The sequence below is a fragment of the Trinickia caryophylli genome (assembly GCF_034424545.1).
Lineage (GTDB): Bacteria > Pseudomonadota > Gammaproteobacteria > Burkholderiales > Burkholderiaceae > Trinickia > Trinickia caryophylli.
In genome coordinates, this window is record NZ_CP139970.1 from 1,947,257 (window position 1) to 2,177,942 (window position 230,686).

The window sequence follows — 230,686 nt, forward strand, 5'->3', positions numbered from 1 at the left end:
CCGCGAGCGTCAGCGCACCGGTGCCCGCGTGCTGCAACGAGCCGCCGTTGCCGTTAGCGATCGACTGCGCCACGACCGCAAGATTGCCGGCGTTGGTAGCGATGGTCCCGCCGGTGTTGTCGAGCTTGCCGCCCGCGGACACGGTCTGATCCGTTGCGCCGTACTGGCGCAGCGTTCCGCCGCGATTGACGAGGTCGCCTGTCGTCGAGACGGCCAGCCGGTCGCCTTCGATCGTGCCCGAAGTATTGTCGGCGGAAGCAGCGGTCACCGTTGCGGTAGCCCCCGAGAGCGTACCGCTCGCGTTGTCGAGCGCCCCCGCCACCGTCACGCCGACGTTGCCCGCGGCGGCGAGGCTGCCCGCGTGATTATCGAACGAACTGGCGTGCACCGTCGCGTCGCGCTTCGCGCTGATCTGCCCTTGGTTCGAAATCGCGCCGCCGGTCACGTTTGCGGAGCCGTTCGTGACGATCTTGCCGCCCGCATTGGAGATCGCGGCAGCCGTGCTCACGTCGAGCGTGCCGGTACCGGCTTGCTGGATGGCGCCGCTATCGTTGATGAGCGACTGCGCCGATACGCTCAGATCGGACGCATTGCCGACGATCGTCCCGGCCGTATTGTCGAGCACACCGCCCGCCGAAACGCGCTGATTCGCCGTGCCATACTGACGCAGCGTGCCGCCCCGGTTGACGAGGTCGCCCGTGGTAGACAAGACGAGTTGATCGCCCTCGATCGTACCGCCGCCGCTGTTGTCGCCGGACGCCGCGGCCACCGTCGTCTTCGCCCCGGAAAGCAGCCCGTTCCGATTGTTCAGCACGCCGCTCAGCGTCGCGCTCAGACCGCCTGCCGCGACCACCTTGCCCGATTGATTGTCGAGCGACTGCGCATGTACGCTTGCATCGCCCTTGGCGCTCATCGTCCCGTGGTTCGAGACGGTGTTGCCCGAAACGTCCAGCGTACCGTCCGTCACGATCCCGCCTGCCGTGTTCGAGATCGTTGCGGCTGCTACGCCGAGCGTGCCCGTGCCGGCGTGATCCAGCGTTCCGCCATCGTTGACGATGGACTGTGCCGACAGAGAAAGGCTCGATGCATTCGAAGCAATCGTGCCACCCGTATTGTCGAGCGCCCCGCCGGACGAGACGTGCTGCTCCGTCTGCCCGTATTGGCGGATCTTTCCGCCTCGGTTGGCGAGATTCGCCGTGGTCGAGAGAGCGAGCTGGTCGCCTTCGATCGTGCCGCCGCTGTTATCGGCGGATGTCGCATTGACGACGGTGCCCGAACCCGAGAGCGTGCCGTTCCGGTTATCGAGCGCATCGGCCACCGCGATGCCGAGGTCGCCCGCGGCGAGTACCGTGCCGGCGTGGTTGTCGAGCGACTGCGCACGTACGGTCGCGTTTCCTTTCGCGGTGATCTGCCCTTGATTGGACACCGCACCGCCGGACAATGTGAGCGCCCCGTTGGTGCCGATCACGCCACCGGCATCACCCGTGGATGTCGTTCCCGGCGCGTTGACGAGCGCCCCTGTGGTGGCAACGGTCAACCCGTCGCCGCTCAGCGCAGTCACGCGCCCGGCCGTATTGTCGAGCGACGCGGCGCGGATGCTTTCGCGCCCGGCTGCCTGAATGACGCCCCGCGCGTTGTTCGTGGCACCGCTCGTCTTCACGTCGAGTGTCGACTTCGAAACGATCTGCCCGCTCGCGTTCGAGAGCACACCAGCCGTAATCGTCTGCGCGCCGGAGGACGAGAGCACTGCGTTGTCGTTGGTCAGCGTTCCTTTCGCATTCGCGGCGAGCGTGCCGCCTGCGACCGTCGTCGCGCCCGCAAGCGTCATGTCTCCATCGCCGGCGCTCAACGCGAGATTACCGTTCGCGGACGTTCTGCTGCCGGCGAGGTTCGTCGACGCGCCCGACAGCGACGCATCGCCCCCGGCTGCGTTATGCCCCGTCGCCGTCAGCGCGCCGGATGTCTCGACCTTCAGATTCCCCGCGTTCGCGACCGAGCCGTCGCCGTCGATGCCCGCGCCGAGCGTGCCGGAAGACGCCACACTGCCCGCGGTCACGCTCGTGTTCCGCTGTGCGGCCAGCGTGCCGCCGTTCGTCACGTCCGCCTTTGTATTGACCGATAGGTCGTGCTGCGCATATGTCGAACCGCTGTTATCGATGCCGCCCTGCGCCGCGAGCGACATGTTTCCGCTCGCGTTCGTGCGGCCCGCGAGCTGCAGCCGCCCGTTTGCGGCAAGCGTCAGATCGCCGGCCTGTGCCGCGATCACGCCGCGATTCGATACGCCCACGCCGAATTCGTTGGACGTCAGGAAGATCCGGTTCGCGTACATGCCGCCGAGCTGCCCGACGTCGATCGCGATGGCTGGTACAGCGCCTTCACCCGCTATCGGGGTGGCCGCGAGCGTATCGTGGTCGACGTGATTCGTGCCGGTAACGACGTTCAGCGCATTGCCATAGACGGCTGCGTTCGCCTGCACCGCCCGGGCGATGAGGTCGACCTGATCGACGTTCGATGCATTCATCCCGGCGCCCTGCACGGCGATACGGCCGCCGCGCACGTCGAAGCCCGACAGCGCGCCGTTCGGACCGTAGACCGGAGACCCCGTAGTCAGGATTGCTCGCGATGTGTTGATAAACCCGGCGCCGTCGACAATCAGGCCGGAAGCGTTGGCGATAACCACCTCGGCACGGCTGCCGGCCACCTCCAGATAGCCCCGCAACTGCGACGGCGAATTGCTGTTGACCTGATTGACGATGATTTTGGCGGGCTGACCAGGCTGCAGGTTCGGGTTGCCGTTGATGTAGCCGGCCTGCTGCGTGGCGACGATGTTGGCCGAATTGTTCAGGATCGCGCCGTTTTTCTGCACATCGAACTGCGAGTACGTGTTGACCGACACGCCCGCGCCGGACGGCTTCGCGATGTTGACCTGGGGCAGACCGTTCGCCGTCTGGATGACGCTTGCGCCCGACCCGGGCGCGGTGACGATCTGGGCATGTGCGAGAGGAACCGCACCGGCCAGTATCGATACGGCAAAGGCCGTATGACGCATGGCGAACAGCGTCATGGTCCGGCGGCCCGCCGGTGAACTGACCGTTCTGGTTTCCCCGTTATTCGTCTTGCCTGTCGACGATACCGTTTCCTCGACAGCCACAAGCATCCCGCGCAGCTTGTTGAAAACAAGCCGATAAGCCCCGTAGTTCATCTCTCTTATCTCTTATTGTTTGGTCATTTTGTAATGCGCCGTAATTTACCGAAATTTGAGATAGCGTGCAGCAAGATTTCGGAAGGTGGTGTGGGGATGCAACAGGGACGTGCTGCGTGATGCGTGCTGGCCGCCGGGGACATAGACGGCACTGACTCGCGCCCCATGCTCGGCGCGATAGAGGCGAACCCGTTGTTGCGCGGCAGATCGACAGACCTTCTGTCCATAACGCGCGGCCGTCGATAATCTACCCGGATGAGTTGGCAATGAAAGCTGACGCGCTTTGGCCGCTTCTCACCGATCTGAGCCGGATTCTGCCGGATCAACCGCCAGCGAACATGCGCATCAGCTTCGGCATGGTGGAACTGAAGCCGAGTTGCGCCGACTCCCGTTCCACCGCCCGCAAAGCCTTCTCGTTCGCCTCGTCGCGCACCTGCAGCCGGTTGCTCGAGCGCAGAATCAAGGTGACATGATGCGAGATCCAGCGGCACGGTTCGGCCTGGGCACATGCCGACAACAGCCGCGCGTATCGATCGGCCCGTTCGTAATCGCCTGTCACGAGCGTCGTCTCGGCCGCGGTCACATAAAAACGCAGCGCATTGTGCGCCAGGCAGCCGCGCATGAGCTGGGCTTCGCCCCGTTGCAATGCGCGTTCGCGCGTCTGTGCGTCGGCCGTGATAGCGGCCAGGGTGCCCCAGATCCAGGGCCCGATGTAGTTTTCGAGTTGCTGCCGTTCCACGAGATCCGCCGCCGCGACGATCAGCGCCTGCGCACGGCCCTCGTCGCCGAGGCCACTGGCCACGCGCGCCTTGCCTTCGAGCAGCAGCGCCTCGAAGCGGCTGGCCCCTATGCCGCGAGCCAGATCGAGTGCGAGATCGAGTTCTTCATCGGCGCGTGCGTGTTCGCCCGCCGCCACGAGTACCCAGGCAGCGGTCAGCCGCGCGAAAATCTCTGCTCGACGGTTGCGGATGGTGCGGCTTCGTTGCACGGAATCGAAGGCGTCCAGCAGCGCCTCGGTGGGCCGCCCCAGGTAAATGAGCGTCGAGCCGCGCGCGCTGCGGTTGGCCGCGTCGATACCGGGCAGATTTCTTTTCTGGGAAAGGCGGACGCACTGGTCGAAAACGTCGTGCGCGGTCTGCATCAAGCCTTGTGCGTAGTACGAATCGGCGATGCCGCTGAGCGCGGATGCTTCTATTTCGGGATCGCTGCTCACGCGCGCGAAACGCAGTGCCGCTTCGTGCTCGTTGCGGCACGCGAGATAGTTCCCGCGCGGAAAATGGAGATTGCCGCGAAGGAGGGACAAGCGCGCCAGTGCGCGATGCGCATGCTGGCTGAGCGCGATCGGGCGCGTGGCTTCGAGCAGCGCCGTCTCTTCCGCAAGACAATCGAGCATATTGAGGACGGCGGCAAGCCCCAGTGCGGCCTCGATCGAGTCAGCCGGCTGCTCGGCCAACGTCATCGCCCGTTCGAAGTGCTTGCGAGCGGATGCGGTTTGCCCCACGCCGACACACGCCTGCGCGCACAGCATCGCCAGGCTGAAGCTGGCGGCGGCGCGTGCAGGGAACGATTCGCACAACTGTGCGAGTTCGAGGACATCGTCGTAGCGATAGGCGCACAGGTTGACGCGCATCAGCTCGAGCAGCCGGTCGAACGCGGCGGGGTCATGACCTCGTACGAGATGTCTGGCGTGTAGCGCCGGATTCGATTCGCGCACGAGCTCCGCAACCGCGCGGTGCAGACGATCGCGCTGCGATAGCGGAATCGCATCATAGATGCAGTGCATGACGAGGTCGTGCACGAATGCGCATTGGTCAGCGTCGATTTCGCGGATGAGGCTCCGATAGTCCGCGTGCAGCGGCAGATGCTCGGGTTGGCCGAGTGCGCGATTGAGCAAACTCAACTCGAAACGGTTGCCGATCACCGCGGCAACCGAAAGTGCCTGACGATGCGCGGGCCCAAGCTTGTCGATGCGCGCCTGCACGAGGTGCTTCAGACTGTTGGGCAACGATTCGTCGGGATTCGACAGCAATTGCGTGAGATAGAGCGGATTGCCTTGCGCGCGCGCAATGCAGCCGGCCCGATGGGCCGGACTCACGTCCGCATATCGCTCGGCCAATGCGGCAGCCTCGCGCACACGCAAGGGGGCGAGTTCAAGCACGCTCAGCGGGTTCGCGATATGCGGGCGCAAGGCTGTTTCAAGCGGATCGTCTTCGCCGCGCGACGTCAGCACCCAGACGATCGGCATTTCATTCGTGTCCGCCAACAGCTTGCGAAGCGCGCGGAAAAGCGGCGGCTCGCCCCAGTGCAGATCTTCGATGCAAACGAGCAATGGTTGTTGCAGCGACAAGCGCATCAACAGCAGCTGCAGGGCGTGCAGCATAGCGCTCGTGCGGGCGTCGTGACTCATGGCCGCATAGGTGGCCATGGCCGCTTCGTCGGGCGGCTCCCCCGCCAGCATCCGCAGAAAGAAATTGGATTGCGCCGGCAACTGCCAGCGATCGATCGCGGGCTGCACCGCGGCGCTCGGCGCGCCCGGCAAGAGCCGACGCGGCAGCCCCAGCAGGCTGTGCACGAGCTGGCTCAGCGGCGCTAATGTGGATTCCATGCCGAAGTCGAGCACTTCGGCACGGTGGCAGGCGAACTGAGCCTCGCGTGCCATATCGGCGAATTCGTCGGTCAGGCGAGATTTGCCGACGCCTGCCGCCCCGCGCAGATAGAGCACGTGGCCGCTTTGGCATTCGAGCGTGGCGTCGACGATGCCCTTGAACTGGAGCAGTTCCACCGTCCGCCCGATCAGTGCGCTTTGCGGACCGTTGCCAGGCACGCGCATGCGCAGATATCTGCGATAGCCCGCTTCCGCGGCGGTGGCCGGCAAGAACTCGAAGCGATCGGTCAATTGAGCAACGAGACCTTGGGCGACGTGGATGGGCACGTGCCCGTAGGGGTGGCCGGAGGACGGGAACAGCCCGTCATCATGCGCATCCGCAGCCTGCGGCGTGCCAGGCGGCCAGCGGCTCAGCCGTACGCGGATGGCACTATCGGGGCGAAGATAGGCCGCGTGTTCCGCCGCAATCGCACTCGCGCATGCCAGGCAGCGCTCGACGTCGCTCCGATAGGCGCGCGGCATGCCGAAGCGAGCGAGCGCGTAAAGGCCGGCACCTGCGGGGGAGCTTTCGAGCACCCCGCCGAATTGCGCGATCAATTGCCTCAGTTCCTGTTGCGCGGCCCCAGACGCCGCCGTATGCGGATGCCATTCGAAGCCCAGCTCCAGCACATAGCGTATGACGTCGTCGTGCGTGTCGAAGTAAGCGTCGGCTGTATTGGCGCGATCCGTACCGGCTTGCCCTGGCGGAGCGCCCGATGCCGCCTGCTCCGCAGGCATCGGATCTGTTTCCGTTACCAGTGTGCTGATTTCGACTTCGAAGACGTCGGCGAGGTGTCTGGCTGTGCGGTAGAGCACGGGCTTGCCGGTTTCCGCACGCTTGATCGACGCGATCGATACACAAAGCTGCTTGTGAAAGCAGCGCTCGGCGAGCGTTTCCTGACTGATGCCGAGTTTCTTGCGCAAACCTTTCAGGAGCCGCGGATCCAGCACGACGCGCCCATCCGCGGCGGCGTCATGGGTGTGTGCCGGCGGAACGCGAGCGCGATCGCGTCCGGCGAAATCCGTCAGATCGGATGCAAGCAAACCCGCCTCCGGCCTTCGGGCGCGGGAGCGCCGATCGATATGGCAAGCCCGGCAGCGCATTCGCGTTGCTTCCCGCCTGCTGATACCGAACTGATACGGCACTGATCCCGCACTGGTCTGTTTGGCATGCCTACCGGCTCCGATACTTCCTCACACAGCATACGGACAGCGCTCCGAATCCGGCGGGAAAAAAAATGCACGGTAACGGACGGAAATTATACGTCCGGCATCAAAACGCCTGACTCGGGCAAAGGCCCTCGACGAATGCTGTTGGACCTTCCGTGAGCAACGCGCTTTCTCGCGTTGGTCGTCGGAGTCTGGATAGAACGTTGATCACACTCATTACGGAGAGAATGTCATGAATCAAGCGGAATCAGTCGTTGTGGGCGGCGGCGAAAAGCGCTCGGTCTTGCCGATGAATCAAAGCCTGCGTATCGGCGAATCGCTCCAGTCGAAAAACGGCCTCTTTTGCGCCGGCGTGCAGCCCGACGGCAATCTGTGCGTCTATCGTACGGATCTGGACAAAGGAGGCGTTTATCTGTGGGGCACCCAGGCCGTCGGCAGCGGCGGCAAGTTCTTCGCCATCGTGCAGTCGGACGGCAATCTGTGCGTCTACCACGGCACCGATGCGTCGACGCGCGGCAACTGGCTGTGGGGCAGCCAGGCGACGGCGGGCGGCGGCAAGTTCTTCCTGATTCTTCAGGACGACGGCAATCTGTGCGTCTACAAGGGGAGCGGACCGGACGAACAGGGCGATCTGGTCTGGCATGCGGGGCGCACGGATGCCGTGAAGGAAGTGACCGAGATCATCAGCCTCAATTACGATCTCGACCGGGCCGAAGTCACGACCGAAGGCATTTCCGATCTTTACAAGGAGACCGTGCAGAACAACACGGGGCAGACGCAAAGCAGCACCCTCACGGGCTCCGTTTCGGCGTCCGAGACGTCGGGATGGTCCGATAGCTTCGGCTTCAAGATCGGTTTGAAGACGTCCTTCAAGACGGGTGTTCCTTGCATCGCCGACGGAAAGGTGGAAATGTCGGTCGAGCTCAGCAACACCTACACGTGGAACGGCTCCAACACCAATACGAAGAGCTGGGGCTTCAGCACGCCGATCCAGGTACCGGCCAATACAGCGCTCTCCGCTATCATCTCGGCCTGCCGTTCGACGATCGTGGTGCCTTACACGCAGATCGCCATTCTCGAGTTCTACTCCGGGGCGAAGACGAAAGTGCGCATCGAGGGCAAGTACAAAGGCTCGCATTGCCACGACCTCACGGTATCGTTCAGGACGGGCTCGCTCAGCGGCGGCGCGGGAATGTTGAAGAGCGCAACGCAGACGAGCACGCGGCCGCTTGGCATCACCTCGCAAGCGTACGCTTGATCTCGCGTTCCCGATAACATCGGCGTGCTGCCCCACGGACTCGCTTGTCGGTGGGGTAGTTTCGCAGGTGGACGGGTGTAGTCACGCAGCGCCAGTGGGCTGCGCATTCGCAACGGTAGTGCGACCGTTATTCACGATTGGAAGAGCCGAACCTATGTACGCCAACGTATTCGATCCGATTCCGTTCATCTTCGAAGGGAGCGCCATGCCGCTGCCCGAGGTACCTGGCACGCGCTATTTGTTCAATGCGGGGGGCGTGCCGCAATTTACGTCTGGCCCGAAGGGGATGGCGATCGACCTCGCTCCCGAGAACCCCGACCTCGCGCTGGGCGCGCATTACCGGGGAATCGGACATGCGCCGAAGATGGTGGCAGGTAATCCACCGTATGAAATCACGCTGTTCGATTTTCATGCGGAAGCGGTGCATTACGAGGCGCTGCCGGCGACCAGTGAAACCGCGCAGGCATTTGGGATGACGTTGCTGAAAAGTGGGCAGTCGATTCGGTTCGAGTACGAGGGGCTCGTGCGTGCGAAATACGAGTACGGGAAATGGGCCGCGCATCAGTCGCCGTATCTGGAGCCGGAACGGCGGCGGGAGTTGCTGAGCTGGAATCCGACCGACCTGGAGTATCACGCCTTCGCTCACGCGTTTTTCTCGCAGGATGCTTCGCTGCCGCTCGTTATATCGGTTGCACGCTGGCGGCCGTATGTCGACGAGATTTCGCTGGCCGATTTGTGGGTGGCCCCGGGGGATGCGCTCGTTCTTCCGCCGAAGTTTTTTCCGATCGAGCCGCCGAGTGAGGCTTCGCTCGAGGAGCGACGCCGGAGCGTTGTCGATCTGCACGGTAATCGGAATTCGGCGCTTGCCTGCTGGTTCGATCGCGCAAGGTCGACGTTGGTCACGGAGACGATTCTTGCTAACCCCGAAGTTATGGCCGCGGAGGCGACTAAGCCGCGGTATCACGAGGAAGTGACGGGGACGCGGCATGTGAGGGTTGGGGGGTGATGGCGGTTTTGGGGCTGAGGCGTCGGACGAACTGGTCCAGTTCTTAGCGATCGCTAACGGAGGCCGCCGAATGGCTTTCGGTACCACTGAACTAATCGACGTGACCTGAGACGGATCGCGCAGCGGATGAAGCTGTGTCAGAAAACAGCCGCTGCATGAACAGGGAGTCTCCGCTTCCTGTTATTAGAAGGTGATTCGTCGAACGCGTCGCGGCGATATAGAAGAGACGCGCCTCCTGCTCGAGGTCATCCTCCGCCTCGGACAAAGCACCCGCACCTGGAATAGCAACGAATGGATATTCCAACCCTTTGCTCGCGTGCATGGTGAGAACCGTCACCATGTCAGCCGTCGGGGAGTACGACTTTTTGTTCTGCTGCTGCCACTGAAAGGGTATTTTTTCCCTTTCCAAGGCGTCGACGCAGACTTGGCCGATTGACTTAGTGCGATACACGATAGCCATATCCTGCCAAGCTACGCCTTGCTGGTGAGCCCGAGTCAACCGTCGAGCGATTTCAGACGCCTCATCCCTAAGCGATGGCAACTTGACCAACTGCGGCCGAGGGCCTTCCCGTCCACAACTAACCGGCCGGATCAGCGGCACCCCGTCATCGTCAGTCGCCTTCGGATCGAGAATGTCTTTCGCAATCAGTGCCGCAACCTCGAGAACCTGCCGGGTGTTGCGGTAGTTGACCTTCAGGATCGTCGTCCGGCCCTGAGCCTGAACCCCGACGCTTTTGAAACTGAATCCGCGGTGGCTCGTGCGGTTAAAGATGGATTGCGCATCGTCGTACAGCACCAGCAAATGATTACTGTCTGGCGAGACCATCTGTACCACGAGCTTGAGCCAAGCCGGTTCGAAGTCGTGTCCTTCATCGATGAGGACCGCGCCATACTGGCCGGCTGGAATGTGGCCGCGATCAACGCAGCCGATGACCCGCTGGACCAATGCCGGGAAGAAGGCCGCCCCCTTTTCGTCGGGGATGGCCTGATGGTAAGTCTTCAGTTGGTCATAGCACCAACCGTGAAAATGGCGGACGATGACCTTACCCTCCAGCCCTTTCGTGTCCATCCAGCTTTTCAGTCGCTTGGACAAAGGCTCGCTGAAGCATAGGATAAGAACCGGCTTCGCCGAGCAACGCGCGAGATATTCGGCCCGATAACCGAGAATCATGGTCTTTCCAGAACCGGCGACTCCATGGATGACGCGGTGGCCATCGCCCAGGCTCCGGGCCAATTGTTCCTGCTGCAGGTCCATCACCGCCATGATGTCCGGTAGTTCGGCTTCATCGCCAAACAGCGTTTGCTGTTGCGGGACTATTCGAACCTCAGGGAATAAGATCCAACGGATTCTGTCAATCTGCGGCAGCGTCAGCTTCTCGCGGAACTCATATCTGAACATATTCCACAGGCACTGCTGAAATTTCTCCGCATCGACCGAGTCGGTCATTTCATCCGAGCAGATGACGCAGCCCGGCTCGATCGCACGATCCAGCCCGCCGCTCATGAACTGCTTGCGAGTGATGTTCGGCAGTACCACACCGTACGCCCAGGGAAAGAGCAGCTTTCCTTGGTATGGATGCCCAGGTGGATGGATCAGTTCGGGATCACGCTGAAGTGCGTCGATAATCGCCAGCGTGTAGCCCCTGGCTTGCTCGAGCGGATTGCTTACGGTCTTCGGGCCATGATCCCCAAGAATGACCCACTTGCTGACGTCAGCCTGCAAGATAGTGGAGGGTTTCCAGTCTTTCACCTCGAGGACGAGCAATCCTCGCTGCGGATGTAAAACCACAAAATCCGGATAGGACGGTAAAGAGGCCACACGTACGTCGTACCAGATCAGATAATCGCTCTCCAGCTTTTGTTCGAGCCGCTCCGCAAATCGCTTCTCTCCACCTTTCATTTTCCCGACACAAAAGGACAGCGAAGGGACGATCGTAGCCATATGCAAAAAATCGGAATGTTTGATGTTCAAATTTATCATGGCTCGATTCAATAGTGATGTTTTTTACGCGGAGGCCCAGGGGGCCTGACCTAGCCGACGGGAGGAACAAACTGGCGGCCCTCCGTCGATTGTTTTAATCGCATCGGTCTGGAGCGAATGACCATAGACGGATCGGGTGCATTGAGGCCATATAACTAAACAGCGACGACGTGATGTCTTTGAAGATGAAAACGATTCCAATCTCCTCGCACGGGTGCATTCAGAGCTTAGACGCGACGCCCCCGATTTGCCTCGACGTCGCAAGCGGGGGAGGTGTTGTTGGCGAATCCCCTTACCCCATGTGAACTTGGACAGAATCCATGCGCGTTGGTCAGATTGCCGTTAAAGATTTTTGCTCGGGCGTCGTTATACGAGGCGAGACAGCCGGCCGTGACAGCACTGCCAACACGAACGGCGAGATTGCCGACGCACGAGGTCCTAACGATGGCTCGCACACATGGACATGGGAATCCCAACTGGACGCGCGAAGAGACAATCCTCGCACTCGACCTTTACTTTGAACTAGACGGAAAAATTCCGTCCGGTGCTGACGAGCGGGTGAAAGCGCTTTCCGAGCTGTTGCGTCGGTTCCCTTATCACGCGGCTGCCTCGAAGAAAGCGTCTTTTCGAAATCCCGATGGTGTGGCGTTCAAGCTTCAGAACTTGCGGCAGATCGCCACCGGCAAAGGGTTAGGGAACGTATCAGAAACCGATCGCGCAGTCTGGGCTGAGTTCGGTGCGTCACCCGAGGCCGTGAAATCGACAGCCAACTCGATCCGCGCCGGCGTTGTCGCGATGGAGGTAGCGGACACATTCGCGCCCGATACTGAGTTCGCCGAAGGGCGGATAGTCTCAGAGTTACATTCGCGCCGAGAACGAGAACCAAAATTGCGAGAGCGACTGCTGTCAGCGAGGCGGGGCCGCGGGAAACTGTTCTGCGAAATGTGCGGCGAGCCCCCGCCGGCTGCCAATGCCGCGCTCAAGGAATCGCATTTCGAAGTACACCATATCGTCCCACTTTCGTACGCGGGCGCCCGAATCACACGCCTCGCCGACGTCGCCTTGCTGTGTGCGAACTGCCATCGTTTGCTTCATCGAGCAATCGCTATGGAGAAGCGCTGGCTCAGCGTAGCCGAGGGAAAAGCGATATGTGGCATTTAAAGCGTTACGCACATCACTCAGCGAAGATGCGGGGCCAGCGCCTGCGTGCCAGTTGCTCTTTGGAATCGATCGAGAGGCAGCTAGCTTAGACGGCGCGGCCGAAGCGAATATGTTCGGCACGACTGAATCCGCAGCTTCAGTCTTCGACAACGAGGCCAAGGCGACGGGACGCCTCCCGCATGCTTCACGAGTTAGCGCTTCATCTCGGGTAGCCCCCGCTCCTAACCTGCGATCCAAGGTCTTTTCATGCTGCCACTCGCCCTTGCGACCATCTGGTCTCACCTTTACCTGCTGTGGTATTTCCTCATTCCGCTGGCGATCTTCGCTTTTTTCCCGATCCGCGCATGGACGTATCTTCGAAGCAACCGGATCGACGTGACCGTCGACGCTTCCGAACCGCGCGTATCGATTCTGTTAATTCACGGGACATTCGCGCACGGCGCAAAGTGGACAGGAGCAACGCACCGCTTCACACGAGGCATCCTCGCGACCGTACCGGGTTGTCGGGTTAGCCGCATGCTCTGGAGCGGCGACAACAGCCACGCACAGCGGCGACGCGCGGCAACTGGCGTTCTCGAGTGGGTTTCATGCGAAGCTGCTGAGCGCATCTACCTAATCGGCCACAGCCACGGCGGACTCGTTGCCGCGATGGCAGCAACCCAAGCAAAGGACCCGAGGGTAACGGTCATCACGATGTCGACCCCGTTCCTGAACGTGCGTGAGCGTTTTCTGGGTCTTCGGTCCGGCATGGCAGCACGCGCCGTTGACGAGCTCCGAGTCTTGTTCGGCTATTTCTGCGTCTTGGCCCTGACCGTCTCTTACAGCTTGATCTTGCATGGGTGGTCGTTTCTCTACGCCGTCCTGACCGTTCTGCTTGCCCTCGTAGCCCTCTTCATCGCGTCGCACTTCGGAAGGGGCGTATCGACACTACGGCTCCCGATCGCCTTCGCCCGGCGATATGCCGCGCGACTCACGCGGGAATCGACTATTGCGTTGCCGCCAGGTAGGTTGCTCATCTTGCGCGCTACCGGCGATGAAGCCAGCGGCCTGTTGATTACAGGACAGTTCGCCTCGGGCATGCTCCAGTTGCTTCTACTTGCCATCGGCGCCGCACTGCGCGCAGTGTCCGGAGATGACGATCCGCACTGGCGGAGCCGCTACCGTCTCTCTATGTGGGTCCTGGCGATACTGATTCTCATTGGTTCGTTCGCACGCATCGCCTATCTCCTGCACACGCCGAGCGCCCCCCTCGACAGCCATCGAGGCGAACTAATGGTGCTCAGCCTCCTCTTCGCGCTAATACTGACGCTCGGGGCATTTTCCACAATGCCTTTTAGCCTCCTTGCCGAGACGGCACTCGTCACAATAGGCAGCGTCGCCTCAATCGTATTCCACATCCCGTTCGGGATCGAGATTGCATTGGTGTCACCGGTTCTATCCCTGAGCGCGGAGGCCGCGCCGATCGGGAAATGGCCCGTTACTACCGTGGCACCTCATCAATCCCTTCTGGCCCACAGCCACCTGTACGAGACCGATGAGGTGTTCACCCTGCTTGCACAGGCGGAAGCGACGAACGATGCTGCCCCCGCGAGGCCGCTGGGCGTTTCACCGATCACCAGCGCCGCAACGACGTAAGTGCCTCGCGTAGTCCATCACGACTGTGCTGCAGGGCCGGACGGAAAGGCGGCAGGCGTGCCCAGCTCGGCCTGCGTCAACACAGATGCGATCTGCTCCTCGGCGAAACTTGGGTCCAAGAACTACCCGAAGGAATTCCGGGCGATGGTCGTAGCGCAGTCGAACGATCCGGCCCGCTCGATCGCGGATGTGGCGCAGGAGCACGGTTTGAACGCCAACACGGTCGCGCGCTGGCATCGCGCTCATGAGCGTGCCAAATCGACAACGAATGCTCAGCCTGCCGAGGGCCGCTACAGAACAGACTCGTAAGTTCCGCCAATGAATGGAGCTCGCGATCGATCCACGTGGTTGAGCATCGATGGAAAGCTGACCGCCGTCGCCCACCTAACCGGCGACGATATGGTCGATGTTATCCCAGGCCGCTCTTCAACCGCCGAACACCCAGGTCCACGGATAAAGTGTGCCCCGGCCACGGCGATTGTGGCGTTTGACGACGAGGGCGGCAGAAAGTCGGTCATCGATACCACGCAGTACCTCACGCTCTCGATCGAGAATGCTTCCGCGCGCCAACGACTCCTGTTCCCAAAGGAGCGCTTCGCGGCACTCCATGACCGCCGCGCGTTCTACCATGACTTTCGGGTGATTGAACAGCCAGCGCACAAAGGCAAGGCTCACCGGGTGGCGCCACCAGAGGTCGCCATACATCTCGACGTAATCAATCGCTATTCCCGGCTCCGCGAGATCGGTGCCGTGCCAGATCACCAGCGGCTGGGGCTGTGGATTGCCTCCCAGGATTTCCGCGATGTAAGGGTTGGCACAGAAACCGCGGCGCAACGCCGTCGCGGCCGGAATCCATTCGCCCTTGAGGATGTACGTCAGGGCAAGCTCATAAAAATACGGCGGGTAACCGTCAGCTTCGGCGGCGAAAACTTTCTGTGCCTGCTCACGCTCCCCGGCGCGCAGCGCCTCTGAGCCGAGCAGGTAGCGCATTCCCTGATTGTCGTTTGGGTTGTACGCCAACATCTTCTCGATGAGCACGACCGTGTCGCGATGCCGGCGCAGCCGCAAGTGCGCCAACACCGCCCCATGCAACGCGCGTAGGAACGGGCGGTTTTCCAGATGTCCCCATTCGATGCGCCCGGCAAAACCCTCGGGGATCAGACGATTGGCGACGCTCAGACCAGCCAGCGCTGCCTCGAGCGCCTTCTTCGGCTTACCTTGCTCGTGCAAAGCAAAAGCGAGATGGGCATGGCCGTCAATGAAATTCGGCTCACGAGCAAGGAGCCGTTGCAGCGCGGTCACATAGGACTTGTCCGCGAGCTCGCCCAATTGATAAGCGTCCAGCAGTTCGTCGAACTCCTCGACGACAGCGTCGAATCCATCCTCCGCATGCTCGAACACGCCAGACGCGTCGTCCAACACTTCAAATCGCAGTTCCATGCAATTTCAGTCGTTGTGCAGCAACGACCGTCCATTGACGTCGATCGCCAAGTCTTGATCCAATGGCTGAATCCGTTTGGGCTGACGCCCTGTCGCTCGAATCGCGTAGCGCGTCGACTATCCAGCCCCAGAAACGGCAAAAGGGTTACAGGCAAATCACCTGTAACCCTTCAAAATTCGTTGGTGGAGCGGAGGAGGATCGAACTCCCGACCTTCGCATTGCGAACGCGACGCTCTCCCAGCTGAGCTACCGCCCCAACGAAGCTGCGATTTTAGCAGGGGTTTTGGAACTGTTGCAAGCGCGCGAGAACGGACCCCACACGCCAACGCCCCGCGACAAAACCCCGCTACTTACTTCTGCGGCGCCCCTGCGAGCACCCAATCGACGACGCTTTTAACGTCGTTATCGTTCATCCGAGGATGCGCCGGCATGGGAATCACACCCCAGACCCCAGCCCCCCCCTCCTTGACCTTCTTCACGAGTTTAGCCTCGCCCTGCGGATCGCCTTTATATTTAGCGGCCACCTGGAGAAACGAAGGCCCGACAAGTTTCCGATCGACGGCATGACACCCTAGGCAGGCGTTATTCCGGGCGATGACAAACCCATCCGGCGTCTCACCCGCCAGCGCCACAGACGAAGCCCCCACCGAAACCGCCGTAACGCCGAACCCAACCACAACCGCGCGCACAACCAAAGACAAAACCCCCATCATCACTTCCCGGTCTTCGGATGAACCTGTGTGGAATCGGACACAGGCGCGGGCGCCTGCTGCTGCAGCGGTTGCGCTGTGATCGTCGACGAAGGCACGGCCCCAACCGTCGGCTCCGCCTGAGCCGACTGCGCGGAACTCGGCGCATTCGCCGCTCCAGCCCCCGAGGCCGCGACCGCCGCAGCCTCTTCCGGCTGCACGTACTGGAACACCTTCACGACCTTCACGACCCCTGGCACACGGCTGGCCACATCGGCCCCGATATCGCCTTCATCCTTGGTCACGAGCCCCATGAGATAAAGATTCCCGCGCTCGGAAACGACCTTGAAGTCATTGGCGGAAATCCCTTTCTCGGCCACGAGCCCGCCCTTCACGCGCGCAACGAGATACGAATCGTTGGCCCGCTCCGAAAACGTGCTCTTCGGCCCGATCACCAACTCATTGATCACGGCATCGACATTAGGCAAGCCCTTGACGATAGCCTCGGCCCGCTGCCGTGCCGCCTCATCGGGCACCTCGCCGGTCAGCAGCACGCGCCGATTGAACACGGTCACATCGACATGCGCGCTCTCGGGAAACTCGTTCGCAATCTGCGAATAGCCCTTGACCTGAATCTCGCGATCCTCGGTTTGCGTGCCAAGCGTGCGCCGGTCGGTCGCCATCAGCGCGCCGCCGCCAGCCGCCCCCGCCGCGAGCAACACACAGCCTTGCAGCGTCACGCCGAGCGACGCCGCCAATCCCGCAGCGAGCAGCGCCCGCACAAGCGTCTTCGTGACGCGATTTGCCTTCATCAACGAACTCCCTTTTGTCGAAGGTCAGTCTTCCCCGAGCAGCATCGCATCGATGCCATCGCACAGGCAGTGAATAATCAGCAAGTGCATCTCATGGATACGCGCCGTCCGCCCGGACGGCACGCTCAAATGAATGTCGGTTTCGGCCAGGACCGCGCCCGCCTTGCCCCCGCCATTGCCCGTCAGCGCAATCACGGTGATCTCGCGCTCGTGTGCCTCCGCAATCGCAGCCAGCACGCTGGTCGAATCGCCCGTGGCCGTCACGACCAAAAGCAGATCGCCCGCATGCCCGTGCGCACGCACCTGCCGCGCGTAAGCATCGTCGAGCCCGCCATCGGCCGCCATCGCCATCAATACCGCCGAGTCGGCCGAAAGCGCCATCGCCGGCAACCCCGGCCGCTCGCGCTCGAAACGCGCTGTCAAATACGCGGCAATACGCTGTGCGTCCACCGAAGACGCACCGTCGCCGCAAGCCAGGATCTTGTTGCCGTTCGCAAGCACGCCGAACATCGTGTCGACGGCCGCCGCAATCGGCATCGACAATCCGTCGACCGCCTCTAACTGAAGTGCCGCGCTATCGCGGAAATGCTGCTGAATACGTTCGACTGACATCGCTTCTCTACTTGTTCGGCCCAGCCCGCACGGCCGTTGCGTCAGCGCGCAAGTTTACCGCACTCGACGATCATTCAAGCCCATTGCTGATGCATTCCATCGCCCATCCGCCTCAATCGTCCGCACGAAATGCGTCGCGCAGCCATACCGGACTCTTTCCGCCATCGAACACCACCACGTCGAAACGGCATGCGCTCCCCGCTCCACCCCTCGCAACCAAAAACCACTTCGCCGCATGCACGATGCGCCGCCGCTTCGCCACGCTCACACTCGCGGCCGCACCGCCATATCGCTGATCGGCCCGCGCGCGCACTTCCACGAAAACAAGCGTGCCTTCCCAGTCTTTCATCACGAGGTCGATCTCGCCGCCCCGGCAGTTCACGTTGCGCGCCACGAGCCGCAAACGCCGCCGCTGCAAATACTCGAGCGCCCGCGCCTCGAACTCGCTGCCGACTCGCTTCGACCCATCCCGCCGGCAAAAGTTGTCTCGCCCACCGCGGCGCGAGCACGCGATCACCGCGGGCCCCGGAACCGCAGCCACAGCCACCGCCACAGCCGGCGCCAAACGCGGCACCGCGCACGAACCAGCTGCCACATCCACACCGGCCCGCGGCGCGCTAGCCGCCGCCTCCTCGCAACCGCCACCACGGTGGCACAATGGCGGCCTCGCCTCGCTTCTCAGCACTTTCCGTTTCATGTCCGATCTCCTGGAACTCGCGCAACACCAGCACTATCCGGAGGCCACGCTGTACGTGGTCGCCACGCCCATCGGCAATACGGCCGACATCACGTTGCGCGCGCTCCACCTGCTCGGCCTGGCCGACCGCATCGCCGCCGAAGACACACGCACGACCGGCCAACTGCTCGCCCGCTACGGCATCAGCAAGCCGCTCGTTGCCGTGCACGAGCACAACGAGCGCGCCGGCGCGCAGCGCATCGTCGAATACCTGCGCGCGGGCGAGCGCGTGGCGTACGTGTCCGACGCCGGCACGCCCGGCATCTCGGACCCCGGCGCCAAGCTCGTCGAAGCCGCGCGCGAAGCAGGCTTCGGCGTCGTGCCGCTCCCCGGCGCGAGCGCCGCCACCACGGCCCTTTCCGTCGCAGGCGACTGGGCGGCCACCTTCACCTTCCTAGGCTTTCTGCCGACGAAAGCGAAGCAGCGCGCCGCACAGTTGCAGTCGCTCGCCTCCCACGCGCACGCGACGGTCTTCTACGAGGCTCCGCACCGCATCGTCGATACGGTGCAAGCGCTCGCCGACGCATTCGGCGGCGGCCGTCGCATCCTGATCGCACGCGAGTTGACGAAACTACATGAGGCGCTGCACCAATGCACCCTGGCCGAAGGGCCAACATGGCTGAGCGAAGACGCGAACCGCCAGCGCGGCGAGTTCGTTCTCGTGGTGGAAGGCGCCGCGCAAGGCGAGGCGCAAGCGGACCCGGCCGCGCACGACGCGCTGCTCGGCTTGCTGCTCGAGGAGATCCCGGTGAGCGGCGCCGCGCGCATCGCGGCCGCGCTGACAGGTGCATCGCGCCAGACGCTTTACGCCCGCGCGCTCGAACTCAAGAAGGAATAAAACGAAGGAAGGGCGAAAGACGCGAAAGCCGGCGCGCGACGAAGCCCGCCCGGCCATTGGCTTCGCCACATTTACCGCGCCCTTTTACCCGATACGCCGGCACTGACCGGGTGCCGACAACATCGGCGCCCGCCATCCGATCGCTGGGATTACTGCTGCTGCGCGTTGGCCGAAGCCACCACTTCCTGGCGTTGCGCCAGGGCTTCTTCCTGCGTGAGGCCTTCGATCTTCACACGCGCGGTGCCCGCGCTCTGAAGTCCGATCTCACGCGCGGCCGCAAACGAAAGGTCGATCACGCGACCACGCACGTACGGCCCGCGGTCGTTGATCTTGACCACCACCGACTTGTTGTTCGTCGTGTTCGTCACGCGCACGTAGGCGGCGAGCGGCAGCGTCTTGTGCGCGGCCGTCATCGCGTGCATATCGAAGCGTTCGCCGCTGGCCGTGCGCCGGCCGTTGAAATGCTTGCCGTACCAGGACGCCCGGCCGGTCTGCTTGAACCCCGAAACGTCGGGAATGTTCTCGTCGATCGGCTTGGCGTCCGCGAACTTCTGCGTTTGCCCAGCCGCGGGCAGGTTGACCGCGGCTTCGCCGTAACCGAGCGGTGCCCCCGCTCCGGTACGCAACGCGTACGGCGAGCGGGCGGCGTTGGCGCCGTTCTGCGGAGGTTGAACCGCGCAACCGGTCATCAAAGCGAAGACGGAAACGGTTCCCAAGAGTCGGCGTAATCGACTATTCATATGACGTGCATGCCACAGTGTCGAGCCGCTCCCGCACCGAAAACGAAGAAGCGCAAGCGGCTCGGGCAAACGAACGCACACGCGGACGCCTCGAAAGGCGGACGGCGAGCTGACGTTCGGGTGCGGCCACACTCGGCCGCAAGTTGCCCGGTTGGTATTCACGTCTGGCGCAGCTGTCCCCAGCAGCTCGACCAGACCCCACATGCCGCCATCGAACATGGCTCCACGTTCAGGCGCGCCCTGGGCGCGAGGAACGGCGGCATAGGCCTACCCTGCGATGCAGCCGATGGCCGCAACAGGCGCGCGGCGCCTGGCTGGGTAAGACGTGTGCATCGAACGAGTCGATACGGATCAGAGGCCGCCCTACGACGGCTTCTTATGTTGGCGACCGGGCGAAAACGATATCGGTGAGGCCCGGCCTACAATTGACGGCGCGGCGAATCCGCGCTCAGTGGGACGCATTATAGCAAAAGAACCGGGCAATCCAGCATTGCGGGTACCCGGCGCGATTGATTCTTCCTATGGTAGCAATAATCCACATTGGTCGACGGCCCTGACCGGCTACCCGAGCCGCGCCGCACCTGACCATTCGGCCGAGAGGCGGCTCGCCCAACCGGCCGGTACAATGGGCGTTTTCGTCGTGCGCCCCGCGAACCGCCCATGAAGGTCTTCGTCATCCCCGTCACCCCGTTTCAGCAGAACTGCTCGCTGCTCGTCTGCGAGGCCACGCGGCGCGCGGCCGTCGTCGATCCGGGCGGCGACATCGAGCGGATCGAGCAGGCTATCGCGAAGGAGCAGGTCACCCTCGAAAAGGTGTTCCTCACGCACGGCCACCTTGATCATTGCGGCGCGGCCAAGGCGCTCGCCACGAAATACGGGGTGCCGATCGAGGGCCCGCACGAGGACGAGCGCTTCTGGCTCGATCAGCTCGCCACGCAAAGCCAGCGCTTCGGCTTTCCGCCCGCGGAGCCGTTCGAGCCCGATCGCTGGCTCGTGGAGGGCGATACGGTCACGTTCGGCGAGGAAACGCTCGACGTCTATCACTGCCCCGGCCATACGCCGGGCCATGTCGTGTTCGTGAGCGCGCGCCATCGCCTCGCTTTTGTGGGCGATGTGCTGTTCGCGGGTTCGATCGGCCGCACGGATTTTCCGCGCGGCAATCATGCGGATCTCATCAACGCAATCCGCACGAAGCTCTGGCCGCTTGGCGACGACATCACGTTCGTGCCGGGCCATGGGCCCACTTCCACGTTCGGCGAGGAGCGCCGCACGAATCCCTTTGTCGCCGACGGAGTCCGCGCGTGACGCCTGAAATCTACGTCAGTACCGATATCGAAGCAGATGGCCCGATCCCGGGGCCGCACTCGATGCTGAGCTTCGCCTCGGCCGCCTACACCGAGGACAAGCAGCTCATCGCCACGTTCTCGGCGAACCTCGAAACACTGCCCGGCGCCGAAGCCCATCCAGTTCAGGCCGCCTGGTGGAAAACGCAGCATGAAGCCTGGGCGGCCTGCCGGCGCGATCTGCGCAAACCCGAGGAAGCCTTGCCGGCCTACGTCGAGTGGGTGGAAGCGTTGCCGGGCAAGCCCGTGTTCGTCGGCATGCCGGCCGGCTTCGATTTCACCTTCATGTTCTGGTACATGATGCGCTTTGCTGGCCGCTGCCCCTACTCGTGGTCGGCACTCGACATCAAGACGCTCGCGTTCGCGATGACGGGCCTGCCCTATCGCAAGTGCATCAAGCCGCGCATGCCGAAGCACTGGTTCGACGATCATCCGCACACGCACGTGGCACTCGACGATGCCATCGAACAAGGCGCCCTCTTCTGCAATATGCTCGTCGATCTGCGCGCGTGGCAAAAAGCGTCCTCGCTGATGACCAACGGCAAGCCGGCCGACGGAGAAGCGAGCGAGATAGGACGAAACGACGCCGAGAGTCCGCCAAATTAGGCGATATCCCTCGATTTACGGTCATTCGATTGCCTTTTGTTTCCCCCGCCACTACTATTCGGCAATATTGCGGCCGAAACGGAGGCGCGGATGACTCTCGACACGTTCTCTCAAAAGATCCTGCGCCTGCTGCAGCTCGATGCGCGCCGCTCGGTGCAGGAAATCTCCGACCAGGTCGGCCTCTCGAGCACGCCCTGCTGGCGCCGCATCAAGGACATGGAGCAGTCGGGCGTCATTCAGCGCTACACGGCGTTGCTCGATCGCGAGAAGCTGGGCCTGCACGTTTGCGCGCTCGCGCACATCCACCTCACTCGCCACACGGAAGGCGGCGTGGAGCAGTTCGAGCGCGAAATCGCCACCTGCCCCGAGGTTACCGAGTGCTATAGCACCACGGGCGAGGCGGACTACATCCTCAAGATCGTGGCGCCCGATATCAAGGCCTACGACTCGTTCCTGCACGAGCGCATCTTCAAGATACCGGCTGTCGCCCAGGTCCGCACGAGCGTCGTGCTGCGCGAAATCAAATTCGATACCCAGTTGCCGCTCTGACACTTCCGTGCGCCGCCGCGAGGCGGCACGGCTGCGGCACCCGCGCTGGCATAAGCGAACGATTTCACTCGGCCCCGGCGCGCAACCTCTATGCCCTTCAGCGCCGCGGCGCGGCCGCGCCGCCTGCCTCGTGGATATGCGCAGGCTCCCCACCAGCATCCGGCTCCACACGCCGTTGCAGCGTGACGCGGCGCACGCCGAGGCGCGCCGCCAGCGCCGGCACGTCGATGCGCCGCGCCAGTTCCGCATCGTGCTCGCGATCGCCAAGCGCTTCGGCGGCGAGCGTGATGTCCACGTCGAGCCCCGTACTGAGGTAGTGCACGTTGAGCGCTGCTGCACGCACGCCGCAGCGCGCGAGCTCCGCATCCACGGCGTCGACCACGGCCTTGCGCGGCGGCAGCCGCACGGCGGGGCGGCTCACCGCATCGTTCTCCGGATCGACGTGGATCAGCGCATCGAGCACACGCTTGTCGGTCAACGCACGGGCCCGCGCCGATTCGGCGATATAGTGCCCCTCCGACACCGAAATGAGGGGATCCACGAGAATGTGCGCATCGACGAGCGCGAAGTCCCCCATTTTGCGCGTGCGCAACTCGTGTACATCGCGCACGCCGGGCGTCGACATGAGCAGTTGGCGTATGTCTGTCGCAGCGGCTTCGTCGAGGGCGCGATCGGACAGATCCTGCAGGGCATTCCAGCCGAACACCCAGCCCATGCGCGCAACGAGGAAGCCGACGATCGCGGCCGCGATCGGGTCGAGCAACCGCACGCCGGCGAGGCTGCCGACGATACCGATCGCCACGACGAGCGACGACGCCGCATCCGAGCGTGCATGCCAGGCATTGGCAATCAGCATGGCCGAGCGCACGCGCTGCGCCTCGCGCAGCATGTACCGAAAAAGCGCTTCCTTCGAGACGAGCACGAGCACCGCGACGAAGAGCGCGCTCACGTGCACGGCCGGGATGTCGTCGAGGTTCGCGAGACGCGTGCCGGCGCGCCAGAGCATGCCGATGCCGACCGCCACAAGCAGGCCGCCGAGGAAGAACGACGCCACCGTCTCGTAGCGGGCATGGCCGTAGTTGTGATCTGCGTCCGGTTTCTCGGCGCTCGCCCGGTTGGCGATCAGCACGATGAAGTCCGAAACGAGATCGGCGGCCGAATGCACGCCGTCGGCCACGAGCGCCTGAGAATGGGCGACGATGCCGACCACGATCTGCAGCGTCATCAGGCACACGTTGACGGCTACGCTCGCCAACGTGCTCTTGCGGGCGACGGATCGCTTTTCGTGGGATTCAGTGTTGATTTCAGCAACCATGCAGACTCGGCAACGCGCAGTGAAGATCCCGTAATTCTATCAAGCCGCGCGTGCAAACGCGTTCGCCAATAGGCATAAAGCGCTTTCGAATCAGATACTTATGGTAATACGAACGATTTGCGCTTCGTTCATCCGGCCCGCATCGTGGCTTTATGCGCTCGCTGGAAATCGCTCCGCATGGCCGCGAAAAAGCGCATAGGAAACGCGAATACGTCAGACAAATAAAAACCGCGCCCCATTTGGGTGCGCGGCTTTCGCTGTGACACCCGCGAGGTCGCGTGCGTCACGATTCATCGGCAAGCGGTGAGCAGCTTACCTTACTTCTGAATCAGAAATTGATCGCGGTCTTGGCCGGCAATCCAACGCGGCGGCTTGCCACGGCCCGACCACGTGCTGCCGCTCACAGGATCCCGGTATTTGGGGGCGACACCGGCGCGGGGGCGACCCGCTTTGCCGTTCTTGCCACGGCCACCGCCGAGTTCGGCGAGCGTAATGCCGTAGTCAGCCATTTTCTGCTTGATCTCGTTCAGCACTTCGGCGTATTCACGCGCCTTCGCCTCTTCAATCTGCTTCTCCAGCTTTTCGCGTTGTGCGAGAAGTTCCTTGTAAGAAGACATACGTTCCCTTGTGGTTTCGAAAAATGGCACCGGTCTTCCGCCGGTTCACCATCAGAATACGTTGTGCCTCGGATATTTAGGGGGGGAGATTAGCACAAGAAACAACTTTGGGAAAAGCCCGAAAAACACAAAATTTTAATGGCACTCCTTTCTGTTTTCTTTCCAACATTGCGCATCGCATGCCTGATCCGTGATTTTCCCGATCATCGTCCAACCGGCCAATTGACGCCGTCTGCATCATTGAGCGACCCACTTCTCAATTCATGAAATTGGCGAACACGGTTAGCCCGAAACATTTCACGGGATGAGAGGTTTTCGGTCGTTCCTACCGACTCACGGACGATCGCTCTCCCGGTGAGCGATCGCCGACGTTTTCCCGGCTGACGCTCTATTTCCGGGCGGCGCGTGGGAAACCGCGACGGGCCGGGCGGGCGGATCGCATGGGCCGTCAGCGCGCGGCGGCAATGCAATCGGCCAATGCACGCTCGAGCGCCTCCATCGTTGCTTTCGGCTCGTCGAATGCCACACGGCGCCGCTCCCCTGCTGCCTTCAAGTCAATCCCGTAGCGATCCACTCCGGCCAATTCGAGTGCCGGCGGCCGTTGCGGATGACGGTCGAAATATTCGGTGAGCGCGATTTCATCCTCATCGGCAAGCGGCTCGAGACAATCCAATTCGTCCCCTTCGATCCACCCCATCGCACCGAAGCCGCCAATGAAACGCAATCGTCCGATCTGCATGACCCGGAACGAGAAATCGCCGAGCGCGAGATACCGTTCCGCGCTCGGGTGGTAGCGCAGATACCGGCGCACGAGCGCGTCAGATGATTCGGTGCTCGGAAATTCGCCGATCAGCGTCACGCGCTCGCCATTCAGCACTTCGCCATCCGGCGTATCCACGACCAGAAATCCGGCGCGTGCGTCGGTCTGCAGATTACGCGTATGCTCGGCCAGACGGCTCACGAGAATGACGGGACGATGGCACCCGTCGGGCATGAAAGGCAGCATGGTCGGAAACGGAAAACCCTCCGGCTCACGCAGATTCGTCGCCAGTGTGCCGGCGGGTGCGCGGTGCAACAGGTGGAGGGGTGCTTGGGCAGATATGTTCATCGAACGTCCTTCGACTTCCTTTTGGGGCCCGTCTGCACGGGTGTTAAGACCGAAAATCAATGCTCCGATAAAATCGGAGACTCGCATTCATCGTAGACGTTCGCTGCCGGTCTTGCCTGCGCGGCATTACATGCATCCGGTCCCTTTTCCATTCGGCCCCGCCCCGTGTCGCATACTTCCGATTCGTCCTTTGTCCCAGCCATCCATCGTGATCTGCCGATCGCAGCAAGGCGCCGCGCGCGCTACGCCACCATGCTGCTCTTTTTCATCGTGGGGATGCTCTATGCGTCGTGGGGTATCCACGTGCCGACGGTGCGGGACAAGTTCCATCTCGACGCGGCCTGGCTGTCGATCGCCTTGTTTTCGCTGACGGGCGGCTCGATTCTCGCGATGACGGTCAACGGCAAGTGGATCGCGCGCGTCGGCACGCGCCGCGCCTGCCTGACGAGCGGGGTATTGATGTCGGCCAGCGGCGCGCTGATCCTGCTCGCGCCGTCGTACTGGACGCTGCTCGTGCTGTTGGCCGTCTTCGGCGGCACGATGGCCACGCTCGACGTTGCGATGAACGCCGAGGCCGGCGCGGTGGAAGCCGCAATCGGCCGGCCCATCATGTCGTCGCTGCACGGGATGTTCAGTATCGGCGGCATGGCCGGTGCCGCGGGCGGCGGGCTCCTGCTCTCGCTCGGCATGGCGCCGGCGCTGCATCTCGCGCTGGCCTCGGCGCTGAGCGCCATCGCGATCGGCGCGGCGTGCCCGGCCGTCCTGCCGCACGTGCCGCCGCCGGCCGCGCACGCGCAGGATGGCGGGCACGGCGGGACGAGCCGCTGGCGTTCTCCGGCCCTGTGGGCGCTCGGCATCGTCGCGCTGATCGCGCTCGTGGCCGAAGGAGCGATGTACGACTGGGCGACCGTCTATATGCGTGACGTCGTCGGTGCAACACCCGCGTTCGCCACGGCCGGCTACGCGGCGTTTTCCGGAGCGATGGCCGCCGGCCGCTTCGCCGGCGACGCCGTGCGCGCGCGCTTCGGCGCCCGCCAGCTTGTTCTCGTCAGTGCATCGGTGGCGTGCGCGGGCATGGTCGGCGCGCTCGCACTGCCGTATTCGCTCACCGCGCTTCTGGGCTTCGCGCTGATGGGCATCGGCCTCGCCAACATGATGCCGGTGCTCTTCGCCGCGGCCATGCGCGTCAAAGGCATCCACGCCGCCGAAGGTCTCGCTCACGTGGCCGGCGTCGCCTATGTGGGCCTCTTGATCGGCCCCGTCATCATCGGCGGCGTCGCGCAATGGACGACTCTGTCTATTGGATTGTGGGTCGTGGCGTTGTGCGCCGCGCTCGTGGCCGTGATCGGCCCCAAGGTCATCAAGCGCCTGGGTATCTGAGCGACGGCCGCTGCCTGGGCGGGATCGACTGTCCTGCTTCACGTAAAGAAAAAGGGCGCGCACGCCGCAGCGTCACGCGCCCTTTTTCAGGCACTTCGGGCAGGCATTACATGCTGACTTCGTTCATCAGCGTCTTCTTGCCGTCCTTGTAGTAGTACAGCGAGATCACGCCGTGCTTCAGGTCGCCGTGCTCGTCGAACTGCGTAGTGCCGATCACGCCCTTGTAGTTCGTCGCCGGCATCGCAGCGAGGATCTTGGCCGAATCGACCGAGCCCGCACGCTTCATCGCATCGACGATGATGTAGACGGCGTCATAGGTGAACGGTGCGTAAATCTGGATCGGCACGCCGAAACGCTTCTTGAACTTGGCCTGGAACTCCTCGCCTTCCTTGCCCATCTTCTCGAGCGAACGACCCGCTTCCGAGCAGACCACGTTGGCTGCCGCGTCGCCAGCCAGCGTCGCGAGCTGGTCGGTACACACGCCGTCACCCGCGAGCACCTTCGCGCGCAGGCCGAGTTGCTTCGCCTGCTTGGCGAACGGGCCGCCGGTGGCGTCCATGCCGCCGTACATGATGACGTCGGGGTTCTCGCCCTTGATCTTCGTCAGAATGGCGCGGAAGTCGGTCGCCTTGTCGTTCGTCGCGTCGTGCGAGAGCACTTGCAGACCCAGCGCCTTCGCCTTCTTCTCGAATTCGTTGGCGAGACCCTGGCCGTAAGCCGTGGCGTCGTCGACGACCGCCACCTTCTTGATCTTCAGGCTCGCGGCGTAGTTCGCCAGTGCCGGACCTTGCTGCGCGTCGGTGGCCACCACGCGGTACGTGGTCTTGAAGCCCTGCAGCGTGTACTGCGGGTTCGTGGCCGACGGCGAGATCTGGACGATGCCCGCATCGCTGTAGATCTTCGAGGCCGGAATCGACGTACCCGAGTTCAGGTGGCCCACGACCGCAACGACCTTGTCGTCGACGAGCTTCTGGGCAACCTGCGTGGCTTGACGCGGGTCGGCCGCGTCGTCTTGCGCGTCGAGCTGGAGCGTGATCTTCTGGCCGCCGATCGTGAGGCCCTTTGCATTGATTTCTTCTACGGCAAGGCGCGCGCCATTTTCATTGTCCTTGCCCAGGTGCGCGATCTGCCCCGTCAGCGGAGCGACGTGACCGATCTTGACGGTCTGGTCAGCCGCAGCGCCCGTTGCCAGCGTGGCGAACAACATAGCCGCCGCGCTGATCGGCAACACCTTTTGCATCTTGCTTTTCATGTAAGTCTCCAGTTTCGGTCCCAAAAACGACGTCCTCGCCCGTACCCCGCCTTCGTCTTGTCGTCTCGATCGATCCGAGGAACGAGAACGCCGGATGCATCGTCATGCACTTGGTCTGGCACGCGAGCCGGCCTGTTCGTGACAAGCCACGCCTCGTGCTGCGCGCAAGTGTAGGCCAACAAATTAAAGTTGGGGGTCTTTTTGAGAATCGGGACCACTACCAATAGCCTCAGGTGTCGCATTTACGCCGCGAATATCGGCGGATACCCGCAAAGCCACAGCCGGCGCGGCTTCCCGCTATTGCGCATCGATATGCGAAAGCGCCTTTTTCAATCCGCCGAATTCGATCCGAAAGGCCAATTTGCGATGTCGCTTCGATCCCACAGGCAGCGTTGCGGTATGCAGCGCCGGTAGGCATCGCGTTACGCGCGTCGACTACGGGCGCATCGAGCGGGGGCCGGCCGGGCCGCCGCCCCATGCCGCCCGCCACGGGGCTTGCACGCGACGCTGCAGCCCCGCGCGATCGGTGACAAACTGTCGCCCCGAACGATTTTGCTCATGAGAGGCATCCGCCATGACCGTGACTTCCCAATGGATCGACATCGAAACCGGCGACGGCCGCATGCAGGGCTATCTCGCGCTCCCGCGCGCGGGTAAAGGGCCGGGCGTGGTCATCGTGCAGGAAATCTTCGGCGTGAACGGGCATATCCGCTCGATCGCCGAGCAATACGCGCTTGCCGGCTACGTGGCCATCGCCCCCGACATCTTCTGGCGCAGCGAGCCGCGCGTCGAACTCGGCTACGACGGCGCCGATCGCGACAAGGCGATGGCGCTGTTCAAGGCGGCCGACGTCGAGAAGACGCTCGGCGATCTCGGCGCCACGGTGCGCGCGCTGAAAAGCCGCCCCGAGACGGTGGGCAAGACAGCAGCGGTGGGCTATTGCTTCGGCGGCCGCCTCGCCTATCTGATGGCGGCGCGCGGCGGCATCGACGCGGCCGTGGCCTACTACGGCGGCGGTATCCAGAATCAGCTCGACGAAGCGGACAAGCTCTCGGTGCCGGTGCTCTTTCACTTCGGAGACCAGGATGGCTCGATTCCGATGGACGCGGTCGAGCAGATCAAAGCGCGCGTGGCCGGCAAGCCCGGCACCGAACTGTACGTCTACGAGGGTGCGGGCCATGGCTTCAATTGCACGGATCGCGCGTCGTACGATCAGCGCGCCTCTGCGCTGGCTCTCGGCCGGACCATGACGTTCCTCGCCAGCCGCGTGTAAAGGTATCTGAAAAGGTATCCGAAAGATTGCTCCCGCCCAGCGGCTCGGGAGCACGGCAACGGCGGGCGGCGCGCAACTTCGGCGCCTCCCGCCTCGCGGCAATCAGGCTTTCTTGTTGTAGGCGTTGCACCAGCCCGTGCCCTTCACCTGCTTGCCCGCGAACATCGGACACGGAGCGTAGGCATCGGTCGGCTTGCCCTGGTAGAACGTGCAGTTATCGCATTTCTCACCGGCGGCGTACTTCGGGAACTTCGCCTTGTCGACCTTCGTCGCGTCCTCCTTGTAGCCGAGCGCGACCGCGGTCGGATCGTTTTCGGCAACCTTGGGTGTATCGGCGAAAGCCTGACCTGAAAGGGCGACCGCCGAGACGGCACCCAGACTCGTTATCAAAAACGTACGGCGGGACTGTTTCATCGAGGGGACTCTCCATATTTGTCCTGGACATCTACGGGCGGCTGTTCTTGCGACAGCAGTCGCAGCATACAACGAAGCCCCCCGCCCGCAGTGCGACGCGAGCAATGATGGAGATAAGGGATTGCCCGCCCCATCGCGTCTTTCGGACTACACGGGGCTCGTGCATCCCGTGCCGCGCCGCCGTCAGGCCGCGCGGCCGAGCAGTTCGCCGACGCGCTCGGCGATCGCGAGCGACGCCGTGAGGCCCGGCGATTCGATGCCGAAAAGGTTCACGAGGCCGCGCACGCCATGGGCGGCCGGCCCTTGTATGACGAAATCGGCCGCTGGCTCGCCGGGCCCCGACAGCTTCGGCCGGATCCCTGCGTAGGCCGGTTGGAGCGCGCCGTCGGACAAGCCGGGCCAGTACTCGCGGATGGCCGCGTAGAAGTTTTCGGCGCGGCCGGCGTCCACTTCGTAATCGATCGACTCGACCCATTCGACATCGGGGCCGAAACGCGGCTGCCCGCCGAGATCGAGCGTCAGATGCACGCCGAGGCCGGCTTCGTTCGGCATCGGATAGATGAGCCGGGAAAACGGCGCGCCGCCCGACACGCTGAAATAATTTCCCTTCGCGAAGTAGAGGGGCGGCACGTGGCGCGGGTCGAGCCCGGCGATCCTGCGCGCCAGCGCACTGGCGTGCAGGCCCGCGCTGTTGACGACGGCAGACGCGCGCAGCTCGCTCGGCGAATCGCCGCCCACGCGCACGAGGAACCGCCCGCCTTCGGCCGCGATCGATTCGACGGGGGCGCGAAAGGCGCAGACCGCACCGTCGCGCTCGGCGTCGCCGCGCAGCGCGAGCAGCAGTTGGTGGCTGTCGACGATGCCCGTCACCGGCGAGAACACGGCCTCGACGCATTCGAGCGCGGGCTCGAGCGCCTGGGCTTCATGGGCCGAAAGCCGGATCAGGTCGAGCACGCCGTTTTCCTTGCCGCGTGCCTCGAGCGCCGCGAGCTGCGGCAATTGATTGCGCGCGGTGGCGACGAGGAGTTTGCCGCAGCGCCGGTGCGGCACGCCGCGCGCCGCGCAGTACTCGTAGAGCAGCTCGCGTCCGCGCACGCAGAGCGTCGCCTTCAGCGAGCCGCGCGCATAGTAGATGCCGGCATGGATGACCTCGCTGTTGCGCGAACTCGTACCGGTACCGATCGCCTCGGACGCTTCGAGCACGATCACCTCGCGGCCGCGCGCCGCCAGCGCACGCGCCACCGCAAGACCGACCACCCCCGCGCCGATCACCACGCATTCGATCTGATCCATATCCTCTCGCCGCGCATCGAGCCCCACCCCTGGCCGCGCCGGCCGGCAGCTTCTGGAGCCTTCGCCGCGGGGCGCGCGGCAGCCGGCTCGAGCCCGCGCCCGCGGGCAAGCTCGCATCATGCGTAATTACCGAGTCAGCGCTCACTCCGGTCGAGCCGGACAGACGGCCCGCCCGGCTCGATGCATGGGCGGGCGTAACCAAGGCTGCTCCTGTCGAAGATTGTACGACGCGCGGCCGACCGCGACGCATTGCCGCACTCGGCGGTGGGAATGCGGGAAGCCAGGCCGTCCCGATACGGCGGCACTCAGCGCACCGAAAGCGCACCGAAGCGGCGTGCCGTCGATCCCGCCAGCGCTGCGAAGCGCATGGGCGACGGTTCTATCTCAATTGCCGCCGAATCCAATCGGCCGACGGCGCGCCCCGCGTTCGAGGCGGATATCGTCGGCGCGCACCTCGTCGCGGCCGTCGACGCGCGCCGCCCCGAAGCCGTGCATGATCGCGCGGCGCATTTCCCGCGGCGAGACCTGCGCGAGCGCGTCGAGCGCATCGGCGCCGAGTGCGGCCGGAAAACGCTGCCCCCAGCCGTGCGCCGAACGGATCTCATCGTAGATGGCCTGCGCGATACGCCGCGCGCCGTCGCGATCGGGCGGCGCAATTTCGTAGATGCTCATGCGGCTCAGGATCGGCTCCGGAATCGAACGCTCGTCGTTCGCGGTGGCGATCCAGATGACCTGCGCGGCATTGATCGGCACTTCGGCGAATTCGTCGATGAACGACTGCGCCGTCTCGTGCTCGAGCAGCGCATAGAGCGCGCCGAGCGGGTCGTATTGCGAATCGCCATTGGCCTTGTCGATCTCGTCGACGACGATGACGGGGTTCGCGTAGCTGCCGTTGACGAGCGTTTCGAACACCTTGCCGGGTTTGGCGTTCTTCCATTGCGACGAAGCGCCGGAGAGAATCCAGCCGGCCGTGAGCGAGCTCATCGCGACGTACTGATAGGCCGTGCCGAACAGGCGCGCGAGTGCCTTGGCGAAGTGCGTCTTGCCGATGCCCGGATCGCCGAGCAGCAGGATCGGCATCAGTTCGAGCCGGTCCTCGGTCTCCATGCAGAGCGCCACCTGACGGCGCACGTCCTCGAGCGGCTCGGAAAAATTCGGCAAGGCGCCGAGCAGCGCGTCGATCGACGGCATACGCGTGGGCTTGACGCAAAACCGCAGGTTGCCGACCTTGAGCATTTTTTCGTACGTGGCGCGCAGCGCCTCGTTCGCACTGTCCCCCAGTTCGTTCAGGGCCGTCTCGACGTGGTCGAGCTCGTAGACCTTGCTGAACGAAGCAAGCGCGATTTCCTGTTTGACCATGGCTGTTGTCATCGCTCACCTCATTGCTGCGAATCGAGCGCGCCGCCGGTCTTCGGTGCTCCCCCGAACGACTCCGCCATGCCGCATCGCGCCGCGAACGGGCACGTTCCGCGCTCGCTCCGTTCCGGCCGCACGCTCTTTTTCGCTTGATGCCTTTAACGACGATTCGAGTGTAGTGATGCAATTTCCGTGCGCAAAGCCAGCACTCGAGGCCCGGTGCTGCTGATACGCCGCAGCGGGCGGCCCGAACCCGTTAGGCGTAAGATGGACGCTTGCGCTTCGTCGTCCGTGAAGCGCCAAGGAGATGTTCCGGATGCGATGCAAAGCCGCCCTGGCAGCCGTTTTCGCCTGCGCCATGCTTGCGCCCTTGCCGGGCGCCGCGCAAGCGGTCAAGGAGCCATCAGCCGTCCAATGGCGGCTCGAGGTGGTGCGCGACGGTACGACGATCGATACATTCGAGGGCACGACGGCCATCGGCCAGGCCGTGACAGCCACCCATCATCACGAGACAGTCCACGCGGTCGGCTGCAAGGAGCGGCCGGACGCGCGCATCGATCTGGCGCGCACGCTGACGATTTCCCCCATCGCCGAGGAGCCGGGCGGCATCGCGTTTGCCATCGACGCACAGGAAATGCTCGAGGACGACACACCCCAGCAAACGCGCGACGGCTGCACGCTGCCGCCGCAGCCGCGGCGCGTGAACGCCAACCATCCGGGCCTGCTCGTGCCGGCGGGGCAATGGGCAAGCTGGACCATCGTGGACAGCCGTCCGACGCTCGTCTATCGTGTGCGTGCGAGCGTCGCGGCGCGCACCGGAAACTGAAGGAAGCAGGAACAGCGCGGCATGCGAAACCCCGAAGAATTGATGCGACAAGCCGTGGCGACCCAGCGCAAGGACTTCGTTGCGGTCAGTTGGAATCTGCACAAGGGCCGCTCTCCGCTCGGATTCACCGCCTGGAAGGCGATGCAGCGGTGGGTCGAATCGACGCAGGCCGACGCTTACTTTCTGCAGGAGGCCATGGCGCGGCGCATGCCGGGCCCGGTACTCGCCACGAGCTTCGGCGCGCCTGTGCAGGACCCGCTCTCCGACGTCTGGGAATGCCAGGCAACCGAACTCGCCCATGCGCTCGATCTCGAGATCGCGCTCGGGCCGAACGTCTTCAAGCCGTCGTGGCGGCATGGCAATGCGATTCTCTCGCCGCACCCGCTCGACCTGGGCGGGCGCTGGGACATTTCGGCGCACCGCTTCGAAAAGCGCGGTCTGCTCGTTGCGCGCGCCACCTTCGCCGGCCATTCGGTCACGCTGCTGTGCGCACACCTCGCGCTCACGCGCTCGGCGCGGCTGCGGCAGATGAACTGGATCGCGCACTGGATCGCACGCGAAGCGCCGGCCGGCCCGCTCTTGCTGGCCGGCGACTTCAACGACTGGCGCAACGATTCGGTGCCGCTTTTCGCGGAGCACGGGCTGATCGAAGTGGCCACGGAACTCGGCCAGCCGGCCCGCACGTTTCCGGCGTTCTCGCCCGCGCTGGCGCTCGACAAGATGTTCGTGCGGGGCATGCGGCCGGTCGAGTGGATTCAGCCCGCGCAGGAGACGGCCTGGCTTTCCGACCATCTGCCTTACGTCGCGCGGCTCAAGCTCGACGAGTGAGCGCGGCGCATCCGTACCCGCTAAAGTAGCGGTTTGACCGCCCCCGCGCCCCGGCGCTTCCACGCGCGAGCGGGCAGCGTGCCCCGTCCGTCTTTCACGAGTCCCTTCGCCATGCACTATCTGCCGACGCTGCTGCAACTCGGTGTCATCTACTTCGTTGCGGCCGCGAGCCCGGGGCCCAACTTTTTCATGGTGACGCAGCGCTCGCTCGCGGGGCGGCGCTCGCTCGGCGTGGCTTCGGCACTGGGCGTGGCCACGGCCTCGATTACCTGGGCCACGCTCGCGATGGCGGGGCTCGCCGCAGTGCTGCAGCGGCTCGAGTGGGTCTATACGGGCATACGGTTCGCGGGCGCCGCCTACCTCGTCTATTTTGGGTTCAAGCTGCTGCGCGACAGCGTGCGCGTGGACCGTACGGAGCCCGCGGCCGTTGCGGCAACCGTGCCGGCCGGGGTGCACGGCGGTGCGGCGGCGGTGGGCGCCGGTGCCGCCGGTGCCGCCGGGGAAGCGATGACGATGGCGATGGAGGCGTCCGCCATGGGCGTTGCCGGGCAGGCACACGCATGGCGCGTCGCGTACCGCTCGGGGCTCGTCACGTGCATGACGAATCCGAAGTCGTGCGTGTTCTGGACGAGTGTTTTTGCCGCACTTTTCCCGGCGCATCCGCCGCTCTGGTTCTATGGGGCGGTCCTTGCCGTGATCGGCTCGCTTTCGGCCGGCTGGTATAGCAGCGTGGCGCTGATGTTCGCGGCCGAACGCACGCAGCGCGGTTATCGCAGGCTGCGCCGGCCCATCGACGGGCTGTGCGGCGTGGCGCTCGCAGGCCTTGGGGTGAAGCTCGCTTTCAAGCAGTAGCGCCGCTCCGGGCGGCCGCTGAGCAGCCCCGCGCCAAGACATTCTCCCCGCCCTCGGCAGGGCCGCCCGGCCCGCGGCTTGCCCGCTCGCGCTAGAATAGCGGATTCAACGCCTCGCGAAATGTTGCTTGCGAGAGCGCGTCGCCCCTGCCGACCGAGGCCGGAGCGTTCTTGTGTCGGGCGCCTCCGCCTTTTCTTCGCACAGTCCTAGTAGCCATGAGCAACCTGAATCCGCAAACCGTCCTTACCGTCCATCACTGGACCGACACGCTGTTCAGCTTCACCTGCACGCGCGATGCGTCGTTCCGCTTCGAAAACGGCCAGTTCACAATGGTCGGCCTCGAAGTGGAAGGCAAACCGCTGATCCGCGCTTACAGCATGGCCAGCGCGAACTACGAGGAAAACCTCGAGTTCCTCAGCATCAAGGTGCCCGACGGCCCGCTGACGTCGCGTCTGCAGCATTTGAAGGTCGGCGATCAGGTGCTCATCGGCAAGAAGCCCACCGGCACGCTCGTGGCCGACAACCTGCTGCCCGGCAAGACGCTCTGGCTGCTTTCCACGGGCACGGGCCTCGCGCCGTTCATGTCGATCATCAAGGATCCGGGCGTCTACGATCGCTACGAGAAGGTCGTGCTCACGCACACCTGCCGCTTCGTCGACGAACTCGCGTACAACGAATACATCACCGAGCATCTTCCGGCTCACGAGGACATCGGCGAGATCGTGCGCGAAAAGCTCGTCTACTACCCGACGGTCACGCGCGAGTCGTTCCAGAACCGCGGCCGCATCACCGAGCTCATCGATTCGAAGAAGCTCTTCGAAGACCTGGGCCTGTCGCCGTTCTCGCTCGAGAACGACCGCGTCATGCTGTGCGGCAGCCCCCACATGCTGCGCGATACGCGCGAACTGCTCGACGGCATGGGCTTCAAGGAAGGCAGCAACAACGATCCGGGCCACTACGTCGTCGAGAAAGCGTTCGTCGGCTGAAGCCCCAAAAGGCGCTCGCCCCCCAAAAGGCGCTTGCCGCGCGAATCGGGCTTCGCCGCCCGTGCAACGGCGTGGGCAGCGCCTGCGAAGACCGGAGCTCATGCTCCGGTTTTTTTTCGTCCGCCGGTAGCCGGCCGGCCCTCATCGCTTCGTTTCGCTGTTACATATCGTCGCTTCCGGCATGACATTCGTCGTAGGATTTTTTCCTACACGCCTCGCTGACAGACTTGTCAATCAGTACTTGAAGAAGTTGTTGTAAGCCTTGTCGGGTCGGACCTTTTCATATTTTTGAGATATCATCCGCCCATTGTCCGGGTAAGGATGGAATCGATTCCCAGCTGCCGGGTACATGTTACCGAATGTAAATAACGTTACCCGCGCCGTTCGCGTTTTCCGGCGCGGAGCGTCCTGTCGTTGTTACCGTTTCACCCGCTTTCGAGCGTCAGTTTGCGATGAATGAACGTTTGGCCGATTTGCCCCGCAGCAGGGAGAACATGGATACGCCGATGATTGTCCCGCGCGATTCGCGCGATTCGCGCGGGCGCCCGGGCGCAGGCGGCGAGCTTGCCGCGCACCCCGAGATGCAGCAGTTGCGCCACCGGCTGCGCGAGCTCGCGCACGAACTGGTCATCGCCTGCGAGGCCACCCGTACCCATATCGCCCGGGAACTGCACGACAGCGTGGGCTCGGAGCTGATCGCCGCCCGTTTCGCGCTCGCGAACGCCGTGTCTCGCCACGACGCTTCGCCGCCGGCAGACGGCACCGAGGCGTTCGCCGTGGCGCAGCACGCGCTCGACGCGGCCTGCGAAGCGAGCCGCCGGCTCGTGGCCGATCTGCACGCGCCGCATTTCGACGGCGGCGTGGTGGCGGCGCTTTCCCAGTGGACGCGCGCCTTCTCCGAGCGCACGGGGTTGCGCACGAGCCTCGTGTGCGACGCCGATGTCCGCCTCACCCAGTTGCCGCCGGGCGCCGCGCTCGCCGTGTTCCGCGTCGCGCAGGAGGCGCTCACGAACGTGGCCAAGCATGCGGGCGCCTCGTGCGCCGACGTCCGCATCGAAACCGACGCGCGCCATCTGACGCTCATCGTGAGCGACGATGGACGCGGCTTGCCGCGCCGACGCGCGCACGCCGGCTTCGGTCTTGCAAGCATGCGGGCGCGCTGCGAGGCGTTCGAAGGCTCGCTGCGCGTGGCCCGGCGTCGGGCAAGCGCAGGGCCAGGCGCGGGCGGCAGCGATGGCGGCACGGCACGCGGCGCCGGCACCATCGTGCGTGCCCGCTTCGGCTGGGAGGCACTCCAGAGCGCACGCACCGATACGCCGCCGACCACCGCCTCGGCGAGATAAGCGATGACGCTCAGGATCTTGCTGGCCGACGACCACGCCATCGTGCGCCAGGGCGTGCGGCAACTGCTGCTGACGAACGGCGTGGCGCGCGAGGTCGTCGAAGCCGACAACGGCGCCCAGGCGCTCGCATGCGTCGGGCACGACCATCCGTTCGATGTCGTCCTGCTCGACATTTCGCTGCCGGACATGAACGGGGTAGAGGTCCTCAAGCGCCTGAAGCGCCGCGCGCCGCGCACGCCCGTCGTGATGTTTTCGATGTTCTGCGAAGATCAGTACGCCGTGCGCTCGCTCAAGGCAGGCGCATCGGGCTACCTCTCGAAAACGGTGAACGCCGCACAAATGGTGGATGCCATCCGGCAAGTGGCATCGGGCCGCAAATACGTCAGCCCGGCGCTGGCCGAGGCGCTCGCCAATTACGTCTCGTTCGACAACGAGCAACTGCCGCACGAAAAGCTCTCCGACCGCGAATATCAGACGCTTTGCATGCTCGCTTCGGGCAAGCGGCTGACCGATATCGCCGCGGCGCTCTCGCTCTCGGTGAAGACCGTGAGCGTCTACCGCAGCCGTCTGCTCGAGAAAATGAAGCTCAGCAACAATGCCGAACTCACGTACTACGTGATGAGCAACCGGCTCGTCGACTTCAACCCCGCCATGAACGGCTAGCCGCCCCGGGGCAGCGGCGCTCGGCGTCGCCCGCCCCTTGCTTGCCCGCACCACCCGAGCCGAAGCCGCGACATGATGTCCCGGCTCGCGCCGCCCTCTGCCCCTCTGCCCCTCTGCCCGAGCCACCTCGGCACCTCGCCCGCCGCATGGGTGGCGCCGCCGGCTCGCCGCCCGCCGGCACCCGCCGCCCCGCACCGATCAGGTGCGCGCCCAGGCGTTTTTTCTGATTCTGCGCACGCCTTACAGTTTGGCTACCGGGCTCAGCTAAAATGGCAGGTTTTCACGTGGCCGGCGCACGCACCTCGCCGGTGCATTCTGGAGACCTTTCTTCCATGTCCTTGTTGCGCAAAAAGAACGTCGAGCAGATGATCGCCGGTGCCCAAAGCACCGGCCTCAAAAAAGCGCTTGGCCCGCTCGATCTCACGTTTCTCGGCATCGGCGCGATCATCGGCACCGGCATTTTCGTGCTCACGGGCACGGGCGCCGTCCAGGCCGGCCCCGCCCTGATGGTGTCGTTCCTGATCGCCGCCGTCGCGTGCGCGCTCGCGGGTCTCGCCTACGCGGAGTTCGCTTCGACGATTCCCGTCGCCGGCTCGATCTACACCTATTCCTACGCCACGCTCGGCGAGCTCGCCGCCTGGATCATCGGCTGGGATCTGATGCTCGAATACGGGCTTGCGACCTCGGCCGTCTCCGTCGGCTGGTCGGGCTACCTGCAATCGCTGCTCGGCGGCATCGGGCTCAAGCTGCCCGTGGTGCTCTCCGCGGCACCCGGCACCGTCGCGGGTGCGACGACCTGGTTCAACCTGCCGGCGTTCCTCGTCATGATGGTCATCACGACGCTGCTTTCCGTGGGCGTGCGCGAATCCACGCGCGTGAACAACGCCATGGTCGCCATCAAGGTCACGGTCGTACTGGCCGTGATCGCCGTCGGCGCCTTCCATGTGCAGCCGGCCAACTGGCATCCGTTCATGCCGAACGGCTGGCACGGGGTGTTCGGTGCCGCCGCCGTCATGTTCTTCGCCTTCATCGGCTTCGACTCGGTTTCCTCCGCGGCCGAGGAAGTACGCGATCCCAAGCGCGATCTGCCGATCGGCATCATCGCCTCGCTGGCCGTGTGCGCCGTGCTTTACGTGGCCGTAGCCGCCGTGGTCACCGGCATCGTGCCGTCCCCGCGCTTCGCCGGCATTTCGCACCCGGTGTCCTACGCGCTGCAGCTTGCCGGCGAAAACTGGGTCGCGGGCTTCATCGACCTGGGCGCCGTGCTCGGCATGCTGACCGTGATTCTCGTCATGAGCTACGGCCAGACGCGCATCATCTTCGCCATGTCGCGCGACGGCCTCCTGCCGAAGTCGCTCTCGAGCGTGCACCCGCGCTTCGCGACCCCGTTCAAGACGACGTGGCTCGTCGGCCTCTTCTTCGGCCTCATCGGCGCGCTCGTACCGCTCGACGTGCTCGCGGAGCTGATCAACATCGGCACGCTCGCCGCGTTCTCGATGGTGTCCATCGCAGTGCTGATCCTGCGCCGCACGCACCCGGAGCTGCCGCGCGCCTTCCGCTGCCCCGGCGTGCCGTTCGTGCCGCTTTTCGCCGTCGCCGCCTGCGTCTTCCTCATGGCCAACCTCCAATGGATCACCTGGGCCGCCTTCCTGGTCTGGCTCGTGATCGGCATGGCCGTCTATTTCGGCTACTCGCGCCGCCGCTCGCTGCTGGCCACCGCCTCGCGCTGACGGGCCCAGCCGGCCGCCGCGCCGGCTCGTCCCGCTCCATGGACAAAGAACGTCCCAGCCTGAATCGCGCCCCAAAAGTTGGACACAATCCGACTTTTGGGGTGTTTTTCATGGCGAAGTACAGTGAGTAGTTCCGGCAGCAGCCGGTGGACCCGTTTATTGCGGACGGAACCGAACGGCCGCGGCAAACGGCACATGAACCGCTCGCCCCGGCGAAGTTCATAATGAAGGCGGCCGGCTGTGCGCGCCGTCGTGCGCCCGCATGCCGGAGCGTGCGCCGGCCGTCCTTCTCGAGGGAGACAACGCAATGGAATTGACGCAACGTTATACGCTGCCTGTACCCCCGCAACGCGCCTGGGATGCGCTCACCGATGCCGCGACGCTGCGCGCGGCGATTCCCGGCTGCGAATCGATCGAGGCCGACGGCGACCAGGCTTTCGCCTTTTCGGTCAACACGTCGCTCGACGGCGTGAAGGCTCGATTTCGGGGCCGCATGCGCATGACGGCCTCGGACGCACCGCACGCCTGCACGCTGCGCTTCGAAAGCGAGGCCGGCAGCGCGGCCGGAGACGCGGATAGCGCGCGGCTGACCCTTGAAGCGGACGGCGACAGCGCCACCACACTCTCGTGCGATATGCCGTCCACCTCGCGCGGCAATGGGCAACATCGGCCGGCGGCCGATTCCGGCAGCCCGGTGCACAAACTCACCGAGGAATTCGTCAAGCGCTTTGCCGCTCATGTCTCGAGCGGCGACGGTGCGCTCGCCGCAGCCGGCGATGCGCCGCTGCCGCCGGACCCGTCGGTCCAGCATGCGGCCGTGGCGGAATCGGCGCCAACCGGCAAGGGAGCCAAATCCTGGAAGATGTGGAACGGCGCATAGCGCAGCGGCAAAAAAGCGCCGCCCGCGTGAAGCATGCCCGGCGCAATGTCCGGCTGTGGGGCCTTTGGGGGCGGTGCGCCATGCCACGCAACGGCAAGCCGCAAGCGCCGCTCGATAGGCCCCCGGCTTTCGGATATGGATCGCTATGAGCCGCCGAGCATAGGCTGGCCCGGTCCGACGGCGCCGGCCGGGGCCGAAGCCGACGCGGAAGGCGACGCGGAAGCGGAGGCGGAAGTGGAGCTTCGAGCCGGCGCCTCGGTCTGCACGGGCTCCGGCGGCGCGGGCGCGTCGGTCGCGCCGCTCTCGAGCCCATAAAGCCATGCAAGGAGTTCCGCCACGGCCTGGTAAAGCTGCGGCGGAACGCGTGCGTCCAGATCCACCTGCATCAGCAGCGACACCATCTCGGGCGAGCGGTGCACGTAAAGCCCCGCTTCCTGAGCCCGTTCGATGATCATGTCCGCCACCACGCCGTAGCCCTTCGCGACGACGCGCGGGGCATCGTCGGGCGATTGCGGGTCGTACGCGATTGCGGCCGCGCTCTTGCGCAACGGCCGTTTCATGAGCCGCCCCACTCGAACGGATCGTCGAACAGGCCATCGAGCGGCGACGTGCGGGGTCGGGCAGCCGCTGCCTCGTCCGTGGCGGACCGTTTCGGCGCGCTCTCGTCGCTTGCGGCCGGCGTCGACCACGCGCCCGGGCCCTCGGGCGGCAGATCGCGCGCCTGAGCGTCGGCCGCCGCCGCCGCCGCGCGGGCGTAGGCGGAGGTGGCTGCGTGCCCGCCGCCCCCCGGCCCCGCGGCCACGGCCCCGCCGATCTCGCGAATCGACAATCCAGCCAGTTTCAGGCCGGCCGCCTCGAGGCGCTCGCCGAAGGCCGTCTGCCCGACGGCGAGCCGCGCCGCGCCCGTCGGGCTCGCCTGCACGCGCACGATCAGCTGTGTGCCCGTCAGCAGCAAATCGGCGTCCACCGTACCGAGAGTCGGCAATGCCAGCGTAAGACGTGTACGCCAACTCGTACGCGCCTCGAAATCTTCCCCCCCTGCGCCGCCGCGCGGGTCGTAGCGGTCGCGCTCCTCCTCGATCGTCCAGTCGAGTTTGGCGCCCGGCCACACTTCGCCGCTCCAGCGGAACTGATCGGTCGCGAGCAAATCGAGTTGCTGCCGCACGAGCGGAATCGTCGCCGGGTGAATCGAGGCCGCAATCGAGCTCGGTGCGCCCTGCAGCGCGGCATCTCCATGGCGAGCCAACGCGGCCGCGGTCCGGCTGCCGTCGCCCGTGCCGTCTTGTCCCGGCAGCGAAACATCGGGCAACTGGCGCGCGGTCGCGTAAGCCGTCGCGTTCATGCGCGCGTCCCCCGCGAGCGCCGAGGCCAGCAGTTGCGCCGCCTGAGCATGAACGGGCACCGGCGCGCCGGACAGCCCCGCCGCCGGCCGTGCCGCAAGCCAGGCTCCCAGTTCGGGCGCATCCGCGGCAACGCCGGCCGCCGAGTCCGCCCAATCGAGCGGAAGCTGAGAGGCCTGAGCGCCAAGACGCGCCTGCGGCTCCCCGATCAATGCCTCGGAGCGGTAGGCGCCGGACGCCCATTGAGCGAGATGCGACTCGTAAAAGAGGCCCGTCGAGGCGACTGTGCGCGCCAGCGCCGTGGCAAGGGCGGCGACGGGCACCAGCGCGGCCGCGGTCGCGGCGCCAACCGTGCCCGCCCCGGCTGTCTGATTGCCGGAGGCCGTGCCCGCCGCCCCGGCCGCAGCCGCATTGGCGCCGGCCGCGCCCGCGCGTGCCGGTGCGGCGTCGATCGCGGGTGGAGAGGGCCAGATTGGCAGCTCGCCGACAACGGGTGGGGTTGCTTCGCCGCCGAAACGGGAAATGGCATCGAGCGTCAGGCCGACTTCGGAGAGTCTTGCCTGGGCGGAAGCGGGAGGCGGCGTCTCGACCGGCGGCACGGCGCCGACCGGCGTGCCGCGCATGTCGGTCGTCTGCGTCGAGGCGCCCGTTTGCGCGGCCGCGGTCCGCGAACCGGCCGCAACGCTGTCGATGAGACTGTCGATGCGGCTGGCGAGCACAGAGGCGAGCGCTGAGTCGATTCCCGTCATGCCGCGTCCTTCAAGGGCCGGCCCCCAGCATCAATCTGGCGACGCGGCAGGCAGAAACATCGAAGTGGATGAATATGCGCGCAAGCCGGGAGCTAGCGCGCGCCGAACAATTCCTTGAGCACATGCGCCGGGCGCCGCGCCGAAAAGAAGGCCGAAAGGCGGGCCACGCTCGGGTTGGCGAGATCGCGGATCGCGGCGTCGTCGGCCAGAATGCGCCGGATCAGGTCGTACTTGCGCACGCGCTCGTCTTCGTCGAGCGAAATACTCGCATCGATGTCGCGCAGCATGTCGACGAGTACCCGGTACTCCTCCTGCAACTCGATCAACTCGTTCCACAGCGCCTTGCGGGCAGCGGCCAGCATGCGAGCCGACACCGCGGCAATCGCTTCGTAATGCGCAAAATAGTCTGCTTTCGCGTTCATCGTTGAACTTCCGGGGAGCCCTGGGCCGCCATCCTCGCCACTTCCGCGCCGATGCCGATCCAGGCTTCCTCCAGCGTGCCGAGCAGGCCGTCGACCTCCACGAGCATCGCGTCGCTTTGCTCGATGTTGGCCTGCAGCAGACGCCGCGTCATGTAGCTGTAAAGCGCATCGAGCCGCTCGGCGACCTCGCCGCCGACCTCCTTGTTGAGGGAGGCCTGCAGCCCGCTGCCGATGATGTTCAGGGCCTTGCCGATCGCTTCGCCGCGCGGCCCCACGTTGCCCTGCTGCAGATGCATGCGTGCCTGCGCGATCGCCTGTCGGGCGCCCTGGTAGAGCATCAGGATCAGTCGATGCGGATTGGCGCCCATCACCCCAGTCTCGACGCCGACGCGTGCATAGGCGTTAGCTCCAGCGTGTCCATGGGAAAACATCGGCGCTTCTCCTTTTTCGATGGTGTGCGGTGTTCCGGCGGACAAACCGACGCTCGCCGCGGCGCCCGGGGGGAAACCCCAAGGCAACCGCGGGTAGCGAGGGTACGACCGCGCCGGCACGGCGCGCAGTCTGTGCGCGTCGTGCTCATAACGCGGTTATCGGAATTGACCGAGGAAAGCTTTAGACAGACGAGCGAACCGGTCTGACTACGGTTGCTTACACCGCATACCGGCCCGTCAGATCGACATCTGCATGATTTCGTTATAGGCCGTGACAAGCTTGTTGCGCACCTGCAGGCCGAATTGGAAGCCGACATTCGCCTTTTGCATGTCGACCATCACGTCGTTGAGCGAGACGTTCGAGGCGCCGAGCTCGAAGGCCTGCGCTTCGCCGACCGCCTTTTGCTGGTCGCCGTTGATCTTGTCGAGCGAGTTCTTGAGCGCCGACGCAAAGCTGCCGGCGCTCGCGGCGCCGGATTGGCCGCCGAGCGCGGCGGCATTGCTGCTGCCGGCCGCCTCGGCCGCCATCGTCCGCATCTGCTGGAGGGCGGACGCAAGCGGGTTGACTGGCACAGTCATGGTGTCTCCACGGGGAAAGCCTGAAACAAGTGTCGACGTAAGGCCGGCGCACCGCCCGGATCCTGATCGATCACGAAGAGGAGCATAGCAGCGGCCCTTTTGCCAAACGGGGGAAACTAGGGGGAAAACCCGGCTCTATTCGACTGATGGACACCGCGGGGGGCTATGGATAATGCCCCTCGTGAAAGTGTCCATCCCCTGCCGTCCACGGACGAGGGGAACCGGACATCCCCGCATTCCGGAGAACCCCGTCGCATGGATTCGCAGGCCAATTCTTTGATCAACCCCGACGCCCGCATGGGGCTGGCGAGCGCGCAGCCCGGCGCTGCCGCCGGCGCCCTGACCGGTGCGGCGGGCGCAGGCGCAGGCGCCGCCGAACTGGGCGGCGGCTTCGCACAGCGATTCTCGTCGCTGTCGCAGATGCGCACGAATCCGCGCGCGCCGCTCATCATCGCGGTGGCCGTACTGATCGCCGTCGTGGCCGCCCTCGTTCTCTGGACGCGCTCGCCCGATTACCACGTTCTTTACAGCAGCCTGTCCGACCAGGACGGGGGCGCGATCACTGCTGCACTGCAGCAGGCGAACGTGCCCTACAAGCTTTCCGAGAACGGAAGCGCCATTCTGGTGCCGGCCGATCAGGTGGCCGACGTGCGCCTGCGGCTCGCCTCCCAAGGCCTGCCGAAGAGCGGCTCCGTGGGCATGGAGCTGATGGACCGCGAAAAATTCGGCATCAGCCAGTTCGCCGAGCAGGTCAACTACCAGCGCGCCCTCGAAGGCGAACTCGAGCGGACGATCGAGTCGGTCTCCGTCGTGCGCAAGGCGCGCGTGCATCTGGCCATTCCGAAGCCCACCGTGTTCGTGCGCGACCGCGAAGCGCCTTCGGCGTCGGTGCTCGTCAATCTGTATCCAGGCCGCACGCTCGACGAAGGGCAGGTTTCGGCGATTACGCACATGGTCGCCTCGAGCGTGCCCCAATTGCCGTTCAAGAACGTCACCGTCGTGGATCAGGACGGCAACATGCTGACGCAGCCGTCCACCGGCAGCGGCCTCGACGCGACGCAGCTGAAGTACGTCCAGCAGGTCGAGCGCAACACGCAGCGCCGCATCGACGCGATCCTCGCCCCGCTCTTCGGCGCCGGCAACGCGCACTCGCAGGTGAGCGCGGACATCGATTTCTCGCAGCTCGAGCAGACGGCCGAGACGTACGGCCCGAACGGCAACCCGCAGCAGGCCGCGATCCGCAGCCAGCAGACCAGCTCGGCCACCGAAATGAACCAGGGCGGCGCCTCGGGCGTGCCGGGCGCGCTGTCGAACACGCCGCCGCAGCCGGCCTCGGCGCCGGTGGTGGCCGCGAGCGGCGCGAGCGCGAGCGGATCGGTCACGCCGGTGAGCGAGCGCAAGGACGCGACGACCAACTACGAGCTCGACAAGCACATTTCGCACGTCGAGCAGTCGATGGGCGGCATCAAGCGCCTTTCCGCAGCGGTGGTCATCAACTACAAGCGCGTGGTCGACGCCAAGGGCCACGCGACGATGCAGCCGCTCACGGCCGACGAGTACGCCAAGGTCACGCAGCTCGTGAAGGAAGCGATGGGCTACGACGAGAAGCGCGGCGACTCGGTCAACGTGGTCAACAGCACCTTCTCCGTCGAGGAAGATCCGCTCGCGAACCTGCCGTGGTGGCGCCAGCCGGCCATGATCGCCCTCGCGATCCAGGCGGCCAAGTGGATCGGCATCGGCATCGTCGCCCTCGTGATCTACCTGATGATGGTCAAGCCGGCGCTGCGCCGGGCTTTCCCGCCGCTGCCCGCGCCGGGCAGCGAAGGCGAAGCGGCTGCCGCGGGTGCGGGTGCCGGCGGCATCGACGGCCTGGGCTCGCCCGACGAGCCGGTGCTCATCGACGGCGGCTCCGGCCCGACGCCGGTGGGCGGCACGGCGGGTAAGCTCGACGAAGGCATGGAAATCAATCTGCTCGCGTTCGAGAACGAGAAGCAGAAATTCGAGCGGAACCTCGATTACGCGCGGACCATCGCGCGCAAGGATCCGAAGATCGTAGCAACCGTTGTGAAGAATTGGGTGTCCGATGAGCGCTGAAGGCGTAAACAAGAGCGCACTTTTGCTGATGTCGCTCGGCGAGGAAGAAGCTGCGCAGGTTTTCAAGTTCCTCGGCCCACGCGAGGTGCAGAAGATCGGCGCGGCCATGGCGTCGCTCAAGAACGTGACGCGCGAGCAGGTCGAAACCGTGCTGCAGGACTTCGTGAAGGAAGCCGAGCAGCATACGGCGATGTCGCTCGACTCCGGCGACTACATCCGCTCGGTGCTCACGAAGGCGCTCGGCGAGGACAAGGCCGGCGTGCTCATCGACCGGATCCTGCAGGGCAGCGACACGAGCGGCATCGAGGGGCTCAAGTGGATGGACTCGCCCGCGGTGGCCGAGCTCATCAAGAACGAGCACCCGCAGATCATCGCCACCATTCTCGTGCATCTGGACCGCGACCAGGCTTGCGAAATCCTTTCGTGCTTCACGGACCGGCTGCGCAACGACGTGGTGCTGCGTATCGCGACGCTCGACGGTATCCAGCCGCAGGCGCTGCGCGAGCTCGACGACGTGCTGACGGGCCTGCTTTCGGGCAGCGACAACCTGAAGCGCAGCCCGATGGGCGGCATCCGCACGGCGGCCGAAATCCTGAACTTCATGACGAGCGTGCACGAAGAAACGGTACTCGAGAACATCAAGCAGTACGACGCGGATCTGGCCCAGAAGATCATCGACCAGATGTTCGTCTTCGAAAACCTGCTCGATCTGGAAGATCGTGCGATCCAGCTCATCCTCAAGGAAGTGGAGTCGGAAGCGCTGATCATCTCGCTGAAGGGCGCTCAGCCCGCACTGCGGCAGAAGTTCCTTTCGAACATGTCGCAGCGCGCGGCCGAGCTGCTCGCCGAAGACCTCGATGCGCGCGGTCCCGTGCGCGTATCGGAAGTCGAGACGCAGCAGCGGCGCATCCTGCAGATCGTGCGCAACCTTGCCGAAAGCGGGCAGATCGTAATTGGCGGAAAGGCGGAAGATGCGTATGTCTGACTCTGGGCGTCCGGACAAGGGGCAGCTCTCGGCGTACCAGCGCTGGGAGATGGCCTCGTTCGATCCGCCGCCGCCCCCCGATCCCGTCGAGGAAAACCGGCTCGCCGTCGAGCTCCAGCGCCTGCGCGAGGAAGCGCACACGCAAGGGCTCGCCTCGGGTCACGTTGCCGGGCAGGCGCTCGGCTATCAGGCCGGCTTCGAGCAGGGCCACGCCCAAGGCTTCGAAAAGGGCCGCCAGGAAGCGCTCGCCGAAGCCGCACGGCTCGCCGCGCTCGCCGAAAGCCTCAAGTCGGCGATCGACGGCGTGCAAAGCGAACTCTCCGAGACGCTCGTCGCACTCGCCCTCGACATCGCCCAGCAGGTCGTGCGCCAGCACATCGCACACGACCCCGCCGCGCTCGTCGCCTGCGCGCGCGAGGTGCTCGCCGCCGAGCCGGCGCTCACCGGCGCGCCGCAGCTCGTCGTCCACCCGGCCGACCTGCCCGTGGTCGAGGCCTACTTGAAGGATGAACTCGAAGCGCTCGGCTGGAGCGTGCGCACCGACCCGGCGATGGAGCGCGGCGGCTGCCATGCGCTGGCCGCGAGCGGCGAGATCGACGCGAGCATCGGCACGCGCTGGGAGCGCGTGGCGGCCGCCGTCGGCAAGGTGAGCAAATGGTGATCGAACGCACGGCCGATGCATTGCGCGCGAGCGGCATGTCCCCGCTCGAAGTCGAACTCGCGCTCGCGTCGTTCGGCCCCGAGGGGGTCGAGGCGATCGAAGCCGCCCAGGCGGCGGAACAGACCGCGCACGGCACCGAGCCCGCCCAGCATCCGGCGCGCGAACCCGGCGGCAGCCCGACGATGCGCACGCGCCAGGCGATCGTCGCCCCGTCGCTGCGCATGCCGCTGCACGCGCCCGACCCCGCGCTCGCCGCCAACCCGCACCTCGCGGCCTGGCGCGCCCGCCTGAACGACATCGGCCGGCGCAATACGCTCGCCCGCCCGCTCTCTTCGTGCGGCCGGCTGACCCGCGCCGCCGGCCTCGTGCTCGAAGCGGTGGGTCTGCGCCTCGCCGTGGGCGCCGAGTGCATGATCGAGCTTCCCCCCGGCAGCACGCTGCCGATGGCCGAAGCCGAAGTCGTCGGCTTTGCGGCCGACAAACTTTTTCTGATGCCGACGACCGAATTCGCCGGCCTCCTGCCCGGTGCGCGCGTCTATCCGCGCGAAAGCGCGCCGATCGCCGACCCGCTCGCGGGCGCCAAGCGCCTGCCGGTGGGCTGGGGCATGCTCGGGCGCGTCGTGGATGCCTCGGGCCGCCCGCTCGACGGCCTCGGCGAACTCGACACGGGCGCCGATGCGCCGCTCTCCGCACCGTCGATCAACCCGCTGCAGCGCGAGCCGATTCACAAAGTGCTCGATGTGGGCGTCCGTGCCATCAACGGCCTGCTGACGGTCGGGCGCGGCCAGCGCATGGGCCTCTTCGCGGGCTCGGGCGTCGGTAAATCGGTGCTGCTCGGCCAGATGGCGCGCTACACGAGCGCCGAAGTGATCGTGATCGGCCTGATCGGCGAGCGCGGCCGCGAAGTGAAGGAATTCATCGAGCAGATCCTCGGCGAGGACGGGCTCGCGCGCTCGGTGGTCGTGGCCGCGCCGGCCGACGTCTCGCCGCTGTTGCGGATGCAGGGCGCCGCCTACGCCACGTCGCTCGCCGAGTATTTCCGCGACCAGGGCAAGCACGTGCTGCTGCTCATGGATTCGCTGACCCGCTATGCGATGGCGCAGCGCGAAATCGCGCTGGCGATCGGCGAGCCGCCCGCGACGAAGGGCTACCCGCCCTCGGTCTTCGCCAAGCTGCCCGCGCTCGTGGAGCGCACCGGCAACGGCCCCGAAGGCGGCGGATCGATCACGGCGTTCTATACCGTGCTCACCGAAGGCGACGATCAGCAGGACCCGATCGCCGACGCCGCCCGCGCGATTCTCGACGGCCACATCGTGCTGTCCCGCTCGCTCGCCGAGGCGGGGCACTACCCGGCCATCGACATCGAGGCCTCGATTTCACGGGCGATGACGGCACTGATCGACGAAACGCATCTGGACTGCGTGCGCAATTTCAAGCAGATGCTCTCGCGCTACCAGCGCAACCGGGACCTCATCAACGTCGGGGCCTATGCGAGCGGGCGCGATGCGATGCTCGACCGCGCGATCGCGCTCTACCCGCGCATGGAAGCGTTTTTGCAGCAGGGTTTTCGCGAATGCGCGCCGTTCGATTCAAGCCTCACGATGTTGGGTGCGTTGTTCGAGTAACGAAGGAGTCAGAGGATGGCGAAGCATTTTCCGATCAAGACGCTCATCGACCTCGCACAGGGCGATCTCGATGCCGCGGCCAAGCAGCTCGGGCGCGCGCAGCGGGAGCGTGCCGACCTCGAGGCGCAGCTCGCCGCCCTGATTCGCTACCGCGACGAATACCACGCCAGCTTCTCGGCCTCGGCGCAGGCCGGCATGCCGGCGGGCAACTGGCGCAATTTCCAGGCGTTCATCGACACGCTCGATGCCGCGATCGACCAGCAGCGGCGCCTGCTCACGATGGCGACCTCGCGTGTCGAAGCCGCCAAGCCCGAATGGGTGCGGCAAAAGCAGAAGCTCGGCTCGTACGAAGTGCTGCAGGCGCGCGGCGACGCCGCGCAAGCGCGGGTGGCCGCGCGGCAAGAACAGCGTGACGCCGACGAGCACGCCGCCAAGGTGCTGCGTATGCGGCGCAGCGATCTGAACTGACCGATTGACCAATGGCCGGCCCACGTGGGCCGGCTCGAACCGACCAGATACATTCAATTGAGACGATGCGTCGCCAGCCAATGACTGACGCACGACATTAAGGGGTAATTCATGTCGCTCTCCTCCTTCCTCGATCCGCTCTCGGGCGCGACCTCCTCCGGCAGCGCGGCGGGCGCGAGCCGCCAGGCTGCGGCGCGCAGCGCGCAGGCCGTCGTGCCGTTCGCGCAGACGCTGCAGCAAAGCATCGACGCGCAGCAGCCGGCAGCGCCTGCGCCGTCCTCGAACGATGCGGCCGCCGCGCAGGCGAGCCGCCCGCAAAGCGACAGCCAGACCGACTCGGCCTCGCAGGCCAACTCGGGCCGCGACGACACGTCGACCGATTCGACGGCAAACGCAACGGCAAACCCGCGCGCTGACGCCAACGACGGCACCCAGGCGCCGCAAAAGACGGGCAACGGCAAGCGTTCCGATTCGGCCTCGAACGATTCGCAAGCGAACGGCTCGCAAGACGCGAACGCCGCAGGCGCGGCGGAGCAGGCAGCGGCCGCGGCCGCCGCGGCTGCTCAGGCGCAGGCCCAGGCGAACGATGCGCAGCAAGACAACGCCCAGACGGACGGCACCGGCACGACCACGGCCGACGGCGATCCCGCACTGGCCGGCGTCACGGCCACGGGCGGTGCCAAGACGGCGAGCGCCCATCCGAAGTCGGTGCGCGCCGCACTCGACGCCGCGCTTGCCGCCCAGATGAACACGGCAGGTGTCGTGGCGACAGGTGTAAGCGCCGCACCGGCAGCGGGCGGCATGACCGCGCTCGGCAACAGCGGCAACATGGCGGGCAACGGCACGGGCCCCTCGCCGCTCGCCTCGAAAGGCATCGGCTCGCTGCTGGACGAAGGCAAGCGCGGCCCTGCGCTCGGGAACTCGGCGGCCGACATGGCCAAGACGATGCAAGGCACCGCCGCGCAAGACGGCAACGCCGCCGCGGCCCAGGCGCTCGCCCAGGGCGCGGGCAATGCCGATGGGGCAGCGAGCTTTGCCGCGCTGAAAGATACGGCCGAAGCGGCGCGTGCCGCGCTCGCCGCCACCCAGGCCACACAAGCCTCGCAAGCCGCTCAAGCCTCGCAGGCCGCGAACGCCGCCAACGCGGCGGCCGCGACGAATGCGGCAAGCGCCGCAGCCACGCTGACGCCACAGGTCGGTACACCGGACTGGGACGACGCGCTGAGCCAGAAGGTCGTCTTCCTCTCGAACGCGCACCAGCAAAGTGCCGAGCTCACGCTGAACCCACCGGACCTGGGCCCGCTGCAAGTCGTCCTGAAGGTGGCCGACAATCACGCGCACGCGCTTTTCGTCTCGCAGCACCCGCAAGTGCGCGAGGCCGTGGAAGCCGCGCTGCCCAAACTGCGCGACGCGCTCGAAGCCGGCGGCCTCGGGCTCGGCAGCGCGAGCGTGAGCGACGGTTTCGCCCGTCAGGCGGGCCAGCAGGACGGCCAGCAAGGCGGTAATGGCAACGGCCGCGGCGGTCGGGGCGACCGATATGCCGGAGGCGGCGATGGCGACACCGTCATGACGTCCACCGGCATATCGAGCCGGCGCACGGTCGGCCTCGTCGACACCTTCGCCTGATCGGCGCCGCCGGCCGCACGGGTGACCCGGTAGCGCAGGCCGGCTCGGCGAACTCGGCGGGCGGACAGGGTTCATCGCCTTGTCCGGCCGATCGATTGTCGGCGGGGGCGGACTTGATCGACCCATCCGCCGGTTCAACCTGCGGGCGGCTTGCCACTTACCTGCCCCGGTCTGCCCGCTCCCGCCCTCTTCGGCCGACTTTTGCTACTTTTTACGGCAGCCTGGCCCGCACGCGCGTTCGCGACGCGGGCTCCGGCCGGGACAGGCTCGAACCTTGCTCGACCGTTCGCTGCCGGGCAATGAAACGACGTGCTGCAAACGCACGAGATGGCATCGAATCTCCCTTCTTTTCGGCTTATCGCAACGGCCTGCTTTAGCCAACAATCCATCCTACCGCTCACACGCAACGCATTGCCATGGCAACCACGACCGCAACCCAGCAGCCTGTCGCCACGCCGCCCAAGTCGGCGAAACTGAAACGCATCCTGCTGATCGTTTTGATCGCCCTCGTCGCTGCCGGCGCAGCGGCCGGCGGCACTTACTTTTTCCTCGCGAAGCACGGCCCCTCGAAGCCGGTGGCCCCTCCGCCGCCTCCGCCGCCGGTGTTCTTCGCGCTGGAGCCGATGACCGTGAACCTGCTGTCCGACGACGGTCAGCACTATCTGCGCGTCGGCCTCACGCTGAAAATCGCGGACGAGAAGATGCAGGCGCGCCTGACCGAGCACATGCCCGAGCTGCGCAGCCGCATCCTGCTCGACCTGTCGAACAAACACCCTGAAGACCTCTCGACTCTCGACGGCAAGCGCGCGCTCGCCGACGAGCTGAAGAAGCTGATCGAGGAGCCGACCGATCACGGCGCACCGCCGATCGAGGTCAAGGACGTGCTGTTCACGGAATTCGTGGTCCAGTAATCAACGCGGCCTCCCGGGGCGCCGCCGCAAGGCGCGCCGCCAGGGGCCACCCGAGCAACCTGAGCCGAAACTCACCAACTGCAACAAGGGACGAGGAAAGGAATGGGCCACGAAGAGTTCATGTCCCAAGAGGAAGTCGATGCACTCCTCAAGGGCGTAACCGGCGAATCCGATGCGAACGCCGAAAACGGCGAGAGGGCGAGCGTTCGCCCCTACAACATCGCCACCCAGGAACGCATCGTGCGCGGCCGGATGCCCGGCCTCGAAATCATCAACGAGCGTTTCGCGCGCTTCATGCGCATTGGCATCTTCAACTTCATGCGGCGCACGGCGGAGATCTCGGTCGGGCCCGTGAAAGTGCAGAAGTACAGCGAGTTCACCCGGAATCTGCCGATTCCGACGAACCTGAACCTCGTGCACATCAAGCCGCTGCGCGGCACGTCGCTGTTCGTGTTCGATCCGAACCTCGTCTTTTTCGTCGTCGACAACCTGTTCGGCGGCGACGGGCGTTTCCATACGCGCGTCGAGGGCCGCGAGTTCACGCCGACCGAGCAGCGCATCATCGGCAAACTGCTCAACCTCGTGTTCGAGCATTACACGACGGCCTGGAAGAGCGTGCGTCCGCTGCAGTTCGAGTTCATGCGCTCGGAAATGCACACGCAGTTCGCCAACGTTGCAACGCCGAACGAAATCGTCATCGTCACCCAGTTCTCGATCGAGTTCGGGGCGACGGGCGGCACGCTGCACATCTGCATGCCCTACTCGATGATCGAGCCGATCCGCGACGTGCTTTCGTCGCCGATCCAGGGCGAGGCGCTCGAAGTCGACCGCCGCTGGGTGCGCGTGCTGTCCCAGCAGGTGCAGTCGGCCGAGGTCGTCCTGACGGCCGATCTCGCGGAGATCCCGATCACGTTCGAGGACATCCTCAACATGCGCGCGGGCGACGTGCTGCCGGTCAACATTCCCGAACAGGTCGTCGCCAAGGTGGACGGCGTACCCGTGATGGAATGCGGCTACGGAATTTTCAATGGTCAATACGCGCTGCGTGTGCATAAGATGATTAGCGCGGCCGACAACACTGTGAAGGAAGGTGGATATGAGTGACCTCAACGCGACGCCGGGCGACGGCGCACGGGAAGTCGAAGCGCAAATGGCTGCGGCGGCCGCTGCGGCCGCCGCAGCCAAGGGCCCGGCCGATGACGAGACGAGCCTCGACGACTGGGCCTCCGCCCTCGCCGAGCAGAATTCGAATCCGACGCCTTCGGCCGCCGCCGGTGTATTCCAGCCGCTCTCGAAGGTCGAGCCGACCACCACGCGCAACGACATCGACATGATTCTGGACATCCCCGTCCAGATGACGGTGGAGCTCGGGCGCACGAAGATCGCGATCCGCAACCTGCTGCAACTCGCACAGGGTTCGGTGGTCGAACTCGACGGCCTCGCCGGCGAGCCGATGGACGTGCTCGTGAACGGCTGCCTCATCGCCCAGGGCGAGGTCGTGGTCGTCAACGACAAGTTCGGTATCCGCTTGACCGACATCATCACGCCGGCCGAGCGCATTCGGAAGCTCAATCGATGAAATCGATCCCGCGCCGGCTCCCCGCTGTCATTCCGCCGTTTCCGGCGGCGGTGGCAATGGGGCTGGCGCTCGTCGCCGAGCCGCTCGACACGTTCGCCGCCGATCTGAACGCCATCAACAACGCCGCGCGCACCGCGTCGGGCGTGGCGGCCGGAACGGCGGTGCCGTCGCTCGGTATCGGCGCGGTGCTGCAAACGGTCCTCGGCCTCGCCATCGTGATCGGGCTCGTATTCGCGTGCGCCTGGCTCGCCCGCCGCTTCGGGCTGCAGCCGTCCAGCCGCGGCAACGTCGTGCGCACGATCGGCGGCGTCTCGCTCGGCGGCAAGGAGCGCGTGGCCGTGGTCGAGATCGGCGACACCTGGCTCGTGCTCGGCGCCGCCCCCGGCAACGTTCGGCTGCTGCACACGCTGCCGGCGGGCGCTGTCGACGCGCTCAACGCAGCCCGGGCCCACAGCGGCGACGCGCCGGACGGCGAAGGCCCCGGCGGCCCCGATGCGGCATCGCGTCAAACGAGCTTCGGCTCGCGCTTTCGGGCCGCACTCGGGGACGAAGCGAAAAAGCGTTTTTCCCGGCCTTCGGGCGGAGGCAAGTAAATGTCGTTGTGCCGTCTCGCGCGGCTCGCGCGAATCGTTGCGCCCGCGCTCCCACTGCTTTCTCTGATCCTCATCTTCCCGCCGACACAGGCGTTCGCCCAGGCGGCGGGCCTGCCGGCCTTCACCACGAGCCCCGGCCCGAACGGCGGCACGACGTACTCGCTGAGCCTGCAGACGATGCTGCTGCTCACGATGCTGTCGTTCCTGCCGGCGATGGTGCTGATGATGACGAGCTTCACGCGCATCGTCATCGTGCTCTCGCTGCTGCGCCAGGCGCTCGGCACCTCGACCACGCCGCCGAACCAGGTGCTCGTCGGCCTCGCGCTCTTTCTGACGCTGTTCGTCATGTCGCCCGTGCTCGACCGCGCCTACCAGGACGGCTACAAGCCGTTTTCGGACGGCTCGATCCCGATGGAGACGGCCGTGCAGCGCGGTGTGGCGCCGTTCAAGACGTTCATGCTGCGGCAGACGCGCGAGTCCGATCTCGCGCTCTTCGCCAAGATCTCGCATGCACCGGCGATGCAAGGCCCTGAAGACGTGCCGCTTTCGCTGCTCGTGCCGGCTTTCGTCACGAGCGAGCTCAAGACGGGCTTTCAGATCGGGTTCACGATCTTCATTCCGTTTCTGATCATCGACATGGTCGTGGCGAGCGTGCTGATGTCGATGGGGATGATGATGGTTTCGCCGGTGACGATTTCGTTGCCGTTCAAATTGATGCTGTTCGTCCTCGTCGACGGGTGGCAGTTGCTGATCGGCTCGCTCGCGCAGAGCTTCACCTGAGCCGTACCGAGGAATCGCTTGTCATGACGCCGGAATCCGTTCTCACGCTCGCGCACCGCGCGATGTACGTCGCACTGCTGCTCACCGCGCCGCCGCTCATCGTCTCGCTCGTGGTCGGCCTGCTCGTGAGCTTTTTTCAGGCCGCCACGCAGATCAACGAGGCGACGCTCTCGTTCATCCCCAAGCTCGTCGCCGTCGCCGTCACGCTCGTGATCGCCGGGCCGTGGATGCTGTCGATCACGCTCGACTACTTCCGGCAGATGCTCACGAGCATTCCGTCGATGGCGGGATGAACGAGCGCCGCGCAGCCTCGAATGCCATGCCCCGGTGAGCCGCGATGTTCACCGTCACCTACGCTCAGCTCAACGCCTGGCTCACCGCCTTTCTCTGGCCGTTCGCGCGGATTGCCGCGCTCGTCGCGGCCGCGCCCGCGTTCGGCCATACGTCCGTGCCCGCGCGCGTAAAGGTCGGCCTGGCGGCGTTCATGACGCTCATCGTCGCCCCCACGCTCGGCCCGATGCCCGACGCCACCGTGTTCTCGGGCAACGGTGTGTGGATCATGGCCAACCAGTTGCTCATCGGCGCGGCGCTGGGCTTCACGATGCAGCTCGTCTTCGCGGCCGTCGAGATGGCCGGCTCGCTGGTCGGCCTGCAGATGGGCCTCGGCTTCGCCACGTTCTTCGACCCGATGTCGAATGCGAGCAACGTCGTGATCTCGCGCTACCTGAACACGATCGCGATGATCGCCTTTCTCACGCTCGACGGTCATCTGCAGGTCGTGAGCGCGCTCGTCGCCTCGTTCGACGCCGTGCCGATCAGTGCGAGCCTGCTCGGGCCGACCGGTTTGCGCACGCTCGTGCAATGGGGAGGCGCCGTGTTTTCGGCGGGGTTGCTGCTCGCGCTGCCGGTGGTCGTCGCGCTGCTCATCGCCAACCTGTCGCTCGGCATCCTCAATCGTGCCGCGCCGCAGATCGGCATCTTTCAGATCGGCTTTTCGATCACGCTGCTCGTAGGCATGCTGCTGCTGCAGCTCATGCTGCCCAACATGATTCCGTTCTTCTCGCACCTGTTCGACCTCGGCGTCGACGAAATGGGGCGCATCGCCGGCGGCCTGCGCTGACGACGCCGGGTGGGATGCGGCAATCGCGCGAGCACGCGCAATCGCCGCGTCGAAAAAGGAAACGGCCGGGGCAGTAAAAACTGTCCCGGCCGTTTCGTGGTATCGGACTTCTATCGGACGATGCAGCCACCGCCGCATCGTCGCTGGCTCAGCTCATGTACTGGAAGAGCGACATCGACTGAACCTTCAAAAAGCTCTGCTGCGCCGCTTGCAGCACCGTCTGCGCGAGCGAGAACTGGCTGACCGCCGCCACCATGTCCACACTCGTGACGTTCGACAGGTCGTTTTTCGCTTGCAGGGCGTTGTTCTGCGTCGTGGTCTGCAGCGCCTGCAGTTCCTGCTCGCGGCCGCCCACCGAGGCCTGTACCACCGTCACGGCCGTCATCGAGTTCGAAAAGCGCGTGAGGCCGGCCGCCAGTTCGTTCGTGAGCGACGCCTTCGCCGTCGGGTTGTTGTCGGCCGGCGTCTGCAACGCGCCGATGATCGAGTCGATCGTCGAGAAGACGCCGCTGTTCGCCGAGTCCGTCGCCGGCGTGACCGTGAACGTGTCGCCCGGCGCCGGCGCGCCCTTGACCGAAAGCGTCATGCCGCTGCCGAGCGCGATCGGCGTATCCGTCGAAAACGCCGTCGCGGCCGTGGTCGTGCCGAGCGTGTTGTCGGTAACCGTGTAGGTCGGCGCCGCCGAGGTGCCGCCGAACGTGATCGTGTAGCGGTCGCTGTTCGTCGCGACCGATGCGTCGGTCACGGTCGGACGCGAGATCGTGCCGGTACCCGTGTTGCTCGCCGAGCCCGCCGCGACCGCCGACGTGCCGATGGCGGGCACCGCGAGAAACACTGCCGCGCCGTTGTCGTTCGTCGCCACCTGGCGCGTGTCGGCCACCTGGACGAGGCGGCTGCCGCCGTCGCCCATGTAGTTCACGCCGCCCGAGCCGTTGTTCGTAAACGGCTGCGTCGTGGCCTCGAAGCCCGAGAACAGGTAGTTCCCGGCGCTGTCGCTCGAGTTCGCGAGCGTGAGCAGTTCGTCGCGATAGCCCTGAATGGTCTTGGCGATCGCCGCGCGGTCCGAGTCCTGCAGCGTACCGTCGCCCGCGCGCACGACCAGCGAGTTGATGCTCTGCATGACGTTCGTCACGCTGCTCAACGTCTGATCCTCGAGCTGCAACGAGGAGAGCGCCGAGGTCTGATTCGTCTGGTACTGCGAGATGGTCGCCGTCGTCATCGTCAACTGCACCGCCTGCGCCGCATAAAGCGGATTGTCGCCCGGCGTTTGCATCAACTGGCCCGTCGAGATCTGCTGGTACAGGTCGTTGAGCTGACTTTGCTGGTTGCCCATCGTCTGGACACCCTGCGTGTAAAACTGTGCGGTGGAAATACGCATTGCTTGCACCTGGTTAGAAGATGCCCATCAGGGTCTGGAACATCGACTGGGCCGTCTGGATGACCTTGCTGTTCGCCTGGTAGAGCTGCTGGTACTTGAGCAGATTGCCCGCCTCTTCGTCGAGGTTCACGCCCGATACCGATTGCTGCGATTCGGTGATCTGCTTGACGAGCGCGGTTTGTGCCGTGCTCGTGGCCTTCAGCTGGCTCGCCGCGTTGCCGACATTGTTCACGTAGTTCGCGTAGGCGCCCGTGAGCGTTGCCGTGCCGTTGCCGAGCGTCTGCTGCGAGATGAGCTTCGACATGGCAAGCGCGTTGCGACCGTCGTCGGTGCCCGTATTCTTCGCGATCGTGAACGTATCGCCGTTGTTCGGCGAACCGCTCACCGTGAAGGTCATGCCGTTGTAGGTGTAGGTGTTGCCCGACGCGTACGGGAAAGACGTGCCCGTCGTCGCGGCCGCACCGTTCACCGAGACGCTCGCGCCGGCCGGGAAGCCCGTGAGCTGGCCGCCGCTATATGTGAGCGTGAGCGGCGTGGCGGGCAGCGTGTAGCCGGCCGCCACCGTTCCTTGCGTCACCGTGGCGCCACCCGTGTTCGAGGCCGTTGCCGAGACGAGCACCGGCGAGGCCGCCGCGATGTCGGAGGCGTCCGTGGTGGCGAGCGAGAACGAATTGAGCGCGCCGCGCGTCGGCAGGATCGTGAACGAATCGCCCGTGTTCATCGTGCCCGACAAGGAGAGCGTCAGCCCGCCGATGGTCGTGCCCGTCGAGGCGATCGAGGCCGCCGTGCCGATCACAGAGCCCGTCGCGTTGTCGGTCAGCGTATAGGCCGTGCCGTTGTACGACAGCGTGTAGTCGCCCGCGGTCGGCTGCGCCGGGTTGGCAAAGGCGGCCGTGAGCGCGCCGCTGCCGGTATTGGCGAGGTTCGAGTAGACGGTCGGCGAAGCCACGTTGAAGAGGTTGCCGCCGACGCTGCCCGACAGATCGAGACCGAGCGCGTTTTGCGCGTTGACCTGCGCCGAGAAGCTCGTGGCGATCGCGCCGAGCTGCGCTTCGGCCGGGTCGAGGGTCTGGCTGCGGAAGGCGAGCAGGCCACCGATGGTGCCGTCCGAGAGCACCGACTCCGAAAGGTACTGCGTGGTCGTGCTCGGCGTGCCGGGCATGCCGTTGTAGGTCACGTCGAGTTCGCTCGGATCGCCCCCCGACACTTTCGTGCCAAGCTCGAAGTTCTGGTTCGCGACGACGAGCGGCTGGCCGCTGCTCAGGAAGACGCTATAACCTTCGGAGCCCTGTACGACGTTGACGCCGACGAGCTTCGAGAGATCGGCCACGGCCTGATCGCGTTGATCGAGCAGTTGGTTCGGCGGCTGCCCCTGAGCGCTCGCGCTCGCGATCTGCTGATTCAGATCGGCAATCGTCTTGCTGTACTGGTTGACCTGGTTGACGGCCGTCGTCAGTTGGCTGTTGATCGACTGGCGCAACTGGTCGTACTGCGCACCCGCCGACGAGAGCTGGCTCGCAAGCGTTTGCGCGGCGCTCATGGCGCTTTGGCGCGTGGCCAGATTGGTCGGCCCGTTCGCGACGTTCTGCAGGCCCGTGAAATAGGCCGTGATCGCCGTCGAAATGCCGGCCGTCGGGCTGCCGACGAGGTTGTTCAACTGTGCGGTCATCGAGTAGTTGGTCGACAGCCCGCTGTTCGTGGAGGTGGCGGTGTTGAGCTGCGTGGCCAAATACTGGCTGTAGTTGCGCAGCACGGTGACCGTCGTCACGCCGCCGCCGAGGTAGCCCGATCCGGTGTACTGGCCGCTCGACTCGGCGTATACCGCGTTTTCCACCGTATAGCCGGTGGTCGAGGCGTTGCTGATGTTGTTGCCTGCGATCTGCAGGCCCCACTGAGCCGCTGCCAGCCCCGAAAGGCCGACGCTGAAGATGTTGTTGGACATGCTTCTTCCTGAAGGGCGACGGGCAAAGCGCCGCCGCCGCGTTGAGGGAACACATGTATAACGGCGGGGCAGACTGAAATTTAAGGGTAACAGCGCGTAAGAAACGAAGGAAAAGCGGGGAAAAGCGGGCGCTGTTCCATCGATTGCGGCCGGCGTGCCGCAGGGCGTGCTCTCGGCCGACGCGATCCCCTCGGCCGCCAGAGGCGTCCCTGGGTCGTCCGCAGTCGCCCCGGCTCGCCCTTCGTCTCCGTCCTTGTTTCCCTCGTTGTTGCCCTTTTACGCCCGCACGAGCGAGCGCCGCTTCATCTCGAGCTGGGTGATGAGCCGCTGCAACGTGTTTTCGGCGCTGCCGGGCAGCGACATGAAACGCATGCCGAGCTGGAAGCGCCGGCCGCCGTTCGGCAGATCCGTCGCGCGCATCGAAACGAGTTCGAGATCGACCGAGAGCGAGCCATGGCCGTTCAGGTGCAGTTCCACGTCGGGCAGCGCGACGCCCATCGGCAGGTCGACGACGCGCTCGTCGTTCGTGCGCAGACCGATGCCGCCGAGCGACAAGTCATGGATTTCGAAGCGGAACGTTTCGCCCTCGGGCAGCACGCCACGGCAGAAGTACGGATCGAGCAGGGGCGCATCCACGCGGAAGTACTCGCGGCGCTGCACGTAGTAGAGCACTTCGGGGAACGGCGCCTCGAACGCGGCGAGGCCTTCGAAGCGGGTTTCGGTCGGCGTGGCCGTCGAGAACTCGACGCGCACCCCTTCGGGTGCCGCCTTGAACGTGCAGTCGGGCGAGGCGAGCACGCCCCGGTTCTGCTCGGCGAGCGCGCCCCAGTCGAAAACGAACGTGCGCTCTCGCACATCCACATCGAGGATGCGCGTGACGAGTTGGCCGCTCTTGTACTGAACGGTCAGGAAATCGCCGCGATTGGCCAGATTGCGCAGCTGAACGCCGATCTCGAGCGGATTGCGACGGCCGAAATCGAGAGCGGAATCGACCGCTTCCCCTGTCGAGCCGTTCGACTGATTCGTATCCATGGGCTTGCCGTATGCGTGGCGCGCGTCGTGCCCTCGGGGCGAAGACGCGCATGCTTTCGGAACGCTTACGCGGTCCGAAAAGGGACGTGTCTGATTAGCGGCATCAAACGCGCAAAGTTTAGAGGCAATGACGGAATTTTTTGTCGGATCGAACGCTATTTTGCACTGTCGCGTCGAGATCGGCTCGCAATCCGCATTTGGCGTCGCCTGTGGACGGCTTTTTGGCGTATTGCGCCCGGACTTGCGGCCGAAGGGGTCGGCCTGCGTCGGCTCGGGCCGTCCGGGCTTGCCGGTTCGGCGGGCTTGCCGCCAGGGCATCGAGCGTCGTGCCGCCCATGCCGATATGTCGCGGCTTCGGCCGGCCATCTCGCGACAGCCGGCCTGCCGTCTTTCCGGGCCGCGGCTTCGTGCCGCCGCCCTCTGGCCCCGTCGCGCTTATGCGCTCCCCGTGAGCCGATCGTGCATCAAACCATCTGCTGCATGATCGAAATCAGTTTCTTCGCGTAGTGCGGATCGGTCGCATAGCCGGCCCGCTGCATACCGTGCGCGAAACTCGCCGCATCGCGCGACGAGTTGACGACCGACGCGTAGCGCGGGTTGTTGCGCAGCAGGTTCGCGTAGTCGGTCATCGCCTCTTCGTACGAGTCGTATGCGCGGAATTTCTCGACCACCTTCTGCGGGCGGCCGTTGACGTACTCGGTCGTCAGGGTGGAAACCGTCTTGCCGGTCCAGTCCTTCGTCGCCTTGATGCCGAATACGTTGTGGCTCGGCGCGCCGTTCGCGGTCTTGATCTCGCCCTTGCCCCAGCCCGATTCGAGCGCGGCCTGACCGATGATGAAGCGCGCCGGGATGCCGGTGGCCTCGCTCGCGGCCTGCGCCGGGCCCGCCATTTTCTCCACGAAAGCGTCGACCTTCGAAGACGAGCCGTTGCCGCGCAGCGGCGGCGTGAGCGCGCTGGCCGCGGAGTAGCCGACCGGCTCCTTCGACAGCGAGCCGTTGGCCGCGGCGTTCGAATAAGCGCGCGCGAGCGCGCTCATCATGGCCGTGTTGCCTTCGTTGCCGGTCGGGGCGTCGCCGCCGAGTGCCCCCATCGCGCCCATCGAGCCGAGCGAACCGGCAGCCCCCGAGGCCCCGCCCGCGCCGCCGAATCCCGCGTTACGCGAAAGCTGCGTGATCAGCGCGTTCGCGATGCCGATGCCCTTCGAGGACATCTGCTGCGAGAGCTGGGAATCGAGCATCGACGTGAACTGCGCGGTGTCGCGCGAGTCGAGCGGGCCTTCCTGAGGCGTGGCCTCGCGCATGCTCTTGAGCATCATCTGGATGAACACGGCATCGAACTGCTTCGCGGCCGTTTTCAGGCTTTGCTGCGGGGCGCTCGCCGCCTGCGCGCGCAAGGCGTCGAAACCTTGTACGTCAAGCGCGAAGCGCTGCGAGAGATCGGCCCCCCCGCCCACGTTTGCCATTTTCGAGTCCAATGCCATGAGTGATCTCCTAACCTCGCCGAACCGGCATGGGCCTTAAATGATTTCCAGGTCCGCGCGCAATGCGCCCGCAGCCTTCATCGCCTGCAGGATCGACATCAGATCCGCCGGCGTCGCGCCGAGCGCGTTGAGCGCCTTCACCACTTCCGCCAGATTCGCGCCGGCCGTGACGAGCTTGAGCGCGCCGTTGTCCTGCTTGAGCTGAATCTGCGACTGCGGCGTGGCCACTGTCGTGCCGTTCGAGAACGCACCCGGCTGGCTGACCGCCGTCTGCGTGTTGACGACCACCGAGAGGTTGCCGTGCGCCACCGCGCAGTTTTGCAGCGTGACCATCTGGTTCATGACGATCGATCCGGTACGCGCGTTCAGCACCACCCGGGCCGGCGCCTGAGCCGGTTTGACATCGATGTTCTGAAGCTGGGCCATGAACGCGACCTGCTGAGAGACGTCGGTCGGCGCGCGCACCTGGATCGTCCGGCCGTCGAGCGGCACGGCCGTGCCGCTGCCGAACATGTTGTTGACCGCCGCCACGATGCGCTGCGTCGTGTCGTAGTCCATGTCGTTCAGTTCCATTTGCAGCGTGCCGGCCTGCGACACCTGCGTCGGCACCGCGCGCTCGACGATCGCGCCGCCCGTGATGCGGCCGGCCGCGAGCTGGTTGATCTGTACCTTGCTGCCATTGGCGCTCGCACCGGCGCCGCCGATCGCGACGTTGCCCTGGGCCAGCGCGTAGACCTGACCATCGGCGCCCTTGAGCGGCGTGAGCAGCAGCGTGCCGCCGCGCAGGCTCTTGGCATTGCCGAGCGACGAAACGGTGATGTCGATCGCCTCGCCGGGCCGCGCGAACGGCGGCAGCGTGGCCGTCACCATCACGGCCGCCACGTTTTTCAACTGCATGTTCGACTGCGACGCGCCCGTCGTGCTGTTCAGCGAAATGCCGAGGTTCGCCAGCATGTTCGTGAGCGTTTGCGTCGTGAAAGGCGTTTGCATCGTCTGGTCGCCCGTGCCGTCGAGACCGACGACGAGGCCATAGCCGATGAGCGGGTTGTCGCGCACGCCCTGGAATTGCACGAGATCCTTCAGGCGCTCGGCCTGGGCCGCGGGCGCGACGGCGAGCGCGAGCAGCGCGGGAACGATCAGGGATGCGAGCAGGCGGCGCAGCGTCATGCGGGCGCGGCCGTGCGGAGAAACGAACGTGCTCATAGTTACCACGGCGCGATGTTCAGGAAGAATCGTTGCAACCAGCCCATCGTCTCGGCCTCGTTGATGTAGCCCTTGGACGAGTATGAGATCCGGGCATCGGCCACGCGCGTCGAGAACACGCTGTTGTCGCCCGCCACGGTGTTCGGGTTGACGACGCCCGAGAAGCGCACGAACTCGTTGCCCTGGTTGATGAGCATCTGTTTTTCGCCGCTCACCACGAGGTTGCCGTTCGGCAGCACGTTGGTGACCGTGACGGTGATCGTGCCGTTGAACGAGTTCGACGCGTTCGCGCCGCCCGTGCCTTTGAACGTGTTGCCACCCGAGGCGTCGAGATTGACCTTGTTGAAGAGGCCGCCCAGAAAGCCCGCCGTGGGCACGGACATGGTCGTGGAGCCGTTGCGGCCGGCACCCGCCTGCGACGATTTCGTCGCGTTGATGTTTTCCTGAATGACGATCGTGAGGATGTCGCCGACGTTGCGCGGACGCTGGTCTTCGAAGAGCGGCCGGCCTGCGAAGCCGGCGGAGTAGATCGACCCCGTCGGCTGCGGCGCCACCGGCGCCGGCGGCATGGCCGTCATCGGCTGCTGCGTGATCGGCTGCCGCTGCTCCACGTACGCGCAGCCGGCGAACGTGCCCGAGAGCACGCCGGCAAGCGCACCCGCGTGAATCAGCGAGAGCGCGCGCCGCAACGTGCGCATGCGAAAGGGGATGGGGCTTGTTTGCGACATCTTCGTCTACCGCCTGTCTCTTCAGAAAACCTGCTGCGCCCTTAAACCGACATCTGGCTCAAGGTCTGCAACATCTGGTCCGAGGTCTGGACCGCCTTGCTATTGATCTCGTACGCGCGCTGCGTCTGGATCATATTCACGAGCTCCTGCACGACGTTCACGTTCGAAGCCTCGACATAGCCCTGGTTGAGCGTGCCGGCGCCGTTCAGGCCCGGGGTCGTGACGTTCGGCGCACCCGACGACTGCGTTTCGACGAGCAGGTTCTGCCCCTTCGATTCGAGACCGGCCGGGTTGATGAACGTGGCGAGCTGAATCGTGCCGATCGTCTGGTTCGCCGTCGAGCCGGCCACCTTGATGCTCACGGTACCGTCGGTGCCGATCGTGAGCGAGGTCGCGTTTTGCGGGATCGTGATCGCCGGCATCACCTGATAGCCGCTCGAGGTGACGAGCTGGCCCTGCGAATTCGTCTGGAACGAGCCGTCGCGCGTATAAGCCGTCGTACCGTCGGGCATTTGCACCTGGAAGAAGCCCGCGCCGTTGATGGCGAGATCCTTCGAGTTGCCCGTTTGCTGCAGCGCGCCCTGGGTGTACAGGCGCTCGGTGGCGACCTGCTCCACGCCGGTACCGATCTGGCTGCCGGAGGGCAGCTCGGTTTCCTGCGTCGAGTTGGCGCCCGGCTGGCGCAGCGTTTGATAGATCAGGTCCTGGAACACCGCACGCGAGCCCTTGAAGCCGTTGGTGCTGACGTTCGACAGGTTGTTCGAGATCACGTCCATCTGGGCCTGCTGGGCGTTCATGCCCGTGGCTGCGATATAGAGGGAACGGTTCACGGTAAGACTTCCTTAAAAAATATCGACTTGCCTCACGCGAGGCGCGCCGCTCAGCTGAAGTTCAGCAGTTGGTTGGCCGACTGCTCGTTCTGATCGGCGGTCTGAAGCAGCTTGGTCTGCATCTGGAACTGCCGCGCGTTGGTGATCATCGCGACCATGGCCGAAACCGCGTTCACGTTGCTGCTTTCGAGCGCGCCCGAGGTCACGGTCACGGTCGGATCCGCGTCGGCCGGCTGGCCGTCGCTCGTCCGGAAGAGGCCGTCGTCGCCGCGCGTGAGCGAGGCGGGCGCCGGATTCACGAGCTTGAGCTGATCGAGCACCGCAACCGCGGTCGGCGGATCGCCGGGCGTGAGTGCCGAGATCGTGCCGTCCTTGCCGATCGATACTTCCGCGCCGGGCGGAACCGCAATCGGGCCGCCGTTGCCGATGACGGGCAGATTGCCCGCCGTGACGAGCTGGCCGTTCTGATCGACGTGCAGATTGCCGGCGCGGGTATAGGCCTCGTTGCCGTCGGCCGTCTGCACGGTCAGCCAGCCCGCGCCCTGCAGCGCGACGTCGAGCGGGTTGCCCGTCTGCGAAATCGCGCCCGGTGCGTAGTCGGCTCCCGGCGTCGACGACAGCACGAACGTGCGCGGCGTATCCGGGTTGATGTTCGTGCCGTCGCCGAAGTTCATCGGCACCGCGCGATAGGCCGCGAGCTGCGCCCGAAAGCCCGTCGTCGATACGTTCGCCAGGTTGTTGGCGACGACGGACTGCTGTTCGAGCGCCTGGCTCGCGCCCGTCATCGCGGTGTAGATCAGTCGGTCCATGACTCGCTAAGTCCGATGAGGTCTGTCGATGCAGGGGCTTACAGGTTGATGATCGCCTGATCGACCGTCTGCTGCGTCTTGATCGTCTGCGCGTTCGCCTGGTAGTTGCGCTGCGCGGTGATCAGGTTCACGAGCTGGTTCGTCAGGTCGACGTTCGACTGCTCCAGCGCGCCGCCTTGCAGCGTGCCGTGGTTCGTCGAGCCCGGCGAGGAGATCTGGGGCACGCCCGAGGCCGACGTTTCGGCGAACTGATTGCCGCCCAGGTTCTGCAGGCCGTTCGGGTTCGAGAAGTTCGCGAGCACGATCTGGCCGAGCGCCTGCGACTTGCCGTTCGAGTAGTTGCCCGTGATCGTGCCGTCCGCGGCAATCGAGAAGTTCGTCAGCTGCCCGCTCGCGTAGCCGTCCTGAGCGAGGCTGTTCACGCCGTCCTTGCTGCCGTACTGCGTCGTGCCGGTCATGTTCAGCGTGAGCGACTGGGGCGAGGCGCTGCCGTCCGAGTTCGTGATCGGGAACGTGAGCAGGCCCGTGCCCGAGCTCGACATGCCCGTGCCGCCGGCTGACGTCGTGGTCGAGAGATTGCCCGACGAGTCGAACGTGACGCCGCCGATCTTGGCCACCGAGCCGCTCGTGCCCGCGTAGACGTCCCACGCGCCCGAGCCCGTCTTCACGTAATACATGTTGACCTGCTGCGAGCCGCCGAGCGAGTCGTAGACCTGGATCGACGTCGAGTAGTTGTAGGTCGACGCGTTGCTTGCCGAGAACGGCGTGACCGTGGGCACCGTGTCCTGCGAGTTCAGGTTCAGCTGCGCCGTGATGTTCGTGGTCGCGATCGGGGCGATGTTCGTCGTCGGCACCTGGATGGGCACCGTCTGCGCCGTGTTGATCACGCCGCTCGAGCCGGCCGCGTAGCCCATCAGCTTGAGGCCCTGCGCGTCGGTGATGTAGCCGTTCTTGTCGAGCTGGAACACGCCGTCACGCGAGTACGTCAACGTGCCGTTGTTGTTCATCTGGTAAAAGCCCGTGCCGTTGATGGCGACGTTCAGCGCCTGGCCGGTCGTGTTGATCGTGCCCTGCGAGAAATCCTGCTGCACGGCGGCGAGCCGCGTGCCGAGGCCGATCTGGTTGCTGACGGTCGTCGCGATCGTGTTTGCGAAGACGTCCGCGAACTGCGCCGTGCTTTCCTTGAAGCCGGTCGTGTTCGCGTTGGCAATGTTGTTGCCGATCACGTCGAGGTCGTTCGACGACGCGGCCAAGCCGCTCAAACCTTGTTGGTAGCCCATTGCTGGTCTCCCTGAGAATGTTTCTTGAAAGGAACGTTAAAGAATGGCGACGACGCTCGTCGAATCGACCGTACTGCCGTTTTGCAACAGCAAGCCCTGCTTGCCCGAACTCTGCTGAACCACGCTCGCGACGACGGAGCCTGCCAGCGTCGTGATGCCGGTGGCCGTGGCGCCCGTGCTCGTCTTGCCGGCGGCCGAGATCGTGTAGGTGCCGTCGGGCAGCTTGTTGCCCGACGAATCGGTCGGCGTCCAGCCCACCGGGATCGTGCCGGCCGACTGCGCGCCGAGGTCGACCGAGCTCACGACGTTGCCGGACTTGTCCTTGACCGTGATCGTCAGATCGGACACCGCATTCGCGAGCTGCACGCCGAAGCCCGGCGAAGTGCCGTTCGAAACCGACGTCGTGTTGCCCGGCACGAGCACGTCCTGACCGATCAGGAGGGCCGTGTTGGCGTTCTGGCTGGCGGAGAGCTGCGAAGCGAGCGAAGTCAGCGTCGTATTGAGCTGGCTGATGCCCGTCACCGTATTGATCTGGGCCAGCTGCGAGGTCATCTGCGAGCTGTCCATCGGGTTCGTCGGATCCTGGTTCTTGAGCTGCGTGACGAGCAGCGTCAGGAACGTGTTCTGCAGATCGCTCGTCGCATTGCCGGTCGATGTGGACGACGACGAACTCGACGACGTGCCGTTCATGGTGTCGAGCAACTGCTGCGAGACGGAGCCGCCGACGTTGGACGTGGATGAAGCCACTATGATTCTCCTCAGGTACCGATCGTGAGCGTTTTCAGCATCAGGGTCTTGGCGGTGTTCAGCGTCTCGATGTTGGCCTGATACGAACGCGAGGCCGAGATCATGTTCACCATTTCCTGCACCGGGTCGACGTTCGGGCGCGTGACGTAGCCGTTCGCATCGGCCGCCGGGTTGCTCGGGTCGTAGGTCGTCTTCATCGGCGTCGGATCGTCGATGACGTTCGAAACCTGGACGCCGCCCACCTGCTGGCCCGAGGCCGTGTGGGCGCCGCCCACCGGCTTCACCGCGAAGACCACCTGCTTGGCGCGGTAAGGCTGGCCGTCCGGGCCCGTGGTGCTGTCGACGTTCGCCAGATTCGACGCGGTCACGTTGAGCCGCTCGGACTGCGCCGACAGCGCCGATCCCGCGACCGTGAAAATGTTCATCAAAGACATGGCGGCTTGGCCTCCTTGTTATCCCCGTAGCGATAATTGCCGGGCAGCGTTCGCATCGCGTCAGCTGCCCGAGGTGATCGCCGCCAGCATCTGCTTGATCTGCTGCGACAACACCGTCATTCCAGATTCGTAGTGGAGCGTGTTGTCCGCGAACTGCACGCGCTCCGAGTCGAGATCGACGGTGTTGCCGTCGAGCGAGGGCTGCGTGGGATTGCGGTACATCAGTTGTCCATAGGTTTGCTCGGCACCGCCCGTGGCCACGAGCCGGGTGTTGCCGGCCATGTGCCCGGCCTCGGTCGTGCTCATCGACATGCCCGAGCTCACGCCCGCGGGCTGCGCCATTGCGAGCGGCACGGCGTTCGAGGTGCCCGAGGTGCCTGTATGGGCGGCCTGACCGGACGCGCCTGCTTTCTTCAGCGCGCCGGCCAGCGACGAGGCGAAATCGACGTCGCGGGCACGGTAGCCCGGCGTGTCGGCGTTCGCGATGTTCGACGACAGCAGCTCCTGCCGATAGGCGCGTACATCGAGCGCTTCACGGCCGAAGGCGAATTCGGCATCGAGTTTGTCCAGCATCGTGCGTTTCTCCGTTGCCAGCGACTGGCGGTTCCGTCCGGCGCTTCCCGCGCTTGGCGGCCGGGCCTCTTGGCTCGCGCTCGCCGGGAAGACTTTTTGGCATGGGGTGCATCTTAGGGGGCGCTGACAAGATGCAATCGGATGAATAACCGGGAAAGCAGCCCTCTATTCGAGGTTTGCGGCCACGGCCGGACTTCTAGAATGCGTTTCGTAGCAAGAGCCCATCGTCGGGCTCGCCGCTGTTCGATGGAGAAAGTCGCCATGCCGTTTTTTGCCGCCGCAGACCGTCCGCGCCAAGCCAGGCCGGGCCGCGCCATGCCGCGCCGGGCGGGCGTGCTCGGGGCGAGACTCGCGGGTTGGCGTGGTGCAGCCGCCGCACTCGGGCTTGCCTGCAGCACATTGACCATGCTGACGGCACCGGCTGCGCAGGCGCAACAGCCATCGGGCGGCCAGATCTATATTCCCGGCCCGGGCGAACGCGGCGCGGCGCAGTCGAACGCGGCTGCCGACGCGGCCGGCGGGGCTTCGAACGGCATCATCACCATTCCTGGCCCGGGCGAACAGCCGGCGGGCCGGACCGCTGCGGCGGCGCCAAGCGGCATCATCACCATTCCCGGCCCGGGAGAGCGCGGCGCGCAAGCGGCGGGCGGCGCATTCGGCCGCGGCCGGCAGGCGGGACCGAAAGCGGCAGCCGCCTCGAGCGACGTCGTGCCCGTTGTCGTCACGCCCGCGCCGCGCACGGCCCGGGCAGCCCAACCGATCGCGCTCGACCGCCCGGCCGGAGCGGGCGGCAGTACACTCGACACCCCAGTGGCGCCGGCCAAGCCGGTTGCAGCGGTCAAGCCAATCCAGGTGGCCGCCGCGCGGCCGGTAGCGGCTGCCGGCGGCGACGCCAGCGGACCCCAGGCTCAGGCTCCGACGGGTAACCAGGACGGCGAATCGATCCGCCGCGTGGCCCTCGCCTATCTGCAGCAGCAATCGGCCGGCTTGCCGGGCAAGGTCACGATCACCGTCGCACCCGCGTTCCCGCGCGGCCTCGCCGCCTGCACGACGCTCGTGCCGTTCATGCCGCCCGGCGCGCGCCTGTGGGGCCGCACCTCGGTAGGCGTGCGCTGCGCGGGCGAACGCCCCTGGACGCTTTACCTGCAGGCGCGCGTCTCGCTCGAGGCTTCGTATTACCTCGCTGCCCATCAGATCGAACCCGGCACCGTGTTGACCGCGGCCGATCTGACCACGCGCGACGGCGACCTCGCCAACCTGCCGCGCACGATCGTCACCGACGCGTCGCAGGCCGTGGGCGCGGTGGCGCTCGCCCGCATCAGCGCCGGCTCGCCGCTGCGCCAGGACATGCTGCGCAGCGCCTCGTCGGTCACGATCGGCCAGACCGTCAAGGTCGTCGCCGTCGGCCAGGGATTCACGATTTCGTCGGAGGGCAGCGTCATGAATAACGCCTCGCCCGGCGAGCAGGTCCGTATCAAGACGGCGGGGGGCCAGATCATTTCGGGCATCGTCAAGGACGGCTCGACCGTCGAAATCCCGATGTAACAAGGCTCACGTCGAACGTTTAACGAAGAGGAGCGGAGCGGAGAAAAAGGGGACGGAAGGGCTTGGAAGGGAAAGGAAGATCCCGAAAGGGACAGACCGATTGCGCTAAAGTTTGATTTGAGCGTGCCGTTATCACATTCAAATCGGAAACACCTCGGGAAGCCAATCGTGAAAGTCGATTCCTCCACTACTTCTGGCCTGTCGTCGCAAAAGAGCGGCGTGCAGAGCACGCGCCAGGGCGATGCCGCCCCGGTGGCCAATCGCGGCGCGGCTGCGGGCGCCTCGATCGTCGATGGCGGCGGTGCCACGGGCGATGCGAACGTGAACCTGTCGGGCCTGTCCTCGCAGCTTCGCTCGCTTGCCGCCTCGGGCGCGGCCGATATCGACGTTGCCCATGTCGAATCGATCAAGCAGGCCATCAAGGATGGCACGCTGTCGATCGACACCGGCAAGATCGCTGACGGCATCCTCGAAACGGCTCGGAATTTGTTGCAAAAACCTCAATCGTCCGGCGGCTGACGCCAAGCACGACGCGGCATCGTAGCAGGGCGATTCCTTTGTGAATCGAGCGTTCGCTCAAGCGCGCACGCTCAATCGTCATCAGTTGGATCCGATGAAAGACACCCTGCTCGATACCGTTACCGAAGAACACGCCACGCTCGAAGCGTTCGCCTCGTTGCTTGCCTATGAAGAGAAGGCCTTGACGGCCGTCTCTCCGGCGGACACGCTGCCCGCCATCATCGAGAAAAAGACCGAGCTCACCGAAAAGCTCGCGACCCTCGAAAAGGCTCGCGACGAGCAGCTGCGCGCGCTCGGTCTGCCTGCGGGCTTGAAAGGCATGGAGATCGCGTGCGCCGACGATCCGCGTGTCGCCGGCACGTGGAAGCTTCTGCAAGAAGCGGTGGACCGCGCGCGCCGCGCGAACATGACGAATGGGCTCATGATTCGCGTACGCATGAACTACAACGAGAAGGCGCTCGCCATTTTGCGCGGGGCGAACAAGGGCGGTGCCGCCAGCACTTATGGCCCTGATGGGCGCATGGCCGGGGTTTGAGCCGGCGCGGACGCGCTTTTCGCTCGTTTTTCTTTCCCGTTTTCCCTCTCATTCGCTGGAAGTCCGCGCCGTGGCGCGGACTTCCGGTTTTGCGCGGCCGCGCGATGGCATCGGGTATTGGCATACGCGCAGATCGTCGCCCCGATGCCGGTTCCCGGCCGTCCGATGGTCACGGTGCGCAGACAATCGCAAACACTTCTCTCACTCATCACCGCCCGTTGCCCGGGCGAGCACGTCATTCATCGAGCGCGGTAACGACGTCGGCTGTTGAGCGGATCTGCGCATAATCCATCGCCAGATTGCTCAACGACAAAGCATGCACGTCCTCGGCCGGCCAAAGTCTGCCGCTCAGGTCGTGCTGATCGAACGTGAACGCCGCGTCCGCCGCCACGATCGTCTCGAAGCCGAGGTTACCGGCACTGCGGGCCGTCGCCTCGACGGAGTTATTCGTAATCCCCCCTGCGATCACCAACTGCCGGATCTGCCGCGCGTGCAGCCAGCGCTCGAGCCCGGATGCGGCAAACGCATCGGGGACGTTTTTCTCGAGCACATACTCGTGCGGAAGCGGGATGAAGCGCGCCTGAAACTCGGCGCCCGACTGCCCTGGCCAGAAAACCGAATCCGCGGCGCGCGAAATATGCCGCACATGCACGACGGGCCGCTGTGTTCGCCGCCAGGCATCGAGCAATGCGGCCATGTTGTCTTCCGCGTGCGGGTTGTTGCGTCGGCCGAGCCGAGGCTCAGTAATGCCCTTTTGGAGATCGACGAGAATCAGCGCCGCCTGAGGGCTTAACCTGTTCATCGCACCCACACTTCTTCCAGATCGTCGAAATTGAGTTCGACGCCGTTGCCGGTGGGATCTTTGAAGAATATCTGTTTTTGCCGCGCCCCCGGGACAGTCGCGCTACGGTAGGCAATTCCACGCGCCCGCAAATGGGCCTCGAATTCGGCATGTCCCACCGACGAGAACGCGACGTGATCGAATGTGCCGGCTGCATGCGGCAGGCGCTGCTCGTTCGGCCGAGCCTCGCTCAGATGCAATACGGCTTGATCTCCTATATAGAGCCAGTAGCCGTAGTGACTGAACGGCGGCCGCTCACCGATCGAAAGACCGACGATATCGACATAGAAATCGCGCAGTGCATCGAGTGTCGCGCGGTCGGCGCGCAGATTGCAGTGGCTGAAGCCGGTAACGGGCATGGCATTGTCCTGTTTTTTCTCGTTGCCGCGCCATGGTGCGCGTCTATGCCCGTATGTTAGCGCGACGGCGACATGCAGCTGCCGGCACACCGAGAGTATCGAACTTGCCGGCGGCAATCGCAGGATGACTCCCATTGGGCGTCATCCAACATGCCGGCAATATTTCCCTGTAATTTCATTTGTAGTAAAAATTGCCTTTCCCATTTTGCCATTGACAGCTCTAACGTCGACCGGTAGTTTCCTGCCTCATTCCGAGGGCTGTTGTACATGCTTGGCGTGAGCTATTGGCTGCCGACGTGCGCATAGTCCGTATACAAAATGCATCGAAAATGAGAATAAGCCGTGAACTATCAAGACCTGCCACGCGTGTCGTTCGGGCCATTGCTGTCTCAAAATAACCGTGCGTTCCGCCTGAAATGGCCTAAATCGCGCCAGGAGTTGGATCAGCTTCTACTGCCGCAGTATCTCGATATTGAGGAAACGCTCTGCGGGGGTATCGAGGGCAGCGTTTTATGCGTATCGCCTACCGCAGGCATTCCGCTGACCACGTTCATGGCTGTGCCGCTGGCGGTGCAGCTCGTGACGGACAGCGGCGGGCTGCGATCGATCTGCGGCATAGTCGCGGATGTACAGGAAGGCGAATCGGACGGCGGCCTTGCCGCCTACCGGTTGCGCATACGCGACGCGTTGTCGCTATTGGAGTTGCGCACCAACACCCGTGTTTTTCGCGCGATGAGCGTGCTCGAAGTGGTGCGCACGCTGGTGTGGGAATGGCGGAACAAGAGTTCCACCATTGCCGGCGCATTCGATATCGATATCTCGAACCTCCAGGTCGACAAATACCCCTCTCGCGAACAGACAAATCAGTTCGACGAATCGGATGCGGCGTTTATACGGCGACTACTGCGGCGTGAGGGCATTGGCTGGTACATACAGGCGGGAAAGCCCGGCGAACAAGACCCGAGTAAAGTGACCGCCCCGATGCATACGCTCGTGCTGTACGACGATGCGAGCCAGCTTCGGCAATGTGCTGTCGGGACGGTACCTTACGGCCCGAACCCGACGGTCAGCCAGCGCGATGTGGTGAAGACGCTGTCGGAAGGGCGACAACTGGTGCCCGGCGCAATCCGGCGCTTCAGCCCCGACTACAAGTTCGACCATATGGAGCGCATACAGGGCCCGACGCGCTCCGACCAGGGCGAGGCCGGCAACGATCTGGCGCGCCTGCTGATGGACTCCCGCCTCGATTCGCCCCATCTCGCGAATTCGCCGGCCGACTATGAGCGCATGGGATTGGCAAGGATCAAGTCGCACGACGCACGCGCGGTACAGATCACGGGCGCCAGCGATATCCGCGACCTCACGGTGGGTACCTGGGTGACGGTGTCGGCACGCGACAAGCGCAATTCGCTCTCGACGAACGAGCGCGCCATCACGATCACGAGCCTCCATCATCGCGGCGAGAACAATCTGCCGAAGGATCTGAGCGAGCGCGCGCAGGCGCTCTTCGCAGCCGGCCGCTGGCCTTTCGAGCCGCTGCCGGTGTCCACGTCGACGCCGGCGCGGCCCACGGTGTTGGACCAATCGGCGGAAAGCCGGTACGAGAACACGTTCACGGGCGTACCCCGTGGCACTCCGCTCACGCCCGCCTACGATCCACGCGTCGATCTGCCCCGGGTCTATCCGATTACGGGCAAGGTGACGGCGCCCGACGGCGAGGAGGTGCATTGCGACGAGCAAGGGCGCGTGTACGTTCAGATCGTTGCCCTGGCTTCGGAAGACCACGAGCATGCGAAAGGGATGGGCACGAGCGGCACCGAAATCGACAGTGCCCCGGTGCGCGTGTTGACCGGCTTGGCGGGCGACAACTTCGGCGAGAACTGGGCGCCGCGCAAGGGGATGGAGGTTCTGCTGGATTTCCAAGGCGGCGATCCCGACAAGATGTACGTGGCGGGAATCCTCCACAACGGCGCGAACATGCCGGCCACCTTCAACAACACCGGAGCCCTGCCGGGCAACCGATATGTGTCCGGCACCAAGACGAAGGAAATCAAGGGGCAGCGCTACAACCAGCTGCGTTTTGACGATACGCCTTCCGAAATCAGCGTCCAGCTGTCGAGCGAGCATGCGGCAAGTGAAGTCAATCTGGGCTACCTGACGCACCCACGCACGAACGGCGACGGCGAATACCGCGGCGAGGGCGCGGAGCTGCGCACCGATGCAGCGGCGGCATTGCGGGCGGCCAAGGGAATCTTGCTGACCACGTATGCACGCAGCAAGGCGGCGGGGCATCAACTCGACCGGGACGAACTGACCCAACTGTTGAACGAATGCACGGAGCTTTTCAAGTCGCTTGGCGATTACGTCGGGCAGCACGGCGGCAAGGCGGCGAACACGACGGGGCAAAGCGCCGTTGCGGCTGCGCTCAAAACCTGGCAGGCATCGGGCTCAGGCGACACGTCGGGGTTGATGGCATTCGGTGCCCAGGCGGGCTGGGTGAGCGTGACGCCGAAGACGCACGTTACGTACGCCGGGGAAAACATCGATCAGGTTGCGCAGCAGGATTTGCAACTCACGGGAGGCGCGCGCATTACGGCGGCAGCGGGACAAGGCGTTCACCTATTCGGACGAGGCGAAGGCGTGAGCGCGATCGCCGGTGACGGACCGATGCTGCTACAGGCACAGCAGGACACGTTGTCCGCGACGGCACAAAAAGCAGTGCATATCACGTCGATTGGCGATGAGGTGGTCATAGCGGGAAAAACGATCCGGCTCGTGGCCGAGGACGGAAGCTACGTCAAAATCGGCGGCGGCGTTCAGGTCGGCTCCGACGGTGCGTTTGTCGCTCACACCGGAGGCCACGATTTTCTCGGGCCCAATACCGATCACGTGGCACCGCCCGCATTCAGTTCGAACGGGGCCGACCAGCGGTTCCGGCTGCGCTACCCGGGCACAGACAGCGCCGAGATGCCACACCCGGTACCCAACCGGCCATACGAGATCACGCTACACGACGGGCGCGTAATAAAAGGTATCTCGGACGGTCAGGGGTTGACGGACCTGACGTCCAGCGACGCCATGCACATCGCACATATCAAGGTATTCGACGCACAGGGGTAATTCGATGAGTACTTCACAACCGCACGCCAAGCGCGTGGTGGGTGAACGCCAGGCGCGGCTGCTGACCAACCGGCCGCCAGAATCGCACGCGAACGTCGATATCGAGCACCGACTGCCATGCACCACGATTCTGATTCACGGAGTCAACGACATCGGTACCGACTTTGGCACCGTCGAGGGAGGATTATGCGAGGGGCTGAACGACCGACTCGGCCGTCAAGACCTGAGGGGAGCGGACTACACGCATGGTCGAATGGCCAACGATCCGAGCAAGGTCACCACGGCCGACCTGATGAAGAACCTCGACGACGTGATCTATCGCCGCAAGGAGTCTGCCGACACGAAAAGTGTGCTGATTCCGTTTTATTGGGGATTCAAAGCAAGCGCCAGCGATTTGCCGAAAGACCCGGCCAAACAGACAGTCAACGGCCAGTATGTCGACAAGTTCGGCAATCGGCTGGATCGGCATCGGGCCAAGAATGGCGGCATGTTCGCGAACGCAACGTCGAACATTCCGGACATGTTCAACAAGCATTTCAAGGGCGGAGCAAAGACGTGGACGCTCGACAAGCTGCAAGCTGACGTAACGCATCCGTTGCGCGAGGCGCCCAACCGTCGGTACATGGTTTTGGCGGCCATCCGCCTGGCTGCGTTGGTCCGCCAGATCCGCGCGATCGATGCAAACGAAACCGTTAATATCGTCGCGCATAGCCAAGGCACGCTTATTTCGTTGCTCGCACAAGCGTTTTTGATGGAAGGGAAGCTCGCCAGCCGGCCGGCTGACGCCTTGATTCTGATCGATTCCCCCTACTCGCTCAGCGAAGAAGCGATGGATCAGTTCACTCAGACTGGCGGCGAACAGCAGACGTGCTATGCGCGCGCAAAAACCCTGACGAACTTGACGAGTCTCGTCGCACAACACAAACATAACGCGCCGGAACTGGCCAAACTGAAGGCTTGCTCGGGCCAGGACAACTGGGGCATCACCGGGCCGAAGTGGTCGCCCCAAGAGGCAACACGCTTGACCGGCCCTGACGGCAAGACATCGCTTGTCTTTGCCGAACGCGACAACCGCGGCAAGGTGTATTTGTACTTCTGCCCGGAAGATGCAACGGTGGGGCTCAAGGGCGTAAACGGGATGGGAGCCTCTGGCCTGCCCGATACCATGGCGGTAGCGCAAGCGGGGGCGAAGCGGGAAACGGTCAATATTCTTTCCGATGGATTTAGGCAACGGCTGTTCACTCGCCGGAAGCGTCACGGCAAGCCGATACTGGTCGGCACGCCCCCGGGGCCTCTCATAATACGAGAGAAGGGCGAGAGTGCTCATGGCACGTCGGGGGCGACCGAACGGATCAAACGGGCGGACATTGCCGAGGGCACCGTGCGTACGATCAACGGCGAAGCGCTGCCGCCGGCGTTCGCACCAGATTTAGAGGGAAACGTGCTCCCCGGCACCGAGAACACGCCGCTGTCGAACAGCAAGGGGGAGCGCGAACCCGGCAAGCAATCTATCGATCAGGTCGAGGCGGAGGTCGCGTTGAGCGCCTCCGAACTGCAGCAACTGCCGCCTCAAGCTATGGCTTGGCCTGCGCTGAAGCCTGGCTCGACCGTACCGGCGCCGCGGGAAGTGGAGGCGGTGCTCAATCAAGGCAAGGAAACTGACGATCAATGCAAGGTGCTTCGTGTACTGCTCTCGATGCCACCGGTCCCCGGCCAGATCCGTGTCATTCGGCAGGAGACACCGAACGAGGCCAAAGTACGGCTGATGAACGAATTGCGGGTGGACAGTTCCTATCACTCCGCAGTGATGAGCGGGCGACGCAACCACCGTTGCGCAACTGCCTTTGACGTGGCAATCGGGCAGGCTCGGGCGCTTGACGACCCGGAGTGGGCTGCGTTATTGCGTACGATGGCGGATTGGCGAGTGCCTTTAAAGAAAGTGAAGGCTACCTCCGGAGAAGAGCGATACGCAATGCTGGATCACGTTACTCAAGATATCGTCGAAGCGAATTGTAGGTATTACGACTCCGGTCGGTTCCCGCCTGAGGGGATCGTACCTATGGCGCTCCCGGCGAAAGTCGTCAGCGAAACTCTGAAGATCAGGATTGAGCGCGTCCAGAGAGCGATGGAATCGGCCCCCTTGAACAATATCCCCTTGCTTTGACGCCCATGACGATGCTTCTTGCACGCCCGCTCAGTACTCGAGTATTCCTTTTTGCGCTTGCGATTTTCATGCTGATCTGGATCGGCATACTGAAATCGCTTACGATTAGCGGTCATTTGCCGTGGGGAGAGATTCCGATGTTCCGACGTCTGTTGCTATTGGCGGTACCGCCATTGCTCCTTGCGGTTAGCGTGTACGCCGGCTTTAGCGCATGGGCGCGCAAGTACGACGCACGGCAGCAGTTCGACCCGGCGGCCGTGCTAAACGCAACCGCACGGACGGACACGCAGGCTGCGGCCGCGTCTCGCGATCCACACTTCACCCTCGAGGTGCGCCGCTTCGGCGCCACAGTCGATCGTTTTCGACAGCGCGCACTCTTGATGCGACTTGAAGAGGCTGGATCAAGGGGCACGCTCCTCCTGCAGAGCCCGAAGGATTATCCATGGTCGCATGACGAACGCTCAACGGCATACGATCAGCGCGAGAACAATGTATTCGCTTACGCACTGAGAGGTTGGACCGATTACTGGCCGATTCCGGTCATCGTCGCGGGACCGAAGCGAAACGAAAACAACAAAGATGCCGATCGTATGGCAACGCACATTTCTAGTGCAGACAACGGTGCGGGCGTCGGCAATATGCTCTATGTCCAACTCGATGAGCTTCATACCACTCATGGCGACGATGTCCTCGCGCGACTATTCGATGTCTTCGACAAGCATCCCGATTTGCCGGCAGTCGTTGTATTGGTCGAAGATGGGCTACTCACTCGCGCGTACTTACGCACCCCGGGGGAGAGCTACCTGGCTCAATCGAATGTAAATGGCAACTTTGTTCCCGCACGCCCAGATAGCTTCGTGGCCCTGCTTGTGACACGCAAGGATCGTGTCGATCGACTCATTCGACCGTACGTGGTGGAGGCGCCAGAAGCGATCGACAACGAAAAGACACAATTCGACGTCATCAAACTTTGGAACTACTTTTGGGACCGGCAAAAGGAGTACTGGGACCAGGGCAACCACACCATGCCATCGGATTACTGGCAGTCGAAGCTGCCCGAATTCTGGAAAACGACGCCCTTGAAAGCGCCGGAAGGCTTCCAACCGAACCCCTGGATCCCCGTGCCCTGGACCACATGGCAACTCAAAGAGTACGACCAGTGGCCCGTGCTCGCGTATCTGCATCGCCCTATACGCGTCGACCTGAGCGACGGGCACGGCCAGCCGCTGAAAAAAGGCGAGCGCGTCGAAAAGCTGCGTAGCGGCTGGCAAGAAGCCCTGAAGACCTTGTCTACCGGCGACCAACCGGGCCGGATGTTTTACGACACCGGCGACTCGACAAACAACCTCGCGGTCCTCTTTCAGGCACTGCACGACAATCCTCAACACATCGATCTGGACGATCCGAACGACGCATTCGATATGCAACGACGTATCGGCGGCGACACAGGCATAAGCTCCACATGGGTGCAGTTGGCGCTCGGCGTCATGATGGGCTACAACGACGGCAAGACCAGCGCAATCGTGAATCTGCGCGATCCATCGCATGCCTCAATCGTCATGTTGACGCCCCCCGATGCCGCCTCGCGTCAGGCCCATCCGCAAATGTTCAGTTGGGACTTCTGATGCCTCAGAAACGGTACATCGTCGAAGGCGACAGCCATAGTCATGGAGGACATGTGCTGTCCGGCGCTCCGAACTCGCGCATCGGTGGACGTGCGATCGCCCGTCTAACCGATCCAGCCATCTGCGAGATTCACGGCCGCACACATATCGCGAAAGTTTCGGGCGTGGCGCGCTTCGATCGACAGCCCGCCGCCTGCGATGGCGATGAGCTTGCATGCGGTGCCCGACTGATCGCGAGCCAGTCGACTACCGGTGGATAAAACAGATATCGTCGGATCGGACGTTGTCGACGAGCGCGTCCGCACAGCAGACGTCCTGCTACTTGTCGGCGCATCAATGCTGCTCCTCGCAGTCGGAGTATATGAGGGCTATAGCGCATGGGCGCGTAAGCACGACGCACAGCAATTCGACCCAGCAGCGGTACAAAGTGCTGCTGCTCAGGCAGAAACAGCCGCTGCCGCCGTGCCTCGCGATCCCCGCTTTACGCTCGAAGTGCGCCGCGTCGGCGTAACAGTGGATCGTTTTCGGCAACGAGCACTCCTAATGCGTCTTGAGGAGGCCGGCCCAACAGGCACGCTACTGCTGCAGGATCCAAAGGACTATCCGTGGTCTTCCGGCGAGCGCGCTAGTTCATATAATCAGCGCGAGAATAATGTGTTCGCTTACGCGCTGCGAGGTTGGACCGATTACTGGCCGGTCCCCGTCATCGTAGCCGGGCCGCAGCGAGATGGCAGCGAGAAGTATGCCGACCGCATGGGGACGCACATAGAGAGTGCAGACAACGGCGCAGGCGTTGGTAATATGCTGTACATCCAACTTGATGAGCTTCATACCGCTCACGGCGACGATATCCTCGCACGACTGTTCGACGTCTTCGACAAGCATCCGGATTTGCCAGCGATCGTCGTGCTGGTCGAAGACGGTCTCATCACGCGCGCAGCCTTACGCACACACGGCGAGAATTACGGCGATCAAGCGACCAAGAACGGCAATTTTGTGCCAAAGCGGCCCGACAGCTTCGTGGCACTTCTGGTCACGCGCAAAGACCGCGTGGATCGACTCATTCGACCGTACGTGGTAGAGGCGCCTGAAGCGATCGATAACGAAAAGACGCAGTTCGACGTCATCAAGCTTTGGAACTACTTTTGGGACCGGCAAAAGGAGTACTGGGACCAAGGCAAGCACACCATGCCGTGGGATTACTGGCAGTCGAAGCTGCCCGAATTCTGGAAAACCACACCCTTGAAAGCCCCGGAAGGCTTCCAACCCAATCCCTGGGTTCCCGTACCTTGGACCACATGGCAACTCGAAGAGTACGACCAGTGGCCCGTGCTCGCGTATCTGCATCGCCCTATACGCGTCGACCTAAGCGACGGGCACGGCCAGCTGCTGAAAAAAGGCGAGCGCGTCGAAAAGCTGCGTAGCGGCTGGCAAGAAGCCCTGAAGACCTTGTCTACCGGCGACCAACCGGGCCGGATGTTTTACGACACCGGCGACTCGACAAACAACCTCGCGGTCCTCTTTCAGGCACTGCACGACAATCCTCAACACATCGATCTGGACGATCCGAACGACGCATTCGATATGCAGCGGCGCATAGGTGGCGACACGGGCATAAGCTCCACATGGGTGCAGTTGGCGCTCGGCGTCATGATGGGCTACAACGACGGCAAGACCAGCGCAATCATGAATCTGCGCGATCCATCGCATGCCTCAATCGTCATGTTGACGCCCCCCGATGCCGCCTCGCGTCAGGCCCATCCGCAAATGTTCAGCTGGGACTTCTGATGCCTCAGAAACGGTACATCGTCGAAGGCGACAGCCATAGTCATGGAGGAGATGCGCTGGCCAGCGCACCGCATTCGCGCATCAAAACGTCCCATGGTGCGACGCCGATTTCCATCACCCTGCCTTCGTCCATGCGGGCGCAACCTATCTTCACTCGGACAAAAGGCTGATTTGTTGGCGAAGCAAGCGGCCTCAACGCTGTGCAGTTCTACACTGCGGCCGAATGCAACTCCGAGCCCCGCGCCAAGGAACCAACCGTGACCGACCACCTACTCCCCGAATACGAACGCGAGCTTGCGATACTGCGCCGTTCGATGGCCGAATTCGCGAAACGTCACCCGAAAGCTGCGGCCCGGCTGGCCATCGCGGGCGAGCATTCCGAAGACCCGCACGTCGAGCGGTTACTGCAATCCGCCGCGTTCCTCTACGCACGCGCGAGCACCCGCATCAACGACGATTACCCCGAATTCACCACGGCGCTGCTCGAGCTGGTGTATCCGGAATACCTGCGCCCCTTCCCCTCCTGCTCGATCGCGCATTTCGCCGGAACGGATACGGTTGCCAAGCTGGCGAGCCCCGCCGTCATCGAACGCGGCGCCGAACTGAAAACGCGTACCGGCGAGTACACGTTCCGCACCGCTTACGACGTCGTATTCTCCCCACTGCGGATCACCGAGGCGCGTTATACGTTGCCCTCTTCCGCGCCCGCCAAAGCCCGATTGCGCGAGCGCACGACGGGCATTCTCTCGATTACGCTCGCGCTGCCGGCAGCAACCACCGCCATCCCGCCACGCGCCCGCGTATTCATCGACGGTAACCGTCGCACGGTAGCGGCAACCCTCGACACGCTCCTTCTGCGCGCAACGAGCGCACAGGTCGAGGCCGACAGCACCGGCCAGTGGCTCGCATTGGACGCGGTGCCCTTCTCGCCAGCAGGCTTTCGCGACGACGAAGCCCTGATCGAGCGGAACGCCTCCGCCCAATCTCAATTCCGCTTGCTGCTCGAGTATTTCGCTTTCCCCGAAAAATTCGATTTCGTCGACATCGATATCGCCGCGCTCCTGAAAATCACAGGCCCGTGCCGGCAGGTAACCATTCACTTGCCAATCGAGGACTTGCCTTATGACTCCTCGCCTGCGCGCGCCCTCGCTACGCTAAGCGCCGCGAATTTCAGGCTCCATTGCACGCCCGTTATCAATCTGTTCGAGTGCCCGGCCGAACCGGTATTGCTGAAGGAAGTCGACACGGCTGTCTATCCGGTCGTGCCGCAGACATTGCTCACGTCCGATGCCTCGGTCTACTGGATCGACGAAGTGCGGCTCAAGGAACGGGATACCAAAGAAGCCAATATCACGACAATCCAACCTTACTACTCGCTTCCTCATCTCGGGACGCAACAGGCCATCTATTGGCACGCCGAGCGCGGCGGTCGGCTTGCCGAACTGGTATCGGGGCGTGACATGCTGCTCACGCTCGTCGACGAGCGCGGTTCCACCGTGGAAGTGGATGCCCATCAGATCGAAGCGGACCTGCGGTGCACGAACGGCAACTTCCCGGCGGCGTTGGAAACGGGCGATCCGCGCGGCGATTTCGCTTATGCCCAAAGCGCCATCTCCGGCCGCATAGCGATGCTATGCTCCCCCACGACAAGCACGGTCCGGCCGCACAAACCCAGGCAGATGTGGGACATGATCGGCATGATGCCGGCGAACGCGACGGCCTTGATGGAAAACGGCTTGCCCACCTTCAAGGCGTTACTCGAACTGCACCTGCCCGCACACACGTCGGGTGCGCAGCGGCATATCGACGGAATCGCCGGCCTGGCCTGCGAACTGGCGCTCGAATGGTTGCCGATGGAGCCGCAGCCGATGTTGGCGCGCGGGATTCGCGTGCGCGTGTCGATCGACGATGCCGCGCTCGAGGACTGCGCGATCAGCACGCTCGCCCACGCGTTCGAAAGCGTTCTCCGCGTTTATGCACCGACGAACAGCTTCGTGCAGGTATCGCTGACGTCCGCGCACACAGGCGCCACGCTGATGCTGGGCGAACCGCTGCCCGGCAAGACGCCACTGATCTAACAACCATCCAGCCCCGCGCGCAAACTCGCGGGACCGCAACAGCTCATACGTCTCAATCGACGCTGGCCCAGGCCATTTCCTTCAACCGCGCGCGCAGCCGCGCCACGGCCTGGCTGTGCAACTGGCACACGCGCGATTCGCTGACTTCCATCACCGCACCGATCTCGCGCAGGTTCATCCCGCGCTCGTAGTACAGCGACATCAGCAGCTTCTCCCGCTCGGGCAGCTTTTCGATCGCTTCGACCAGCGCCGCACGCAGGCTATCGTCGAGCAGCGCCGAGAGCGGGTCCGTATGATCGACGCAGTAGCGGTCGAGGAACGGTTCGTCGTCAGCCGAGCGATCGAAGTCTTCGTAGTAGATCAACTGCGCGCCGTGCAGGTCCTGCAGCATCGACTGATAGCTGTCGAGCGGCATGTCCATATGCTCGGCCACTTCGGTCTCGCTCGCCGAGCGCCCGAGCCGCTGCTCGACCTTATGCACGGCGGATTCGACCTCGCGCGACGTCTTGCGCAGGCTGCGCGGCAGCCAGTCGTTGTTGCGCAGTTCGTCGAGCATCGCACCGCGGATGCGCTGGCTCGCGTACGTCTCGAACTGCGCACCCTGGTCTTCCTTGTAGCGGCTCGCCGCATCGAGCAGGCCAATCATCCCGGCCTGAATCAGATCGTCCAGATCGACGCTCGCCGGCATCTTCGCCACGAGCTGCAAACCAAGTCTCCGCACGAGCGGTGCATATTGGGTCAACACATCCGTCTGGGACATTTTCCCCTGAGCGTTGTACATCGAGGGCCCCCTTCTCCTGTCCCTAACGTTTCAAGCGTGGTGGCGCGCGGCGGTGGCATCGGCGAGTGCCGACGCCGGCATTGCCGTGCGCACGGTTACCGATTCGCGCGTCACCGCACGCATCGGCCAATAAAGCATTTCCGCCGCAACATGCCGGAAATCGCGGGCTGCCGGCGCCGACGGGTAAGCGTCGACCACACAGCGCCCGAGTTCGAGCGATCGTTCCATCAGCGGATCGATAGCGACGCATCCGGCGTCCGCAATCGATACGGTCAAGTAGCGCGCAGCCACCTCGGCGAGGTTGTCGAACGTCGTATGCGCGTCCGCCGGGCTCGATACGTGGTTGACGAGCACGCGGAACTGCGCAATCGCGTGTTCGTAGTGCAGGCGCTTCATGCACGCATACGCTTCCGTGATCGCCTGCGCAGCCACCCGCGTGACAACCATCACGTCGTGCGCCTGCGCGGCCAGCGCGGAAAGCGCGCCCCGGCGGTCGAGCCGCGCGTCGATCAACACCACGTCGGCCGGCCCGGAGAGCATCGCGCCCAGTTGCGCGGCGCTGTAGCCCGCGCAGTTTTCGCGCGACGCGGCGAGCACCGAAAAACCAAGTGCGTGACGCGGCGCGGCATCCTCGATCCCGATCTGTCCGTCCAGAAACGCTCGCAGGTTGCCCGCGCTCTGCACCCCGCCCACCATCGCCGAGACGGAGTGGGCGCCGAGGCACTCGTCGATGACGAGCACGTCCTTGCCAAGCCCCGCGAGCGCTGCCGCGAGATTGACGACCGTCGACGTACAGCCGACGCCCACAGGCCCTCCGGTGACCGCTACGACGCGCGAGCCGCTCTTCGCGAGCAGCCGGCGCAGCCCTTCGGCTTGGTCGGTGACGTGTTTATCCAAAGCGGACCTCATGCAATTCTGCGTTGGAACGGCTCGAGAGCGAGGAGAGCAAGGCGGGGATGTCGTCGTCGTGCGGCACGAACGGCGATCCGCCGCGCGGAATGCAGAACGCGCTCTTGATCAAGAACTTTTTCGTGGCCACGTACAGGTTCTCGGGCACTTTCTGGCCCGTCGAAACGTAGTGCACCGGCAGCTTGTAGCGAATCACGGTATCGAGCACGCCGCCGAGGTTCGTCGCCTCGTCGAGCTTCGTCAGGATGCAGCCCGCGAGTTCGGGCTGGCCTTCCGTGCTGCGGTAGGCCTGCACCACTTCGTTGAGCGTATCGGCATGGCTCGTCGCGTTGAGCAGCAACAGGCGCTGAACGGGCAGGCCCGCGCCGCAGAGCATCGCAATCTGGTCGGACACCGAGCGGTCGCGCTGGCTCATGCCGATCGTGTCGATCAGCACGATGTGCTTGTTGCGCAGCTCGGTCAGGGCCAATTGCAGGTCGGCTGCATCCTTGACCGCGTGCACCGACACGCCGAGGATCTTGCCGAAGATGCGCAGTTGCTCGTGGCCGCCGATCCGGTAGCTGTCGGTCGTGAGCAGTGCGACCTTGCTCGCACCGAAACGCATCACGCAGCGCGCGGCGAGCTTGGCCGTCGTCGTAGTCTTGCCCACGCCCGTCGGCCCCATCAGCGCGAACACGCCGCCGCGCTCCATCAGCGCGTCTTCGTTCTCGAGCACTGGCAGGTTCGTAGCGAGCACCGACTGCACCCACTCCATGCCAGCATCCACGTTCTCCTGTTCGGGCAGGCGGTCGACGATCGTGCGCACGAGCTGAGCCGAGAAGCCGGCCGCGAAGAGCTGCTTCGTGAGCTCGCCCTGCACCGGGTTGCGGCGCTGGCGCTCGGCCCAGACGAGGCCCGCGAATTGTTCTTCCATCATCCCGCGCATCGACGAAAGCTCGTTCATGACGGTCTGATTCACGACTTCCTCGATGCGCGCGCGCACCGCTTCGTTGATCGCCGCCGCATCCGCATCGCTCGCGCCTTGCGCACGCGGGCCCAGGCCCTCGAACGCCGGCGTGATGCGCGGAATCGCGCGGCGTGCCGCCACGTCGGCTGCCTCTTGTGCCCAGTCGGGCGTCTCGGCCGCGAGCAGTTCGTCGGGCGACAGGATCTTGCCCGTCGCGCCGAGGCCTCGCGCCGCGGCGGCGGCCGGCGTCATCGGCCGCGCCTTCACGGGGCTCGCCGTATGCGCGGCGCGCTGCTGCTGGGCAGCGATGCGCTGTGCGTGATCGATCAGCCAGGGGTTCGACTCGGCCATCGTCTGCGCCGGCTCGGCGGCGGCCGGCTTCGGCTCGACCGGCGCCGCGGCCGCAGGGCGGGCGGCGGCCGGCGCGGCACGCATCGGCTTCGTCTCGCCGCGCGACCGCGCGGCGGCGGCCACGCTCGCCGCATCGGTTGCGGGCGCGCCGTTGGCGCCGACTTCCGGGCTCGCGCCGAACACGGCGGAAAACACGTCGGGCATACCGTTGGCACCGCTCGCATACGGGTTCGCGGCCATCACGCCCGGTACCGCAGGCGGCAGGGCCGCAGCCGGCAGCACGGCAGCAGGCGTCGCGATAGCGGGACGCGCGTCCGGCAAGTCGTAGCCCTGCGAACGGTAACCGCCGTGGGAAGACGAAGCGGTATCGTTCGAGGCCGGCGCGATCGCGGCGAATTCGGTATCGGCAACGGCGACGATTTCGACAGTGCCGTCTTCGTTGGTGCGGTTGGACAGAACGACTGCATCGGCACCGAGGGCCTCGCGCACGAGACGCAAGGCATCGCGGCTCGTGGCGCCAATGAATTTACGAATGTTCAAGCTAGACCCCCGATGAGGTTAACGACTTTGATCGTGCGCGTCTCGGGCACTTCGGCATACGAGAGCACTTTCAATTGAGGCAGGCTGCGGCGCAGGAATCGCGCGAGCATCGTGCGCAGCGCGTGCTGCACGAGCAGTACCGGCGGCAGCCCGGCGTTCTGTTGACGGATGATCGCGCGCTGCGTCTCCGTCAGAAGCGTGTGGGCGAGACCCGGCTCGAGGCCAGGGTTGTTGCCCGTGGAGAGCGCGCCGGAAAGCACGCGCTCCAGATTCGAATCGAGTCCCATGACCTGCATTTCGCCATTGCCCGGGTACCACTGCTGCGTGATCGCACGGCCGAGCGCGAGGCGCACGAGGGCGGTCAGTTCGTGGGCATCGCCCGACTTCGCGGTCTGCTCGCTGAGCGACTCGAGGATCGTGCGCATATCGCGGATGGGCACGCCTTCCTCGAGCAGGTTTTGCAGGACCTTTTGCAGCGTCGAGAGCGACAGCGTCTTCGGCACGAGATCCTCGACGAGCGACGGGGCGTCCTTGCCGATGCGCGTGAGGAGCGCCTGCACTTCCTGGCGGCCGAGCAGCTCGGCGGCATGCTGGACCACGAGGTGGTTCAGGTGCGTGGCCACCACGGTGCTCGCATCGACCACGGTGTAGCCGTACACCTGGGCCTGCTCGCGCAGATTCGTGTCGATCCAGACGGCCGGCAGACCGAACGCGGGGTCCTGGGTCGGCGTGCCCGGCAGGGCGGCCGTGACTTGGCCCGGGTTGATCGCGAGCCACTGGCCCGGGTAGCCCTCGCCCACGCCCACTTCCACGCCCTTGAGGCTGATGCGGTAACCGTTCGGACGCAGCTCGAGGTTGTCGCGGATGTGGATGACGGGCGGCAGAAAGCCGATTTCCTGCGCAAACTTCTTGCGGATGCTCTTGATGCGCTTGAGCAGTTCGCCGTCGGTGTTCTTGTCGACGAGCGGGATGAGCCGGTAGCCGACTTCGAGGCCGAGCGTGTCGATGAGCGTCACGTCGTCCCAGCTCGCCTCGGTCGCTTCGACAGGCGCGGCGACGGCCGGAGCGGCATCCACGAGCACGGCGCTCGCCTTCGCGCGCTCGGCGCGCTTTTTCATCGTGCGGCCGAGCTGCACGGCGCCGCCGCCGAGCAGCAGGAAGGCGAAGTGCGGCATGCCGGGAATCAGGCCAAGCACGACGATGATGACGCCGGTGATCATCAGCACGCGCGGGTTCGTGAAGAGCTGCCCCGTGAGCTGGGTGCCGATGTCTTCGTCGGTGGCCACGCGCGAGACGATCACGCCGGCCGCGGTCGAGATGATGAGCGACGGGATCTGCGCGACGAGGCCGTCGCCGATCGTCAGCAGCGTGTAGGTCGTGCCCGCCGAGGCGAAATCCATGTTGTGCTGGACCATGCCGACGATGAGCCCGCCGAACACGTTCACGACCATGATGATGAGGCCCGCGATCGCGTCGCCGCGCACGAACTTCGAGGCACCGTCCATCGCGCCGTAGAACTCGGCTTCCTGCGACACCGCGAGACGGCGCTTGCGTGCGCCTTCTTCGTTGATGAGGCCCGCGTTCAGGTCCGCGTCGATGGCCATCTGCTTGCCGGGCATTGCGTCGAGCGTGAAGCGCGCGGCCACTTCGGCGATACGGCCCGCGCCCTTCGTGATCACCATGAAGTTGATGACCATGAGGATCGCGAACACCACGATACCGACGGCGAAGTTGCCACCCACGAGGAAGTGGCCGAACGCCTCGATGACGCGGCCGGCCGCCGCCGGGCCCGTATGGCCGTCGAGCAGCACGATACGCGTGGATGCGACGTTCAGCGACAGCCGCAGCAGCGTCGAGAAGAGCAGCACGCTCGGGAAGGCCGCGAAATCGAGCGGCTTCATCGTGTACATGCTGACGAGCAGCACCATCACCGACAGCGCGATATTGAACGTGAAGAGCAGATCGAGCAGGAATGCCGGCAACGGCAGGATCATCATGCCCAGGATCATGCAGATCAGGATCGGACCCGCGAGCGCGCGCAGGTTCGTTCCTGCCAGCATCTGCGGGCCCTTTCCGAAGAAGGTTCCGACGCGTGCGTTCATACTGCTGCTCCCTTATCCGCGCCGAGCGCTTCGTTTTCCTCTTCTCGCATGTCCTCTTCCGAAACAGGCCCCTTGTCCATCTCCGCCGGTACGTCGAGTTCCGTCGGCGCGGCCGGCACGTCGCCGCCCTCGGCGCGGAACCGGCGCAGTTGATAGACCCACGCGAGCACCTCGGCCACGGCGTTGTAAAGCACGCCCGGGATTTCGCGGTTCAGTTCGACGTTGTGATAGAGCGCCCGGGCAAGCGGCGGCGCTTCGAGCAGCGGCACGTTGTGCTCGGTCGCGAGTTCGCGGATGCGGGCGGCCACGAGGTTCACGCCCTTGGCGACCACCTTCGGCGCGCGCATCTGCCCATCGGTGTACTGAAGCGCCACGGCGTAGTGCGTCGGGTTGGTCACGACCACGTCGGCCTTCGGCACGTTGGTCATCATGCGGCGGCGTGCCATCGCGCGCTGCTGCTGGCGAATGCGGCCCTTCACGTGCGGATCGCCTTCGTTTTCGCGGTGCTCGCGCTTCACTTCTTCCTTCGTCATGCGCAGCTTCTTGTGGTACTGCCAAAGCTGATACGGCACGTCGAGCGCGGCGATGACGAAAAACCCGCCTACCGTCGTGCCGCAGCACACGGCAATCAGCGAGAGGCCATGCCCCATGGCGGCTGTCAGCGATTCGGTGGGCAGTGCGAGGATTTCGTCCTTGCGATGCCAGACGGCCAGGGTGCCGATCACACCGACGACGAGCACCTTCGCGAGCGACATGCCGACCTGGATCGGACCGTTCAGCGAGAAGATGCGGCCCATGCCCGTCATCGGATTGACGCGCTCGGGCTTGAACTGGAGCACGTTAGCCGTGAGCAGCCAGCCGCCGAGCGCCATCGGCGCGATCAAGGCAGCCACGCCCGCGAGTGCGAGCACCGGAGCGACGGCCTTGATGCCCTCGATGCCGGCCGTGCCGGCGCCGATCAGCATGCGGTTCGTGTCGAGGGCAAACGCGTGATCGAACGTGAACGCGCCCCGCAGCATCGACTGCAGGTGCATGCCGATCGAACCGGACAGCCCCCAGACGCCGAAGAAGCCCGCCGACAGCAAGGCGAACGTCGCAAGCTCCCGCGAACGCGCAACCTGCCCTTCCTCGCGCGCCTTCTCCAGGCGCCGGGGAGTGGCTGATTCGGTCTTTTCGAGGTCGCTATCCTCTGCCACGGGGTTTTCTCCGCTCCGGTCACGGCAACATGCCGCTTTTCAATGAGAGGAATTATTCCCGTAGGGGGCAACCGACGATCGACGGATAAGGACGGGGAAAGGGGTGTATTTCGAGTGATCGGTTTGCCGGCCTTAATAAGGGAAAACCCGGATCACCTCGAAAAAGGCGATCCGGGTCGTAAGGACGGCGAAAGGTAGGGCGGAATCAGAAGGCGACGTAAGGGGTCTGCGAGCCGCCGACCTGCGTCATGTCGTAGCCGAAATAGACCGTGCGGCCGTAGAAGAACGGCATGCCGACGTCGAAGTAGCCTGTCAGACCGATGTGTCCCGCGAGGTCGTTGAACGCGAAGTTGCCGCTGTTAAACAGCGTGAACGCGCTCTGGATCGGCAGCGTAACCGTACCGGACGCCGCCGCACCCGATGCGTTCGACACCGATACCGTGCGTGTGGTGGCCGATGCCGGGCAGTACCAGCTTGTATAGCCGCTTTGCGAGCAGGTGGTGAGCGAGTTGTCCTCGAAGAAATAGCCGTTCGACCCCGAGTCGAAGAACGCCGCTGTCAGCGCCGCGCTGTTGAACGAGCCGTTGACGTTGCCGCCGGAGTCGGTGCCGAATTTCTGCGAAGCGGACAGCACATTGTTCGACTGTGTACCGATGCCGAACGTCATCGTGCCGGTTGCGGACGTCGCCCCACTGGAGCTGACCGCGGGCATCGTCAAAAGAATCCCGTTGTTGTCGCTCGAGAATTTGACGACCGGATTCGTGACTTGATCGGCGAGCGCGACCGTCGTCTGAGTGCAGCTGGTACCGCCCGGGCACTTGAAGTACGGGCTGCCCGAGGCACTATTCACGCAACTCGAACCGCAGTCATACGGGGACACACCGATGCCCAGAATGCCGTTGGCGCCGAGCGCCGATACGGTGTTTTCAGCCGTGCCCGTATTCGCGCAGACCGTCGGCACCGTCGAGGACGACATGTCGCCGATTACGGCGACCGGTACGCTGCCCGCCGTCTTGCCGCCGATCGTCACATCGGCCTTGCGCACCGAGCCCCAGGTGTAGCCATCGGCGAAGACGGTACATTCGGCAATCTGATTGCCGCTCCCATCGGTCGTGACCGCAAGGCTGCCGAGCACTTGCGACATCGCCGTATTCACGATGCGCAGGCCGTAGGACATCGTATCGACCTGGATATTGTTGATCGTCTGGCAGTTACTTGTGCTGCCGGGCGCGCATACGGTCACGCTCACCATCGGCAGGTTGACGACGCCTGTCGCATTGGAAACGGTAACGGTCACCTGATTGGCGCCATTGCTGTTGGAACTGCTCGAACTGCTGCCGCTATCGCCACCACCGCCGCCGCAGGCCGCCATCGCCGCAGCGAGGATTATCGCCCCCAGTGCGCGCCACGCGCGCACGAATCCGTTGTTCGCGTTCAAGATCGTTCTCCCTCGTCCCCGTCGGTTATTGGATATCGGTCGCGCTCAGCCCGGAGGGCAGCGAATCGGGCAGATAGGCATTGCCGAAATACAGGCCCATGTGGCCACCGGAGTGAACGACGAGACCCGATTGCTTGACGGCGACAGGGCCATGGCCCACGCGCTGCGCACGCTGCGCTTCGACGGCGCTCGTGTATTGAGGGAAATAGCTGCCGAGCAGCGTGGCCAGATCGGGCGCGAACGGCCCCTTCCACGCAATGCCGAACACGTTGCCGTCCGTGCCTACGTATTCTCGTACGACCGTGCCGGACGAAAGCGTCGTTTCTTTCACGGTATAGGCTGCCGCGCTCGATGCGGTGGACGTCGACGTGCTCGTGGTCGAGGCCGCGCGGGCGACGGGATTGACGGTTTTGGCGGTGGCGCCGGACGGCGTCGTCATCGGCGCGCCGCCGAGCACGGCATACGCCGGTGCACAAACGGCGACCGCGCCGGCGGCAATCGCGGCCGGCAACAGTACGCGGACGAAACGGATAGTCATAGCAAGTGTTCTCCTTGTGGTCTTTTTGGGAGCGTCGCCTGAAACCGCGTGGCCCTCGCGCTCACAGCCATCTCAAAATCATTTCGAATGTAACTTACATAGGCATTTCGGGGTACTAGCATGTCCTGCAAAATTTGCACCCAAATGTCATAAAACAACACGCGGCCACGCTGCGCCCGTGTGCCGCACGCAAGCAACAAAAGGCGGGACCGCAAGCGCGGACCCGCCGTGTAAAAAGGGGAAGCGAGGAATGCCGATTCGTCAGAACCCGAGGCTTGCGAGCAGATCGTCGACCTGCTGCTGATCCTGCACGACGTCGGTCTTGCCTTCGGGGTTGATCTGCGGCCCGTTGAGCAGCGACGCGGGGCTGCCGGTCGAGCTCGGCTCGGCAGCAAGCTGCGCCGCCGTGGCCGCGAACTGCTCGCGCCGCTCGGGTGCGATATTTTCGACGAGCACGCCGAGCAATTGCTGTTCGATGATGTAGACGACATCCATGATCTTCTTGATGACCTGGCCGGTCAGATCCTGGAAGTCCTGCGCCATCATGATTTCGAGCAGTTGCGCGTTCGTGGCGGTGGTCGTGTCGGGCACGCGAGCCAAGAACTCGCGCGTCTCCGTCATCAGCGCCCGCACTTCGTCGCGCTCGATCGGCGCCTCGAACCATTTGGCCCAGCGCGCGTCGAGCGAAGACGCATCGCTTTCGAGCTTGTCCTGCATCGGCTTGGCAACGTCGATGGCGGTCAGCACGCGCTCGGCTGCCTGTTCGGTCATCGCCGCGACGTACTTCAGGCGGTCGCGCGCATCGGGCACCACCTCGGCGGCCCGCTCCACATGCTTGTCGAGGCCGAGTTCGCGCATGGAATCGCGCAACGTCCTCGTCAACTGGCCAATACGGGCCAGAATGCGGTCTGCCGCATCGGAGCTATGCTCCCCGCCATGTCCGCCTAGATTCGTCGACTCATCCATGATCACCCTGCCTTCTGCATCTTCTCGAGGATCTTCGTGAGCTTTTCGTCGAGGGTCGCAGCGGTAAACGGCTTCACCACATATCCGCTCGCGCCGGCCTGGGCCGCCGCGATGATGTTTTCCTTCTTCGACTCGGCCGTCACCATCAGCACCGGCAGGTGCGAAAGCGCCGGATCCTTGCGGATCTCCTGCAGCATGGCGAGCCCGTCGAGGTTCGGCATGTTCCAGTCCGAAATCACGAAGTCGTAGCCGCCGCCGCGCAGGCGCGAGAGCCCCGCCGCGCCGTCTTCCGCTTCGTCGACGTTCGCGTAGCCGAGCTCCTTCAGCAGGTTGCGGACGATCCGGCGCATTGTCGGAAAGTCGTCCACCACCAGAATTTTCATGCTTTTGTCCATCTTGGTCCCTTTATCCCCAATTTCGCGAACGCGTGGCTGCCGGCCAAAACCGGGCTCGGTCGCCCTGGCCGCTTAGACGCGCTGCACTCGATCGCCCATCGTCGCCAGGCGTGCCATCACGCGGCGACTCATTTCCGAAAGAGGGGCGACTTCGTCGGCGGCACCGAGCGCGATCGCCTCGCGCGGCATGCCAAAAACGATGCAGCTCGCCTCATCTTGCGCAAGAGTGTATGCGCCCGCATTTCTCATGTCTAACAGACCCGCGGCGCCATCGCGCCCCATGCCGGTCAGAATCACGCCGATCGCGTTCTTGCCGGCATGCTGCGCCGCCGAGCGGAACAGCACGTCCACCGAAGGGCGGTGCCGGTTGACCGGCGGATCGTCCGACAGGTGCGCAATATAGTTCGCCCCGCTGCGCGCGAGCAACAAGTGTGCGTGCCCAGGCGCAATATACGCATGTCCGGGCAGCACGCGTTCGCCGTGCTCTGCCTCTTTAACGGTAATTCGGCACAAACCATTTAGGCGTTGTGCGAACGATTTCGTAAAACCGGGCGGCATGTGCTGCGCGATCATGACGGCAGGCGCATCGGGCGGCAACGGCGTAAGCAGTTCGCGAATCGCCTCGGTGCCCCCCGTCGATGCGCCGACGATGATCAGCTTTTCGGTACTGACGAGCGGGTTGTTGATCATCGGCGCGCGCGCGGCGGCAGCCGGCGCCGCGGCGCCCGGGTGCGCCTGCGCGGGCGCATGGTGCGCCACGATCTGACGCACGCGGGCACGCGACGCGGCGCGGATCTTGTCGGCAAGTTTTTCCGAATATTCGAGCATGCCGTCGCGAATGCCGACCTTCGGCTTCGTGACGAAATCCACGGCGCCCAGCTCGAGCGCGCGCAGCGTGATTTCCGAGCCGCGCTCGGTCAGCGACGACACCATGACGACCGGCATCGGCCGCAGGCGCATGAGCTTTTCGAGGAAGTCGAGCCCGTCCATGCGCGGCATCTCGACGTCGAGCGTGAGGACGTCGGGATTGTGCTGCTTGATGAGCTCGCGCGCGACGAGCGGATCGGGTGCCGTCGCGCAAACCATCATGTCCGGCTGGTCATTGATGATCTCCGTCATCAGGCTGCGGATCAGCGCCGAGTCGTCGACACACAATACTTTGATTTTCTGCACAGCTTTCACGCCTCCTTGACGGTCTTAGCGCTGTCCAACATGCCTTTCGCAAGCGAGCCCGATCCAAACGTCTCGATGCGCGGCTTCGGGCTCGCGCCGAAGAGCTCGATGCGCGGCTTGGCCGCCCCGGGCGCCGCGCCGGACGTGAACAGCTCGGCGTTCTGCTTTGCGAGCGCGCGAGCGTGACGCGCCGCGCGCGCTTCGGCCACCTGCTTGGCGAGAGCCTCTTCGCGCTCGGCGACGTTCGGCTCCTGCTGCAGGCGCAACTTCTTGACCATCGCCTGCCCCGTGGCCGGCATGAACGCGACCTTGCGCGGATGCACGCCCTGCAGATCCTCGGCGACGATGCGAATCTTTTCGAGCCCCAAATAGCGCCGGACGAACTCGGCATTGCGATCGCCGATGTTGATCGTCGTCATGCCCGCCAGCACGGCCGCGCCGCCAAACACCTTGGCCTCGAAGCGCTCTCTGCGGCCGCCCATTTTAATGAGCTCGTTGATGAGCACTTCCATTGCAAAGGCGCCGTAACGCATCGATTCGGACGCCGCCTGCGCCGGCTCGCCGTCGTCGGGCAGCATGAAGTGGTTCATGCCGCCGATGCCGGCCGTGCGGTCGTGGATGCAGGCGGCCACACACGAGCCGAGCACGGTGACGAGCACCATGTCCTCGCCCGTCGTATAGAACTCGTTCGGCAACAGCTTCACGCCGCGGCGGTTGAAGTGCGTGTCGAAATAGAGATTGTTGGCAATGGGCAGGCGGCTCATGCTACGGCCTCCTGGCCTTGCCGCGCGCGGGGCGCGCGCCCGCCCGCCACGTCGCGCGTGAGCTCGTAGACGGTCTGGCCACGCAGCCGGAACGCCTGGGTCACGTACGTGAAGTTCTCCGAATGGCCGGCGAAGAGCAGCCCGCCCGACTTGACGAGCGGCTCGAAGCGCGAGAGCACCTGCCCTTGAGTCGGCTTGTCGAAATAGATCATCACGTTACGACAGAAGATCGCGTCGAACTGCGTGCGCAGCCCGTAATCGGCGTCCGTCAGGTTCAGCTGCTGGAACTTGATCATCTGGCGCAGCTCGGGCCGCACCTTCACGAGGCCCGCATGCTGGCCCGTGCCTTTCAGGAAGAAGCGCTTCAGGCGCTCCTGCGAGAGCGGCTTGACCTGATCGAGCGAATAGACGCCGGACTCGCCTTTCGCGAGCACCTGCGTATCGAGATCGGTTGCGAGTATCGTCGCCTGGCGCGCGGCCGAATCGCCGAGCGCCTCGACGAGCGTCATCGCGATCGAATATGGCTCCTCGCCCGTCGATGCCGCCGAGCACCAGATCGAAACCGGCTGCTGGCGACGCTTCACGAACTCGGCGAGGATCGGAAAGTGGTGCGACTCGCGGAAGAAGGCCGTGAGGTTCGTGGTCAGCGCGTTCGTGAACGCTTCCCATTCGGCGGCGTCGTTCTCCGACTCGAGCAGATCGAGGTACTGGCGAAAGCTGTCGAGCCCGCGCGCGCGCAAACGGCGCGCAAGCCGGCTGTAGGCCATATCGCGCTTGTGCTCCGACAGGGAAATGCCAGCACGCCGATGAATGAGTTCGCGAATGCGGGCGAAGTCGCTGCCCGTGAACTCGAAGTCGCGATCGGCGAAAGCGCCCCGCTCGGGCAGCCCGCCGCCGGCGTCGGGCCGTTCAGGCCTTTGTGATGCGCGCGCAGACGTCATGATCCTTCTCTCAATTTCCGCAATGACAGCCGCGCCACGCGCGCCGCCTTTCCAACATCCTGCCGGCGCGGGGACCGCGCAGCGCCATGTGTCGCCCGTATGCGGGCAGGATGCCGAAATGCCACATGCTCGTTGTCTTCCACCACCGGGGCGCCGCACTTGCCGCACCGCGCCCGCCTTCCTTCAAACTTCGGAACGTCCCGGGTTCACCGCTTCGTTTTCACGGCGCCCGCGTTCAGAATGTTTCCCAATCGTCGTCCGACTTGCCCGATGCCATCGCCACCGCCGGCGCGGGTGCCGGCGCGGGTTTGGCGGCAGGCTTCGCAGCCGGCTTCGTTACCGCTTTGACGGCAGATTTGGCCGCCGGCTTTACCCCTGTCGAAGCGGGTTTGCTCGCCGGCGCGCCGGACGTGGCGGCGGCCTCGCTCGCGCCGTGCGCCTCGGCAGACGGAACGGGTGCCGGAGCCGTTGCCGGAGCCGCGGCGGTGAGCGCCTTGGCCTTGCCCGCGCTCGACGGCTTGTCGAGCGGCTTCGCCGCGGCGGGCCTGGCCGACGGCAGCACCGGCTTGCGTGCGGCCGAGCTAGTCGGGCTTGAGGCGCTGACGGACGCCGCCGAGGCGGCGCGGCTGGCGGGCTGAACCGGCGCCGCCGGCGTGCTCTCGAACGTGCCGTGAATGCGCCAGCGTCCAACGACCGCCTTGAGCTGGCGCGTCTGCTCTTCGAGCGACGCGGCGGCGGCCGCCGCCTCTTCCACGAGCGCCGCGTTTTGCTGCGTCACGTCGTCCATCTGCACGAGGGCGCGGTTCACGCCTTCGATGCCCGTCGACTGCTCTTCCGACGCGGCGCTGATCTCGCCCATGATGTCGGTCACGCGGCGCACGGCCTGGACGATCTCGTCCATCGTCGTACCCGCCCGCCCGACGAGCTCCGAGCCGCTCGCCACCTTGTCGGCCGAATCGCCGATAAGCGACTTGATTTCCTTGGCGGCCGCCGCGCTGCGCTGCGCGAGGCTGCGCACTTCGCCTGCGACGACGGCGAAGCCGCGCCCCTGCTCGCCGGCCCGCGCCGCTTCCACGGCGGCATTGAGCGCCAGAATGTTGGTCTGAAACGCGATGCCTTCGATCACGCCGATGATGTCCACGACCTTGTTCGAGCTCGTGGCGATATCCTGCATCGTCGTCACGACCTGGCTCACCACGTCGCCGCCGCGCATCGCGATCTCGGAGGCATTCACGGCGAGCTGGCTCGCCTGGCGCGCGTTCTCGGTGTTCTGGCGCACGGTGCCCGTGAGCTGCTCCATGCTCGACGCGGTCTGCTGCAGCGACGACGCCTGCTCCTCGGTCCGCTGCGAAAGATCGGTATTGCCGACTGAGATTTCGTGCGCGCCGACGTCGATCGATTCCGTGCCGCTATGGATGGCCTTTACCATCGTCGTGATGCTGGTCTGCATCTGCCGGATGCCCGCGAAGAGGCGGCCGATCTCATTGCCGCCCTTCGTTTCGACCGGGCGAGTAAGGTCGCCCTCGGCAATGCGGCTGAAATGCTCGACGGCGTCGTCGATCGGCCCGACGATGAGCTTGCGCAGCGCGATGCGCAGCACGACGACGAGCACGATGGCCACGATCACCGCACCGATGATGAGCGAGCTCATCAGCGAAATGCTCGCGTTCGACTCCGCCCGCAGCGCTTCGGCGCGCTCGCGCAGCGATTTCAGTACGCGGTCCGCCGAGTCGCCAAAGGCGACGAACATCGGGCTGATCTTCATGTCGGCGATCGCGTGATAGCCCGCCATGTCGCCCGCGCGTACCGCGGCGAACTCCGGCTCGACGCCATCGTGCAACAGCGTGGCATAGCGCGCGGCGAGCTCGCTCGAGAGCGCCGCATCGAGCCCTTCCTTGGACGCTTTCTGATAGTCCTGCCAGGCTTCGTTCGCCTTGTTGAGCAGCACCTGCGAGCGATCGAGGACCTTCTTCGCCTCTTCCGGATGGTTGCCCTCCGTCAGCACGCGAACGCGTTCGAGCGAAATGCGCGTACGCAGCAGGTAATTGCCCGCGTCGTCCAGCGCATGAATCGCCGGCAGATCGTCGCCGGCAAGCGTATCGACCGAGCGGCCTGCGCTGGACAGAGCCGTGAGCGCAAGCGCGCCGACCGCGACGGTCAACGCGACGAACAGCGCCATCATGGCAGTGAGCGTCGTGCGAATCGACCAGTTGTGCAGCATTTCCAAAATCTCCGTCGTGGTGTGCGAGCGCGGCAAACGTTGGCGCACTCGCGTCGGCACGGCCCGCGCAGGCGGCGCCGCCCGCGAGGCGCACGCGTCAGTGCGTGAACGCCTCGATCAATGCCATTTCCTTGCTGACCATCAGCTTTTCGATGTCCATCAGGATCAGCATGCGGCCTTCGACCGTGCCAAGCCCCGTCAGGTACTCGGCCGTCAGCGTCGCGCCGAATTCCGGCGCCGGCATGATCTGATCCGCGGACAGCGTGAGCACGTCCGACACGCCGTCGACGACCATCCCGACAACGCGATGCGCGACGTTCAGAATGATGACGACGGTCTGGTGGTCGTACTCGACGCGGCCCAGATGGAACTTGATCCGCATGTCGACGATCGGCACGATGATGCCGCGCAGGTTGATCACGCCCTTGATGAAATCGGGCGCGTTCGCGATGCGCGTCACGCTGTCGTAGCCGCGGATTTCCTGCACCTTCAGGATGTCGATGCCGTATTCCTCGGCGCCAAGCGTGAAGATCAGGAATTCCTGGCCGGCCGCGTCGGCCTGCTGTGCGTCGCGACGGCCGCCCGCCACGAGCGCGGTGTTCGAATTGGTGGTTTGGACTTCTGCCACGTTAGCCCCCAAACGGTTGGGAATTACGAAAAGTTCAGAGCGCCGTGCGAGGCACGAGACTCACGGTTCAGTGCTGCCACGTCAACGATCAGCGCGACACTGCCGTCGCCCAGAATCGTTGCCGCCGAGATCCCGCGCACCTTGCGGTAGTTCGTCTCGAGATTCTTCACCACCACCTGCTGCTGGCCGACGAGCTCGTCGATCAGCATGGCGAAGCGGCGGCCTTCGGTTTGCAGGATCGTGACGATCCCCTGTGTCGGATCGGTGCGCGCCCCTTCCACCGAGAACACTTCGTGCAACGGGCAGAGCGGCAGATATTCGCCGCGCACGCGCACGACGCGCTCGCCGTTGGCCACCGTGTAGATGTCCTCCGCCGACGGCTGCAGCGACTCCATGACGAAGTTCAGCGGCAGGATGAAGATCTCGCTGCCGACCTTCACCGACATGCCGTCGAGGATCGCGAGCGTGAGCGGCAGGATGATGCGCGTGGTCGTGCCCTTGCCCGCGTGGGACGTGATTTCGACGTGCCCGCCCATCGCCTGGATGTTGCGCTTGACGACGTCCATGCCCACACCGCGGCCCGAGACGTCCGTCACCTGTTCGGCCGTCGAGAACCCCGGCATGAAGATCAGGTTCCAGACTTCCTCGTCGGTCATCGACTCGCTGACCGGCATGCCCTGCTTGATCGCCTTGGCGAGAATCTTGTCGCGGCGCAGGCCCGCGCCGTCGTCGCTGACTTCGATGACGATGTTGCCGCCATGGTGAGCCGCCGAGAGCACGAGCTGGCCCGTGCCATCCTTGCCCGCCGCGCGCCGCACTTCCACCGTCTCGATGCCGTGATCGAGGCTGTTGCGCACGAGGTGCGTAAGCGGATCGATGATGCGCTCGATGAGACTCTTGTCGAGCTCGGTCGCCTGACCGAACGTGACGAGTTCGACGTCCTTGCCGAGTTTCGCCGCGAGATCGCGCACGAGCCGCGGGAAACGGCTGAACACGTAATCCATCGGCATCATGCGGATCGACATCACCGCCTCTTGCAGATCGCGCGCGTTGCGCTCGAGCTGCGCCATGCCGTTGAAGAGCCGGTCGTGCAGCGCCGGATCGAACGTGCTCGTGGTCTCCGCCAGCATCGCCTGCGTGATGACGAGTTCGCCGACAAGGTTGATCAGCTGATCGACCTTCTCCACGCCGACGCGAATCGAACTGCCTTCGCCCGCTGCCGCCGCGGCGGCCGGACGTGCCTTCTTTTCTTCCGCATGCGCGGCGGCCGGAGCCGGCGCGGGTGCGGGTGCCGCAGGTTGTGCCTGCTCTGCCCTGGCCTCCGGTGCCGGCACGGCAGGCGCCGGTGCAGCCGCGGCGGCGGGCTCGGCGGCTGTTGCCGCCGGCTCGCTCGCGACCGTCACGGGCGCTGCCGCGGCAGGCGCAGCCGGCGCTTCGGCTGCGGCTGCGGCACCGCGTACGATCTCGATCTGACTTTCGTCGATGATGAAACAGCACACGGCCGTGATATCGGCGGACGGTACCTCGGTATCGAGATGGACCACGAGGTCGCTCCCGGTCTTCGACTGTCCGACGATGTGGCCCAGGTTACCCAATTCTTCGATCAGGAGCTCCTGGTCCTTCTCCCCCACCCCCCGTAGCGTAATTTTCAGGTGAGGACCGGCGTCCGAAGCGGAGCCGGCAGCAGACGCCGTGGCGCCATGCGTGACTTCGACGGCCTGTTCGACCACGTGCTCGGGCACGCCCGAGCCGTTCGACCCGGCAGCCGGGGCCGCAGCCGGCTCCGGCGCCGCGGGCGCGCTTGCCGGCGCTGCCGCGGCAGGCGCGTTGCCGCCGTTCTTGAGACGTTCGAGCTTCGCGCAGATTGCGGCGGCCGCGGCGGCATCCGGCTCTTCGCTCGCGCGATAGGCGGCGAGCTGGTCGGCGAGCACGTCCTTCGTCTCGAGGAACGTGTCGATCATGTCCTTGCGCAGCGTCAGCTCGTTGTTGCGAGCGCGATCGAGCAGCGATTCGAGGATGTGCGTGGTTTCGGTGAGCGCCGTGAAGCCGAATGTGGCCGCACCGCCCTTGATCGAATGGGCCGCGCGGAAAATGGCCGCGAGATCCTCCGGATCGGGCGTGCCGACGTCGAGATTCAGGAGCAGTTGCTCCATCTGCGCAAGCAGCTCATCCGCCTCGTCGAAGAACGTCTGATAAAACTGTGTGATGTCGAGTGTCATGCTGAGTCACCGCGAAGAATCTTTGCCTGGCGTACGAGCGAGGTCACGCTGGTCATCCTGTTCAATATCCGGTCGCTTCCGCGCTTCATGCGTGCAATGCCGCAATGAGTTCGGTCAGCGTATCGAGGTCGAGCGGCTTGGCGATCCAGCCCGTCGCGCCTGCCGCGCGCGCCGCATCCTTGAATGCATCGCCGTCCTCGGTCGTCAGCACGAAGATCGGCGTCGCCTCGTACGCGGCTTCGGCGCGCAGCGCCGCAATCACGTCGAGGCCGCTTCGCTTCGGCATGTACTGATCCGTGAGCACGAGATCGAACGGATGCGCCAGTGCGCTTGCGAGCCCTTCGTCGCCGTCGGACGCGACCGTGACCTGATAGCCCGCGGTCCGCAGGGTCGCCGCCAGGATTTCACGCATCGCCGCCGAATCGTCGATCGCCAGAATGTCCTTGATCATGAATGCCTCACTGCGCTTCGCCGGCGCGCCGCGTTCATCGCGGCGACCCCGGCCAGCCGCTTCCTTTCAATGCTTGTCGGTTGTCTTGTCCGCCGCACCCGTTGCCTGGGCTTGCGCCTGGCTCGGGGCCGGTGCCGCGCCCAGGTGCTGCGCGAGCGGCTTCACGCCTGCCGCGTCGTCCGAGAGCGTCGTGGACGACGAATCGTCGCGCATCATCGCTTCCTCGGACCGCCGGTTCAGCACGATGATGCTGATGCGGCGGTTCTCGGGGTCTAACGGGTCCGCCTTGTTCAGGTTTTGCGTCGACGCGAGCCCGAGCACGCGCAGCACCTTGTGCTCGTCCATGCCGCCCTCGATCAGCTCCCGGCGCGACGCGTTGGCGCGATCGGCCGACAGCTCCCAATTGCTGTATCCCTTGCCGTTGCCCGCGTAAGGCACGGCGTCCGTATGTCCCTGCACGACGATGTGGTTCGGCACGTCGTTCAACGTGCGGCCGATCGCGCGCAGAATGTCGCGCATATACGGCTCCACCGCATCGCTCGCCGTGGCGAACATCGGGCGCTTTTGCGTATCGACGATCTCGATGCGCAGCCCCTGCAGCGTCGAATCGATGCGGATCTGCTGCCGGAACTGGCGCAGCACCGGATTCGCCTCGATCGCCGCCATCAGCTTGACCTGCAGATCGTGCAGACGCGCCTGCTCACGGCGCTCGAGCGCACCCGTGAGCGAATCGAGCGACTCTTCGTCGTTGCGCGCGGCCGTATGCGTCGCTTTTTCGATCGTGCCGTCCGAGCGGCGCGTGACGCCGGCCATGTCCGTCGAAATGTCGCGGCCGCCCCCTTTGAGGATGCTCGACGAGTCGGCACTCCGATCGCCGCCGAAAAGCGCGGCCTTCAGCGGCTGGTTGAAGTACTCGGCGATGCCGCGCAACTGCACCGGCGTGACGGCACTCAGCAGCCACATCAAGAGGAAGAACGCCATCATCGCGGTCATGAAGTCCGCATAAGCGAGCTTCCATGCACCGCCGTGGTGCCCCTTCTTCGCCGGCGTCACCCGCTTGATGACGATCGCCTTGTCCTTGCCTTTGCTCATCGCGCTCGCTCCCTCGCTCTCAGGCCCTTACTTGGCCTTCACGCGGCGCACGTGCTCTTCGAGCTCCGTGAACGACGGCCGCTCCGTCGAGAACAGCACCTTGCGGCCGAACTCGACGGCAATGGCGGGCGCGTAGCCGTTCAGGCTCGCGAGGATCGTCACCTTGATGCACTGGAACATCTTGGTCGACTCGGCCACGCGCTGCTCCGCGAGGCTCGCGAGCGGGCCGATCAGTCCGTACGACAGCAAAATGCCGAGGAACGTGCCGACGAGCGCCTGCGCGATCATCGCGCCGAGCACGGCAGGCGGCTTGTCGGCCGACGCCATCGTATGCACGACGCCCATCACGGCGGCGACGATACCGAACGCCGGCATCGCGTCGCCTACGCGCGACAGCGCGTGGGCGGGGCCTTCGCCCTCGGAGTGGTGCGTCTCGATCTCCTCGTCCATGAGGCTTTCGATTTCGAAGGCGTTCATGTTGCCGCCAACCATGAGCCGCAGGTAATCCGTCAGAAACTCCACGATGTGCTTATCGGCGAGGATCTTCGGATATTGAGTGAAGATCGGGCTCCTTTCCGGGTCCTCGATATCGGACTCGAGCGTCAGCGTGCCTTCCTTGCGGGCTTTCGCAAGCAAAACGTAAAGCAGCGCCATGAGTTCCATGTACACGTCCTTCGTGTATTTGGAGCCCTTGAACAGTGTCGGGAGGAGGCCGAAGGTGGCTTTGATCGTCTTCAGGCCGTTGCCGAGGATGAACGCGCCGAGGCCCGCGCCGGCAATCATCAGCAGCTCGACGGGCTGGACGAGCGCGCCCAGATGGCCGCCCGCGAGCGCATACCCGCCGAAAACGGACAGCACGGTCACGAGTGTTCCAACGAAAATCAGCACTGCCGGGTCCTCTCAATGGTCGGCGGACAGACCGCCGTTAGTCTGGTTTACGGCAGGCAAATCGAAACTTTGAGGACAAACGCACGCGGCCTGTGGACCCGTGTTAACCAGGACGGCGCCGCCGTCTGGCGCCGCTTTGCAGAATTGTCCGGCCGGACGCCCTTGGGGCGGGCTAGGCGGCGGCGAGCTGGGAGCAGCCGGTCTCGGCGGTCTTCGCGCCCGATTTTTTAGTCTTGCCCGCCCGGGACGGCGGCTGGCACAGCCCGCAGACGAAGCCGGACTGCGGATCGTGCGCATGCGCGACGAAATTGCCCCTGCAGCGCACGCACGGCGTCAACTGGAGCATGCCCGACTCGAAAAAGCGCACGAGCGTCCAGGCCCGCGTGAGACTCAGGAGCGGCTCGTCGCCATGGATAGCCGTGTGCTCGAGATAAAGCCGGTAGCTCTTGACGACGGCGCGGATCGGCTCGGTGCAGCCATGCTGCGCCATGAACCGGTAAATATTGTAAAAAAGCGACGAATGGATGTTCGGCTGCCAGGTCATGAACCAGTCCGTCGAGAACGGCAGCATGCCCTTCGGCGGCGAAACGCCTTTCAATTCCTTATAAAGCTTGATGAGCCTGTCGCGCGACAGGCTCGTCTCGGCTTCGAGCAATTGCAAACGCGCGCCGAGCTCGATCAGCTCGATCGCCAGCGTGATTTCCTTCACTTCCAGGACAACGCTCTTGGTTGCCATAACGGCTGCCTGCCCCACCTGCTTGATACCTGGCCGCCTGAGCGGACGAAATCGTTGAACGGCCAATGCCGGCCATTGCCTGCGCACGCACGCCTGCCTGGCGTGCGCGCACGGCCGCAGCTCAGCTGAGCGTCTCCGCCGGCTGGCCGGCCATCAGAATGGCCGAGTGCGCGTGCGACAGCACGCCCGACTTGCCCTTGTCGGCGAGCGACGAGAGCACGGCGTGATCGTCGAAGCGAAAGCGGCACAGCAGCTGGTTCGAGGCAGACAGCTTCACCGTCTGCGCGAGCGACAGATTGGCAAGGACATCGGCCAGCTCTTCGCCGATGCCCATGCGGAACATGCCCATCGCCCTGTCCTCGCGCAGCAGCCGCTGGGCAAGGAGCAGGTACGAGAGATTCACTTCCTTGATCTCGCTGAGCATTTCGCTGGTCGCGCTCATGATTCCCCCGGTCGATCGGATGGTCAGTCTTTCGGAAACGTTTGCCGCACGGACGACGAAAGCCCGCATAGGACGGTCGTTCTATGCCTTTTCGAAATTGTGTCGAATTGTAAAAAGAGTGGAAATTGGAGGAAGCCCCCTGGTTGCTGTCGGAAGTGTCTATAAAGCATGTAGGACTTTTTCCTACACGGGACACATTGCGGGGCTGCAAGCCTTATATGACAAGGCGCTGCGGGAAGGGCTACCGGTAATGGCGGAGTAAGCCGGAAGCAATGGAAGAGGGTGAACGCGACGCGCGCATTATAGGTAACAGCGGCATCACGTCGCAATAGAACCAGGGCATTGCGGCCGGCGCATGTAGCCAGCTTCCGCGCATCGACAACTTTGCTCGCACAACGTTATCCAACGGACTGCAACCGCGCTGCGCGGCTGTTTCGGGCTGTAACAAGGCTTAAAGGTTTGAAAATACGCTAATAAGCGACGAGCGCCGTCCTGATAATGACGGCAAGGAATACATCCGCGGCGCGGCAGCCACTGGCCGCGCCGCCTTTTTCAGTGAAGGAGGTTGACGCATGCGCATCGCCCAAATCGCGCCGCTTTACGAGGCCGTCCCCCCCAAGTTCTATGGCGGTACCGAGCGCGTCGTGTCGTACCTGACCGAAGCGCTCGTCGAGCTCGGCCATGACGTCACCCTGTTCGCAAGCGGCGATTCGATCACGTCCGCCAAGCTCGAGGCGGCGTGGCCGCGAGCGCTGCGGCTCGATCCGTCGATCCGCGACCCCATCGCGCCGCACATGCTGCTGCTCGAGCAGGTGCGCCGCATCGCGTCGGATTTCGACGTGCTGCACTTTCACCTCGATTACCTGCCGTTCGCGCTGTTTGCCGATTCGCAAACGCCCTCGGTAACGACGCTGCACGGCCGGCTCGATCTGCCCGAGCTGCAGCCCGTATTCGATACGTTCAACGATTCGGCCGTCATCTCGATTTCGCAATCGCAACGCACGCCGCTGCCGCAAGCGAAATGGCTCGGCACCGTGTACCACGGCCTGCCCGAGCATCTGCTGACGCCGCAGCCGGACTGCCAGCCCGAGTATCTCGCGTTCCTCGGACGCATCTGCCCGGAAAAGCGCGTGGATACGGCCATTCGCATCGCGGCGATGAGCGGCCTGCCGCTCAAGATCGCCGCCAAGGTGGACAAGGTCGATCGCGATTATTTCAAGAGCGAAATCGAGCCGCTGCTGGGCGAGGCGCATGTCGAGTTCATCGGCGAAATCGACGAAACGCAAAAGCCGGAATTTCTTTCGCGTGCGAAAGCCCTGCTGTTTCCGATCGACTGGTGCGAGCCGTTCGGGCTCGTCATGATCGAGGCGATGGCCTGCGGAACGCCCGTGATCGCGTTCAACCGCGGCTCGGTGCCCGAGGTCGTCGACCATGCCGTCACGGGCTTCATCGTCGAAGACGTCCAAGGGGCCGTGGCCGCGCTGCAACGGCTTGACGAGCTTTCTCGCGACGAGATCCGCGCGCAGTTCGAAAGGCGTTTCACGGCACAGGCAATGGCGCGCGAATACGTGGAAAAGTATCAGGCCTTGATTGAACAGCGCTCAGGACGCCCGGCGCTGCGCAGCGTGATTGCGGGGTAATCCCGCATACGAGGAAAAGGGGCGCACTGTGCCCCGGAAAAGAGCAATACGCGCTCTTTAAAAGAAGCCCGGCGGAGGATCGGTTCCCGCGCCGGGCTTTTTTTCGTACGGTTCAGTGCAATGACACGAGACAACTGCGGGAACGACAGCCGGAACAATGCCGCGGATTACGCGGAAGCACTACGAAAAACCGGACAATCGTTGAACAATCGTCGAGCGATCGCGCGAAGACCGCGTATGCCGTTTATTGCTCGATGAGGAATCGATCGCGATTCTTGCCGGCAATCCATTTCGGCGGCTTGCCACGGCCGCTCCACGTTGCGCCCGTCTTCGGATCGCGATATCGCGCAGGCAATGGCGCCTTCTTCGGCGGGCGGCCCCGCCGCGCAGCTTGCGCGAAGCCGAGGTCACCGGCCGAAAGGCCAAACTCCGCAATCTTTTGCCGGATGTCGGCGATAACGTTGACGAGTTCGGCTTGCCTTGCCTCTTCCGCCTGGTTCTGCAACTTTGCGATCTGCGCCTTCAGTTCTGCGTATTGGGACATCGTGGTCTCCCTCTTGAAAAGCTGATTCGCCCCGAGGTTAAACGGAATGGCGACGACTGGCAATGCTCCATTCGCCGGGGTACGCCAGCAATCATATGATAATTCTCAAAAATAGCCAGACAGTCCGTAATGCCACATTAGCAATCAGATAGTTACGTCGCGTTACCGGTCACACTGCGAATTTCGATTCAGCGTGCATGCGCGCTGTCGCGCTGCGGGGCACCCGGGGCCGATCAACCGGTCAGTTCGCCCGCAATCGAAAAGAGCTTGCGCAAATGATGGGCCACCCCTGCCTCGAAGTTATTGCCGATACGCGGAACGTGGGGCAAGCGGGCGATCAGATCGGGATTGGCATTGTTCATCATGAACGGATAGCCAGCTGCCTCCAGCAAGTCGATATCGTTCATGTTGTCGCCAAATGCCACGCATCGCGATGCGTCGGTGCCCAGCGCGGCAAGCACGGACTGCAATGCACGCCCCTTCGACACATTCGACGTCATGACCTCGAGGCAATCGGGCAGCGAATAAGTCACATAAAGCATGTTGCCGAACTCGCGCTCGAGGTTGACCTGGACCGAAGCAAGGTCATCCGGTGAGCCGATGTACAGAACCTTCGCAATTCCGTTGCCGTCGTGCGCGCGCATATCGGCGATTTCGTAGCGAAAACCCGAATCGCGGTGATAAGCGAGCAAATGCGGCGCGTCACGATCGATGAGCCAGGTGGCGTCGGCGAATAGATTGACGATGACGCGGCCGTGCGTGCCCGCGATCTCGGGCATGACGAGCCGCCGCACGGCGGCGGCCGGCAGGTCCTGCGCGTAGATGACCGTATCGTCGGGCGCATGTACGCGCGCGCCGTTGGATGTGACGAGATACGGGCGAATGCCGAGCACCTCGCGAATGCCGGCGACATCGCAATAGTGCCGCCCGGTGGCGATGACGAAATGAACACCGTTTTCGGCAAGCCGGCGGACCGTGGCCACCGTGAACGGATCGACTCGATGGTCGCTGTTGAGCAGCGTGCCGTCGAGATCGGTGGCGATGACCTGATACATGATGTGCCGATGCTTAATACATTAAGAACGAGGGCGCCATTTTAGCGCCGTCCCTCGCCGGCCGCCGCCGCACGCTGCGCAAGCAGCAAGGCCCCATGCGCCGAATCGGTGCCCGGGGCGACGAGCCGGCTGCGGTGCGGCGGAGCGACGAAATCCGCGAGCACGGCGGCAAGCCCGCCGCACAGCGCCACGGGCAGGTGCCCCGCGGGATCCAGCGCATCCACGAGTTTGACGATGTCGGTGCCCACCTGGGCGAGCAAGGCGGCGGCCGCCGGATGATCGCGATGCGCAAGTACGACGGGAGCGAGGCTCGCGTAGGCAGTCTGATTGGCGGCACACAGCCAGACGACGAGGCTTTCGCGGTCGGTGGCGCCCGCTTGGGCGAGCAGCGCGTCGGCAAATGCATCGCGCGGCGCACGGCCATCGAGCGCCTGCTGAGCATGCACGATCGCGCGCAAGCCTATCCACGCACCGCTCGCCTCGTCGCCGGACGGGAAACCGTAGCCGCCCGCGATACGACAGCGACCCTCGCCGTCGAGCGCCGCCGCGATGCTGCCCGTGCCGAGCGCGACGACCACCCCGGCGGCGCCGCCATGGGCGCCGATGAGCGTGGTATAAGCATCGCTTTGGACGACAAGCGACGCGACGGGCGGGGCCTTGGCCATGAATGCCGCCAGCCAGTCACGGTTGTTGACGCCGGCGAGCCCGCACCCGAGGGCACAGCGCGGCCAGGCGAAGCTCAGGCCGGCCTTGGCGAAGGCCAGCGCGATCGTGGATTCGATGGCCTGCCAGGCGCGCTCGACACCGAGCCCGAGCCCGGACGCGCCCCCTGCGGCCTGCGCAAGTTCGACGCCGCGCGAATCGGCAAGCACCACGCGCGTGCCCGTGCCGCCGCCATCTACGCCCACGAAATAACGATCGTCGTGCAACTGGCGCGCGGCCTTGGTTGGGTCCTGCATATCCGTCATGGCGTTCGAGCGCCTTCCTGAATGGTTCGACCGAGAGCGTATCCGCTTCGCGGCTCGCCGCCAATCGGACAAATGGATAATTGGACAATCGATCGCTCAATCGGCTATTCGGCCGAGTTACCTCGCCGGGCCGATCCGCTATCCTTCTCGGTCTGGCGAGGCGGCTCGCCGTAACGATCGCAACATATGGATGAAACGGGGCACCCGATGACCGAGCGCTGCAACTGGGTAAGGACGCCGGCCGACGCGCACTACCATGACACCGAATGGGGCGTGCCGTCGCGCGACGAGCGTCACCTTTTCGAAATGCTGATATTGGAAGGCGCGCAGGCAGGGCTCTCGTGGTCGACGATCCTCAACAAGCGCGAGGGCTATCGGCGCGCGTTCTGCGATTTCGATGCGCAAGCCGTCGCGAACTTCACGCCGGCCCACGTCGAGGCGCTGATGAGCGATGCCGGCATCGTGCGCAACCGCGCGAAAATCGAATCGGCGATCGCGAATGCCCGCGCGGTGCTGCGCATCCGCGAGGAGCACGGCTCGCTTGCAAAGTTCGTCTGGTCGTTCGTCGACAACGAGCCTGTTCAGAACGATTGGGCCACGTACAAGGAGCACGCGCCCGCGTCCACGCCCGCCTCGGACGCCCTGAGCAAGGCGCTCAAGGGCTATGGCTGCAAGTTCGTCGGCTCGACGATCTGCTATGCGTTCATGCAGGCGGTCGGAATGGTCAACGATCATCAGTCGGGCTGCGCCTGGCGCCAGCGCTGCGCGGCATTGGCCAAACCACGCGGGCGCAGGAAGCATTAGAATCGCGGCGCATCATCGCAGGCGCGGGCACGCGCCTGGCGAGCGGCATTTCCTCGGGACTATCCCGAATCGGCTGCAGGCGAGCGCGCCGCGCGCCGTTATCCCGTTCATGACAGACCAAAAAGCGCCTGAAAGCGAGGCGCCACAACGACGATGAAGAACCCCGATTTCCTGAGTCATCAGGATCTTTTCGACCACGCGGTCGAGCATCTTTTCGGCCAAGGTCGGGCGGCGCTGCTGCCGGGCGGCGGCGGCGCCTATCGCGGCCATCGCGGCGGGTGCCCCATCGGCAGCCTCATCCAGGCGCGCGATTACACGACGGCCATGGAAGGCGTGCCCGTGCGCTATATCGGCCAGGCGCTCAATACGGTGCCCGCCTATATGGATGCCGGCGTTGAGGCGCTGAAGAAAGCCCTGCTCCGGTCACACGTGAACATCTTCGATCCCGCAACGATCGAGCTATTGAGCTGCCTGCAAAATGTGCATGACGCGTTTGGCGTCTGGGAATGGCGTGAACGGCTGCAGTCGATCGCGCGTCAATTCGGCTTATCGGCCGCCGCGCTCGAAAGCGTAGCCGCGGCGGGAGCGGCGTGAGCAAAACGCCATAAGCAAAACGGCGGTGCGCTCCTCGTGGAGCACACCGCCGTCATTCGATGCGGCTCTTCGCGCCGCACGCCATCCCGTTCGCTCGATCGGCGATCAGTGGAGCTTTTTCGGCAGCATCTGGCTGCGCAGGCGCTTGTGCAGGCGCTTGACCGCCGCAGCCTTCTTGCGCTTGCGGACAGCGGTGGGCTTTTCGTAGGTCTGGCGCTCACGCAGTTCGGCGATGAGGCCGTTCTTTTCGATCGCGCGGCGGAAGCGGCGGATCGCCACTTCGAACGGCTCGTTTTCTTTCAGAACAATCGTCGTCATGTAATTTCCAAGGTTACGGTCAATTGCGTGGCGGCAGCGCGCACGCGCGGTCTCTGAGTGAGCACCATCGTGCTCAGCGGACCAGGTTCAGGCCGAATCGCGAGACCACTGCGGACTGCGGGGCCGGAAAAAGAGCGCGAGGCTCATTACACACGCCGACCGGCAAGACTTGCCGGCATCGCGCCCGAACGCCGGGCGACGATGCGATGCCGATGCTTCTTGCGCCATAAACCGCCAGCGCCATGCCATTCAACCCGGCCAGGCACTCTCGGAAACGGCGCGATCCTCCAAAGAGACCGGCAGCTATCCCAATTCGATCCGCGATCATAGCAGGTAAACGGACCTGCGGCTAGTCGTCGAACATCTTCCGTCGTGCCCGCGGTCAACCGCTCGCGGCGCTTCGCCGCGCCCCCTCCCCGATAGTGGCCGCCGCCCGCCCCGGGCCGCCGTGTGGCGACAGCACGGGGGCATGTCGGGGCGCCGCGCGCTCGGCCCCGCGGCGTCCGTGCACCGAAAATGACCTCTCGAAAGCCCCTATGCGCAAACGTTGCACCACCGGCAAACCCCTGTCGCACAAGGGCCCGCTCTTCAGCCGGAAAGATCCGTCTGCGAATTTGGCTATCCTTCCCTAAAGTTTCTTCCTCCCCTCGCCGACAACCAGGACAGGCGGGCAGCGCCATTCGCGAAAGCGCGACGCCGAACCCCGTACGGCCTTGTTCCTGGACGTTTTCCATAGAGGAAAGAAATGCTTAACATCAACACCAACATTCTGTCGCTCACGACGCAAACGAACCTGTCGGGTTCCCAAAACGCGCTGAGCCAGGCTATCAACCGCCTTTCGTCGGGCAAGCGCGTGAACACCGCTGCTGACGACGCCGCCGGTCTCGCCATCGCCACGACGCAAACGGCGTCGATCAACGCCCTGAACCAAGGCGTGATGAACGCGAACAACGGCATCTCGATGGTGCAAACGGCTTCGGGCGCGATCTCGTCCGTCGTCGACAACCTGCAGCGTATCCGCCAGCTGGCAGTGGAATCGGGCGACGGCTCGCTCGGCACGGCTGCTCAAGCGAACCTGCAAACGGAAGTTTCGACGCGTCTGACGGAAATCAACCGCGTCGAATCGCAAACGACGTTCAACGGCCAGTCCGTGCTCGGCGGCCTCGGCAGCGTGAACTTCCAGATCGGCGCGAGCGCCAACCAGACGATCACGGCCAACTTCGGCACGACCGCCTGGACGGCCGGCGGCCTGGGCGTGAGCGGTGTCGACATCTCGTCGACGACCGGCGCGCAAAACGCGATCACGGCGATCGACGCAGCGCTTGCGCAAGTGAACAACTTCCAAGCAACGCTCGGTGCAACGCAGAACACGTTCCAAGCTGCGATCACCAACACGCAGACCCAGTCGACGAACCTGTCGGCTGCCAAGTCGCAGATCGTCGACGCCGACTTCGCGCAAGAAACGGCGAACCTGTCGAAGGCTCAAGTGCTGCAGCAAGCGGGTATCTCGGTGCTGTCGCAAGCGAACTCGCTGCCGCAGCAAGTGCTGAAGCTCCTCCAGTAAGAGTAAGCTTCTCCCTCGCATGACGGGCAGCAGTCGGGCCCGTCGTGCTGCCGCCAAGCTTCGCGTAAGATTGCTCACTCCCTGCGACGCAAGCGGCAAGAATCACGAAGCAGCAAAAGACAAGAAGCAAGAAGCACGTTTGCCATACGCGCGGGAGGTCAGCCTCCCGTTGCGCATTGTTGATCGACCTTCATACAATCAGCGGCCAAGTGCCCGACGTGATGTCGCGCGGTAATACACGGAGCCAGGAATGACCACAGCATCCTCGACGACCACTTCGACCAACAGCATGCTTCAGCAGGCTGCTCAGTCCATTTTGAGCGGAGCGACCGGCTCCTCACTGGACGTCAACGGGCTCGTATCCGCACTCGTGGCCGCCAAAACCGCCGGCCAGTCAGCTACGATCACCGCGGCGCAAAACAGCGACAAGACGGAGCTCTCGGCCATCGGCACGATGAAGTCCGCACTCGCGAACCTGAAATCGGCGCTCTCCGGCCTCTCGGACGGCAGCGCCTTTACGTCTCTTTCCGCCAGCCTGAGCGGCAGCGGCGTCACCGCCACGACCACGACCGGGGCCGTAGCCGGCACCTACTCGATCAACGTTCAGCAAGTCGCCACGGCCAACCAGATCTCGTCGCAGGCTTATGCGAGCGGCGCAACGCTGGGTACGGGCACCGTTACGATCGGCCTGGGCTCGAGCTCGATGTCGGTCACGCTCGATTCGACCAACAACACGCTCTCCGGGCTCGCCGCGGCCATCAACAACTCCACGAGTAACCCAGGGGTTTCGGCGGCCGTCGTCACGGCGGCGGACGGTCAGCACCTCGTGCTCACGTCGAAGACGACCGGCGCGTCCAATACGGTGACGATCAGCGGCGGCAGCGGCGTGGACGCCGGCCTGCAAACGTCGAGCTTCACGCAGGTTACGGCGGCACAGGACGCGAAGGTATCCATCAGCGGCAACACCGTTACGAGCGCGAGCAACACCATTACCGGTGCCCTGACGGGCGTGACGCTCACGGTGACCTCGGCGGCGGTCGGCACCACGCAATCGCTCTCGCTCGCGACGAACACGGACTCGATCACGAAGGATATTCAAAGCTTCGTGTCAGCCTACAACACATGGATCTCGGCGAAAAACTCGGTCTCCTCCTATAACACGACCACCTCGGTTGCCGGCGCGCTGCTCGGCGACTCGATGCTCAACACGGCCGTCAACGGCATCGCCTCGATCATCAGCGGCAGCGTGAGCACCAACGGCTCGTCGTTCAACCTCGCGCAGATCGGCGTCGACCTGCAACACGACGGCACGCTCTCGCTCGATACGAGCAAGCTTTCGTCGGCGCTCGCGTCCTCGCCGTCGACGGTCTCGTCGCTGTTCAACTCGACCAACGGCATCGGTCAGCAGCTCGACAGCTTCATCAACAACTACACGGCATCGAGCGTCGGCCAGATCGATCAGCGCACGGCCACGATCAACGCGGACATCGCCCACCTCACCGATCAGAGTACGTCGCTGACCGATTACCAGAACGTGCTCACGGCGCAATACAACGCGCAGTTCACCGCGTTGAACAACCTGATGACGCAGATGGAGAACAGCAAGAACTATCTGAATCAGCTGTTCGGCGGAAACGGCTCGGCCGGTACACTCAACAAGACGGCTTGATCCGACGAGGCGCGCCGGCCCCACGCACTGAACCCGCGAACGCCGCGCGCCCATGCAAGCCCAGGGATTTTCCATGACGCTAGAACAACCGCTCGCCCGCGCCTACGAACTGACACGCTCGATCGCTGCCGCGGCCAGCGAGGACAACTGGCTCGGCGCCGCCGAGCTCGTCGAGCAGCGCTCGCCGCTTCTCATGTCGCTCAAGGCCGAGCAGACCGAGGAGGCACTCGCCGCCATCCGCGAGATTCAGAAGCTCGACGACGCGATCATGCAGCGCGCCACCGGCGCGCGCGAGATGGTTGCGAGCAAGTTCCAGGAAGCGCAGCGTCGCGTCGCAGCGGCGGGCTTCTATCAGAAGACAGGGCAGTTGCGCTGAGCGCCGCCCCGGCCGAACCGCCTCGTTCCGAGGAAGGTTCCGCGGAAATACGATACGAATAACAAGCGCATCGGTAACGATGCGCGCAGGCCCCTCCAAGCCGCGGAAACGCGGCTTTTTCTTTTGCTTCTCGATTTCCGCGCTGTTTGCTTTCGCGGTTTGGCCCCTGCCCGCGGCAACGCGGCGAGGGCCGAATGGCCGGCGCGGATCAGGCGCGGGGGACGCAACTCATGCCGACGAAGGTGACGGGCGCCCCGGCTGCCTCGAACGGCGAAGGCACGGCGGCGGCGCGCGGCGGGCGATGCGCCTGCCACATTGCCGCGAACGCGGCTTCGAGCGTACGTGCGAAATCGTCCGCATCGCACAGCGGCGAAGCGGGCACGCGCTCGCGCAACGCGGCGCGGGCAGCCTTGGTCGCCGCTCCTCGCCGCGCGCAGGCAACGGCCTTGGCCACGTAATCGTCGTTATCGGCCGCGATCCATTCGTCGAGTCCAATGCTTCCGATCACGCTCTCGCACAGATGGCCGAGAAAGCGATCGCCGCGCCGGCACAGAACCGGCACGCCCATCCAAAGACTCTCGGCGGTGGTCGTGCCACCCGGGTAGGGAAAGGTGCTCAGCGTCAGGTCCACGCGGTTGTACGCCGCCAGATATTCGGCCCGCGGCGAGCTGCCCTCGAGGATCAACCGCCCGGCTTCGATGCCGTGTGCCGCAAAACGCGCGAGCGTGCGCGCGCGTTGAGCGGCATCGCCAAGCTGCTGCGCTTTCAAAAAGAGCCGCGCGCCCGGCGCACCCGACAGAATGCGCGACCATACGGCCACGACATCGTCGTTCATCTTCACGAGATCGCCGAAGCTGCCGAACGTCGGCACCTCGTCGGCCTCACCAGCCTCACCGGCCTCGCCGGCCGTGCCCTTCGCCCGTCCGCCCGCGTCGAAGCCGACGCACGGCTCCGGCGGCGTAAAGCAGAGATAGCCGCGCGGCAACCGCCATGGCCGCTCGACGAAGTGATGCGATTGCGCGGCCGGCAGCACCCGTTCGTCGCCGAGCACATAGTCCATCTCGGCGAGCCCCGTCGATGCGAAATAGCCGAGCCAGCTTGCCTGCACCGGTGCCGGCTTGCGCGCGAAGACCGTCAGGCGATTGCCGTCGGTGTGTCCGGCGAGGTCGACCAGAATATGAATGCCATCTTCGCGAATGAGCGCGGCCGCCCGATCGTCGTCGAGTTCCGCAATGCTGCGCCACGCGGCGAAGCGCGGCTTGAGCCGTTGCGTCAGCGCATCTTCGAACGAGCGCGTCGCGTACGCGTACAGCGTCACGCGCGTCGGGTCGAGGCGCGCAACCACGCTTTCGAGAAAAAAGCCGACCGGGTGCGTACGCAGATCGCCCGATACGAAGCCGATGCGCAGCGGGGCGCCCGGCGCCTCGTCGACCCGCCAGTCCGTGTACCGCCGCACACCTTGCGACGCCATGCGGCCAAAGGCGCGAGCCTCGTCGAGATACCGCTCCGGGGTCACGTCTTTCGCGAAGCTGAGCGTGAAAAGCAGGTTGCTCCACGCATCGAGCCACGACGGACGCAATGCGAGTGCTTCCCGGAAGCAGGCGACGGCCGCGTCGTACTGCCCCGTCTCCCTGCGTACGATACCGAGATTCAACGGCACCTGCGGGTCGTGCGGCAGCAGCCGGCGCGCCGTGAGATAGCATTCGGCAGCCTCGTCGAGCTTGCGCCGCATCTTGAGCGCGTTGCCGAGGTTGTTGTGCGCTTCGCCCATCCCGGGGCTCAGCGCAATCGCGCGGCGGCAGTGCTGCTCCGCGAGATCGAACTCGCCGAATTCGCGCAGTACGTTGCCCAGATTGCTGTGCGCCTCCGCGAAATCGGGGTTCAGCGCAAGCGCCTCCCGAAAACGCACGGCCGCGGCTGCGGGCAGGCGCATCTGCTGCAACGTGCTGCCGAAATTGTTGTAGGCCCGGAAGTTCGACGGATCGAGCGCGATCGCCTGCTCGTGGCTCTGTGCCGCCGCCGTGAGCTTGCCCCACGCGCGCAACGCCGAGCCGAGGTTGTCGAAGTAGGTCGATTGCGGACAGATCTCGATTGCCCGCCCGATCAGATCGAGCGCGTCGGCGTAGCGCTGCTGCTGCATCGCGATCACGCCCAGCAGGTGCAACGCATCGGCATGCCGCGGCTGGTGGCCAAGCGCGCGCTCGTACGCCGCGCGCGCCGCCTCGAGCCGTCCCGCGCGATGCTCCACGAGCCCCGCCTCGACCAGCTCGGACGCACGCCGGGTGTCGGCCGCCGCGCTCATCGCGCCTGCCCCTGCGCGCGCGCCACGCGTTCCCGCCACATCGCTTCGAGCGCCGACATGAAATGGCCCGCAAAGCGCGGCGCATCGCAAAGCGGCGAGTTTCGCACCCGTTCGCGCAGGCCGGCACGCAAAGCGGCGAGCGCCGGCAGATCGCGGGCTGCTGCGACGGCACGCGCGACGTAGTCGTCTTCGTCGTCGGCGATCCATTGCGTCAGGCCGACCGTACGCACCACCATCTCGCCGAGATGAGCGAGGAACCGATCGCCGCGCCGGGTCAGCACGGGCACGCCCATCCAAAGGCCCTCGACGCTCGTCGTGCCGCCGGGATAGGGAAACGGGTCGAGCGCGAGATCCACGCGGCCATATGACGAGAAATACTGGGCGCGGTCGGACGGGCCTTCCAGGATCAGGCGTTCGCCGCCGATCCCGTGTGCCGCGAAGCGCTCGAGCGTACGCTGCCGGACGATCGGCTCGCTCAGCTGATGGTTTTTCAGCAGCAGCCGTGAATCGGGCAGCGCGTGCAGGATGCGCGCCCACAGCGCGATCACACCGTCATTGAGCTTCTTGTGGTTGTTGAAGCAGCCGAACGTGACACCGCCGCTTGAGAGCGCAGGCAACGGCGCGACGGGCGCGGCGTCGTCGGGCAACGTGAAGCAGAGATAGCTGTCGGGCAGGCGCCAGATCTTTTCCACGTACTGCGCTTCTTCGCCGGGCGGCACGACATGAGCGTCCGCCAGTACATAGTCGATTTCGGCGAGCCCCGTCGTGGCGAAGTATCCCAGCCAGCTGATCTGCAGCGGCGCGGGCCTGAAAGCGAACATCGGCAGGCGATTGCGGCCCGTGTGGCCGGAAAGGTCGACGAGAACGTCGATGCCGTCGTCGCGGATCGCCTCGGCGAGCGCCGCGTCGCCGAGTTCGGCCACGTGCCGCCATTGCGCGAAGCCCGGCTTCAGCCGCGCGGTCAGCGCGTCGCTGAAGAGGCCGTTGGAGTACGCAATCGGCTCGATGCGGGTGCGATCGAGCTGGCCCAACACCGATTCGAGAAAATAGCCCACCGGGTGCTTTCTCAGATCGGCCGATACGAAACCGACCCGCAGCGGCCGTCCCAGCTTCGCGCCGCCCGCGAGCGACGGCCAGTGCGTGTACGGCGTGGCACGCGCCGCCATGCGCGCGCCGAAATAGCGCGCATCGGCCAGATGCGTTTGGGCCGACCAGCCGCTTGTGTACGACTGCCCAAAAAGCACGCATGTATGCGATTCGCCGAAGTCGGGGTCGAGCGCCAGCGCCTTTCGATAACATTCGAGCGCGGCGTCGAACCGGCTCAGATCGGCCAGGATCGCACCGAGGTTGTTGTGAAACGACGGCGCATCGCCGCGCAGCGCGATGGCCTGTTGCGCATAGGCGAGCGCCCGTTCCGGCATGCCCTGTCGCCGCAGCGCGTTGGCAAGGTTGTGATACGGGTCGGCGAAATCGGCCTGCAACGCTATCGCGCGCTCATAGCATGCAATGGCCTCGGGCAGGCGGGCCGCGCCATTGAGCGCGTTGCCGAGCGTATTCCATCGCGCCGCCGAATCGGGCTGCAAGGTCGCGGCAAGCCGGTAGTGCTCGATCGCATCGTCGATGTCGCCGCGATGCATCAGCGCCGCCGCAACGCTTTCGTGGGCCACGACGAGCCGCGGTGCGCGGGCGAGGCTCGCCCGATAGCATTCGATTGCTTCGTCGATGCGCGCCTGCGCAAGGCGCACGTGCCCGAGGTTCAAATGTGCCTCGGCAAAATCCGGCTTCGCGGCGATGGCCTTGCCGTAGCTGGCGGCGGCGGCATCGCGTTCGCCGAGGTCCTTCAACGCGTTGCCCAGATTGTTGTAAGCCTCCGCGTAGCCGGGGCGCAGTTCGATCGCCTGCGCGCAGCTGTGCAGCGCGGCCTGCGCATCGCCCGATTCGCGCAGCGCGTTGCCAAGGTTGTTGTGCGCCTCCGCGTAGTCGCGCTTGAGCGCGATCGCCTGCCGATACGCCTCGATGGCACCGCCGAGTTCGCCCGCCTCGCGCAGCACGTTGCCGAGGTTGTTGTGGTAAATCGCATTGGGCAGCGCGGCAATCGATTCGCGGATCAGGGCCAGCCCCGCTTCGCGCTGACCGATCTGGCATGCGAGCAAGCCCATGAAATGCAGCGCATCGGCATGCTTCGGCTGGACCGCCAGAATCTGCGCATAGAGCGCCTTGGCATCGGCGAGCCGGCCAGCCTGGTGGTGCGCCAGCGCCGCATTGAGCAACGCCGCCGCCTGCTGCTGGCCCGCGTTCGGCGCAGGCCCCATGTTGCGGGCGGCCGCGGTCGGTCTGCCTCTCATTGGGTTGTCTTCTCCGCGAAGGCGACCGGCACGCCCGTACGGTCGCGCCACATCTGTTCCAGTGCCGTTTCGAGGTGCCGCGCAAAACGCGCCGCATCGCACAGCGGGGATGCAATCACCCGCTCGCGCAAACTCTCGCGCAGCACGGCGAGGCGCTGCGTATCGGAGGCGAAGGCAATGGCCTTCGCCACGTAATCGTCGTTGTCCCGCGCGATCCAGTCCTCTAGCCCGGCCGAATGCAGCATGCTCGCGCAGATGTTCGAAAGAAACCGGTCGCCACGGCGGCAAAGCACCGGCACCCCCATCCACAACCCCTCGACACTCGTCGTGCCCCCGGGGTACGGGAACGGGCTCAGCGCGATATCGACGTTGCGGTACGCCGCGAAATACTCCGCTCGCGGCGAGCGGCCCTCGAGAACGATTCTGCGGCTATCGATGCCGTGCGCCTCGAAGCGGGCGAACGTCGTCTCGCGCGCCTCGCGTGCATCGAGCTGGCGTGCCTTCAGGAACAACCGCGAGCGCGGCACGGCGTGCAGGATGCTCGCCCATGCCTCGACCACACCGTCGTTCATCTTCATCAGGTGATTGAAGCAGCCGAACGTCACATAGCGCCGCGACAGCGAAGGCAGCGGCCCGACGGCCACGTCCTCCGCCGGCGGCGTGAAGCAAAGGTAGCTGTCGGGCAGCCGCCAGATGCGCTCGACGTATTCGCTCTCGCAGCCGGCGGGCAGCACGTGCTCATCGCCGAGCAGATAGTCGATGGCCGCGAGCCCCGTGCTCGCGAAGTAGCCGAGCCAGCTCACCTGCACCGGTGCCGGGCGCCATGCGAAGAGCGGCAGGCGGTTGAAATTCAGGTGGCCTGAGAGGTCCATCAGGACATCGATGCGATCGTCGCGGATGCGCTGCGCCGCCGCTTCGTCAGGCATGCCCGCGATCGGCGTCCACTGCGCGAAGCGCGGCTTGATGCGCGCCGTGAGCGCGTCTTCGAGCCGCCGCGTCGGGTACGCCACGAGCTCGATGCGCCGGCCGTCGACATGCGCGAGGATGCTTTCCAGAAAGTGGCCGGTCGGGTGCACTTTGAGGTCGCCCGAGACGATCCCCACGCGCAGCGGCCGGTGCGTCTCGCGCGCCGCCGCGGGCCAGTCGGCGAAGGGGCGCGCCGCGGCGGCGGCGGCCTCGCCGAATGCCATGGCCTCGCGCAGATAATCGGCCTGGGTCAGGTCGTCGCGGTAGGCCAGAATGAAAAGCAGGTTGCTGCGGGCCTGAAGCAGATCGGGCCTGAGCGCGATGGCCTTGCGGTAAGCGTCGATCGCGCCGGACAGGTCACCCAGATCGACGAGTGCGTTGGCGAGATTGTTGTATGCCTCGGCGTAATCGGGCTTGAGCGCGATCACCGTTTCGAAGCATTTGACCGCTTCGTCGAACTGGCCCTGATCGCGCAGCATGTTGCCCAGGTTGTTGTGCGCGGGCACATAGTCGGGCTTGAGCGCGAGCGCCTGACGGTAGCTTTCGATCGCCGCCGCGATCATGCCGCGTGCGCCGAGCGCATTGCCGAGGTTACCGTAGTAGATCTCGCTCGGATGCCGCTCGAGCGCACTCATGATCCAGTCGACGGCCGCCGCGTGATCGCCGCGGTGATAGGCGACGAGCCCCATCAGGTGCCGCGCGTCCGCATCGTCGGGCCGCACCGCGAGAATCTGCCGATAAACAGCCTCGGCGGCGTCGAAGCGGCCGGCTTGCTGATGCGCGAGCCCCGTTTCGATCGCCGGCGCCGACACGCCAGCCGGTGCAACGGCGCAGGCATGGGACGGGCTTGCGGCCGGCTTGATGGTCGGGCGTGCGACGAAGCGCACGCCGCCCTCCCCGTGCGTGCGTGCGAACGGCGAGCCGGCCTCGGCCGGCTCGCCGGCAAGCCGGCTCGGCGCCGGCGCAAAATCATTCGCCATACTTGCTCAGATAGCTTTCATAGCCGGCCCGCCAGGCGGGGGTTTCGAACGAGCCGCCGCTTTCGTGCACCACGCTGATCGGCCAGGTACCCATGCGCAGGCCTTTGAGCTCCGCTTGCCGGCAGAAATCGAGGTCGTAGAAGTGAAACGCGAATCGCTCGTCGAAGCGCACGCCGCGCTCGATGAGGCGCTCGCTGTCCGCGATGAGCATCAGCCCGTCGAGCAGCTTGCATTCGAGACCGGAGGGCCCGAAGCGCGCCACGGAGTCGCACGGGAAGCCTTTGCCATGGCCCACGGAGCCGCTCAGGTTCGCTGCGTCGTCCCATTTCAGCGCCTCGGTCGGAAACGCCCACGACGGTTGCCGCGGCGCGCGCCGCACGTTGCCCGCGAGGCCCACGACGTCGAACTGCTCGAGCGCTTCGTGGATGCGCTCCATCCAGAAGAAGTCGTTGATCGAGACGTCGTCGTGCACGAACACGAGCACAGCGGGGCTCGATGCAGCCTGCTCGATCGCCGCGTTATAAAGCGTCGGCAGGCCGGTCGCGTTGTTGTCGAACACCAGCAGCTCGGGCGGCTCCACATAGCGGTGCACGGAGAGCGACCGGCCGAGCGCCGTCTCGCGCATGAAGTCCTGCTGCGTTTTGCGCGTCGCGCAAACGAGGCGGATCGGCTTCGGCGCCCGGCGCGCCGAGCGCGGCGCCGCCGTGGCGCGCGTGCGCGGCGCGGGCACCGCGTCTTTCACGAAGTGGAAGAACGGCTCGCGCGCATCGCAACCGAGTGCCGCTGCGTCGAGTTCGCCCAGCATCGAGGCATGCGGTACCGGTTCGCCGGCAAACCCCGCCCCGCGAAACAGCTCGGGCACGTCCGCGCCGAAGAGCCGCACGCGGTCCGCACGCCCGAAGTGACGCACGGCAAACTGCGGCGTGAGCGCGGCGTCGGCTTCGAGCGTCTGGCGCAGCGCGGGCGCATAGCTCGTCTGCGCGATCAGATGGCCACCGGGCTTCAGACAGCGGTGCAGCTCGGCCAGCACGACATCGGGCCGCGCCACGCGTTCGAGCACGTGGTTGCAGACGACGAGATCGAAACGGGCCTCGCCGAAGCCGAGCGCCTCGAGATCGATGGTGCCGGCAAATGGATCGACGGCAACGTATTCGAGCGGCGCGAGCCGGCGAATGCGCGACTCGATCCGCGGTTCCGGGGCGATATGAAGAATGCGCATGGCGCCGGCCTGCTCGAGCAGGTGCGAGAACGCCGTATAGAGCCACAAATGCCGCTCGTGGGCGTTGCTGCCGCACTTCGGGCATACCTGCGAGGCGCTGAGCCCGTCAACGGTGCCGAGCGCGTCGAGGAACGTGCGATCCGCGCCGCCGGCCTGCGTCGACCAGTCGTCGACGCCTTGCTCGCACACCGCGCACAAGTGCGCCGCGGGGGCCGCGCTTGTCGGTGCGCTTGTCGGTGCGCTCGCCGGTGCGCTCGCCGGCGCAGCCGCGCGCGCCGCGGGGGCTTGCCGTGCGACACGCATGGCCACGGCCGCGCGCGCCTCGGCCAAATCGGCCTTGAAGCGCTCGCTGTCGAGCAGTTCCTGCGGTGCGAGCTGGGTCATTTCGTCGAGGTTGGCGAGCAGGCGCGCGATTTCGGGGAAGCGGCCGGTGTGCGGTGCATATTGCTGCTTCAGGCTCGCGACGGCATCGGCCACGCCGATGCCCGACAAATGGCCCGCGGCGGCCTCGCCTCGCACGAAGAGCTCCCATTCGTAGAGGCCGGCGCTATAGTTCGGCACCTCTTCCGGCAAAGTTTGCGCGGCGTAGCGGCGCAGCATGCTCCAATAGCCGCCCACCGCGACAATCGGGCCTTTTTCGGCGAGGTTCAGGTACATGCCGACGTCCGACAGATAGTCGAGCGGGTGCGACCGGTAGGCGAAGAGATCGTCTTCGGTCGCGCGCGTACGGTCCACCATCACATTGCTCGGCTCGCCGATGAAGTTGTGCATGCGGCGCACCATCTCGCTCACCAGCACGTCGCGGCCGATCGCTTCCTGCGCGCCGATGCTCAGCAGCGGGTGGGGCTTATGGATGACCGCGTCGTTTTCGTCGATGAACACGCGGCCGTGGAAAGCCAGCGCGGCTTCCGGGTGGCTTTCGAGCGCGTCGACCAGCAGCGCGACCGACGTCGGCATCAGCAGATCCTCGTCGCTAAGCCACTTCACGTACCGCCCGCTCGCGCGCGCCCACAGCGCCTGCGCATTGCGGCGAGCGTGGCCGAAACCGTGGTGGAAGTAGCGGATGCGCGGATCGTCGAAACTGTTCACGATCGGCTCGAGCGAGGCATCGGGCGTGTCGTCGCCAACGAGGATTTCGATGTCTTCGAAGGTCTGACGCTGTGCGCTGATCAGCGCGCGGCCGAGGTAGTCGGCGCGGCGTGCCGGAATCAGGATGCTGACGGTAGCCATGAAAAGGGGTATTCCTTGATTGAGCTGCTCGGGTGGCCGCGTGCGGCCCGCTTGCGCGCGCGCCGAGCCGCCTGAGTACGGAGCTGACGAAACTTTGCGCTTGGTCAGCAGCTTAGCGGCGCACCGGGGCCTTCAATCAACGGAACAACGTGCCTTTTGCGCGCCATTTTGCGCGATGGTGCGCGCGGCGCACCGCGCCTTGCGTCAGCCGGCTGCCTGCGTCTCGACTTGCGGCGCCGCGGCGAACGCGGGCGCGGCGGGTTGGCCCGTGCCATGGGCGGCATGGCCGAAATGGGCATCGACTTTGGCCACGAACTCGGCCACGTTCGGCTCCCACGCCAATTCGAGATCCTGCATGCGTTGCAGGAACGCCTTGCGCTCGAGCTCGAACTCGTCGAAGAAATTGTCGCCCATGGTCGTGCCGGAGTGCACGCGCGGCAGCGTGCCGAACTCCGTGCCGTCGATTTCGGCGTCGGTCCAGGGCCCGTTGTGCAGGAACACCGGCACGGCGCCGCAGCTCAGCGCTTCGACGTTGATGTTGCTGCACGCGTCGCCCGAGAAGAATAGACGGCAGTTGCGCAGCAGCATGGCCAGCTCTTCCTTCGTGCGCGGCCAGGTGCGGGTGATCGTGAGCGTATTCGGCATCGAGCCCGTGAGCCCGTAATTCTCGCCCTTGCCGAGATAGGTGATGTCGAGCTTGCGGTCTTTCGCCGGATGCGTGTTCCGGTCATGAAAGAGCGGGTTTTGCCGCGAAAAGAACGCCACCTGGTGCGGATTCGGGTGCATCGTCTTCGAATGCGCGAGGATGAAATCGCGCGGGCCCACGTTGACCCGCTTGCCCGAGCGCAGATTGCCGTCTTTGTTGAGGAAATAGTGCACGACCTGCTTCGCGTTCAGCAGATTCAAGCACATGACCTCGGGATAGACGACATAGCACTCGTCGATGCGTTTTTGCGAGAAATCCTTCAACAGCTTCAGGCCGAAGCGGTCGCGCGTCTGCTTGACGGCCTCGATCACTGAGCGGTCCGCATCGTTCATGGCGACGAACGTATCGAAGTCCAGGTCGATGATGATCTCCTGGTCGCCTCTTTGCGAGTTGACGCAGTAGTACACCGAGCGGCCCAGCTTCTCGATCGCGCGCCCGAGTTCCACGAGCGCGAGCACGCCGTTCGAGTGTGTCACGGCGAAAAGCGGCGCGCAGATGATGAAGTCGGGCTGGGTCATGGTCGTTTCACTCGCTGAAGATGTGCGGCCACGCAAAAAAGCGCCGGAGGGAGCCGGCGCTTTTACGCATTCGGACAGGCTTCAGTCTAGCGACCCGCGCCGGCAGCAATTGCGCGAATACCGGCCCGATTTGCCCGTATTTCCGGGCACAGGGGCCCGCCGCGGGGGATCGCCGCGGGGGGGATTACTGCATGCGCCCGCCCGCGGCCGCCACGGCGGCCACCGGCGCGGGAACACGCAGTGCCGCGGGCTGCACCGCCTGGCGAATCGCCTCGCCGGCCGGCTGCGCCTGATCGTCGATATCCTTGCGCCCGCCGTCGCGGTAGAACGCCTGTTCGGCGGCCTTGTTCATGACGAGGATGCTGATGCGGCGGTTCGTCGGCTGATTCGAATCGTTGCCGGAGAGGGGGATCACGTCGGCAAGCCCGCGCACCTGCAGTACTTTTTCGTTACGCATGCCGCCCGCCACCAGCGCGCGGCGCGCGGCGTTGGCGCGCTCGGACGACAGCTCCCAATTCGTGTAGCCCACCGGGCCGCCGACGTAGGGAACGTCGTCGGTATGGCCCGCGATCGAAATGTGGTTTTCCACGTCGTTGAGCGCCCCGCCGATCTGCGTGAGGATCGTGGCGGCGTATGGCTCGAGCCGGGTGCTGCCGGAGGCGAACATCGGGCGCTTTTGCGAGTCGACGATTTCGATGCGCAGGCCCTCGGCCGTAATCGAAATGCGGATCTGGTCCTTGTAGGCATTCAGCGCCGGCACGTGCTCGATCAGGGCCGTGAGTTTCGATTTGAGCTGCTGCAACCGCGCCAGATCGTCCGCGGCGAGCGAAGTCGTCGCCGACGTGGGCCGCTCGGGCTGCGTCATGGCGCCCACGGCCGGCCGCGTATCGGCGAGGTCGTGGCCACCGCCCTGCACGACGCTCGGCCGCGCGGTGTCGGACGTATCCTTGCCCTGCATGAGCGCCGAAAGCGGCGTATTGAAGTAATCGGCGATGCCCTGCTTTTCGTACTTCGAAGTCGAACTGAGCAGCCACATCAGCAGGAAGAACGCCATCATCGCGGTCACGAAGTCCGCGTACGCGATCTTCCACGCTCCGCCGTGATGTCCGCCGTGGTCGCCGCCCTTCTTCGAGCGGCGCACGACGATACTCATCGGCCGCTTCTCGGCCGCCTCGCGTGAGAGCCTGTCACCCATCGTCCGCTCCTTACGACTGCGCCGGCTTGGCGGCGACCTTGGTCGCGCGCACGGCGTCGTCGAGTTCCTGGAAGGTCGGGCGCACCGAGGTGAACAGTACCTTACGGCCGAATTCCGCCGCGATCGGCGGCGCATAGCCGCTCAGCGAGGCGAGCAAAACCACCTTGACGCATTGGAACGGCTTGGCCGCGTCGCGGCCTTTCGCGTTGAGCAGATCGGCAACGGGACCCACGAAACCGTAGGCGAGCAAGATCCCGAGGAACGTGCCGACGAGTGCCGCGGCGATCATCTCTCCGAGCACGGCCGGGGCGGCGCCCACCGAGCCCATCGTGTGCACGACGCCCATCACGGCCGCGACGATGCCGAAGGCCGGCAGGCCATCGGCCATCTTCTGGATGGCATTCGCGGCGATCGCCTCTTCGGCGTGGTGCGTGACGAGCTCCTCGTCCATGAGGTCCTGCATCTCGAGCACGTTGATGTTGCCCGTCGACATCATGCGCAGATAGTCGATGATGAAGTCGCGCAGATGATGATCGGAGATGATGTGCGGATACTTCTGGAAAAGCGGGCTCTGATCGGGTGCGTCGACATCCGCTTCGAGCGCCATCATCCCTTCCTTGCGCGCCTTTTGCAGCAGTTCGTAGAGCAGCGCGATCAACTCGAGGTACTTCTGCTTGTCGTAGCTGCCGCCGCGAAAGATCGAGGGCAGGCTCTTGAGCGTCTTTCTCAGCGTGCTCGTGGGGTTGCTGACCACGAATGCCCCGATGGCAGCCCCGAAGATACAGACGAGCTCGAATGGCTGTATGAGCGCGGCGATGTGGCCGCCCTCGCCGACGAAGCTCCCGATGATCGACCCGATCACCAAGACCCAACCAATGACGACAAACATGTTCTCTCCTATTGCGGCGAGTGCGCACTTCCCTTCCAAGCCGCGCGATGTCGTCGTACGGTGGTGCGTTGGTGCAATTGCGTTTTCCTGCGAAGCAAAGCGCCGCCCATCGCCCGCAATGCGAATCGGGCAGCCGACATGGCGTTTCCTGCCACTGACGCCAGGCGGCACGGCTTCGTTTCCTTCAAGCGTGGTATCGGCGCGAGAGGGACAAATCTGAAGTGCGGCCCCCTGGAAAAAATGGGGCGGAGGCCTGCTGCGGTGAGAGGATCGGTACGTCTTGCCGATCCCGGAGGACGCGTGCGTACAGTAGGAAGCGCCCCCGCCGGAGTCTAACAACCTTCAAAAATCATATAAACATTTGTATGAATATTGGCTATCATCGCGAACTGGACCGATCCGCCCTGCCCCGCTTCGCGGCGCAACACGCCTCGCGCGGGCAAACGATTGCGGGCGACCGGCCTGCCGCGCGCGCCGCTTCGCACGCGGCGAGACGTCATGACAAGAAAGCCGGGCGCGCGGGCCGCGCTCGCCACACATAGCAAGGGACCATCATCATGTTTCGCAATCTATCCGTCAGGACGGGGCTGACGCTGGCAACGAGCATCTTCGTCATGCTCGTGATCGTGGTGGGCGCGCTCGCCTTTACCTCGATGCGCACCGCCAACCGGGCGCTGGCGCGCATGTACGAGCACGATCTCGCGGCAACCGACGCGCTCACGCGCAGCTCGGAACTGCTGCTGCGTTGCCGCTCGGCGAAGAACCGTTACGAATCGCTGATCGGCAAGCAACAGGAAGACGATGCGGCCAAGCAACTGCAACTCGCATACGGCTTTTGCAACGAGTCCCAGAAGCAGTGGGAAGCGTTCGCGGCGGTACCGGTGTCGGGCGACGCGCGCGCGCTCCTCGACGATGCGGCGGCAAAGCACGCGGCGATGATGGCGCAGGGCATCATGCCGGAATTCGACGCGCTCAAGGCGCGGGACTTCGAAGCGTATCGCCGCATTCAGCTCGAATACAGCAGCCCGCTTTACAACGCATTCGACAAGCTTTCAGGGCCGCTGCGCGAGTACGCGGCGGCGCGTGCGAAGTCGCGCTTCGACGAGACGAACGAGCAGGCACGCATGGTCAACACCGTGATTGCGGTTTGCGCGTTGCTGGCGGTAGGTATCGGAATTTACGTGCGCTTCGCGCTGACGCGTGCCGTGGTCGATCCGCTCAACGTCATGGTGAGCGACTTCGAGCGCATCGCGCAGGGCGATTTGAACCGGCGCATCGAAGTGAGCGGACGCAACGAGATCGGCAAGCTGCAGGATGCCCTGCACCGGATGCAGGCCGAGTTGGCCGGCACGGTCCACAGCATTCGCGCGACGACGGGCTCCATCACCGTGGCGGCGAGCGAAATCGCCGTGGGCAACGCCGATCTGTCGGCTCGCACCGAACAACAGGCCGCGTCGCTCGAAGAAACGGCGGCCAGCATGGAGCAGTTGACGGGCACCGTGCAGCAAAACGCCGAGAACGCGCGGCAGGCGTCGCAGCTCGCGCAGAGCGCGTCGGAGATCGCGCACAAGGGCAGCGAGGTGGTGGGCAACGTCGTGGCCACGATGGACGAGATCAATCGGAGTTCGGCCAAGATCGCGGACATCATCGCCATTATCGAAGGCATCGCGTTTCAGACCAACATCCTCGCGCTCAATGCGGCCGTGGAAGCGGCGCGCGCGGGTGAAGAGGGCCGTGGTTTCGCCGTAGTCGCGGGCGAAGTGCGCAGCCTCGCGCAGCGATCGTCGAACGCGGCGCGCGAGATCAAGGCGCTGATCGATACGTCGATCGACCGCGTGCAGGCCGGCGCCGGGCTCGTGGACCAAGCCGGCAGGACGATGGACGAAATCACGGCCGCCGTGCGACGCGTGACCGACATCATGGGCGAGATTTCGGCGGCCTCCGACGAGCAAAGCCGCGGCATTCAGCAGGTAGGGCAGGCGGTGACGCAGATGGACGAGGTGACGCAGCAAAACGCGGCGCTCGTCGAACAGGCGGCCGCGGCTGCGCAGTCGCTCGACGAGCAGGCCAGGGCATTGAAGCAGGCGGTGGCTGTTTTCGCGGTGCAGGCGTAATGGCGGGGCGGCCTTGCAGATGCGTTTCGATCGCAAACGAAACGCGCACGGCATCCGGGCACGTGCATTGTTGAGCCGGTGAGCGGCTGCGCCGGGGCGGCGCCCCGGCTATCGGCGCGAGTGCGCCGGCCCACACACCAACATCAAACCAACATCAAACCGACATCAACGATGTTCGGTGAAAAAGCTCACGCCCTGATTGACGGCACAGGTGTAGCCGATCTGCGAGCCGATGCGCGTGTACGACGGCAGCGAGAACATGTCCATCGTGAACGCGATCGTCTGGTCGGGCTTCACCTGATAGCGGATGAACTGCCATATCGGCTGGCCCGTGCGATCGACGGTGGCGTGCTCGTCCGCGAAGCTGAGCGTGCCATCCTGAACGATCCGGTAGGCACCGATCCTGAGTCCGCCCCGGGTCGTGCCGGGCGAGGTGGTGCCGGCGGCGGGAGCGCAGACGGTGAGGTCGACCGTGGCGGCTACGCTTGCACCGCGCGCAAGTGCCGCTTCCACCTGAGACAAGCTCGACAGTTGGATCGTGGAAGAAGCGAAAGCCGCGCTCGAACACGCGGCCAGCGAAACAGCAGTCACTAACGTTCTAAGCATCTTTTACCCTCGGTTGATATAGGGAAGCGCACCGGCAACACGCGCGGGCTGCATGCGCGCGTTCGATACCGCCAGATAGACGGCAACGCCTGCCCGCTTGCCGTTGCCCAGCGCCCCTCTCGTGGCGCCGACGAAGCGGGAAGGCCGCACCTGTCCGCCGTAAGTGGCGGCGCGGCGGAAAAAGGTTGCGGGCACGCAAAAAAATACGGCCGACGCAGGCCATCCCGGCCCCCTCTCTGCCAGCCATGGCCAACCTCCGGGCGGCCTTGCGCGACGAGCAATCGCAATCCGAAAGGAAAGGACCAATCTCGGAAGGAGGCGCGCCGTCGAAAACTTACACTCGTGCCCCAGGCGTCTTTCGAACAAAGGAGCTAGGCATGGACGGAAAACGCGGATCGGGCGGACGAGATGGACATCACGACGAAGCGGCGCTTGTCGAGCAATACGCGGCACTCGTCGAAGCGCACGGCGATCTGACAGAGGCGTTCGGCATCGCCGCGCAGGATATCGACGCGAGCTATCAGGACGGGATGCACGCTTATCGCAGCGGCGAGTACCAGTTGGCGTCTCGCCATTTCTCTTCGCTCGCCTTTCTGAATCCCCGGGATGGCCAACTGCACCTTGCCGCCGGCAGCGCCATGCAGCAACTCGGCGCACACGAGGCGGCGCTCGCCTATTTCTCCGCGGCGGCCGAGTTGATGCCCGACGATCCCGGCACCTGGTTTCGGCTGGCCGAGTCACAGGTGGCGCTGTCGCATGACGAGGCGGGCCGGGAAAGCTTGCGCCGCTGCCTGAGCCTTTGCGCATCGGGCAATGTGCGCCCCGGCTTGCATGCCCATGCCGAGGCCCTGATGGACAGGCTTCTTTGAATCTCAACCACCCTACGAGGAGATGGTCATGAATATCCCTTCGCTTCTCACAACGCCGCTCCGCACGGACCCGGCGACCTACATCGCCTCCGCCGGCGCCCCCGAGTCCACGCCGCGGGTGCGGCCGGACGCGGGCACCGTCGCGCTGGCGGAAAACGTCACGCTCTATACGAGCAAGGACCGCAAGCACGATAACCCATTGACGATGAGCGGCAAATCGGGCGACTACGTCAGATTTGTGGACACGAAAGACAAGGAATACAAGTACACGCCGACCGACAAGCCCACGGTCTTCCTGGACGCGAAGGGCAGGAACGTCTACGTGGTCGACTCGAAGGAACACAGGGAGGCGGTTGCCGCACTGCGCGACAGGGCGGACAACCAGGGCAGGATACTGCGCGACATGCCGTTGCCTCAGTACGTCGCCCGGGCAGCCGCGCTCGGTGCCATAGCCGGTGGAACGATAGGCGGAACGGCAGCGGGCATTCCGGGCGCGGTGGGCGGGGCCGTGGCTGGTGCCGCCGTTATCGGGGGCCCCGCCGCGGCCATCGCCAACCTGATGCTGCACAAGGACCAGTTCATCCTCCGCGACAAATTGGCGGTACTGCAGGACACGGGCGTGATGCGGCGGGCTGAAACACTACGGGATGCGGTTGTGCACAGCACCAACGGCAAAGGGGCGGCCTTTTACGAATGCTTGTTCAGCACCTCCGACGATACGGTCGCGCTGGCCGAGCAGGAAGCGTCGAGACGGCTCGATGCACTCGTCGAGCAAGAGGGCAAAGCCGCTGCTCAGCCGGCCGCCTGAGCCAAGTGCGACGCCGGCGCGGCGCACCGGGCGACGTGCCGCCGCATCTCCGCGCGCTCCCCGACATCTCCGGCGTCTTTGCCGCGGCCTGAAACCCAGTGCTCAATTCGTCCAACGCCCGGCGGATGGACTGAACCGACCCGAGCGGCCGCGCGATGGCCTTGAATCGATCGTTATCGGTTCGCGCCAGCGGTTTTGCTTCGCAATGCATTGCGTTCGGCGGCGGCCACTGCGGGGTCCCACGAGCCGATGTCCGCGTCCTTGCCATGCCCGTTCGGTTGGCCGTCCGCGCCGAGGCTCACGACCTCGATCTCGCCATGGGGGCCCGGATTCAGATACTGGTAGGGGTGCCCGAACGGGTCATCTGGCAGGCGAGCCAGATAGCCGCCCCTCCAATTCTCCGGTATCGGCTCGATGACCGGCTTCTCCACCAGCGCCCGCAGCCCTTGCGCCTGTGATGGATAAGTGCCGTTATCGAGGCGATACAGCGTGAGCGCGAGCACGATGATGGCGATGTCCTGCGTGGCGACGGTTCGCTTCGCTTCGTAGTCACGCGTGTGCGCGCCCGGGGCTGCATTTTCGTGGGCAGCGACCTTGCGCGCAGCAGTGGCGTTCGCGCAGTTCGGATCGTTACGCAGTTGAGCGGAGTCTGCTTCGCACGCCGCGAGCACAGCTCGACGCAGATTGGCATTGCCGTCGAACTCTTCCACGCTGTGGACGTGATCGACCGAAGATACCTGCGCGGCGGGCTTGCAAGCGGCGAGGGCAGCCGAGAGCAGCAACGGACATAACAACTGCGATCTTGTCATCGACGATCCTGGAAGTCTTTGAGTGCGCGCTATCGCTTGGCGGCACGAGGAGTATAAGTCCATGCGGCGATCCGCTGGTCCGCGGGTGGCGGTTCCGCACGGCCGAAATCGCAAGGACGTTCGAAGCGCTCGTTAGCCGAATCGATCGTACGAGGTATCGAACGGGCCGCCGTGTATCGAAAGCGACCGTTTTGCTCTATGCTCGGGCGTCGAAGCGAAAGGCGCGCTGCTGGCCTGTGCGCGTCGCCCACGGGCCAGCCAGCGACCGCCAAACCGCGCGAAACCGTGCCAAGCGCGCCGACGCAAAGCGCCGCAGGCAACCGGCTCATAAAATGGAGCGGTCGCTGGAAACAAGGAGGAGCTGTCCATGACGCATCGGATCGACGGATCGGGACGCTGGATCGCGCTTGTCGTTCTCTGCCTGGGCGTGCTGATGATCGTGCTCGACACCACGATCGTGAACGTCGCCCTGCCCTCCATCCGCGCCGACCTCCGCTTCACGGAGGCGTCGCTGGTGTGGGTCGTCAACGCGTACATGCTCACGTTCGGCGGCTTCCTGCTGCTCGGCGGCCGGCTCGGCGACCTGCTCGGGCACCGGCGTATGTTTCTCGCAGGCATCACGCTTTTCACCGCGGCGTCCGCCGCTTGCGGTCTGGCGAATTCGCAGGCGCTGCTGGTGGCCGCACGAGCCGTGCAGGGTCTCGGTGGCGCGGTGGTATCGGCCGTGTCGCTGTCGCTGATCATGAACCTGTTTACGTCGCAGGCCGACCGCGCCAAGGCGATGGGCATCTACGGCTTCGTGTGCGCGGGCGGCGGCAGCATCGGCGTGCTGCTGGGTGGCGTGCTGACGAGCGTGCTGAACTGGCACTGGATCTTTCTCGTCAACGTGCCGATCGGTGTGGCCGTGTATCTCGCATGCATGACCTTGCTGCCCGCGGGCCAGCCGCTCGCACAACGCGAGAAGCTCGACGTGGGCGGCGCGCTTGCCGTCACGAGTTCGCTCATGCTGGCCGTTTATGCCATCGTGCATGGCAACGAGGCCGGATGGATATCGACGCAAACGCTTACCGGACTCGGCGCCGCCATTGCGCTGATGATTGCGTTTCTCGTCATCGAGGCGCGCGTCACGCATCCGCTGATGCCGCTGCGCATGTTCGCCCTGCGCAACGTCGCCACGGCCAACGTCGTCGGCGTGCTTTGGGCGGCCGCGATGTTCGCGTGGTTCTTCATGTCCGCACTGTATTTGCAGCGGGTGCTCAAATACAGCGCCATGGAAGTCGGCCTGTCGTTCCTGCCGGCCAACATCATCATGGCCGTGTTCTCGCTGGGATTGTCGGCAAAACTGGTGATGCGCTTCGGCGTACGCGGTCCGCTGGCGGTGGGGCTGCTGATCGCGGCGCTCGGGCTCGCCTCCTTCGCGCGGGTACCCGTCGATGGAGAATTCACGGCGGACGTGCTGCCCGGGATGATCCTGCTCGGGCTCGGGGCCGGGGTGGCGTTCAACCCGGTGCTGCTGGCCGCCATGAGCGATGTCGCCCCGGAAGAATCCGGGCTCGCGTCAGGGGTGGTCAATACCTCGTTCATGATGGGTGGAGCGCTCGGCCTCGCGGTTCTGGCGAGTCTCGCGAGCGCGCAGACGCGGGAACTCGTGGCGGCAGGCACGGACCTCAGCGCGGCCCTCAACCATGGATACCGGCTCGCGTTCCTGCTCGGCGCAATTGCGGCGGCACTCGCGGCGACGTTCGCGGGCCTCTTTCTGCGAACACGCACGCACGGTGTGGCGGACGGCGCGCGCGATGCTTCGCGCCCTGTTTCCGGCAGCCGGTAAGCGGGCGCTACGCGCGGCGCGGGGGCCTGCGCCTACGGTTTTCCGCAGGGGTTTCGTGGTGGTGGCGGGTGCGCGTAGGAAAATACGTACAAGACGCACTGCCAGGACGACATCATGTTCCGACAGCGCTGATTGGTTCAGCCAAGAATCTGAACAATACTTTCCTCCAACGCAGCACCGTTCCTTCGCAGCTTCGACAGCGAAAAAAACGGACGGTATGCGACCCGATTTCCTGGCCCTGGAGGCAAAGCGTGGACGATCGCGAAGTGCTCGAATCGATACGTGAATTCAATCTCTCGTATCTGATGCTGGCGCAGCAAATGCTTAATGAGGACTATGCCGAGGGCTTGTTCAAGCTTGGTTTGTCCGCGCAGATGGCCGATCTCGTTCACACGCTGACACCCGCGCAAACGATCAAGTTTGCGCAAAGCCGCGACCTCGTTTGCGACTTTCGATTCGACGACGCCGCGAGCATCGCGGCCCTGACGGCCGAGAAAGGGCACGATCTTGCCGCGACGCACGCGGCGATCCTTCTTGCCGCGCAGCCTGCCAAGCAATTCAGCTGAACGAGGGAGCCAGTCATGCCGAAGATGAGCATTATCCAAGAAGCCCAGGAAGTCGCCCGTGCCGTGGCGCTGATCGAATTGGGCGCGCGCATGCAGGTGCTCGAGTCCGAGCTGTCGCTTTCGCGTGAACGCCTGATCCGGCTCTATCGGGAAGTCAAGGAAGAATCGCCGCCTAAGGGCATGCTGCCATCGTCCGCCGACTGGTACATGACGTGGCAAGCGAATATTCATGCGTCGCTGTTCTATCACACGTACTCGTTTCTGCGAAACGAAGCGCGCTGCGCGCATGTGGATGCGCTCACCAAGGGATATCGGCTTTACCGCGAGCATTGCACGCGCGGGGCACTCGACGTGCATCTGGATTTGACGCGCGCCTGGACGCTCGTGCGGTTTTTCAACGGCGGCATTCTCGATATGCATCAATGCCAACGGTGCAAGGGCAAGTTCGTGTCGTACAAGCACGATCTGCCGCGCGGGAAAGCTTGCGTCATGTGTCAGCCGCCGTCGCGCGCCGGGAAGAAGGCGACCGCCGCCGCGGCTTTGAATTGAGTTGCTAACCGGAGACCTGAAATGTTGATCGCTACCCTATTGGCTCACTCGGTGTTGCTCGGGTTGTTCGCCCGTTACGCCATGACGGCGAAGCGCGCGCAAGGTCTGCGACGTGCGTACGCCGTGGTGCAAAAAAGGCGGTGAGACCGGCGCTGAATGCGGGAAGCGCGGGCGGCGCCGTCGATTACTCCACGCACTGGAACGAGCCGGCCTGATTGACGTCGCCCCCTTCGTACCGCGCCCATTTCGGGTAATCGCATAGCGGCCGCGTGCGGCCCGGGACGCCGGCGGTGTCGGTCGTTACCTGGCCCGCGGGCGCCTTGCCTCTCTCGACCCATTGATCGAGCGCTGTCAGGGAATCCCAGGTGGCGTTGAAGGTGCTGCTCGCCGCATGGCCCATTCCGGGAATCTCGTAGAAGCGCACAAACGACTCGACGCGACGAACGCCGAACCGCTCCTGCAGCCGTCGATAATATTGCTCGGTCGCGCGCGTGCTGACGAGGACATCGACGGATCCGTGTGCGAGCAGCAGCTTCCCACCTCGTTGCCGGAAAGCGGAAATATCGGTGCTCGTGTCGAGCTGCGAACTGAGTTCGCCGATACGGTTGGCCCATACGCCGGGCTGCTCGGGATCGAGCGACAGCGAATTGAAGCTCGGATCCCTCGTGACGGAATACTTGATCCACTGATCGGTCAGCACGCTGATGTATGGCGCCGTGGAAGGCATAGGATTCGCCGGCTGCGAGGTGCCCAAGGCGAGGAAGGTCACCACAGGCTCGACGGGGGAACTACGCGTGGTCATGCCGAGATCGGCTCCCCAGACGTTGTATCCGGGGTATTGCGTCTCGCCACTCGCCAGTTGGAAGCGAAAGTGGGTTGACGTATTCATCGTGTTTAACGCTTCGATCTGTGCATCGGACAGGCAACGGTCGCCCGTGTCGCCCCCCTTGGGGCAGCGCAACGGGGCGCCATTCAAAGTGGCGGTGGAGGGATCGAATCGCGCGTTACATCGTTGCTGGTCGCTGATCAGCCCATCGGCCACGCCATCCAGTACGTCGCATGCCTGCATCGCCGCGTCGTACAGTGCTTCGCGTTTGCCGACGGAAAGATAAGCGCCTGGCTTGGCGAGCGCACGATTCATGCGTTGGCCTCCGAGCAGCGCCGCTGCGTCGTCCCAGGCGGGATACCAGGCAATCGCGCCGTTCCAATCCGACGGCCAGCGTTGAATCGCCGCCAACGCTTCGCGTCCGCCAGTCGATCCGCCAGCGAAGTACGCCTTGCGCGGCCCGCGCATATAGCGGGTCTCGATGATTGCAAGAGCGACATCGTGCGTTTTCTTTATCGCGTCGCCGCCGAAATTTCTCAGCGCTTCGTCATTCAAACCAAAGCGGCCGTCCTGCGAACCCAACGCGTTCGCCTGATGGCCCGAGTCGCTGGCAAACGTCGCATAGCCGCGGCCGAGCGGCACCGGTCTGTCGGCCGGACCGTTCGGAACGTTGCCCGCTATGTTGGGAATGGTGCCGTCAAAACCGCCACCGCCGAACATGACGACCTTATCGTTCCATTGCGCGGGCAACGCGATCTTGAACTGAATGTCGGGCGCCGACCGGTCGAGCGGGGATATTTTGCCGGTGACCTCGCAATATTCCGGCAAAGCGGTTGCGCCACTTCCGCTGGCAGCGACCGGCTTGACGGCGGTTACGACCGCACCCGATGTGGGTAAGCCGATTTCGAAGGGGGGCACGATCAAGCCTCGAAGGCGCTCGCAGGCGGCCACTTGGCGTGCATCGGGAGTCGCTGCGATGCTGGATGCCGAGACCGCCGACGCAAGCACAAGCGCGGCGACGCACGCAACTTTCCCAGCGCGAAGGTGAACGCGAATCATGATGTCTCCGTGTTGACAAAAGTTTTCCGCTGCGCGCGCCGTTCGCACTGCCTGCGCTTTGCGCGGCTATAGCGTCATGCCGCCAGAAGCTTCGATTACGGCGCCATTGATATAACTCGCTTCGTCGCTCGCGAGAAACGCATAGATGTTTGCGATTTCTTCCGGCTTGCCCAAGCGCCGTAATGGAACCTGGCTTCTCATTTTCTCGAGCACCGGTTGCGGGACTGTGGCCAGGATCGGCGTATCGATAAAACCCGGGGCGACCGCGTTCACGCGGATGCCTTTGGGACCCAGCTCGCGGCTCCACGTCTTCGTGAATCCAATCACCCCGAACTTGGACGCCGCGTAGTTCGTCTGCCCGTAGTTGCCATGGATTCCCACGACCGAACTTGCGTTGAGAATCACGCCGGCCTCCTGCCTGACCATGCAGTCGAGCACCGCCTGAGTCGAGTGGAAAACGCCGCGCAGGTTCACGTCCATGACTTGTTCGAACTGCTCCACGGTCATGTTTTGCAAGCGCGCATCGCGCGTAATGCCCGCGTTGTTCACGAGCACGTCTATTCTGCCGAACCGATGCTGCACGCTGAAGGACATGTCTTTCACCGCGTCACGGTCGGCTACATTGACGGTGAAGCCGACCGCTTGCGCACCCGCCTCACGGCACGCGCCGGCCACTGATTTCACCGCCTCGGCGTTCAGATCGCAGACCGCTACAGCAGCGCCTTCTCGCGCGAACTTCAACGCTATCGCCGCACCGATTCCTTGCCCGGCTCCCGTAACGATTGCGACCTTCCCGTTCAGTCTCATTGAATGGCATCCTTGGTGGCGAATTGTTTTGCAGGAAAGCGGCAGCCTTCGCCATGGTTGCCGATGCAATTCGATGCCGCTCCGGACGCCGGATCATTTGCGGACCTCGGCCTTCCGGTATGCGTCAGAGGTATTCGACATTGCCATCCACGCTGATGGCTTGCCCCGTGATGTTGTATCCCGCGGGCGAGGCGAGGAAAAGCGCCATCGCGGCGACGTCGTCGGCGGTCACCATGCGGCGAAGCGAAATCTTCTTCAGATACAGCGCTTTCATCTCGTCGAACGAAACACCGGTCGACTCGGCCCGGGCGGCTATCACGCTGTCCATCCGGTCGCCCTCCACGACACCCGGCAAGATCGCGTTCACGCGGATGTTGCTCGGCCCGAGTTCGACCGCGAGCGACTTGACGAGCCCTACGATTGCCCATTTGCTCGAAGCGTAAGGCGTGCGGAATGCGTAGCCCAGCCGGCCCGCCACGGACGACATGGCGATGATGGCCGGACAATCCGACGTCTCCTTCAGCAGCGGCACCGCCTTGCGCAGGAAGTAGTACTGGCTGTTCAGGTTGGTCGAAATGGTTCGTTCCCAGTCTTCCGGCTGGAGGGATTCGACCTCGCCCGTCGGACCGGCGATGCCCGCATTGTTGACAAGAATGTCGAGCCCGCCGAGCGTCGCCTTCGCGTCGTCGATAACCTTGTCGACCTGCTCGCGGTTCGCCACATCGGCAACGCCGGCGAGCAGTTTCGGATTCCGCTCTTTGGCCTTTTCCACGGCCGCCCCGTCGACGTCGCAGATGTAGACGCGTGCATCGACTTGAACGAATGCGTCCGCAATCGCCGCGCCAATGCCCGCGGCGGCACCCGATACGAACACGCGCAGGCCGGGTCTTGGCTTGAGAAGCTCAAAGGTATTCATGTGTCGCTCCGTTGGTCGCCGAAACGGCGCGGTCGGCCGCGCGAATGGCTTTGGCAAGCAATGGCACGAGACACAAACCGAGCACCGATGCAACCACCACGACGTTGAAGCCGGAGTCGCTCCTGCCGGTTATCGTCTCGGCCAGCCCGAACAGATACGGCCCGACGAACCCGCCCAGCAAACCGATCGTGTTGATGAAAGCGAGGCCGGCTGCGGCTTGTACGCCTTGCAGGCGCTTCATCGCAACAGCCCAATAGGAAGGCAAGATGCCGCCCGCGAAAAAACCCGTGATACCGAGCAAAGTGATTTGTGCCGCCTGATTTCGAGTGGCGATAAACGCACAGGCGGTGACGATAACGCCTGCGGTCAACACGCTCAGGAAGTGGCAGTCATTGCTTATACGGCGGTGGATGCGCGGCAATGTCAGCACGCCGAGCAGGAAGCCGATGCCGACACTACTCGAGAGCAGGCCGACAAGAATCGGCGATTTCACATGCATCTGCGCGACAATGGAGGGAGTAAAAAAATACAGGCCCACGAACGCGACTTGATTCAGGAAGTAGATCAGCGCGATCAACACCGTGGTCGGACGTTTCAACGCGTCAAACCAGTGCGCCGACGCGAGATCGGCGTGCCCATGCGTGTCGATGACCGCATGAGCCTCGAGCGCTTGTGCTTCTTGCGGCGTCAACCACTTGACCTCGGAAGGGCGGTTCGGCAGTTTGAAGAACAGGATGATGCCCACTACGATCGTGGGCAAGCCTTCCAGCAGGAACATCCACTGCCAGCCGTGCAGCCCCCCGATCCCGCCGAGTTGCATCAGCCCTGCACCCAGCGGATTGCCGATGATGAGTGCAATCGACGGAGCCGTATAAATCCAGCCGACCGCTACCGCCCGATCTCTGCGGCCGAACCACAGCGTGACCATATACATCAGGGCCGGAAAGAGCCCCGCTTCCGCGGCGCCCAGCAATACGCGGAGAATGTAGAACGACCGCTCGCCTTGCACGAACATCATGGCCGTCGATAGCGCGCCCCAGGTGACGGCGATACGCGCGATCCAGGCTCTCGGGCCGATACGGTGGGCTGCCAGATTGCTCGGAACCTCCAGGAGCGCGTAACCGATGAAAAAGATGCCGGCGCCGAGGCCATAAGCGGCGGCGCTGATGCCGAGATCGGCCGCCAATGCGCTTTTGGCGAGCGCCACGTTCGTGCGGTCGATAAAGGACATGAAATAGATCCCGCACATTAGCGGAAGAAGCCTCGTCATCGCCTTGCGGGTCGCTCGCCAGTGAGTCTCGCCGCGGCTGTGGTCGACGGTCGCTGCAGTCATGATGTCTCCAGAAGTGGTCCCGCCTGTTTTTTCTTGTGTCGCACGACGGGCAATACCCGATCGGCGCTGCGGGAGAAAGGGTTCTTCGCCTACGCGCAGTGCGCGCGCAAGGCCATCTGCTTAAAGCGAGACGCTCTCGCGGCCCTTCAATCCGAGCATTGCGCGAGCATCGGCCGGCGTCGCGATCTCGAAAGAAAGCGCTTCCAGGATTGCGCGAATCTTTCGGACCTGCTCCGCGTTCGACGTTGCTTTCACACCCCGCGATAGGTAGACGCTGTCTTCCAGACCCACGCGGACGTTCCCGCCCATGATCGCGCCCATCGTCACGAGCGACATCTGATGGCGGCCGGCGCCGAGCACCGAAAACTGATAGCTCTCGCGGCCGAACAGACGATCGGCGCTGGAACGCATCAATGCGAGGTTCTCCGGATCGGGGCCGATCCCGCCGAGAATGCCGAGTACGGACTGGATAAAGAACGGAGGCTTGACGAGCCCGATATCGATGAAGTGCGCGAGGTTATACAAGTGCCCCACGTCGTAACACTCGAACTCGAAGCGCGTACCGTAATCGCGGAATTCGGTGAGGATGTTCTTGATGTCCCGGAAGGTGTTCCGGAAGATCATGTCCTCCATGCCCTCGACGTATTCCTTTTCCCATCCGAATCGCCAGGAGGAGAATTTCGCCGCGACCGGATGCAGCGAAAAGTTCATCGAACCCATGTTCAGCGAGCACATTTCGGGTTTGGCGATACGCGCATAGGCCAAACGCTCGTCGAGCGTCATACGTGTACTGCCACCCGTCGAGATGTTGATGACAGCATCCGTCTGCGCCGCGATTGCAGGGACGAACTGACGGAAGATTTCGGGTGAAGGCGTTGGCCGGCCATCCTCCGGATTGCGTGCGTGCAGATGAAGTATCGCCGCCCCGGCCTCGGCGGCCTCGAGCGCTTGAGTCTTGATGTCATCGGGCGTGAGCGGCAGATATTCCGACATGGACGGCACGTGTGCCGACCCTGTCACTGCACACGTGATGATGACTTTGCTGGTCGAATGTCCCATTTCAATAGCTCTCGTATCGCCGCTGACGCGCGGGGGTTGCACGGGGTGCGCAGGCGCCAACGGCAAAGCGGCCTCGTCTCTTGTCCCATTGATAGTAGTTAGATACGATCCACACCGTAAGGTCTTTTTCGGACAAGCCGATGTCCCGCGAGGACATGAACGGGGAGGAACGGTGTCATCGAAATTCCCGCTGTTGAACGAGCGCATCTACGCGCCGTACAAGATCGCGGCGCTGGTCGAAGTGCTTGCGGAGCAGGGCATTGCCCCCGAGGACAGCCTGAAGGGAAGCGGTGTCGAGCCCGATCAGATTTACGACGCTTCGGTCCTGACGTCGGTCAGGCAATACGCGGCGGTATGTACCAACGCCGTCAGCCTTTCATCCGATCCGAGCACGCCCTTCAAGACGGGAGCGCGGCTTCATCTGGCCGCGTATGGGATGTATGGCTACGCCCTGATGTCGTGCCTGTCGCTGCGCGACTACTTCCGGCTGGGCGTCAAATACCATCGGCTGGCAACGCCGACCGTCACGATCGAGTGGACCGAGTATCCCGATACTTCCGTGTGGCGGTTTCCGGATGCGTTCTCGTCGAACCTGCCGCACCATGTCCAGCAGTTTCTTCTCGAACAGCAATACACGCAGCACGTGACGCACCTCGAAGACGTTGCGGGGCGGCGCTGCCCGCCGGTGCTTGCCCGCTTCTCGTATCCCGCACCGGACTACGCCGCGATATATCCGCAGTATCTGGGTTGCCCGTGCGAGTTCGACGCCGAGGAATGCCAGCTCATATACGACAGCGCCATACTGGAAATAAAGCCACACCTCGCGCATCGGCATTCCGCGGCGCTCTTGCAGGAAACCTGCGACCGGCTGATCGGGCAAGCGAAAACATCGACCGGCGTATCGGGCGAGGTCTATCAACTCCTGATGCGCAAGCCTGGGGTGTTTCCCAGCATGGAATCCGTGGCGTCCTCATTGAACATGACCAGTCGAACGCTGAGGCGGCGCCTGGAGTCCGAAGGCACTTCGTTCGTCGTGATCGTCGACGACGTCCGCTGCTCGCTGGCCACCGAATACCTGAAGACCACGAAGCTCAGCACGGACGATGTCGCCATGCTGGTCGGTTTCAGCGACACGGCCAACTTCCGCCGGGCATTGAAGCGCTGGACTGGCAAGGGCCCCGGCGAGATTCGCGATCAATTGTGAGTGGGGCGGTTGGCGAGCTCCATTCGGTGGACCAGCCCGCACTTCAACGTGTTCATGAATCAGGGTGGGAGGTGTGCCGCATGGCGCGCAATGCCAAGCGGTTGCCCAGGCGCGAGCTGCTTATCGAAACCGCATTCTCAATCAGCGGATCGAGGCCGTGATGACCGAGCTAATGAACTCCGGCGAGACCTCGGTGCCATACTGTTCCTGCAAGAAGCCCTGGATCTCGCGTACGGTCATGCCCCGGGCGTACATGGCGACGATCTTCTCATCGAAGCCTGTAAAGCGTCGTTCGTGCTTGGGGATCAGCAGCGGCTCAAAGCTGCCGTCGCGGTCGCGCGGCACCTCGATGCGGATCGGCCCGTCTTCGGTCAAAACGGTCTTGGCGCCCTTGCCGTTGCGCTGGTTGGTAACGGCGGCCGGCTTGGCCGCGCCCGGTGAATAGCCCAGGTGATGGTTCAGCTCGCCGCCGAGCGCGCGCTCTATCAACGCCTTCTTCAAAGCCATGGTCGCGGCGTTGATGGACTCGGCCGTCATCGGGCCGTTGCCGAACTGCTCAAGCAGCTCGGCTCGAATCGCCGGCAGCTCTACCGGTGGGGTCTTGGGTTTGCGAGGCATATTTTCTCCTGGGGAGCATCATATGCCGTGAACACGAAATTACTGACAGACCCACCGAAGGGGGCAGGTCACGCCGTCGGGGCGCATCCCCAGCACACTCAGACTTTTCTTTTTTGGACTCAGCTCGCTGTGCTCATCGATTGCACCGGCCTCCAGGTAACGTGCAATATCCCGCCAATGACCGCTGCCGGGCAAAGGCAGCGCCCGAAGTCGATCCGAAATCGACACTCTGGCTATTGGCAAACGGTCATTCCATGTTGGGGGTTAAAGCCCCCGGCCACGGTCACACCCCTCAAACTTCTATGCCGGCTTCTTTCAGCTCAGAGAACTTGAATGCCTCGAAGAGGCTAAACCCGATCACTTGCCGCTGATGCCTGTCGAATTCGTAACCCCACTGCTTAAGGGTCTTCTCAGTCGCATCACTCGGGAGAGCGGTCTCGTAAACCAGACGCAGATAGGGCCTGTCTTTGAAGCGCCAGTAGTACTTGCTTTCGAATACCATTCGCCGCAACACCTTGAGCTTTTCAACGAGAAGTGGGATAAGCACACGGAGCGGTGTTTGCGCACTGAAATTAGTCACCTCGTCGGTTGCCCACTCGCCTGAATTCTTGACCCAGTGATCGAATGAATACAGGTGCTTGCGATCCTTCTCAGACAGACCAGCCGACTCCAACTCGTTATCCCAAAGCAAAACGCGACACGTGTCCAGCAGCGTCTTTAGGACGTCTGGCTCATGGATCTCAACATGACCGTCGTAGTGGTAGACATCGACATACATGCCCAAGAACAGCTTCAAGTAGCGGAGTGCCGTCTTGTGCGAGTAGATCAGGTCAGGGAGGGACGGAGAAAGCGCAAACGTGACGGTGTAGATAGTCGGCATCATCTCCCGAACTTTCTCCTCCTCCGTCTTCGTGACCTCAGGCAAGAACTCGATACTCTTGGTCTTTTCGTCCCCGTTGATTAGGGAAGCTGCCTGCCAGAAGATCGGGCGTGACACATAGATCTCTTCCGTCTTCAAATCGACTGCGTACAAGATCACGTGCGTCTTGTAGCTAAGCTCTGTCCAGTAGTAGAGGGTACTCTCCTTGATGCCGCCGACAACAGGAGTCCGGTCCTTCTTACGAATCCTTAGATTCTCGGATGACTTCACCTGAGCCTTAAAATACCTTCCGGTGACTTGCTCTCCATGCACTATCTCAATCTCAAAATCTATCCCATAGTCGCTCTCCGTCACGTTTCGAAAAATTCCGACGTGCCGGAGCTTATAGACCAGAATAGCGTAAGAGTCTGATTCCGCTTTATGTTGCTGAATGCGGGTGGGAAGCTTCACAATAGTACGGACAGTGCAAAGGTGATGAGCATACACCGGGGTGCGAATGTTTGCATTGCGGCGTGTAACACGAAGGCCCGCCCCTGAGGATCGCCGCCCGACGAGGTTGGCGAAAGTCGACCTGAAGCGGAAGCCGAGCTCGCCACAGTCAATGTCCGATATACCACGCGAGGCGACCGTTCGAACCCGGTCCTTTCTCCACGGCACGAGCGCTTCTTACGCGGCTGATCGCTCCGCTCGCCTCTGGCTTCCTTGTTGGGCCGGAATGATCTAACGCAAATTTACGGCTAGCCCCTGGGGCTGCCCTGCGCAACGAATACAATACATGGATGGAGACCAAAGAACCGCAGCCGCCCGCCCAGACACCATTCGCCCAGGCACAGGGCTATCACGTCGACTTCGCGCTCCACACTCTTGGATGGAAGGCGTTCCAAGATCTGTGCGCGCAGGTAATGGAAGAAGAGCTGAAGTGCTCGGTCTCGGTATATCGCGAAGCCCAGGACGGCGGACAAGACGCCGTGTTCCTTGCTAAGCACGTCGATGGCTCCGTCGCGGTGGGAACCGTACAGTGCAAGTTCTCCAGCAAACACACACAACGCTTGCGCTCCTCAGACATCACAGGCGAACTTGAGCACGTCAAGCAGCTCGTCGACAAGAGCATGGCGTCGATCTACTACTTCCTCACCAGCATGAGTGTCGATGCCGACGTCGCGCGCGAGATCCGTGAACGGCTCGCAGCGATGGGAGTAACGGAGCCTCACGTCGAAGGCAAGGATTGGTTGCTCGGAAAGATAAAGGGAAGCCCTCGCCTCCGGGCGCTGGTGCCTCGCGTTTATGGCCTTGGTGACCTCTCGACCATCATCGACGAGCGATGTGCCTCCCAAACCCTCGCCCTGCTAGGTGACCATCGAAAGTCCCTCAACGTGTATGTACCGACGGCACCCCATCGGTCCGCGGTGAACATACTGGCGAAGCACAAACTCGTACTTCTTCTCGGCGCGCCAGCTACCGGCAAGTCCACCCTCGCAGCAATTCTCGCGACGATGGCCGTCGACAAGAACGAGGTGCAGGTGTTCAAGTGCGAAGGACCGATAGAGCTACGGCAGCATTGGAATCCCAACGAGAACAAGCGCCTTTTCTGGGTTGACGATGCCTTTGGCTCCAATTTGCTTATGCCCGAGTACGTCAATGCTTGGATTGAATTTATGCCCAAGCTCAAGACGGCGCTCGATCACGGATGTCATTTCATCCTCACGTCTCGTACACACATCTGGAACGACGCTAAACCTCGCATTGGCTCCAGAAATCATCTCCTCTTGGAGAACGACACTGCTGTCGTCAATGTCGGCAAGCTCACGCATTCAGAACGGGAACAGATTCTCTATAACCACCTGAAGGCGGGACGGCAGCCAACCAGTTGGAAAGCTTGGATTAAGGACCATCTGCCCCTGCTGTCTAAGGAAGACAGACTGCTCCCGGAATTGGCTCGTCGCCTTGGCGATCCCACGTTCACTGGGCACATCAAAAAGGTGCCAGACGACTTGCTGCGCTTCATCTCCCAACCGCAGAAATTCCTGGTCCAGACCTTTGAAGAACTGTCGGCCGAGCAACGAGCAGCCCTGACGCTTGTGTTTCTTGGCCAGTCGCGGCTACCTGTTCACCTGCTACCCGACAATGATGCAACCTTGGTCGCCACAAGCTATGGCGTTACAAGAGCCAGCATGACTCAAGCTCTGCTACAGCTTGCTGGGTCATTGATCGTGCGCCGACGAGATGGCGACAAAGAATTCTGGGCCTTTTGGCACCCCACATTTGCCGATGCCATTAGTGAGATTCTCAGCAAGAGACCGGACTTAATCGACGTCTACGTTCGAGGAGCGAGGCTTGACACTCTACTCACGGAAGTGGTTTGTGAAGGTGCGGCTCACATTCGCGATGCTGTCGTGGTTCCGCAGGGCAGCAGCGAAGCGTTGATCGAGAGGTTGCTTGAAACTCCTAACGAACCCAGCGCAAACGAGCGCTTATTCGAATTCTTGAATCATCGACTTCCTACGGACATCGTTCGGAAGATATTGGAACGCGCACCCGACCTCCCAGGCCGACGCGGAGAACCTCCAATTTGGTTCCGTCTCCGTCGCAGCGAGGAAATTCGGCTTCGGGCAACAGCCCATTCGATGGGCTTGCTCACCGAGGATGTACGCTCGGCCACCGTGGCGGCGCTGGAGGAAGGCGCCCTCGACTCCCTCGACACGTCGTTCATCTGCGACGACGGCATCCTCGCAATGTTCAAGCCTTTGGAGCTCATGCAATTGACCGCGGGACTATTAGCCAAGCTCGACTCAGAAATTGCACATGAGATTGCACGTCGTCGAGCGCAAGCAGATCCCGATCGCGACGTTGACAGTCAGTTTGAAGAGGTAAGCGAATTCCTCGATGGCATCCGCTACTTGGTAGAGGTCAATAGTGTTTTTGATAACAAGTATCAGGACCTGACTCGTGCTTTGCAGCGGGCCAAGGAAGATGTCGAGGCAGAGAAATCATCCGAAGAAGAATGCAGTTTCTTCAACAGCGTGCCTCCGGCAACGCAACGTGAGCGGCAAACCGATCGTTCAGTTTTCAGCGACGTCGACGAGTAGGCATCGTGCCTTACTCGCGCACCGGGCTCAACCGACCGCTAAAGTGCCCCTGCAAAATGGGAACCCTTCGTCAGGGGCACCCAAACCTGACGCTGTCAAATCCTGTGCAATTGCTACCTCGCGGGGAAAGCATGAAACCGCCGCCCCTCGATACGAGCCCACGGACGCCCCAGGGGACAGGACGCCATCCTCGCGAACCCAAGCTCTCCGAGAGTATCCTACAACCTAGCCGTTCGCCAGAGGACGACGGCCAGGTCGGGCGCAGTGATAGGGCAACCATCTCACTCGTCTTCGAAGTATCACTGACGAGCCGACTAAACGAGCGCCGCCACGTCAGTGTACAGCCGCCGAAGGTGCTGATCAGACATGTCAAGGATCGGCTCGTACATGAACGAGTTCAGGTGGATGTTCTCAGGCGTCATCAGCGTCACCTTTTGCAGAACTCGAATGTTGGCCGCCTCGCCGGCGAACAGTTGACGATAGCGCGACAGCAGAGCCGGCGTTTGGTTGGCACTGATCGTCGCCAGCCATGCCGCGTCGTTGATCTTCCCGGCCATGTACTTTTCAGCTTGCAACCTAGTGGCAATCGCCAGCACCACCTTGTTCTCGAAGTTAATCCCGTCCGGCGCCTGCAAGCAGGCCTTCGCCTCCGCATCGATTAGATCGAGAACTAGCTCCGCCCCATTGGCTGACTGTCCAGCTGCTGTGAACAGCCGTCCGTACACGCCATCTAGGTCCGCAACCGTGATCAGGTTGGAATCCGCCTTCCAGTGCAACAGCGAAGTGAGTTTGACATAGTCTGCATCCGCGTCATCCTTCGTGTACTCGATCAGGTTGCGCATGAAGGGGATGCAGCAGACTTTCATCCGACGGTCAGTGTAGAAGCATGGCTTCCAAACCTTCACGAAGACATTTTTGACGCCGACTGCGCTTTGAAGTGTAACTCCCTGCGCGGTCTTCGAAACCATGAAGCAGTTTTGCCGCTGAACGAGCTTGCGGCTCTCTATCGTCCGGTAGAAGTCGAAATTGTGAGTGAGGATCAGTTGCTTGAAGCACGGATCCTCCGCCAGGTCGGAGAGGTACTGAACGATGGCGTACTTGTTCTTATAGTCGAATGAGTCAGCGATGTCGTCCACGATAACCAAAGTCTCCTTGCCGCTCTGGCGCCGCACCTCGATGTCGAAGAGCATATTCAGCACGTAAAACGCCTTCTTCTCCCCGGTGCTAAGGGTCTGCAGGAGAGCGGCCCGGTCGACCGAAAGTTCATCGGCGCCATCGGTGAAGACGAAGCCAAGCCGTGGGACGGTCTCCACACCAAGCATTACCTGAACCTTATTCGCCACCTCCAACCGAAACGGAACCACAAAGCGGTCGTTGAAGATGTCAATGACCGTCTGCCACAGTGTCTTCTCTCGAGCTGCCTGCTCCTGGATCTCCTTGGTGCGCGCGGCCGCTAGCTGGATCTTCTCGAGCAGCGAGACATACAACTCATAGTTGGCCTTGATGTACGACTTCCAGAGCTTTTCTTTGAACGATGCCACATTGGCTAGTTCGGGCAGCAGCTCCTCGTGGTCCTGCAGATACGCCTCGAAGTCACGCAGTGTCACGTTTTTCTGTATCTGCTTCTCTAACGCCTCGAACTTCTTGCGAAGATTGACGTCGCCCGAAATCTTCTCCTTCTCCTCTTTAATCAGCTCTGCGAGCTGCGTTTCGGAAGTGATCTCGACCTTCTCTTCTCCGTTAAGTCTAACGGTATGCTTGGCCTCGAAGAAGCCGTTGTCCTTCAGTTGCTTCGCAACATTGGCGGCATTGTAGTAGTTGAAGGTACCTTTCTTGAAGTACTTGGACGCCGCAAGCAGTTCGTTGTACTTCTTGACGTAGTCATCAATTGCGGTTCGGAAGTCTCCAGTCGCAAGGAATGCCTCCACCTTCTCGTCCATTACCACGTCATAGGGCACGGTAGCGAGCGGAGCGTCTTCCTGCAACGCAAGCTCATCTTTGATTCGATTCAGCGCAACGTCGAGTTGCTCCCCAGAGGCAGTGAAGGTAGAGGAAATCTCCCGGTCCACCTCCCGCCTCGTCTTTGCCTGCGCCTTGACAGCTTTGATAAACGCCGCCCTTGCCGCATTGATTTCCGCGTGCAACGCCTCGTATTCCTGACGAAGCCCTAGATTCACCAATAGCGTAGCTGTCTCTCCTCCCTGCCCTGCGATTTCCTCATAGGGTCGAAGAACCAGCACGCCACTTGCCGCTAGGTCTGCGCCCGTCTCATCCTTCACTTCGCGACGCGTGACCCTGGTCTGAAATATTCGGTCCTTGGATGGGGATCCATCGGCGATGTCCTGGAAAGTGTTGGCCAGCGAACTTTTCATCGCTCCGTTAGGAGCGTAGATGGCTACGGTGGACGACTTCGAGTAGTCCAGTACGATGTCGAGCTTGCGAATGCCGTAGCAATGCTCGAGCGCCAGACTAAGTTTTTTCATTTTTTCCTCCACTCGCTACGGAATTTGCAGGAGGGCCATTCCGCGGCGTTGCCCTTTGCTTAGGTATCTTCGGCTGCATGACGCTTCATCTTGAATTTCGGCGCCAAGCAGTGGAAGTCGAACAAAACAGTCACTTGGCGTATACGCCCCCCGCGATCAGCGGACACTCGCGCAATGCAGCAGTATCGCCCAAACGTTTACTTGAGCACCGCTTCGGTCGTTAGGCTCCCGCTATCGCAAACCCTATTGGCCCTCGTCGTTGCTCGCTTTCTACTATCCAGAGAACGTTTCCCGGATGAACGATAAGATGCTCTGGAGGCTCACCCTTTCGATTCTCTGGCCAGTCAGGAGTGAAGCGCACGAACCCGAACTCTGTTGAACTTACCGCGGTGCATGTCACTATCGCATGCGTGGGACTGTCGTCCTTTCCGTCCTTAAACTGAATAGTCGGAAAGTTATCACCCTGTACAGCCGACTTCAGATTAGGCCAGATCGTTGGATCGTGACGCAGTGCTACGAAATACTGGGACATTCGGGTCTCCCTTCACGCGTAGTCGATTCAGTCGTCGAAATAGGCTCCGCGCTGAATTCTGACACAGCTCCGCAAATGTGTATTGCAGGAATTTGTTGACCATGTGCAATGGCTACGCGCCTTCGCGGAAAACAAGGCGTTGGCTCAATCGATGGATCGCCGATGACGTCAGACCGACAAAAAACAACAGCAGCACCGGCTATATGGTATCGGCCGATGCCCGCAGGGTGACGTCTCGCTGTTCTACCATGATCGCAGTCGGCGCCTCGGTCTTGACGCAGTAAGCCTTGACCGCTGCTAAACCGTTGACTTTTGCATAACAGCGCTTCTTATGCCCGTTTGTTAGAGGACTCACGATTGCGGGAAGATTTATCGTGGATGATACGGTGCCTGTGTCCGCAGCCGTGACCCCATTTGAACTCTCACACGGGGATTTGCCGTTAACGTTCCGAGTCAATGTTGAACCAAGGCCGGAGGTGTCCCACGAGTCTGTCCTCAGCAAAAAGCGCTCTGCGACCGCGTTGTCTGGGAACTCGTCGCACCAAGAAAAGCCCACGGCTTCGTCGATGACTCCCACCGGGTTTGCCTCAGCCGGGAAGACGTGTTCGATGCCAAAACGCAATTGGCACGATGTCGTCCGAGGCGTTGCCTTGGCGTTCTCCGTCGGCGATTGATGCGCGCGGCCTGCGGTACCTCGCAGAAGATGCTGCGCGAATCGGCGCCGCAAATTGGTAGTCTTGCCCGCGTACAAGCAGGGGTAAGGGGCGTCAGTCGGCCACCAGTCGTGATAATGCACATCGACGCTTATACCGCCCGGCCCTTTCAGGACGATATGCCGATTAGCTTGCATCAACCGCGCCCTGCTTCCGACCCACCAAAAGGCGTAGACGCCCGCCGTGGATGGCACGCCGACAGTCCCCCTTGCGTCAGAGAGATCTCTCACCCGATGAACCGAAGCACCTGCGAGCATTGCTGCCGTCAGCGATTGCCATGCAATTTGCACTTCCCCGGCTCTATTCCTCTCGTTCATACCTTGATTCTGATCGGATTGGACGAAACAATGAGACAACCGACCACGCGGTAGCCGCACTCGCGATATGACCTGAGCGATTCCGCCCAGCCCCGCAGATTGTATTGCTGCAACGCTGGCCCCGCACCGCGCAGAAGGCCCCACGTCTTTCTATTGGCCCAGCGGCAGGATCCAGCCCCCCGAACCATCGAATCTCGCTCGCACTTGCTCTCGGTCCGTAGATAGAATTTTCTCCAGCACGTCGCCATCACCATCGATCGCTGACCGCACTACTTTGCGCTCCAACCCGACAAACAACGGCCGAAGATTCAGCCGCGCGAGCGTCTGCTCATCGGGCGGAGACAGTCTTCGTTCCGCAATTGGTCCCTGACGCGTCACCACACCACCGATGAGATCGTCGACCCAATTGGCTCCCTGCTCGGCATCGACGCCCCAGACGGTCGCAGCATCCAACGCCTGGTGTGCCTCCGCAATCAGTTGGCGCTCCGACCGTCGTGTGACAGCAAGGTTCAACAAAGAGTTCGCTAGCTCAACATGTCCAAGGGAGCGTAACAAGGCTGCGGCATGCCGACGTAACAGACCAACAAACATAGCGCGCTCATCCTCCGGTGAAAGAGGCAGGCCCGGCTCCTCCGGATCATGTACAGAGATCATCGGATCTCTCGCTCCGCCATTCGCGGCCCCCCAGCGGGTAGCAATCGCGATCCGCTTGACTGTCGCAGGTCGGCCGCCGCACACAACGTTCACTCGCCCAGCTTGAATCCATGCACGCCTGAGCGCTTTCCCCGGCCCCGGGCGATCATGGCAGCCCTTGGCTTCCGCCACGGTTAAATTCGATAGCCTGGAAGTGCAGGCCACCCAATCAGGAAGATCCCCGCGCGCTATTCTTGCGACGCTGATCCTTTGCCGAGCATTCAACGCAATATTTCGCTGCCCGAGGTGAGCAAATATCGATAGCCCCATGTATCTCTCGAGATAAGCCCGAGCAACGAAGCGCCCGAATAGCCCCGACAATGCCACTTTGACTTCCCGAGCTTGGCCAAGCGGTTCGCGAAACACAAAGGGAGTCCCGGGACCCATCGGCTCGAGCAGTGCATCAATAAAAGACCAACACGCCAAGGCGGGACCCGGAGACTGCAAAATCTCACGTACCCCCGCGTCTTCGATCTCTGTCACGGAAAGACTAACGTGCGGAGTACCGACGGGATCGGCCGCCGGAGGAACAAACGAATGTTGGAAAGTACGTTGCATGTCAGAGGTCCCCGATTTTCTTGGTCTTGCCTGTGACCGAGCTGTTCGAACGGATGCCTAACGGAACAACGACGCTCATCTGACCGAACAACACATCACTTGCGACGTTACCGTTTCGTTACCGCGCTTTCGATCTATTTCTTCGATCGAGGCACCTGCGCAACTTGCGCTTTCAGAGACAGCGTGAGGTTCAACTTGTGTTTCGTAAAGTCCGAGAATCGATATTTCCCGGGCTCGCTCGCGGGGACGCGCTTCCCAGGCTTCGCTTTCCATAAACCGAGCACTACAACCTCCGAATCCTCCTCGATACCTTCAAACCAGTCTGCATTGTCGGTCCAGATGCTGGGCTCAACACTGATTCCATGCACCGCATCCGCTGCGTCATCAACATACTTCGGGATATGGAGGTTGATTACGTTCGTCGGTCGACCGTCAACTATCGGGCTTCGCTTCGATTTGACGACTCCGTGCAGCGCAATCGGATGTTTGACGGTCAGGAGGGATACCGCACGGAACGCCTCCATGTATCGCTCGGCTTCGAAGTAGAACGATGACCACGGCACGACCGTGTTGCCTTCGAACACGAGTTCGAGATACCTAGCGATGCTCTCGTCATCGTCGCAGGCCGCGCGAAGCGAAAGCACCTTCTTCGCCGAGTTGATGTACGCCGGTAAGTTTCCCGACTTGCGCTTGTAAACCGTTCCTCCCGGCCGCGTCGTACCGCCGCCTCTTGGAGATTCCCGCTTCCGTGCCGTCCCGAGGGCTTCCGCAATCATCATCAGCCGCAAACGATACTTGCCGTTGCGCAAGCTTTCAATCAAACCCTCCGACGGCGTCACGAGCTTTTTCACATTGTGCTCGACTGCGTGCGGACAGTTATCGGCATGCTCGCTGTCTTTCAATAGCCGGAAGTAGGCCGGAACCTTGATCGACTTGTTGTGCCGCTCGCAACTATAGGCACTCTGGTGCGTTACCCCGGTCGGACACTGCTTGCAGTGCAATGGCTCCCGGCCCTTTCCTTTGGCATAGTCCTCGGCCTGCCACTCATTACCGTCGGCGTCGATCGCCGTCGACATCTTAATGCCCATCGGTTACCTCGTGTGATCGAGAAAGCACGAGTTTAACTCTTCAGCGAAGAGCATCTCTGAACTTTCTCTTCGCCGTACAGGCTCAAGCATCGCTGCCTCTATCCTCCGCTCAGTCTGATTATCGAGTTATGAAGCTAAATATAAATACAGGAAAGCATAATTTTTTACAGCGCTTTGTATCTTGTGAGGCAAGAGCAATAAAAAGGCAGGTAGAGAGAAGAGGGAGAGAAGGAACGAAAGAAGTAGCGGCAGCGGTCAACGTCAATCCAAGAGGGTTCATGTAAAGCAAGCCATCAGGGAGATGGCGCACGCGCACATACCCTTTCTCTCAATATAGCTTCTCAACCCGTCTCTGCACTCGCCTCGCCGAAGGTTAAACCACATTCTCACTGGAATCACTGCGCGGGGAGTAATAATGGCAAGCTATCACATGGCCCTCAAAAGTCACGGCAAAGGTAAAGCAGCAGATCGATCGAAGTACATCTCACGTCAAGGGAAATACAACGACCGCACCGAGGATCTCGTGGCAACGGGGTCAGGCAATTTTCCTGACGCTGCAAACGGTAACCCTTGCTCCTTTTGGAACAATGCCGATAAGCACGAGCGCGCCAACGGATCGGCGTGCCGGGAATTCGTGTTGGCACTGCCTGGCGAATTGACGCTTGAGCAGCATAAGGAAGTTCTGCATCAATTCATCGATGCCGTGATTGGCGACAAGCCTTATGAGTACGCCATCCACCGACCCAATGGGGCGATCAGCGGCACAAGCAACCCACATGCGCATGTGCTCATCTCTGACCGAGTGTCTGACGGAATTGATCGGCCGCTTGAGCAGATATTCCGGCGCTACAACCCACACTACCCTTCACGTGGCGGATGTAGAAAAGATAGTGGCGGAAAGCCGGCGCACATTCTTCGGGAAGAACTCATCGCGAAGCGAAGGTTGTGGGCGGATGTTCAAAACGCGGCGCTAGAGAAGTACGGGCACGCCGCACGGGTCGACCATCGCACACTTGAGCAGCAGGGGATCAATCGAGCGCCCGAATATCACCTCGGACCAGCCAGAATTAAGAACATGTCGAACGAGGCAAAGGAACAGTACGTCGCGCGCCGTCAAGCAACTGATGGTGAGTAATTTTCGAGAAAATTTTCAACGAAAAGTCGCGAGGAAACTCTGCGCCGATAGCAGGAACGCGAACGAAATTTTCTTGAAGTGCGTTGCGAACGTCTCTTCCGGATTTTGCAGAAAATGATGCTCGACGCGCGCATCGGGCATCTTTCACGCAGAGGTGGTGACGCCAGCCCTTGCGCCTGGGCCAGGAAAATCACCACCCCTTATAAATCAATGAGTTAGGCATATTGGATATTGATTTTTGCGTGCGATCCTGAAGGCTCTACCGCCCCTTCGGGACCGTCTCACCTGAGCGGCATCAGGCTCTCGCCTTGCGATCTGACGTCCTGAAATACGCCCCTGGCGGCTCGTTTTTCAGGCGCACCAGTGCGCGGCGCAACGCCAGATAGCTGAGCACTTCCGTGAGCTTTCCGCGCCTTACAGGGTCGCCGGCAAGGACCTCGCCATGCACCCAGTCCGAGCCATAAAGCCAAGGGTGTCGATCGGCTCGAAGATAGCTTCCCCGCCCCTCAGTCGCCTTGTTCACCCAATACCTGCCGACCTGGTCTGCATGGTCTTCCAAGACTGCTCCAGTGTGTTCGGCCTCCACCGTTTTGTCGTCAAGTGCGTATTTCGGCGAACGTGACCGCCGATTTCGGGAACGTGACCGATTTGGCGGGTTCGATGTTGCGCGGGGTTGATTCTAGGTTTCTGGATCAGCTTTCGTCGAGTACGACCTCCTTTGTTTGAGGGTTCGGAGCGACTTTTCGAAGCGACTCGCCCTTGAGCGTGATGCGGTGATGTCGCTGCATGAGTCGGTCGAGCATCGCATCGGCAATCGTTTCGTCGCCGATCCAGCCGTGCCAGTGCTCGATGGGCAATTGACTGGTCACGATTGTGGCTTTGCCGGCGGCGCGGTCGTCGATCATCTCCAGCAAGTCGTTGCGCACCATCGCGTCCAGTGGAGCCATTCCCCAATCGTCGAGTAGCAAGACGTCGACGCGCGCCACTTGCATGAGCCACTTCGTGAAGCCGCCGTTGCCGTGCAGGATCCGAAGCTCCTCAGTCAGTCGCGGTACACGCAGGTACAGTGCCGAGTGCCCGCGTCGGCAGGCGTACTGCGCCAGCGCACAGGCGAGCCACGATTTGCCCGCACCGGTGGGGCCACTGATGAGCAGGCTGTAGCCCGACTGAACCCAGTCGCCCAGCGCCAGGCTCATGAGCGCGCGAGCATCGATGCCACGGCCCGAGCGCGTATCGAGATCCTCGATCGCGGCCTGCGGATACTTCAAGTGCGCATGTTTGAGCAGCCGTGTGCGACGCCGGTCGTCGCGCCAGTTCGTCTCGCGGTCCACCAGTAACGACAGGCGCTCCTCGAAGCCCAGCTTGGCGCTGCCCGGCTGCGCGAGTTGTTCTTCGAGCCCGTCGGCGAAGCCGTCGAGCTTGAGCGTGCGCAACTGTGTCAGTGTTTGTTGCATCATCATCGCCGTGTGCCTTCTTATTGGTAATAGCCGGGGCCGCGCACGTGCGCATGACTCGGGCTCGTCCAGTCCGCCGGCGCCATCGCGACGGCGCGGTCTCGGTTGTTGAGCAGGATCTCGCGCACATGTCGGTAACGATGCACACCGAGCTCGAGTGCCAACGCACACGCGGCTTCGAGTCGGTCCCGGCCGTAGCGCCGCGACAGCGAGAGCAGCCCCAGGCATGCCCGATAGCCGTGTTCGGGGTGGCGCTGTTCTTCCAACAATCGCGTCACAAGCACCGCCGTTGCCGAGCCGATCTGCTGCGCCCAGTGGATCAGACGCTGCGGCGTCCACTCCAGGTGTGCGCGGTGTGCCGCGGGCATATGTTCGACGACGGTCGTGTAGCCGCCCACGTGCTCGTTGCGTGCATGGCTCGCCACACGACGCCCGCGATGCAGGAGCTCAACGGCGCCGCCGGTGATGCGGGCTTCGAGCTTCAAGCCGACGAGCGCATGCGGCACGCTGTACCGATGCTTACCCACCTCGACGTGGTAATCGATGTGCACCGTCACCGTCTTGAAGCGTGCGAGTTCGTACGGCTGGGCCGGCAACGACAACAAGGCGGGCGCGTCGAGCTGGGCAAACGCACTGGCTCGGCATCCGGGCAGCTTCTGGAAGGGACGCTCGTTCAGATACGTCAGCAATGGGCTGATTGCGTCATCGACGGATTGCACCGAGCCGAACTCGTGATGACGCAAGCGCGCCATGATCCAGCGCTCGACCACTTGCACGGCTGACTCGACCTTAGCCTTGTCCTGCGGTCGATAGGTTCTCGCTGGCAGGAAGGACGTGCCGTAATGCCGCGCGAAATCGAGCACGGTGTCGCCAGCGCGAGGCTCGTAACGATCGGGGTCAGCGATCATGGCGCGTGGGTTGTCGGGCACGATCAGTTGCGGCACGCCGCCGTAGAACGTCAGTGCTCGCGCAATGCCGCCAAGCCAGTCCTCCATCGTCTCGGCAGGCGTGGCGCACGCGAACGTATAGCTCGAGGCGCCCATCGCAGCGACGAACACGTGCGCGCGTCGCCCCGTCGTCAACGGCAGCGTGGGTCCGGCGAAGTCGACGAACAGCTTCTCGCCGGCGCGGTGGATCTGGCGCATCGAGCGCTTCAGGCGCTTGGCGAAGCTCTTGTAGTGCTCGCAGAACTGCGTGTAACGATAGGTCTGCCGGTCGGCGAACTCGGCTTGGTACTCCTCCCAGAGCAGCGTGAGCGTCATGCCCTTGCGGCGCAGTTCCTGGTGGATGCGCCCGTAGTCGGGCTGGGCGTAGGCCGCAGGCCCCGTGGGCTTGCCCATCAAACGCCGCTCGAGCTCGCCCTCATCCATATCGCAGGCGCTCGCCCAGTCGAGCTCGGCTGCCTTGGCAAGGCCAACGTACTTCGTGACGACGCCCTTGGAAATGCCCAACGACGCGGCGATTCGATCATGCGAGAAACCGCCGTCGAACTTCAGTCGTAAAACGTCCTTGATCATGCGCGTGTTCATCCGGTGCGCGGGCATCGTCTCTCCGGCCAAAGCCGTCGAGCATAGCCCGCGTGGTTGGGGTCACGCGCAACGCCAAACCTGCATGTCGGTCCGACCGGTCACGTTGCCGAAATCCTCGGTCACGTTCCCGAAATCGCCGGTCACGATGCCGAAACGCTCGGTCACGTTGGACCGAAATACGCACCACCAGGCGCGCCGTTAGCGCTTCGTTCTCGTGGTCCGGTTTCGACTCGTAATGCAACACGCTGCGAGACAGCCCAACAAGCCGGCAGGCACGGCGCTCCGAGATGTCGACCTTCTCCCGAATCGCCGCCACTGCCTCGCGCTTGGCTTGTGGGCTCAGGGCTTTCCCTTGACGACCACCTTCAGCGCTTCCATGTCGAGCATCGCTTCGGCCAGTAGCTTCTTCAGCCGCGCGTTCTCGACTTCCAGGTCCTTCAACCGGCGCGCTTCCGGCACCTCCATGCCGCCGAACTTCGCGCGCCACGTGTAGAACGACGCGTCACTGAAGCCGTGCTTCCTGCACAGCTCCTTCACCGGCATGCCGGCCTCGGCTTCCTTCAGAAACCCGATGATTTGTTCTTCCGTAAAGCGCTTCTTCATGTTCGTCTTCCTCTCCGAAAACGAACTTTACTAGGTTCCGACTGGCCCGGTTTGATGGGGGCAGGTCAAGCGAGCGCGAGGTCTGTGTAGACATCAGCAAGCACCATCTTCTGTCGTTGGTTATTGTTCGAGAGCTATTCATCGACACCTATGCCGAGTACAGCAAGTCTTTGTTCAGCGCGTTCGATGAGACGAACCTGCCGTGTATCGCGCTCGACTATGCTGAGTTGCATAAATATACGACTTTCTGCCCGAATCAAGGGAGTTTCCTCGGAGCCTATTTTCAGGTCTTCGATGCCGCGTGCGAACTAGGCGAGTTTCCTCGGCTTCGCTTTGGCGCTCGTGACGTTCGAGCGTTATGGGAGCAGGGGGAAGGGGGGTGAAGCGCATTCGGGCACGGCGAAACTGTAGCTGTTGCGTAAAATCATGCTCCGACCGCTAACTATTGCAATACGACATGTCGCAGAACCCTGCCAACGAAATGTTCAGAAACGAAGAGCCGTCGTGGGCGAACGCTTGCGTGGGTGATAACGGCTCGCCCGACGTCGTGGATTATGCGGCAGGCTTTGCAAACGCCGCACAGGTTCTACTCGAGCAGGTTCTAAGCCACCGGGGGCTGAAGCATCCGACGGACACCTTTGTGTACCCTATCTGCTTCAACATGCGTCATGCGATAGAACTGTACATCAAGGCAGCTATCGACTCACTGCGCCCACTTGTTCATCACGCTTATCGCCTGCCAGATATCGACGTCCAGACATCACATGATATCGGGAAATTGTGGCGCTATTTTAAAGAGCATGCGATTGCACTCGACTGGCGCTATAAGACGGTCATCGAGCCACTAGACACGCCTATATCAGATTTTGCAGCGGTGGATGCCACGGGACAGGTCTTCCGTTATCCCTTTGACCGGGAGAACCAAAAGCACCTGACTGAGCTTGCGATAATCAACCTCGGCGTCCTGTGGAAAAAGTTCCCAAAGTTAATTGCGGACCTGAAAACGTTGAACTATCAAGGGGATTTTCTTGGCGACGAATATCGACACAAAACCTACACCGCACGCCTTTCGCGATTCGACCTTGTGTGCATAAGCTATCGACTGCCCCCGAGAGCCGCATGGGGGACAGAGGTGTTCGATGTAGCGAAGGACGACATTCGGGCGCACTTCAATATCAGCTCCAACGAGTTCTCTCGTGCGGTGAGGCTCATCGAGGGGAACACCGAAATGGCCGCCATTCTTGATGGGTGTCTTCCGTTTTCTCATCTAACGCCTACGCAACTTATTCTATATTTTGATTCGTGGTGCAAATTTATTGAGATGGAGGATTTGAAGAAGCGATACGCTCCGGAGCCGGAAGGACGTGGCGCCTTATTTGATGCGGAGCTTAGCAACGACGATTCGGGTCTGGTCGAGGGAATACGTGCGCGTTCGGCGTTGCGGGTCGAGACTTGGCCTAGTCTCATGGATAATGTATCCCCAGAGGCGTTCGGCGAACTCAGGGCTTTGTACTATTTCTCGAGGGATAACTCGAGATATAGCGAGGAATTTGAAAGAGAGCGGGAGATAGCTGTTCGTGACGCTTTGTCGGACCGTAATGCTGGGGAAGCAAGGTTGCGCCAGTCCGCCTTCTACCTCATGGGCAAGCCACTGGCATTGGAGCACGTACTGAACTCCTTGTTATTTTTTGGACACGTTGGCCTAGTGAATGAGCTGCTGCAACGTTATGAGCTGTCATCCTGTGCGAAAGGGCTGCTCGAGCCTAGTCTTCGAAGGTTCAGGTCCCGTCATCGTCAGGCCTCTGAGGCAATGAATCGCGACCTGAGGTATCCGGCAAGCGAATTGTTCGCACTGTGAGAACTGCAAGGCCAAGTAACCAGGCCGGCCGCACAACCGTTGAATCCATAGTCGACTCTTGAGTGAAATCCAGTCGGACGCCAAGTGTTCGGGCGAAAAGCTTTGATTGAGTAGCTTTGCAAATGTTTCACTTGGCGACGCTCACCGCCCAGAAAACGCTGAAGCGGCGCTTTCGACCCGCTGGACCAAACCGCGTACGAGAGCCTGAAGGGGAGTGATGTTTGCTAACGATGCCTTTGGAGTTGTGAAGAACTGCCACTTGCTCCATCCCGGTAGGTCGCCCAAGCACTTCGTGACCTTACCTAACGTCTTTCGGTCGATGTCTTCGGTCAGATAGAAAGCGGGGTAGAACCGGGTAGTTCCCACCTCCACGAAAAAGATACGCCCGGCCTTTACCGCCTTGTCGAGCGCCTGGCGCGTAATACGCAGCCCTTCCCACGTTTCGCAGGCCGTTAGAAGTTTACCGGCTTTCACGAGCTTTTGCCTTTCCGGGATAGCTTGGCAGCTCGGCCAATCCCAGCACGGGTCAGATCGGTCCGACGTTCGAGGAGTATTCTGAACTGAGTGTCCCAGCAATCGCCGCGCCGACTCCTGCGTCAGTACTTGCCCCACGGTACGCAACTTGATCAATACTCGCAGGCGGAATTGAACAAGATCGCAGCGCGGCTCAATGAAAGGCCCAGAAAGACATTGGGCTTCATGTCTCCGGCCGACAAACTATGCGAGGCTGTTGCAGCGACTCATTGAACCTACCCACGCTTTTTTTAAAATATCGCGCTCCATCTTCAGCCGCGCCACTTCGGCGCGAAGTCTCGACAATTCCATCTGCTCCGGGCTTACCGGCTTCGTGCCGGCCCCGCCAAGCTTGCCCTCCTGATCAGCTTTCAACCAGTTGGAAATCGACTGCGCCGGCACGTCCAGCGTCTCGGCCACCGCCGCAACGCTCTGGCCGGCTTTGACCAGCCGAACCGCTTCCAGCTTGAATTCGAGCGTGTAGCGCACCCGCGTCATCTTGCTCATCTTCTTGACTCTCCTTGCTTGAGTTTAAACGCTCAGCAAGAGATTCGTTTTGCGGGGGCAAGCTCAGTGCGGCATCGTCAGACTTGCCTAATTTGACGCCGAAAACCTTCTCGTTCCGCGGCTCGAGGATGCCTGGGAATCGATTTGTGGATTGCTTGGTTGTGGTGCGGGCACTCTTTTCGGATGCGGCGGTATCTTTTCGCTGCCGCGACTGTGACTCAATTTGCGCCGACTTAGGCTATTTGAGCCTGACCGGTTGTGCTGTTCGCGCATGGCGGTTCTGCATGGTCCGGCAAAGACCCAGTTATTTTGTCCAACGTCTTAAAAAGGAAAAATTATGAAAAAGAATGCTATCTGCTGCTTGCTGATCGCGTTGGCTAGCACCATCTTTGCGCAATCGTCGTACGCTCAGGCCGCCAACATGGCCAGTCAGCAAGGTGGCGGCGCTTCGGATATGCAATCGTCTTCCGGCGGCGACATCTGGGGCTCGGCCGCGTGCATGAACTGCCACTGAGGCTATTGAAAGCATAAGCTGAGCGCAGCTCGGTGGGACCGACGTCAGCGCAGCCCTTCAGGTGGCTTTGACGGCAGTGCTAGAAGATGTAGCTGCAAGATGCTCCGCACAGTCTGCATCTTGGAGAACAGAAGGCTTCCCGTCGTCCATAACGCGGACGACGGCGGGTCGATAGTCATCGCAGAGCGAGGCTGTGCCAAGCGGGCCAGCACGATGGTGCAGGGTTCGTCCGAACCGTTACGCGCATCGGCTTAGGCACCCAAACCGGTGTAATGACCCAGCGAAACCTGCACAGATTAAGCGGCTAACGCGACAGAGGAGAGGGAGATGGTGAGGTAAAGTGAGCTTGCGCTGCTCAAAATGCCTCCGCGGTTGCTCGGCACTTCCTAGGCGGATTTAAACCGATTGCGCGCCCTCAAAGTGCAGCAGAGAGCGCGGTGGCTAAAGCGCCACAGCCAACGGACACCGTTCGCGCGGAAGATCGACTCGGTTAGCGCCGCTTCTGCGGTGCCGCCGCTTCCCTGTACGCGGCCGCGGTATGCGCACCTGTCTGCCGACCATCTGGTGCAATGGGTAACACCGCTGACGGCCGCGCCGGCGCCGATGTTAGCTGTAATTTAGCTGCAACGAGGCTGTCCGACGACGAAGGGAAACCGCTGAAAGCCTTACCAGACTTGGCGCGCCCGGCTGGGATCGAACCAGCAACCCCTGCCTTCGGAGGGCAGTACTCTATCCATTGAGCTACGGGCGCTTCAACGCGACTGCGCCGCGACCTTTTTTGGGGAGTGGGCGCAGCGCAAGCAAGACCGAGAGCATACCCGGTTTCGGGTGACGCGTCCACCTCGCAGCCCGCGTCCACCCAAGGATCCCACCCCATATTACGGGTAAACGCCGCCCGCCCAACTGCCCGCCACCTGTCGCCGACGCCAAAACCTTGCGTCTATAATCGACCGTGTTTGATCGAACGAATGCAGTTCCTGCCGTTCAGCCGTTGCCGTCGCGCTGTTGTCCCGCTCACCCACAATATCTACCCGGAGACGAGTCGAGCATGAGCGAAGCACCACACGGAGCACCGATCAAAACTCCCGGCCAGTTGATTGCGGCCGTCGTCGCCGCGTTCGTCGTTCCCATCGCCATCATTTGGCTGCTGGCCTACAACGTCAATCAGACGGTTCGCGATGGCGCCGGTACCGACATGAAGTCCGACGCCACCCTGACCGACCGCATCGCGCCACTCGCCCAAGTCACCGTTCGCGACGCCAACGCGCCTCGCGTCTACAAGAGCGGCGAGGAAGTCTTCAAGGCCGTCTGCTCCACCTGCCACGCCACCGGCGCCGCAGGCGCTCCGAAATTCGGCGACAGCAGCGCCTGGGCGCCCCGCATCGCGCAAGGCTACGACGCCCTGCTCCATTCGGCCCTGAGCGGCAAGAATGCCATGCCCGCACGCGGCGGCACCTCGCCCGACGACTACAGCGACTATGAGATCGCGCGCGCCGTCGTCTACATGGCCAACAACGGCGGCGCCAAATTCGCCGAGCCAGCCGCCCCCGCGCCGGCCGGCGCACAAGCCGCCAGCGCCGCTTCGCCCGAAACCGCCGGCGCCGCGTCAGGCGCCACGGCCGAGAACGCGAACCCCGCCGCCGCCGCATCCGAGCAGGCCGCAGCCGCCGCGTCCTCGATGCCCGTCGCGCAACCGGCCGCGTTGCCCGCCTCGGCCAATACGGCCGCAGCCCCAGCAGCACCGGCACCGAGCCCGGCCACGCCAACCGCCAGCGCGGATGCCGCTCAAGCCGGCAAGGCGCTCTACGAAAAAGTCTGTCAGGCCTGCCATGCGGCCGGCGTGCTCAACGCACCGAAGTTCGGCGACAAGGCGGCCTGGGCACCGCGTCTCAAGGAGGGAATGGACGTGGTCTACAATTACGCGCTCCATGGCAAGGGCGCGATGCCGCCCAAGGGCGGGTCGAACGCATCCGATGCGGACGTCAAGGCAGCCGTCGACTACATGGCCAACGCCGCCAAGTAACCACCGAGCAAGCGCCGAGCAAGCGTCACCAGCCGGAGCCGCCGACTACCCGCAGGCCCGAACGACAACGGCCTGCAATCAAACGCACCCGCGGGCGCCGGCTCCGTCTATCCCTTTTGCAGCAGCGCCTTGAGGCTGGCGAGCCGATCCTTCGGGGTCATCGGCGCTTCCTCGGGCGTGGGCGGCGGCGCCTCGTCGAGGCCCATCTCGGCGATGAAGCGCGACGGCTCGCACACCACCGTCTCCCGTGCGCGCTTGCGCTTCTTGCACCAGTTCAAATGCAGGCTGCGTTGCGCACGCGTAATTGCCACGTACATGAGCCGCCGCTCTTCCTCGATGCGCTCGTCGTCGATCGGCTCGTCGTCGGCCCCGCCCCGATGCGGCATGATCCCCTCTTCCACACCAACCAGGAATACATGCGGATATTCGAGCCCCTTCGACGCATGCACCGTCGATAACCTCACCGCATCCGGGTCTTCCTCCTTGCCTTCGAGCATCGACATCAGCGCAACCGTCTGAATCAGCCCAAGCAGGTTCTTGCCCGTATCGGCCAGCCCGTCGGCATTGTCGTAGCCGGTCGCCTCGCCCTCTTCGATCTCGTCCGGCTCGGGCTTCGTGCCCTTGCGCTTCAGCCACTCGAGAAACTCGAGCACGTTCTGCCATTTGCTCTGCGCCTGGCGCTCGTCGAATGCGTCATAGAGATACGCTTCGTAATGGATCGCCTCCATCAGTTCGTCGAGCAGCGTCGTGGCCGCGTCCTTCGTCGCGCGCTCGGCAATGCGCTGCATGAAGTCGCAGAAGATCCGCAGCGGCTCGACCTGCCGCGCAGACAACCGCGCTTCGATCCCGCCCATATAAACAGCCTCGAACAGCGACACCTTCGCCTGTCCCGCGAACGCCCCCAATGCTTCCAACGTGGTATTGCCGATGCCGCGCCGCGGCGTCGTTACCGCGCGGATAAATGCGGGGTCGTCGTCATGGTTTGCAATAAGACGAAGGTAGGCGCAGATATCCTTGATCTCGGCCTTGTCGAAAAACGATTGCCCCCCCGAGAGCACGTACGGAATCCGCTCGCGCCGCAGCACCTGCTCGAAGATGCGCGCCTGGAAGTTGCCGCGATAGAGAATCGCGTAATCGCGAAACTGCGCGCGCCGCTCGAACTTGTGCGCGGACAGCCTGAAGACCACCGATTCGGCTTCATGCTCCTCGTCGTTGCAGCCCGTCACGGAGATCGTGTCGCCCATGCCGTGCTCGGACCACAGCTTCTTCTCGAACAGCTTCGGGTTGTTGGCGATCACGTTGTTCGCCGCCGTCAGGATGCGCACGGTCGAGCGATAGTTCTGCTCGAGCTTGATCACGTGCAGCTTCGGAAAATCCTTGCCGAGCTGAGCGAGGTTCTCGAGCGTGGCGCCGCGCCAGCCGTAGATCGCCTGATCGTCGTCGCCCACGGCCGTGAACGCGGCGCGCGGCCCGGCCAGCAGCTTCACCAGTTCGTACTGGCACGCATTCGTGTCCTGGTATTCGTCGATGAGCAGGTAGCGCAGCTTGTTCTGCCACCGGTCGCGCACCGCCTCGTTCGCCGCGAAAAGCTCGGTGGGCAGGCGGATCAGATCGTCGAAATCGACGGCCTGGTACGCGTGCAGCGTCGCCACATAGTTGCGGTAGACGATCGCCGCCTGATGCTCGTCTTCGTTCGCGGCCATCGCCGCCGCCTGATCGGGCGTGACCAGCCCGTTCTTCCAGAGCGAGATGATCGTCTGGATCCGACGAATGAACCCCTTGTCGGTCGTGCCCACCTGCTCCTGGATCATGCCGAAGCAGTCGTCGGCGTCCATGATCGAGAACTGCGGCTTGAGCCCGAGGTGCTCGGCCTCCTTTCGCAGGATCTGCACCCCCAGCGAGTGAAACGTGCAGACCGTCAACTGATTCACGGGCACCTTGCGGCCCTCTTTGCCGGGCGTGGTCAGCGTCTTGCCTTCGAGCAGCTTGCCGACGCGCTCGCGCATTTCGGCAGCGGCCTTGTTCGTGAACGTGACAGCCGCGATATGTCGCGGCTCGAAGCCCTTTGCTTCGATCAGGTGCGCGATCTTCTGCGTGATGACGCGCGTCTTGCCGCTGCCGGCACCGGCCAGCACGAGACACGGGCCGTCGAGATAGCGCACCGCTTCGCCTTGGGCGGGGTTCAATCCTGCGGACATCGTCTTGGTGGGTAGAACAACGAGAACGGATGGGCCGCCCGCGCGAAGGCACGCTCACGCAAACGCTTCGGGAGGACCGTCGGGGGCAAGTGCGCGATGTTAACACGAGGACCGACGCGGCGAGCAGCAACGAGCGGCGGCGGCCCATCCGCCAATCGGCTGGCTGTTCACGAAGCAAGCGCCCATGCCACAATGCGCGCTTGACCTTTGCGCGGCCGCTGTCGGCTTCGCGAGAATCTGAGGAATGTCCGCATGGCCACCACCTTGAGAATCGGCTTGATGGGCTACGGCTTCGCCGGCGCCACGTTCCATGCGCCCGTGATCGAGCACTGCGGCACGCTCGCCGATCACCCGCACGACGCCTACGCGCGCGTCGCGGCCATCGCCACGAGTCAGCCGGCCAAGGCAATCGCCGATTATCCACGAGCCAAAGTCGTCGCCGGCATCGACGCCCTGCTCGCTCTGGACGAGATCGACTGCATCGTCATCGCAACACCGAACGACACGCATTTCGAGCTCGCCGCCAGAGCGCTCGCCGCAGGCAAGCACGTCGTCGTCGACAAACCCGTCACGCTCAACGCCGCGGACGCCGTCACGCTCGCGCAACTCGCGCGCCGCCACAACGTGCTCTTCGTACCCTTTCACAATCGCCGCTGGGATGGGGATTTCCTCACCCTGCGCAGCCTGCTCGCCTGCGGCGCGCTCGGCCGCGTCGTGCACTACGAGTCGCACTTCGACCGGTTCCGGCCGCACGTGCGCCAGCGCTGGCGCGAGGAAGCGTCGCGCGGCGGCGGTCTGCTTTATGACCTCGGCCCGCACCTGATCGATCAGGCGCTCGTGCTGTTCGGCCCGCCCGAAACGGTGTCCGCGACGGTCAAGACCCACCGCGATCATGCAAGCGCGCCCGACTATGTCCATCTGCTGCTCGGCTATGCCGACAAGGAAATCGTGCTGCACGCCAGCGCGCTATGCGCGCTCGAGCCGCCCCGTTTCGCGGTTCATGGCACCCTCGGCAGCTACGTCAAATACGGGCTCGATACGCAGGAGGATCAGTTGAAGGCCGGCCTGCGTCCGGGCGATGCGGGCTTCGGCGCCGACAACCGCGCCGGCACGCTGCGCGTGCTCGCGGGCGAGCGCGAAACGCAACGCGATCTGCCGACCGTCAACGGTGCCTATGCCGACTTTTATCGCGCGCTGGCGTCAGCGATCCGGCACGGAGAGCCGTTTCCCGTCTCGCCGCAAGACGCCATCGACGTCATGACGATCATCGAACTGGCCGAGCGGAGCGCGAACGAGGGCAGGCGCCTGCCGTTCGCCCGAATCGTTGCCTGAGGAACCGGCGGCAGGCAGTCGCGCCCGGTTTCCTGCCGCCCGGCTCTCCGACTGCCCACGCCACACATACATCACACGTAGCAAGAAGGAAACACCGAATGAAGAAGCTGGTTCGCGCGCTCGCCTGTTGCGCGTTGATTTCGTCGCTCGCGGCTTGCGTCGTCACGCGGCCCCCACGTTCGAGCGCGCCGGCAGCGGCGCGGCCAAGCGCGCGCGAGCTTGGCGCTCAACGCTATCGGCAAGTCAACGAACGAATCGACTATCTGAACCGCCGCATCGATGCGCGCGTCGATTCGGGCGCCTATCCGCCGCCCGATGCCGCCCCGCTGCATCACCGGCTCGACGTCATCCGGCGCGAGGCGCGCGACATGGCCAGTCAGCATGGCGGCGGCGTGTCCGAGGAGGAGCAGCGCGTGCTCAATCATGAACTCGACAACGCGGCGCGCGCTATCGGGGGCTGAACCCGCCCCCTATCGGTATGTCGATTTCCTGCGCGCTCGTTCGTCGTAGAGATAACGGGCGAGCAGCCGTTGCGGCCGTCTCGTGCCCCGTTTCCCGAAAATCGACAGGAGATGCGTCATGAGCCATACCGAACCACCCGCATTGAAGCCCGCCGCGCAGCTGGCGCAATCGAAGTTCCATTTCCCCGGCGAAAGCGCGGAGTACCGGCAGGCGCGCAACGCCTTGCTTGCCGAGGAGATCGAACTGCGCCGGCATATCGAGCGGGTCGCCGCGCTGCGCCGTGCCTTGCCGCTCGGCGGCCCGGTGCCGGAGGATTATCGATTCGAGGGCGAGACGGGCGCTGCGACGCTCTCGCAACTGTTCGGGCCCCACGATACGCTCGTGACCTACAACTGGATGTATGGGCCGAAACGCGAGCGGCCTTGCCCGATGTGCACGTCGTTTCTGAGCGCGCTCGACGGCGAAATGCCCGACATTCTGCAGCGCGTGTCGTTCGCCGTCATCGCGCGCTCCCCGATCGAGCGGCTCACCGCCTTCAAGCAGGCTCGAGGCTGGCGCTATCTGCGCCTCTACTCGTCGGGCGCGAACACGTTCAACCGCGCGTACGCGCACGAAGACCCCGAAACCGGCGACAACCCGGCCATCAACGTATTCGTACGCCGCAATGGCGCGATTCGCCATTTCTATGGCGGCGAAATGGGACCGGAGACGGCAGACCCCGGCCAGGACCCGCGCGGCGCGCCCGACCTCATGCCGCTTTGGACTGTCCTCGATCTGACGCCCGATGGGCGCGGCACCGATTGGTACCCGAAGCTCGACTATCCGCGCGAAACGTAGGCTGACGCCGCGCCCGGCACCACGGCCCCGCGGCCCGGCACCTCAGCGGCGCGCCTCGGTGGCCATCCGCACGGCAAGGCCGGCGAGCACGCTGCCCATCAGCCAACGCTGTACGACGAGCCACGCCGGCCGCCCAGACAGAAAGAGCGCGATCGTGCCAGCGGTCATCGACACCGCCGTATTGACGGTCACGCTCGCCATGATCTGGACGCTGCCGAGCGTGAGCGACTGCGCAAGCACGCTGCCGCGCCCGGGGTCGATGAACTGCGGCAGCAGCGAGAGATAAAGCACGGCGACCTTGGGATTGAGCAAGCTCGTGAGCAGGCCCATCGAGAAAAGCTTGCGCGGACTGTCAGCCGCCAGTTGCCGCACCTGGAACGGCGAGCGCCCGCCCGGCTTGACGGCCTGCCACGCGAGATAGAGCAGGTAGAGCGCGCCGCCGAAGCGCAGCGCATCGTAGGCGAGCGGCACGGCCATCAGCAATGCCGTAATGCCGCAGGCGGTGGCGACCATGTAGAAGAGCAAGCCGAGCGCCACGCCGCCGAGCGAAATCATGCCGGCCGCACGGCCTTGGCAAATCGAGCGCGAAACGAGGTAGACCATGTTCGGGCCGGGCGTCAATGCAACGCCGAGCGCCACGAGGCCGAATGTGATGAGCGAACCGAAACTGGGCATGGGATGACTCCTCGCAAGGGGATTCAGGTCATGCCCAGGCGCGCGGCGTCTCGCACCCGCGTTGCGGGCGCGGCCTGCGCTCCCCGGTGGTAACCCACCTCGCGGCGCCAGTCACGCAAGCGCCACGATTATTTCACGGCCGCGCAATTCGCGCTTGCCGGCGCGGCCATGCGCATGCGAACACGGCGCGCGAGCCCGCCGATCCACGCGCGCAACGCCGTGTCGGAGGCCACCGCCACCACCGAGCGCGCCATGATCCGATACACCTGCTTGCGGCCGATCTTCGATATCGCTTGCGGATCGAGCCAGCGGTCGTTGTCGACGAGCAGTCGCAACGTCTCGAGCCCGATCGCGATGGGCCAGATGCAGGCGAGCCGCAGCCGGATCGCGCCGCGTGAAATCGCCAGCGTATAGGCCAGCGCGTCGTCATAGAGCGCAAGCGTGTGCTCGACGAGTTCGAGCATCAGCGGCCGCGCGCGCATCGAGGCATCCGCCGTCAGCAACATCGCCGGCGTGAGGCCATGGCGCGCGAGCATCGACGCGGGCAGATAGCAGCGGCCGATGCGCAGGTCGCGCGCGCAGTCGCGCAGCACGTTCGTCATCTGCAATGCCTTGCCGAAGCGCACGCCGCGCCCGATCATTCGCGCGGGCGTGTCCTTGAAGCTGCCCGGCAGATGCGCGAGCGTCATCTTCGACCAGAATTCGCCCACGCAGCCGGCCACAAGGTACGTGTAGCGATCGAGTTCGGCCAGCTCGCCGAGCGCCGCGATCTCACCCGAGCGCTCGTCGGGAAACGTGCGCAGGTCGAACTCCATGCCCGTCGTCAGCGTCGTCACGATCTCACGCACGGCGGCGCGATCGGTGGCGTCGAGCCCGTCGATCAGAGCAAGCGCCGGCCCGATCGATTCGAGCAGCACCTTTTCGTCGGTCACGGTTTGATGTGCCGCCGCTTCGGCCCCGATCCGGCGCGCGGCTTCGTCGTCGCCGCCCGAAGCATTCACGCGCTCCCTCAACGCAAGCAGTAGTTCGAGCCGCTTCGGAGGCGCGATCAGGGTCGTGTCCGCGATCGTATCGGCGGCCCGCGCCAGCAGATACGCAAGCGCGATCGGATCGCGCATGCCGGCCGGCAGCACACGCAGCGTGAGGTAGAACGAGCGTGAAACGCCCTTGAGCAGCGGGCCGAGCAGATAGCCTCGAGCGGTCTGAGACATGGATGCGGTACTTGTCGAATTCGGTGAGTCCGGCACGATCGGAGCAAGCGCCCTGCGGGAAGACGGCCCAGGTGCCGAAACACGGACTCCAGCCGGCCGATGAAGCGCTCGCTCGCGCCGACGTACGGCGCAGCCGAATTGTAGCCGCGTGTGACCGCGCCGCGCCGCCAGCACGCCGCAGGCACGCCCATATTCCTCGGGACCGGCGGACCACGGCCCGCCGGTTCTGGAATTACGCACGCGGTCTGTCCACGCCCATCTCACCTCTGCCGCGCGCTTGCGGACCGACCATCGACACGAGCGCGAGCCCGAGCAGGATCGCCGCCATGCCGGCCACGTCCTTCGGCCGCAAAGCATTGCCGAGGAAGACGTAGTCCATCAGCGCCGTGACCACCGGCACGAGGTAAAAGAGGCTCGTCACGTTGACGAGATTGCCGCGTCGCACGAGCACGAAAAACAGCAGTTGCGCGGCAATCGAGATCACGATGGCAAGCCAGAAGAGCGAAACGAGGAACGGCATGTCGAACGCCACCGCCCACGGCTCGAACGGCGCGAAGAGCGCGCAAAGCGCGAAACCGACGAAGTTCTGCAGCGGCAGCACATCGACCGGCCCCTGCTTGATGCGCTTTTGCGCGATCGCGCCCACGGTCATGCACACGAGCGCGAGCAGCGCGAAGGTCATGCCGTCGGCTGTCGAATGCAACGTGCGATCGTCGAAGAGCACGATCGCCGCCAATCCCGCCAGCGCGACGATGAGCCCGGCGATGCGTTGTACCGAAAAGCGCCGCTCGGTCGCGAGCAACGTCAGAATCGGCTGTGCCCCGAGAATCACGGCGGCAATGCCGGGCGTCAACCCGCGCTCGAGCGCCAGGAAATAGCAGATCGAGTAGCCGCCCGTGAGCAGCGCCCCCGCGCCCGCCACCTGCAGGCGGGTGCCGCGCGCCGGCAGCCATCGCCCGCGCGCCGCGCCGACGACGGCAAGCACGAGCGACGCGAGCGCAAAACGCAGCAGCAGAAAAGCCGCGGCGCTCGCATGCTGCACGCCCAGTTCCGCGAAAATGGCGCCGCTGCTCCAAAGGAGCACGAACAGCGCCGTTGCACCATATGCCGCGAAAGCGGCTCTGATGGAAGCCATGAACAATCACCTGAATGTCGGATGCGTTGATCTCGCAGGCATGCCACGACACGCGCAGCCTTATGGCAACGCGGGAGCGTCGGTCGACAGCCTGATCGGGAAAACGGAGTTCGGCGCTTAGTGGCGCACGACTGCCGCGCAAGGCGGTGCAATTGCTGCCACGACAGCAACTGCCACGACCGCTGCGACTGCAGCGGCAACGTGCCCGCCGGACGGCGGCGACAGGACAACAGGAGGCGAAGCCACACCGCACGCGCGTGCCGCGCCGCCGGCATGAATGCCGGAGTGCGAAACAGCGGTGATTGCGGGCGAGGCGTTCGTCATGGCGTGAAAGATTCGGCTCGAATACGAAACGAGCGATGCGCTAGCTTAACCGCATAAAACAGCGAAGGCAATCGATTCCCCCGACGATTCTCCGCCGATCTCCGCTGCATCGGGAAGCTCGCAAATCGTCCGCCGCCTATACTCGCGAACGTATCGACTCCGGCTGCGCTGCGCGCGCCAATGCCATGTCCGTCACGACCTTGGCCGATATCGTCCTGCTCGTCCATGCATGCGTGGTGCTCTTCATCGTCGGCGGCTTCGTCGCGATTCTGATCGGGCACCGGTTTGGCTGGCCGTGGGTGCGTTCGCCCGTTTTTCGCTTCGCCCATCTTTGCGCGATCGGCATCGTCGCTCTGCTCGCGCTTTTCGACGTGCCATGCCCGCTCACCTGGTTCGAAGGCTGGCTCAGGCAGGATCGGACGATGCCGCAAGGATGGGTCGCCTATTGGGTTGCGCGCCTGCTTTATTACGATCTGCCGACATGGGTCTTCACGGCCGCCTATGTGGCGTTCGCACTCGCCGTGCTCGTGGCCTGGCGCTTTGTTCCGCCGCGCACACGCCGTTGACTGCGGCGCTCTTCGTTGGCGAGGTCTATCGCACCTGCCCCGCCGCGAGCAGTTGCGCGGCTCTGCGCGCGACAGCGTCAGCCTCGCGCGCCCGCCCGGTCTCCCTGTAGAGCCGCGAGAGGTTGCCGAGCACGCGGGCGTAGTCCTGGCCGTGCGCGGCCGGGTCCGCACGCGCCAACACCTCGTAGCGCGCGATGGCCTCGCGGTAGGCTGTTTCCGCCCCCCGCGCGCGGTGCGTCCGGCTCAGCAGCACGCCCAGATTGTTGAGCGTGCGGGCCTCGTCGGCCCGGTAAGCCGCCGGCTCTCGCCGTGCGAGACGCCGAAAGATACCGAGTGCTTCGCGGTATGCGCGTTGTGCGCGCTCGGGGTGCGCTTGCGCACGCTCGAGCGCGCCGAAGTTCGCCAGCGTGCGCGCAAGATCGGCACCGTTGAGCATAAAACTCTCCGCAGCCAGTTGCCGGCGCAGCGAGAGCGCTTCGGAATAGGCGCCGTAGGCGGCCGCGCGATCGCCCGCCGCCGAATAGACGTTGCCGAGGTTGCCGAGCGTGCGTGCGAGCACGGGCCGGTATAGCGCCGGCGAACCGCTCACGAGCCGGCGCTGGATGCCGAGCGCTTCCTCGTAGGCGCGCTTCGCATCGTCGTTGAGCCGCACGGCCTCGTACAGTACGCCGAGATCGTTCAGCGTCGCCGCGACGGACGCTTCGTAAGCCCTCGGGTCCCGTTGCGCGAGCGCACGTTCGAGATTGAGCGCCTCCCGATAGAGATCGATGGCATCGCCCGGCCGCTGCGCGTCGCGATAGAGCAGCGCGAGGCTTTCGAACGTCGTGGCGACAGCCGGGGCGTAGGTGGGCGGATCGGTGCGCGCCAGCGCCCAGAAATGCGCGAGCGCGCGCAAATAGGCCATTTCCGCATCCTGCGGCAATTGCAGCGCGGCATACAGCCGTCCGAGCCGGGCCGAGGTACGGGCGATCGCCGCGCGCCAGCGAGCAGGATTGTCATGCGCCAACCGTTGATACCGCGAAAGCAGCGCTTCGTAGACCGGCTGGGCCTGCTCGTATGCGCTCTCTTCATCGAGCATGTCCGCATAGGTGGCAGCCGCCTCGATGTTGGCGGGCTGAGCCGCGTAGGCGCCCTTCGCATAAACCAGCGCGCGATCGGGCGCGAAGCGCAGCCATTCCACGGTTGCGGCCGTGTGCCGGCGCGCCGCCAGAAGCGGCGGATCCTGGCCCGGTTCGGCGATTTGCCCGGCCAGCAGGCGCGCGGCGGTATCGAAATCGAGCGAGGCGATCGCGTGGTCGACTTCGAGTTCGCGGGGATCGGACGTACGCGTCACCGACGTGTCGTGGCGCAAGCGCCAATAACGCTCGCCCCAGCGGCGAGCGAGCGCCACGAAATCGAGGCCCGGGCTTGCGCGCGCGCGGGTGGCCAACGCAACGAGCAAGGGCGCGAGGCGGTGCATGGCCTGCGGATCGGCGCTCGCCGCCACGGCGGCCATGATCGAATTGGCGGCATGCGCGAATGCGGCGCGGCGATTGCTGTCGAGCCCCGCGCCGCGCAGTCCGGCCTCGAGCGCCTGCACGAGCTCGCGCGCGGATGCAGCGGGCAGTCCGCAATCGGCATCGAGCCGCGGTGCCGGCGCCCCACGCTCGGCAAATACGGGCGAGCAGGCAGGCCCGTGCGCGGCCTGTCCGGGCACCTCGACGAAGGCCCACGCGGATGCCATCGCAGCCCCCGCCAAGGCTGCGCCGGCGCATCGATACCACGACTTCCCGCTCATGCTCGTCATCCCGCCGCGGCAGCGCATTCCCGCCCGCTATTCGCATCAGGAACGTTCGCGCCGCTTTAGTATGTTAGGCAGCGTACGCCCGCTTGGCATCGCCAATTGATCTTTGGCGTGCCGCGACACATAGTGGCCCGGAATATTGCGCGCTCGACGCCTCCATGGGCGCACCGCTTCCTTCCCGATGTTTGCGCTTCGCCCGCGCCTCCGGGGCGCCGAGGCGAAACGACGTTCGCTCGCATGCTGGCGGCGCAGCACTGGCGAGCCCAGGGCGCCACGATGTCTCCCGCTTCCCCGTCCGGACGAACGAATCCGCCACCGATGCGCACGACACACACCGCCTGCCTGCGTTGCGGCGCGCCCGTGTCCGGCGCGTGGCGGCACTGCGCGCGGTGCGGCCTGCGATTGCTGCCGCCCAGGCGGCCGGCGGGCCCGCTCGACGATACCGGGCCTGACGAACCCGGCGATCGGATCGACGATCACCCGGGGCCGCCGGTACCGATGGAGCAACCGCCACTGCGCGAACGCATCGTCGGACAATTGCCGCGCCGGTGGAGCGCCGCCGACGCGAATGGCGCCCGGCGCTGGAGCCTGCCGGCCGGGCTCGCCCTCACTCTGCTCGGTTTTGCGTTGGCCTTTGGCGCTTATGTGATCGGCGAGGACGAACGCGACGCAGCGCCCGCACAAGTCGAGCGGCATGCGCAGGAGCCGTATGAAGCGGATTCGCATCGCAGCCGGACGCTGGCGGTACGCGAGCCCCCGTTGTCCGAGTTGTCGTCGCTTTCGCCGCAAGGAATGCTCGCGTTGATCCAGGCGCAAATCGACGGCGTACGTGCCGAAAATGCCGAAGATGCCGCGCGCGCAAGTCAGCGCAGACACGGTCGGCCAGCCCGCATCGCCGAGGACGGCGAACGCTCGGCTTCCCCCCCGCCGCCCTCGTCCGGTCCGGATAGCGCCGAAACGCGGCGCAAGAGCACGCGCGTGCCGACGCAGGCAGCCACGCGCCGGCATGGCACGCGCGCAGGCACCGCCGCCAACGCTGCAGCCGACGCGAGCCCGGCGCCGTCTGCAGCGCCGCAGACCGGGCTGCTTCCGAGCGCCCCCGCTCCGTCGCCGGGCGCGGGGACCTTGGCGCCCGCCGCCTCTCCGGCACATCCGGGCCCCGATGCGCCACGGGATGGGTCGGCCGCACTTGCGCCCGCGCCCGCGCCGCCGTTGCTCGCGGCACCGACGGGAGCCGAAACGAGCCGCCTGTCGCCCACAACGGCGCCGCCGTCGCCGCACGTGGCGGGCGAGCTCGCACCGGGCGGCGTCACACCGGGCGGAGCCGCGCCGAGCGAAGCCATGCCGGGCGAATCAAAGCCAGACGAATCCACACCGGGTGAGTCCGCACCGGGTGAGTCCTCGGCATCGGGCAAGCCGAAGAATCTGGCCTGGGCCGGAACCGTACGGCGGGAACGGGCAATTCCCGCGCGCACGATGGCGCACGTGTCCGCGCAGTCCTCGCATAAAACGCGGCGCGGCGCCAAACCACGGGGAGCTGAGCGCGCCGTTGCCACGGCCCCGCGCGATCGCTTGGCCGCGCTTCGCGCCGCGCCCAGGCCGCCGCTCGCATGGCCGTTCGAAATACCGGCCGAGCCGCACCGCCGACAACTCGATCTCACGCAGGCTCAGTCAGCGCTCTATCGCGGTCATTGACGGCGCACGGCGCCTCCACACCGGCCGTTCGACTCAGTGCCCAGCCCGAGCATGGAGTGCCTGCTCGCGGATCTGCCCGAGCGTGGCGTTGGGCGTGCTGACTTCCTGCGGTATGCGGATCTCGATGAGCGCAGGCAGACCGCTTGCGATCGAACGCTCGAGCGCCGGTGCAAAATCGGCTGTGCAAAGGACCGTCTCGCCATGCGCGCCGAACGAGCGGGCGAAGGCTGCGAAATCCGGATTCGTGAGCCCCGTGCCATGCGTGCGGCCCGGATAATGGCGCTCCTGATGCATGCGGATCGTGCCGTAATGCCCGTTGTTGACAACGATAAAGATCGCGGCGAGGCCATATTGCATGGCTGTCGCCAGCTCGTGCCCCGCCATCATGAAGCAGCCATCGCCCGCAAGGGCCACGGCGATGCGCTCCGGATGCATGGCCTTCGCCGCCAGCGCGGCCGGTACGCCGTAGCCCATCGCGCCGCTCGTCGGCGCGAGCTGTGTTTTGAAGCGTCGATACGCGAAATGCCGGTGCAGCCAGATGGCATAGTTGCCGGCGCCATTCGTGAGGATCGCATCGTCGGGCAGGCGCGCGCGCAATTGCGCCATGATCTCGCCGAGTTGAACGTCTCCCATCATCGGGCGCGGCTCGCGCCATTGCAGATAGGCGCGATGCGCTTCTTGCGCGGTACCTGACCATACCTGCGGCCCGCGCGGCTCGAGCGACGCCAGTGCGGCGGCGATTTCGGGCATGCCCGAGACGATCGGCAGATCGGCGGCATAAACACGGCCCAGCTCTTCGGCTCCCTGGTGCACATGAACCAGGGTCTGCTTCGTCCTGGGAATGTCGAGCAGCGTATAGCCGCCCGTGGTTGCCTCGCCCAGACGCGGGCCGATCACGAGCAGCAGATCCGCGTCGCGAATACGCTGCGCGAGCGCCGGGTTGATGCCGAGCCCCACGTCGCCCGCATAGTTCGGATGTTCGTTGTCGAGCGTGTCCTGGTAGCGGAATGCGCAGCCTACGGGCAACGCCCAGCGCTCGACGAACCGGCGCAGATCCTCGCAGGCCGCGGCCGTCCAGCCGCTGCCGCCGACGATCGCCATGGGCCTTTGCGCTGCCTCCAGCAGCGAGCGCAGCCGTTCGATCTGGGCCGGCGCGGGCGCTGCGGCCACGCGCTGATAGGCCGGTGCGGGCGGCACGGCGGGGCACGTTTCGGACAGCACGTCTTCGGGCAGCGCGAGCACGACAGGCCCCGGCCGCCCCGAGCAGGCCGTGTGAAACGCGTGGCTCAGGTATTCGGGAATGCGCCTCGGATCGTCGATCTGCGCGACCCATTTGGCCATCTGGCCGAACATGCGCCGATAGTCGATTTCCTGAAAGGCCTCTCGGTCCAGATGCCCGCGAGCGCATTGGCCGATGAAGAGAATCATCGGCGTGGAATCCTGGAACGCCGTGTGGACACCGATGGAAGCATGCGTCGCACCGGGCCCGCGCGTGACGAATGCAATGCCGGGCCGGCCCGTCAGTTTGCCCGTCGCCTCGGCCATCGTCGCGGCAGCGGCCTCATGGCGGCAGACGAACGTTTTGATACGCTCGCCCTCGTCGTGCAGCGCATCGAGCACTGCGAGAAAGCTCTCGCCCGGCACGCAGAAAAGGCGATCGACACCGTGCGTCACGAGCGCATCGACGATCAGACGCGCCCCCGTCGTCACAGCGGAACCTGCGGCATGAACCATGATGCGGTGACCTCCTGTACCTGGTGTTCGAATGGAAGGACATCCACTTCAATCGCTGAAGCGATCATTGTTGCGCGAGGCAGAAGGGGCGCGTTCGAATTCGGACGCCTCAGCACTCCACGATGTTGACGGCCAGCCCGCCGCGCGACGTTTCCTTGTACTTGGTCTTCATGTCTGCGCCGGTCTCGCGCATGGTCTTGATGACCGAGTCGAGCGACACATAGTGGCTGCCGTCGCCGCGCAGCGCCATGCGCGCGGCGTTGACGGCTTTCACTGAAGCCATCGCGTTGCGCTCGATACAGGGAATTTGCACCATGCCGCCCACCGGGTCGCAGGTCAGGCCAAGATTGTGCTCCATGCCGATCTCCGCCGCATTCTCGACCTGCTTGGGCGTGCCGCCCATCACGGCGGCCAATGCGCCGGCCGCCATCGAACATGCCACGCCGACTTCGCCCTGGCAACCCACTTCGGCCCCCGAGATCGACGCATTGAGCTTGTAGAGAATGCCGATGGCCGCGGCCGTCAGCAGAAAATCGATCACGCCCGCATCGTTCGCGCCGGGCACGAAGCGCGTGTAGTAGTGGAGCACGGCCGGGATGATGCCGGCCGCGCCGTTGGTCGGCGCCGTCACCACGCGCCCGCCCGCGGCGTTTTCCTCGTTGACGGCGATCGCATAGAGGTTGATCCAGTCAACCATCGAGAGCGGATCGCGCAGGCTCTGCTCAGGGTTGCCCGTCAACGCGCGGTAAAGCTGCGGTGCACGGCGCTTCACGTTGAAAGGCCCTGGCAGGTTGCCGTCCGCATCGGGGTTGCCGATCCCGCACCCGCGTGCAACGCACGACTGCATGACGGCCCAGATCTTCAGCAAGCCCGCGCGCGTTTCCTCGTCGGTGTGCCAGGCGCGCTCGTTTTCCGCCATCAACTGCGCGATCGACTTGCCCGTCGATGCACAGAGCCCGAGCAGCTCCGCGCCGGTTCGAAACGGGTGCGGCAGTTGCTCGGCGGCCGACAGCACCTTCGTATTCGGCGCGCCCGCGGTCACGACGAAGCCGCCCCCCACCGAAAGATACGTCGACTCGCGCAGCATGGCCCCCGCCGCGTCGAGCGCGCGCAGCTTGAGCCCGTTCGGATGCTCGGGCAGCGCCTGCCGATAAAACGCGATCTGCTCCTTGGGTACGAAGCCGATCTCATGCCGGCCGAGCAGTGCGAGGCGCCGCGAATCGCGCACGGCGTCGAGGCGTGCCGCGACTGTCGCGGGATCCACCGTATCGGGCGCCTCGCCCATGAGGCCGAGCATCACGCCGCGATCGGTGCCGTGCCCTTTTCCGGTCGCGCCGAGCGAGCCGTAGAGCTCGACCTTGACCGACGCCGTGCCCGCAAGCAGCGCATCGCGTTCGAGCCCCTGCGCGAAAAGCAGCGCCGCGCGCATCGGGCCGACGGTATGCGAGCTCGACGGACCGATGCCGATTTTGAAGAGATCGAAAACGCTGACTGCCATTGTTTCTCCGAATTCGAAAGGGTTGCGCTCAACGCGCCGCAAGCGGCAGGCACACCGATACCCAGGCGGGCGGCGCGGGCGTGAGCCGCAGCGCGATCGGCGCGTAGCGCCCCGAAAGACGCGCTGCGAGATGAAAGAGTTCGGCCGCGGACTTCGGGTCCCACGGGCCGGAAAAGCCGGCCACGCCGGCCTCGCGGCGCTTGGCGTCGAACGGCACGCTCGAATGCGCGAACTCTTCGTGCGTCTTCTCGCCGAGCGCGTAGGGCGCCAGCCAGTCGAGCGCGCGTGCGAGCGTGGCGCCGTTGGCACCGCGCACCACGAGCCAGTTGCGGTTGTGCCGGCGCGCCGCCAGCGCCGCGGCCACGAGCGGCTCCAGGTCGTAAGTGGCGTAGTGGAGCGCATCACGCTCGGCAAAGTCGGCGGTCACGCCGTCGGGCGACACGTTGTTGCCGATCTGCTCGACGAAAAGCCGCTGCGCCGCGTCGATAAGCTTGCGATCGTCGAGCGTGAACGCCGCCATCGAAATGAGTTTGATCCGGTGGCTTTGCCAGTTGTTGCGGAAAGTGCCGGTCAACGGACGCGGCTCGCGATCGATGCGCGCGACGTATCCGTTGCCGAGCGCGGCGATGAAAGCCGCCGTGGCGTTGCGCGTTTTCACCGGTAGTGCGCTCGCCGTCAGATCGTAGGCGAGGATCAGCGAATCGAAGTGCGTCTCGTCGATGGGGTCGAAGCTCGGCCGATAGGTCTGAACCCAGGCGAGCAGGAACCGATCGACGAGCTTCAGGTAGCGATCGTCGCCCGTGGCACGCCAGACGAGCGCTGCGTCGCGCATCAGTGCGAGGTCCTTTTCGGCCTCGAGACTTTCGTCGCGTACGCCCTCGTGCGGCAAAGTGCCCTCGGTGTGCAAACGCGCGAGCGGCTTCGGCTCGTCGTTGAGCCGCGCCTTGACGCTCTTCATCAGCCCTTCCACACCCGGCGCCGCGTTCGTGCGTTCGCTTGTTTGAAGGGCCGGTGCCGCACAGAAATTCATCGCGGCCTGGGCGGCGCAAACGGGCAAAACGGCAGCGGCGCAGGCCGCCCACCAGCGCAGGCGCGGCATGCGCCGCCATGCGCCGCGCAAAGCCGGCTCCTCTTGCTCGCGCGCCAGCAGCCTCGGCACCTCTCTCACCATGCGTCGCTCCTTCTTTCGCTTGATCGCGGTGTCGAATGTTAGCCGGTATTCGCGCCGAGCGAGAGAGGAACCCGGGGTCCGGTACGCAGACCCCGGCAGCGGTCAGCTGTAATCGGCAACCGGCACGCAGGAGCAAAAGAGATTGCGGTCGCCGTAGGCATTGTCGGCGCGCCCGACAGGCGGCCAGTACTTCGCGGTCGCGAGCGAGGGCAGCGGGTAGGCCGCCGCCTCGCGCGAGTAGGCGTGTGGCCATTCGTTGGCCGTCACGACGGCCGCCGTGTGCGGCGCGTGCTTGAGCGGGTTGTCCTCGCGGTCGGCTCGCCCGTCCTCCACGGCGCGGATTTCCTCGCGGATCGCAATCATCGCCTCGATGAAGCGATCGAGTTCCTCCTTCGATTCCGATTCGGTCGGCTCGACCATCAGCGTGCCCGGCACCGGGAAGCTCATCGTCGGCGCGTGAAAGCCGTAGTCCGCCAGACGCTTCGCCACATCGTCCACGCTCACGCCGCTCGCGTCCTTGATCGGGCGCAGATCGAGAATGCACTCGTGCGCGACGAGCCCGCCCGGCCCCGAGTAGAGCACCGGGTAGTGCGGCGCGAGCTTCCTCGCCACGTAATTCGCGTTGAGAATGGCCACTTCCGTGGCGGCCGTGAGATTCTTCGCACCCATCATCGCGATGTACATCCACGAGATCGGCAGAATCGACGCCGAGCCGTAAGGCGCGGCCGATACCGCGCCGATTCCGCTCTCGGCGCGGCGATAGCCCGACGAGACCTGATTCGGCAGGAACTGCGCGAGATGGGCGCCCACCGCTACCGGGCCGATGCCGGGGCCGCCGCCGCCGTGGGGGATGCAAAACGTCTTGTGCAGATTCAGATGCGAGACGTCGCCGCCGAACTGGCCGGGCGCCGTGAGCCCCACCATGGCGTTCATGTTGGCGCCGTCCACGTAGACCTGCCCGCCATTCGCATGCACGATCTCGCAGATCTCGCGCACGTTCTGTTCGAACACGCCGTGCGTGGACGGGTAGGTGATCATGATCGCCGCGAGATTCGCGGCATGCTCGGCCGCCTTGGCCTTGAGATCGTCGACGTCGACGTTGCCCTGCGCGTCGCAGCCCACCACCACCACCTTCATGCCCGCCATGTGGGCCGAAGCCGGGTTGGTGCCGTGCGCCGATGCGGGAATCAGGCAGACGTCGCGGTGCCCCTCGCCGCGCGACTCGTGATAGGCGCGAATGACGAGCAGGCCCGCATATTCGCCCTGCGAGCCCGCGTTCGGCTGCAGCGAGACGGCCGCATAGCCCGTAGCCGCCACGAGCATCGCCTCGAGCTGATCGATCATTTCGCGGTAGCCGACCGTCTGCTCGGCCGGCGCGAACGGATGGATCTGCGCAAACTCGGGCCACGTCACGGGCAGCATCTCCGAGGTCGCATTGAGCTTCATCGTGCACGATCCGAGCGGAATCATCGTGCGATCGAGCGCGAGGTCCTTGTCGGCGAGGCTGCGCAGGTAGCGCAGCATCTGCGTTTCGGAGTGATGCCGATTGAAGACGTGGTGGGTGAGGAATGCGCTCGTGCGCGAAAGGGCCGCGGGCCACGCGGTGTGCGTGCCGGCCTCGGCCGTGCGTACCGCCGCTGCGTCGAGCGCGTCGACATGCGGCACGTCGATCGCACCGGCCGCGTGCGCGAAGACTTTCAGCAGATCGGCCAGATCCTGGCGCGTCGTCGTTTCGTCGACCGAGACACCCACGCGCGCGTCGCTCACGCGGCGCAGATTGATGCGCGCCGCCTTCGCCGCATCGTGCACGGCGGCCGTGCGCGCGCCCGTTTCGATCGTCAGCGTATCGAAGAAGGTGTCGTTGACGACGGCATAGCCGAGCTGCCGGACGCCGGACGCGAGCAGCGTGGCGACCCGGTGCACGCGGCGCGCGATCGTGGCGAGCCCCTGCGGCCCGTGGTAGACCGCATACATGCTCGCCATGATCGCGAGCAGCGCCTGCGCCGTGCAAACGTTCGAGGTGGCCTTTTCGCGGCGGATATGCTGCTCGCGCGTTTGCAGCGCGAGGCGCAGCGCGGGCTTGCCCTGCGCATCGACGGTCACGCCCACGAGCCGGCCCGGCATCTGGCGCTTGAACTCGTCGCGCACGGCCATATAGGCCGCGTGCGGGCCGCCGAAGCCCACGGGCACGCCGAAGCGCTGCGAATTGCCGACCGCCACGTCCGCGCCCCATTCGCCGGGCGGCGTGAGCAGCGTGAGCGCGAGCAGATCCGCTGCGACCACCACATGGCCGCCCGCGGCGTGGATCGCTTCGGTCAGCGCGCGATAGTCGCGCACGTGCCCATGCACGCCCGGGTATTGCAGCAGCACGCCGAATGCGTTGGCGCTCGCGGCCGCATCGGCCGGGCCGACCTGCACCTCGATGCCGATGGGCCGCGCGCGTGTGCGGACGACTTCGATCGTCTGCGCAAGGACGTCGTCCGCCACATAGAAGATGTTCGACCTGGGCTTGCCGGCGCGCTGCAGTAAAGTCATCGCCTCCGCGGCGGCCGTTGCTTCGTCGAGCAGCGAAGCGTTGGCGATCGCAAGCCCCGTGAGATCCGTGATCATCTGCTGGAAGTTCAGCAGCGCCTCGAGGCGGCCCTGCGAGATTTCAGGCTGATACGGCGTATAGGCCGTGTACCACGCGGGATTCTCCAGCACGTTGCGCAGAATCACCGTGGGGGTGTGCGTGTTGTAGTAGCCCTGCCCGATGTAGGAGCGAAACACCTCGTTCTTGTCGGCGAGCTCGCGCAGCGCCGCAAGCGCTTCGGCTTCGCTCTTGGGCTGCGAGAACGGTCCGAGCGGCAGCGGGTCCGCGCGACGGATCGCGGGCGGAATGACCGCGTCGATCAGCGCGGCGCGCGAGGCGAAACCGAGGGCTTCGAGCATCGTTCGCTGCTCGGCGTCGTCCGGCCCGATGTGCCGCTCGGCGAAGGCGTCATGCACCTCCAGCGCGGCGAGCGAGGAAGGAATGCTTTTCATCAGGCGATCCGGGTGTTCGAGCTTCATGGTGGGCGGGCTAGGCTTCTCAGGTGCGGCGCGCCGGGCCGGTCGATGGCCGCGCGCGCCGCCGTGTGACAAAAAAATCAGCCGACGAGCTTCGTGTAGGCGTCGGCGTCCAGCAGCTTGTCGGCGGACGCGCCGGGCGCGAGCTCGATCTTGAAGAGCCAGCTGGCGTAGGCATCGCTGTTGACGGCATCGGGCGTGTCGACGATGCCCTCGTTGACCGCGACGATTTTGCCCGACACGGGCGAGTAGATGTCGGAGGCAGCCTTCACCGATTCGACCACGCCGACGGCGTCGCCGGCGGTGACGGTCTTGCCGACTTCGGGCAGCTCGAGAAAGACGATGTCGCCGAGCGTGCTTTGCGCGTGGTCGGTGATGCCGACCGTCAGCGTACCGTCCGCTTCGGTGCGCAGCCACTCGTGCTCTTCGGTGTATTTGAGTTCGGCCGGGACGTTGCTCATCGGATGCTCCTGGTTCCTGATCAGTGGAATGAATACGGTTGGGCGTGACGCGCGGCGAACGCTCAGGCGAGCACCTTGCCGTTGCGCACGAAAGGCAGTTTTACCACGGTTGCGTCGAGCGCCTTGTCCCGGATCTGCACTTGTACGACGTCGCCCGGCTTCACGCCCGCCGGCACCCGGGCGAAGGCGATCGACTCCTGCATCGTCGGCGAAAAGGTGCCGCTCGTGACTTCTCCGTCGCCATGCGGCGTCAGCACCTTTTGATGGGCGCGCAGGACGCCGCCCGCCTTGCCGTTCTCCTTGCGCAGAATCAGCCCGACGAACGCACGGGGCGTACCGTGCGCTTCGAGTGCGGCACGGCCGACGAAAGCGCGGGGCGCGGACAGATCGACGGTCCAGGCAAGGCCCGCGTCGAGCGGCGAAACCGCTTCGTCCATGTCCTGCCCGTAAAGATTCATGCCCGCCTCCAGGCGCAGCGTGTCGCGCGCCCCCAGGCCACACGGCTGCACGCCTTGCGCGCGCAGGCTCTCCCAGAGCGCTTCGACCTGCCCGGCCGGCACGATGATCTCGAAGCCGTCCTCGCCCGTGTAGCCGGTGCGGGCGACAGTCAGATCGCCGAACGGGGTGCCGGCAACACGCACCGCGTTGAACGGCTTGAGCGGCTCGCTCGCCTCGCGCGCGGCTGGCACTGTCTGCCAGACCTTGGCGCGGGCGTTCGGCCCCTGCACGGCGACGATCGCGAGATCGCGGCGCGGTGTGATGGCAAGCCCGAAGCCGTGCTCCTCGTTGAGGCGCTTGAACCAGGCGATGTCTTTTTCGGCCGTGCCCGCATTGACGACGACGCGGAAGAAATCCTCGGCGAAGTAATAGACGATCAGATCGTCGATCACGCCGCCCGCTTCGTTGAGCAGACAAGAATAGAGGGCGCGGCCCGGCGTTTGGAGCTTGGCGACGTTGTTGGCCACCGCGAATTCGAAGAACGCGCGCACGCGCTCGCCCGAAAAATCGACGACGCACATGTGCGACACGTCGAACATGCCCGCATCGCGCCGCACCGCGTGGTGCTCGTCGATCTGCGAGCCGTAGTTGACGGGCATCTCCCAGCCGCCAAAATCGACCATGCGCGCGTTGAGCGCGCGATGCGTGGCGGCAAGCGGGGTGCGTTTCAATTCGGTCATGGAGTGAGGCCTCGGCGCGTTCGGTCCGCAAAACAAAAAGGGCCATGCCCATCGCCCGTGTCGGACCGGCGAAGCCGGCCGCGTGCGATGCATGACCCCTCTGTCCTCGGTACCTGAGAGATTGCGCTGCCGGCATGCCATGGCTGCCGTCGAACGCGCGCCCCTTCGGTGGGCAGCCTGCCTCGGCCGGGGCCGACGGACTACTGCCGCTCTCCAGAGTGCGAAAAGCCCAAGCGGGGGGCTTTTCGACGCGACCGGTCCTTTTGCCTGAGAGTTTGCGGGTGTGCCCCTTCGGCGGCGCTGGCAACGGGCATGGAGCCCATCGCGCGCACTCTCCCGGCGCGTGCGCGCAATTTACGCGAGCGTAAGGGGTATTGTCAAATCGGCGTGGGCGCCTGCGCCGTTCGTTCCCGCGCGTGCAGCGGCAGGCAGACGGTCAGTTCGAGTCCCTGGCCGTGGTCGGTCACGATATCGAGCGTTCCGCCGAGCGAGGCCACGCGCTCGCGGATGCTGAGCAGCCCGAACGACGACGGCGAACGGCGGTGATCCGGCCCGATGCCGATGCCGTCGTCGCGCACGCGCAGCACGAGGGTGTCGCCGCGGGAGCGCAGGCTCACCCAGACGAGTTGCGCCCGCGCATGGCGAGCGATGTTGGTGAGCGCTTCCTGCGCGATCCGGTACGCAGCCGTGGCCACGCGCGCGTCGCTCGCAACCTCTTCCATGTCGAGCGTCACGGTCACGCCGCTGTGCAGCGAAAATTCGCCCGCCAGCCATTCCACCGCCGCCACCAGGCCCAGATCGTCGAGCATCGGGGGGCGCAGCTCGGCGGCGAGCCTGCGCACGAGTGCGACGAGTTCGTCGACATGCTCGCTCGCGCTGTGCACGAGCGCATGCCGGCCGCCGGGCGGCCCGGCGTGGCCGCCCCCGTCGAGCGCGTACATTTTCATTTTCAACGCCGCGAGCGACTGGCCGAGCCCTTCGTGCAGCTCACGGGCGAGCTTCGCACGCTCGTCCTCGCGCACGTCGTCGAGGGAGCGCGAAAGCGCGCGCAGATTGCGCTGCGACTCGAGCAGTTCGCGCTCGATCTGGTTGCGCTCGGTGACGTCGAGCAGCGTGACGAGGATCGAGACGTGCCCCGGATCGTCGAGGCCGACGGCCTTGACCTCCACTTCGCGCACCTCCCCGTCGAGCCGCACGACCCTTTCAGTGGCCGTGTCGAGTTGCACGCCGGGCCGCCCCGCGAGCCGCTCGATGCGCCGCCGCACATGCTGATGGCAATCCGGGTGGACGATGTCGAACGGCGAGCGGCCGAGAATCTGGCCCGGCTCGCCCGCGCCGAGCAGCGCGAGACAGGCCGGATTCAGAAAAGCGATCGCATTGTCGCGGTTGATCCACGTCGCGACCGGGCTGATTTCCACCAGCCCGCGATAGCGCGCCTCGCTTGCGTGCAATTCGTCGATGGTCCGGCTCAGCGCCGCGGCTTCGCGCCTGCGCGCGCACTGCACCCACACGAGCACGGCGAGCGCGACGGCGAGTGCCGCGGCAAGCGCGTAGGGAATCGTGTGAGCCATGCTGAATTGGATGGGGGCGATAGCATCGGTGATCAGGCGCCGGCGGATCCGGCTGATCGGTCGTGTCGCAATTTGGAACGCTAACCGGCACATTACGCCAATGTCGTGCCAAGCCGGCCGCCAATTCGGCGAAACATTGATCTACGTCAAACAGCCACCGCGGCATGGCACCGGACGCAGCCCGGGCATGGCGCGGCCCGTCATCCTCATGTCATCGGCGGCCGATAGCGTGGCGAGCGGCCCGCCTCCACAACCCAGGATCCGATGAAACGTCCCAACCGCGCGAAACCGCTGAGCATTACGCTGCACCGCCTGGCGCAGTGTCTCTTCATGAGCCTCTTCATGAGCCTCTTGCTCGGGCAGGCATGGGCGGGTCCGCTCATCGTCGCGCATCGCGGCGGCACGGGCGACGCGCCAGAAAATACGCTGCCGGCGTTCGCCGAAGCCCTCGACCATCACGCCGACGCGCTCTGGATGACGGTGCAGATCACGCGCGACGGCGTACCGGTGCTCTACCGTCCCGCCGACCTCGCCTCGCTGACCGACGGACACGGCAGGCTCGATCAGATCGATTTCGCGGAACTGCGCAAGCTCAACGCCGGCTTTTCATTCGGCCGCAAGGACGCCGCGGGGCAGCTCGCGCATCCTTATCGGGACGCCCCGATTCCGATCCCCACCTTGCGCGAGGCGCTCGATGCGGTACCGCCCTCGGTGCCGATCATGCTCGACATGAAGCAGGCGCCTGCCGCCCCGCTCGTCGAAGCAGTCGCAAAAGTACTCGACGAAACCCGTTCCTGGCAGCGCGTGCGGCTTTACTCGACCGACGTCGCCGCCACCGCGCTCATGCGGGCGATGCCTCGGGCACAGGTGTTCGAATCGCGCGACGCCACGCGCATGAGGCTCGTTCAGCTCGCCATGAACGGCGCCTGCGATTCGCCGCCGGCGCCGGGCACCTGGGCCGGTATCGAATTTCATCGTCAGCTCGAAGTGATCGAACGCTATACGCTCGGTGCCGGTGTCTCCAAGGTGGATGCCCATTGGTGGACGCCCGCCGCCGTGCAGTGCTTCAAGTCGAGGGGCGACGTACACCTCGTCGTTTTCGGCGTCGAGACGCCGGCGGACTATGCCGCCGCCGCCGCGCTCGGTGTCGATGCCGTGATGACCGATTCGCCCGAGCGGCTCGCGGCCACGCTGCGGACCACTGCGGCGAAGTAGCGTTAGCCACCTCGAGCGGCCCCGCCGGATCGGCCCGCCCTCGATGGCCGAGATCCGGGACCGATGCCATGCAGGACAACATCGCATAAAGCAACGGCATCCCGAGACAGCGAACAATTAACTTCGCATGCAATTGCTTCTCGCCCATTCATTCCCGCTCGAATATCAATATATGAACGCGGGCCTCACGGGGCCATTGGATCGGTACGAAAATACGCGGGACACGCCAACGGAATAACGCCGGCACGCCCAAAAACCGCAGCATCCTTGTCGCGCACGACATGCAGGCCATTTTGGGCGACTCGCTTTGCAGTACTTTTCCAATCGAATCACCAATCGACTCATGTCGAATTAAGAAATCCGGACACATCATAATCAGACCCGTCCAGTTGTCGTTTCCTGCTGCCATAAGCTATGGTTACGCCGGCACTTAGCTGTAAATCACTATTCATCTGAATTACATCCCGCTCAACGACACGACATATCGCCACCATTCATACGGAACGAAATCGATTTACGCCAAAGACATCAATGCCGAGCAACGCCGGCGCTCCTTTTTTCGCTTTGCGGTGCCCTGGCCGCGAACCATCCCGGGCCACGTCCCGCACCAGGAACTACTTGTTTTGGAGCACGAGCTCATGACGATAAAGGTTATTGCCGCGGATAGTCATCCCATCGTGACGTTAGGGATAGAGCACGCGCTGAGCAGGCACACGAACGTGGCCCTGGTCGGCACCGCACACAACAGCGACGAGATACTGAACCTCGTTTCGAATACGCCGTGCGACGTGCTCGTGACAGACCAGCACGCGACGCAAGCCGCTCACCGCGAGCCGCTGATGAGAATCATCCGCTCCCGCTATCCGGCCGTGCGCGTCGTCATGCATGTATGCATCGAGAACCCGACACTCGTCTCGACGATGTCCAGCCTGGGCATCGGCGCCATCCTTCACAAGCGCGACGCGGTCGAGCATCTGGCGCCCGCCATCTATGCCGCACATGCGAATGCGACCTACTTCTCGCCGACGCTGCTGCGGTCGCGGCACCCCGACTATTGCGCCGACAGGCTCGCACCGCCGCTGACCACCCGAGAGATCGAGGTTTTGAGGCTTTTCCTGTCGGGTCTTTCCGTCTGCCAGATCGCGGCAAAACTCTACCGCGCCAAGCAGACCGTCAGCGCGCACAAGACCAAGGCGATGGCCAAGCTGGGCGTCACGTCCGACGCGGACCTGTTCCGCCTCAACTTTCAAAGCGGCCTGTTTTCATACAACGACTGAGCGAATACGCCTCGGCCACCGTCGAATTGCATTCGCATCGCGCATCGTCGCACGGCCGGCCGAAGCGGCAACGAAGACGCAACGCGGCACGCGTGCACCACACCCTTCCGCTTCCGGATGACCGAGCCGACATGACAACGCTTCCCTCGCTTATCGAGCCTCGCTCGAGCCAAACACCTGGCACGCCCCGCACCTCGCTGCAGCTCATCGCGCAATGCGCCGCCAAAGCGTATCCGGGCTCGACCGCTTTCGACTGGCGCCGGCGCGCCCGTTTCGTCCTTCGTTCCGCTTTCGAGTGGAAAACGACGGTTCCCTGGCTGCGTTTTTGCGCCGAACCGGAAGCCGCGTCCGCCGCGCACCGGTGCCCCAGCCTGCTCGAGCGCATGCATCGCCCATTCATTCACCGCGGCCTCACGCAAAGGCAGAAGCTGTCGATCGCAATCGATCATTACCGCTTCGCATCCGCGGTCGTCCCGCGCATGGTGCCGGAAGTCGGTGTAATGGGTGCGACGCGGATCGCGGGATTCGCTACGGGCGCCGATGCATGGCAGGTGCACATCGAACTTCTCGAACGCTTCCATAAGGAAGGCGACTGGACGATGACCGTGCGCAACGGGGCCGGCGACCGAATCGTCTCGTGTACGTTCTCGATCGCCCGTCTCGCGGGGAAACGTTCGCACCCACGTCTGCTGATCGGATGCGTGCAGGGGCCCGACCGGGATATGGATGGCCGTCAGGTGTTCCGCGTGCTAACGAAGCAATGGCACGGCCTGCGCCCGAAGCAGTTCATCATCACGCTCGCCCAGTCGTTCGCGCATGCAATCGGCGCGCGCAGCATTCTGATCGTGTCCAACCACGGGCACATCTACTCGACGTGGCGCTACAAGCTTCGAAAAAAGCGCGTGCGCGCCTGCTACGGCGCAACGCTTTGCGAAGACTCGCGCGCCAGAATGTGGAATGGATGGCACGTGCTTCCCGCCCGCGCCAGGCGGCAATCGGAAGATCTGACAACGGGCGGCTGTTCGCGGCGCAAACGCCGCGCACAATTGATCGCATCGCTCGATCTGCAGATTCTTCAAGCGGTGTACGACGCAGGCGGACATCGCTGCGCGCATCGGTGATCGACGTGCCCCGCCTGGCCGGTGCACGAGATCAAGCCGGCAAATACGCCGCGACGCGTGTCAGTGCGTTTTCGACGTAAGCCTCCTTTTCGCCGACCGGCGCGACGTAGTGCAGTGCCGAGGCAGCCGCCTCGAGGCCCTGCGAGCGTGCCACGATCCAGGCCGCGATATAGGGCGCGGCGAGGCAGCCCCCGGCCGTCGCCACGTTGCCGCGCGCGTAGAACGGCTGGTTGAGCACTTCCACGCCCGCGTCCCGCACCCACGGCTTCGTCGTCAGATCGGTGCAGGCCGGCACGCCGCCGAGCAGCCCCAGCTTCGCGAGGAGCAACGTGCCCGAGCATTGCGCGGCAACGAGTTGACGCGAGGGATCGAGCACGATGCGAGCCATGAGGCCCGCATCGGCCGCGATCTGACGTGTCCGCATGCCGCTGCCGACAATCACCGCATCCGCGGCGCGCATCTCTTCGAGCATCGACTGCGCGTGCACGGTCACGCCGTTCATCGAAACCACGCGCGCTTGCGGGCAACACAACCTGACCCGCCACCCGGGCTTCTTCGCCCGATTCAGGATGCCCAGCGCCACGAGCGAGTCGAGTTCGTTGAAACCATCGAAGGTGAGTATGGCGATATCCATGATTCAGGCGGCGTGCCGCTTCTCCGGAAGTGAGAGGCCATCCTAAGCGCGCGGGGCAATACAATCAAAAAATTGTCCTTAGTACACCGCGCCATGACCGAAACCCGCTATCTGCCGCTCGTGGAAGAACTGGCCGCGCAGATCCGTACGGGCCGCCTGCCGCCCGGCACGCGGCTGCCCACGCATCGCCGCCTCGCCGCGCGCCACGGCATCGCGCTCGTCACCGCCACGCGCGTGTATGCCGAACTCGAAGCAAGGGGCCTCGTCAGCGGCGAGGTGGGTCGCGGCACCTTCGTGCGCGAAGTCGCGCTGCCGCGCAGCCACGGCATCGACCAGCTCGCCGTGGCCGGCGATGCGGTCGATCTCAACTTCAACTATCCGTCGTTGCCCGGTCAGGCCCGAGCGCTGAGCCGCGCACTGCGACAGCTCGCGGCGGCGGGCAATCTCGAAGCGCTACTGCGATATGCCCCGCATGGTGGCCGCCCACACGAGCGTGCGTCGGTTGCGAGGCATCTTTCTTCGCGAGGGCTGGCCGTCGACCCGGAGCACGTGCTCATCGTCGATGGGGCCCAGCATGGCCTCGCCGTCACGGCGATGGCGATGCTGCAGCCGGGCGACCTGGTGGCGCTCGACGCCCTCACCTATCCGGGCTTCAAGGTCGTGGCCGACATGCTGCGGCTGCAACTCGCGCCGCTGCCCGCGGCGCAAGAAGGCATGGGTATGGACCTCGACGCGCTCGAACGTCTTTGCGCGCGCCGGCGGGTCCGGGCGGTGTATGTCATGCCGACGCTTCACAATCCGCTCGGCTGGGTATCGAGCCTCGCCTGGCGGCGCCGGCTCGCCGACATCGTGGGGCGGCACGGTCTTCTCGCCATCGAGGATGCCGCTTACGCATTCCTCGCGGCGAACGCGCCCGCCCCGCTTGCGGCGCTCGCACCCGAGGCCACGATCCATGTTTCGGGGCTGTCCAAGAGCGTGGCCACAGGCTTGCGCTTCGGTTTCGTCGCGGCGCCCCCGGCCTGCGTGCCCAAACTCGAACGAGCGATTCGCGCGACCACCTGGAATACCCCGGGTATCGTCACGGCGCTTGCCTGCAACTGGCTCGACGATGGCACCGTGAGCCGGCTCGAGGCCGAAAAGCGCAAGGACGCCTCGTTGCGGCAGGCTGTGGCGCGCGAAGCCTTGGCCGGGCTCGCGGCCGTCGGCCATCGCGCGTCGTACTTCGTCTGGCTGCCGCTGCCGCCCGAGGTCAGGGCTGATCGCGTGGCGGCCTCGCTGCTGGACGAAGGCATTTCGGTGTCCACCGCCGAGCCGTTTGCCACCTCGAAGCAAGTGCCGCACGCCATCCGGCTCGCACTCGGCTCGGTCCAGATCGAGCGCCTGCGCGTGTCCTTGCGGACCGTCAAGGCAGTCGTCGAAAGCCTCGCCTGTTGACGTGCGCCGCTGGCTGGCCGCACCAGCCCCGCATCAACCGCCTATGGGCCGCGCACCGGCCGTGGCGTTGCCGAGGTCGTCCGTGGGCAGCCACTGCTGCTCGAATGCGGAGAAGTAGGCGGCCCACTGCCCGCCGCCGAGATCGACCAGCACCGCGCCATCCTGCCAGATGTCGTTATGGTCGTTCCGGTCGTTGCCCGCCCGATGCACGAACTCGCCTTTCGACCCCTGGTTCATGTGAATGTCATGAAGGCCGTTGCCTTCCGAATAAAACCGGCCGAACAGATAGACGTCGAGCTGCTCGCTTTTCGCCTTCGTCAACAAGCGCGCGAGCGAAGCCGCCGGTTCCGTGCGATCGCTGCCGTCCATGACGTCGCTGTCGCGCCACTTGCCGGTGGCGTCGAGGATGTCGCTGCGCTGGAAATCGAGCGCGGGCAGCGCGTTCGTACCGGTCAGATCGGCCGCCCCCGGACCGGCCGCACCGAGCGTGCGGATCACGGGGTGACGGAAGTCATAGACGAGCTTGTATTTGAGCAGGTCGTCGGCATCGTTCGTGCCGACGTTCACGGCGGCATCCCATTGCGCGTCGCCAACCTGAAGACGCATATGGAGGTGGTACTGGATTTCGTTGCGCCGCGGCTTGCTCGTCAACATCGGATCCGACAGCACCTTCGCTTTTGCATACCCGTAGGGAAGTGTCATCGATGGCCTCGTCACTGGTTGAACCTCGCTTTCGACGCCCGCCCCGACGCACAGTTCCGGCTCCAACTCCGGTTTCGATCCCCGAATGCGAGAGGATTGAGATTGGTGCGATTTTCGGACGCAGGCGTATTTGCTTTTCGACCTGTGCGGCCGTTGGAAAAAAACGACGAGGCTCGCAATCGATTGCGCTTGCGTATAATGCTCGACGACCAACTCGGGAAAATCAGATCGTTCGCCGCACGCACGGGGTGTGAAAATGCGGGCGACAAAACGGAAACGATCGGCCAGTCGATCCCGAACATAAAATGTTTGCGTACATGAAAACAACGATCGAGAAGACCAGAGGGCTGTTTTCTGCCACAGAAGCGCATGCGGGCGCTTCGATTCCTTGCGCGACCGCGCCCGGCGAGCCATCTCGGCCGTCGAATTCGAACCGATACTGAACTCCAGCGAAGCCATTGCATCGTTCCGGCGCGGGCTGCGCGCGCATGCGCGCACGACGCCCATATGCAATGTCGTTCGCGCGGCGACCTCGCCATCGGTGCGCCGCGGTCGCAAACCGCCATCGACAAGACATCGAATCGGCCATCCATCGACGATGGCTATACACAGCTTGCCCGCAAAACCTCGCGGGCCTTTCACAGGGGTGATGCACTTGAGACCAGCCAAATCAACCAGCGTCCTCGTCACGGCTTTCGTTGCCGTCGTGCTGAGCGGATGCGCCACCGAAGCTTCGCGTACGCTCGAGGTGCCTGCCGTGTCGAGCGCGCAGGTGCCATTTGCCGGCAAGCCGGTTCAAATCGCCGTCGGCAAGTTCGATAACCGGTCGAATTACATGCGCGGCATCTTCTCGGACGGCGTCGACCGCCTCGGCAGCCAGGCGAAGACGATCCTCGTCACGCGCCTGCAGCAAAGCCGGCGCTTCAACGTGCTCGACCGCGAGAATCTGGCCGAGATCAAGCAGGAAGCGGGCTTTCTGAAGCAGGCGCAGGCGGTGAAGGGCGCGCACTACGTTCTCACGGGCGACGTCACCGAATTCGGCCGCAAGGAAGTTGGCGATCAGCAGCTCTTCGGCATCCTCGGCCGCGGCAAGAGCCAGGTGGCCTACGCGAAGGTCGCCATCAACGTGGTCGATACGACGACCTCGGAAGTCGTGCTCTCGAGCCAGGGCGCGGGTGAATTCAGCCTCTCGAACCGCGAAGTCATCGGATTCGGCGGAACAGCGAGCTACGACTCCACGCTCAACGGCAAGGTGCTGGACCTCGCAATCCAGGAAGCCGTGAACCACCTGGCCGCGCAAGTCGATGCCGGCGCGCTGAAGTAAGCGCAGCCGCCCTCCTCATTGCGCTCGCGGCCTCGGCCCTGGGCTCCGCCCGGGTTCGGCTCCGGCTTTAGCCCTGTTCGACAACCGATCGACAACCGATTACGACAACGATGAACGAGAAGACCCTGATTCGACGCCTCGCGCTGCCCGCGCTGGCGGCCACGATCGTGCTTTCCGGGTGTGCGTCGCAAGGAACGCCCCCGCTTTATCAATGGACCGGCTATCAGCCGCAGGTCTACGAATACTTCAAGGGCAAGGAAGCCCCCGAAACCCAGATCGGCGCGCTCGAAAAAGCGCTGCAACAGATCCAGGCTAAGGGCCATGCAACGCCCCCGGGATTCCACGCGCACCTCGGCATGCTGTACGCGAGCGTCGGCAAGGACGAGCAAGCCATGCAGGAGTTCTCCACGGAAGAAAAGCTCTTCCCGGAATCGACGACCTACATGGATTTCCTGATGAAGAAACCCAAATAACGCCGCGCATCGATCATGTCCAAATTTCTTTCCCTGAAGCTTCTGGGTGCGCTCGCGATGAGCGCCCTGCTCGCCGCTTGCGCCGCACCGGCCAAGCACGTCGACTACACCGCGTTCAAGAAGGCTCAGCCGCGCTCGATCCTGCTGCTGCCGCCGATCAACGAGACCAACGACATTTCGGCGCCCTACAGCGTGCTGTCGCTGATGACGCAGCCCGTTGCCGAAGCGGGCTACTACGTCGTGCCCGTCGCGGTGATGGACGAGACGTTCAAGCATAACGGCCTCACCACGTCAGCCGATATCCAGAACGCGCCGCCCGCGAAGCTTCGCGAGATCTTCGGCGCCGATGCCGCGTTCTATTCGACGGTCACGCAATACGGTTCCGTGTACAAGGTGCTCGACTCCACCACGGTCGTGGCCGCGTCGGCGAAGCTCGTCGATCTGCGCACGGGCGACGTGCTGTGGCAAGGCTCGGCCCAGGCCAACGGCAACGAGCTGGGCGGCACCAACGTCAACGCGGGCGGCCTCGTCGGCATGCTCGTGCAGGCGGCCGTCAAGCAGATCGCGCACTCGCTGACCGACCAGAGCCACGACGTGGCGGGGCTCACGAGCCAGCGGCTGCTGAGCGCGGGGCCGCCCACGGGCCTCCTCTACGGCCCGCGTTCGCCGAAGTACGGCACTGATTGACAACGTCTGTTCCCGGCGCGCCCGAGCGATTCGCGGCGCGCCGGCGATGTGAGCGCGAGTGCGGGATTGCGCCACTCGCGGTAGTCTCCAGCGGGCGGAACGTTGTTCCAGCGAGCCGCCATGTGCCCGTAAGCGGCTTGACTGCGTCACGCAGCAAAACAAAAAGGCGTCGAGCCCGAGGGCCCAACGCCTTTTTGGTGCAGCCGGATCGCGATGGCCAGGCGGCTCAGCGCTTGAGCTGAGACAGATCGCGCACGGCGCCGGTATCGGCGGAGGTGGTCAGCGCGGCATAGGCCTGCAACGCGGCGGAAACGTGCCGCTCGCGATTGGCCGGCTTCCAGGCCTTGTCACCTTTCGCTTCCATCGCGGCACGGCGCCTGGCCAGTTCCTCGGCCGGCACCGCGAGGTTGATCGAGCGATTGGGAATGTCGATCTCGATTGCATCGCCGTTTTCCACGAGGCCGATCGCCCCGCCCATGGCCGCCTCCGGCGACGCATGGCCGATCGACAGGCCGGACGTGCCGCCCGAGAAACGGCCGTCGGTCAGCAGCGCGCACTGCTTGCCGAGCCCGCGGCTCTTCAGATACGAGGTGGGGTACAGCATTTCCTGCATGCCGGGGCCCCCCTTCGGGCCTTCGTAGCGAATCACGACGACGTCGCCGGCCTGCACCTCCTCGCCGAGAATGCCGTCCACGGCCGCTTCCTGGCTTTCGTAGACGCGCGCCTTACCGCTGAACTTCCAGATCGATTCGTCGACGCCGGCCGTTTTGACGATGCAGCCTTTCTCCGCAATGTTGCCGTAGAGCACGGCCAGCCCGCCGTCCTTCGTGAACGCATGCGCGACCTCGCGGATCACGCCCTTCTCGCGATCGAGGTCGAGCGCCTTCCAGCGGCTTGCCTGCGAGAACGCCACTTGCGTGGGCACACCGCCCGGCGCCGCCTTGTAGAGCGCATGGACCGCTTCGTCGCCAGACACTTTGACATCCCACTTCGCGAGCGCCTCGGCCATCGTGGCGCTGTGCACGGTGCCCACGTCGGTGTGGAGCAGGCCGCCGCGGGCCAGTTCGCCCAGAATGCCCATGATGCCGCCGGCGCGGTGCACGTCTTCGATATGCACGTCGGGGACAGCCGGCGCTACCTTGCACAGGCACGGCACGTGGCGCGACATGCGGTCGATGTCGGCCATCGTGAACGGCACCTCGGCTTCGCGCGCCGCGGCGAGCAGGTGCAGCACGGTGTTGGTCGAGCCGCCCATCGCCACGTCGAGCGCGACCGCGTTTTCAAACGCCTTGAACGTTGCGATGCTGCGCGGCAGAACGCTCGCGTCGTCCTGCTCGTAATGCTGCTTCGCCAATGCGACGATGCGCCGGCCGGCTTCGCGAAAGAGCTGCTCGCGGTCGGCGTGCGTCGCCACGATCGTGCCGTTGCCGGGCAGCGAAAGGCCCAGCGCCTCGGTCAGGCAGTTCATCGAGTTGGCGGTGAACATGCCCGAGCACGAACCGCAGGTCGGGCACGCGGAGCGCTCGATAGTGGCGACTTCCTCGTCGGAGCAGTTCTTGTCCGCGGCCTTGACCATGGCGTCCACCAGATCGAGGGCGATGACCTTGCCTTCGACCTTCGCCTTGCCCGCTTCCATCGGGCCGCCTGATACGAAGATGACAGGGATGTTCAGCCGCAGCGCGGCCATCAGCATGCCCGGGGTGATCTTGTCGCAGTTCGAGATGCATACGAGCGCATCGGCCGTGTGCGCGTTGACCATGTACTCGACGCTGTCGGCGATCAAATCGCGCGAAGGCAGCGAATAAAGCATGCCGCCATGTCCCATGGCGATGCCGTCGTCCACCGCGATCGTGTTGAATTCCTTGGCCACGCCACCGGCTGCCTCGATCTCGCGGGCGACGAGTTGCCCCAGGTCTTTCAGGTGCACGTGACCCGGCACGAACTGCGTGAAGCTGTTGGCGATCGCGATGATCGGCTTGTCGAAGTCCGCATCCTTCATACCCGTTGCGCGCCACAGGGCGCGCGCTCCGGCCATGTTGCGGCCGGCGGTCGAGGTGCGGGAACGGTACTGGGGCATGCGAAAGCTCCGGTGTGGGGGTTGTTCTCGGGCGAATCCGTTATTTTACCCCTCTCGCCCCGGCCCTCGGCGGCCGGCGACGCACGAGGACCGGCGCGCGAATGCCGCCGGTCCCGCCGAGGGGCCTTGCCGCATTTCGGCTTCCCGGTCCACCTGGCGAGCGAGTCGAAACCCGGCCGCACGACGTGTCAGGTATCGGACTTGCGTGCTCGCCGCGCCGGCGCCTTTTTCCCCGCTTCGTCGGGGCGCGCTCCGCAAGCTCCGTAAGCCGCGATGAACACATCCACGGCGCGCTCCACCACCGGCAAAATCGCGGCGGGCCTGGTGTTCACGGCATAGCCGAGTGCGGCAAGCTCGAGCAGTTCCGCCTCGTAAAGCGCCTCCAGATGCCGCGCGGCAATGCCGGGGTCGCACTCGCGCACCGAGCCGGCAGCGATCGCACTCGCCAGAAAGTCGCGCACGAGCGCCCAGCCGCGCTTCGGGCCGGCCTCGTAGACCGCGCGCCCGAGCCGGGAGTGATCGCCGCCTTGAAAGCACAGGCGGCGAATCGCGAGAATCGACGGCCGCAGGACAGCCGGCAGGTAATGCCGGCCGAAGGCGACAAGCGATTCGCGCAGCGGCACGTCCAGCGTCAACTGCCCGAATGCCTCGTGAATTTCGCCGGCCGCGAGGCTCGTCATGGCCTCCGCGTACAGCTCCTCCTTCGAACTGAAGTAGCTGTACAAGGTCGCCTTCGACGCTCCGGAACGCGCCGCGATATCCGCCATCGATGCCTGATCGAAGCCGACTTCGCGAAACACGTCGAACGCCGCCTCGACGATCGACTGGCGTTTCTCTTCGGTCTTCTTCCTCATCCCGTCTTTTCCTGTCCCGTCAAAACCGGTCTCGTCAGAGCGGCATTCTAAGCGATGCGCCCGGACCGCCAGCCTCGTTGCAAAGACAACGCCGACCGCGCGAACCAGATGTCGTTGACAAGACCGCATCATATCATTTATAAACCAAACCGTTTAGTTTAGTTAAAGACGAGAGGACGATGAGAAGGTCAACTTGGAGTCGTTGCGCGACGGGGCGCGGGGCAGCCCTCGTCGTCAGCGCAGCGCTCGTGGCGGGGCTGAGCGCCTGCGCGACGAAACCGGATTCGGTGACGCAATCCGTCAAGCCCGTGGGTGGCTATGAAACGACGCGGAGCTTTGCGGCGCTCGATGCGCGGCCGGTCGAGTGGCCGGAGGATCGGTGGTGGCAGGCGTACGGCGATGCCCAGCTCGACGGTCTCGTGCAGGAAGCGCTCGCGGGCTCTCCGAGTCTCGCGGCCGCGGCGGCAAGGCTGCGAAATGCGCAGGCGGTGGCGCAGCAGTCGGGCGCGGCGCTATTCCCGGATGTCACGGCCAAGGCGTCCGCCGACAAAGAGAAACAGAGCTACAACTATCTTTTCCCGGAGAGCGCCGTGCCCAAGGGCTGGCGCGCCGGAGGGCAGGGCACGCTCGACTTCTCGTACGACTTCGATCTCTGGGGCAAGAATCGTGCGGCGCTGGCGGCGGCTACGTCCGACGCGGAAGCCGCTCGCGCCGACGAGGCCGAGTCCCGGCTCGTTCTCGCCACGTCGGTCGTGGACGCGTACGCGGATCTCGCCCGGCTTTTCGCCGAGCGCGATTGCGCGGCGGGGGCGGTGGACGTGCGCACGCGTACGGCGGCCCTCTTCGTCGAACGCCAGAAGCAGGGGCTGGAGACCGAAGGCAGCGTGCAACAGGCGATTGCGCGACGCGACGCCAGCGTGGCCGAACTGCATGCCACCGATGAGTCGATCGCGCTCGCTCGCAACCGCATTGCGGCGCTCGTGGGCGCGGGCCCCGACCGGGGCCTGGCGATCGCACGTCCGACAGTGGCCGCGGGCGGACAGCATGGGCTGCCGGCAAGCGTTACGTTGGGGTTGCTCGGGCGCCGGCCCGACATCGTCGTGGCGCGGCTGCGCGCCGAGGCCGCGGCGAAGCGCATCGACGTGGCGAAGGCGGCGTTCTATCCGGACGTGAGCCTGAGCGCGGTGATCGGCGTGCAGTCGCTTGGGTTGAACATGCTCACGAAGGCGGGCTCGGTGTTCGGCAACGTGGGGCCGGCCATTTCGCTGCCGATCTTCAACGGCGGCCGGCTGCGCGGCCAATACCGCGCCGCTCAGGCGAGCTACGACGAGGCCGTGGCCAATTATGACGACACGCTCGTCAAAGCCCTGCGCGACGTGGCCGACGTGGCCGTCAGCGAGCGGGCGCTGCAACCGCGGCTCGAAGCGCGGCGCGCGGCGGCCCAGGCGGCCGCGCGCGCGCACGACGCGATCCAGGCTCGCTACCGGGGCGGCCTGGCGAACTATCTCGACGTGCTGAGCGCACAAGACAGCCTGATCGACGCGAACCGGCAGTTCGCCGATATCGAAGCCCGCGCGTTCTCGCTCGACGTCTCGCTCGTGCGCGCCCTCGGCGGCGGATACCAGAATCAACCCAGTTAAGAGCTCATCAGGAAAATCTCATGTCGAATGTTACGCAAGCAGCGGCGGGCGAGGCGGCCCTTCGCGACGCCCATGACGCCGCTCACGTGGACACCCGGGCGCCGGCGCGGCGCAAGAAGCTGTTCGCGCTCCTCGGCGCCGCCGTAGCGGTATGCGCGACAGGCTACGGCGCTTACTGGCACTTCATCGCCTCGCGCTACGTATCCACGGACAATGCCTACACGGCCGCCGAGGTAGCGTCGGTCACGCCGGCCGTGACGGGCATCGTCAAGACGGTGAATATCGTGGATACCCAGGCCGTCAGGAAAGGCGACGTACTGGTGGTGATCGACGATACCGACGCACGGCTCGCGCTTGCCCAGGCGGAAGCCGAAGTGGGCCGCGCCGAGCGTAAGGTGCGCGGCTATATCGCCACCGACAAGGGGCTGACCGCGCTCGTGGCGGCGCGCGCCGCCGACGCCGCCCAGATGAAGGCGAAGATCGTATCGGCGCAGGCCGACTATGACCGCACGGCCATCGACCTCAAGCGCCGCGAGGCGCTGGCGCAAAGCGGCTCGGTCTCCGGCGAGGAACTGAGCAATGCGCGCGCATCGTTTGCCTCGGCGAAGGCCTCGCTGGCGGCAGCCAAAGCGGCCCTCGAACAGGCACACGCGTCGCGCGGCGAAGCCGTGGGTTCGCTCGATGCGAACAAGGTGCTGATCGACGACACGACTGTCGATACCAACCCTGAAGTACAGCTGGCCCGTGCGAAGCGCGACCAGGCCCGCGTGGACCTCGGACGCACCGTCCTGCGCGCACCGTTCGACGGCGTGGTGGCTCAGCGCAATGTGCAGGTGGGGCAGCGCGTCAAACCCGGCGACACGCTCTTGTCCGTCGTGCCGATGAACGATGTTCACGTCGATGCGAACTTCAAGGAAGTGCAGCTCGACAAGGTACATGTGGGCCAGCCGGCAACGATGACCTCGGACATGCACGGCAGCCGGGTGGAGTACCACGGCCACGTTACGGGGCTCGCGGGCGGCAGCGGTTCGGCGTTCGCAATGATTCCCGCGCAGAACGCCACGGGCAACTGGATCAAGGTCGTACAGCGTCTGCCGGTCCGTATTTCGATCGATCCTGACGAACTGCGGGCCCATCCGTTGAGCGTCGGGTTGTCGATGGAAGTCGAAGTGGACACGCACGCCGAGGCCGGCAACGAAGCGCACTGAGGGGGCGGGAGCGAGTCATGTCGAAATCCGAATCGTCCGGGGCGCCGCTGACCGGAGGCGCGCTGCTGCTCGCGGGGCTGATGCTGGCCTCGGCGAACTTCGTGGCCGTGCTCGACACGACCATTGCCAACGTCTCGATACCGAATATCGCGGGTGCGCTCGGGGCATCGTCGAGCCAGGGCACCTACGTGATCACGTCCTATGCGGTGGCGGAGGCCGTAACGGTGCCGCTGACCGGCTGGCTCGCCGCACGCTTCGGCACGGTGCGCGTATTCGTGCTCTCGTTGCTGATGTTCGGCGTATTTTCGGCGCTTTGCGGCCTCGCCAATTCGATGAGTACGCTGGTGCTGTTCCGGATATTCCAGGGGCTGGCCGGCGGGCCGCTGATGCCGCTCTCGCAGACCCTGCTGCTGCGCATCTTCCCGAAAGAGAAGGCGCCTGCCGCCATCGGCTTGTGGAGCATGACGACACTGGTCGCTCCCGTGATGGGGCCGATTCTGGGCGGCGTGATTTGCGACCGCATGCACTGGTCCTACATCTTTTTCATCAACGTGCCGGTTGCGCTGGTCTGCTCGTGGTGTGCGTTTCAACTGCTGCGGCGCTACGAATCGGCGCTGCAGCGCACGCGCATCGATGCCGTGGGGCTTGGGCTGCTGATCGTCTGGGTGGGGTCGCTGCAGTTCATGCTCGACGAAGGCAAAGACAAGGACTGGTTCGCATCGACGGAGATCGTCGTACTCGCGATCGTGGCCGTGATCGGCTTCTTGTCGTTTCTTATCTGGGAGATGACCGAACGCCACCCCGTCGTCGATCTGCGCGTATTTCGACACAGGGGGTTCAGCGCCAGCGTGCTGACCATCAGCCTCGCGTTCGGCGCGTTCTTCGGCAATACGGTGCTCACGCCGCTGTGGCTGCAGAACTACATGGGGTACACGGCGACGTGGTCCGGCTACGCGAGCGCACTGACGGGCGTCCTGGCGGTGCTGGCCGCGCCGGTGGCCGCCACTATGGCCTCGCGGTTCGACGGACGGTGGCTCGTGTTTGCCGGCGTGCTCTGGATGGGGGTGGTGACGCTTGCGCGCTCGTATGCGGATACGGACATGACGTTCTGGCAGATCGGCATGCCATTGCTGCTGCTCGGGCTCGGCTTGCCGTTCTTCTTCGTTCCACTGACGGGGCTGGCGCTCGCGAGCGTGGACGAGCCTGAAACGGCATCGGCGGCGGGGCTGATGAGCTTCTGCCGGACGCTTTCGGGGGCGATTGCCACGGCGCTCGTCAATACAATGTGGGAAGATCGCATCAAGATCAGCCATGCGCAGCTGGCCGACATCGTCGACCGATCGCATCGCTATTTGAATGCCTTGGTGGATTCGGGCACGCCCCTGGGCGTTGCCCGAGGTCAGATAAACAACATCGTGCAGGGGCAGGCCGTGATGCTCGCGACATCGCAGCTCTTTGCGATCGCGGGCATGACGTTCGTGCTCGCGGCGATTGCCGTGTGGTTCGCGCCGCGGCCCACGCGCGTGGCGGATACGACGCAGGCACATTGAGCCGGTTCCCCCTGGGCCGGCTGGATTCGATCATGGCTAATTCGATTTCGCCTTCTTCGGTGGCAACGACGGTGACGGGCGTTGCCGCCGGCATGGCACTCGCGCATTACTTGCGGCCGGTGCTCGTTCCGTTCTTCCTCGCCGTGCTGCTGCGCATAGGGGTGGATGCGGTGGTGCAAATGGCCGCCGGTGTGTTCCCCAAAGCGCCGAAATGGCTCGTGCGGCTGGCGACGGCGGGCCTGATGGGCACGGCGATCATCGTGATCTGCTATGTGGTTGCGCAAGGCGTCAGCGCCGTCGCGTATCAGATACCGGCGATCGTCTCGCGGCTCGATTCGATATCGCAGGGCATTGCGCTGGCCATCGGCGCGAAGGATGCGGACTTTTTCAGCGTGGCCATCAGCCACATCGATGGGCCGGCACTCGTGCAGTGGCTCGCCTCGGGCATTCACGAGCCGGTGGAAATCGTGTTGCTGACGCTGCTCATGGCCGTTTTCATGCTCGCCGCGCCTCGCGCGGAGGACAATCCGAAGCTCGATATCGTCGCGCGCCACGCGGCGCGAGCAGCGAGGCAGCGGACGATCATCGCGCATATTACGAACAGTATTCAGAACTATATGGTCGTGCAGTTGGCGACCAACGGGGCAATCGGGCTCGCCGTCGCCGCAGCCTGCTTTACGTTCGGACTGAAGGGGGCTGCGTTCTGGGGTGCGACGTCGTTCATCCTCGCGTTCATTCCGGTCGTCGGGCCGCTGATTGCCAGCGTGTTGCCGGCGCTTTCGGCGCTCGCTCAATCGTCGATGGAATGGCAGGCCGTTGCCGTGTTCGTAGCCGTTCAGGCCATTTTCACCGTGGCGCACAACCTCGTTCTTCCCAAGCTGCAGGCGAAAAGCCAGAACATCGATCCGATTGCCGGCTTGCTTGCGCTAGGGATCTGGACGCTGTTGTGGGGCGTGTGGGGTGCACTGCTCGCCACGCCGCTCACGATGCTGATCATGATCACCATGGCGCAGTTCGAGAGCAGCCGGTGGTTCGCGGCGTTGCTATCGCACGACGGGCGTCCGGAGACGGGCGGTGGTGAGGGTGGCTAGCGCACGGCTGGAGCGGACGACATTGATTGAACGCGGCCGCCGTGCTTCCGCAGGTCGTTACCCGTGGTGCATCTGTCGAGCCGCCGCATACGCATGACGTTGCCCCATTCAGATTTCGATATATGACGCTGACTGCGACGCCACCAGCTTTGGAGGCGTCGGGCACTGGCAGACACAAAGGTCGTCGCTCAGCGCCGCCTGTCGGCCGTCCGGCCCCGTGCTCCGGATTCGCGGCCCGTCGCAAACGATCACGCCCGTTTTCTCGCACACGGGGCACCAGACCGGATCGCGCTCGTAAGCTTGCGCGCGCCCTCCGATCAGGTCGTTGCCGTCACCACCTTGCACCACGCCCCCGGCTGTCGTGGTGTCGCCCTTCGCGATGTCGTAGCGGCGCATGTGATCCCCCTTCAAATGGCGCCGGGGCGCAGGCGCAAACTGTTCAATAGGGTGTCCCACACTTCGAGTGCGCCCGCCGCATCGACAGGCGAGGTGGCTTCGGCCGGCGTCAGATCGGGGCTGCTCGCGCCAAGTATGAGTTGAATGGCGGTATGGGGCTTTGCAAGCGTGCCCGGATCGCCGGGAGCGAGCAGATAGAAGCGGTACGCGGTGATTCCCCCGTCCTGGAGTTCGAACAGTACCTCCTCCGCGCTCATACCGGCGATCTGGCGCCTGCCCTCGCGGAGAACGCGGTAGTGTCCGGGCAGGCGGCCCAGTTGCGCGCGCAGTTGAGGCAGGGTCTTGCTCAGGGGTTCGTTCTGATCGACGTCTACCGCATCCCGCATTTGAATGACCAGTAGCGCCGGTCGTCCCGGCATCAATGCAAACGACTGGCTTACGTCCTCCGTGTATATCGACGAGCCCATTACAGTGCCTCCGTCGAAGCAGAGCCCCGAGCCCGTCGGCAAAGTCCAGTTATCACGCGCCTTAATGCGGCTGTACATGTCGTTGTAGATAGATTCGATCCGGCCCAACGCGCCGGCGCCAACGCTCCCTTGCGTGTGGAATATCCTTCCATCCTTGAAAATGAAGCCCTCTGTTTTGAAATTCAACTGTGACGCCGCATCGAATCGTCTGTAGACAAACACGGTAGAGTCAGCTATCGGGGCAATTTCTTTTTCCAGCCATGGATGACCTGTTGGCGCGTTCGTTCCTGGGTTGACTCTCTGCTTTCGATGCAACGCATCCCGCAACTCGTTGACCCGCCTCGCGTAGTCATCGACCGACGATTTGTACATTGTCTCAATACTATTTCCGCGGAATTTGTACTCCTGATTCGATATTTCGCTTGCCTGAGGACGATCAAGAACAAAGCGACCGATGCACCATGGCCGTGACTGAGATAGCAGAGGGTTGGTCATAGTTGAGTTCCCCGAGAATGCAAGCGGGCAGACACACAGGCCCACCAGCATTAACAAAAAATTCTTCCAACGTCTTAGCATGACGGCTCCGGTGCGTCCCGCACGATTTTTACAATGCTGTAGAGCAATGCCCAGCGTACCCACGGATGCTTGTAGCTGAATTGATGATCATATCCACCCTGCACAAAGGCCATTTGCACTCCGGCATGCGAGGTACCCTTCGCACTTGACTGAACCCCACGCGCTTGAGCTTCCGCCGACCACACCGGGACAGTTCCGTCTCCGGCAATGATGCCGCTCCTGCTTTCGTACGGTGACGGATTTGAATCCTCCGCGCCGGTTGACAACTTGCTTACCTTTTGCACAGTGAACTCGATGGCCAGTTTGCGAGCCTCTAGATATATCCGCAAAGTCCCGGTATGCGAATCATGCAAAAATGCGGCAGCGCGCAGCTCGGCTTCCGTCACATCCGACGGCATACTACCTCTCCAGATCACCTTTCCCCATGTCAACAATTTATCGCGCGGCTCCCCTTTTTCTACAGTCGCCTTGCTTCGGCTGTCGCTAACATTCTCGACAGGAGAACGACGGCTCCTCAGAGCTCCGTTTCCATACGCCGCATAGGTAACCTTGTGATAAACGTTTTTAACTTTCAATTGATTACTAACAACAAGCGACATCGTCTCTTCAAATTTATCACGCAACGTCTCATCGAGATTGTCTATTTTCAATCGCTTCTTAACAATTCCGGCCGGATCAAGTAGATTTTCGTCGGGCACCAAGCCGTACCATTTCGAATTCGTGTAGATTTCATCGTAGGCGTTACCGGTTTTTGGCAGCTGCATCACCGGCGTACCATCGGCCCGAGCAAACACCCACCAGGGCTCGCCATTGTGATAGTCCGGCATCGGCAACAACTCGAGCGGCCCCGGGGCGTTCGCCGCCACCGCCACGAACTCGTGCGCATCGCGCCCAACCAGGCTGCCGTTGATAAAACCGTTCAGGCCGCCCTCGTTGCCACCGCCTGTCCGGAAGCGTTTTGCCGCCACCGGCGCACCTGTCGCCGGCTGCACGTTATGAAACACGCCGTGCATCAAGTCCGCGGCGCCATGCATCGCGACCGCCATCCGCGCGACCAGTCCACCCATCGAGTGCGTCACGATGATCGCCTTACCGGTATCGTTCTCCGCACAAATTTCCTTGATGCCCATGAGCCGCGTCGTTTTCTTGGTCTTCGGATCGTAAAAATCCGTCCCCTCGATCACCTGCTTCGCGGAGTCGGCGTTCGATTGCAGCCAGTTGTACCCGATCGCGTACACCCGGTAGCGGTACTTGGCGAAATGCCGGAACTCCGGCGAATCCGCCGTAATCGCCTCACCCCGGCCCAATGCGCCGTAGTCGGCCGGGGGTGTACCCAACACCGGCTTCAACGTCCAGGCTTCACCCTCCGGGTCTGTGTCCACCCACGCGCCATGTGGCTCGCCCAGCAGCATCGGTTGATTGAGATGCTCTTCCAGCCAAGCCAGAAGGGGTTGGTAACTGGTGCGGTGCACCGAGCCCCAGCCGCGCCGCCGCGCCTCCTCTTCGTCGACGATCTGATCCGCCGTCGCCCCCTTGCCGTGCTTACCGACGTTGATCGGGCCCAGCGGCGTAACCGCGGCGCTGGCCGGATCGAAAGTCTCCTGCCTCGACGAGGCCGCCATGAACCACATGCCGAGCAATTTCCACAGCGCACCCACGTACTGAAGCGCGTCGTCCGTATTCGGCGCAAAGAACAATTCTTCGCCCGTGTGCTTGTTGACCAGCAGCGAGCCCATCACCCCTGGCAGAAAAATGACCGGAATGATCGGGCGCACATCGCATAGAAGTTCTTTCGTTCGACTGTCGTCAGGAGGCGTCAACGTCGCGCGTACATAAGATGCCCCCTCCTTGTCCGTTCTCCCCGTGAGTCGGACGATGTCCTCCGCGGAATATGCGTCGAACGGCAATCCACCGCCGCGATTGTTTGTCGGGTTGTCACTCATCTTTTGCTCGTCGATTGAAAATCAGCCGGTTTCCCATCGTCACACCGAGGTATCGCCCGCGTTCGCTTTCCGCCGCAACGCCCGCAGCACGATCGATTCGACGTTCTCGCTCTTTTGCTCCGGCACCTGCCCGAGGTCGTCCGTCATGCCGGTCAGGCGCGTACCGTCCGCACGCACGAGTTCGTACGGATGGTGCTTCAGCACCTCGCCGGTCACGCGATCGCGCAACACATAGGGGTCATTGAAGTTCGCCGTCGGCATGCGGTTCATATGCTCCGCAACCGAACTCGGCCCTTGCCGGCTGAACGAAGCAGATTTGACGGCTCGTGCGCCACGCGTGCCATCCTCGATGCCATCGGCCGTGATACGGATATACGAGCCGCCGCACTTGAACATCAATTCGTCCTTGGCCTCGATAACGACTCGCCCTCTGCTGCTGGTCAGTGTCAGATCTCGATCCGCGGTAAGCCGCATTTCGTCGCTTTGCGCGGCCAGTTCGACCTTGCCCTTGGCCGCGAACAGTTTCATTCCTGCTTGCTGAACAAAAACGCTGAGCTTTTCGGCTGCGGCAAGGATCAATGACTTGCCCGCGGCCACACTCGTGTTCTCGCCGCTCCCCACGCTGACGTGCCGATCCGCGGCGATCTGCGCCGACTGTTGCGTCGAAAGCGCAATGCCGGCGGGACTCGCGAGCGCGATCAGCGGCGACACGAAGCTGTTGGCCGCGCCCCCGCCGCCGCCTGCCGTTCTCCCACCGGACGTATCGCCGGACGCGCTGCGGCGCGTCGCCGCCTTCAATCCTGCGAGAACATCCTGGCTTGCGCGCAGCGGCTCCGCCTGCGCCGTCGCACTGGCATTCGACAGCGCCTCGACGAGCATCTCCGTGCGAGTGAGCTGGTCATGCAGTTCCTCCACATCCAGTTGCTCGCTGTCGTACTGCTTCGAATAGGTGCTGACGTACAAGCCGCCATTTGCGCGTACCGCACCGTAATCGTCTGTATGCAACATGAAGCCCATGCCGAGATAGCGGCCGCGCGTGTTGCCCTGCTGGCCGATCAGGTAGCCCTGGTGAAAGACGCTGTAGCTCTTGCCCGTGTAGCTCGTGAGCCGCGTGCCGCCCTGGTTCGTTGCGTCGTCGTGGATGAACGCGTTGTAGGCTCCGGTGTGGCCGAATCCTCTCGATTTGAAACCGGATAGAAGCGCATGCGTATGCCACGGCGGCGGCGTGGTGCCGCCGCCGAGCCGGCCCAGTATGAATGGCCGATCGCAGTCGCCGCCCCAGTAGCCGATCGCGAGCCATTCGCCCGCGCGAGGCACGTGAACGGCGCCGTAGCCGTTTCCCGTGTCCGCTTGAAGCGAGAGCAGCAGCGGTGACGACGTCTCCACGCCACGGGCCGTCTGTCGGTCCCACACAAAACGCACGAGGACCCGATTGAATTCGTCTGCCCACACTTCTTCGTTTGTCGGTGCCACGGCCAATGCGTGCTCGATATGCATGACGGGTTTGCCGTGCTCGAACGGACTGCGATATTCGACGGTGGCAACCTGGGCCTCGAACTCGACGACGAAGAAGCCCGCTTCGCCGTCGACCGGATGCGGTTTCGATGCGAAGTGCGCGCCATGCGCCGCCTTGGCGTCGGCGATGCTCCGCTGCAGACTATGGGGAAAGGCATCGGCATGCCGCCCGATCGGCACGTTGTTCTCCACGTACCATCTTGATTCGACGACAAGGAACTCCCGGTCTCGGGCCGAAACGTCAACGTGGCGCGGGTGCTTGTTCAACACGAAACGCGATCCGGCGTCCGCCCACCGCAACGCGCCGGTGCCGGTGTAACGGCGCGCCTGCGCCTCCCACGCTTCGGTACGCAACAGCGCACGCGCATAGCCCGCGGCGGAACTCGGGTAACCGTAGGGCAATGCCTCGTACACCTCCATCGGAGCAGCCGGTATCTCATGCTGGTCGCTGTGGCGCCAGTGTTGTACGGTATAGGTCGTTGCCTCCATCTTGCTCGACACCTCGAATTCGAAGTCCGGCCGCATGTAGTCGAACGATCGGCTCGTGTAACGCAAGCTTTGAAGACGCTGCATCGCAACCCATTGCGAGATTCCGTCGACTTCGTCGTCGGTATTCGCCCGGTGATACACCACCTCCTTCGCCTCCGGCAGTGCGTCCACGCAATCGACGATGACGAGCGTCGTGCCCGCCGGTTTGCCGCTCTTATTGGTGGCATGCTCCCAATAGAAATACCAGCCCTCGTCCTCCAGGAGCCGATGAAGGAAATTCAGATCCGATTCGGCCTGCCGGCAATAGGACCGTACGCGCGGCTCGCTTCGGATATTCAGGCGCACGCGGCCGCCCAACTGCGGATATCGCGCAAGCACGCCGAGCACGATATGCCGAGCACTCTTCTCGAGCCAGTAATAGTCGTTCCGGGTATGGCCGAGAAAGAAGAGCGCCGAGGCGAACTCGAGTTGATAAACGGCTAAAGCGCCGTCAGCCCCGAGTATGCCGACCCGGTGAACGAAACCGTGTATAGGCCGATAGGTGGAAGGGGCGAAGGGCGCGCTCGTCGTCTGCTGCAGCCACAACGTCACCGGTTGGTGCATCAGCGAAAGCAGTTCGACGTCCTTGCGTATCGAGACCGCATCCACGGTCCAGCGATAATCGCGGCCGAGCTTCGCCCAGCCTTGTGCACGCAACGGGATGAGCACGTCGGCGCCCAAGGGAGTATCGAGCTTCAACAGCCGATCTCGTTGAATAATGCCCCGATGAATTGCGTCGACGATATCGCTGTACTTCGGCGCCGCCGGCGCGGCGGGTCTGATTACCATTTCGCTCTTCCTGTCTCTCAGGTTCTCGGCATGGCCGCGAAGCGAGGAAAGGCACGGAAACTTCCGCGGTCCTCGAGGTCTTGGAAGCGTCGGCGGTACCGCGCCGAAGGGCGGTATGCCGGCCGTCGACGCTTCCTGTTGTCTTATGGACGCGAGTCTAGCGGACGCCTTTTATTTGACGGCGTGTCGCGATTCAAATCGTATGGAGTGTTTACTCGTGGAACCGCTGTTGCGTTGCTTCGCGTAGGCGCTGCGCTAGTCCGGCCAAGCAGGGTATTCACGCCGGATAGCCCCCCCCCGCGCCGCAACTGCACCAGTGTGCTCGGGAAGAACCGTTCAGTTTGGGCCTTATACGCGAGTCGAAGCGCGCTTGCGGAAGAACACCACGCGCTCCGTTTCCTGAAAGCCGAGTGCGCGGTGTAAAGCCTGCGCATCGACGTTGTCGACTGCCGTGTCCGAGGCAAATTCTTCGCATGCATGCGACGCGCCCCATTGCTGAATCGCTGCGCATAACGCTGCGGCGATGCCTTGGTGGCGCATACGGGGCACGACGTAAATGCCTTCGAGGAAAACGACCGGCGAAGTGTCACACCCATTGACATAGTCGTGCCGTATGGCCGCTTCGGCAAAACCTAGCGCCTCACCGCAGGAGGAGACGGCGAGAAACGCTACGTAACGATCGAGCCGGGGAAGCAGGCGCTTCGCTTCATGCGCGTGCTCGTCCAAGCTTGCGTGAGGCCAGAGCAGATGCCTCAGCGAGCACCACAATGGAATGTCGGAAAGTAGAACTGCCCGGATAGCGAAGGAAGTGGAAGACATTGCGAGCGGTTCGGGGAGCCGGATCGTGCGGCTGGGACCAAGCAATATGCGCCTCGCCCGCGTTGAGCCGTGTCGTCAAAAGGGCTGACGATACAGGCAAACTACACGCCTTTGCTCAGGGCGAATGCGGAATCAGCCAACGCGTCGCAGATTCACTCGCGTGCGGCTCCAAGCGCATCACGAGCATTGAGTTCGCGCGCAACATCGAAGATCGTCGAGCCGGACTTTCACGGCCGAGCATCGTTCAGATGCGGTACCGCGGACATGACGTCTCCGACCTCACGTTTTCTTGTCCTTGTGCTGTCTGATATCCGCTTCATGAAACAGGTTCACGATCGGGCCGGACTCGTCGCCCGCCCGGTTCGCGAGTTCGTTTGTTAACGACTTGTAATGAAAGAGGCCACCCCGGCCAAGCGCCGCATGCTGCCGCGTCGCCCCTGTCGGCAGCAGGCCGTCACCGCTGTGCGAATTGTGTAGTTTGCCCGCGCGAGCCATTGCCACGTTTTCCAGATCGCTGCGCGCATGCACCTCGAGTTCATGTGACAGCGTGGATTGAAGATGCTCGGGTAGCGCCTGCTCCAGATGTCTTGACGTATCGATGGTCACCGTTGATTCGAAGCGAGCAGTCTCGCGTGTCCTAGGCGAAAGTTGCGCGAATTCCTCCATGTGGTCTACACGCGCAATGCTATAGCGCTTTTCTTCCGCCGGTGCCGCGACGACACTTTTTGCATAGGTCACGTCAGGGTCTCTTTGTGACGACGACGGCTTTAGCGGTTTCGGTACGACAAAATCTCCGGCGGTAAAGCCGAGCGTGCCGGAGTCGAGCGTTCCCGAGCGAACGGTCAGTGATTCCCGAGGCCCAATGAGGGCTTGCACTGGCTGGCTCAGCACGCGCTCGGCCGACGCAACTTGTTGCACGACCTTTTCGAAGACGGGCTCGCGCTGATCGGGGGCGCCGTGCGGCGGCTGATAGGTGATTTCGCGTTGCGTCGCAGTCGGAGAAAGGCCGGGGCCGCGGCTCCGAGAATCTGCGGGAGGTTTCGCAGGCGGCGCCTGCATCGGCGCAAGCTCGTCTTTCGGTGGGGCGAATGCATCGTATTTTTCGGCTCGCTCGGCAGCTCGCCGCACTGTTCGACTTTTGTCATGCCAGGACCGTACGCTGACCGAGCGGCCATCGTCGGGCGGCACGAATGCGGCCGGTGCCGGTTCCTTCGCGCGCTTCGGCTCGGGCCGTACTGGTTTGAACGCTTCTGCTGCAGCATTGATCGCGCGTTGGTTTTCCTCGCGGCTATCCATATACGCGCGGAACGCTTTGCGCCCCATTCGTTTTCCACCCGCCATCCGCATGTCCTCCCCGTTTTCGATGCGCCGATGCGGCTTCGCGCCGGCCCGTGCATGCCGCCGAATGAATCAAGCTGCATGCCAGCGGGGGCTTGGCATCGTCAAAGGCATGCTACGCGGGGGTTGCGCCGACGTAGCGGATGCTGCGCGCAGCCCTGAACTGGGTTGTTTGTTACCCACTATGGTGGCCGAGGTCCCACAACACGGGCGGCCATGCCTCGGAGTATCGGTGTTCACCGAGCCCCAGGGTATTGGGTGAAAAAATACCCCACTGGTGGATATTTGCCTCAAGGGTGCCCTATGAGAGCGCGCTTTCGGAATCGAGGAAAACTATCGGCGAAGCGTCACAGCCGTTGGCGAAGCTGTGCGGTATCGTCGCGTCGGCAAAACCGAGCGCCTCGCGCATGAGGAGACCGCGGGAAACGCGGGTATGACAATGCGGCTCGCCAAGCAAGCGCACTGTCTCGTACGGTGCGCTTACGCAACCGTGATTGCCAACGCTCAGCCTAATGGCAGGTATTCACGTCGCGGCTCATCAGGCGGATAGCGGCTGCACTGCCGACGGCCACTGTAAAGTGCTTGAAATCGGTATCGCGCTGAAGACTAACGTACAGTTCGCCGCGACGGTAGAAGTCATCGAGTTCCCATGACGGGCGTTTCTTTCTGAAGGTGAGCTCAGGATACGGATCGCCGTCGACACGCACGAACCCGTCGTGCTGCAAATGTGTGACAACGGACCGGTATGAGTCGTCCCCGTAAGGCAGCATGTATCCGATCACGGCGAGCGGAGGCGCGTTCGGAAGCTCGGAATGAGCAAGGAAAACAGCAGCCGTCTCGACTCCCATTGCCCTGCACAACGGAGCGGCTCGGCTCATTGCCATGGTCATGAGCGACGGCGGCTCGCAGTTATCGTTACGGGGTTCGTCGCTCACAACATCGGCCGGCAGACCTTTCACCGCCTGTATTAGCGCATCGATATCCGCGCCGCCAGCCAATTCGGTAACTCCTGGGCAAACAGCGACGAGGCTGTTACTGAAGCCGCCCGACGCCCACGTTGCCTGAGGTGCAACGACGAAGGAGATCGCCAATGCCAGCGATCGGTAAGCTATTGTGAGAGGCATCATATTGCCGGAATTTGTGTCGACAGCCAGGGCGATAGCATCGCGGACGCGGTTCAGGACTCGGGGCCGCTACGCGCTTTGATGCTGATGCAGTGCCAGTTGCCGCCTGACGACCTGGTCGAACTGGTTGGTTGCGCAAGCGGAATCGGCCCTTACGAAGGCGAGCAGGTTATGGACGATCTGTATTAGCGTGATAACGATGCCCCAACGGCAATCCCCACCATCCCGATACGACGGAGTAAAGGACTGCGCCCAATTTTCGACCGCACTTGCGGCAGGCCATATGACGCTGTGTCGCGCAGTGCATCACTACGAAAAGCGATGCCACCGGATGCGCCGCGTGCACGTCGACAGGCCCGCCCTGCCGACGACATACCAAGCATGGGCCGTGCCGCCATCTGCCGACGTGTTCCTGAACAACAGCGGCCGGCAGTAGCTCGGCGCCCACGATTATTGGCCTACGGGCAATCCCGCCAGCTTGGCCACGCCGTTGGCTGCCTCGATGCCAACATCTTCCGCGACTACGTCGATCCCGTTAATTGCGGAATGGGCCGAATCCTCGACGTCGAAGCGCGCGTCGCCGACATTGACGGTCGCCTTGATATGATCCCGCCCCGCAAGGACGCCGAGCATGACGCGTGCGACATTCGACCGCGTGCTGTACTCCACAACGCTGATCTTGACCGGCACGCCGCCTGCCACGATTTTCACGCCTGCTTTTTGTGCTTGCCGATCGAACGCCTCGATCAGGCCGGCGCGTACGGCCGAGCTGACCTCGTGATCGCCGGCGTCGACGGTGGGCTCGGCCACTCCCGCCCCCAAGACCGTCTTCAATCCCGGGCTGCCAACGTGCGCGGCTTCGATTTCAGGTTGTGTGGCCGCGCATCCGGACAGAATCAAAGCAACTGCCGCCCCTGAGATCGCGAGACTTCTCGAAATCATTGTTTTCCTCCTTGAATGAAATTCGCCTTCCTCTCCCGCTATGAGATCGAGAGGCGACGCCATAGATAACGGCAGGTCGGACAAGAAATTAATAGAGGATAGCAACGGCGTACTGGGAGGCGCTCTGCGAATGGATGCGAGGCACCCTGACATCGAAAAAGCGTTATCGACAGAGTAACTAGCGGCGCTCCGAAGTCCCATGAAGTCGGGCGGGCGGTAGTCATTGAGTCACCGCGGCCAAGCGTTTATCGTTGACTCTATAATGTCGAGACGCGTCAGTCGCGGCGTCCTATCTTGCAGTGCGTCGCGACTCCGAGCCGCCACATGAGGTGCCAATGAACCGCGTTCGTCAGCAGTTTGGCAAACTTGTGGTCGATGATTTATATGTTCATCGCGATGGCATCGAACATCTCGACCCCAAGCTTCAAAGCCTGATCGCAGGACGTTTAGCGAAAGCGCCCGCACGCGCACGGGAGGAAGCCAACGTCATCAAGGTCAACTACCGAAACGACCGCGTCTCCCTCCTTGCATACGCTGATTTCTTCGAGGACCCGTTCCCGTCCCTCGCAGAGTCCTGGACCATAGCAGCCGATGATGAGCAGAGCGCGTCGTATCGCTCATACACCGAGTCGCTGAACCCGCCCATTTTGCACCGGAAGGAACTTCTTCTTCCGCCTGGACATCAACTCAAGCCCGCTTTCGAAGAAATCACGCGCAATGGGGAAGCGCTCGGATTGTTCGACGACACTGCGACGATTGGATTCAAAGCGAACTGGCTACGCCACGTCGCAAGCAAGGGATATCAACTAGTCGGGAGCCAGTTCGTTCCTATTGGGAACGATATAAGCGGCTCTCCAGAGCCGGCGGAATGCGACGGCACACTCGTGTTGCGGCACCTGACCGCGTTATCGCGGAATGTACTGTCCGCCCCCGTGCAGTTGCTCGCGAGACACGGCCTGCTAAAGAACGAATGGACGTTGTTCGACTACGGTTGCGGCAAGGGAAACGATGTCACCACGCTACGCGATCAGGGGTACCCGGCATCGGGCTGGGATCCATTTTTTGCGCCCGACAACCTCATCGAACCGGCAGACGTCGTCAACCTCGGCTTCGTGCTCAACGTAATCGAGGACGAAGTCGAACGACTCGAAGCGCTGCAACGTGCTTTCTCCCTCGCAACGAAAGTCTTGGCAGTTGGGGTGATGTTGAAGGCATCCAACACTTCCGGCACGCCATATCGCGATGGCGTAATGACCTCGCGGAACACCTTCCAGAAGTATTTCGCGCAAGAGGAGCTACGACAATATCTCGACCACGCACTGGGCGAAGACGTTTTCCTTATTGGCCCCGGCGTTGCATTCGTGTTCCGCGACAAAGAGCTGGAACAGCGATTTTTGACGAGCAGATATCGCCGCCACGGGCTTGCGCAACGGCTACTGAGGTTACCGCGACAACCGAAAGCGAGGGATAACCATTCGCGTATCCCAGCTGCTCCACGGACGATATCAGAGGAGGCGCGACATTGTCTCGAGCAATTGTGGGAAGCCGCACTCGACCTCGGCCGCATACCCGAGCGAGACGAGATCAGCTTCGTCCCGACAATTGAAGAACACTTTGGCTCCGTAGCAAAGGCAGCGCGGTTGCTTGAGCGACATTTCGACATGAGTCAGCTGAAGGCCGCAGCCGATGCTCGCGCAGACGACCTTCGCGTCTTCTTCGCTATGCAATGCTTCGCGAAGCGGGCGCCTTATCGGACTCTAGAGCGGCGGTTGCAGCGGGATATCAAGTCCTTCTTTGGCGACTACCGCTCTGCGCAAGGCGCCGGCATGCAATTGCTGATGAACGCGGCCGATTCGGAGGATATGCGTGCGGCTTGCGCGCTCGCCGCCGAACACGGCATGGGTTGGCTCGACCGAGAAGGCTCGCTTCATCTACACCTCTCGGCCGTGGATCGCCTGCCGCCAGTCCTCCGCGCTTACGTCGGGTGCGGACTGCTGATCTACGGCAATGCGGGAGATGCGCAGCTAGCGAAGATTCATGCACTTTCCGGCAAGCTGACGTTGACCGAGTATGACGAGTTCGATAGCGCACCGCTTCCGCGCTTGGCGAAGCGCGCAAAAATCAACATCCGGAAGCAAGACTACGAAATCTTCGAGTACGGCGGGAGATACGAAAAACCGCTGCTCTACTTCAAATCCCGATATCTAAACGAGGAATACCCCAACTACTCGCAACAGGAGGCGTTCGACGGCGCGCTCCAGCGGCTAGAGCTTTTCGATCCTGAGGGGTACGGAGCGTCAGCGTCGGATCTAGCACAGCACCTCGAGTTGCGCCGTTGGGTCATCGACGGCTTCATGCTACGTCGCTCCGATAGCATTCCTTCGCCCGACCAACTGTGCGGCAAGCATTTCCGCTATCGTGATCTGATTGAATGCGGCGAGACGCAGCGCCGCCTACGAACGCCCAACGTGCCAGAGCAGCCCGAGACATATAACGCTCTACATGATCTGTCGGCGATGATACTCGACGCAGTGATCGAGTATTTCGGGGCCATCCGCCTGACGTACGGCTTTAGCTCCCGTGAACTTAGCCGGCATATACCCGACCGCATCGCGCCTCGGCTTGACCAACACGCCTCCTTCGAGCTTGATAGGCAGGGCAAGATGATCTGCCCTCGTGGGGGAGCAGCGTGCGACTTTATCGTCGATGACGAGGACATGGAGGAAGTCGCACAGTGGATCATGGCGAATCTGCCGTTCGATCGCCTGTACTATTACGGGCGTGATCGGCCAATCCATGTAAGCTACGCCGAAGCGCCTGAAGGGTTGGCTTATGAGATGAAGGCTAGTGCGAACGGTCGCCGATTGCCGCGCCCAATGCGCCGGAAGTAGCGATGATCGCGGACCAGCGGTGCTCCTTTACGGAGCAGGCCGGCGACCCTACACTGCACCCGCTGTGGGGAAGCCACACGTTTGTATCTCGATATACAAACATGCTAGAATCAACGCCACTATGGCGGACGCTTTCTCATACGTTTTCCCGGCGATTCGAGGGGTACAGGCGGGACGGGAGTACTACGTCTCCATGTGCCCGATGCGGCTATTGCCCAAGCTCTTCCTCTTCGACGAAGAGGAACTCGTTCCCGAGCTCCGTGCGCAGCGTACCCTGAATCGAGCGCGCGTACCTGAGATCGCCCGATACATCGTCGACAACAAAGACAGCTACACGTTCTCCGCCATAACGGCATCCATCGACGGCGCGATCACCTTTACGCCAGTGGGCGCAGACACATCCTCCACGTTCCGGATGGGTACATTGTCCGTCTCGATGGAAGCACGATTTATCGTGAATGATGGGCAGCACCGACGCGCGGCCATCGAAACTGCTTTAGCAACGGCCCCCGAGCTCGGCGACGAGACGATCGCTGTGGTCTTCTTTCTCGATCGAGGCCTGGAGCGCTGCCAGCAGATGTTTGCCGACCTCAATCGGTACGCTGTGAAGCCCTCGGCGTCGCTCGGTATCCTGTACGACCACAGGAGCGCAGCCGCCAACGTGGCCAAGCATCTCAGCCTGACCTCCGACCTGTTCAAAAACCTTATTGAGACCGAGCGGTCGTCGCTATCCGCAAGATCGCGAAAGCTGTTCACGCTGAGTGCTCTTCACTACTCGATCGTCGAGCTGCTTTCGGAAGAGGAACTGCAAGACTTCTCCGCAGCATCTCGCAAATGCCAACAATTCTGGGAGCTCGTGGGTGAGCAAATTCCGGAGTGGGTGTATGTGCGGGAGTCAAAAATGACGGCGGGAGAGGTGCGTCGCGACTTCATCCATAGCCACGCTATCGTCCTGCAGGCACTTGGGCGTGCCGGGCGCGCGATTTTTGAGCAGCCCAATCCTGACTTGGCGAAGCGCATCAAGAAATTGCGCACGATTGACTGGTCTCGTAAGAACGCCATGACCTGGGAAGGACGAGCGATGGTCGGAGGAGCTATGGCTAAGTCCGGGCAGAACGTCACGCTCACCACAAACGAACTGAAGCGCGTGCTTGGACTGAAGCTAACGGAAGACGAAGCTTCGGCCGAGAAAGCACTGCTTGCATCTCGCGGCGCAGCGCCGCGTCGTCGAACAAAGGTCGCAAAGTGACAACTCCGGTGTCGAAGATAATCGAAGAAATTCAAAGCCTCTACCTCTCCGATCCAGTTCCATGGATCGTGGGGTACAGCGGCGGAAAAGACTCGACCGCGTCGCTTCAACTCATTTGGAACGCCATCGCCGCGCTACCGAAGGAGCAACGCCGCAAGGACGTCCACGTTATCAGCACGGATACGTTGGTCGAGAACCCGGTGATCGCCGCGTGGGTCGAGAATTCGCTGTTATGCATGAAGCTCGCGGCCGCAAAGCAAAATCTGCCGATCAAAGCCCATCGCCTTACGCCTTCGATGGAGAACAGATTTTGGGTCAATCTGATCGGGAAGGGCTATCCCGCTCCTCGTCCAAAATTTAGATGGTGTACTGATCGGCTGAAGATCAGTGCATCCACGGAGTTCATCCAGAACCTATCGGAGTCCAGCGGCGAGGCGATCCTGGTGCTCGGGCAACGCCGCGGCGAAAGTCAGGCGCGCGACAAGGTGCTCGACCACTACAGCGGGAGTACCCGTGACCGGCTGAGCCGAAACAAGGATCCCAAGCTCGCTCGCGTGTGGGTTTATCTGCCCATTGAGACGTGGAGCAGCGATGATGTCTGGGAATACATCATCACAGAGCCCAATCCATGGGGCGTGGACAACCAGGAGTTGTTCGCCATCTATCGGGGCGCGACGGCCGACTCTGAATGTCCTGTCGTTGTCGACAAGTCGACTCCGAGTTGCGGCGATAGCCGCTTCGGTTGCTACGTCTGCACGATGGTCACGCAGGACAAGTCGATGCAGGCGATGATCCAGAACGACGAGCAAAAGCGCTGGATGCAGCCGATTTTGGACTACCGGAACGCATACCTGGCGGTTGACGATCGGGAACTCCGAGACTTCCGCCGAATGAACGGTAGGCTAACCGTGTTCAAAGGGTCGCTTGTCCACGGCCCATACAAGCAAGCGTACCGTGCAGAGCTGTTGGAGCAGTTGCTTCGCACGCAAAAGGCCGTACAAGAGGCCGCGAGAAGTCAGGGCGGGGAAGCGATCGAACTCATCTCGATGGACGAGCTCGATGAGATCCGGCGAATATGGGTGGAGAAAAAACGCGAGATCGATGACCTGGTCCCAGAAATCTTCGAGCGTGTTTATGGACGCAGCTACCCTGGCCGCGAAGTGGAGCCGCTGCCGCTCGACCGCAGCGATCTTGCGATTCTGAGGGAGGTAGCCGAAGAGCTAGATCCCGAAGCGTCAGAGGAGCTTTACAAGCTGACGCGTTCGCTCTTGGGCGCTCAATTCCAGTCGATGCAGACGCAGAAGCGCTCCAAGCAGTTGGACGAACTCGAAAGCATCCTACAGTTTCACGCGTTCCGAAACGAGGCGGAGGCGCTGGAGTTCGCGCTGATAAGCGATCAGCGAACTGCGGCTACCGTCGAGATTGAAGCTCTCGGTGACGACCTCGCCGACCCCAGCGCGGACCTCTAACAGGTTTTGGCAGTAGGCCTCGTAAATGGCAAAAATTACGTTTTCAAGCATCTCCGTCGAGAACTTCGGACCGTTCCGTGAACGGCAGTTCCTCGACCTTTCTGTGAGCTCAACCCGCTCGGTTGTCCTCGTTAAGGCGCTAAATGGCAGCGGGAAGACGACGCTGCTAACTGCCCTTCAGCTCGGACTGTATGGAGCGAAAGGCATCGGTTCGGGGCGCCGTTCGGAATACGAGCAGCTCGTTCAAGCTTTGCAACGAGCGGACGCCGGGGAGAAGTCTACCGTGTCGATCGGTCTGATCGTTGACATGGGGGGCGGACGGAAGGAAATCACCGCTCGTCGGGAATGGACTCGGCAGCGCGCTGCTCTGAGTGAGACGTTTTCCGTCATCGTGGATGGCACGGAAGACATCGATTTCACTCAAGGTTGGGACGATTTCATTGGTGCGATCCTGCCGTCGGAACTCGTGCATCTGTTCCTCTTCGACGGAGAAAAAATTGAAGCACTAGCGAATCCCGAACGCCTTCCCGAACTCTTGCGCCGGGCCACGGAGGTGTTCCTGGGCATCGGCGGAATTGACGTTCTCGGGAACGACCTACGGGCCGTGGAGCGGCGTGCGGGACTCCGGAATAAGGAAGGCTCGTCCGAATACCAAGCAGCGAAAGACACGCTGTTGGATCTGGAATCGCAGCAGAAAGCCTTGTCTGACAAGCACGCTGATTTGTTGCAGGAACATGCATCGGCCCAAAACGCGCTTGATCAAGCCCGCCTTTTGCTCGACCGATATGTCGTGGAAGCGCGGCGCGGTGGGCTGACAGCGTACGAACAAGCTGCGTCTATTCGGAGCCAAGCGGAAAGCGCGCGTAAGAGCGCTAGCGCGAGTCGGGCGGGTCTCGCTGAAGCGATGTCGGATGCAGCCCTGCCCGTGGCGTGGCTTCACAAGCTTTGGGATCGTTACGAAAGCGAGTGGGAGGCGGATATCCGCGGTCGTCATGCCAAGTTGCTGACGGAGGAGTTCAAACGGCGCGACCGTCGTTTGATAGCGGCCTTGTCGAAGCAGATGTCTGGCGCCTCACTCGAAGCCGTAAAGTCTCTTCTAAAAAGCGACTTGGACCAGACACGGTCTACGCAACCGCGCAAACCCCTTCTCATGTCGGGTGGCGAGCCGGCCGAAGTTGCAGTCCACGTCAACCACGCGCGCTCGCGCGTTCGTGCAGCTATCGCATCACTGGACTCCGCTCAACGCGACCTCGCCAAGTCAGAACGCGCGCTGGGCGAAGTACCCGCCGAAGGACAACTGACCGAGATATTGTCTAAGATGCATGAGAGGTCGCATGCAGTTGCGACCGCAGAACAACGCGTCGCGCTGCTGACCGAGTCCCTTGCTGAGACGACCACTAGCCTAAAACACGTAGAGGCGCGCCTTAGCGCTGCGCGCGCTCGACTGAGCAACGACTTCCGCGACCGGTCTATTGAGGCGAAGGGTATCGAAGCTGCCGCACGCGCGAGACAAGCGCTGAGCGTCTTCAAGGGGAGATTGCTCGCATCGAAGGCCCACTGGCTGTCCGGAATGATTTCCGCAGAATTCCAAAATTTGCTGCGCAAGCGGAAGTTGGTCTCTCGGGTGATCGTCGATCCATCAACATACGACGTCAAGATCGAAGACGGTAAGGGTCAAGAGCTGCCGATGGATCGGTTGTCCGCCGGAGAACGACAGATGCTGGCAGTGTCGGTCCTCAGCGCTCTGATTAAAGAGCGGAAGGGACGCTTCCCTGTTGTCGTCGATACACCGCTTGCGCGTCTCGATCGACAACATCGAACTTCGCTGATCAAGCGATTCTTTGCCACGGTGTCGCATCAGGTGATCGTCCTGTCGACCGATGAAGAGGTGGAAGGCGCAGCCCACGACGCACTACGGCCGTATACCAGCAAGGAATACGTGCTCGAATTTGACGACGATCGCGGATGCACCCGTGTGCGTGATAGCGCAGCGCGTTCGGGCGAATTGGAGTTGGCATGAATGCCATAGAACGGGTAAAGCTGACCTCGGCAGCAAAAAATCAACTGATCGCACTTAAGCGACGCACTAACATCGAACATAACAACACCCTTTGTCGTCATGCTCTGTGTTTGTCCCTCGCCAACCCGTCGCTCCCGCCCCGCGAACAATTTAATTTCTCGGGGGGAATCGAGATCGATTGGCGAACGTTTACTGGTGGCAATGAAGCGCTCTACTACAATCTTCTTGTCACACGGTTATTGTGCGACGGTATTGATGTATCGCCTGACGCGTTGCGCGACGCCTTGCTTCACCATGTTCATCGTGGGCTGTCGTATCTAGCAAGTCGTCGGGAGGACGATTTGTTGGTGGAGTTGGCGCGCACGCTCGCGGTAACGGCATAACGAAACTAGGATGCGCCGTTTGCGCCAGCCGACGTAGTAGCTGCATGGGGTGCCCGACGAGATCGCGACGGACGCGACGTTCCTGCGGGGTCGTCGACATCTGCCGATAATTAGCCGCTTGCGCCCATTTCTTTGACCGAGCGAGGCGACTTCCCCCATATCTGCGAAGCTATGGTCCTCGGCACCATTCGAACGAGACGCAATGGATCGTGTTCGTGACAAGTCACACGCAAGTTTGTCGGCGTCGGGGCGCCATTGCCATACGCGGGCGCAACCGTTAGCTCGCTGGTTTCCGAAGTCCGGTCACAGCCTGCGAGATGCTCGCACTTCTTCTGAGTCGCCAGTACGCGGACGACCCAAAACGGTTGCGGAAGAGACGGAAACAAGTGTCGATGTCCCTGCGACGTGCGTACGCGTCCCTCTTCATCGTAAAGAGAAACGGAGGCTCCCTTGTGTCGGTTACACCAACCGCACGCGAGTCTCAAGTTTTCAATACTATCGGTGCCGCCCCGCGAAAAAGGATGTTTATGGTCGATTTCGATCGCAACGTCGCTCGGTGTTAGTCCAATAGGCTTCATTGCATCCACGAACTCTGGCAACAGAAGCCGTTCAGAGGCGTTCCTATGCAGAAATCGTTCAATAGCCCTATCCGAAAATGGGTACCCGCAAACCCAACACCGAGGACAGTCGCCAGCAAGCTCGAGTAGTAGCAGCCGACTTTCGCGGTCAATCAACGCCCTGTCTCTATTAGACCTTAGCAACAGCACGGACTCGAGAACTTTGTTTGCCACCAACTTCGCCAACTCCACTCGCTCGTCCTTCGTGAGCGCTTGGAATGCGCTGTTTACGGCTTCCAAGGTGTCAAAGAAGATATGAGCATATCCCCGATCCGACTCTACATAACGCAGAGGATCGACAATTCCCTGAATAAACCATTGTGCCCACTGCTGATGTGCGTCGCCGCGAATCAACGCCTCTCTCCGTCCAAAAAGGGTATTTGGCGGAGAGAGGCCCGCGACGGATCGCAGCATATTCGCATCCCATCGCTTGGTGGCGTCTAACGGAAGGGCCGCACCAATAAAACCGAACAGATCCATTTTTAATGGCTAATCAAGAACAGCGGTCCTAAAGTTACGCTTATCGGGTAACTGTGCGGGGTTCTTTCGATACTCAGACCATAAAGCCGCCCATTGCTTTCGAATGCCCGGATTGTCTTTTTTGATACCGCTCAGGTTCCAATCACGATCAAAATATGCGCGATTGACCGCGTCGAGCCAGTCATCCACGAGGCTCGCCACTTCAGACGCGTCCTTTATGCGCGTCCGCGTAGTAACGAGATATTCGAAAAAATCCGCCGCCAGAATCGTCAAGGAGATCTTATTAAATAGGTTAGACTCACGCGGGCGCCCCCAATAGTTCCATCTATCAGGATTGCTTGTATCACCAAATTCATCGCGTATCTTTGCAAAGAAGACGATGAACACATCTCGCCAAGGGCCATCAAGCTTTGACCAATACTCAAATCGAGTTTGACAGCCGAATGACTCATATGAATCAGTTATAGGGCTATCATCGAGGAAACGCTTTCGCCAAGCGTCGGCGAAATCAGTTTTTTGGTGGAACAATCGACCACCCGATAAATCCTTAAACACAGAGATAATCGACGCAAAGACATTCCACTGAAGAAGATCTTTTTGATCACTTGCCAATCCGCGCTCAACCAACCCACAGAACGGACTAGACTTATGCCTCGCGAGGTAAGTTATCGCTTGCGACTCTTCTAGTTCGATCGCCGCATCTTTTAACCGGGTGGCCACACGTCCGAGTTCGTCATTCGACAACGTTGTCGACACAATGGTGCCCAGCAGGGCGCGCCCGATAGGAGTCGCCTTCTGGTTGACCACTACAAATTGGAAAACTTGTTCAGCTGGATCGTCGGTTAGCAGAAGAGAGACACTTAACTTCCGAGATTCACGCAGTAGTAAAGAGTTTTCCACATCCTCGGCGTTTTCACCACCTCCGATTCGTGATTCGATTTCTGCCTGCAGGTCCGGCTGCAACAGTCGGTCGCGTGCAGCAGCGTTTGCGCCGCGAAGCCGATGCTGTCCGTCCACTAGAACGACTGGGCATAGATAGCTTGTTAATGCGTCGCGGGAAAATCCGATGAACTCATCTTGATCTATCGGATCTGGAATTTGCTTTGCGATCTCGTGCCTTGCCGCCACATCCTCCCAGAAATCGAAGATGTGTGACTCTTCGAATAAGACTGCACCTACATCAGAGGATGAATTTGTCTCAGCGGCGACTTCGCCGTCTGCGTCCACATGATCGACCTCGAGGTCGGCGATATCACCACTGATATGGCCGTCAATTCGCGCTTGATCTTTTAGTGTTGCGATGAGCTCCTTCGATGGCATGCGGCCAGCCAGTTCCGGCACTCGACCTTCGATATAGTCTCGAACTTTCCCCAAGATTTCCTGGAACGACCATGTGGCGAAATCAGGAACGTTGATTTCAAGGAAACCAAAGCCGTTCGTCTCCCCATCGGGCTCTGAAGCGGGGATGAATTTGCACTGCGAAGGATCGCTCAATCGCGACGCACATAGCAGAGGATTTTGGACGACATTTTCAGAGTCTTGAAAAAACTTTTTCAGCGCGGCGATTCGCTTGCTGTTCTGCTCCCGCTGAAAGCCCACGGATTCCTGCGATACCCCGAAGCGCTTCTTTTGAGGTACGCCCGCCCATGCCTCTATCTCCGCGGCTGGAGCGGAGAACACAATTAGTGGCTTCACGCCGGAGCCCTGCACAGTCATCAGTGCAGGGTATCGGTAACGTCGCATCATTGATGAGCCCCTCGCAAATCTCAAGCCGTTCCAGGTCAGCAACGTCCGCTGGACGTATCTGGAGCCCCCCGATCGCCTACAACAGGGCGTCGCTGATCCACGTGTGGACAGTCGCGCGGTGCCGCCGCTCTGCGGCACCGCTTCAGTCGGCTTGCTCTCTGAAGTATGACTGTCCGTTAATTATGTACTACAACGTCCGCTTCCCAGACCCTCCGGTGCATCACACCATGGTAGGCCAGTCGCACTAACTAGTGTTCTACAGTCGCAAAACTGTGTCGCCAGTCGCAATTACTCTGTCACTTTACGCGTCTACAACACCCTCAAACATCAATATTCCCCGCCCGCAACGCATTCGACTCGATAAACGCCCGCCGCGGCTCGACCTCATCGCCCATGAGCGTGGTAAAGATCCCATCGGCCGCAATCGCGTCCTCGATCTGCACGCGCAGCAACCGCCGCACGGTCGGGTCCATCGTCGTTTCCCAGAGTTGCTCCGGGTTCATCTCGCCGAGCCCCTTATACCGCTGCTTCGAGACATTGCGCTCGGCATCGGCAATGAGCCACCGCATCGCGGACTTGAAGTCGCCCACGGCCATGCTGCGCTCCCCGCGCTTGATCACGGCACCGGCCCCGATCAACCCCTTGAACGTATTGGCGGTATTGAGCAGCTGCTGATAATCGGCGGTGAGCAAAAACTCCTCGTCGATCACGGACACCTTCACGTTGCCATGATGGCGCCGCTCCACACGCAGCGACCGCAGCTCGCGCGCCGCGTCGTACTGCGGATACACCGACACTTCAGGCTTCAACGGATCGCTGCGCAGCGCCGTCTCCAGCGCCTGCGCCGTGGCCGCCGCCCCAGCCTCGCTCGACAGATCGATCGCCACGCCATCCATCACCGCCTCGAGCGAGCTCGCGTCGTAAAGCCGGCTGAGCCGCTCCACCACCCCCTGCGCGAGCAGATACGAACGCGCCAGCTCACCAAGCGCATCACCGGCGATCGGCGCCGCCCCTTCGCTCGGCATCAACTCGGAGCCCTGCAACGCAAGCCGCAGCATATGCGCATTGAGCTCGGCGCCATCCTTCAGATAACGCTCGTCCTTGCCCGCCTTCACCTTGTAAAGCGGCGGCTGCGCAATGTAGATGTACCCGCGCTCGATCATCTCCGGCATCTGCCGATAGAAAAACGTCAACAGCAGCGTACGAATGTGCGCGCCGTCCACGTCCGCATCGGTCATGATGATGATGCGGTGATAACGCAGCTTCTCGATGTTGTAATCTTCCTTGCCGATACCGCAGCCAAGCGCCGTAATCAACGTCACGATCTGCTCGGAAGAAAGCAGCTTGTCGTAGCGTGCCTTCTCCACATTCAGTACCTTGCCGCGCAGCGGCAAGATCGCCTGGAACTTACGGTCGCGCCCCTGCTTCGCCGAGCCGCCCGCCGAGTCGCCCTCCACGATATAGATCTCGGACTTCGCCGGATCCTTCTCCTGGCAATCGGCCAGCTTGCCCGGCAGGCCCACGCCGTCGAGCACACCCTTGCGCCGCGTCATCTCGCGCGCCTTGCGGGCCGCGTCGCGCGCGCGCGCCGCATCCACGATCTTGCTGCAGATGATCTTCGCGTCGTTCGGCGTCTCGAGCAAAAACTCCTCGAGTGCCTTCGCCACGATTTCCTCCACCGGCGCCCGCACTTCCGACGAAACGAGCTTGTCCTTCGTCTGCGAACTGAACTTCGGCTCGGGCACCTTCACCGACAGCACGCACGACAACCCTTCGCGCATGTCGTCGCCCGACGTCTCCACCTTCGCCTTCTTCGCGATCTCGTGATCACCAATGTACTTGTTGATGACGCGCGTCATCGCCGCGCGCAAGCCGGTCAAGTGCGTGCCGCCGTCGCGCTGCGGAATGTTGTTCGTGAAGCAGAGCACGCTCTCGTTGTAGCTGTCGTTCCACTGCATCGCCACTTCCACGCCCACGCCCTCTTTCTCGGCATTGACGTGGAAAATCGTCGGATGCAGCACGGTCTTCGTCCGGTTGATGAATTCGACGAAACCCTTCACGCCGCCCGCAAGCGCGTAATCGTCTTCCTTGCCCGAACGCTGGTCGGTCAGGCGGATGCGCACGCCATTATTCAGGAACGACAGCTCGCGAATGCGCTTCGACAAAATGTCGTAGTGATACTCGACATTGCCGAAAATCGTTTCGTCGGCCATGAAGTGCACTTCGGTGCCGCGCTTTTCCGTTTCGCCGAGGTACTGCATCGGCGAGACCTGCTCGCCGTCCGCTTCCTCGATCACGCGGTTTTGCACCACGCCGCGATGAAACTCCATGAAATACTTCTTGCCGTCGCGCCGCACCGTCAGGCGCAACCACTTCGAAAGCGCGTTCACGCACGACACGCCCACGCCGTGCAAACCGCCCGACACCTTGTAGCTGTTCTGATCGAACTTGCCGCCCGCGTGCAGCTCGGTCATCACGATCTCGGCCGCGCTGCGCTTCGGCTCGTGTTTGTCGTCGCGCTTGATGCCGGTCGGAATGCCGCGGCCGTTATCCGTTACCGATATGGAATTGTCGGCGTGAATGATGACCTGAATCTCGTTGCAATAGCCAGCCAATGCCTCGTCGATGGAATTGTCGAGCACTTCGAATACGAGGTGATGCAGACCGGTGCCGTCCGACGTGTCGCCGATGTACATCCCGGGCCGCTTGCGCACCGCCTCCAGACCCTCGAGGATCTGAATAGACGAGGCGCCATAGCTGTTGTCGGGCTGCGTGTTGTGCTGTTCACTCATGGATAGGTTCCGGTTCTGCATCTACTGCTGGTACCGCTGACGAATATTCAGGCCCACCAAAGAAACGCCAAAGGGGCGCTGCGCCCCTTGGTCCTGGTCTCTTTTCCGTGCCTCGGATCAAATGCGCATCGGCATGACCACGTACTTGAAATCCTCGTTCTCGGGGATCGTGATGAGCGCGCTCGAGCTCGCGTCCGCCACGCTCACCTGCAACATGTCCACTTTCAGGTTCGCAAGAACGTCGAGCAGATAGGTCACATTGAAACCCATGTCGATCGTGTCGCCCTGGTAGGCAATCTCGAGCTCTTCCTGGGCCTCTTCCTGATCGGCGTTCGTCGACATGATCTTGAGCTGGCCCGGCTCGATCACGCAGCGCACGCCCTTGAACTTGTCCGACGTCAGAATCGCCGCGCGTTGCAGCGAGCGCTGCAGTTCGTCGCGCCCGATCACGAACGTGTTCTTGTGAGCCTTCGGAATCACGCGCTGGAAGTCGGGGAACTTGCCCTCCACGAGCTTCGAAACGAGTTCGACCTGGCCGAACGTGAACTTCACCTGCGTGGAGGCAATGTCGATCTTCAACGTATCGTCGATGTCCTCCAGCAGGCGCTGCAGCTCGAGAATCGTCTTGCGCGGGATGATCACTTCCTGGCGCGGGAATTCGCCGTCGATCTTCATCGACGAAAACGCGAGACGGTGCCCGTCCGTCGCCACCGCCATCAGCTTCGAGCCGTCCACCACGAGCAGCATGCCGTTCAGGTAGTAGCGGATGTCCTGCTGCGCCATCGCGAAATGCACCATGCCCAGCAATTGGCGGAAAGTCTTTTGCGGCACGGAAAGGCTCGCGCCGTAATCCTTCGCCTGAGCAACGGTCGGAAATTCGTCCGCCGCGAGCGTCTGCAGCGCGAACCGGCTCTTGCCGGACTGCACCGTCAGCCGCTTGTCGGACAGCGTCAGGCTTACCTGGCCATCCGGCATCGCGCGCAGAATGTCGAGCAGCTTGCGCGCCGCCACCGTTGTCGCCACCGACTCGCCGCCCACGCCGAAATCGGCCCGCGTCGTGATCTGCAGCTCGAGGTCCGTCGACAGGAACGACACGTCCGGGCCGTTCTTGGTAATGAGCAGATTCGCGAGGATCGGCAACGTATGGCGACGTTCGACGATGCCGCTCACAGTTTGCAGCGGCCTCAAGAGGTTGTCTCGTTCGGTCTTGACCAGTTGCATAGGGTTCCTTCGTTGATGTGGCGGCGTTTCGCCGCCTCGCCCGGCAGATTCGTCGACAAAAAGCCGACGCCCCGCGTTTCTTCCGCGCTTGGTGCTTGAGCCCCGCACTTTCATGCCGCCCGCGCAGCCAGGGCGGCCAAACCGTTATTGTGCCTCAAAAAGAAACTGATTCCGGGAAAACGGGGGGCGGTCGGAACGACGCGCCGGCCAAGCCGCTCAGCCCTTCAGCGTCTGCTCGAGCACGTGCAACTCGTGGTTCAGTTGCGCATCCTTGCCGCGCTCGTCGGCGATCTTGCGCACCGCGTGCAGCACCGTCGTATGGTCGCGCCCGCCGAAGAGCTCGCCGATCTCGGGCAGGCTCTTTTGCGTCAGTTCCTTGGCCAGGTACATCGCAATCTGCCGCGGCCGCGCAATATTCGCCGGGCGCTTCTTCGAGTACATGTCGGCGACCTTGATGTTGTAGAAGTCGGCGACCGTCTTTTGGATGTTCTCGACGGAAATCTGGCGGTTCTGGACGGTCAGGAGGTCCTTGAGCGCCTCCTTCGTCAGCTCGATCGAGATCTCGCGGCCATGGAACTTCGAGTAAGCCAGGATCTTGCGCAGCGCCCCCTCGAGCTCGCGCACGTTCGAGCGCAAATGCTTGGCCACGAAAAACGCCACATCCTCGGATAGGCTCACCCCCTCGGATTGCGCCTTGCGCATCAGGATCGCCACGCGCATCTCGAGCTCGGGCGGCTCGATCGCGACGGTCAGGCCCGAATCGAAGCGCGAAATCAGGCGGTCGTCGATGCCCGAAATTTCCTTCGGATAGGTGTCGCTCGTGATGATGACCTGCGCCTTGTTCGCCACCAGCGCCTCGAACGCATAGAAGAACTCCTCCTGCGTGCGGGACTTGCCGGAGAAGAACTGGATGTCGTCGATGAGCAGCAGATCGAGCGAGTGGTAATAGCGCTTGAAGTCGTCGAACGCCTTGCGCTGATACGCCTTGACGACGTCGGAGACGTATTGCTCGGCGTGAATGTAGCGGATGCGCGCGCCGGCCTTGTCCTGCAGCAGCTGGTTGCCGATCGCGTGAATCAGGTGCGTCTTGCCGAGGCCCACGCCGCCGTACAGAAAAAGCGGGTTGTACGAGATGCCCGGGTTGTCGGCCACCTGGATCGCCGCGGCGCGCGCGAGCTGATTCGCCTTACCCGTCACGAAGTTCTCGAACGTCAACACGGGGTTGAGCTTCGAGCGTTCGTACATCGAATCGGTTTCGGGGTTCGCCTGCGCGGGCGTACCCGGGCGCCAGGTGCGCCGCGCGGCGGCCGCCTCGCTTGCATCCACACTCGGCAAGTCGATGTCGGCCGCATCGTCGGCCGCCTGGGCAGCCGAAGGCTGCAAGCCAGCCATCGCGCGCTCGCCCCCACGCCCCGCCGGAGCGGATTCGGGCAGCGCGGCAGCCACCGATGCCGGTATGCGCGGCAGCGGCACAGACGACGCGCCCATCGGCGCGCGCATGCCCATCTTCGGGTCGAGCACGAACTGAACTTCGACGGGCGCCTGCCAAAAATCGCGGGCGAGATCGGAGATGCGGCCCGAAAACTGGCTCTTGACCCAATCGAGCTTGAAGCGGTTCGGCGCGGCGATCGACAGCGTGTTCGCGG

190 protein-coding genes, 2 tRNA genes, 4 pseudogenes and 3 riboswitches (2 of these 199 cut by a window edge) are annotated in these 230,686 nt (G+C 63.7%); of the genes and pseudogenes, 81 read left to right on the forward strand and 115 right to left on the reverse strand.

Features of this window, described 5'->3' with window-relative positions:
- Positions 1–3,202: the 5' end (the start) of a hemagglutinin repeat-containing protein gene (locus tag U0034_RS08795; RefSeq protein WP_085228625.1), read on the reverse strand. Its footprint begins 7,166 nt before the window's first position; the window shows 3,202 of its 10,368 coding nt (coding positions 1–3,202); its start codon is at positions 3,200–3,202; the stop codon falls past the left edge of the window.
- 322 nt (positions 3,203–3,524) lie between these two features.
- On the reverse strand, positions 3,525–6,890 hold the full coding sequence (locus tag U0034_RS08800; RefSeq protein ID WP_199187044.1) for an ATP-binding protein: 3,366 nt from the start codon (positions 6,888–6,890) through the stop codon (positions 3,525–3,527).
- Between the two features lie 358 nt (positions 6,891–7,248).
- On the opposite strand from U0034_RS08800, the gene U0034_RS08805 reads away from it, so the two are divergent.
- The gene (locus U0034_RS08805) at positions 7,249–8,274 is read left to right on the forward strand and encodes an ETX/MTX2 family pore-forming toxin (RefSeq protein WP_085228623.1); all 1,026 of its coding nucleotides are present in this window, start codon (positions 7,249–7,251) and stop codon (positions 8,272–8,274) included.
- Between the two features lie 154 nt (positions 8,275–8,428).
- The gene (locus U0034_RS08810) at positions 8,429–9,280 is read left to right on the forward strand and encodes a hypothetical protein (protein WP_085228622.1); all 852 of its coding nucleotides are present in this window, start codon (positions 8,429–8,431) and stop codon (positions 9,278–9,280) included.
- 91 nt (positions 9,281–9,371) lie between these two features.
- Here the strand turns inward: U0034_RS08810 and U0034_RS08815 are convergent, their stop codons facing one another.
- The gene (locus tag U0034_RS08815; protein WP_176072629.1) at positions 9,372–11,222 is read right to left on the reverse strand and encodes a DEAD/DEAH box helicase; all 1,851 of its coding nucleotides are present in this window, start codon (positions 11,220–11,222) and stop codon (positions 9,372–9,374) included.
- Between the two features lie 483 nt (positions 11,223–11,705).
- Between U0034_RS08815 and U0034_RS08820 the strand changes: the two genes are divergently transcribed.
- The 3 genes from U0034_RS08820 to U0034_RS08830 all read left to right on the forward strand — a co-directional run bounded on the left by U0034_RS08820 (position 11,706) and on the right by U0034_RS08830 (position 14,366).
- Positions 11,706–12,422, forward strand: a complete 717-nt coding sequence (locus tag U0034_RS08820; protein WP_085228621.1) for an HNH endonuclease — start codon at positions 11,706–11,708, stop codon at positions 12,420–12,422.
- 246 nt (positions 12,423–12,668) lie between these two features.
- On the forward strand, positions 12,669–14,057 hold the full coding sequence (locus tag U0034_RS08825; RefSeq protein WP_085228620.1) for an alpha/beta hydrolase: 1,389 nt from the start codon (positions 12,669–12,671) through the stop codon (positions 14,055–14,057).
- Between the two features lie 57 nt (positions 14,058–14,114).
- The gene (locus U0034_RS08830; protein ID WP_233211867.1) at positions 14,115–14,366 is read left to right on the forward strand and encodes a transposase; all 252 of its coding nucleotides are present in this window, start codon (positions 14,115–14,117) and stop codon (positions 14,364–14,366) included.
- A gap of 117 nt (positions 14,367–14,483) precedes the next feature.
- On the opposite strand, the gene U0034_RS08835 is transcribed toward U0034_RS08830, so the two are convergent.
- The 6 genes from U0034_RS08835 to U0034_RS08860 form a co-directional block, all read right to left on the reverse strand.
- The gene (locus U0034_RS08835) at positions 14,484–15,497 is read right to left on the reverse strand and encodes a tetratricopeptide repeat protein (RefSeq protein ID WP_085228619.1); all 1,014 of its coding nucleotides are present in this window, start codon (positions 15,495–15,497) and stop codon (positions 14,484–14,486) included.
- Positions 15,498–15,678: 181 nt separating this feature from the next.
- Positions 15,679–15,754, reverse strand: a tRNA-Ala gene (locus U0034_RS08840).
- A gap of 94 nt (positions 15,755–15,848) precedes the next feature.
- Complete coding sequence (locus tag U0034_RS08845) at positions 15,849–16,208, reverse strand: c-type cytochrome (RefSeq protein ID WP_085228734.1); 360 nt, start codon at positions 16,206–16,208, stop codon at positions 15,849–15,851.
- 2 nt (positions 16,209–16,210) lie between these two features.
- Entirely contained in the window at positions 16,211–16,999 is a 789-nt protein-coding gene (locus U0034_RS08850; protein WP_085228618.1) for a BON domain-containing protein, read from the reverse strand.
- A gap of 24 nt (positions 17,000–17,023) precedes the next feature.
- Positions 17,024–17,611 carry an SIS domain-containing protein gene (locus U0034_RS08855; RefSeq protein WP_085228617.1) on the reverse strand — a complete coding sequence of 196 codons (588 nt, stop codon included), beginning with the start codon at positions 17,609–17,611 and terminating at the stop codon, positions 17,024–17,026.
- A 112-nt stretch (positions 17,612–17,723) separates the two neighbouring features.
- Positions 17,724–18,152, reverse strand: coding sequence for a YraN family protein (locus U0034_RS08860; RefSeq protein WP_386092191.1), 429 nt, complete (start codon positions 18,150–18,152; stop codon positions 17,724–17,726).
- Positions 18,153–18,306: 154 nt separating this feature from the next.
- On the opposite strand from U0034_RS08860, the gene rsmI reads away from it, so the two are divergent.
- A complete protein-coding gene (gene rsmI / locus U0034_RS08865) occupies positions 18,307–19,185 on the forward strand; it encodes a 16S rRNA (cytidine(1402)-2'-O)-methyltransferase (RefSeq protein WP_085228615.1) in 879 nt (292 codons plus the stop codon).
- A gap of 149 nt (positions 19,186–19,334) precedes the next feature.
- Here the strand turns inward: rsmI and U0034_RS08870 are convergent, their stop codons facing one another.
- On the reverse strand, positions 19,335–19,925 hold the full coding sequence (locus U0034_RS08870; RefSeq protein ID WP_085228733.1) for a septal ring lytic transglycosylase RlpA family protein: 591 nt from the start codon (positions 19,923–19,925) through the stop codon (positions 19,335–19,337).
- Positions 19,926–20,585: 660 nt separating this feature from the next.
- Here U0034_RS08870 and U0034_RS08875 point away from each other — a divergent pair.
- The 3 genes from U0034_RS08875 (at position 20,586) to U0034_RS08885 (ending at position 22,423) form a co-directional block, all read left to right on the forward strand.
- Entirely contained in the window at positions 20,586–21,230 is a 645-nt protein-coding gene (locus U0034_RS08875) for an MBL fold metallo-hydrolase (RefSeq protein ID WP_085228614.1), read from the forward strand.
- Entirely contained in the window at positions 21,227–21,874 is a 648-nt protein-coding gene (locus U0034_RS08880; protein WP_085228613.1) for a 3'-5' exonuclease family protein, read from the forward strand. Before U0034_RS08875 ends, U0034_RS08880 begins: the two co-directional genes overlap by 4 nt.
- Positions 21,875–21,964: 90 nt before the next feature.
- Positions 21,965–22,423, forward strand: coding sequence for an Lrp/AsnC family transcriptional regulator (locus tag U0034_RS08885; RefSeq protein WP_085228732.1), 459 nt, complete (start codon positions 21,965–21,967; stop codon positions 22,421–22,423).
- Positions 22,424–22,520: 97 nt separating this feature from the next.
- Here the strand turns inward: U0034_RS08885 and U0034_RS08890 are convergent, their stop codons facing one another.
- The 3 genes from U0034_RS08890 to U0034_RS08900 all read right to left on the reverse strand — a co-directional run bounded on the left by U0034_RS08890 (position 22,521) and on the right by U0034_RS08900 (position 25,463).
- On the reverse strand, positions 22,521–23,738 hold the full coding sequence (locus U0034_RS08890) for a cation diffusion facilitator family transporter (RefSeq protein WP_085228612.1): 1,218 nt from the start codon (positions 23,736–23,738) through the stop codon (positions 22,521–22,523).
- Between the two features lie 317 nt (positions 23,739–24,055).
- Positions 24,056–24,355, reverse strand: a complete 300-nt coding sequence (locus U0034_RS08895) for an H-NS histone family protein (protein WP_085228611.1) — start codon at positions 24,353–24,355, stop codon at positions 24,056–24,058.
- 448 nt (positions 24,356–24,803) lie between these two features.
- A complete protein-coding gene (locus U0034_RS08900) occupies positions 24,804–25,463 on the reverse strand; it encodes a HugZ family pyridoxamine 5'-phosphate oxidase (protein ID WP_085228610.1) in 660 nt (219 codons plus the stop codon).
- A 165-nt stretch (positions 25,464–25,628) separates the two neighbouring features.
- Here U0034_RS08900 and U0034_RS08905 point away from each other — a divergent pair, with 165 nt between their 5' ends.
- Positions 25,629–26,843: an MFS transporter gene (locus tag U0034_RS08905; RefSeq protein ID WP_233211868.1), complete on the forward strand. Its 1,215-nt coding sequence runs from the start codon at positions 25,629–25,631 to the stop codon at positions 26,841–26,843.
- 106 nt (positions 26,844–26,949) lie between these two features.
- Here the strand turns inward: U0034_RS08905 and U0034_RS08910 are convergent, their stop codons facing one another.
- A complete protein-coding gene (locus U0034_RS08910; protein ID WP_085228608.1) occupies positions 26,950–28,095 on the reverse strand; it encodes a branched-chain amino acid ABC transporter substrate-binding protein in 1,146 nt (381 codons plus the stop codon).
- Positions 28,096–28,675: 580 nt separating this feature from the next.
- Between U0034_RS08910 and U0034_RS08915 the strand changes: the two genes are divergently transcribed.
- Positions 28,676–29,368, forward strand: coding sequence for a dienelactone hydrolase family protein (locus U0034_RS08915; protein WP_085228731.1), 693 nt, complete (start codon positions 28,676–28,678; stop codon positions 29,366–29,368).
- 102 nt (positions 29,369–29,470) lie between these two features.
- On the opposite strand, the gene U0034_RS08920 is transcribed toward U0034_RS08915, so the two are convergent.
- From U0034_RS08920 to U0034_RS08930, 3 genes are all read right to left on the reverse strand, one after another.
- Positions 29,471–29,782 carry a high-potential iron-sulfur protein gene (locus U0034_RS08920; RefSeq protein ID WP_085228607.1) on the reverse strand — a complete coding sequence of 104 codons (312 nt, stop codon included), beginning with the start codon at positions 29,780–29,782 and terminating at the stop codon, positions 29,471–29,473.
- 183 nt (positions 29,783–29,965) lie between these two features.
- Positions 29,966–31,075 carry an NAD(P)/FAD-dependent oxidoreductase gene (locus tag U0034_RS08925; protein ID WP_085228606.1) on the reverse strand — a complete coding sequence of 370 codons (1,110 nt, stop codon included), beginning with the start codon at positions 31,073–31,075 and terminating at the stop codon, positions 29,966–29,968.
- A gap of 384 nt (positions 31,076–31,459) precedes the next feature.
- On the reverse strand, positions 31,460–32,446 hold the full coding sequence (locus U0034_RS08930) for an AAA family ATPase (RefSeq protein WP_085228605.1): 987 nt from the start codon (positions 32,444–32,446) through the stop codon (positions 31,460–31,462).
- A 301-nt stretch (positions 32,447–32,747) separates the two neighbouring features.
- Between U0034_RS08930 and U0034_RS08935 the strand changes: the two genes are divergently transcribed.
- The 8 genes from U0034_RS08935 to U0034_RS08970 all read left to right on the forward strand — a co-directional run bounded on the left by U0034_RS08935 (position 32,748) and on the right by U0034_RS08970 (position 40,539).
- Positions 32,748–33,257: a hypothetical protein gene (locus U0034_RS08935; protein ID WP_085228730.1), complete on the forward strand. Its 510-nt coding sequence runs from the start codon at positions 32,748–32,750 to the stop codon at positions 33,255–33,257.
- 21 nt (positions 33,258–33,278) lie between these two features.
- A complete protein-coding gene (locus U0034_RS08940) occupies positions 33,279–34,085 on the forward strand; it encodes an endonuclease/exonuclease/phosphatase family protein (RefSeq protein ID WP_085228604.1) in 807 nt (268 codons plus the stop codon).
- A 111-nt stretch (positions 34,086–34,196) separates the two neighbouring features.
- Positions 34,197–34,937, forward strand: coding sequence for a LysE family translocator (locus U0034_RS08945; RefSeq protein WP_085228603.1), 741 nt, complete (start codon positions 34,197–34,199; stop codon positions 34,935–34,937).
- Positions 34,938–35,152: 215 nt separating this feature from the next.
- Positions 35,153–35,923, forward strand: coding sequence for a ferredoxin--NADP reductase (locus tag U0034_RS08950; protein ID WP_085228602.1), 771 nt, complete (start codon positions 35,153–35,155; stop codon positions 35,921–35,923).
- Between the two features lie 494 nt (positions 35,924–36,417).
- A complete protein-coding gene (locus U0034_RS08955) occupies positions 36,418–37,266 on the forward strand; it encodes a sensor histidine kinase (protein ID WP_085228729.1) in 849 nt (282 codons plus the stop codon).
- A 3-nt stretch (positions 37,267–37,269) separates the two neighbouring features.
- Entirely contained in the window at positions 37,270–37,929 is a 660-nt protein-coding gene (gene rqpR / locus U0034_RS08960; protein WP_085228601.1) for a response regulator transcription factor RqpR, read from the forward strand.
- A gap of 332 nt (positions 37,930–38,261) precedes the next feature.
- Positions 38,262–39,659 (forward strand): amino acid permease, encoded by a 1,398-nt coding sequence (locus U0034_RS08965; RefSeq protein WP_085228600.1) that lies wholly within the window; start codon positions 38,262–38,264, stop codon positions 39,657–39,659.
- 307 nt (positions 39,660–39,966) lie between these two features.
- Positions 39,967–40,539: a CoxG family protein gene (locus U0034_RS08970; RefSeq protein ID WP_158243496.1), complete on the forward strand. Its 573-nt coding sequence runs from the start codon at positions 39,967–39,969 to the stop codon at positions 40,537–40,539.
- A gap of 143 nt (positions 40,540–40,682) precedes the next feature.
- On the opposite strand, the gene U0034_RS08975 is transcribed toward U0034_RS08970, so the two are convergent.
- The 5 genes from U0034_RS08975 to fliE all read right to left on the reverse strand — a co-directional run bounded on the left by U0034_RS08975 (position 40,683) and on the right by fliE (position 44,060).
- Entirely contained in the window at positions 40,683–41,099 is a 417-nt protein-coding gene (locus tag U0034_RS08975) for an EscU/YscU/HrcU family type III secretion system export apparatus switch protein (RefSeq protein WP_085228598.1), read from the reverse strand.
- On the reverse strand, positions 41,096–42,628 hold the full coding sequence (fliK, locus tag U0034_RS08980) for a flagellar hook-length control protein FliK (protein ID WP_085228597.1): 1,533 nt from the start codon (positions 42,626–42,628) through the stop codon (positions 41,096–41,098). The genes U0034_RS08975 and fliK overlap by 4 nt, the downstream gene beginning before the upstream one ends.
- A 92-nt stretch (positions 42,629–42,720) precedes the next feature.
- Positions 42,721–43,050, reverse strand: coding sequence for a flagellar protein FliT (locus U0034_RS08985; RefSeq protein ID WP_085228596.1), 330 nt, complete (start codon positions 43,048–43,050; stop codon positions 42,721–42,723).
- Positions 43,047–43,481, reverse strand: coding sequence for a flagellar export chaperone FliS (gene fliS, locus U0034_RS08990; protein WP_085228595.1), 435 nt, complete (start codon positions 43,479–43,481; stop codon positions 43,047–43,049). The genes U0034_RS08985 and fliS overlap by 4 nt, the downstream gene beginning before the upstream one ends.
- Before the next feature lie 237 nt (positions 43,482–43,718).
- Complete coding sequence (fliE, locus tag U0034_RS08995) at positions 43,719–44,060, reverse strand: flagellar hook-basal body complex protein FliE (RefSeq protein ID WP_085228594.1); 342 nt, start codon at positions 44,058–44,060, stop codon at positions 43,719–43,721.
- Between the two features lie 255 nt (positions 44,061–44,315).
- Between fliE and fliF the strand changes: the two genes are divergently transcribed.
- The 13 genes from fliF (at position 44,316) to fliR (ending at position 56,502) form a co-directional block, all read left to right on the forward strand.
- Complete coding sequence (gene fliF / locus U0034_RS09000; RefSeq protein WP_085228593.1) at positions 44,316–46,154, forward strand: flagellar basal-body MS-ring/collar protein FliF; 1,839 nt, start codon at positions 44,316–44,318, stop codon at positions 46,152–46,154.
- The gene (gene fliG, locus U0034_RS09005) at positions 46,144–47,139 is read left to right on the forward strand and encodes a flagellar motor switch protein FliG (protein ID WP_085228592.1); all 996 of its coding nucleotides are present in this window, start codon (positions 46,144–46,146) and stop codon (positions 47,137–47,139) included. The genes fliF and fliG overlap by 11 nt, the downstream gene beginning before the upstream one ends.
- Positions 47,126–47,800: a flagellar assembly protein FliH gene (gene fliH, locus U0034_RS09010; protein WP_176072628.1), complete on the forward strand. Its 675-nt coding sequence runs from the start codon at positions 47,126–47,128 to the stop codon at positions 47,798–47,800. Before fliG ends, fliH begins: the two co-directional genes overlap by 14 nt.
- On the forward strand, positions 47,797–49,425 hold the full coding sequence (fliI, locus tag U0034_RS09015; RefSeq protein WP_085228728.1) for a flagellar protein export ATPase FliI: 1,629 nt from the start codon (positions 47,797–47,799) through the stop codon (positions 49,423–49,425). Before fliH ends, fliI begins: the two co-directional genes overlap by 4 nt.
- Before the next feature lie 15 nt (positions 49,426–49,440).
- Positions 49,441–49,893, forward strand: a complete 453-nt coding sequence (gene fliJ / locus U0034_RS09020) for a flagellar export protein FliJ (protein ID WP_085228590.1) — start codon at positions 49,441–49,443, stop codon at positions 49,891–49,893.
- A 111-nt stretch (positions 49,894–50,004) separates the two neighbouring features.
- Positions 50,005–51,519 (forward strand): flagellar hook-length control protein FliK, encoded by a 1,515-nt coding sequence (locus U0034_RS09025; RefSeq protein ID WP_085228589.1) that lies wholly within the window; start codon positions 50,005–50,007, stop codon positions 51,517–51,519.
- 416 nt (positions 51,520–51,935) lie between these two features.
- Positions 51,936–52,430 (forward strand): flagellar basal body-associated protein FliL, encoded by a 495-nt coding sequence (gene fliL / locus U0034_RS09030; protein ID WP_085228588.1) that lies wholly within the window; start codon positions 51,936–51,938, stop codon positions 52,428–52,430.
- Positions 52,431–52,532: 102 nt separating this feature from the next.
- Positions 52,533–53,534: a flagellar motor switch protein FliM gene (gene fliM, locus U0034_RS09035; protein ID WP_085228587.1), complete on the forward strand. Its 1,002-nt coding sequence runs from the start codon at positions 52,533–52,535 to the stop codon at positions 53,532–53,534.
- Positions 53,527–54,009 (forward strand): flagellar motor switch protein FliN, encoded by a 483-nt coding sequence (gene fliN / locus U0034_RS09040; RefSeq protein WP_085228586.1) that lies wholly within the window; start codon positions 53,527–53,529, stop codon positions 54,007–54,009. The genes fliM and fliN overlap by 8 nt, the downstream gene beginning before the upstream one ends.
- Complete coding sequence (gene fliO, locus U0034_RS09045; protein WP_085228585.1) at positions 54,006–54,602, forward strand: flagellar biosynthetic protein FliO; 597 nt, start codon at positions 54,006–54,008, stop codon at positions 54,600–54,602. The genes fliN and fliO overlap by 4 nt, the downstream gene beginning before the upstream one ends.
- Positions 54,603–55,382, forward strand: coding sequence for a flagellar type III secretion system pore protein FliP (gene fliP / locus U0034_RS09050; RefSeq protein ID WP_085228584.1), 780 nt, complete (start codon positions 54,603–54,605; stop codon positions 55,380–55,382). It begins immediately after the preceding gene.
- Positions 55,383–55,405: 23 nt separating this feature from the next.
- On the forward strand, positions 55,406–55,675 hold the full coding sequence (gene fliQ / locus U0034_RS09055; RefSeq protein WP_085228583.1) for a flagellar biosynthesis protein FliQ: 270 nt from the start codon (positions 55,406–55,408) through the stop codon (positions 55,673–55,675).
- Between the two features lie 44 nt (positions 55,676–55,719).
- Positions 55,720–56,502 carry a flagellar biosynthetic protein FliR gene (gene fliR / locus U0034_RS09060; RefSeq protein ID WP_085228582.1) on the forward strand — a complete coding sequence of 261 codons (783 nt, stop codon included), beginning with the start codon at positions 55,720–55,722 and terminating at the stop codon, positions 56,500–56,502.
- A gap of 148 nt (positions 56,503–56,650) precedes the next feature.
- On the opposite strand, the gene flgL is transcribed toward fliR, so the two are convergent.
- The 12 genes from flgL to flgB all read right to left on the reverse strand — a co-directional run bounded on the left by flgL (position 56,651) and on the right by flgB (position 68,939).
- The gene (gene flgL, locus U0034_RS09065; protein WP_085228581.1) at positions 56,651–57,880 is read right to left on the reverse strand and encodes a flagellar hook-associated protein FlgL; all 1,230 of its coding nucleotides are present in this window, start codon (positions 57,878–57,880) and stop codon (positions 56,651–56,653) included.
- A 13-nt stretch (positions 57,881–57,893) separates the two neighbouring features.
- A complete protein-coding gene (flgK, locus tag U0034_RS09070) occupies positions 57,894–59,822 on the reverse strand; it encodes a flagellar hook-associated protein FlgK (protein WP_085228580.1) in 1,929 nt (642 codons plus the stop codon).
- Between the two features lie 276 nt (positions 59,823–60,098).
- On the reverse strand, positions 60,099–60,854 hold the full coding sequence (locus U0034_RS09075; protein WP_085228579.1) for a flagellar brake protein: 756 nt from the start codon (positions 60,852–60,854) through the stop codon (positions 60,099–60,101).
- A gap of 464 nt (positions 60,855–61,318) precedes the next feature.
- Positions 61,319–62,335 carry a flagellar assembly peptidoglycan hydrolase FlgJ gene (flgJ, locus tag U0034_RS09080; protein ID WP_233211869.1) on the reverse strand — a complete coding sequence of 339 codons (1,017 nt, stop codon included), beginning with the start codon at positions 62,333–62,335 and terminating at the stop codon, positions 61,319–61,321.
- Between the two features lie 36 nt (positions 62,336–62,371).
- Positions 62,372–63,502, reverse strand: coding sequence for a flagellar basal body P-ring protein FlgI (locus U0034_RS09085; protein WP_102622916.1), 1,131 nt, complete (start codon positions 63,500–63,502; stop codon positions 62,372–62,374).
- Positions 63,503–63,540: 38 nt separating this feature from the next.
- Positions 63,541–64,236, reverse strand: a complete 696-nt coding sequence (locus tag U0034_RS09090; RefSeq protein ID WP_085228577.1) for a flagellar basal body L-ring protein FlgH — start codon at positions 64,234–64,236, stop codon at positions 63,541–63,543.
- 71 nt (positions 64,237–64,307) lie between these two features.
- A complete protein-coding gene (gene flgG, locus U0034_RS09095) occupies positions 64,308–65,096 on the reverse strand; it encodes a flagellar basal-body rod protein FlgG (RefSeq protein ID WP_085228576.1) in 789 nt (262 codons plus the stop codon).
- A 50-nt stretch (positions 65,097–65,146) separates the two neighbouring features.
- Positions 65,147–65,905, reverse strand: a complete 759-nt coding sequence (gene flgF, locus U0034_RS09100) for a flagellar basal-body rod protein FlgF (protein ID WP_085228575.1) — start codon at positions 65,903–65,905, stop codon at positions 65,147–65,149.
- A gap of 38 nt (positions 65,906–65,943) precedes the next feature.
- Positions 65,944–67,185, reverse strand: a complete 1,242-nt coding sequence (flgE, locus tag U0034_RS09105) for a flagellar hook protein FlgE (protein WP_085228574.1) — start codon at positions 67,183–67,185, stop codon at positions 65,944–65,946.
- A gap of 36 nt (positions 67,186–67,221) precedes the next feature.
- Positions 67,222–67,938 carry a flagellar hook assembly protein FlgD gene (locus U0034_RS09110; protein ID WP_102622910.1) on the reverse strand — a complete coding sequence of 239 codons (717 nt, stop codon included), beginning with the start codon at positions 67,936–67,938 and terminating at the stop codon, positions 67,222–67,224.
- 5 nt (positions 67,939–67,943) lie between these two features.
- Positions 67,944–68,366 carry a flagellar basal body rod protein FlgC gene (gene flgC / locus U0034_RS09115; protein WP_102622911.1) on the reverse strand — a complete coding sequence of 141 codons (423 nt, stop codon included), beginning with the start codon at positions 68,364–68,366 and terminating at the stop codon, positions 67,944–67,946.
- A 60-nt stretch (positions 68,367–68,426) separates the two neighbouring features.
- Positions 68,427–68,939 carry a flagellar basal body rod protein FlgB gene (gene flgB, locus U0034_RS09120; RefSeq protein ID WP_085228573.1) on the reverse strand — a complete coding sequence of 171 codons (513 nt, stop codon included), beginning with the start codon at positions 68,937–68,939 and terminating at the stop codon, positions 68,427–68,429.
- A 261-nt stretch (positions 68,940–69,200) separates the two neighbouring features.
- Between flgB and flgA the strand changes: the two genes are divergently transcribed.
- The 3 genes from flgA (at position 69,201) to U0034_RS09135 (ending at position 71,538) form a co-directional block, all read left to right on the forward strand.
- Positions 69,201–70,484, forward strand: coding sequence for a flagellar basal body P-ring formation chaperone FlgA (flgA, locus tag U0034_RS09125; protein ID WP_085228724.1), 1,284 nt, complete (start codon positions 69,201–69,203; stop codon positions 70,482–70,484).
- 168 nt (positions 70,485–70,652) lie between these two features.
- Positions 70,653–71,003 (forward strand): flagellar biosynthesis anti-sigma factor FlgM, encoded by a 351-nt coding sequence (gene flgM, locus U0034_RS09130; RefSeq protein ID WP_085228572.1) that lies wholly within the window; start codon positions 70,653–70,655, stop codon positions 71,001–71,003.
- A 94-nt stretch (positions 71,004–71,097) separates the two neighbouring features.
- On the forward strand, positions 71,098–71,538 hold the full coding sequence (locus U0034_RS09135) for a flagella synthesis protein FlgN (protein WP_085228723.1): 441 nt from the start codon (positions 71,098–71,100) through the stop codon (positions 71,536–71,538).
- A 235-nt stretch (positions 71,539–71,773) separates the two neighbouring features.
- On the opposite strand, the gene U0034_RS09140 is transcribed toward U0034_RS09135, so the two are convergent.
- A complete protein-coding gene (locus tag U0034_RS09140) occupies positions 71,774–72,349 on the reverse strand; it encodes a cysteine hydrolase family protein (RefSeq protein ID WP_386092186.1) in 576 nt (191 codons plus the stop codon).
- A complete protein-coding gene (locus U0034_RS09145; RefSeq protein WP_085228722.1) occupies positions 72,337–72,738 on the reverse strand; it encodes a VOC family protein in 402 nt (133 codons plus the stop codon). The genes U0034_RS09140 and U0034_RS09145 overlap by 13 nt, the downstream gene beginning before the upstream one ends.
- A 342-nt stretch (positions 72,739–73,080) precedes the next feature.
- On the opposite strand from U0034_RS09145, the gene U0034_RS09150 reads away from it, so the two are divergent.
- From U0034_RS09150 to tssF, 6 genes are all read left to right on the forward strand, one after another.
- Positions 73,081–75,858, forward strand: coding sequence for a type VI secretion system Vgr family protein (locus U0034_RS09150; protein WP_102622912.1), 2,778 nt, complete (start codon positions 73,081–73,083; stop codon positions 75,856–75,858).
- A gap of 4 nt (positions 75,859–75,862) precedes the next feature.
- Positions 75,863–78,022, forward strand: a complete 2,160-nt coding sequence (locus U0034_RS09155) for a T6SS effector phospholipase Tle3 domain-containing protein (protein ID WP_085230574.1) — start codon at positions 75,863–75,865, stop codon at positions 78,020–78,022.
- Between the two features lie 5 nt (positions 78,023–78,027).
- Positions 78,028–79,647 (forward strand): type VI lipase adapter Tla3 domain-containing protein, encoded by a 1,620-nt coding sequence (locus tag U0034_RS09160; RefSeq protein WP_233211870.1) that lies wholly within the window; start codon positions 78,028–78,030, stop codon positions 79,645–79,647.
- Positions 79,647–79,907: a PAAR domain-containing protein gene (locus U0034_RS09165; RefSeq protein WP_085230575.1), complete on the forward strand. Its 261-nt coding sequence runs from the start codon at positions 79,647–79,649 to the stop codon at positions 79,905–79,907. The genes U0034_RS09160 and U0034_RS09165 overlap by 1 nt, the downstream gene beginning before the upstream one ends.
- The gene (locus U0034_RS09170; RefSeq protein WP_233211871.1) at positions 79,900–81,435 is read left to right on the forward strand and encodes a type VI lipase adapter Tla3 domain-containing protein; all 1,536 of its coding nucleotides are present in this window, start codon (positions 79,900–79,902) and stop codon (positions 81,433–81,435) included. The genes U0034_RS09165 and U0034_RS09170 overlap by 8 nt, the downstream gene beginning before the upstream one ends.
- Positions 81,436–81,692: 257 nt before the next feature.
- Entirely contained in the window at positions 81,693–83,513 is a 1,821-nt protein-coding gene (gene tssF, locus U0034_RS09175) for a type VI secretion system baseplate subunit TssF (protein ID WP_139831225.1), read from the forward strand.
- Positions 83,514–83,565: 52 nt separating this feature from the next.
- Here the strand turns inward: tssF and U0034_RS09180 are convergent, their stop codons facing one another.
- From U0034_RS09180 to flhD (U0034_RS09275), 20 genes are all read right to left on the reverse strand, one after another.
- The gene (locus tag U0034_RS09180; protein WP_085230578.1) at positions 83,566–84,294 is read right to left on the reverse strand and encodes an RNA polymerase sigma factor FliA; all 729 of its coding nucleotides are present in this window, start codon (positions 84,292–84,294) and stop codon (positions 83,566–83,568) included.
- A 30-nt stretch (positions 84,295–84,324) separates the two neighbouring features.
- Positions 84,325–85,191: a MinD/ParA family ATP-binding protein gene (locus U0034_RS09185; RefSeq protein ID WP_085230579.1), complete on the reverse strand. Its 867-nt coding sequence runs from the start codon at positions 85,189–85,191 to the stop codon at positions 84,325–84,327.
- Positions 85,184–87,040, reverse strand: coding sequence for a flagellar biosynthesis protein FlhF (flhF, locus tag U0034_RS09190; protein WP_085230580.1), 1,857 nt, complete (start codon positions 87,038–87,040; stop codon positions 85,184–85,186). Before flhF ends, U0034_RS09185 begins: the two co-directional genes overlap by 8 nt.
- Positions 87,037–89,142, reverse strand: coding sequence for a flagellar biosynthesis protein FlhA (gene flhA / locus U0034_RS09195; RefSeq protein WP_085230581.1), 2,106 nt, complete (start codon positions 89,140–89,142; stop codon positions 87,037–87,039). Before flhA ends, flhF begins: the two co-directional genes overlap by 4 nt.
- Entirely contained in the window at positions 89,139–90,338 is a 1,200-nt protein-coding gene (gene flhB, locus U0034_RS09200) for a flagellar biosynthesis protein FlhB (protein ID WP_085230582.1), read from the reverse strand. The genes flhA and flhB overlap by 4 nt, the downstream gene beginning before the upstream one ends.
- Positions 90,339–90,543: 205 nt before the next feature.
- Positions 90,544–91,776, reverse strand: a complete 1,233-nt coding sequence (locus U0034_RS09205) for a DUF3443 domain-containing protein (protein ID WP_233211872.1) — start codon at positions 91,774–91,776, stop codon at positions 90,544–90,546.
- A 25-nt stretch (positions 91,777–91,801) separates the two neighbouring features.
- Positions 91,802–92,314, reverse strand: a complete 513-nt coding sequence (locus U0034_RS09210) for a DUF2844 domain-containing protein (protein WP_085230583.1) — start codon at positions 92,312–92,314, stop codon at positions 91,802–91,804.
- A gap of 261 nt (positions 92,315–92,575) precedes the next feature.
- Positions 92,576–93,280, reverse strand: a complete 705-nt coding sequence (cheZ, locus tag U0034_RS09215; protein WP_085230584.1) for a protein phosphatase CheZ — start codon at positions 93,278–93,280, stop codon at positions 92,576–92,578.
- A 2-nt stretch (positions 93,281–93,282) separates the two neighbouring features.
- Positions 93,283–93,675, reverse strand: a complete 393-nt coding sequence (gene cheY / locus U0034_RS09220; protein WP_085230585.1) for a chemotaxis response regulator CheY — start codon at positions 93,673–93,675, stop codon at positions 93,283–93,285.
- Between the two features lie 72 nt (positions 93,676–93,747).
- Positions 93,748–94,794, reverse strand: a complete 1,047-nt coding sequence (locus U0034_RS09225) for a protein-glutamate methylesterase/protein-glutamine glutaminase (protein WP_327197054.1) — start codon at positions 94,792–94,794, stop codon at positions 93,748–93,750.
- A gap of 59 nt (positions 94,795–94,853) precedes the next feature.
- Complete coding sequence (gene cheD, locus U0034_RS09230; RefSeq protein ID WP_085230586.1) at positions 94,854–95,612, reverse strand: chemoreceptor glutamine deamidase CheD; 759 nt, start codon at positions 95,610–95,612, stop codon at positions 94,854–94,856.
- The gene (locus tag U0034_RS09235; RefSeq protein ID WP_085230587.1) at positions 95,609–96,553 is read right to left on the reverse strand and encodes a CheR family methyltransferase; all 945 of its coding nucleotides are present in this window, start codon (positions 96,551–96,553) and stop codon (positions 95,609–95,611) included. Before U0034_RS09235 ends, cheD begins: the two co-directional genes overlap by 4 nt.
- A gap of 235 nt (positions 96,554–96,788) precedes the next feature.
- Positions 96,789–98,774, reverse strand: coding sequence for a methyl-accepting chemotaxis protein (locus tag U0034_RS09240; protein ID WP_085230588.1), 1,986 nt, complete (start codon positions 98,772–98,774; stop codon positions 96,789–96,791).
- 97 nt (positions 98,775–98,871) lie between these two features.
- On the reverse strand, positions 98,872–99,402 hold the full coding sequence (locus U0034_RS09245) for a chemotaxis protein CheW (protein WP_085230589.1): 531 nt from the start codon (positions 99,400–99,402) through the stop codon (positions 98,872–98,874).
- Positions 99,403–99,425: 23 nt separating this feature from the next.
- A complete protein-coding gene (gene cheA, locus U0034_RS09250; protein WP_085230590.1) occupies positions 99,426–101,621 on the reverse strand; it encodes a chemotaxis protein CheA in 2,196 nt (731 codons plus the stop codon).
- An 85-nt stretch (positions 101,622–101,706) separates the two neighbouring features.
- Complete coding sequence (locus tag U0034_RS09255) at positions 101,707–102,072, reverse strand: response regulator (RefSeq protein WP_085230591.1); 366 nt, start codon at positions 102,070–102,072, stop codon at positions 101,707–101,709.
- Positions 102,073–102,138: 66 nt separating this feature from the next.
- On the reverse strand, positions 102,139–103,164 hold the full coding sequence (motB, locus tag U0034_RS09260; protein ID WP_085230592.1) for a flagellar motor protein MotB: 1,026 nt from the start codon (positions 103,162–103,164) through the stop codon (positions 102,139–102,141).
- Between the two features lie 27 nt (positions 103,165–103,191).
- Entirely contained in the window at positions 103,192–104,052 is an 861-nt protein-coding gene (gene motA / locus U0034_RS09265; protein ID WP_085230593.1) for a flagellar motor stator protein MotA, read from the reverse strand.
- Positions 104,053–104,224: 172 nt separating this feature from the next.
- Positions 104,225–104,788: a flagellar transcriptional regulator FlhC gene (gene flhC / locus U0034_RS09270; protein ID WP_085230594.1), complete on the reverse strand. Its 564-nt coding sequence runs from the start codon at positions 104,786–104,788 to the stop codon at positions 104,225–104,227.
- Between the two features lie 121 nt (positions 104,789–104,909).
- Complete coding sequence (gene flhD / locus U0034_RS09275) at positions 104,910–105,230, reverse strand: flagellar transcriptional regulator FlhD (RefSeq protein ID WP_085230633.1); 321 nt, start codon at positions 105,228–105,230, stop codon at positions 104,910–104,912.
- Positions 105,231–105,802: 572 nt separating this feature from the next.
- Here flhD (U0034_RS09275) and U0034_RS09280 point away from each other — a divergent pair.
- The gene (locus U0034_RS09280) at positions 105,803–106,870 is read left to right on the forward strand and encodes a glycosyltransferase family 4 protein (protein ID WP_085230595.1); all 1,068 of its coding nucleotides are present in this window, start codon (positions 105,803–105,805) and stop codon (positions 106,868–106,870) included.
- 244 nt (positions 106,871–107,114) lie between these two features.
- On the opposite strand, the gene U0034_RS09285 is transcribed toward U0034_RS09280, so the two are convergent.
- The 3 genes from U0034_RS09285 to U0034_RS09295 all read right to left on the reverse strand — a co-directional run bounded on the left by U0034_RS09285 (position 107,115) and on the right by U0034_RS09295 (position 109,398).
- Positions 107,115–107,414: an H-NS histone family protein gene (locus U0034_RS09285; protein WP_085230596.1), complete on the reverse strand. Its 300-nt coding sequence runs from the start codon at positions 107,412–107,414 to the stop codon at positions 107,115–107,117.
- A 233-nt stretch (positions 107,415–107,647) separates the two neighbouring features.
- A complete protein-coding gene (locus U0034_RS09290) occupies positions 107,648–108,469 on the reverse strand; it encodes a Cof-type HAD-IIB family hydrolase (protein WP_085230597.1) in 822 nt (273 codons plus the stop codon).
- 41 nt (positions 108,470–108,510) lie between these two features.
- Positions 108,511–109,398, reverse strand: a complete 888-nt coding sequence (locus U0034_RS09295) for a BadF/BadG/BcrA/BcrD ATPase family protein (protein ID WP_102622917.1) — start codon at positions 109,396–109,398, stop codon at positions 108,511–108,513.
- 246 nt (positions 109,399–109,644) lie between these two features.
- On the opposite strand from U0034_RS09295, the gene U0034_RS09300 reads away from it, so the two are divergent.
- Positions 109,645–110,241 carry a DNA-3-methyladenine glycosylase I gene (locus U0034_RS09300; RefSeq protein ID WP_085230634.1) on the forward strand — a complete coding sequence of 199 codons (597 nt, stop codon included), beginning with the start codon at positions 109,645–109,647 and terminating at the stop codon, positions 110,239–110,241.
- Positions 110,242–110,394: 153 nt separating this feature from the next.
- Positions 110,395–110,835: a hypothetical protein gene (locus U0034_RS09305; protein ID WP_085230599.1), complete on the forward strand. Its 441-nt coding sequence runs from the start codon at positions 110,395–110,397 to the stop codon at positions 110,833–110,835.
- A 105-nt stretch (positions 110,836–110,940) separates the two neighbouring features.
- On the opposite strand, the gene rpsU is transcribed toward U0034_RS09305, so the two are convergent.
- Positions 110,941–111,153 carry a 30S ribosomal protein S21 gene (rpsU, locus tag U0034_RS09310; protein WP_085230600.1) on the reverse strand — a complete coding sequence of 71 codons (213 nt, stop codon included), beginning with the start codon at positions 111,151–111,153 and terminating at the stop codon, positions 110,941–110,943.
- Positions 111,154–111,898: 745 nt separating this feature from the next.
- On the opposite strand from rpsU, the gene U0034_RS09315 reads away from it, so the two are divergent.
- The 3 genes from U0034_RS09315 (at position 111,899) to fliT (ending at position 114,762) form a co-directional block, all read left to right on the forward strand.
- The gene (locus U0034_RS09315; protein ID WP_085230601.1) at positions 111,899–112,717 is read left to right on the forward strand and encodes a flagellin domain-containing protein; all 819 of its coding nucleotides are present in this window, start codon (positions 111,899–111,901) and stop codon (positions 112,715–112,717) included.
- A gap of 250 nt (positions 112,718–112,967) precedes the next feature.
- Positions 112,968–114,386: a flagellar filament capping protein FliD gene (gene fliD / locus U0034_RS09320; protein ID WP_085230602.1), complete on the forward strand. Its 1,419-nt coding sequence runs from the start codon at positions 112,968–112,970 to the stop codon at positions 114,384–114,386.
- A 73-nt stretch (positions 114,387–114,459) separates the two neighbouring features.
- A complete protein-coding gene (gene fliT, locus U0034_RS09325; RefSeq protein ID WP_085230603.1) occupies positions 114,460–114,762 on the forward strand; it encodes a flagellar protein FliT in 303 nt (100 codons plus the stop codon).
- A gap of 208 nt (positions 114,763–114,970) precedes the next feature.
- Here the strand turns inward: fliT and U0034_RS09330 are convergent, their stop codons facing one another.
- From U0034_RS09330 to motA (U0034_RS09360), 7 genes are all read right to left on the reverse strand, one after another.
- Positions 114,971–117,064 (reverse strand): O-linked N-acetylglucosamine transferase, SPINDLY family protein, encoded by a 2,094-nt coding sequence (locus tag U0034_RS09330; RefSeq protein ID WP_085230635.1) that lies wholly within the window; start codon positions 117,062–117,064, stop codon positions 114,971–114,973.
- A complete protein-coding gene (locus tag U0034_RS09335; RefSeq protein ID WP_085230604.1) occupies positions 117,061–119,409 on the reverse strand; it encodes a tetratricopeptide repeat protein in 2,349 nt (782 codons plus the stop codon). Before U0034_RS09335 ends, U0034_RS09330 begins: the two co-directional genes overlap by 4 nt.
- Positions 119,406–121,355: an O-linked N-acetylglucosamine transferase, SPINDLY family protein gene (locus tag U0034_RS09340; protein WP_085230605.1), complete on the reverse strand. Its 1,950-nt coding sequence runs from the start codon at positions 121,353–121,355 to the stop codon at positions 119,406–119,408. Before U0034_RS09340 ends, U0034_RS09335 begins: the two co-directional genes overlap by 4 nt.
- Positions 121,345–123,804, reverse strand: a complete 2,460-nt coding sequence (locus U0034_RS09345) for a glycosyltransferase (RefSeq protein WP_085230606.1) — start codon at positions 123,802–123,804, stop codon at positions 121,345–121,347. Before U0034_RS09345 ends, U0034_RS09340 begins: the two co-directional genes overlap by 11 nt.
- 204 nt (positions 123,805–124,008) lie before the next feature.
- Positions 124,009–125,028, reverse strand: coding sequence for a hypothetical protein (locus U0034_RS09350; RefSeq protein ID WP_085230607.1), 1,020 nt, complete (start codon positions 125,026–125,028; stop codon positions 124,009–124,011).
- Positions 125,029–125,212: 184 nt separating this feature from the next.
- On the reverse strand, positions 125,213–126,223 hold the full coding sequence (gene motB / locus U0034_RS09355; RefSeq protein ID WP_085230608.1) for a flagellar motor protein MotB: 1,011 nt from the start codon (positions 126,221–126,223) through the stop codon (positions 125,213–125,215).
- Between the two features lie 10 nt (positions 126,224–126,233).
- On the reverse strand, positions 126,234–127,112 hold the full coding sequence (gene motA / locus U0034_RS09360; protein WP_085230609.1) for a flagellar motor stator protein MotA: 879 nt from the start codon (positions 127,110–127,112) through the stop codon (positions 126,234–126,236).
- A gap of 557 nt (positions 127,113–127,669) precedes the next feature.
- On the opposite strand from motA (U0034_RS09360), the gene U0034_RS09365 reads away from it, so the two are divergent.
- The gene (locus U0034_RS09365; protein ID WP_085230610.1) at positions 127,670–129,226 is read left to right on the forward strand and encodes a methyl-accepting chemotaxis protein; all 1,557 of its coding nucleotides are present in this window, start codon (positions 127,670–127,672) and stop codon (positions 129,224–129,226) included.
- A gap of 165 nt (positions 129,227–129,391) precedes the next feature.
- Here the strand turns inward: U0034_RS09365 and U0034_RS09370 are convergent, their stop codons facing one another.
- Both U0034_RS09370 and U0034_RS09375 read right to left on the reverse strand, forming a co-directional pair.
- Positions 129,392–129,832, reverse strand: a complete 441-nt coding sequence (locus tag U0034_RS09370; protein WP_176072627.1) for a VirK family protein — start codon at positions 129,830–129,832, stop codon at positions 129,392–129,394.
- A 3-nt stretch (positions 129,833–129,835) separates the two neighbouring features.
- On the reverse strand, positions 129,836–130,027 hold the full coding sequence (locus U0034_RS09375) for a hypothetical protein (protein WP_085230612.1): 192 nt from the start codon (positions 130,025–130,027) through the stop codon (positions 129,836–129,838).
- 182 nt (positions 130,028–130,209) lie between these two features.
- On the opposite strand from U0034_RS09375, the gene U0034_RS09380 reads away from it, so the two are divergent.
- On the forward strand, positions 130,210–130,701 hold the full coding sequence (locus U0034_RS09380) for a tetratricopeptide repeat protein (RefSeq protein ID WP_085230613.1): 492 nt from the start codon (positions 130,210–130,212) through the stop codon (positions 130,699–130,701).
- Positions 130,702–130,729: 28 nt separating this feature from the next.
- Entirely contained in the window at positions 130,730–131,509 is a 780-nt protein-coding gene (locus U0034_RS09385) for a hypothetical protein (protein WP_139831226.1), read from the forward strand.
- 173 nt (positions 131,510–131,682) lie between these two features.
- Here U0034_RS09385 and gspG read toward each other — a convergent pair whose 3' ends face one another.
- The gene (gene gspG, locus U0034_RS09390; protein WP_085230615.1) at positions 131,683–132,318 is read right to left on the reverse strand and encodes a type II secretion system major pseudopilin GspG; all 636 of its coding nucleotides are present in this window, start codon (positions 132,316–132,318) and stop codon (positions 131,683–131,685) included.
- 367 nt (positions 132,319–132,685) lie between these two features.
- On the opposite strand from gspG, the gene U0034_RS09395 reads away from it, so the two are divergent.
- The 3 genes from U0034_RS09395 to flhC (U0034_RS09405) all read left to right on the forward strand — a co-directional run bounded on the left by U0034_RS09395 (position 132,686) and on the right by flhC (U0034_RS09405) (position 135,261).
- Entirely contained in the window at positions 132,686–134,146 is a 1,461-nt protein-coding gene (locus tag U0034_RS09395) for a DHA2 family efflux MFS transporter permease subunit (protein ID WP_085230616.1), read from the forward strand.
- A gap of 305 nt (positions 134,147–134,451) precedes the next feature.
- The gene (gene flhD / locus U0034_RS09400) at positions 134,452–134,712 is read left to right on the forward strand and encodes a flagellar transcriptional regulator FlhD (protein ID WP_233211879.1); all 261 of its coding nucleotides are present in this window, start codon (positions 134,452–134,454) and stop codon (positions 134,710–134,712) included.
- 15 nt (positions 134,713–134,727) lie between these two features.
- A complete protein-coding gene (gene flhC / locus U0034_RS09405; RefSeq protein WP_085230618.1) occupies positions 134,728–135,261 on the forward strand; it encodes a flagellar transcriptional regulator FlhC in 534 nt (177 codons plus the stop codon).
- 184 nt (positions 135,262–135,445) lie between these two features.
- On the opposite strand, the gene U0034_RS09410 is transcribed toward flhC (U0034_RS09405), so the two are convergent.
- The 5 genes from U0034_RS09410 to U0034_RS09430 form a co-directional block, all read right to left on the reverse strand.
- The gene (locus tag U0034_RS09410; RefSeq protein ID WP_085230619.1) at positions 135,446–137,146 is read right to left on the reverse strand and encodes a tannase/feruloyl esterase family alpha/beta hydrolase; all 1,701 of its coding nucleotides are present in this window, start codon (positions 137,144–137,146) and stop codon (positions 135,446–135,448) included.
- 66 nt (positions 137,147–137,212) lie between these two features.
- Positions 137,213–137,953 carry a 3-oxoacyl-ACP reductase FabG gene (gene fabG / locus U0034_RS09415; RefSeq protein WP_085230620.1) on the reverse strand — a complete coding sequence of 247 codons (741 nt, stop codon included), beginning with the start codon at positions 137,951–137,953 and terminating at the stop codon, positions 137,213–137,215.
- 124 nt (positions 137,954–138,077) lie between these two features.
- A complete protein-coding gene (locus U0034_RS09420) occupies positions 138,078–138,869 on the reverse strand; it encodes an SDR family oxidoreductase (RefSeq protein WP_085230621.1) in 792 nt (263 codons plus the stop codon).
- A complete protein-coding gene (locus U0034_RS09425) occupies positions 138,856–140,202 on the reverse strand; it encodes an MFS transporter (RefSeq protein WP_085230622.1) in 1,347 nt (448 codons plus the stop codon). The genes U0034_RS09420 and U0034_RS09425 overlap by 14 nt, the downstream gene beginning before the upstream one ends.
- A gap of 120 nt (positions 140,203–140,322) precedes the next feature.
- A complete protein-coding gene (locus U0034_RS09430; RefSeq protein ID WP_085230623.1) occupies positions 140,323–141,261 on the reverse strand; it encodes a BKACE family enzyme in 939 nt (312 codons plus the stop codon).
- Between the two features lie 172 nt (positions 141,262–141,433).
- Here U0034_RS09430 and U0034_RS09435 point away from each other — a divergent pair, with 172 nt between their 5' ends.
- Positions 141,434–142,465: an AraC family transcriptional regulator gene (locus U0034_RS09435; protein ID WP_085230624.1), complete on the forward strand. Its 1,032-nt coding sequence runs from the start codon at positions 141,434–141,436 to the stop codon at positions 142,463–142,465.
- 162 nt (positions 142,466–142,627) lie between these two features.
- Here U0034_RS09435 and U0034_RS09440 read toward each other — a convergent pair.
- Together U0034_RS09440 and U0034_RS09445 are read right to left on the reverse strand one after the other, a co-directional pair.
- A pseudogene (locus U0034_RS09440) lies at positions 142,628–143,083 on the reverse strand (transposase); the annotation flags it as partial.
- 292 nt (positions 143,084–143,375) lie between these two features.
- Positions 143,376–144,317 carry a DUF4365 domain-containing protein gene (locus U0034_RS09445; protein ID WP_233211873.1) on the reverse strand — a complete coding sequence of 314 codons (942 nt, stop codon included), beginning with the start codon at positions 144,315–144,317 and terminating at the stop codon, positions 143,376–143,378.
- A gap of 425 nt (positions 144,318–144,742) precedes the next feature.
- On the opposite strand from U0034_RS09445, the gene U0034_RS09450 reads away from it, so the two are divergent.
- On the forward strand, positions 144,743–147,049 hold the full coding sequence (locus tag U0034_RS09450) for an nSTAND3 domain-containing NTPase (RefSeq protein WP_085230626.1): 2,307 nt from the start codon (positions 144,743–144,745) through the stop codon (positions 147,047–147,049).
- 314 nt (positions 147,050–147,363) lie between these two features.
- On the opposite strand, the gene U0034_RS09455 is transcribed toward U0034_RS09450, so the two are convergent.
- From U0034_RS09455 to U0034_RS09465, 3 genes are all read right to left on the reverse strand, one after another.
- Positions 147,364–149,532, reverse strand: a complete 2,169-nt coding sequence (locus tag U0034_RS09455) for an ATP-binding protein (RefSeq protein WP_170151721.1) — start codon at positions 149,530–149,532, stop codon at positions 147,364–147,366.
- Positions 149,533–151,244: 1,712 nt separating this feature from the next.
- On the reverse strand, positions 151,245–152,345 hold the full coding sequence (locus tag U0034_RS09460) for a hypothetical protein (protein ID WP_102622914.1): 1,101 nt from the start codon (positions 152,343–152,345) through the stop codon (positions 151,245–151,247).
- Positions 152,346–152,479: 134 nt separating this feature from the next.
- Positions 152,480–153,433, reverse strand: coding sequence for a hypothetical protein (locus U0034_RS09465; RefSeq protein ID WP_085230627.1), 954 nt, complete (start codon positions 153,431–153,433; stop codon positions 152,480–152,482).
- 415 nt (positions 153,434–153,848) lie between these two features.
- Between U0034_RS09465 and U0034_RS09470 the strand changes: the two genes are divergently transcribed.
- Positions 153,849–154,568, forward strand: coding sequence for a MobA/MobL family protein (locus U0034_RS09470; RefSeq protein WP_085230628.1), 720 nt, complete (start codon positions 153,849–153,851; stop codon positions 154,566–154,568).
- Positions 154,569–155,260: 692 nt separating this feature from the next.
- Here U0034_RS09470 and istB read toward each other — a convergent pair.
- The 3 genes and pseudogenes from istB to U0034_RS09485 all read right to left on the reverse strand — a co-directional run.
- Positions 155,261–156,028, reverse strand: a complete 768-nt coding sequence (gene istB, locus U0034_RS09475) for an IS21-like element helper ATPase IstB (RefSeq protein WP_085227224.1) — start codon at positions 156,026–156,028, stop codon at positions 155,261–155,263.
- 14 nt (positions 156,029–156,042) lie between these two features.
- On the reverse strand, positions 156,043–157,566 hold the full coding sequence (gene istA, locus U0034_RS09480; RefSeq protein WP_143795496.1) for an IS21 family transposase: 1,524 nt from the start codon (positions 157,564–157,566) through the stop codon (positions 156,043–156,045).
- A 174-nt stretch (positions 157,567–157,740) separates the two neighbouring features.
- Positions 157,741–158,154, reverse strand: a pseudogene (locus U0034_RS09485) (transposase); the annotation flags it as partial.
- Positions 158,155–158,611: 457 nt separating this feature from the next.
- Here U0034_RS09485 and U0034_RS09490 point away from each other — a divergent pair.
- The gene (locus U0034_RS09490) at positions 158,612–160,012 is read left to right on the forward strand and encodes a hypothetical protein (protein ID WP_085229918.1); all 1,401 of its coding nucleotides are present in this window, start codon (positions 158,612–158,614) and stop codon (positions 160,010–160,012) included.
- A 141-nt stretch (positions 160,013–160,153) separates the two neighbouring features.
- Here U0034_RS09490 and U0034_RS09495 read toward each other — a convergent pair whose 3' ends face one another.
- Complete coding sequence (locus U0034_RS09495; protein WP_085229919.1) at positions 160,154–160,486, reverse strand: hypothetical protein; 333 nt, start codon at positions 160,484–160,486, stop codon at positions 160,154–160,156.
- Between the two features lie 108 nt (positions 160,487–160,594).
- On the opposite strand from U0034_RS09495, the pseudogene U0034_RS29320 reads away from it, so the two are divergent.
- A pseudogene (locus tag U0034_RS29320) lies at positions 160,595–160,759 on the forward strand (IS30 family transposase); the annotation flags it as partial.
- A gap of 9 nt (positions 160,760–160,768) precedes the next feature.
- On the opposite strand, the pseudogene U0034_RS09505 reads toward U0034_RS29320, so the two are convergent.
- Positions 160,769–161,032 (reverse strand): annotated as a pseudogene (locus tag U0034_RS09505) (transposase); the annotation flags it as partial.
- A gap of 337 nt (positions 161,033–161,369) precedes the next feature.
- On the opposite strand from U0034_RS09505, the gene U0034_RS09510 reads away from it, so the two are divergent.
- Entirely contained in the window at positions 161,370–161,546 is a 177-nt protein-coding gene (locus tag U0034_RS09510; RefSeq protein ID WP_158243558.1) for a hypothetical protein, read from the forward strand.
- A gap of 675 nt (positions 161,547–162,221) precedes the next feature.
- Here U0034_RS09510 and U0034_RS09515 read toward each other — a convergent pair.
- Positions 162,222–162,297, reverse strand: a tRNA-Arg gene (locus U0034_RS09515).
- Between the two features lie 297 nt (positions 162,298–162,594).
- Here U0034_RS09515 and U0034_RS09520 point away from each other — a divergent pair.
- Positions 162,595–163,569 (forward strand): c-type cytochrome, encoded by a 975-nt coding sequence (locus tag U0034_RS09520; RefSeq protein ID WP_085229922.1) that lies wholly within the window; start codon positions 162,595–162,597, stop codon positions 163,567–163,569.
- A 107-nt stretch (positions 163,570–163,676) separates the two neighbouring features.
- Here U0034_RS09520 and U0034_RS09525 read toward each other — a convergent pair whose 3' ends face one another.
- The gene (locus U0034_RS09525) at positions 163,677–165,767 is read right to left on the reverse strand and encodes a UvrD-helicase domain-containing protein (protein ID WP_085229923.1); all 2,091 of its coding nucleotides are present in this window, start codon (positions 165,765–165,767) and stop codon (positions 163,677–163,679) included.
- Positions 165,768–166,019: 252 nt separating this feature from the next.
- On the opposite strand from U0034_RS09525, the gene U0034_RS09530 reads away from it, so the two are divergent.
- From U0034_RS09530 to U0034_RS09540, 3 genes are all read left to right on the forward strand, one after another.
- A complete protein-coding gene (locus U0034_RS09530) occupies positions 166,020–167,099 on the forward strand; it encodes an oxidoreductase (RefSeq protein WP_085229924.1) in 1,080 nt (359 codons plus the stop codon).
- A gap of 98 nt (positions 167,100–167,197) precedes the next feature.
- Positions 167,198–167,560, forward strand: a complete 363-nt coding sequence (locus U0034_RS09535) for a hypothetical protein (protein ID WP_085229925.1) — start codon at positions 167,198–167,200, stop codon at positions 167,558–167,560.
- A gap of 118 nt (positions 167,561–167,678) precedes the next feature.
- Positions 167,679–168,398, forward strand: a complete 720-nt coding sequence (locus tag U0034_RS09540) for a DUF899 family protein (RefSeq protein ID WP_085229926.1) — start codon at positions 167,679–167,681, stop codon at positions 168,396–168,398.
- Between the two features lie 42 nt (positions 168,399–168,440).
- On the opposite strand, the gene U0034_RS09545 is transcribed toward U0034_RS09540, so the two are convergent.
- The 3 genes from U0034_RS09545 to U0034_RS09555 all read right to left on the reverse strand — a co-directional run bounded on the left by U0034_RS09545 (position 168,441) and on the right by U0034_RS09555 (position 171,419).
- The gene (locus U0034_RS09545) at positions 168,441–169,073 is read right to left on the reverse strand and encodes a LysE family translocator (protein ID WP_085229927.1); all 633 of its coding nucleotides are present in this window, start codon (positions 169,071–169,073) and stop codon (positions 168,441–168,443) included.
- 25 nt (positions 169,074–169,098) lie between these two features.
- Positions 169,099–169,198, reverse strand: a riboswitch (ZMP/ZTP riboswitch).
- A gap of 3 nt (positions 169,199–169,201) precedes the next feature.
- Complete coding sequence (locus U0034_RS09550; RefSeq protein WP_085229928.1) at positions 169,202–170,284, reverse strand: phytoene/squalene synthase family protein; 1,083 nt, start codon at positions 170,282–170,284, stop codon at positions 169,202–169,204.
- A gap of 232 nt (positions 170,285–170,516) precedes the next feature.
- A complete protein-coding gene (locus U0034_RS09555) occupies positions 170,517–171,419 on the reverse strand; it encodes a DMT family transporter (RefSeq protein WP_085229929.1) in 903 nt (300 codons plus the stop codon).
- A gap of 509 nt (positions 171,420–171,928) precedes the next feature.
- On the opposite strand from U0034_RS09555, the gene U0034_RS09560 reads away from it, so the two are divergent.
- Positions 171,929–172,309, forward strand: a complete 381-nt coding sequence (locus U0034_RS09560) for a DUF2784 domain-containing protein (RefSeq protein WP_085229930.1) — start codon at positions 171,929–171,931, stop codon at positions 172,307–172,309.
- Between the two features lie 25 nt (positions 172,310–172,334).
- Here the strand turns inward: U0034_RS09560 and U0034_RS09565 are convergent, their stop codons facing one another.
- Positions 172,335–174,032, reverse strand: coding sequence for a tetratricopeptide repeat protein (locus U0034_RS09565; RefSeq protein WP_158243559.1), 1,698 nt, complete (start codon positions 174,030–174,032; stop codon positions 172,335–172,337).
- A 378-nt stretch (positions 174,033–174,410) separates the two neighbouring features.
- On the opposite strand from U0034_RS09565, the gene U0034_RS09570 reads away from it, so the two are divergent.
- The gene (locus U0034_RS09570) at positions 174,411–175,787 is read left to right on the forward strand and encodes a hypothetical protein (protein ID WP_085229932.1); all 1,377 of its coding nucleotides are present in this window, start codon (positions 174,411–174,413) and stop codon (positions 175,785–175,787) included.
- Positions 175,788–175,820: 33 nt separating this feature from the next.
- Here the strand turns inward: U0034_RS09570 and U0034_RS09575 are convergent, their stop codons facing one another.
- The 7 genes from U0034_RS09575 to U0034_RS09605 all read right to left on the reverse strand — a co-directional run bounded on the left by U0034_RS09575 (position 175,821) and on the right by U0034_RS09605 (position 186,448).
- Positions 175,821–177,521: a thiamine pyrophosphate-binding protein gene (locus U0034_RS09575; protein WP_085229933.1), complete on the reverse strand. Its 1,701-nt coding sequence runs from the start codon at positions 177,519–177,521 to the stop codon at positions 175,821–175,823.
- A 109-nt stretch (positions 177,522–177,630) separates the two neighbouring features.
- The gene (locus tag U0034_RS09580; protein ID WP_085229934.1) at positions 177,631–179,019 is read right to left on the reverse strand and encodes an L-serine ammonia-lyase; all 1,389 of its coding nucleotides are present in this window, start codon (positions 179,017–179,019) and stop codon (positions 177,631–177,633) included.
- Between the two features lie 28 nt (positions 179,020–179,047).
- Positions 179,048–180,190, reverse strand: a complete 1,143-nt coding sequence (locus tag U0034_RS09585) for an alginate lyase family protein (protein WP_085229935.1) — start codon at positions 180,188–180,190, stop codon at positions 179,048–179,050.
- Positions 180,191–180,292: 102 nt separating this feature from the next.
- Positions 180,293–183,241 carry an aminomethyl-transferring glycine dehydrogenase gene (gcvP, locus tag U0034_RS09590; protein ID WP_085229936.1) on the reverse strand — a complete coding sequence of 983 codons (2,949 nt, stop codon included), beginning with the start codon at positions 183,239–183,241 and terminating at the stop codon, positions 180,293–180,295.
- Positions 183,242–183,318: 77 nt separating this feature from the next.
- Positions 183,319–183,699, reverse strand: a complete 381-nt coding sequence (gene gcvH, locus U0034_RS09595; RefSeq protein WP_085229937.1) for a glycine cleavage system protein GcvH — start codon at positions 183,697–183,699, stop codon at positions 183,319–183,321.
- 62 nt (positions 183,700–183,761) lie between these two features.
- Entirely contained in the window at positions 183,762–184,877 is a 1,116-nt protein-coding gene (gcvT, locus tag U0034_RS09600) for a glycine cleavage system aminomethyltransferase GcvT (protein ID WP_085229938.1), read from the reverse strand.
- Between the two features lie 90 nt (positions 184,878–184,967).
- Positions 184,968–185,104: riboswitch (glycine riboswitch) on the reverse strand.
- 18 nt (positions 185,105–185,122) lie between these two features.
- Positions 185,123–185,225, reverse strand: a riboswitch (glycine riboswitch).
- A gap of 29 nt (positions 185,226–185,254) precedes the next feature.
- Positions 185,255–186,448 carry a PAS domain-containing sensor histidine kinase gene (locus tag U0034_RS09605; RefSeq protein ID WP_158243560.1) on the reverse strand — a complete coding sequence of 398 codons (1,194 nt, stop codon included), beginning with the start codon at positions 186,446–186,448 and terminating at the stop codon, positions 185,255–185,257.
- A gap of 264 nt (positions 186,449–186,712) precedes the next feature.
- Between U0034_RS09605 and U0034_RS09610 the strand changes: the two genes are divergently transcribed.
- The 3 genes from U0034_RS09610 to U0034_RS09620 all read left to right on the forward strand — a co-directional run bounded on the left by U0034_RS09610 (position 186,713) and on the right by U0034_RS09620 (position 190,061).
- On the forward strand, positions 186,713–187,663 hold the full coding sequence (locus U0034_RS09610; RefSeq protein WP_085229940.1) for a glycerophosphodiester phosphodiesterase family protein: 951 nt from the start codon (positions 186,713–186,715) through the stop codon (positions 187,661–187,663).
- 623 nt (positions 187,664–188,286) lie between these two features.
- Positions 188,287–188,940 carry a response regulator transcription factor gene (locus tag U0034_RS09615; RefSeq protein WP_139831214.1) on the forward strand — a complete coding sequence of 218 codons (654 nt, stop codon included), beginning with the start codon at positions 188,287–188,289 and terminating at the stop codon, positions 188,938–188,940.
- A gap of 131 nt (positions 188,941–189,071) precedes the next feature.
- Entirely contained in the window at positions 189,072–190,061 is a 990-nt protein-coding gene (locus U0034_RS09620) for a DUF535 family protein (RefSeq protein WP_102623060.1), read from the forward strand.
- Positions 190,062–190,092: 31 nt separating this feature from the next.
- On the opposite strand, the gene U0034_RS09625 is transcribed toward U0034_RS09620, so the two are convergent.
- Complete coding sequence (locus U0034_RS09625) at positions 190,093–190,695, reverse strand: DJ-1/PfpI family protein (protein WP_085229943.1); 603 nt, start codon at positions 190,693–190,695, stop codon at positions 190,093–190,095.
- Positions 190,696–190,788: 93 nt separating this feature from the next.
- Here U0034_RS09625 and U0034_RS09630 point away from each other — a divergent pair, with 93 nt between their 5' ends.
- Entirely contained in the window at positions 190,789–192,129 is a 1,341-nt protein-coding gene (locus U0034_RS09630) for an aminotransferase-like domain-containing protein (protein ID WP_085229944.1), read from the forward strand.
- 33 nt (positions 192,130–192,162) lie between these two features.
- Here the strand turns inward: U0034_RS09630 and U0034_RS09635 are convergent, their stop codons facing one another.
- Positions 192,163–192,831: a DUF2278 family protein gene (locus U0034_RS09635; RefSeq protein WP_085230027.1), complete on the reverse strand. Its 669-nt coding sequence runs from the start codon at positions 192,829–192,831 to the stop codon at positions 192,163–192,165.
- Positions 192,832–193,486: 655 nt separating this feature from the next.
- Here U0034_RS09635 and U0034_RS09640 point away from each other — a divergent pair.
- The 3 genes from U0034_RS09640 to U0034_RS09650 all read left to right on the forward strand — a co-directional run bounded on the left by U0034_RS09640 (position 193,487) and on the right by U0034_RS09650 (position 195,315).
- Entirely contained in the window at positions 193,487–194,155 is a 669-nt protein-coding gene (locus U0034_RS09640; RefSeq protein ID WP_386092177.1) for a CsgG/HfaB family protein, read from the forward strand.
- A 110-nt stretch (positions 194,156–194,265) separates the two neighbouring features.
- The gene (locus tag U0034_RS09645) at positions 194,266–194,628 is read left to right on the forward strand and encodes a DUF4810 domain-containing protein (protein WP_085229946.1); all 363 of its coding nucleotides are present in this window, start codon (positions 194,266–194,268) and stop codon (positions 194,626–194,628) included.
- A 15-nt stretch (positions 194,629–194,643) separates the two neighbouring features.
- Positions 194,644–195,315 carry a DUF799 domain-containing protein gene (locus tag U0034_RS09650; RefSeq protein ID WP_085229947.1) on the forward strand — a complete coding sequence of 224 codons (672 nt, stop codon included), beginning with the start codon at positions 194,644–194,646 and terminating at the stop codon, positions 195,313–195,315.
- Positions 195,316–195,541: 226 nt separating this feature from the next.
- On the opposite strand, the gene ilvD is transcribed toward U0034_RS09650, so the two are convergent.
- Together ilvD and U0034_RS09660 are read right to left on the reverse strand one after the other, a co-directional pair.
- The gene (ilvD, locus tag U0034_RS09655) at positions 195,542–197,392 is read right to left on the reverse strand and encodes a dihydroxy-acid dehydratase (protein WP_085229948.1); all 1,851 of its coding nucleotides are present in this window, start codon (positions 197,390–197,392) and stop codon (positions 195,542–195,544) included.
- 188 nt (positions 197,393–197,580) lie between these two features.
- Positions 197,581–198,246, reverse strand: coding sequence for a TetR/AcrR family transcriptional regulator (locus U0034_RS09660; RefSeq protein WP_085229949.1), 666 nt, complete (start codon positions 198,244–198,246; stop codon positions 197,581–197,583).
- A gap of 179 nt (positions 198,247–198,425) precedes the next feature.
- Between U0034_RS09660 and U0034_RS09665 the strand changes: the two genes are divergently transcribed.
- Genes U0034_RS09665 through U0034_RS09680 form a run of 4 tightly spaced genes read left to right on the forward strand, consistent with a single transcriptional unit; the run spans position 198,426 to position 203,735 of the window.
- On the forward strand, positions 198,426–199,886 hold the full coding sequence (locus tag U0034_RS09665) for an efflux transporter outer membrane subunit (protein WP_085229950.1): 1,461 nt from the start codon (positions 198,426–198,428) through the stop codon (positions 199,884–199,886).
- A gap of 20 nt (positions 199,887–199,906) precedes the next feature.
- Entirely contained in the window at positions 199,907–201,094 is a 1,188-nt protein-coding gene (locus tag U0034_RS09670; RefSeq protein ID WP_085229951.1) for an HlyD family secretion protein, read from the forward strand.
- A gap of 17 nt (positions 201,095–201,111) precedes the next feature.
- Entirely contained in the window at positions 201,112–202,644 is a 1,533-nt protein-coding gene (locus tag U0034_RS09675; RefSeq protein ID WP_085229952.1) for a DHA2 family efflux MFS transporter permease subunit, read from the forward strand.
- A 32-nt stretch (positions 202,645–202,676) separates the two neighbouring features.
- Positions 202,677–203,735 (forward strand): AI-2E family transporter, encoded by a 1,059-nt coding sequence (locus tag U0034_RS09680; protein WP_085229953.1) that lies wholly within the window; start codon positions 202,677–202,679, stop codon positions 203,733–203,735.
- A 108-nt stretch (positions 203,736–203,843) separates the two neighbouring features.
- Here the strand turns inward: U0034_RS09680 and U0034_RS09685 are convergent, their stop codons facing one another.
- The 8 genes from U0034_RS09685 to U0034_RS09720 all read right to left on the reverse strand — a co-directional run bounded on the left by U0034_RS09685 (position 203,844) and on the right by U0034_RS09720 (position 214,256).
- A complete protein-coding gene (locus U0034_RS09685; RefSeq protein ID WP_085229954.1) occupies positions 203,844–204,131 on the reverse strand; it encodes a PAAR domain-containing protein in 288 nt (95 codons plus the stop codon).
- An 11-nt stretch (positions 204,132–204,142) separates the two neighbouring features.
- Positions 204,143–205,093, reverse strand: a complete 951-nt coding sequence (locus U0034_RS09690; RefSeq protein WP_158243561.1) for a T6SS immunity protein Tli4 family protein — start codon at positions 205,091–205,093, stop codon at positions 204,143–204,145.
- Between the two features lie 74 nt (positions 205,094–205,167).
- Positions 205,168–207,117 carry an esterase/lipase family protein gene (locus tag U0034_RS09695; protein ID WP_085229955.1) on the reverse strand — a complete coding sequence of 650 codons (1,950 nt, stop codon included), beginning with the start codon at positions 207,115–207,117 and terminating at the stop codon, positions 205,168–205,170.
- A gap of 39 nt (positions 207,118–207,156) precedes the next feature.
- Positions 207,157–209,949: a type VI secretion system Vgr family protein gene (locus U0034_RS09700; protein ID WP_085229956.1), complete on the reverse strand. Its 2,793-nt coding sequence runs from the start codon at positions 209,947–209,949 to the stop codon at positions 207,157–207,159.
- 348 nt (positions 209,950–210,297) lie between these two features.
- Complete coding sequence (gene aac(6') / locus U0034_RS09705; RefSeq protein ID WP_085230029.1) at positions 210,298–210,768, reverse strand: aminoglycoside 6'-N-acetyltransferase; 471 nt, start codon at positions 210,766–210,768, stop codon at positions 210,298–210,300.
- 279 nt (positions 210,769–211,047) lie between these two features.
- Entirely contained in the window at positions 211,048–211,686 is a 639-nt protein-coding gene (locus tag U0034_RS09710; RefSeq protein WP_139831215.1) for a hypothetical protein, read from the reverse strand.
- Positions 211,687–212,615: 929 nt separating this feature from the next.
- Entirely contained in the window at positions 212,616–213,197 is a 582-nt protein-coding gene (locus U0034_RS09715; protein WP_139831216.1) for a hypothetical protein, read from the reverse strand.
- 483 nt (positions 213,198–213,680) lie between these two features.
- Positions 213,681–214,256, reverse strand: a complete 576-nt coding sequence (locus tag U0034_RS09720) for a DUF4410 domain-containing protein (protein ID WP_158243562.1) — start codon at positions 214,254–214,256, stop codon at positions 213,681–213,683.
- Positions 214,257–214,507: 251 nt separating this feature from the next.
- On the opposite strand from U0034_RS09720, the gene U0034_RS09725 reads away from it, so the two are divergent.
- The 5 genes from U0034_RS09725 to dndE all read left to right on the forward strand — a co-directional run bounded on the left by U0034_RS09725 (position 214,508) and on the right by dndE (position 222,184).
- Entirely contained in the window at positions 214,508–217,063 is a 2,556-nt protein-coding gene (locus U0034_RS09725) for a DNA phosphorothioation-associated putative methyltransferase (protein ID WP_085229960.1), read from the forward strand.
- Between the two features lie 121 nt (positions 217,064–217,184).
- The gene (gene dndB, locus U0034_RS09730; protein ID WP_085229961.1) at positions 217,185–218,312 is read left to right on the forward strand and encodes a DNA sulfur modification protein DndB; all 1,128 of its coding nucleotides are present in this window, start codon (positions 217,185–217,187) and stop codon (positions 218,310–218,312) included.
- A gap of 8 nt (positions 218,313–218,320) precedes the next feature.
- Positions 218,321–219,781 (forward strand): DNA phosphorothioation system sulfurtransferase DndC, encoded by a 1,461-nt coding sequence (gene dndC, locus U0034_RS09735; protein ID WP_233212015.1) that lies wholly within the window; start codon positions 218,321–218,323, stop codon positions 219,779–219,781.
- 25 nt (positions 219,782–219,806) lie between these two features.
- Positions 219,807–221,801, forward strand: coding sequence for a DNA sulfur modification protein DndD (dndD, locus tag U0034_RS09740; RefSeq protein WP_085229963.1), 1,995 nt, complete (start codon positions 219,807–219,809; stop codon positions 221,799–221,801).
- A complete protein-coding gene (gene dndE / locus U0034_RS09745; RefSeq protein WP_085229964.1) occupies positions 221,798–222,184 on the forward strand; it encodes a DNA sulfur modification protein DndE in 387 nt (128 codons plus the stop codon). The genes dndD and dndE overlap by 4 nt, the downstream gene beginning before the upstream one ends.
- A 110-nt stretch (positions 222,185–222,294) precedes the next feature.
- On the opposite strand, the gene U0034_RS29220 is transcribed toward dndE, so the two are convergent.
- From U0034_RS29220 to dnaA, 5 genes are all read right to left on the reverse strand, one after another.
- Positions 222,295–223,281 carry an HNH endonuclease gene (locus U0034_RS29220; protein WP_085229965.1) on the reverse strand — a complete coding sequence of 329 codons (987 nt, stop codon included), beginning with the start codon at positions 223,279–223,281 and terminating at the stop codon, positions 222,295–222,297.
- A gap of 9 nt (positions 223,282–223,290) precedes the next feature.
- On the reverse strand, positions 223,291–224,997 hold the full coding sequence (locus U0034_RS09750; protein ID WP_085229966.1) for a ParB N-terminal domain-containing protein: 1,707 nt from the start codon (positions 224,995–224,997) through the stop codon (positions 223,291–223,293).
- Positions 224,998–225,347: 350 nt separating this feature from the next.
- On the reverse strand, positions 225,348–227,819 hold the full coding sequence (gene gyrB, locus U0034_RS09755) for a DNA topoisomerase (ATP-hydrolyzing) subunit B (RefSeq protein WP_085230030.1): 2,472 nt from the start codon (positions 227,817–227,819) through the stop codon (positions 225,348–225,350).
- A gap of 117 nt (positions 227,820–227,936) precedes the next feature.
- Positions 227,937–229,040, reverse strand: a complete 1,104-nt coding sequence (gene dnaN, locus U0034_RS09760; RefSeq protein ID WP_085229967.1) for a DNA polymerase III subunit beta — start codon at positions 229,038–229,040, stop codon at positions 227,937–227,939.
- A 216-nt stretch (positions 229,041–229,256) separates the two neighbouring features.
- Positions 229,257–230,686 carry the 3' portion of a chromosomal replication initiator protein DnaA gene (gene dnaA, locus U0034_RS09765; RefSeq protein WP_085229968.1) on the reverse strand. The gene runs 106 nt beyond the window's last position, so the window shows 1,430 of its 1,536 coding nt (coding positions 107–1,536); the start codon falls outside the window, past its right edge; its stop codon occupies positions 229,257–229,259.

Coding starts and splice junctions, on each gene's coding strand:
- U0034_RS08805 (WP_085228623.1), top strand. CDS start 7,249: ATGAATCAAGCGGAATCAGTCGTTGTGGGCGGCGGCGAAAAGCGCTCG.
- U0034_RS08810 (WP_085228622.1), top strand. CDS start 8,429: ATGTACGCCAACGTATTCGATCCGATTCCGTTCATCTTCGAAGGGAGC.
- U0034_RS08815 (WP_176072629.1), bottom strand. CDS start 11,222: ATGGCTACGATCGTCCCTTCGCTGTCCTTTTGTGTCGGGAAAATGAAA.
- U0034_RS08820 (WP_085228621.1), top strand. CDS start 11,706: ATGGCTCGCACACATGGACATGGGAATCCCAACTGGACGCGCGAAGAG.
- U0034_RS08825 (WP_085228620.1), top strand. CDS start 12,669: ATGCTGCCACTCGCCCTTGCGACCATCTGGTCTCACCTTTACCTGCTG.
- U0034_RS08835 (WP_085228619.1), bottom strand. CDS start 15,497: ATGGAACTGCGATTTGAAGTGTTGGACGACGCGTCTGGCGTGTTCGAG.
- U0034_RS08845 (WP_085228734.1), bottom strand. CDS start 16,208: ATGGGGGTTTTGTCTTTGGTTGTGCGCGCGGTTGTGGTTGGGTTCGGC.
- U0034_RS08850 (WP_085228618.1), bottom strand. CDS start 16,999: ATGAAGGCAAATCGCGTCACGAAGACGCTTGTGCGGGCGCTGCTCGCT.
- U0034_RS08855 (WP_085228617.1), bottom strand. CDS start 17,611: ATGTCAGTCGAACGTATTCAGCAGCATTTCCGCGATAGCGCGGCACTT.
- rsmI (WP_085228615.1), top strand. CDS start 18,307: ATGTCCGATCTCCTGGAACTCGCGCAACACCAGCACTATCCGGAGGCC.
- U0034_RS08870 (WP_085228733.1), bottom strand. CDS start 19,925: ATGAATAGTCGATTACGCCGACTCTTGGGAACCGTTTCCGTCTTCGCT.
- U0034_RS08875 (WP_085228614.1), top strand. CDS start 20,586: ATGAAGGTCTTCGTCATCCCCGTCACCCCGTTTCAGCAGAACTGCTCG.
- U0034_RS08885 (WP_085228732.1), top strand. CDS start 21,965: ATGACTCTCGACACGTTCTCTCAAAAGATCCTGCGCCTGCTGCAGCTC.
- U0034_RS08890 (WP_085228612.1), bottom strand. CDS start 23,738: ATGGTTGCTGAAATCAACACTGAATCCCACGAAAAGCGATCCGTCGCC.
- U0034_RS08895 (WP_085228611.1), bottom strand. CDS start 24,355: ATGTCTTCTTACAAGGAACTTCTCGCACAACGCGAAAAGCTGGAGAAG.
- U0034_RS08900 (WP_085228610.1), bottom strand. CDS start 25,463: ATGAACATATCTGCCCAAGCACCCCTCCACCTGTTGCACCGCGCACCC.
- U0034_RS08910 (WP_085228608.1), bottom strand. CDS start 28,095: ATGAAAAGCAAGATGCAAAAGGTGTTGCCGATCAGCGCGGCGGCTATG.
- U0034_RS08920 (WP_085228607.1), bottom strand. CDS start 29,782: ATGAAACAGTCCCGCCGTACGTTTTTGATAACGAGTCTGGGTGCCGTC.
- U0034_RS08925 (WP_085228606.1), bottom strand. CDS start 31,075: ATGGATCAGATCGAATGCGTGGTGATCGGCGCGGGGGTGGTCGGTCTT.
- U0034_RS08930 (WP_085228605.1), bottom strand. CDS start 32,446: ATGACAACAGCCATGGTCAAACAGGAAATCGCGCTTGCTTCGTTCAGC.
- U0034_RS08935 (WP_085228730.1), top strand. CDS start 32,748: ATGCGATGCAAAGCCGCCCTGGCAGCCGTTTTCGCCTGCGCCATGCTT.
- U0034_RS08940 (WP_085228604.1), top strand. CDS start 33,279: ATGCGAAACCCCGAAGAATTGATGCGACAAGCCGTGGCGACCCAGCGC.
- U0034_RS08945 (WP_085228603.1), top strand. CDS start 34,197: ATGCACTATCTGCCGACGCTGCTGCAACTCGGTGTCATCTACTTCGTT.
- U0034_RS08950 (WP_085228602.1), top strand. CDS start 35,153: ATGAGCAACCTGAATCCGCAAACCGTCCTTACCGTCCATCACTGGACC.
- U0034_RS08955 (WP_085228729.1), top strand. CDS start 36,418: ATGGATACGCCGATGATTGTCCCGCGCGATTCGCGCGATTCGCGCGGG.
- rqpR (WP_085228601.1), top strand. CDS start 37,270: ATGACGCTCAGGATCTTGCTGGCCGACGACCACGCCATCGTGCGCCAG.
- U0034_RS08965 (WP_085228600.1), top strand. CDS start 38,262: ATGTCCTTGTTGCGCAAAAAGAACGTCGAGCAGATGATCGCCGGTGCC.
- U0034_RS08970 (WP_158243496.1), top strand. CDS start 39,967: ATGGAATTGACGCAACGTTATACGCTGCCTGTACCCCCGCAACGCGCC.
- U0034_RS08975 (WP_085228598.1), bottom strand. CDS start 41,099: ATGAAACGGCCGTTGCGCAAGAGCGCGGCCGCAATCGCGTACGACCCG.
- fliK (WP_085228597.1), bottom strand. CDS start 42,628: ATGACGGGAATCGACTCAGCGCTCGCCTCTGTGCTCGCCAGCCGCATC.
- U0034_RS08985 (WP_085228596.1), bottom strand. CDS start 43,050: ATGAACGCGAAAGCAGACTATTTTGCGCATTACGAAGCGATTGCCGCG.
- fliS (WP_085228595.1), bottom strand. CDS start 43,481: ATGTTTTCCCATGGACACGCTGGAGCTAACGCCTATGCACGCGTCGGC.
- fliE (WP_085228594.1), bottom strand. CDS start 44,060: ATGACTGTGCCAGTCAACCCGCTTGCGTCCGCCCTCCAGCAGATGCGG.
- fliF (WP_085228593.1), top strand. CDS start 44,316: ATGGATTCGCAGGCCAATTCTTTGATCAACCCCGACGCCCGCATGGGG.
- fliG (WP_085228592.1), top strand. CDS start 46,144: ATGAGCGCTGAAGGCGTAAACAAGAGCGCACTTTTGCTGATGTCGCTC.
- fliH (WP_176072628.1), top strand. CDS start 47,126: ATGCGTATGTCTGACTCTGGGCGTCCGGACAAGGGGCAGCTCTCGGCG.
- fliJ (WP_085228590.1), top strand. CDS start 49,441: ATGGCGAAGCATTTTCCGATCAAGACGCTCATCGACCTCGCACAGGGC.
- U0034_RS09025 (WP_085228589.1), top strand. CDS start 50,005: ATGTCGCTCTCCTCCTTCCTCGATCCGCTCTCGGGCGCGACCTCCTCC.
- fliL (WP_085228588.1), top strand. CDS start 51,936: ATGGCAACCACGACCGCAACCCAGCAGCCTGTCGCCACGCCGCCCAAG.
- fliM (WP_085228587.1), top strand. CDS start 52,533: ATGGGCCACGAAGAGTTCATGTCCCAAGAGGAAGTCGATGCACTCCTC.
- fliN (WP_085228586.1), top strand. CDS start 53,527: ATGAGTGACCTCAACGCGACGCCGGGCGACGGCGCACGGGAAGTCGAA.
- fliO (WP_085228585.1), top strand. CDS start 54,006: ATGAAATCGATCCCGCGCCGGCTCCCCGCTGTCATTCCGCCGTTTCCG.
- fliP (WP_085228584.1), top strand. CDS start 54,603: ATGTCGTTGTGCCGTCTCGCGCGGCTCGCGCGAATCGTTGCGCCCGCG.
- fliQ (WP_085228583.1), top strand. CDS start 55,406: ATGACGCCGGAATCCGTTCTCACGCTCGCGCACCGCGCGATGTACGTC.
- fliR (WP_085228582.1), top strand. CDS start 55,720: ATGTTCACCGTCACCTACGCTCAGCTCAACGCCTGGCTCACCGCCTTT.
- flgL (WP_085228581.1), bottom strand. CDS start 57,880: ATGCGTATTTCCACCGCACAGTTTTACACGCAGGGTGTCCAGACGATG.
- flgK (WP_085228580.1), bottom strand. CDS start 59,822: ATGTCCAACAACATCTTCAGCGTCGGCCTTTCGGGGCTGGCAGCGGCT.
- U0034_RS09075 (WP_085228579.1), bottom strand. CDS start 60,854: ATGGATACGAATCAGTCGAACGGCTCGACAGGGGAAGCGGTCGATTCC.
- flgJ (WP_233211869.1), bottom strand. CDS start 62,335: ATGGCATTGGACTCGAAAATGGCAAACGTGGGCGGGGGGGCCGATCTC.
- U0034_RS09085 (WP_102622916.1), bottom strand. CDS start 63,502: ATGACGCTGCGCCGCCTGCTCGCATCCCTGATCGTTCCCGCGCTGCTC.
- U0034_RS09090 (WP_085228577.1), bottom strand. CDS start 64,236: ATGCGCACGTTGCGGCGCGCGCTCTCGCTGATTCACGCGGGTGCGCTT.
- flgF (WP_085228575.1), bottom strand. CDS start 65,905: ATGGACCGACTGATCTACACCGCGATGACGGGCGCGAGCCAGGCGCTC.
- flgE (WP_085228574.1), bottom strand. CDS start 67,185: ATGGGCTACCAACAAGGTTTGAGCGGCTTGGCCGCGTCGTCGAACGAC.
- flgC (WP_102622911.1), bottom strand. CDS start 68,366: ATGTCTTTGATGAACATTTTCACGGTCGCGGGATCGGCGCTGTCGGCG.
- flgB (WP_085228573.1), bottom strand. CDS start 68,939: ATGCTGGACAAACTCGATGCCGAATTCGCCTTCGGCCGTGAAGCGCTC.
- flgA (WP_085228724.1), top strand. CDS start 69,201: ATGCCGTTTTTTGCCGCCGCAGACCGTCCGCGCCAAGCCAGGCCGGGC.
- U0034_RS09135 (WP_085228723.1), top strand. CDS start 71,098: ATGAAAGACACCCTGCTCGATACCGTTACCGAAGAACACGCCACGCTC.
- U0034_RS09145 (WP_085228722.1), bottom strand. CDS start 72,738: ATGCCCGTTACCGGCTTCAGCCACTGCAATCTGCGCGCCGACCGCGCG.
- U0034_RS09155 (WP_085230574.1), top strand. CDS start 75,863: ATGAGTACTTCACAACCGCACGCCAAGCGCGTGGTGGGTGAACGCCAG.
- U0034_RS09160 (WP_233211870.1), top strand. CDS start 78,028: ATGACGATGCTTCTTGCACGCCCGCTCAGTACTCGAGTATTCCTTTTT.
- U0034_RS09165 (WP_085230575.1), top strand. CDS start 79,647: ATGCCTCAGAAACGGTACATCGTCGAAGGCGACAGCCATAGTCATGGA.
- U0034_RS09180 (WP_085230578.1), bottom strand. CDS start 84,294: ATGTACAACGCTCAGGGGAAAATGTCCCAGACGGATGTGTTGACCCAA.
- flhA (WP_085230581.1), bottom strand. CDS start 89,142: ATGAACGCACGCGTCGGAACCTTCTTCGGAAAGGGCCCGCAGATGCTG.
- U0034_RS09210 (WP_085230583.1), bottom strand. CDS start 92,314: ATGACTATCCGTTTCGTCCGCGTACTGTTGCCGGCCGCGATTGCCGCC.
- cheZ (WP_085230584.1), bottom strand. CDS start 93,280: ATGGATGAGTCGACGAATCTAGGCGGACATGGCGGGGAGCATAGCTCC.
- cheY (WP_085230585.1), bottom strand. CDS start 93,675: ATGGACAAAAGCATGAAAATTCTGGTGGTGGACGACTTTCCGACAATG.
- U0034_RS09225 (WP_327197054.1), bottom strand. CDS start 94,794: ATGACGGAGATCATCAATGACCAGCCGGACATGATGGTTTGCGCGACG.
- cheD (WP_085230586.1), bottom strand. CDS start 95,612: ATGAGCCGCCTGCCCATTGCCAACAATCTCTATTTCGACACGCACTTC.
- U0034_RS09235 (WP_085230587.1), bottom strand. CDS start 96,553: ATGACGTCTGCGCGCGCATCACAAAGGCCTGAACGGCCCGACGCCGGC.
- U0034_RS09240 (WP_085230588.1), bottom strand. CDS start 98,774: ATGCTGCACAACTGGTCGATTCGCACGACGCTCACTGCCATGATGGCG.
- cheA (WP_085230590.1), bottom strand. CDS start 101,621: ATGACACTCGACATCACACAGTTTTATCAGACGTTCTTCGACGAGGCG.
- U0034_RS09255 (WP_085230591.1), bottom strand. CDS start 102,072: ATGATCAAGGACATTCTGGCGATCGACGATTCGGCGGCGATGCGTGAA.
- motB (WP_085230592.1), bottom strand. CDS start 103,164: ATGAGCAAAGGCAAGGACAAGGCGATCGTCATCAAGCGGGTGACGCCG.
- flhC (WP_085230594.1), bottom strand. CDS start 104,788: ATGGCAACCAAGAGCGTTGTCCTGGAAGTGAAGGAAATCACGCTGGCG.
- flhD (WP_085230633.1), bottom strand. CDS start 105,230: ATGAGCGCGACCAGCGAAATGCTCAGCGAGATCAAGGAAGTGAATCTC.
- U0034_RS09280 (WP_085230595.1), top strand. CDS start 105,803: ATGCGCATCGCCCAAATCGCGCCGCTTTACGAGGCCGTCCCCCCCAAG.
- U0034_RS09285 (WP_085230596.1), bottom strand. CDS start 107,414: ATGTCCCAATACGCAGAACTGAAGGCGCAGATCGCAAAGTTGCAGAAC.
- U0034_RS09290 (WP_085230597.1), bottom strand. CDS start 108,469: ATGTATCAGGTCATCGCCACCGATCTCGACGGCACGCTGCTCAACAGC.
- U0034_RS09300 (WP_085230634.1), top strand. CDS start 109,645: ATGACCGAGCGCTGCAACTGGGTAAGGACGCCGGCCGACGCGCACTAC.
- U0034_RS09305 (WP_085230599.1), top strand. CDS start 110,395: ATGAAGAACCCCGATTTCCTGAGTCATCAGGATCTTTTCGACCACGCG.
- rpsU (WP_085230600.1), bottom strand. CDS start 111,153: ATGACGACGATTGTTCTGAAAGAAAACGAGCCGTTCGAAGTGGCGATC.
- U0034_RS09315 (WP_085230601.1), top strand. CDS start 111,899: ATGCTTAACATCAACACCAACATTCTGTCGCTCACGACGCAAACGAAC.
- fliD (WP_085230602.1), top strand. CDS start 112,968: ATGACCACAGCATCCTCGACGACCACTTCGACCAACAGCATGCTTCAG.
- fliT (WP_085230603.1), top strand. CDS start 114,460: ATGACGCTAGAACAACCGCTCGCCCGCGCCTACGAACTGACACGCTCG.
- U0034_RS09330 (WP_085230635.1), bottom strand. CDS start 117,064: ATGAGCGCGGCGGCCGACACCCGGCGTGCGTCCGAGCTGGTCGAGGCG.
- U0034_RS09335 (WP_085230604.1), bottom strand. CDS start 119,409: ATGAGAGGCAGACCGACCGCGGCCGCCCGCAACATGGGGCCTGCGCCG.
- U0034_RS09340 (WP_085230605.1), bottom strand. CDS start 121,355: ATGGCGAATGATTTTGCGCCGGCGCCGAGCCGGCTTGCCGGCGAGCCG.
- U0034_RS09345 (WP_085230606.1), bottom strand. CDS start 123,804: ATGGCTACCGTCAGCATCCTGATTCCGGCACGCCGCGCCGACTACCTC.
- U0034_RS09350 (WP_085230607.1), bottom strand. CDS start 125,028: ATGACCCAGCCCGACTTCATCATCTGCGCGCCGCTTTTCGCCGTGACA.
- motB (WP_085230608.1), bottom strand. CDS start 126,223: ATGGGTGACAGGCTCTCACGCGAGGCGGCCGAGAAGCGGCCGATGAGT.
- motA (WP_085230609.1), bottom strand. CDS start 127,112: ATGTTTGTCGTCATTGGTTGGGTCTTGGTGATCGGGTCGATCATCGGG.
- U0034_RS09365 (WP_085230610.1), top strand. CDS start 127,670: ATGTTTCGCAATCTATCCGTCAGGACGGGGCTGACGCTGGCAACGAGC.
- U0034_RS09370 (WP_176072627.1), bottom strand. CDS start 129,832: ATGCTTAGAACGTTAGTGACTGCTGTTTCGCTGGCCGCGTGTTCGAGC.
- U0034_RS09380 (WP_085230613.1), top strand. CDS start 130,210: ATGGACGGAAAACGCGGATCGGGCGGACGAGATGGACATCACGACGAA.
- U0034_RS09385 (WP_139831226.1), top strand. CDS start 130,730: ATGAATATCCCTTCGCTTCTCACAACGCCGCTCCGCACGGACCCGGCG.
- gspG (WP_085230615.1), bottom strand. CDS start 132,318: ATGACAAGATCGCAGTTGTTATGTCCGTTGCTGCTCTCGGCTGCCCTC.
- U0034_RS09395 (WP_085230616.1), top strand. CDS start 132,686: ATGACGCATCGGATCGACGGATCGGGACGCTGGATCGCGCTTGTCGTT.
- flhD (WP_233211879.1), top strand. CDS start 134,452: ATGCTGGCGCAGCAAATGCTTAATGAGGACTATGCCGAGGGCTTGTTC.
- flhC (WP_085230618.1), top strand. CDS start 134,728: ATGCCGAAGATGAGCATTATCCAAGAAGCCCAGGAAGTCGCCCGTGCC.
- U0034_RS09410 (WP_085230619.1), bottom strand. CDS start 137,146: ATGATTCGCGTTCACCTTCGCGCTGGGAAAGTTGCGTGCGTCGCCGCG.
- fabG (WP_085230620.1), bottom strand. CDS start 137,953: ATGAGACTGAACGGGAAGGTCGCAATCGTTACGGGAGCCGGGCAAGGA.
- U0034_RS09420 (WP_085230621.1), bottom strand. CDS start 138,869: ATGAATACCTTTGAGCTTCTCAAGCCAAGACCCGGCCTGCGCGTGTTC.
- U0034_RS09425 (WP_085230622.1), bottom strand. CDS start 140,202: ATGACTGCAGCGACCGTCGACCACAGCCGCGGCGAGACTCACTGGCGA.
- U0034_RS09430 (WP_085230623.1), bottom strand. CDS start 141,261: ATGGGACATTCGACCAGCAAAGTCATCATCACGTGTGCAGTGACAGGG.
- U0034_RS09450 (WP_085230626.1), top strand. CDS start 144,743: ATGGAGACCAAAGAACCGCAGCCGCCCGCCCAGACACCATTCGCCCAG.
- U0034_RS09455 (WP_170151721.1), bottom strand. CDS start 149,532: ATGAAAAAACTTAGTCTGGCGCTCGAGCATTGCTACGGCATTCGCAAG.
- U0034_RS09460 (WP_102622914.1), bottom strand. CDS start 152,345: ATGCAACGTACTTTCCAACATTCGTTTGTTCCTCCGGCGGCCGATCCC.
- U0034_RS09465 (WP_085230627.1), bottom strand. CDS start 153,433: ATGGGCATTAAGATGTCGACGGCGATCGACGCCGACGGTAATGAGTGG.
- U0034_RS09470 (WP_085230628.1), top strand. CDS start 153,849: ATGGCAAGCTATCACATGGCCCTCAAAAGTCACGGCAAAGGTAAAGCA.
- istB (WP_085227224.1), bottom strand. CDS start 156,028: ATGATGATGCAACAAACACTGACACAGTTGCGCACGCTCAAGCTCGAC.
- istA (WP_143795496.1), bottom strand. CDS start 157,566: ATGCCCGCGCACCGGATGAACACGCGCATGATCAAGGACGTTTTACGA.
- U0034_RS09490 (WP_085229918.1), top strand. CDS start 158,612: ATGTCGCAGAACCCTGCCAACGAAATGTTCAGAAACGAAGAGCCGTCG.
- U0034_RS09510 (WP_158243558.1), top strand. CDS start 161,370: ATGAAAAAGAATGCTATCTGCTGCTTGCTGATCGCGTTGGCTAGCACC.
- U0034_RS09520 (WP_085229922.1), top strand. CDS start 162,595: ATGAGCGAAGCACCACACGGAGCACCGATCAAAACTCCCGGCCAGTTG.
- U0034_RS09525 (WP_085229923.1), bottom strand. CDS start 165,767: ATGTCCGCAGGATTGAACCCCGCCCAAGGCGAAGCGGTGCGCTATCTC.
- U0034_RS09530 (WP_085229924.1), top strand. CDS start 166,020: ATGGCCACCACCTTGAGAATCGGCTTGATGGGCTACGGCTTCGCCGGC.
- U0034_RS09535 (WP_085229925.1), top strand. CDS start 167,198: ATGAAGAAGCTGGTTCGCGCGCTCGCCTGTTGCGCGTTGATTTCGTCG.
- U0034_RS09540 (WP_085229926.1), top strand. CDS start 167,679: ATGAGCCATACCGAACCACCCGCATTGAAGCCCGCCGCGCAGCTGGCG.
- U0034_RS09545 (WP_085229927.1), bottom strand. CDS start 169,073: ATGCCCAGTTTCGGTTCGCTCATCACATTCGGCCTCGTGGCGCTCGGC.
- U0034_RS09550 (WP_085229928.1), bottom strand. CDS start 170,284: ATGTCTCAGACCGCTCGAGGCTATCTGCTCGGCCCGCTGCTCAAGGGC.
- U0034_RS09555 (WP_085229929.1), bottom strand. CDS start 171,419: ATGGCTTCCATCAGAGCCGCTTTCGCGGCATATGGTGCAACGGCGCTG.
- U0034_RS09560 (WP_085229930.1), top strand. CDS start 171,929: ATGTCCGTCACGACCTTGGCCGATATCGTCCTGCTCGTCCATGCATGC.
- U0034_RS09565 (WP_158243559.1), bottom strand. CDS start 174,032: ATGGCATCCGCGTGGGCCTTCGTCGAGGTGCCCGGACAGGCCGCGCAC.
- U0034_RS09570 (WP_085229932.1), top strand. CDS start 174,411: ATGCGCACGACACACACCGCCTGCCTGCGTTGCGGCGCGCCCGTGTCC.
- U0034_RS09575 (WP_085229933.1), bottom strand. CDS start 177,521: ATGGTTCATGCCGCAGGTTCCGCTGTGACGACGGGGGCGCGTCTGATC.
- U0034_RS09580 (WP_085229934.1), bottom strand. CDS start 179,019: ATGGCAGTCAGCGTTTTCGATCTCTTCAAAATCGGCATCGGTCCGTCG.
- U0034_RS09585 (WP_085229935.1), bottom strand. CDS start 180,190: ATGGTGAGAGAGGTGCCGAGGCTGCTGGCGCGCGAGCAAGAGGAGCCG.
- gcvP (WP_085229936.1), bottom strand. CDS start 183,241: ATGAAGCTCGAACACCCGGATCGCCTGATGAAAAGCATTCCTTCCTCG.
- gcvH (WP_085229937.1), bottom strand. CDS start 183,699: ATGAGCAACGTCCCGGCCGAACTCAAATACACCGAAGAGCACGAGTGG.
- gcvT (WP_085229938.1), bottom strand. CDS start 184,877: ATGACCGAATTGAAACGCACCCCGCTTGCCGCCACGCATCGCGCGCTC.
- U0034_RS09605 (WP_158243560.1), bottom strand. CDS start 186,448: ATGGCTCACACGATTCCCTACGCGCTTGCCGCGGCACTCGCCGTCGCG.
- U0034_RS09610 (WP_085229940.1), top strand. CDS start 186,713: ATGAAACGTCCCAACCGCGCGAAACCGCTGAGCATTACGCTGCACCGC.
- U0034_RS09620 (WP_102623060.1), top strand. CDS start 189,072: ATGACAACGCTTCCCTCGCTTATCGAGCCTCGCTCGAGCCAAACACCT.
- U0034_RS09625 (WP_085229943.1), bottom strand. CDS start 190,695: ATGGATATCGCCATACTCACCTTCGATGGTTTCAACGAACTCGACTCG.
- U0034_RS09630 (WP_085229944.1), top strand. CDS start 190,789: ATGACCGAAACCCGCTATCTGCCGCTCGTGGAAGAACTGGCCGCGCAG.
- U0034_RS09635 (WP_085230027.1), bottom strand. CDS start 192,831: ATGACACTTCCCTACGGGTATGCAAAAGCGAAGGTGCTGTCGGATCCG.
- U0034_RS09645 (WP_085229946.1), top strand. CDS start 194,266: ATGAACGAGAAGACCCTGATTCGACGCCTCGCGCTGCCCGCGCTGGCG.
- U0034_RS09650 (WP_085229947.1), top strand. CDS start 194,644: ATGTCCAAATTTCTTTCCCTGAAGCTTCTGGGTGCGCTCGCGATGAGC.
- ilvD (WP_085229948.1), bottom strand. CDS start 197,392: ATGCCCCAGTACCGTTCCCGCACCTCGACCGCCGGCCGCAACATGGCC.
- U0034_RS09660 (WP_085229949.1), bottom strand. CDS start 198,246: ATGAGGAAGAAGACCGAAGAGAAACGCCAGTCGATCGTCGAGGCGGCG.
- U0034_RS09665 (WP_085229950.1), top strand. CDS start 198,426: ATGAGAAGGTCAACTTGGAGTCGTTGCGCGACGGGGCGCGGGGCAGCC.
- U0034_RS09670 (WP_085229951.1), top strand. CDS start 199,907: ATGTCGAATGTTACGCAAGCAGCGGCGGGCGAGGCGGCCCTTCGCGAC.
- U0034_RS09675 (WP_085229952.1), top strand. CDS start 201,112: ATGTCGAAATCCGAATCGTCCGGGGCGCCGCTGACCGGAGGCGCGCTG.
- U0034_RS09680 (WP_085229953.1), top strand. CDS start 202,677: ATGGCTAATTCGATTTCGCCTTCTTCGGTGGCAACGACGGTGACGGGC.
- U0034_RS09685 (WP_085229954.1), bottom strand. CDS start 204,131: ATGCGCCGCTACGACATCGCGAAGGGCGACACCACGACAGCCGGGGGC.
- U0034_RS09690 (WP_158243561.1), bottom strand. CDS start 205,093: ATGACCAACCCTCTGCTATCTCAGTCACGGCCATGGTGCATCGGTCGC.
- U0034_RS09695 (WP_085229955.1), bottom strand. CDS start 207,117: ATGAGTGACAACCCGACAAACAATCGCGGCGGTGGATTGCCGTTCGAC.
- U0034_RS09700 (WP_085229956.1), bottom strand. CDS start 209,949: ATGGTAATCAGACCCGCCGCGCCGGCGGCGCCGAAGTACAGCGATATC.
- U0034_RS09725 (WP_085229960.1), top strand. CDS start 214,508: ATGAACCGCGTTCGTCAGCAGTTTGGCAAACTTGTGGTCGATGATTTA.
- dndB (WP_085229961.1), top strand. CDS start 217,185: ATGGCGGACGCTTTCTCATACGTTTTCCCGGCGATTCGAGGGGTACAG.
- dndD (WP_085229963.1), top strand. CDS start 219,807: ATGGCAAAAATTACGTTTTCAAGCATCTCCGTCGAGAACTTCGGACCG.
- dndE (WP_085229964.1), top strand. CDS start 221,798: ATGAATGCCATAGAACGGGTAAAGCTGACCTCGGCAGCAAAAAATCAA.
- U0034_RS29220 (WP_085229965.1), bottom strand. CDS start 223,281: ATGGATCTGTTCGGTTTTATTGGTGCGGCCCTTCCGTTAGACGCCACC.
- U0034_RS09750 (WP_085229966.1), bottom strand. CDS start 224,997: ATGACTGTGCAGGGCTCCGGCGTGAAGCCACTAATTGTGTTCTCCGCT.
- gyrB (WP_085230030.1), bottom strand. CDS start 227,819: ATGAGTGAACAGCACAACACGCAGCCCGACAACAGCTATGGCGCCTCG.
- dnaN (WP_085229967.1), bottom strand. CDS start 229,040: ATGCAACTGGTCAAGACCGAACGAGACAACCTCTTGAGGCCGCTGCAA.